Here is a 230686-nt window from a genome sequence, read left to right on the forward strand (position 1 = left end):
TCCTCTCAAATCTTCTGAATATCCACCAAGAAGTTTGAAAGCTTCCGTAGTTTGGTTAGCCGTGACCATCTGTACAGCCTGCGGAATAATCCCGGCGGTATCACAGGTTTCCCCACCAAACGGTACAGTCCCCAGCAGACAGTGAAGACAAGGCGTTTGACCCGGTAAAATGGTGTAGGTTATACCATAGCTGCCCACACACCCCCCATAAATCCAAGGAATCCGATGCTTTAGTGCCATGTCGTTCATAAGAAGTCGGGTATCGAAATTATCGGTTGCATCCATTATGAGATCTACCCCCTGGATCAACTCTTCCAGCTCTTCCACCCTAACATCCAGTACATGTGCATGTATAACCGTTTCCGAATTAATATCCTTTAATCTTCGCTGAGCAGCTACTGATTTGGGACATCTTTGCGCAGCATCACTTTCTTGAAAAAGCTGTTGGCGCTGCAAATTGCTCCATTCCACATAATCCCGGTCTACGAGGCTCACTGTACCTACGCCCCCGCGAACAAGTGTTTCCGCAATACCTGTGCCTAGCGCTCCAACACCTATGATTAATACGTGAGAGGAAGCAAGCCGGCGTTGTCCTATCGGTCCAAAGGGCGCGAATCTTTCCTGTCTGGAATAACGGTCACTTGGATGTGTTCCTCCTGCACCGGATTTGTCAGTTACCTTCATGCCTGAATCATGCCTTCTGTCGGACTGCTTGCTGAAGCGTAACGTTTTACAGGAATCATCCCCGCCTCAAAACCATATCTTCCAGCACGAACAGCCAGTTTCATGGCCTCAGCCATTTTTACTGGGTCCTTCGCTCCTGATACGGCTGTGTTCAACAAAACAGCATCTGCCCCCAACTGCATCGCCATTGCCGCGTCACCGGGTGAGCGAATACCCGCATCGACAATAACCGGAACCTCCGCCTGTTCAATAATTAGCTCTAATGAAAACGGATTGAGCAAACCATGTCCTGTACCAATCGGTGAAGCTCCAGGCATAACGGCGTGTACTCCAAGCTCTTGTAGCCTCTTTGCTAGAATCACATCGTCCGATATGTAGGGCAGCACGATAAAGCCTTCTTCTAACAGCTTTTCACTAGCTTTCAACGTTTCAAAAGGGTCAGGCAGCAGTGTCTTGCTATCCCCAATGACTTCCACCTTAATCATATCGCACAGGCCGGAGGCTTTTGCCAATTGGGCAATACGAATCGCCTCCTCTGCTGTTGTAGCCCCTGCTGTGTTGGGAAGAAGTGTATACCGGCTCAAATCCAGCATATCGAGAAAATGCTGCTTATCCCGTTCCTCCAAGTTCAATCTCCGTACAGCAAACGTCAATATTTCCGTCTCAGCAGCCTCTACGGCTTGGGATTGGATATCCAGATCAGAGAATTTTCCTGTTCCCAACAACAGCCTCGAGGTAAAAGATGCTTTTCCAATGGTTAACATGATCAACCGCCTCCCACAAAATGTACAATCTCTAGGCAATCTCCATCCTTCAGTACTGCTTCACCATGATCTTCACGGGTCAATATACGCCGATTCAGCTCTACCACTACGGTTTTCACCTTTACATCAAGCTCATGTAGCAATTGATCCACATGAGTGATTCGATTAGAAAAGGTCAGGCTCTGGCCGTTAATCGTCAGCTTCATAAGCTTTCCTCCTTGAGGAGCTCAGAAGAAAATCTACTTATCCCAAGTTCAGCCGCACCAGCCCCATTAAGCATAGCTGCCATCGCACGCCCAGTAGCATCGCTCAGCAGGACACCGTTGCGATAATGCCCGACAGCAGCATATACGCCCTCGACTCCAGGAACAGTGCCTATAAAAGGATGACCTGATGTGGCCTGCGGACGTAAGCCCGCCCAAGTGCGTATAAAAGAAGCTTCACGGACGCGCGGCAGCCAAGCAGAGGCACGTGTCAGTAACCCCTCCAAGCCTCCTACGGTCACCTCTTCGTCATATTGATGCGGAAGGCTCGTTGCCCCAATCCAAAGCTCGTTATTCTGTTTAGGCACGAGGTAAATATCATCAGCATAAATGGTGTATTCTAACGGGTGATCCTTCAAGGAGACCGCTACCGCTTCGCCCTTGACCGGATAAAGTGGATATTCAAATCCAACCTGCGCTAGCAATTTCATGCTATCCAAGCCTCCGGCAATAATGACCTGATCGCAGGAAAAAAAGCCACTATCTGTTCGAACACCGCAAACTCGACCATTCTGTATGACCAGTTGCTCTGCCTGTGTACCAGACCATACCGTTGCCCCCAGCACCGCAGCAGCACCTGCATAAGCACGGCAAAGCTGGACAGGAGCCACTTGTGTCTCTTTTGAACGATATATTGCCCCGATCGCTTGTTCATCCAAACCTGGAATTCGTCGGGCCAATTCCTTCGCATCCCACCAGATAGGACAATCATCCTCTCGCGTTTTAGCAGCTTTCCAGCGTTTTTGGCCTTCAGTTTCCGTACGGAAAGGAGTCACAAATCCTTCTGTACGGAATTCCACCGAAATACCTGACAAACGCTCCAGATCACAGACAAGCTCAGGGAATGCGTCTCGACTTATGCGAGCAAACCGTGCCAGCTCAGAGTCGGTGAACTCTTCACTTTCCGCTGCCAGCATTCCAACCGCTGCTCCTGAGGCTCCCTCACCCGGGATCAATCGTTCCAGCATGATCGTACTTCTTCCCTCCTTGGCCACATGATAAGCAATGGAACTGCCGATGACACCTCCACCTATGACCAAGCATTCAGCGTGTCCTATCGCTCTTGCCTCTATGTGTATCTTTGGCATTTGTTCCGTGTCTCCTCTCCATAAACCATTCTGCTTTCAGCTTGCCTCTACTCTCGTTTTCTCGCTACAGGTCGTGAACTACAAGATCTGCCATTCGCCTATATTCCAGCGCAGCTGCAACGGGCGACTCAGCCTCCCATATACCAGACATCACCGCAATTCCGCATGCTCCAGCCTTATAAAGCTCCGGGATATGGTGCGGTTGTATGCCGCCCAGCGCGATCACCGGAATGTTCGACAGCCTGCAAATATGTTCAAGCTGAGCTAAACCCCGTGGTACAATACCGGGCTTACAATGGGTCTCATATATGTGACCATAAAGTACATAGTCCGCTCCTACCCGCTCGGCAGTCTGCGCCTCCTTCAAGGAATGCACAGATACTCCACAGCGTGTACCCTTTGGAAGTAGGCTTTTCACATCCGCTACAGGTAATCCATTAGCTGGTAGCTGGACGGCTCCAACCAAAGTAAGTAAAGCTACATCCACACGATCATTTACTACAATTTGTTGCAAAGGAACTCCCTGCTCCACCATGCTGCGAGTCAAAGATAGCAATGCAGAGGCACCATTCTGTTTTAAACGTGCGTGTACATAATGAACATACGGACAAATCACAGCAGCCACTTGGGCTGCTTGTGCAAAAGTGCCCTTTTCCATCGAAATTGCGTGTAATTCGATTTTGTCTTCACCTCACATTGGACTAAAGGATCTAAGCTTAGTCAGCCACGTCTACCAGCAGAAATGAAAGGGGATTGTATGTGAATTGTCTACGGAAGCTCGAACAACTTAAAATGAACGAAACGCAAAAAAACCACTTCCCCAAGGAAGTGGTTTAACGAACGTCCAATAATCGAACGGACCATGATATCCGTATACGTGTATCGTCCCACGCACAAACAAAAATAAGATGGTGTTGCCTTGTTTGTACGGTGCTCACTTCCCTACGCTGGCATAACCCAGATCAGGTGCAAAGGGTCCGAAATCCATTTATTCCGTCTCAGCCGCATGGGCGGCTCCCCTAGTGTGACTATTTTATTGTATAAGCTAAAGATAGCTTAGCATATTTTCCTAATTCTGCAAACCCCACTTCGTGTGAAATATGCAGAATTGGATTTAGTTGATGTTAGTTAACTTTACTTGACCACTCTTCCACATTCCACGTTTTGGTTACCCAATCCTCGTAAAAGTCCGGTTCGTGAGATACAAGCAATACGGTCCCTTTGTATTCCTTCAAGGCACGTTTCAGCTCATCCTTAGCTTTAACATCCAAGTGGTTGGTAGGCTCATCGAACAGTACCCAGTTGCTTTCACGCATTAACAGTTTGCAAAGACGGACTTTAGCCTGTTCTCCACCACTGAGCGCAGATAGCGGACGCGTGATATGCTCATTCTTTAAACCGCAACGCGCCAAATGCGCTCGTACTTCATGCTGGTTCAAATGTGGGAATTCATTCCACACATCGTCAATCGGTGTAATTTTCTCCGCCTTTACTTCCTGCTCAAAATAAGCGGGCTGCAAAAAATCACCTTGATAGGTTTTTCCACTGATTGGCGGTATTTTTCCCAATATGGTTTTGAGCAATGTCGATTTACCGACACCGTTGTAGCCAACAATAGCAATCTTTTCGCCACGTTCAATCGTCATGGACATTTTAGGCAAAAGGGCATGCGTATAACCAATCTCAAAATCAATACCCTCAAATACCGTCTTTCCGCTTGCACGTGCTTCTTTGAATTGAAAGGTTGGCTTCGCAGCTTCTTCAGGCTTATCTATACGTTCGATCCGATCAAGTTGCTTTTCACGGCTCTTTGCTCGGCCTGATGTAGAGGCACGCGCTTTATTACGCTGAATAAAATCTTCCTGTTTCTTAATAAAGTCCTGTTGCTTCTCATAAGCATCAATATGCTGAGCTTTGTTCAGATCCGCCATTTCAAGAAACTTTTCATAGTTAGCTGAATAACGGGTCATCTTGGCAAATTCAAGATGGTAAATAACATTAACGACCTGGTTCATAAACTCAGTATCATGTGAAATAAGAATAAAAGCATAGGGATAATCCTTCAAATAGCGCGTAAGCCATTCAATATGCTCTACATCCAAATAGTTGGTAGGCTCATCCAAGAGCAGGACATTCGGTTTTTCCAACAGCAACTTAGCAAGAAGCACCTTTGTCCGTTGCCCGCCACTAAGTGCAGATACATCCCGATCCAGTCCTATGGCCGACAGACCTAGTCCATTCGCCATTTCTTCAACCTTCACATCAATGAGGTAAAAATCCCCCATATCCAGTTGCTCCTGAATTTCACCCATCTGTTCCAGCAACACTTCCAACTCTTCAGGAGAAGCATCCCCCATTTTGTCAGTAATCTGCATCATTTCCTTTTCCAATTCCAACAAAGGAAGAAAAGCGTCTTTTAATACATCACGTACCGTTTTGCCCGGTGTCAGCTTGGTGTGCTGATCCAGATAACCGTAACGTACACGTGGAGTCCATTCCACTTTACCCTCATCCTTAAGCAATTTTCCAGTGAGAATGTTCATGAGTGTCGATTTACCAACACCATTAGCTCCTACCAAACCTACACGTTCCCCCGCAAGCAATCGAAAGGAAACATTTTTAAATAATGCGCGGTCCCCAAAGTTGTGAGATACATTTTCTACAGTCAATAAACTCATAAGCTGTTTTTGGCTCCTTATTGTCATCGGCGCTGCCGACTGTTCTTATTTCATATGCATTTCGTTTCTTTCAAAGCTTTATTGTAGCACATTCTGCAACCATATCGGAATATGGAAAACAGCGATTTTTAAGGTTTTTGATATGGATCTGCCTAAAAAAAGAAAAACCACCCATGAAGGTGATTATTTTAAGCCATTATAACATTTGTACTCAAAGTATCCCGCAGCTGCTGCAGATTTTTCATCCGCAAAACGTTCACTCGCTTTAAAGGGAGCTGGACATGAATCTCTATAAAAATATTTCATCCCAGTATCTGGTTCTATGCCGCCTATAATGTCTTGCTTTCTAACGACTCTCCCACCACCAAATCCATAGTTATTGTAATACCTGTCTCCGACCGGAATGCCTTGGATAAACGCGATCAGACCCACATCATCTACTGTGTTGTACCACTCCTCTTGCGGAATGAGCGGTAGCGTGAACGTATAAGTTATGCCGTTACGTGCAGCTTTTTCGTTATGGACATTAATAATTCGCGCCAGGTCCTCTTGGACGCTGCGAACGATGGTGGAACGACGTATTTGCTCAAAAGTTTCTGAATTATTCAGTAAAGATATAGGGGTCTGGTCCTGAAGTTCCTTTTGAAAGCCCTCCACCCACCTGTGATTCCGCGCATCATATGCGTGCACATAATTATCCAAGGTGAACCCCACACTGTTGCCTACTGAATCAACATAGGCATATGGCTTTTTTTCGCTCCATTTGGGACCTATGGCAGCTTGTCCATGCTCGTCGGTATAGGCTTCTGAAGTGAACGCATAATAACCGTCATAATCTAGAATTACAATGGCTGGTATGTAATCCAATAATGCACGTTGTGCTACTATATCCCCATCAATGCCTACATTAAGAAAAAGAGTGTGCAGGAACGTGTGCAGCGCTGCTTCTTTATCTACACGAAAAAACTTATCCGATCCGTATCCGGCCTCGCGTTCTTGACGTTCATTCTGTGAGAGCATAACCCCTGCATCCTGAACTGCGATACGGAGAGCCGACGTATATTTCATTTCTAGCTGCTGCACTTCACGCTGATTCTGGACCCGTAAGTCACTAACTACACCAAAGGGCAAAAACAAAAGTATAAATATGACTGCAAAATCAGTAATCTTCATTCAGAACCATGCCCCCGTAAGAAGCTGTAACTGCCGGCTTTCCGCTATCTGCCCCACCGAGAAGCCATGATTTGTACAAGTCCGCAGGAGTCCGATTCGTATTATGTAGCCGGACCGTAAAATAATCCCCGGCCATCAAGGTATACCGACGTGGCTGATCTGATTTTGGCTGCTGATTGTCAGGAAACAGTACAGGTAAGATTTGCGGATTATAGTACCCATCATATACAGTTTCATAATTGCCCAGAAAACTGTCTGGCTTCGCGGCATCTGCATAGTCCGGTACATACTTTTTGTGCATATGCTCCAAGTCAACTTCGTACATATTGCCTGTCAATTCCAGATCACGCATAAAATCGTTATACATCGTCGGTGTAATGTAACCTTTGGTTCTTACCATATCAACAAAACGTACAGTTGAATGATATGTATTTAACCCGGATATATTTTCCTGCCGTTCAGCAGCTTGAGCTGCGGGTACGATGTACAAAAGCAATACAGCGATCAGCGCCCCTAGCAGCTTGGATATTGTTTGAACCACTTCATTCCTCCCCCAATTTCTCAAAACGTACAGATGTTATGTCCCCATTCCCATTACGCTGTGGGTATATGGAATATAAAGAAGAGGCATCTAAGGTCGATACATCAGGCTCAAACGGTTCAGAATACGCATCGTACTCTGTCCCGTCGACATGAATCGAAATCCCCTCCTGTAAGTTCATGCGAATTGCCTGCATTACCTGAGTCCCTTTTATCCGTTCCGGCAACCCCACCCCAGCAGTACGGGCTATTCGCCCTTCAGAATGCTCCTCCTGCTGTGATCTTAATTCCAGTGCACCATCCAGCTGGCTGGACAAGTCTGCTGCCGTTACACATGCGGTTATGAACAGAATAACTGACACACCAAGCCGCAGCATGCTTGAAGCGTGATCAGACATACTCTCATCCCCCTTATGAGTATTATCTTTACTGTAGTGCTTAGGACTGGGTAAACAACAATCCACGGACAACGTTCGATTTGTCCTTGACGATTTCAGCCTTGAATTTGCCACTTGGATTTACGTATTCATTCTCTTTCTCATTAAGCGTATTCGTGATTTTCCCAGTCTTATCACTGCCGCCATTCACGGCGCCATACTGTTCACTGTCTGGGCTAATGTTCAGAGCATTACCGTACCACTGGCCTGCCATATTTTTGCCGGTTTTAATCTGAATGCCGAATTGGTCCTTCCCCTGAAACTTCCGCAGCGCATTGGTCACCTGGGAACCGCTAATCGTTGTGCCGTCATATACCGTAAAAGAGGCCTGAGACAATTCGGTCTGGATATCAGCAAAATTGTTTTGTGCCGTTTTAGTCGCCTCCTGGGCTGAAATAAACAGTATAACTACAATCGTAATTAGAGCGATGGTCAAAAATATCCCAGCGGCTACCTTTAAAGCTGTTGATGCGTTATTCATTATTTTTCTCTCCTTAGCTTGTTATTTTGTATTAGTCATAATAGAACTTTTTCACTGAATTTTTTGTATTTGCTCATAATAGTTATCCATTTGAACAAAGCTCATACCGATCAACGGAATCACCAAATATAAAAAGATAAGACCATACATCGGGGCAAAACCAATCATCCTTCCCCAGATAGCCTTGCTGTCTATTATTTTTTCATACTCCTGTTTTCTTTGTTCGAAATAGTAGGACATATAGGATTCCAAATCATCGAAGGCCTCTCGAATCGTAATTTTACCCAAAGACAAATGGAGCTTGTCCACTAGACGTTGAAATTCCGGCAAAGGTGCCTCTTCTTTTAGCAAGTCGAGAGCTGCCTCTGGCCCGTGTTCATAATGAAGCAAACATTTTTGCAGAGGTCTTTTGAATATAACTGAAAATCTGTTCAGCCACTCCAATATCTCCTCGACAGACATTCGTTCCATAACCCGTAAAATGGAAATAACCGTTTGAAATTGATACACCTCATGCCTCATATCCAACCGACGCATTTTTCGTTGCAAATATAATAAAAGCATAGGCATTTGATAGGCTACATACCCAACAATCAAACTAATCAGTACTTCCCACCACTTGATGTATTCATCATTCCAATCTTTCAGCTTTTGGAGGATACGCCGAGTATTTGTGGATAGCTGTTCAGGAGTAGCAGTTCCATTAGCATTATGCTCTAAAACAATGTACGTTTGTTCGTATGTGCTGTTCGCCCTCATGTTCAGCGAATGCATGATTTTGCGATCAATCTCACTCTGCTTCGAAGCTTCTTTTTGCTCCACCGGACTTAAACGTCCAAACATTTGACCTGATTGTACTGGGGCGTGAAGGATATGCGTTTTCTCAGCTTCATGTAAAAAAAATATCGTACTGATGCTGAGCACCAATCCTACGATAAAAAGAGCCATTCTGCGTATGTAGAGCCACTCCAGCTTAACATCTGCACCACTTTCCTTTAATAGACGGGTTATTTGGAAATAAGAAGACATATGCTGACGCGGAATTAAAGAATCCACCACATTACGAATGATGGGAAAACGGTATAGCTTCTGCTCCCAAACCCTCCGGCCTCTACCCGCACGATATCCTGTCTCATCGGTCTGTTGCAGTTTCTGTAACAGGAAATAAGATACGATTATCACAATATAAACGGACAATTTCGTTATATAACCCAATTTTCCCTGATAAAACTCATCCATGGATGGAAAGCTGGATCTCGCCCATGTCTCGATTGGGGTCGTAAAGAAAACAGGTGCCAGTGCGATCACGTTTAGACTTTTTAACAGATAGTCCAGTTTATTTCTTCGCAGCAACTCCAACTGGATTTCGCGTGCGAGACTGCCGAGCCCCTTCAAATAAATGGAGCCCCCCTCATCAACCCGGTCACCAAACTCCATTACCATATATGAGATACCGGCAAAAGCTTTTAAAAATCGATTAGGAGCCGACTCATAGTATCTTTCCAATGCTTCGTGCGGATCAACATCTGTTAGCGCCTCATGGATGAGTCGTGCGTGTCTCCCAGCCTCTGCCTCCGCTAAATCGGCCGCTTCGGATATGGCTTCCTCCACCATACCGTGCTGATGGTAATAATGACGTACATTGGCGAATAATTCGATCATCTGTGCAAGTAGCCTTTTTTCCATCCGGCTAATTGCCATATCCAAAATAAGACTGTTGATTACCACTCCGCATAAAACAGCCAATATAGCAAACTCTATTCCTGGCTTCATCATGACCAGCACAACGCCACTGCAAGCAAAAGCCCCCCAGATGAACAGTGTCATCTTCATGGTCTGTAGGCGAAGTTTGTACTCATCGTAGGCATGCTGACCAGCTAGTCGCTTACGTACACTCGTGATGTATCCAGATAAAAAAGGCACCTTCATACACAGCGTGTACAACTTATGCAGTAAGGCTTGCAGCTCACGTTGAAGTACCGCTTTTCCTTTGCGACCTTCCTGAACAGAATGAATTCGTCCTCTGCGAACTGCATGACTACTGCGCTTACGCAACCCCCACAAAACTATATATAGAAGCGCAAAGCCCCCACCTGATATTAGTAAAATCCATAATAAAATTTCTTTAAGACTCATAGTCTTCCTCCCAATAGCGGGTCAAAAAACTGCGGAAATCTCTGGCATCCTTTACATTCATCTGCTCACACATTTCTTTTGCACTTTTGGCAGTAAGGGGCTCCATCGGTATATAGCTTCCGTTCCGATATTCCATAATGTGGCGATAACTATAGCTCGTTGAAACATTGGAGCCTGCATCCGTATGATCCGGGTCACGCGGCACACATTCTGTGATCCGTTCGATGTAGCGTCGCCCTTCCGCATCACGTTTGAGATGCACATCAAAGTTAATGACATGAACTACCTGTTCCTCAGCGATGCCTTCATGCTGAAATACTCCTGTTTTGAGCAATGAATTACGAAGTGAAAACACGAGATCACGAAATGTTTTGGCATGATGAGTAAAAATGGTGAACAGACTGGCAACCTGCGACATTTGAATCATCCAAGCAGCTACTTCATCACTTGCTACTTCGCCTAGGATATTAACGGTTCCATCTGTTTTTTTCTGCAAGTCAAGCCCTTGTTGTCCTGAAATATGGTCCGTTTCTCGAAAGGTAAGAATGTTACGGCGACTGTAAATGCTGCGTAGATGCAGTTCAAAGGCCATTTCTTGAACACGAAGCGTATACGAAGCATAAATATGCTTGACCATCGCCATTAACAACGTTGTCTTACCTGAACCCTGCGCGCCTGTAATAGCAGTAATCCGGCTGCCTTTCATTAAATAAGAAAGTAGCTGGATTGGAAAATCAGCATTCTGTCCCTTAATTAACTGTTCCAGCGATGCGCTTTGAATATCGAATTTACGGATAAAGAAAGCCCACGATTCTGAGAAAGGAGGGCGCACCACCACTACCCGTGACCCATCTTTCATTTCGTTGACCTTATAACCATTCGCTTCGGAAAGCTGTCCCGGGTAATTGTATTTATAAATATTTTGGCACACCCTTTTAAGTTCACGCTCAGATCCGAAGGAAAGGAACGAAAGATGGATAGTTTTACCTTTATAAAAGATCCATACGCTCTCATAACCATTGGCAGTAGGCGCAGATGTTTGTTCAAATACATACCCATCCGAAGGCCAGTCTGATGATGCAGGAATCCCACCTTCCGGCATACCACTGACGCCCCCACTTACACCGTCGATCCGCTGGTCACGAATATCATCAATGACGGAAAAGCCTTTGTAATGCTGATAAATCCGCTGGACAATAATATCCACTTTCTCCAAAAAGGAAAGAGGGCGGTACTCACAGTCATAGATATAACGAATATCCTCTGCGGTAACGAGATAACTTCCATCTTCTTCACCTTGCTGTGAATACCTCATTTCGGCCAAGTCATAAGTATCCAGTAAACGTGATAGTGCATCAGCGCCAAACTTCTGCTGGTATTGGTAAAATATAATTTCGAATTGATCCTGTATGCTAAACAACTCAGGTCGGGAGAATGGCATAACAATATCGACAATTTTCTCGTTTAAGCCGTAACCGTTAATCAGAAGCTCAGCCATCAGATTTTTAACAAAACGTTTATCACCCATGCTGCCATTGGCACAGTCCTTTAACGCCCTGCGTAGTTCCGCCCTTTGATGGATACGCCGTCTATATTCCTCTTCATGCAATCCGGCATCCGCCATCTGGCTATGACTTAGTTCATGAAGTGCATTTTTGATATACTCTATTAATGTTTCGAATGTGGCATCTTCGTTCTTTTTTTCTACCCGAAGGGTTGAATGTCGCGAGTGAAGATTCCCTCGGTATTTAACAATAATCAGTACGATGCACATCAGTACTATACAGGTAAGAATCAATCCGTTGATCATTTGAGCGGACAGCATTTAAGCGCCCCTCTCCAAAGCCTTGAGCCGAAGATCGGACTCTGCCGCCTCCAGAATAGCTTTGCTGATATGCCGTATACTCTGCGCCCATCTCACGGGCATAAAAAGCTTGCGGTGCTGCTCTTTTCCACTTCGCACCTCACGCTGCACATGGCCGATCACATCCCTGCGGTTCCATGCGTCCATAAATCCGGTGCTATAAGGGACTGTATACAAAGCACCTTTGTAGCCATATCTCCTGCGAATATTCGTTTCATTCACTTGAGAATGCACATCATATTTCCCAAGTACAATCAATAAGGATAACGATGAATAGGTAGATAACGGAGACACAGATTCAAAATAAGCGTCTAACTCTCGCATATTCTGAGTGAGTGAAAGAACGGCCAGTTTGGCTCGTGCACATGCTTCATGCTGTACAGCCCCCCACCCTGCTCCACTTCCTGCATCAATCAGCGTTAAATCATAATATTGATTCGCTGTATCTATTACTGCCCGTACAAGCCCTGGAGATAGTAACGGCGGTGCAGCTCCAAAGCTGGAGGTTCCCTCAAGTACATCCAAAGTATGTTCGAGTACAGGCGTCGTATAATTACGAATATTTTCTTTAGACAGTGTCCCTCGCAGAACTAAACGTGCGGCAGCATCCCAGCCCCCTTCCTGAAGCTGTAGGGTTGGATCGTCCATACCATACTCTTGTATAGGTAATCCTGATTCAATACCGGTATATTTACGACCCAAATGAGTCAATAATAGTCTTCCTCGATATAGATTGCCTATGGTAATTGCTATTGCTGCCGCCAAAGAGCTACTTCCACTAGCCCCCTTAATGGGGCTCCAAAACAAAATGGTACTCATGCTCTACTCCTTTCCGCACGCTTTAGCGCACGACGACTCACTTTTAATTCCCAACTCATCCATTCCCCAATACAACGGCATAATTGTTTCTTATACATTCTGGATAGCGGTTTTAGTAGTAGCTGTTTTTTATGCTCATTTTCCAGTTTCAGAGCAAGCAGCCCCTCATCCCATGGCAGTACATATGGCTCTTGCTGCCAAGAAGCTGGGAAATGGTTCATGTATTCCCACAGGTACGGCTCCTCCACACCACAATCCACAGCCTGTAAAAAAAGCTTGTGAAATACAAGATCTTTAGGAAATTCAGGTTGACTGAATAAATGCTCAAGCCAATTCTGTCCGTTATGCATTAGCATGCGGCTATAATCACTGACCCAAACTCGCAGTTCTGCCCTTTTCCAAACAGAAATGGGGCAAAAATCAGGTAACTCTACATCCAAAATAACAATGTCATAAGCCTGCTCTGCCTTCTGATCAGCCGTCATACCTATATGCAGGTCTTCCCATGCTGTAAATCCAATTGCTACATCAAAACCACTAAACTGCGTAATGGGAAGTGGTTTGTCAAGCATTCCTATGCTATACCGATACCGTCCCCGCAACGTAGCATCCACAAGCAGTACCTGTTGGCCGGAAGCTGCTAATATGCTGCTGATGTATAACAAGGTATCGCTTTTGTCACAAAGCCCGGCAAATATCCATGTTTTCATACTTCCGTTCCTTTTCTCTCATTTATTTGGCATACGGATCAGAGCTTCCGTCCTGCGTCAGAATCTTTGTTTGTTCTTGATGATCCTGCTCGTTCTCATATTCATTTCTTGTATCATCAATTCCGCTTGCTGGGTTTTCTATAGTAGCACCCGCATGCTGGGCTGCAATTTCCTCACTCAGACTCCTTTCCACGGGTGTTGAAATCACACTGTTTGATGAATTAATTGCATTTTCAAGGGAATCCCGCAGCTGCTTGGACAGCTTTTGTTCAGCAATGTGTATCAAATTCGGATCACTATTCATTAACGCTAACACATGCGCATTAGACGGATAGGTTGGGATTGCTTTGGGCTGAAATTGGGGATCGACATATGTCAGAGCATAAATGGATGCTTTATGCAGATAGGCATCAACAATCGCGCTCGAAAGCGATAAAATTTCCTGCTCATTCAAAGTGACCCAGACAATTGGACCTTCCAGTCGGGAAATCTTCTTTTTGGATAATAGAATGTAATCCTGACCTGTTGGAAATTGAATGCGAATATCCACTTCGTCCCCCGACTTCAGGCTGTTGGGTAGTACCACCACCTTTAGCTCACGGTTGCGTAAATCTTTAGGTGTGGGTTCATCAGCAGTTATCATAGCCGATGTAAGCACAGATCCTTTTTTAAGCTCAATCTTGGCTGTGGTTCCGGAAACTTCACTTTTATCTGCCAGCAAATTTGATGGAGCCTGAGAACCGGGAACTTTAATTCCCTTCAAATCATTAGATGCAATCTGTTCACCTGGAGAAATGTCACGGACAACCACCCAGCCTTTTTTCGCGGTTCGTTGCTCCTGTTCATACACTTTCCATTTCAGTTCTGCCTCTACCTCAGCCTGTTTCCTGACCTCATTCATTTGATGGATATTAACCATAAGGTAGCCGGCAAAGATAATGCCAACAATCCCAGCGCCAATGCAACCGGCGTATAGTTTTTGTTTACTGCTTTTTCTTAGCTTAGACACACAACTTCTCCCCTGCCTCTTTTGATATATACCTTCTATCTAGCGCCGTCGCTTAAGGAATACGAAGCGTCTTCTCCGGGTATCTGGAATGACTCCGCGAAACAGCTCGTCCAACACCTGATCCATCTCATCATCCGGTTCGAAGGGGTCTGAGTGGAACGGTAGAGCAAATACTTTATCGTGATCCAGCTCCTTACGAAGCCTGCGGGCCGCCTCCGAGGTTGCCAATGGCAAGCAGTAATTCCATTTGTGCTGTGGATGGCGCTGAAGAGATCGGGCTAACCCTGCTATATCCTGAACTCTCCATTCGGCCCCTGAGCCAACGACGAGCGGATAATCGGCTCTCAAGAATTCTTCCAGTCGTTCATTGTCCTGCCCACTCCCCAGGTCCAGTACGATAAATCTATAGGAACCACCCAACAAAGAAATGACATCCGCACGAGATGTTTGTCGCCAGTAATGTACTCCATCGACTTCAAAACGCCGACTTGAACTCGATTGTCCAACAGATGTGCCTTCTACGACTTCTTGAAGTCGGGCAAATGCTTTGGCTGTGCTGTGCAGCTCAACCAAAGCTACGGAGCGGGACCTTCGAGCCAGATAGTGGCTTACCGCAATTGCTGTATGCGTAGCACCGGAGCCGGCAGATACACCCAGTACAGCCACTACCCTTGTACCTGCATAATCCATTGAGGCATCATTAACGGAAATTCCTTGTTGAGCAGGCTGAAAATCAGCACTGCGCCGCAGTTCTCCAATGACCTCCCCGGCAGATTGAAATCGTTCCTCAGGATGCTGACGCAGCAGTTTTCGAATCACTGGGATCAAATGGCGGGGCAATTCTCCGCGAATATACCCTTCTACTCCCGCAGTCCACTCGCTATATTTGCCTCCTGTACAAAGATACAATAGCAGCGCTCCCAAACTGTATAAGTCTGAACGAGCATCCGTCTGACCAGCTCCATATTGCTCCGGAGCAGCGAAGCCCACTGTGCCCAGCTTTACCGTATCTTGATCCAGTTCAGCCTTATAGCTCCTCGCTATTCCAAAATCAATCAGTATAAATTCCATTTCCGGTGTCAGCATAATATTCGTTGGTTTCAGATCCCGGTAAATGACTGGCGGTTGACGGGTATGCAAATAGTCCAACACATCCAGTAGCTGCAAAGCGAATGGGACGATTTGCTCCTGTGGAATATAGCCTTGGTAGCCCTTCATGTATGCTTCCAGCGTAATTCCTTCGATGTAATCCATGACCAGATATACCGCACCAGATGGAGGATGCTCAAAAAAATCAACAATTCTCGGTAAACGTGGATGGCTTAGGGAAATCAGCATCTCTGCCTCCGTGCGTACAAGCTTCATCACTTGTGGCCCGGCAACCGACTCCTTCACCGCCCATTGCTTGCCTGGCAGTTTTAAATCCTCTGCCATGAACACACGGCTCATTCCTCCCGAACCCAATGTGCGAACAATACGGTACCGCTCACCGATAATTGATCCGAATTCCAACTGTGATGGTTGCTTCATTATTCTCCTACCTCCTTTCTCAAGCAGACAACGCAAAAAAGGGAAAGCTGCCGCAAAATCAAATTTCCATGTCGTCATGAAAACCGTTTTCGCGGGATGCTTTCCCTTGATTTAAACGTGATTATTATTTTTTAAGGAACAATTTGGATTTATTATATAGCACACCTGTATCCATTGTAAAGTATTATTTTCCATACTTGATCATGTACAGGGTGATCTCATCTCGGTTATGGAATAGCTGCTTAGCTCGCTGAATCTGCATGCCGGACTCTTCAAATGAAGCAATTACATCATGAATGAGCGCCAAGGGCTTTTTATGCATTAGCTTGACCGTAACGATAGCAGTACCACCACTTCGCAAACTATATAGTAAATCAGTAACGAGCCTTGCCATTTGCTTAGGACTCCAGCTCATATCACAAACCAGCAGATCGAACGAATTCTCTTTAAATTTGACTTCACTTGCATTTTTACGCAAAAAAGTCAGATTGGCGTACTTCATCAGTGATGGCTCCATCTTTGCCGGATCAACCGCTGTAACTTTCAGTCCCCGTTCCAGTAAGAAGGAAGTCCATCCACCCGGTGCTGCCCCAATATCCAGTCCCTGATGGAAAGCGGCAAAATCTATGCCGAACGTTGCTTCTGCTTCCAATAGCTTGAATTTGGCACGAGAAATTTGTCCATCTTCTTTTTGAAAACGAACCGCGCCTCCGCTCCAATCCGATAGATTGTCCTCAGGACGCGATACACCTGCATACCACGTATCTGTATCTGCAAAAACGGACACAATAACATCGGCGCCTTGTACTGTCTGCTCCATAGGTAGATCACTTAATTGTTCACTCAAAGCCTGCTTGAGCGCACCTGCGCTTTCAATCCAACTGCTATTAGATCCTTTGCGCACTTGTAAAGAAACACGTTGATCAATCAGTTCCTTGCGGTTACGGATGAATGCAACCAGACGCTCCTGTACCTGAACCAGGTCCGTTCCTTCTTCCTGAAAATGAACAGGAAATAAGTGACGTAAAAACATCGGCGGCTGACCTGTAATTGTCCTCACTGCCTCAATTTCTTCCGCAGGTAATGTAGCCAGAAAAATTTCACCAGGTAAAAGCATCGTGCTTTTAACAGAGCCAAATATTCTTCTAAGCTCCTCTTGAGCATAGGGTGCAAAACCGTGATTGGCTGTACAAACAAATCTTGATGATGACAAAGTAGATTCACTTTGTTCATCTGTACTGATATATAGTTCCTCCAAAATAACATTACCCTCCAGTGCACACCCGAATCCAGGGGCGTTCTCCATCCCAATCCAGCTCAACCGGAACTTCATATGTGTGCATAATCAATTCTTTCGTTAAAACTTCCTTTTTCGGGCCAGCTGCTGCGACCTTACCATCACGAATCAATGCAACATGCGTAAAGAGGGGGACAATCTCCTCAATGTGATGAGTCACATAGACCACTGATAACTCCCGCTTGCGGAGCCGATCAATCTCGACCAGCATTTTTTCCCGCTCAAATAGATCCAACCCGGCACAAGGCTCGTCCATAATTAGCAGACGAGGTTCTGCCATCAGTGAGCGGGCCAGCATCACCTTTTTACGTTCTCCTTGAGATAACGTCCCCAGCGGGTGATGAATCAAGTCCCCTAAATTCATACCCTTCAGCAAAGATATGGCCTTTTCTTTTGCCTCTGTCGGAATTTCCTGATAAAAGCGCAAAAAAGCATACGCACCTGTAGCGACCACTTCCCAAACGGGATCTTTTAGCGCCAGCTTTTCCAACAAAGTCTGGCTGATATATCCGATTTGTTTGCGAACTTCCCGCACATCACATTGACCATACAGTTGCCCAAGCACTTCAACCGTACCACGACTTGGAAACATATACCCTGTCATCATTTCCAGCAATGTTGTTTTACCGGAACCATTGCGACCCAGAATAGCCCAATGTTCACCTTCTCGTATGTCCAGGCTTACATCGTCCAAAATCCGTCTTTCTTCCCGCTGCAATGTAATGCTCTTCATGGATATCATTCCATCACGCTCCTTATTTTGCTCAGCAAGTGTTCTACAGATTCCATTTTGTAGATGATTTCAGGATTTTTGTTTTCACCATTATATATAAGAAGCGCGGGAACACTGGATATCCGGTACTCCTGTACCAGTTCAGGAATATAGTTAATGTTGCTCTGCACCACTGCTTCTTCAGGGAGCAAATACTCTGCTACCTCCAGCATTTTACGGGCAGCCGCGCATGTTCCACACATGGGAGTGTACACAAACAAAGCCAGCTTGCATCCCTCCCATATGGCACGGCGCACCTCTTTTTGTCCGATCTCTTTCATCGTTCAGACCCTTTTCTGATCTCTCGCATACGTTCCTCTGGTATGGGCCCGTTATGCACGGTGACTCCCTCTGGCTTATTCGCATAGAGTAGCTCGTACATGGCTCGCCGCCCCTCTGGACTGGAAGAATGCAAGTAAATTTCACGTGGATATAACCGTTTCCCTGCGATAGCAGCAGCCACATCCTTTCCCGTAGGCTGACCTGGACCCAAATCATAATCTAGCGATAGTATTGAAATAGGGTTTTCATGAAGTAGCAGCAGGCACTCATCCGCATCTCTTGCCAGCTTAAAGCCCGGAGGACAAGGCCGATAATCGTCCATAAACAAATACATCAACTTCTCCTCCTTTTTCCCATAAATGCAAGCTCACAAGCCTCAAAGATAGTTATTACCAATCAGACCGATTTACTCCCAGCTTAGAATCATTTGAATATCCTCCTGATGTGTCCCATCAGGTCCCGTCCCACTCTCCAAAACGATAGGAATACCTCTTACAGCATCCTGATCTGTCATCCAACGCATTCCTTGAGTACCAATGTAGCCTTGTCCCACACGGGCATGTCTGTCTTTTTTAGAGCCATATGGGTATTGAGAATCGTTCAAATGAACTCCGCACAGAGCTGACCAATAGCCGAGACGATTCCCTTTTTCGATCAAAGCCTCGTCCATTCCACCGTTCCATAATCCCGCTGCATACGCATGACAAGTGTCCAAGCAAAAGCCGATACTGTCAGGATTCTGGCACAACTGACGGATTTGCACCATTTCCTCAAGCGTGGTTCCCATGGGCCCGTGATCCCCCGCCTGATTTTCAATCAATATTTTAGCTTTTCCTTGCCAGCCTTCCAGCACATCATTAAAACAGTTAATAATGTTACGATAGCCCTCTAGTGGGTCTGACGAATGCATATGCCCAAAATGAACGACGATCCCTTTTGACCCACAGGCTTCAGCAATATCCAGATCATTGCGTAATGAAGCAATCGTCAGCTCATAAAGTTCCTGGCCACGCTCGGACCCATTAGCCGGATTAACGGGATATGGCGAATGAGCAATGGATTGAAGCTGGTGCTCTAAACAGTAAGCGTTGCAAGCAGCAGCATCAGTAGCACTCCATTCCTTCAGCCTAAGACTACGAGGATTTTTCGGGAAATATTGAAATGAACGTCCCCCCTGCTCTCGCGCACGCATAGCGGCTTTGGAAAAGCCACCACGCGTACTCACATGGGAGCCGATGAGCAATTTAGGCATCATGCTGCTGTACCGGGCAATAAAATGCTTTTTTCCCCGCCAGTTCAACCCTTACAATTTTTCCGCCACTTGGAGATTCTTCTCCTTCGCGGTCATATACTCGACACTGATGATCAAATCCACCTGTTAGCGTGTCCCCCTCCATTAGAGGCATTTCCATGTACCCGCCTTCCGCAGTAGCTTCACGTAGTACGGATTGAGTGGCATGATATAGCTTTTCCACTTTTTCTGGCGACTGCACAATGTTTTGTACTTTGGAACCCGGTGTAAATCCGGCGATATAAGCAATTTCGTCCGAATAACAATTGCCAATACCCGAAAAAATCTGCTGATTCACCAGCGTTGTTTTCAAAATCCCCCGGCGTCCCTTCAGCCGTGCTGTAAACTTTTCCAATGTCATGCGGCGGTCTAACGGATCAGGTCCCAGGTCTGACAAAGCCTCCTCTGTTTCTTTAGCCGTCAGCAAGTGCAGATAACCTAAGCGCAGTCCGATAAAATAAAGCTTTAATCCACTAAAATCTAATTCGATCTGAACTGTACGATCTGGACGCTGCTCCTCCGTTCCCAGATATAACAGTCCTCCCAACATCAGATGAAGTACGAGCCGCCCGCCCGTGTTTAAATGAAAAATCAAATGCTTGCCTCGACGCTCTAAATATACAACGGTCGTTCCCAGCAATTGCTTCTCAAACGTTTCCACTTCAGTATTAATGGACTTTTCACGGCTAACCGTCACTCCAGTAATCGGAATGTCCAAAATTTGTTTTGATAATAAGATTCTATAGTTTTCCATTTCAGGAAGTTCCGGCATATCAACATCTTTCCTTTCGTAGCTACATAGCTTTTAATTCTCGCAAGTTTTGTAAGACATATACTTTCTATTATTTCAGCTCTTCTTTCATCCAGTCCTGCAGTTCAGCGAGATTTTCAAACATCAGGTCAGGTTTCACTCCAACGGTACGCACATGTTCATCCATATTAGCGCGGGTCGTCACGCCCGACAGGATCAGAGCTGTTTTACAACCTGCTGCTGCACCTGCCGCAATATCTGTAAGCATATTATCGCCCACAACCAGTGCTTCATCCGCCCTAATGTTTAAGCGGTTCAGCGCATAGTTCATCAATACGCTTGAAGGCTTGCCGATGACAATAGGCTTTACCTGTGAAGCCGCTTCAATTGCAGCTCCAATCGTACCTGCACCTGGCGTTAGCCCATCATGTGAAGGCAATTGGAGATCCGGGTTTGTCAAAATAAAAGTTGCTCCTTCCCGAATCCAACGCATGGCAGCGGCCAGCGCATCATATGTAAATTGACGATCTATCCCCTGCACCACATAATCAGGATGGTTCTCAACAAGCTGCAAACCGGCTCCTGTGAGTGCATCGCGTAATCCTGTTTCACCAATACAATATACACGAGCTCCAGGACTTTGCTGTGCAACATATTGTGCAGCTGCTAACGCCGAAGTATATACTTCATGGCTGGCCGCTTCAATTCCCATACCAACCAAATGCTCAGCCACCGATTCGGGTGTGCGTGAAGCATTGTTTGTAACATAAGCATAAGGTATCTGGTCTGTACGCAATCGGGATATGAACAGATCCGCACCCTTGATCATCCGATTTCCATGATAAAGTGTTCCATCCAGATCAATTAGTAACGATTTTATCGCAATCCCCTCCCCCACTTCAAATCCATTCACATCATAGCATTGAAAATTATAATTCATCCCATGAACGATGTTCTCCTTCTTATTTAACCACCTTAATTATTCAGGTCATTAAATAATCGGCCGTCTCCATTCATCTCATCTATCTTAAGTCAAAAATGCTTATGAAGTCCATGAATTGCTGGTAAACCCTCCAAAATGGCGCCATTCCTCGCTAAAAGCCGTCGCTTTCACATGACATAAGTTCACTTCTTCGTCGAAATCCATCGAAGGAGCTATTTCCTCAAAGGAAATCTCCTGTATTTCCTGGTCATACTCAAGAAATAGAATCCTTTAAATTCGATATATAGAAACTCGAATATGACACGCCTCTATATGTGGTAGAACAAATTCATCCCCCACCACCGTGTACGGGTTCTCATCTCTTGTCGCATCCTGCGCTTTCCCGGAAAATAATTTGGGTGAAAAACAAAGGCACCGGGGCAAGCCCCGGCACCCATGAACATATCTTCTCCAATCGTTTATTAACCGATATCAGGTACCGATAACAACACATGCTGCTCCGCAAGCAATGAATTGGGAAATATGCTTCGCGCTTCCTCCAGCAATGGCTGAAGCTGCTCCTGATCTTTATACCTAGAACTAAAATGCGTCATGATTAGCTGACCCGCACCTGCTGCTTTTGCAGCTTCCGCTGCTTGAAGCGCCGTACTATGATGATACTCGTATGCTGTATCTGACAGTTCATGCAGAAAAGTGGCTTCATGAACGACGACAGTTGCATCTTGAGCCAGCACTACCGTATTCGGACAAGGTCTCGTATCCCCTAAAATCGTGATGATACGCCCTTTTTTCGGCGAACCCAGTACATCCTGAGGATGCAAAATAACTCCACCTTCTACCTCCACGCTTTCCCCACGCTTTAACTTACCGTACACCGGGCCGGGCTTAATACCATATCGCTCCAACAGCTCTTGGTTAAGCTTACCGGGCTTATCCATCTCTACAACTCGGTAGCCATAGCTGTCGATCCGATGATCCAGTAAAGCTGACTCCACCCGGAATTGACCGTCATCAAACAGAACCCCGCCCGTATGCTCCACAATATGTAGTTGGTAATTGATACGCGATTGGCTGATCCCTAAAGATAGCTCGATATATTGCTGGATTCCAGGCGGTCCATATACCGTCAGTGGTGTCGTTCCCCCCTGATACGCCCTGCTCGACAGCAGTCCCGGCAGACCGAAAAGATGATCCCCATGCAAATGGGTGATAAATATTTTTTCAAGTCTGCTTAGTTTGAGCGGCGAACGCAATACCTCTTGTTGAGTGCCTTCGCCACAGTCGAACAGCCACATGCTTCTTCGTTCTTCCAGCAAACGAAGAGCGATGGACGTTACATTTCGCTGAATCGTAGGCACCCCTGCATTTGTACCGAGAAAATAAAATTCCATAACATTAACCTTCTTCCTGCTGACCAGCAAAAAACCTCCGAAGCTCGGAGGGTATTTGCTATCCTATCTGATAAAGGTGTTAAACCTTTTCGACGTTAAAATACTGCGCCTGAGGGTGGCTGAACACCATGGCTGATACAGAAGCCTCCGGTTCCATCATAAACCCTTCCGTCAGCTCAACGCCAATATCCTCAGGTTTTAACAACTGGAACAACGGCCCCTGATCCTCCAGATCTGGACATGCCGGATAGCCAAAGGATACCCGTATGCCTTGATATCTGGCACCGTGTCGCTGTTTCATTGTCATATCGGCAGGGTCTGGGAACCCCCAGCTATCCCTGATAATATGGTGAAGCCGTTCCGCTAACCCTTCTGCTACTTCGAGTGCTACCGCTTGAAGTGCATGCGAGCGCAGATAATCCCCTTTATCTTTCCACCGGGTAGATATCTGCTGAATCCCATGACCAGCTGTAACGACCATGAAACCTACATAGTCCATAACCCCGGATTCCACTGATTTCAAGAAATCAGCCAGACATAGATAAGGCTCTACCTGCTGGCGCGGGAATGTAAATGTGTGCAGTACCTTGCTCACATCCGACGGATCATAGATCAGAATTTGATTTCCTTGAGACTGCGCTGGAAAGAAACGATACATAGCATGTGCCTGGATGATTCCGTCCGTCACAGCTTCAAACATGATGCTGTCCACGGTTTCCTTCAACTGAATCGCTTTCGGATCTTCCGAAGCCAGCAGCTGCTCAACATTGCCTTTTAAACCAAGATGATGCCCCATTAGCATCTGCATATTCACATAAGGCAAAATATAATTCAGTGGATAATTACGCAGTACATGACGATCCGTATCTGGTGGAATATAGACGGGCAGATCCTGAGCAATGTTAGAGCGCACAGCTCGAGTGAGCTTAGGGAGCGGCTTGGCTTCCACGACTATTGCCGCTTCAGCCTCCCGCTCAGCCTCCATGTCCTCAGCCATTTTTTTGCGGGACTCAGGATTCATAAGCTTGTTGGCTATATCCAGCCCATCCATAGCATCCTTTGCATAGGCAACCAAACCATCATACTCAGGACGGATACGATTTTTAGTGAACTTACGTGTTAAAGCAGCTCCACCAACCATTATTGGAATATCAATATTCGCATTTTTCAAATCCTGTGCGGTCAGCACCATTTGTTGTGCCGATTTAACAAGCAGTCCGGATAAGCCAATCATATCGGCCTTTTCTTCACGGTAAGCCTCAATAATGCGTTCTGGTGGTACTTTTATACCCAGATTCACGATATGGTAACCATTGTTGGATAGAATAATCTCCACCAGATTCTTACCAATGTCATGCACATCACCTTTGACTGTAGCCAACAAAATCTTACCTTTTACTGAGGATTCATTCTTCTCCATGAACGGCTCTAAATAGGCTACGGACGCCTTCATCACTTCAGCGCTTTGCAGCACCTCCGCAACAATCAGTTCGTTATTGTTAAACAGTCGTCCTACTTCCTCCATCCCCTTCATCAGCGGGCCGTTAATAATCTCCAGCGAAGAATATTTCACGAGCGCTTGCTCCAGATCCGGAATGAGTCCCTCCTTACTTCCCTCGACTACATAGGAAGCCAGTCGTTCTTCGAGCGAAAGGTTTGATATCTTTTCTTTTTTCTCCACTTTCTTGTTACGGAAAGCTGCTACAAAAGCGGATAAAGTATCGTCATTTGTTTTATAGATCAAGTCTTCCGCAAGTTTCCGCTCATGCTCTGGAATGGATGCATAACGTTCAAGCTTCTCAGTGTTTACAATCGCATAGTCCAGACCTGCTTTGGTGCATTCATATAAATAGACGGAATTGAGCACTTCACGACCCGCTTCCGGCAAACCAAAAGATACGTTACTGATGCCCAGGATGGTATGCACCCCGGGAAGCGCTTCTTTAATAATGCGAATGCCCTCAATGGTTTCCTTAGCTGAACCGATATATTGCTCATCACCTGTTCCTACTGGGAATACGAGCGTATCAAAAATTAGATCCTCCGCTGCCAAACCGTAACGGTTCACCAACAGATCATAAGAACGTTTAGCTACCTCAAGCTTATCCTCACGTGAAATAGCCTGTCCGCGTTCATCAATTGTTCCAACAACAACAGCGGCGCCGTACTTATGAATAAGAGGAGCCATTTTCTCAAATTTCTCTTCACCATCCTCCAAATTAATGGAGTTAATTATTGCCTTGCCTTGCGAATATTGAAGTGCTGTATCAATGACTTTAATATCCGTGGTATCAATCACTAAAGGTACCTTTACCTTGTTTACAACCAGTTTCAAAAATGCTTCCATATCCGTCATTTCATCGCGATCCGGGTCCTGCACACAAATATCAATGACATGCGCTCCGCTTTTTACCTGAGCACGGGCAATTTCAGATGCCTCTTCATACTTGCCTTCCACGATCAAACGCTTGAATTTGCGGGAGCCCAGAACATTCGTTCGCTCACCAACCATATACGGACGATTGTCCTGTTCAATATATACAGGCTCAATGCCCGATACGGCAGGAGGATGATGACCTACCAGCGGACGCGGCTCAAACTGCGCCATACTTTCACTCATAACTCGAATATGCTCAGGCGTGGTACCACAACAACCCCCAGCAATATTCAACCAGCCTTTTTCAGCAAAAGCAGCCATTTTACGTGCTAAAGAATCAGGCGATTCATGGTATTGGCCATTTTCATCGGGCAAGCCCGCATTTGGATAACAGCTAATAGCTGCAGAGGACATTTCAGACAGAGAGCGAATATGATCACGCATAAACTCTGGACCTGTAGCACAATTCAATCCAATCGAAATTGGGTGCAAGTGTTCCAGTGATATGCAAAAGGATTCGATATTTTGTCCGGCCAACGTCGTTCCCATAGGCTCAATAGTGCCTGAAATCATTAGCGGAAGCTCGATACCTGTCTGCTCAAAAGCTTGCCGAATTCCGATGCTTCCAGCTTTGACGTTAAGCGTATCCTGTGAGGTCTCCAATAGCAGTACATCGACCCCGCCTTCAATAAGCGCCAAGGCCTGCTCTTGATAGCTGTCAATCAGCTCTGCAAATGTAACACCACCTGTGACAGACAAGGTTTTCGTGGTTGGGCCCATAGCTCCTACTACAAAACGAGGCTTGTCCGCAGTGCTGTATTTATCCACCGCGTTACGCGCCAGTTTGGCCGCCACCAGATTAATTTCACGGGCACGTTCGGGTATATCGTAATCCGCCAAAACGACGGATGTTGCTCCAAATGTATTCGTTTCAATTAGGTCTGCTCCGGCCTTCAAGTATGCTTCATGAATCCCTTGAATGACATCCGGTCTCGTTAAGACCAGCATTTCATTACAGCCCTCCAGCTCTTCCCCACCAAAATCATCGGGGGAAAGGTCTTCCTGTTGAATCATGGTGCCCATGGCCCCATCAAGAAGGAGTATTCTTCGTTGTAATGCATCCTGCAAGCTAACTTTATCCAAATTTCTTCACCCCCGCAAAACGTTAAATCCTAGTTTAGCAGAAACCGTATCATTTAGATAGATTGAAGTAAAAACATACGTTTTATACAGGTTGTTCTTTGTAAAAACGACTTCTCTAATCCATTTTTATAGTTTGTAGCATTAAAGAACGCACTTAACCCTGCATCCTTTAGCTATAGTCATTTGCATTATAAAAGGTTGAAATCCTGTATTGTACAACGTTTCAAGACATGGTATTCTTTATACAGCATTAATCCAAGTGGAAAAGAGGGGATAGATATATGGCCGAAATCTTAATACGTAATACGAATGAACGAATTAGCGGTGAAGAACAAGTACGTGAATTTCTGGAGAGTCACGAGATATTGTATGAACATTGGGATGCTTCCAAATTGTCTGGGGAGCTGCAAGAAAACTTTACCTTAACAGATGATCAAAAGGGCGCTGTTCTCAAAACATTTGAACCCGAAATCAAGGATTTAGCCGCACGTCGCGGATATAAAATATGGGACGTTATCACTTTATCTGAAGCAACGCCGAATTTGAACGAGCTGCTGGCCAAGTTTGAGCAAATTCACACCCACACCGAGGATGAAATCCGTGCCATTGTCGCTGGTAAAGGCATCTTCATCATTAAAGGCCCAGAAGAGATAGGCTATTTTAACGTAGAGCTTTCACCGGGGGACGTTATCTCCGTACCTGAAAATATACCTCACTTCTTCACTTTAATGGAGAATCAAAAGATCGTCGCAATCCGCTTGTTCATCGAAGAAAATGGCTGGATTGCCGAACCGTATGAAGATCCAACCTTCATTAAAGCATAATTACGAATTTATCCTTGTGTGAATAAAAAAACTCCCTCTGCTCTGTAACAATAGCGAAGGGAGTTTTCTTAATACTCGTTTCTAAAGACTATTGATTTCTTACTTTAACGATTGAATAATTCCGTCCAATTCAGACAGATGCTTGATTTGGAACTTCGGCTTGATCTCTGTGGTATTGGTTTTAGTGTTTCGGTTCACCCAGACCGAGTGTACACCTGCTGCCAACGCTCCTTGAATATCAGTCGTCAGTTTATCTCCTACCATTAAAGCATGTTCAGGCTCAATACCAAGAAGCCCCAAAGCATGCTGGAATATAGACGGATCAGGCTTGCCTCGACCAAATGAACCTGAAATGACAACATGATCAAAGAAAGGAGCTAATTGAGGAACTCCATCCAGTTTCTCCTGTTGTAGATCAGGGGAGCCATTTGTCAGCAATAACAGCTTGTAATGTCCCTTCAATTGTTCTAGAATCTCGAACGTTTCTTCATATACATGTGGACGCGCGCGTCTTTCCGAAGCAAATTGGGTAGCCAGCTTTTCCGCCAACTTCTCATTATCTATCCCTAGTTGCTGGAGTCCTCTGCGCCATGATTCCTTTCGATAAACAGGGGCCAACTGTTCCAATTGGCGGAATTCAGGTTGCTCACCTGCTGTAAAATTCGCCCACAATCCTTCAAACGGATTAATGCCGATCATTTGAGTAAAACTAAAGGTTTCATAGGATTCATACAAAGCGCGTGCTTCCTTACGTACGGCTTCCTCCAGAGTTTTTGGATCAACGCCTGCTTCACGGGAGCCTGTTTGACACGCTGCATCAAATGCCTCTTCTACACTACGTTCATCCCACAAAAGGGTATCATCAAGATCAAACATTACCGCCTGAATCGTCATCTGAATTATCCACTCTCTTTCCACAGTATATGTACGCCTATTTGCTTGATTAAGCATTTGAATCGTTATGTGTGCCCATATTAAGCAAGCGGCCGCAGCATGTTATATGAAATAACATCATACGGCCTTTGTTACAGAGCTACAGGCTAAATCAGTTATTTCTTGTCTACCTGTATCTGATTGGATAGCGCAAACTTCTCAAGTCGCTCTGCAATGGCATCCGTGTCATAGCGACCTAATGATTTTGTGAAAATAAAATTACCACCCTTACCTTTTCTTTCAACGGTTACGTAACCCTTTTCAATCTTGATGGCTTTCATGTCCCCTGCCGTCATTGGACGTTCTCTACCACCTTTCAGCATATAGAGAGTATCCTTTCCCACTTTCAAATAAGGACGACGGATGAAAAAGATAACAGCCAGCATCAAGTACAGGCCGAATACAAGCCAATCCATCCCTCGCATACCGGTCTTAGTCAAAAAGTAACTCATAAGCATGTACAATACAGAAAGACCAGCCAGCATAATTGGCACAGTAATGTTACGGCCACGGAAAATATCCATTGTAGAACCTGCGCCGCTAATGGTTTGAATGCCTTGCTTTTTGCGCGATTTATTTAAATGCGCTGTGTTTTTGCGTACTTTTCTTTCAAATGATCGGGCCATCTCTCAATTCCTTCCCAGATATATTACATTAAAACAATTGCCTCAAAGCTGATCTATATAGATACCATAAAAGGTACCTAAAACAAAAGGCAAATTGCAGGCTTGGGCACTTTAACAACATTAATGCTTCAGCCCGTCATTTCCTTTCGATGTATCATCGTCCACAAATTCAATCGTCTCAAGCTGCTGCCGAAAATTACGGCGAATGTTACCTAAATAAATTTCCCGAAGATTGGCGCGCTCTGTGGCTTCCTCTTCCGTCAAACCCTCGGATTTTGCTTTGCGCGCTAATTCATTAATGCGCTGTACCAAGCTGTCTATATCCAAATTGTGTCCCCTCCATAAAAGCAAAGATATAATACACTTTGACATGTAGAAAAGAGCTTGTCAAGGCTCCCGTATTACGCTCCCTGACAAGCTCTAATAGTCTATAGATCAGAAGTTAGGAAGCTTGAGTACCTGACCTGCCTGCACTCCCCGATCCTCCAAACCGTTAATCCGCACAATTCCTTCTATATATACCCGTGTATCCATTCGTTCCGGTTTATGATTTGCGGCAATCTCCCACAACGTATCCCCAGGTTGTACGGTCAGTTTAGTCACTTCTTCCTTGGAAGCTGAAGGTGCCGCGAAAACTGTAAGTACACCTGCCCCTGCAATCCAAGCAACAATCACTATAATAAGAAGCTTAAGTAAAAGAGTATTGGTAATAATCTGCATAAAACGTGCCCTACCCTCTTTTCGAGTCTCCTGTAAATTTTCTAAATTCATCGGAAAAATACTTTGATAAGTGCTATATTTCATCATTGGCTGTGTCCTCCAAACGTTTGTTCTTATGTTTTCACAATATAACACGAACATTTGTTTTGTTCAATAGAAAAGAGAACAAAAGTTCGCAATTATTTTCAGGGATTATTTAGAACTTATGTTTGTACGAACGGAGGTTCTATGCTATAATTTTCCCAAACGTTACTAAATGGGGTTGATACGGTATGTCTAAGATTTCGAGCCGCCAGCAGGCCATTCTTGAATTTATCCGCAATGAAGTGCGTCTAAAGGGATACCCCCCTTCTGTACGCGAAATAGGCGAGGCTGTAGGCTTAGCCTCCAGTTCTACGGTTCATGGTCATTTGGATCGTTTAGAGAAAAAAGGACTCATTCGCCGCGATCCTACAAAACCACGGGCTATTGAGTTACTCGGTCAAGACGAATCGGATAACAGCAACTTGATTAATTACTCCATTAGTCGTGTCCCCGTCGTCGGCAAAGTAACCGCTGGTCTTCCTATTACGGCGACAGAAAATATTGAAGATTACTTTCCTCTTCCCCAACACTTTGTTGGTGAGGATAAAATATTCATGTTATCTGTTGTAGGCGAAAGCATGATTGAAGCTGGTATTGCTAACGGAGACTATGTAATCGTACGTCAGCAGCAGACCGCTGATAATGGTGATATTGTTGTAGCTATGACAGATGAAGACGAAGCTACAGTTAAAACCTTCTACAAAGAAAAGGATCATATCCGGCTTCAACCTGAAAATCCAGCCTTTGAACCGCTTCGCCTGACACACGTCAGCATTTTGGGCAAGGTTGTAGGACTCTTCCGGGACTTCCACTGATTTCTCGTTCTTTCTTCCCCGTTATTCTTTCCACTAATACAAAACCGGCTGCCTAGGGCAAGCCGGTTTTGTATTGCTATTATGTATCTCACAACTATTTTTTCATTTCAGCAACCTATTCCTATTTTTTCGACTATAAAATCAGCCTCCCCATCTCAAATAATTTCCCACTGATCTTGTACAGCTATACTGTCATGGGTAAAACTAATAGATCTTTCTTTGATTTAGATAAATATGGTATATTAATTACTCATAGCTCTGTAGGAGGAATTAAATGAAAAAAATTATAATTTCAGCGTTTGTTGTGATATTTATCGCCATAAGCTGTGTAGTTCCAACAATGGATCATTTGTATGCAAAAGAGAACTCACACATAACAACCTACGACCGTATTCAGTACATACAAATACTTATCCATTTCAGGTATTTAGAAAAGCAACTCGAAGCTGTGAATTTCGAAAGAAATAATTATCCAGAAGACAGCCAAGAATATAAACAGCTCTCTGAACAACTGAATCATATTCTTGCTCAAGAGGTGTACTACGAGAAAAAACTTAACACTCTTAATAGTAAATAATTTTCATACTAACTGCCTATTATCTTTATCTACACTATTAGACTCATGCCGACCTGTAACATTCTCCTACAACGTAAAGTTGAAAAGGCGGAGACAGGTTCGCATGAGTTTTTTTATTAACCATTAGGAATATAGGTACTAGCTTCTTTTTGCTTTTAATAGATTTATGCTGATACATTACTATCACAATTGACATATGTATATAGCAGAACTAAGCAAAGGAGATATGCAGATGATCAGAAATAGAGTTAAAACGTATAAGCATCGCATCGGGAAAAACAGATATCTGGTCGTTAAAGTCTTTCAAGCCGCAGCTGCTAAAACAGGAAGCGGAAATGCACTAGCAACCAATGCCTTGAATATCAAAATTGCCAAGCGTAAGCATAAACGCCACTAAGATTTAACCGTACCTTCATTTCTTTGAAGGGAGGTGATAATATGAGCAGAAGACATTGCAGACGTGATTTGAGAAGAAGAAGATCAAACATCCGTTCCACTCAAAGAGCCATTGCGCGTGCAAGAGGTAACGCACTGGCTGTTAATCTGTTTAGCGTAAATGATAGACAACGCAGACGCTAATAATCGTTTTCAAGCAAAAGCGGGAAGGATTCTTCCTGCTTTTTTTGTGTTAAACGATACACCAACTCCTAAATTCCATAGAACTGCTAAATTCAGTTGCCTTCCTTTTAAATACCATCGACATATTCAACTATGCTTCCACTGGTTAAAACAGAAGCGAAATAGTACCCAGTCAAAGCAGCAGCATTCTTGACTCAAATACTTTGTGTACAACTGACCACACCTATAGCCCTCAAACTTGTTTCAGCTTTTTTCACTTAAGTATTCTGGCTGTAAATCCGTCCAGGGTTTGTACGTTGCTGCATTGTTGCTCAATTTTTTATTTTTAAATTTTATAAGGCCCCACTTGCCCACCACCGTATTCCACAAGCTCCATCATATCCTACTCAACGGATGGACTACAGATGCTCTTATCTGACTTAATGCAGCTGAAAACAATTCGATATTCGATCAACTCTTCATATGTATGATTCATGTTGGTCACCTCGACAATTCATTCTGGATAAGCGCTAAAAATCCTTCTCTAAATAATCATCTCCTTACATGATTATTAGAAAGCTAATATCCGACACATAAAGATAAAATACAACAAACAAAGACAAGAAAAAAATTTCTCTTCACAACCAATGAACTATGTACAAATACATTACACATGTATAACATTAAATACAAATACTAGAAAGGTGGTAACAATTTAATGAAAAAAGTATCTTTACTAGCATCAGTAGCAATGCTTATCTCATCTGTAGCTTTTGCTGCACCTTCTTTTGCAGATCAGGTCACAAGTGACACTTATAGTTCATTACAAGACTCAAATAGAAGTATAGAGTCTGTTACGCCTTTTGCTAATGTTGAATATGTCGTTACTGTAAATACGGCCAATCTCAAAGATGCTGGAACAGACTCGAACATCTCTATAACTCTGTATGGTTCTAATGGAGATTATGCTACCGCTACACTCAATGGTAGCTTTGAACAAGGAGATTCCGATACAACAAGAATCAGCACTAGTAACCTAGGTGACATCAGAAAAATTACTATTAGAACTGATGGATCTGGGTATAAACCAGGTTGGAAAATCGCTAATGTCAAAATATCTGGAAACGGGAAAACTTTCTCATTTGCAGGTCCTGACCGTTGGCTTGGTGACGGCGGCTCCGCAGATTCCGAAACACTTTTTCCATCCTAAAAACAAATATTCATACAAAAGACTCTGTCGATATTTGGATAGAGTCTTTTTGTTTTGGATGAATAATCCTACTAAAATTGTATCGCCGTAATTGTAACCCTATCTCAAGAATCAATTTTAATAATAAACTCACTAATGAGAAAAATGTTATGTAAATTTGCCATATAAACAAAAGCTAAGAAATGACCGCTGGAAAAGTATATTGAATCTTCTTAATACTATACTGAAAGATGTGCAAAGTATCGTGCGTATTATCGCAAATAAAAGACTCATACCAGTTATTGTTGCAAACTAATAAGGCCCTATCTGAGATTAAATTTAGGTATTAGGAAGGATTGTACCCATTCAATGAAACTTTCCCCATCTTACAAAATACAATAAGCGCAAATCTATTATGGCAGGAAATCCACCAAGTATTCGCCAAAAGAGAAGCGAATACTGTGGCTATTGCCAAATAGCTTATGCGCTCATTGAGTTCAACTATTTCCCATCCATGAGTGAAGTGGTATTATCCAACAATTCTTTTCACGAATTAAACCCACAGTGATTTAGTGATGATAACTAAGAGAATAAAGAGCACTAAAATTGCCGCTGTAGAAGTCCATACACCGCCGCCACCTGTACCTTCATATGCACCCATGTCTTAAACCTCCTTTATTTGTCGTTCATCTTAATATATGTATAAATACGTTCAGTGATAGGGCATGCAGGTAAACAAAACAAAGGCTCACACCCAGATAAACCGGTAGAGCCTAATAATCTTTATAAAAGAATTAATTTCAAGGTGATTACCAACAAAATGAAGAGTGCCAAGACAGCAGCTATCGATGTCCAAATCTTCCCGGCCGTTTCTTCGGAACCTCTTTCTATTCCTCTCACACGTAACGCCTCCCTTGTTTACTCCACAGGCTATGCGAGGTCTTGTTTATGGGATGGACTTCTAGGAAAATAAAAAAACACCTTACCAGCGTATCCAGCAAGGTGCCACTGATAAGAACTTTTACTATTGCCACAACTAAAGAACAACAAGAAGGACTCCTACAGCATTTAGCTGATAGAGTCCTTCTTTATATCTGCCTTAATTCAATTTAATTGCATTGAGTTATGGCTTCGAGTATATAATTTTCTCTCCTCCAGATTCAATTAATGAAATCTACTATATTCCAAAACAAAAAACACCCCATCAGCGCATGCCAGTAGGGTATCCCATTCTTTCGGATTATGCAACGATTTGGTGATATTCCAAAAGAATTTATGTAAGGCCAGGCTGCTCGCCTTACGATATTAAACGTTCTGTCCAGTTCCAAGTAGCTTGGCTTGTTACCTTGATCTTATCCCCAACGATAAAAAGGCCGTATTTTGTCGGTCTTTCATGAGCTTTAGATACGCTTCCTTATGTTCCGGTATGAGGATGCGGCTGCTTACCCATAATCCATTACCTTCGAGTCTTTTTGACATGTATGTAGCCTCCTGATGTGTTATGCACAAATTATATTCTGAGTACAAAAAATAAACTCCAGATCATTGGAGGTTTAATACCGTATAATGCCTATTTCTAGACGAGAAAAATGTAATGATCTTTTGGTCACCATCCCAGCCCTCTATGATTACAATATAGAGCGCATATCGCTTTGTTGTCCCCTTCTTCCCAAAGCCAGCAACCGCGCGCCTTTATGTCCACTACACTGCTACCTGTCTTTATCTCCAGTTCCATCATGTTGGGCACCCGTCTTCGCTCAGCAGAATTATTGTAGAGTATTGGAGTAGCGTTCGATATCTGGTAACAAAGCGTTCATCTTCTTTGTTACCCAGCGTTTCCGTATACTATACAGATCAGAACAATGAACGACGAAAGCGGACACAACTATTATGCAACAATAGCGGAATAGACGGTTGCCAAAGTTACACTAAACTTTTGCAGAAGTTTACGATGGCGCACGTAAAGCCATGGAAAGAATATGGGGGCGATATTCCTGAGCCAATAGGATAAGACAAGAACAGCAGTAAATTTAATGTGTGTATTCCTAAAAGCCTACGTCGTCCATTGTCAAAAGGAGCTGCTGCCGAAAATTCTCCCTTGAACCAGCATTACCTTTACAAATTGAGCAAATGAGGGATTTACAATAAAGTTCGGACCTCCCCCCCATTAACCCAGCCTAAACAGACGCATCGCAGTTCGTGCCAACCTCAAACGGCAGGTCATTCACCGCATTGGTGCCAAGATACCAAAGGCTGAGGATAGCTGCGAGTTCCCAAAAAACAGTTTTCAATAAAGCGTACAATCGCAGCACGTTAGATACATTTAACTAATCAGGAAATTTTCCAAGTAGGAGGAAATAACCATGGCATTTGAAGGTTATAGAGAAGACAAGCGAGAACATTGGTTTGACTGGCCATTTCCCTTGTCGGTATCAATACTGTATGTGGATGCGGATGTAGATGAAACAGAAACGAAATGGTACCTCATTGACGAACAAGAAAAACACTTGATCCGAATCAGGGATGAAAAACAAATTGAACTGCTTCATCACTGCATGTATGGAGTCTTGTTAAATGACGAGAAGATCAACTGGATTATTGATAAAAATGGCGGTAGATTCACCTATCATGATGGTGTGGAAGATTTTATCAAATTCCAGAAAGAATACCTGGATACATTATAAGAGGCGTGAACAGTTAAAAGCTCTACCGACCAATTAAGGTTAGCAGAGCTTTTAAATTTATTTGGAATATTCGCTTACTTCATACGTTAAGGATTTTTTAATATTTAATTATAGCTGATCCTGCTTTAACCCACTCTTTTGATTCTAATTGAATCCATCCATATACTTTTGAATCAGAGTTGATCTTTTGTTTTATCAGAGAAAGGTTCTCATAGCTACTGGAACCGTAAAGACTCCCTGTTTTTGGTGCAATTTTTACTGATAACGTATTTTCTATACTCGGTGTATTTTCATCACTTGTCCAGACCAAACGATTATAATAATTAGCATTAAAAGGATTTTCCAAACCATTAATTGAAAATTTCACTCTTTTCACTGTAACTGATACATCTGTATATGCCGTGTCATCTTTAAATATTACTGATTGTGATAAGACTATTTCTTGATTTATAAAATTTTTGTAAGTGTCAAGCGTTACAGTTGCTGCATCTGCAGAAGCTGACAACGGAGCAATAACTGAAAACAAGAGAGCGATTGTGGAAAAACATAAAGTAGCTTTCCTTCCTAATTTCATTCTCATTTTTTTGTCCTCTCCTTCTTTTAATACTCATTAATAAACATACAGCTTAATGACTGTCAAAGTAAGGGGAGCTTTGTCTGACATGAAAAATACACATTTGATTAAGTCTCCTTTTTCGCGTCCACTCTAAATTCAAACTGCTCACGAAAGAAATAAGATCCGTTAATCTTAATTAACTCCGGTGTAAGCTTCTCCAACTGCACCGTAGTCCACAATATTTATCAAATCCTCGCCCAACGGCTGTACTACACCAAAGCCACTAAATTGGTGATATATACAAACAAATTCAATAAACAATATTTTTCACCCTAACCAAAGAAAAGAGCATCAGTGTCTGATGCCCTTTCAATTTGCAGCAGTTTCAAAAACTTAAGATTATGTGGTCCATTACAGATAAAGTGATTATTTCTGAAAGTACTTTGCTCCATTACTCGCAATGAGGTCTTTGTACCAATGAAAACTTTTCTTTCTAATTCTTCTAAGCGTGCCAGAACCGTTATTGTTTTTGTCCATATAGATGTAACCATATCGCTTTTTCATTTCGCCGGTACCGTTACTCACAAGATCAATCGGCCCCCAACTTGTGTACCCTATAATAGCAACCCCATCTTTTATTGCTTCAGCAATCTCTGCAAAGTGAAGATCCAAATATGAGATGCGGTAATCATCTTCAATGGTATCGTTGTCCATAAGAGTATCTCGCGCACCAAGTCCGTTCTCAACGATAAACAATGGTTTGTTGTACCTTTCATGCAACTGGTTGCAGGTAATACGCATGCCTTATGGATCAATCGTCCATCCCCACTCGGAGGTTTCCAAGTAAGGATTGATCACGGAACCAAACACATTCCTATCCGTAAAATTTTTCAGAATTTCAGGATCAGCACTGGCACAACGGCTCGAATAATAGCTGAAACCGATGTAATCCACAGTATATGTCTTCAAAATCTCCAAATCTTCATGCTCAAGTTATAGCTGAATTCCATTCTCGATGATAACCGGGATACTCCCCTTTGGACTGCACATCAATCAAGAAGTATGAATCACGCTCCATTTTCATTACTTCCCAGTAATCTTCCGGATTGCTACTGTATGGATACATATTTCCAGCCGCCAACATACATCCCATCATGGCGTTAGTAATGATTTCATGACAAGCCTTGACTGCCAGTGCACTTACAACCAGTTCATGATGCGCTGCTTGATACAGAACTCGTTGTTTATCCTCGCCTTCTTCAAAAATAATGCCCGCCGCTGTAGCACCACCCCCACAGAAAATTATCTGGGAATTTAGTGATTTCATTAAACATTTCCACGTACCTCCCTATTTTTTATACATATACTTTGATTAAATGTTCTTTTTCATTAACCATGTCATTTTGGGTCCCTACAATGACATCACCGACCTGAACACGATCACCATCCTTAACAAATCCATTGAAATGCTGACCTTTTAACTGAACCGTATCTTGTCCGATATGAATGAGTATTTCTACCCCGTCATCACTAATGAGACCAATGGCATGTTTAGTACGGTAAATCGTTTGTACAATGCCGTTCACTGGGAATATGACACGTCCATTCGTGGGGCGGAGGCTATCCCTTTACCCATATGCTCTCCTGCAAAAGTCTCGTCTTTAATATCTTGGAGTCTAACAACAATACCGGTCATCGGACTAACAATTTCAAATGGTTGGTCATTCAATTGACTTATGTTGGGAATGGGCTCTTGTTTGTCACCCATATTTGTTGACATTGTTTCTGTGGGATCTTTAAAACCAATGAAGTAGGTCAAGACAATTGATACGTCCCAGATGTTTCAGTAATCCAACCGAAAGACAAAAACAGTTCATTGAATCCTTTAATCATTCCTGTCGCAGCCATTCCGTTTTGGACAATCCTTCGTCCTTCAATTGAAAGCGCTATTGTGTTACACAATGAACAAAGCTGGTAACGTTTTCAATACCACCAACTCGAGACAAAATCTCCTTGGCCAACTGGTCATAGTTCATGAATGCTCTTCCTCTCTGGCTGTGACTTTGCATCAAAAAAACTGAATAGCTGCCCCGTGCATAGATCTTAGGCAACATCACCATGCAGTTTAGCGATCCAGGTTTTGCCCTGCGACGGTTACAATCCTGTAAGGCTGTGTTAGCGATTTCCGATTTGTCACAGACCCCAAATTTTGTGAAAGTTAGCTGAAGGTACGTCTTTTCTGGCCAGAAATGGTATTGCCTGATTGAACAGTCACAATCCAGTTAATGTACAAGCTCCCTTTGCGGAAAATAATAAAACACTCTTTTTTGAAAATGCAAGGTTTTTTTCTCTGGAATTTAACTTGTAGAGAGGAATTCACATGAACATTCTTACATTTCATATATGAAGTAATTTTGGCCCAAATAATTAAAAAATAATTTGGGCTTGATTGCTATTTAATCACATTACTTTGTATTTAACTGTTACTGTCGCTTTGACCTAATTTCGATTTCATCCTGATTCTCTCCGAATCAGATTATTGACAAGAATAAACCTTTGCTTTTATACTGATACCGAAATGGACGAAATACTAAAACCCGATGGATGTGGATTTTTCTAGAGAGTTATCTCTATTTTCGCCACACGAATGCCTTTACGCATTTGTGTGGCTTTTTTGTATTCAAAAAAGGAGGATTGTTCATGAAGTTGTGGCATTATGCAGTTATTGTTTTCTTGGGAGGATGTTGTTACGGGATACTTTCCACATTTGTTAAACTGGCATATAGCGCTGGTTTTTCAACACCAGAGGTAACTGGTGCGCAGTATTTCTTTGGTGCAGTTTTGAGCTGGATGTTTGTAATTTTTGTAAAAAATAAAAACCTTACGTACAAGCAGGTTACAAAACTCCTTCTATCCGGAATTCCATTTGGACTGACAGGTATGTTTTATTATCAATCGCTACAGACCATAAATGCTTCCCTAGCTATCGTCCTTTTATTTCAGTTTGTTTGGATTGGGACACTATACGAATGGGTTCTCCAGAAGAAAAAACCAACCCGGGGTAAACTTATCTCGATTGGAATACTGCTCATCGGCTCGGTTTTGGCGGCAAACATTTTTTCTCAAGGTGATCTCTCGCTCTCGTGGCAAGGGACGATTTGGGGGCTATTGGCTGCTTCAACATTCGCTTTATTTGTTTTCCTCAGTGGTGCTGTTGCGAAAGAAACTTCGCCCATACTGAAAAGCGCCTTTCTTTCAACCGGAGCTGTTATTACTGTTTTTGTGGTATTTCCGCCAACCTTCTTATTTAACCTCGATGTGCTGGCAGGATTGAGTCCTTTTGGATTAGTCCTCGGGGTATTCGGAGTAGTGCTGCCTCCGCTTTTGTACTCCATAGGTATGCCACATATTGGTTCAGGAATGGGTACGATTATGACTGCATCTGAATTACCCATGGCCCTTATTATGTCTTCTCTTGTATTAGGAGAATTTGTAGGCTGGTCTCAATGGATCGGTGTTATCATCATTTTATATGGCATCGCATTTAGCAACATAAGACACAGAGGATCAAGACCACAGACTTTAGTGAAGAAGAACACAGCATAACAAGATATCTATAATTTTAATAGGTTGGATGGACAATGATTTCAGAATAAGATTTTAAGCATTTACAACGCTGTGTAAAATGCGGGGGCTTATAACGCTCATCCCAGATTTCAAAATCATAGTCTTAGAATATTCACCCGCTCTGTTCAAACAAAAAAGAACCTATGGGTCCTTTTTTAATATATGGATAAACCTGTTTTTCATGTTTGAAAGGTTAATTTTTTTCGCAGGATTAGATTCCTCAGTTTCAAATATAGCTCCCCAAATGTTCAAAACTCGTATGTTTTCTGTTTTTATTATCAAGCATAATCAAATTATCTTTAGGCTGGTTAAGCCCCTCTTTTAGACTCTTAGCCTCATTATAATGCTAAATGAAAGTTGCTTCGATGAAGTGAAGCTCGTTAAATATTTTGTTCTTGTCATTTTTGTAAACTTCAAAGATTTGTTCAATATTTGGAAAGTATACATCATCATTTTCTGTTAATCCGATAGTCCTTGGGATTCGCTTGTTTAAATCATGGATTGCTTCAGATATACGCCATATCCATGTATTCTTGCCGATCCTGGTTTCCTTTTCTAAGAGAAGATAAGTTAGTTAATGGTCTAGAGGAAAAACGAGGCAAAGCAAAAGGACCAGGCATCGGCAGACCTCGAACACGACCCGAATATCCGGAGGTCAAGCTGAAACGCCTCGAAGCGGAAAATGAAATGCTAAAAAGGCTCTTGCAAATGTAAAAGGAGGAATGGTTGCTGTACCCAAGAGTAAAAAGTTTGCTGTGATCCAAGAATTGCTTAGTAAGGGACATAGCATCGTACTACTATGGCAAGAAAGAAGCCTACGTCGTTTCTGGCAATAATCTGAGCCGGGAGTTTAAGGCTGACCAGCCGAATCAAAAGTGGGTGACGGACATCACTTACCTTATGTTCAATGGACAGAGACTCTACCTTTCCGCGATTCAGGATCTTCTTAACAACGTAATGGTTGCCTACCAGATCAGCCGCAGAAAGATTTGCGCCTGGTGTTAGATACGGTGAAAAAGGCAAGGAAACGACAGGACGCGCGAGGTGTTACTGCATAGCGACCAAGGATTTCAATATACCTCTCACCAATATACCAGCCTATTCAAGCGATACGGAATACAGGGCATGTCCCGGAAAGGGAACTGCTGGGACAAGACATGTATAGAGAACTGCTTCAGTCATTTTAAAACCGAGTGTTTCTATTTCCACTCCTTCCATTCAGCTCAATTGGTGGAGCATGCCATCCAGAAGTATATCCATTTCTACAACCATGAACGCTTTCAAGAGAAACTAAACAACCTGACTCCTTATGAATACAGGACTCAGGCTGCTTAATTATTGCTTTTTGATAGCTGTCTGCTTGACAGGGGTCACTTCATGATTGCGTATGCTTCTTAATTTACTTTGCGAAGAAACCAAGATCAGATAGCGACTTGATGCAATGCCTAAACTTTAGGCCAATCAACCTCGGCCCGTTCTTCTGTAGCTTCCCATTTTTCGCGACCAATCGAAAAAGAAAATTTATATTGATTGCCGCTCATGAGTTGTCGTATCTGACGGATCAAAGCAATAGTTCCTATTTTGTCACAACAAAAAAAGAAGGTAGGAAAAGTTTCCTGACCTTCTTAGCATTCATATTTCTATGTCTGAATAATATCATTGCTTTTTACCATGTTACTACGGATTTTCCATTTTAACTTTAAAGATAGGCTTTGGAGTAGTGGTAATGTTTAATGGATCTTATTACTACCACTACGTTCTCTTGCCATGCTACACAATCCCCCCCATAAATACGTCTGCTTACTATGAGTGTAATTAGACAAACTGACGATATGAAATCGTACAATCTTTTCTAAAGCGGCTACATATAATGTTCTATATATCATTAAGAATGGCTTAAATAGTCAACTTTAATATAGTAAGAGTAGTATTGGTAAAGTTATGAAGTTGGGCTGGGGTTGCATTTGCATTTACTAATTGAATAGTTGTAGGAACGACCCCTACAGTAATAATGACTTCTGCCGAAGTTGGTCCGCCACCGTTACCCGTGAAAGGAACTGGGGTAACAGGGAATCCATTTACGGTAAGGTTAAAGTCAGCATTGCCTTGGTTATGAATTGTAAAATCTATTAGATAGCTCCCCGTTTCGTTGATTGTTATCGTTGGAGATGGAGGAGTGAAAGTAAATGCACCACCAACATTAGCCAAAACTCCAGTAAAGGTAATTGGTGAGTTACCCGGAACTGTGTCAGTTCCCGTACCAGGATCTGCTCGGAAAACACTTAAGAAGTCTGATATCCCGGCGCCTGCAGGCCCTGTTGCCCCCGTTGCTCCTGCTGGTCCTACCGCCCCTACCGTTCCCGCTGGTCCTGCTGGTCCTATCGCTCCTGCCGGTCCCACTGGTCCTGCTGGACCTACTGCTCCTGCTGGTCCTGTTGGTCCAGGAATTCCTTGAAAACCTTGTAGCCCTTGCTGGCCTTGAGCGCCTGGAACTCCCTGTGGACCCGGCAGTCCCTGTGGTCCCTGAGGTCCTTGAGGTCCTTGAGGTCCTCGGATCCCTTTAACAATAACTTTCGGTAAAACTTTGACTTTTTTAACTACACATCTTCTAAATTTTCTCCGATGCATTTTCTTTTGCCAATAATAATGTCGAAACATATTTAATGATCACCTCCAAAGTCTAGTCAAAGTAGCTTATTGTGCAATTAACCAAAAAGATTGGGCTGTTGACTTCATCTTGGGAAAATAGGCATAGGTCTGACTCTATCGTGTTAGCATTATTACAGCTCATCCTTCTGAAGCTTATATCCAGTTTCAATCAACCGATCCAGATTCTGCACTATCTGCATTTTTATATTTCTAGCCTGTAGGTCTTTGACCCACTGAGCTATACCAGCCTTAACAATCTTTCGGTACTATACCATTGATCAAGGATACCCTCTACGAACTCTATTTCGCGCTGTAGTAGTGTCTCTTGCTATTCGTTGTCTGTCCCATTGTCATTGGGGAGACGTTCACGCGTCTCCCTTTTTATTTATACTAGGCAGAATATACACAAACTTGTGAACCATCTGCGGTTACATTAATATAGTGAATGCTACGTTAAACAACGGTTTTATATATGGGGGAGAATAAATAACAATGGTTAACAAAGAAATATCTTCTGGTGGCCAAAATTCTTGGACAGCATCTGATAAGATTCATACCGACCTGCTTGCCGCTAAAGTTTCAGTTTATAATCCATGCAATTTTAAATGTACTGGACCAATTCCAGAAAAACAAAACGCTGACTATGGGGCCTACTTCTTTAATTTAAATGCCACTCTATACGATTCCGTATTGCAAAGACAACTCCAAAAAAGATCGGGCAATTTGTGACTATATATAAGAGAATTGGGGATGGACCAATACAACCCTATGACGTATCAGATCCAATCGACTTTTTGGTTATTAGTGCACGTAAAGACAGTAGCTTGGGGCAATTTGTATTCCCAAAATCCATTCTGATTAAACATAAAATATTATCAAACAAAGGTGAAGGTGGTAAAAGAGCAATACGTATTTATCCACCATGGGACGCGCCTACAAGCCTTCAGGCTCAGAAAACTCAGACATGGCAGTTAAAGTATTTTCTTAACATACCTGTAAACGAACCAATAGACATTTCTCGTACAAACATACTTTACGATTTAGAATAATGTGTTGCAACATAGATCAAGCGGAATAATATCAACTACATCATTACACTGCTCGTTCAGCACAAGCGCCACGAACCATAATCATCATTCGCTGAATGGTGTCCAACTTTTCCAGCGACCGTCCGTGTTGATATCCCGGCGAAGGCAACGGTGTATTCAGCATGGCCTTCAGTTCGTCCAGCACCAGTTGTCCACTCTTATCTGCATTTCCGTTTGGCTTCTTAGCTGTAAATGTTAATTCGGTATCTCCCATACGTAAGTATGTGTATAGAGCATAGGATACGTCTGGATGAACAGATATCAATAGCTCCAGCAATTCCTCTGCCGTATAGCTTTGCAACTTAGTAAGGTCAATATTGTGAGCCTGTTGATGCTTCTTAGGTAGCCAGTTAAATATCCCCCACGGGTTGGAGTTCTTTGGGACTGTCGTCCTGCCTATACCCGTCATCTGTCGTTTTACCGATACTGGAAGAACAGCATTCGCAAATGAATATATGGCTTTATGATACCATTTCAAGATTTCACCACCTTTCTTGTCAAACTTCTATGAATACAGAATAACATCAGTTTTATTCAGATTTACTACTGATTTTCTACTAGAAAAATGATTACTCTCGCCATAGCAACCTCCTTTAGAAGATACTGCTGAACTCCTAAACAACCAAAAAAGATCAGGAAAAGTTTCCTGACCCTCTATATACGCTCCCAAAGCTGTTTTTTTTCACTGATCTTCGTTATCCATGCCCTAAATTGAATTAATTGTAAAAAAGAGAAGGGAAATTAAGCATTTGTAAAGAATAATAAAATTAGGGACGAAGATGGTTAATAAACAAAAATGAAGGAGGTAAAAGAAAAATGAGGAAAAACAAAAGTATAATATGCAAGGCACTAACATATTTATTTATTCTCACGTTTGGAGTTATCATGAATAATTCTAAGGTAGATGCAGCAATGGATAATAATTCTGTTACTTCTATCACGGAATCATCAGCCTCTATCTCTGGTCAATTTGATACACAGTATCCAGGTACTTATGTAACAATAAGTTTGTATGGAGCATTTGCAGATGGATCAACACAAAAAAACATTGGACAAAAGTTTCATTCCAGTTATGGACAAAATTGGAGGGTGGATGTTGATGGGCTAAAGAAAAATACCACCTATACCATTTATGTAACAGAGTATGAGGATGGAACAAAAGCAAGGACTCCAATCATAAGAAAATTCGCTACACCTGAGATAACAAATGGTCCCTCTATAAAATTAAATTGGTCAAATGTCGGACTAACAGGCGATTATAGTTTTGAGTTAGTTCGATCCAACTATACTGGATCCGACACACTGTATACCGGAAAAGGTACTTCCTTTACTGATACAAATCCATTATATAAAAATGGATATAATTATTATTTTGTAATTGCTAAAACCAGTAAAGGAACAAGTCTCATGTATTCAATGGCGGGATACGCAGGCACGGATGCAGTCTCAAACTTAAGAGAAGAAGAGCAGGAAACGAAGTTAAACTAACATGTGATCGAGTTAATAGAGCTGACCCGTACTCGATAAAACCAGAATAATCAGGGGTGCCTTCCACCATCATTATGGCGGTCTCCCGATTGAACGGTACAGTATGAACCGTTCCCTGCTATTCGCGGGCATTTACTCAAAATACAGCCTATCGCAGCGAATTTCTTGAAATAAAGCCTCAATAGGGTAGAAATCCATGCTTCCGAAGCAAGCTTTTCGTAGGAAAGCTTTAAAGCTTTTAAAGTGACCGTTCCGCATGTACAGCACCATTCTACCCTCTTCGTTCCTGTTCCACGCAAATATCCTTTAGTTCTTCTTTTATAGTTGCATAATTGGGAATACAATAAAAGCCTTCGTAGGTTTAGGACCATAAATTCTCACTGGCATACGAAGGCTTTATCAGTGTTCTCTTTTAATTATTTTCTTTCAAATTACCTTACGTGCACTGGAAATCCTCAAACAGCTACGCGGAATCGACTTGCCTACCACATTGGCCTATATCTGACTTCCGAATTCTTGCTTCGCTTCTCCAAGATAGCACTTAAACGAGCAGTTTGTTTTCCTGGCATATTTCACTGCTTCGACACCCAGTTGGCCCATATCAGCCTCTGTACCTTTGATACTTTTGTACGCCGGAATGAACCTGAACTCCTTGGTGATATATTGTTTTCCCTGCTCGGATGTTACCAGCTGCTTCAAAAACTCCTTAGCCCCAGCTCTAACCAAAGACGTATTATTGACCACCTAGTTAGCTTGTCACCAGCAGCTGCGTCATCACTGATAGGCATAGGCAGAATACCCAGATTCAGCTTAGGATTAATCCCGTTAATTTGACCTGAGTCCAGTTCCCCTGCTGTATCATAGCGGCCTTGCCAAACAATATTTATTCGTCAATTTATCTTTTTACTACCACACTACCTATTGAAGGAAGCATAATATGTGTATCTGGCTCCATCAAATATTCTCCAAATGTCAAAACAAAAGCATCAGCTCTGTCTGGTGACTTGAGCCCACGCTTTTTCATATCTTTCTTACTTTCAAGCAGCATTTTACCTTTGCTGGTCATGTTCCATTTACGTGCTGTAAGTTGGGTTATTAGTACATCATCGTCGGGTAACTGCAGAACACTTGGATCTCCATTTATGAAATTGCTCATATTCTGTTCCAATTGTTCCTTAATAGATGCCCACATTTCAGTAACTAGGTTTCCATAGTGCTCATCTAATGAAGAAGAGCCGTTGTTAATTGGTATGATTTCATACGGTAGCCCTTCTTCAGCTACGATTTCATTTAGTCGATCCGTTACTCCTCCGCCTACACCACTATCATCCACTCTTATTCTGATTCGGTTCAAATATGAATGAGCAACATGCAGCTCTTTAGCCAGGTTAATCACCCATCCCGCAGTAACCATTGTGTCTTTCTTGAAATGATGGTGTTCCCCTACAATTCTTGGTCCTATACCAGCAAACATTGAGGTTTCATCATCACCAAACCGTGCAACGTCAACGCCTATAGTTAACATATCTCCAGTGGGTTCCAGCTTCACTTCTTTAGCTGCAAATTCAGCCACTTCCAACGAAATAAATGTATCCGACTCTCCACGGGGAAATTCACCTTCAACCCGGACTCTCCATACATCGCTGCCTTCACCATACTTACGCTTGAGCATGGCGATATTATCCTTGCTGGTTCTCGGACTGTCCAAGCAGGATACCTTGCGTGTTTTATAATCCGCTCTGTCCTTATTGTGTGAATCATAAAAAACACCCGACGTTTTTGTCGGGTTTCCGCACATCAATATTTTATTGAATTCACCCGACAACGTACCTAATATAGCTTCCATGATTGGATCGGCAACACCTGAAGCTTCATCCACAATGAAAAGCATATAGTCTTCATGGAACCCTTGCATATTCTCAGGCTTGGTAGCTGTCCGTGCTGTAGCAAACCAGCGTTCCTCATAGTTCTTCATATATATCTTGGTCTTAGTCCATTTCAGAATTCGTTTCAGCACCGGACTTTTAGATTGCCACTTATTAATCTCAGCCCATAACACGTCATGTAGCTGCTGTCTTGTAGGAGCTGTGCAAATCACTTTTGGATATGGGAAACAAGACAGGTACCATAAAGCTGTCGCTGCTTCTAAACCTGTTTTCCCGACGCCCTGACCTGAACGAACTGAAACACGAGGATTATTTGCTAAATCCATTAGAGTGCTTGCCTGCCAATCATCAGGATAGAAATTAAGCATTTCTTGACAGAACAATATAGGATTCTTACGGTACTCAGGAATCCGTATCTTGAATGCTTGAAGCCTCCGTTTCGTCTCCGGCGAGTCCTTCTGCTTCATCACCTACCACCGCCTCTACCCACTCGTCAATTAGATCGTCTTCTGTATTGCCTTCTCCCGTGACCTTTGCCCTTTCAAGCTCAAGTTTCTCACGTTGCATCTTAAGTTTCTCGTCTTCAACCATTCGTTTATGTTTGTCTGGAAGCAGATCCATGTATTTAGTTAGCACGTCCAATGCCTTGGTTTTGTCGTGTAGCTTTACACTCACTCCGTCCTTACCCTGCTTGACTTCTGAAACCAGAGTTCCATCAATTTCATCACTATTCTTAAAAGAGACATAATTGTATCTGTACTTTTTCGTTTCTCCAGTGTCAGGATCAAACACGGGATCTCCTTCTAAGCCAAGAACATCCTCTTCCTTTTGACCGAATTCCACGTAGTCCGTTATATCTGCAAAGGCAATTTTCATGTACTCCATTAGAACGCGCTGAGCATTTAAACCAACCCCATCCATAAGGGATTCGTTGTAATTCTGTATCGCAGCCTTAATTTCAGGTTTCCTCAATAATTCCCATCCAATTGAATATGCTGTTTTCTTACTATATCCAGCAGCCATTGCCGCCCTTGTCGCGTTGAAATCTCTGAGGTATTCCATTATGAAAATCCGCTGTTTCGTTGTTAACCCCTCTTCATCTGGAATCTCCGGCTCTGGCTTCTCTTCAATTACTGGAACGCTCTTTTTTGTTTTGGAACGCTCCATATCATTAGAACGTTCCGGTATTTTTTTCGGAACGTTCCGTATTTCTGGAGCAGCGACTTTTAGCTCTTTAAAGAGCGCATCAACTGTTAGCAGGGTAGCATATATTTCTCTCGGTTTATCACCTTTATATGTACCGATGAGTTTGCGCCGCTCCATTTCATCAATTAATCGTGCTGCTCTGCTATAACCTATCCTCATTCTTCGCTGCAATAAAGAAACCGAGGCTTGTTTGGCCTCGGCTACAATTTGGACGGCTTTCAGAAAAAGCTCATCCGAATATACTATTGGGTCTTCATCTTCGTTTGGAGCTCCTTTTTTATGAGACGCTCCATTTCCATTGGAACGTTCCCTATATTCCACTTCTCCAGCAAGTAAACTCTCCCACTTATCTTTTGCCTTCCATCCTCTTACCGTACCATACACTAAGTTGAGAGGCTATATCTGTGAGACGTATGTTACTAGAACTGGCCTTGTACAGATCAAATGCTTCGTCCCGTTTTGGGTCTCTTTTTCGTCCCATGTCTTGTTATTCACCCCTTTTTGATAATTTATCTGAAGCTAAGGAAAAGTTTCCTGAACAAAATAAAAAGCGCTTCAGTTAGCGCTTGTGGTTATAGATAGATTTTTTTATATGTATAATATAACACCATTCCACTATCATTCAGCTACGGTTTTCTGTTTAAGTCGTGTAATTAATCAATCTCTTGCAAAGGAGGGTTATAAGCTAGAGCATTTTCAGAATCTCCATAGGTGCAAGGGTAAGTTTCCCCCTTTCTCTTTAACTGTTTCAATGTATAAGTTTTTATTTTATACGTTCTTCCTACTGAATCCACAATATACAACGATCTCAACCATTTATTAAAAATATCCGGTGCTGGTCTAAATATGGAGTAAGAGTCCATTGAATTAATTGTCTGAGGAATTTCAGTACTGGCTAATGAAAAGTAACCTTTCCCTTCAGGTGTGTTGATAGTCCCTGAAATACTATCCACACGCAAGGGTTTATCTGATAAATTTAAAATCTTATATTCAATAAATTCCCCTGCATATGGGCTTTCGTTCGTCCCTCTCATAACAACATACCTGCATTCCAGTTTCAATTTTCGCTTATTGAGCCTCCAGATAACAATATTCCAAATAAACGTTGAAGTTGCAATTATCGCAGCATATATTGCTATATACTCAGTTGTTTTCATCAAATCACCTCTAAACTCAAGATTAACAGATCATTGCTTTGCAGTCATTAAAATCATATAAACACCCGATGATGCTTAGGTTTCAACACGCTTCATTAGGCGTGTACCCAGCACGAGCCCCCGCAGAAGGCCATCGACTGTTTTTATGAGGCGCCCATTTATCGGTGAGCACTGCCGGTTGTTTTTAGCGGTAATTTATAACATGCGGCTACCGCTAATCCGCCTTGCCCGGAATGGGCTTTATATGGACATCCTTCTTTCTCCGGGTTTATATTACCCTCTGATTCCTGTCTCCAATATTTTACTGTAGTTGTGGACAAGGGCCATCCTCCCCTGTATATCGGCTCTCTTCGGGCGTGTGGGACATACCGATAAATCCATGGGCCTTTCACCCAAGCAATACCCCGACAAAGTGCGTCTCTCTTCCGCCACCACGTTCATTAATTACAGAAGTTCTGCTGCGAGCTGCTTGAGCACTGGCGGTGTAGGAATGAGCTTACCGTCACCCTTATTGCCCTTGATATAAGATTTGTCTTCTCGCGGGTAGTAGACAACACCCTCACCCTCAATGACTGGATATCCACTCTCATCATCCGTCAAGGATGTCTGTACATGCTTTCCGTGTTGAGCTGCATGTTCTTCATCGTGTAAGTGTAAAATACCGTCAGAGCTGAGAAATGCGAAACGTGGTTGTGTAGACATAATTCGTGCTCCTCCTAAAATAGTTTTAATTTGTTCCTGAATAAAGTGTAAATCCTTTCTACTTCGTACCTACTACGGATTTATATAGTCCCTACTGTCAGGAGAAAATAAAGTAGTGGACTGAGCTTAGAAATTGAAACAGCGACAACCAAGGACGAAAAATAGTCCTAGACTGTCGCTGTTCCATTGAACTAACGTTCCTCGTTAGTTGAACTAAATTCAAAAACTGTATATGTATACTCCACTGTATCAATCACCAATATAGAAGATGTTTTGAAACAGTGCCACAAAAAATTCAGGCTCTTGTATGGGACAATCGGCTTCAATTTCCAGTCGAGCTTTAAACCAATCGCTCGGTTTCATTTGCCATCTTGCCAATACTCTGTCCGATTGCATGAACTTTGCCGAATCTAATAGATCTTTTTTTATCACATACTCTTGATCTTGATAAGTGACCTTAAACTCTGGAGCAATCTTTTGCCATGTGGTGTAGGTTATATGGTAAGTGTCTTGAGTTTTATTGCGATTAACGAAATATTCGGGTCTGCCGAACCAGGGTGTCTTTTTCGTGCATTGAAATATCGAATGACCTTCTGTGGAACTTACCTCTACTCTCGCGATCCAGTCAAAATCGAAAATAAAATTGCACCATTTCACTAGAATATTCGGATAAACTCGTCGAAATGTACAGACTACATTCTCTTGTTCATCTTTTACCTCAATACGTTTAGTTGAAGGTTTCAGTTTTGGTGGATTGTAAAAAAAGACTCTCATTTAACGTCTTTCCTCCTAATAAAGCGGCATTACGCGCTCCTTTTTGCTACCATCCTAACATTTATCACATTAATATTAAACTATCCTGCCCGTTAGCTTAAAGGGCAGGATAGTTTAATGATACCATCGTGTTCTGTCAGTTATCTTAATCTCTAGGTGACCTTTAAAGCAAAATTATAAAATGCATCACCACGAGATTGGTTCTCTACATCTTCGTCCATCCACCATACCCCGTATGAATAAAAATATGTCCCTTTTTCTGTAGGAGCTTGAAAACTATTTTCTTTCAATAAAACTTCTGTAATTTTTCCTTCATAGAATTGCTCGACATGAAATTTATTCGGTTGGGGATCATAATTCATAATGAATTTCACAACAACACCAGGCTTTACTAGAATCGGTTCTTTTCCTTTTAAAAGTTCAACTGGACCAGCTGAATCCACACATGACGTTGTCCAGCAATATGTGCCGAGTTTTGCTTTGTACATTCGTTTGTCAATCTGAAATTGAACTTTTGGTGGTTTCTCTCCCTCAAGGTCTTTGTTTTTTTGCTGAACACCCGTGCAACCAACTATACATATAAGAGTTAGTGTCATAATGAATAACAAGACTGTATTCTTCAAATAAACCCTCCTATCTTTATTCGATCCTAATTATTCAACGATAGGAGAAGTAAATTTGTTACAAATAAATTCATGATATTAGTAAATTACTGTTTAATATGTTTTTTTTGAATAAGATTACTTGTTGAACTAAACTGCCCGTCAGCTTAATGAGCTAAAGTAACTTATTAAATGTATATCTAATCAGTAATTGGAACAGGCTCTTGTCCATTTCGGCAATCGGTATAAGTTTTTGTCCCGAGCGAAGGACAAGAACTTGTATCGATAAAATAAAAAAGCCGCTAAAATAGCGACATTCAATGGGACATGTTCTTGTCCCTCGACAACTCGACTTTTGATAGGAACAAATTCTGCCTCTTCAATATGGTGCTTTTGACTGTGTAAGAAGAACTTGTCCTTTTGGTAGACCTGTCCCACCATAAATAGTCACTGTATAAGCGCCTGAAGGAACAAGTGGCATATTATCATTATTTACAAGTTCTACTGTTGCGTCTGCTGCAACGCTTGCATTAAAAATAACCGTATTCTTGCTGTTGTGCTGTACTTCGACCCTAAAAGAGTGTGCTCCAGTATTTTTTGCATTAAGTTTAATATGCGGATATCCAACTGTCACAGAATAATCTTTTTCAGGGTCCACTTTATCACCCGCTAAATCCCAAGTTAGTGTATCTTCGAGTGCATCAGGACTGCTTTCAAAGATTCCATTTTCTTTTTTGGATTTTAAATCAACATTATTTTTCAAGGCACTTGAAACGCCAATAATAAGTAAAATAGATGCAGTGGTAGCAATAATCTTCATAACTTTGTTTTTCATTTATGCAACGTTCCTCTCAATGAACAGATTTCAACTAGCGTTTCCCGTTAGCTTAAAAAACGTGTGGTGTACTCAACTGTAATCTTCAATCAATGAGATTTTTCCTTCCTTAATCTCGAATGTTGACTTTCCTTTTAATTGCAACTTATCCCCACTCTTTAATCCATTAGGAAAATCTACGGCAAGAATACCTTCATAATCGATTCCGACCTCTACTTTGTCATTTATAACACTGTAATCGGTAATTGTCTGGCGACGGCTGGAGAACATCGTTGACGACTGTTCTGCCAACTCCCTAAATGCTTGTATTCCTCTGGTCTCCGTTGTGGTTTCTCCATTGGAAATATTCCTGAATATTATGTCCTTATGCAAGAATTCAACCATTCTTTCAATTTCAAATGAATTGTATACTTCAAGATAATTTTCAATTATGTCCCTTATTTCTTTACTAACCATAACCATACTCCTCTCCTTTACATAAAAGATGATACCCTTGTTTACCTAGGTAACTTATTCTCAATGTAATATTACCATATATTGCAACGATCCTGCCCGTTAGCTTAATGAAGCATTGTCAAGACCATTACTTTATTTTTCAGTCTAGAACTCTAGACACCTACAATAAAGACCGCAAAGGCTTAAGCCCTTACGGTCTAATTTACTTCTGGCATCCTAAGTCCAATTTCACCTTCTTTGTTTCGACCCCGCCTATAGTCGATGGTGACAAAATCCAATGTTCGATTAACTTTAAGACTTTTTGCTATGCTTTCTATGGCCTTACGTCTTTTGTCTGCAAACGTAGTCGCTGAGATGCCTGGTATATCCTTACGATATCCCTTTTCTAAATATTGTTGTGCTTTGAGGTACTTCATTCCATCCAGAAACAGCAACTTTGCAATCAACCCTTCATGTTTATCGCGTATATTATTTATTGCAAATTTAATGTTATTCGTGAGGAATTCATAAAATTTATAATTCACATGGCGCCGGTCTTTTAGTAGAACGGCATTCGCTGTCACATCTGCTGTCAATTCTTGTCCAGAAACCCGCTTGGCAACCGATCCTTCCGCCGAAAGCAAATCATACGCAGCCATACCATTTTCCAACTGTTGAAGTGAGTATTCATAGTTTTTGATTACATCTATTAAATCAGTGTATTTATTTAGCAGCCACTTTGTTTTTCTTATATCTACTATATCTACATCATCAAAAAAGTTTACTTGGACTATTTTCTGTGTCTCGGTAGAATCATTATCAGATTGGGCGCTTAAAATTACAGACTGTGCAAGTCCCATAAACATGCATCCCTTCAAAATGTAATTTAACATTAAATGGTTCTTTAATTTTTTATAACAATATAGCTAGATGAAAGTGATTAAAAATCTGCAATCAGCTATTTATTCTCTCGAAGTTTCGTTTCACAGTTGTTTAATGGCTCACTTGCCTCATGATTTAAAGATATTCCAGGTTTTTAGGATAATGAAATTGACTCCTGATTCGTTCATCTATAAACTGAACGTTTTTTATCAGCTCAACCAAATTCCCGTCCCCGAACTCTCCTATAAATTAATATCGGGGGATTATGCTGCCCATCACACATTCCCCCGATCGATACGCCGGGTGCATTAATGAGAAAACTAGGGGTTCTGAGACGCTACTAAACGTCTCTTAGCAGTAAATTTTTAACAATGTTAAATTATAGTTCTTTAAGCAATATGAAATTATGGTTTTTTAAACAATTTGAATTTTTTCTCTACTCAATCATTTATATAATAGATAAAAAAGTTGTAGGTTGTAGGGAAAGGGGCTTAGCCCCAAAAGCTTTAAGTTCTGGGGCTCTCAAAAAAACCGCGAAAAACTTCACCGATCATCAGAGTCATTCCCAACTCAACCAACTTCTCAAGAATTGTCCAGTATTGTTCCGAAGTAACGACAATCATATTGTTATGTACTCCGAGAGCAAACAAACTGACAATCAAAAAAGATATGATACCGAACTTAATGTAGTTTCTCATTTAATACACCTCTTGTTAGATTTTTTCGACGTATCGAGCTAACGAGGTGCGCATTAGGCCATCCATTAAGAGGTGACTATCTAAGCTCACCCCGTTGTATCGCCATATCTATAGTACCATATATTCCAAATAATAAAATACATTTAAAACATCATTTAGCCCTTGACAAAAGGATATAGATATTAAAGTAGGTAAATAGGAATAGGTCTAATTAATTTATTTAAATTTTATGTTCCTACAATTTTAAACACTCACCCATTATCTCCACTCCGGTAGATTATCCGCATCTATCGAGCGTGCTTTTATCTGTCAATGTTGTATGTTGTTCCTCCCCATCCTCTTTAAGCCTTACAAGACGGCCTGTGGTGTCTGTAACAATGTCTGGATCACCGTAGCCCCATTCAATAGCCTGTAGTGCTCGTTCTTTCAACTGCTCCATGTTCATTGGTTCATACCATTCGGACATCAAAACACATTTCTCACCTTCATAAAATCTATGGACTATTACTGTCTTAGCCATTTATAAATCCTTCATGTGGGTAGGAATAAGTCAAAATTCTCATCTATTTCAAGCTTCTTTTCCTGATTTATCCTGCCTATATAAACCTCTCTACCCTTGCTGTCTTCCGCGAAGTATTCTCCCGTTGGTTCATAAAGCTCTGCAAGCAACTCATCGCCTACGCCAACTTCGCATAGTAAGACTGTTTTATCGTGGTTGAATACCTGGAATTCTGCTACGGACTTCACTTTAATTTTGGAATCCATATATATCCTCCCTTAGTGGGTGTAGGACCTACACCGTGTGAAGTATTTTTAACTCTCCAAGTAAGTCCCACGACATTTATTTAATAGAAGAGAGACTGTATAATGGCGCTATACCAGCTAGCAGCATGTTGGTATACTCCAGCATATCCTCTTCCTCTATAGATTCGTGTGGAGCGCACCTATAGAGGAGAGGTTACATTCATATAGGTACACCCTGTATTGGTTTAATCCTGGTCCATCCTTTTGACATTATCCGCGTAGGTCGTTATTTCCGTTTCCTCTTCGCCTACAACAATCGTGACGCGGTCTTCTATGCTGTCATATCCGACTGCACGCCCTTCAATTTCTGCACATACTCCATAAAGGATTATATATTGCCCATTAATAGTGATTGTTCTCATATATCTATCATCCTTCCAACGCTCCGTCAGAGTGCAGGAAAGTATTGTATTGGTGGTTACTCCCCTAACTCGTTAGTAAGCCAGGTTATTTTGCGGTCCCTTTCTGCTATCTGCTCACAGAGATGTCCAACCTCTTGAAGATGCTTATTGACCAATCCTTGTAATCGGATCATTTCCTGTCCTTGGCGTTCAATCGTCATTCGGTATTCCACTGTCTGCTGCTGGAGTGAGTCTATCAAATCGATTGCGTTATTTGGGTCAATCGCCAGACCGATACCGTCCTTATCCTGAGCAACAAAAACTGTCTTTGCCGCTCTCAACGTATCAATTACATATTGATACTCACCTTTACCGCCTCCTTGGGATGCCAAGTTCTGATCTACAAACACATAATCTTTCGATCTTATCCATCCATATTTCCAACCTGCTTGGGCAATCGTTGTACGGACAATGATATTGTCTTTATTTCTACTGCAATGGCTATGAGCAATGAACTCCTGTCCGATCTTGTCTGCATACCAATTTCGCAGGTGGTTCGAAGATATGATTTTGACTTTCCGCCCCTGAATCTGCTGTGCTTGGCTCATGACTGTTCTTCCTCCCCTAGGGGCTGTAGCAGCTCCGGGTTATCGTGTACGTTGCCGAGCCTTTGATTCCAATACTTAATATCAAATCCAGTCCATCCACCGTTCCCTGCATTTTCTAAATACAAGCTCAATGGAACCGCCTTATATCTGCCTTGGTATGTGTCATAGCAGATTATTTTGACTTCTGCCTGTCGGAGGGAAAAATCAGGAGCAAAAATATCACCCTCATACCATTCTTCGTCAGTGGTTCCGTCCTTTAATCCTGTGTATTCACCTACTGATTCGGGATGCACCTCATCCGCGCTAAAATTGTCACCGAATCTTTTTACGATCCAAGCCTTATCCCCATCAAATACAGGCACACCATAAATCCATTCGCCGTTAACAAGCCGTTTACCACGGAATTTAATATCTCTCATGCTTATCGCTCCTTATATAGGGGCTGTTATGCCTCATATTCAGACATATCGAAAACAACCTTGTCACACTTAGAACAATGGGCTTTCTTTCCCATCTTGTGTCGTAACCCGCTGTATAGCTCAGTGTTATCTGCCTCAGTTCCGTCAAAGTTATAACGGGTTCTAATTGCCCCGGAAGAAAAATCTTTAGTGTAAAATCCCTCTTCATTACCGCAATGTGGGCAGCGTTCAACGGGTGTTGACATGTATATCTCTCCTAATGGGCCTAAGCCCCTTTATTTGTGTGCCAAAACTCCGACTAATTGCTTAACCTTTTTTCACAATTGGGCAACCGCCTAGTTCATTGTCTAGGCATCAGCATAGGATGACGTATAACTAATTGGGAGGTAATTTTTTGGATAATTTTCCTGCAATGCATCACATGGCTAACATGTCTTATATGCCCAACATGCCTCATATGCATCACATGCCTCATACTATGATGGTTAATCCTGTAGATCATTGCGTTGTTGAAGCTTTAATGTCCCTAGTTGGAAAAGTTGTCATTCTTGAGACCACTCGCGGTAGACTCGACGGATGTGTCGTCAATGTAAAACAAGATCATGTAATTTTGGAAGAAAGGCATCGGAAGTTTTTTGTCCGCATCGCCGAAATCGTTTGGATCATGCCTGAGTAATTTTGCCCTATGGAGAGCTCACAGCTCTCCTTTTTTACTTCCCTCTCACTTTGCAGTATCCCTGAGGCTATGCCAGCCCCTTAAAATAACTGCTGCTGTATAACCGCTTTCCGTCGCTCTGCAATCTCCACGTATTGAGCCCCCATTTCAATAATGATGCATTCTCTGTTGTTCTCTAGCGCTACCTTGCGAGTCGTTCCAGATCCACCAAACGGATCAAAGACATACCCGCCCACCGGAGCGCCTGCCAAGATACACGGCTCTATGAGTTTTTCAGGAAACGTGGCAAAGTGCGCTTCTGGAAAAGGCTGTGTCGCCACTGTCCATACGCTCCGCTTATTCCTCATGCCGCTGTACTCGACTGGTTCTCAATCCGGTCGGTGCTGCTGCGGCTGTCCTGGTAGTGGTGATTCCTTCACTTTACGAGCGAAGGAGTTTGACTTGCTCCGGCCCGTCCGGTGAATCGTTCCATGAGATCCCGGCTCTGTATCCCAACCTGCAGGTACTTTGAAATTCCCTCGAGCAGTCCGCTTACCTCCGTCCTGGTTATCAAACGTTTTTCCTACTGTATAAGCACCGCCTCTAAACCCATTTGTCCATTCATCCTGTACGCCCGGTTCCTTGATAGCTTCCTTGTCGTAGTAATATTTTTCCGACTTGGCCAGAAGGAACATATACTCGTGGGCCTTGGTTGAACGGTCACCGACACTTTCCGGCATCGGGTTAGGCTTGGCCCATATGTTGTCCATTCGCAAGTACCATCCGTCCGCCTGTAGTGCAAATGCTACGCGCCACGCTATGCCAATCAGGTCCTTTGGCTTCAGTGCTGCAGGCTGGCTACGTTTTGGACGATGCCGGTCTGATTCGGCCTGCTTGTCGGATAGATAGTGCTTGCCAAGCCAGCGCTCGTTCAGTCCTTCATCCCGTTTAACACCAGAACTGGCGTAGCTATCCCCGAAATTAAGCCAAAGCGTGCCATCGTCTCTCAGCAATCGCCATACCTCTCGAAATACCAGCATCATATGACCGACAAACATTTCCGGCGTTGGCTCTAATCCCAAACATCCGGTCCATGCTGATACAGTTATAGGCGGCAAGCCCGGCATAGGCGTATAGGTTACCTCGGGCCAGTCAGAGGTGGGTAAGCCGTAATCCCTCAATCCCCAGTAGGGGGGCTGGTAACGCAAGTGTTAAACGTTCCGGCTGGCAACGTAGGCATTACCTCTATGTTGTTGCCGTGTAGTATCATGTGTCTCTCTCCCTTATGGAGGGTTGCCCCTCCTTCTTGTCCCCTATGGGTTTAAAACTTTTTAATGCAATGCTCCAAAATACTTTCATGGCATTGGCTTTGTATAAACGGTCTTCGCATCTTCATATGTCAGGCGAAAATATGCACTTTTCTCATCCCATCCGCCTCGTTTTGTAGCTAACCCTTTAGCAACAAGATCATTCCAAACCAATCGACCGTGTCACAGTAAAAATTGTTTTTGTCGGCTTCATGTTGTAGTTAAGCACAAAGCGTGCTCACCAAGCCCTCAACACTGAATATTTTCTGCATAAACTATCAAAAAGGAGATGAGATAATGACTAGATTGTTAGATGCTCGAACATCTCAAAATGCAAGCTATGGTAATACAATCTCAATTCCCTTGCCAGCCAATACTCCTGTAGCCATCGCAGAGCTTGGCTTAGACGTGACGGGCGCTGGGGAAAATATGCGTGTACAATTATCAGGGATTGCTGAGCTTTCATTTCCCACTACTCCACCATTTGACTCCGTTATTGCTATTTCTATTGTTAGAGGCACTCTCGACTCTCCTGTTGCTTATGCCCTTTACTCTGTTAGTGTCTCCGAGGCAAATCCCAACGCTGTGCAGGTCGTCACCATTAATGCTTCCGATTACAATGTCCCTCTACCACTATCAAATGAATTGGTGTATACCTTATATCTATTTTGCACAGCGGATGCCACCCGAATAGGAATAGAAAGTTTTAACGCGGTTGCCTATTCAGATTAAAATTACACCTTCAGATGGAGGGCAAAGCCCTCTTATTTTTCTTCTATCCGTCCTTGAGGGACGATACTTTCCATCTGTCGTTCTTTTTTGGTATAGTTTACTTAAAGGGGCTGATCCAATGGGATTCATGCTTATTCTTATTGCGATTATTTTTTTCTCGCTTGGTATTTTAAGTAAACGAAATCCCACTTGGGGATGGCGTGCAAACGAAGCCTGGAAGATCAAAGGTGACTCAGAACCAAGTGATGCTTACATTGATGACATGAAATTTAGAGGCTCTGTTCGATTCTCTTTGGGTTCTTCTTTTTAACATGTGGACTTTTGGTTATATTCCTGTAAGTTCTACTATCTGTTTTCAATCCTCAAATTACCCACATCCATAAGGCACTTGCTGTTTGGCGGCGACTCCCAAAATGTCACTGCTCACGTTTTCAAAAACAGAAATCTGTCTCTCATCCATAGCTTCCAGCAAACGAACTTCCTTAATCTTCAAAGACCGACTGCCGCTGTAGTAAGTAGTAAAAATCATTTTTCTCGCATAGTATTTACTCATCTAACCAGCCACCTATAAGGAAGAACAATGTAGAAACTCGACTCGTCACTTTGGAGTGTGAGTAGCTTAGAAGAGCCAGTATACCCGAGTGTAATGACTTCATTTTCTAAGACTTTCAAGGCATCCAACACATATTTGCATTCAACGTTAGTTTGAAATTTTTTCACAGCCGACGTTTATGCACACATCTACAAAAAAATAGAGATGAATAGCATGGAGAAATATGAGTCTTTTACCGGGAGTCTTCTTCAATAATATTTTTTTATGGGGAGATTGTGGGGAGAACTAATTAGTCTCAAATGACGGATGGATTACACACACAAAAAAAAATCCCTCAACGCTTAGAGCGCCAAGGGATTCCCATTTTAGTAAAGAGTCAGATATTGATCACGTTCCCATTGATGCACTTGGGTGCGATACATATCCCATTCAATTTCCTTAAGCTCATAGAAGTAGGCCAGAGCATGGTCGCCCAGTGCGTCAGAGATAACTTCGCTCCGAATAAGCTCAGACAAAGCTTCTTTCAAGTCTGCAGGCAGACTTGGAATGCCTTCTTCAATCCGCTCTTCCTCAGACATTACGTAAATGTTACGATCAATAGGAGCTGGCAGAGCCAACTGACGTTTGATACCATCCAAACCAGCTCTCAGCATCACTGCCAAGGCCAAATAAGGATTCGCTGCCGGGTCAGGGTTACGAACTTCGACGCGAGTGCTCAGACCACGAGATGCGGGAATCCGAATCATTGGACTGCGATTGCTTGCAGACCAAGCCACATAACAAGGCGCTTCATAACCTGGTACGAGACGTTTGTAGGAATTTACCGTTGGATTCGTGATCGCTGCCATTGCACGTGCATGTTTAAGAATACCAGCCATATAGTGGCGGGCTGTCTGGCTTAATCCGAGTTCATCCGTTTCATCATAAAATACATTTTCATTATCCTTAAACAAGGATTGATTGCAGTGCATACCGGAGCCATTTACACCAAACAAAGGTTTTGGCATAAAGGTAGCATGCAAACCATGCTGACGAGCAATCGTCTTAACAACGAGCTTGAACGTTTGAATCTGGTCGGCAGCTTTAATTGCATCTGCATATTTAAAGTCAATCTCATGCTGACCAGGTGCAACTTCATGATGAGATGCTTCAATTTCGAAGCCCATCTCTTCAAGCTTAAGTACAATTTCACGACGGCAGTTTTCACCTAGATCCATCGGAGCCAGGTCAAAATACCCGCCTTGGTCATTCAGTTCTGTAGTTGGCTCGCCTTTTTCATCCGTTTTGAACAAGAAGAATTCAGGCTCTGGTCCGACATTCATCGAAGTATATCCCAACTCTTCTGCTTCCTTAAGTACACGTTTCAAGATACCCCGCGGGTCGCCTGCAAACGGAACTCCGTCCGGCTTGTAAATATCGCAGATCAAACGAGCTACACGATCCGAGGTTACCCAAGGGAATACAACCCAAGTGTCCAAATCCGGATATAAATACATATCAGATTCTTCAATACGCACATAACCTTCTATGGAAGAACCGTCAAACATCATTTTATTATCCAATGCTTTTTCCAGTTGACTAACTGGAATTTCAACGTTCTTAATAGTGCCCAGCAAATCTGTAAATTGCAAACGAATAAAACGAACATTTTCTTCTTTCGCAATCCGAAGGATATCTTCTCTGCTATAACTCACTCTAACCTCTCCCTTTCTGTAACGACTATATACGAATCGGCTGTTCTATAAATTACTTAAATGATGAGACCAGGTTTTAAAGTAAAGCGACCTTATACCAGGAGGTAAGTCAAAGCATTATCTCTTATTGAAGAACCGTGATAATTCGCCTTGGATCAGGGATACCTGTCCTGGTCTTTTGCCTGCAACAAGTTGTTGTTTCAGTAAGCGGTGAAGCTGAGTATCGGACATTTCACGGCGTTTGACTTCCGTATCTGCTGTAATAACCGTAGCTTCCTCCGATTCCTTGGTAACCGGATTCATGACTTGTTTAATTCCCGCAATGTTAACACCCTTCTCGATCAACGCCTTAATTTCAAGCAGACGCTCTACGTCATTAAAAGAAAAAAGACGTTGGTTTCCCGATGTACGGGCAGGAACTATCAAGTTATGCTGTTCATAATAACGAATCTGACGTGCTGACAAGTCCGTTAGCTTCATGACAATACCTATTGGAAATAAGGCCATATTTCTGCGAATTTCGTCGCCCATTTGTCATCAACCTTCCAGTGATCTATTATTCACCTTATTGTACATTTAGCTGATGCAAAGTGTCAATGACATGTTAGAAAAACTCACAATAATTTACGTTCTTTCATCGTTTGCAGAGCCATAAGCACTCCAAATTTAACATGAGAGTAGGTTAAGCCCCCTTGCATGTAACCAATATAAGGCTCACGAATCGGAGCATCCGCAGATAGTTCCAAACTTCCCCCTTGTATGAACGTACCTGCAGCCATGATAACTGGATGCTCATAACCCGGCATATCCCACGGCTCCGGCACCACATGGCTATCCACGGCAGCTGCACGCTGAATGCCCTGTACAAAAGCAATTAGATGCTCTGGTCCACTAAAAGAAATAGCCTGAATCAAATCCGTACGCTCTTCATGCCAGGCAGGTTTGGTCTCAAATCCCATCTCCTCAAAGACCGCAGCTGCGAATACGCTCCCTTTAACCGCTTGCCCAACCAGTGTTGGAGCAAGGAATAGTCCCTGAAATATGCCTCGTGTAGTACCTAGCATGGCACCTACTTCTCCACCGATTCCAGGTGCAGTTAATCGGTAGGATGCTAGCTCTACATACTTTTGTTTGCCGCAGATATATCCACCCGTTTCTGCAATGCCACCACCGGGATTTTTAATCAACGAACCTGCCATCAAATCGACACCTACCTGAGTAGGTTCCAGCTTCTCGGTAAATTCACCGTAGCAATTGTCAACAAAGACAATGACGTCAGGTTTTATTTCCTTCACACGTGCTGTCATTTCTTCAATATCTGCTACACTAAACGAAGCTCTCCAATCATAACCGCGTGAACGCTGAATACCGATCACTTTGGTATTGGCATAGATCGCAGCCTCCACCGCTTCCCAGTCCACTTTACCTTCCGCTGTCAGTACGGTTTCTCCATAAGTAACACCAAAATCCTGCAATGATCCTGTTCCGTCGCCGGGCTTACCAATCACTTTGTGGAGGGTATCATAAGGTCTCCCAGTAATGTACAACAGTTCATCCCCTGGACGCAGCACACCAAATAAAGCAGTGGCAATTGTATGAGTACCCGAGGCAAAATGCGGACGCACCAACGCTGCCTCCGCACCGAACACATCCGCATAGACTTCTTCCAGCACCTCACGTCCCCGATCATTGTAAGCATATCCCGTAGAACCCGCAAAGTGAAAATCGCTCACTTGCTTCCGCTGGAATGCCTGAATTACCTTCCACTGATTTGAATCTACAATATGATCTATGTGCTGTATACGTTCTTGTATTTTATGTTCTGCAGTTTCCTGAATTTTCTGAATTTCTGGACTAAAAACTACCATTTACCTTCTTGACCCTCTCTCTTACGCAGCCTTAGGCTATTCATGTTATATTATTGTTCACTTTGAACGATGAGCATTTTCATTTTATTGACCCAAAAACATCATTAGATGTTAACCTTCTGTGAACTCGCTGAGTGCATGACCGTACTTTTCGTACTCGCCTCTTTGAATTTCAACCTCATAAATGACATCATTGCCATCATACTCTGTCAGCAGTACATCTCCGATTCGATAAAGCACCGAGGTTAAATCCCCACGTTCCGCAGGAATGCGGAATCTCCGCGTATCACCGCTCAGATGCTCTTGAATCAGTTCACGAATGTGCAACAAATCCCCTTCATCAAAAGCACTAATTTTCAAATAGCCCTCCCCAGAAGGAAGCATTTCCAGTTGCTCAGGGGTACAGGCATCTTTTTTGTTAAATAATACGATCTGAGGCTTGTCCGCAGCCCCTAGCTGCTGCAAGATCGTCTCTACAACTTTCATCTGTTCGTCTCGCATATCCGAGGAAGCGTCCACGACATGCAAAATGAGATGAGCCTCATTCGCCTCCTCCAAAGTAGCCCGGAAGGAAGCAACCAAATCATGAGGAAGATTTTGGATAAAACCGACTGTATCCGTAAGAATAATTTCTTTTCCACTCGGTAGCTCCATTGTTCTGGAGGTAGGATCCAGCGTCGCAAACAGTTGGTTCTCAATATATACATCGGCTGCTGTCAGTTGCTTCAACAGCGTCGATTTGCCCGCATTGGTATAGCCAACAAGTGCAACCTGAACAATACCGCTCTTTTGTCTGCGCTCCCTGTGCAAATACCGGTGACGAGTCACTTCCTCCAGTTGGCGTTTCAGATCACTGATTCGGTCACGAATATGACGACGGTCTGTCTCCAGCTTGCTTTCACCAGGACCACGTGTTCCGATTCCGCCACCGAGACGCGAGAGATTTTTGCCATGTCCAGACAATCGGGGGAGTAAATATGACAACTGCGCCAGTTCAACCTGAATAATACCTTCCCGTGTTTTTGCACGTTGAGCAAAAATGTCCAGAATCAACTGTGTCCGGTCAATAATTTTGAGATCCAGACTTTCTTCCAGATTTCGTACCTGAGCTCCCGAGAGCTCCTGATCAAAAATAGCTGTATTCGCTCCCAATTCTTCAGCAACTGCACGCAATTCCTCTACTTTTCCTTTGCCAATAAACCATTTTGAATCCTTGGCTTCCTTATTCTGTGTCAGGACGCTCAGTACTTCAACTCCCGCTGTCTCAGCCAATTTCACCAGCTCATCCAACGAGTATTCCGTATTGATGCCAGATCGTTTGACTTCATCCGTAATCAGACTGACCAGTACCGCCTTGTCCTGCATTTCAGTTTGTGTATCATGAGTGGAGTTCGCCATATTGTTTGCTCCTTTATTTTCATGTCAACTCTCGAACAGAGACCGACCTGATGTTCAGGCCGGCCCCCGTTCGATGTCATACCATTCGATGTGATTCAGATTCCTATTATCGCCTATCTTTTGTCCATTTTCAAATCCTCTGGACGCAGCGTCATCAATTCCTGCTTGCCGGGTTGCCCGCTCCGGTACTGATTGAGCAACCTGACAGCTTGGTGCCGAATCGCTTTTTCAATCACGTTACGAACATAGCGTGCATTACTAAATGCATGAAGACTGTCATTACGCTCGTTTAGCAAATGCTCCTTCATTTTAATTATGGACTGAGGCATGAGAATATAATCCCGCTCCTTGGCCATCATCTCGGAAATTTGGATAAGCTGATCTACAGTATAATCAGGAAAATCCAACTGGATTGGAAAGCGAGAAGGAAGACCAGGATTCGTTCGTAAAAAAAAGTCCATTTCTCCCGAGTATCCAGCGAGAATCAAAATAAATTGATTTTTTTGATCTTCCATGGACTTTACCAAGGTATCAATCGCTTCTTTTCCAAAATCCTTTTCCCCTCCGCGTGCCAAACTGTAAGCCTCATCAATGAACAACACGCCGCCAAGAGATTTCTTTACCAGATCTCGCGTTTTCTGTGCAGTGTGCCCAATATACTCACCGACCAGATCAGCCCTCTCCACTTCAATCAGATGACCTTTGCTCAGTACCCCCATTTTTTGCAGCATTTTAGCGATAATGCGGGCTACTGTCGTTTTCCCCGTACCTGGATTTCCTTTGAAAATCATGTGATATACGTGTGCATTGCTCAACAATCCCGCATCCGTGCGCATATGGGCGATTTGCAAAAAGGCATATACCTCAAATACCAGGTCTTTGATGTTATCCAAGCCGACGAGATGATCGAGTTCTTTCTGAATTTCCTGATAAAGACTGAGATACTGCGGTAGCGCCTGTGACTTGGTTGAAGCCACTGCTTCCGTCTCGTCCACAGTCACCGAAGCTATCGGCTCCGGGCTACGCAGCACGACATTAATTTGTCTGGAAGGTCTCTCCTCCGACCGCTTGCCCGCGGCGATTCCCCGTCCGTTCATGCATCCATCACCTCAACATTTCTTCAGGCACAGCTTACCCTATTAATGTATTCGGTCTGGCATGTCCTTATTAGCATAAAAGCAACGGGAACGTGCACAAAGCCTTTTCTTAAATTCAGGCAACCCAAGTTTGAGCGCTGATCCACCACCGTTGCAGCGTCCATTTAGCGTATGCCAATACTTCTCTTGATTGATGAATTGGCATATTCAGCACTTTGGATTCCGTCAGAGCCATCTGAGGATGATCAAAATTCAAGAATTGAGCAATCTCCATCGCCCGAGGGCCATGATAGCTATGTGTAATGATCACGGTGGAGGTCCATCCATATTCCTTCATAATGCGCTGGCTATAGAGCAGATTTTCGTAAGTACTGGTCGCATGGTTTTCCAACACAATATGCTGTACAGAGACCCCTTTATCTACCAAATAGCGTTGCATGCCCTCAGCCTCCGTATACGGAAAATCTGGTTTATCCAGTCCCCCACTTACAATTAGACGCTGTACCGTCCCGTTGCGGTATAAGTGCAAGGCTTCTTCCAGCCTTTCCTTCAATCCAGGGCTGGGCTCAGCTCCCCACATAGAAGCACCTAGTACGATACCAATTTGCACTTGCTGGAGCGGAGTGGTAGAGGCGGCCGTATTCATGTTCCACACTCGGATACCTGCCCATACCAATCCGACCAAAATGAAAATCATCAAACAAAGTACAAGACGCTTGGATACCATAAATATTTTCTTAAGGCGACTCTGCCTGCTTTTCAACTCAGGACGTTTGGGCCCAGTGTCTTTAATCCACTGCAAAACTTTCACCGTTCTCTCTTGAAATCACCGTTGTAAAACCATTCTGCCCGGTGTTTCAGCGACATTTTAAAATAGGGGAACACGTGGGCATCTATCTGATGTAACACATCAGCCGCCGTACGGTTAGCCAATTCTGCCTCTTGTGTTGAGATATGCCCCCGTTGTAACGCCTCCTCCAATTCATCCTCATCCACTAGAAAGATTTCACCGTTTTTAAGCACCACAACATCCAAATACAAATCGTCAAACCATGGGACTCCTTGATCGGTCACACCCTGATTTCGGCAGGTATCAATATACCATTCAACGATTTGCTCCCGATTGTCAAACATAGCAGTCACCACATAGTGCTCACCTTTTGGATAATATTGCAGCCAGGAATATCCTTTATCGGCTATGCAAAACGTATGACCACCGTAACTTTTCCATAACGGCTCCTTGAGACTCAAAATTGTATACAGGGTCACATATCCTGTAAACGCGTCACTTTCTACATACCGGCAAGCAAACTTGCGATTGGTGATTCTGCGCCAGTTGGCCCGGTCTCCGAATTTGCGCTTCATAAATGATGTTCCTCTCCAACATTGGTAAAACCAGCTTACCATATTTAAACTGTACACTCAAAAAGAACCCCTTTATAACAGCAAAAAAGGTATTCTCAGACCGTGAACTGATCCGAGAATACCTTTGATTTGAAGCAAATTCAACTTGCATAAAGCAATACTTACTAATTCCGATTGTGACGTCCACGATTGGAGTTCGAATGACCGTTGGAATTGCCTTCTTGAGTTCCATCGGTTGTGACTTCAGTCGTAGATGCATCCGTATTTTCTGGATTTACCATAGTATCTTCATCAGAAATCCCTGCATCCGGCGTAGTAGTCTGACCATTTCCCTGATTAGTATCGTTTCCATTGCCGGAATTGCCACTATTGCTACCTGTGCCTCCAGCACCATTCCCATTAGTATCTCCAGGAGATACCGGAACCTGATCTGAGCCATTATTGTTATTGGTACCGCCAGGAGTTGTATTTCCCTGATCTGTACCGTTTTGTCCGTCTGTAGCCCCGCCATTATCCGGTAAGGTTCCATTCTCGTTTGGATCAGTCCCTGGCTGTGGATCAACCGGAGTTGTCTCTGCCGGAATTTCCACACGGATCGTATTAGAAGCTTCGGATTCTTTACCATCCGCCCCATAAGCTACTACATAATATTCATACGTGTTTCCAGCTATAGGAGACGTGTCTTCACCACTCGTGCCCTTCATCGCCTCCATGATTGCTGCAAAGCCTGTATCGGAAGTCCCTTTGCGATACACACGGTATTGTACATTATCCCCCGTAGCTGCAGTCCAGGATAACGATACAATTTGGGTGTCCTGACTATAAGACCCGCTCAGTCCGCTCGGAGCGGTAGCCTGAACCGGCTCTTCTGGCTTCTGCTCAACTGGTGGTTCATATCCCTTCGGCTCGCTGAATTGCGTAACCGGGTGTCCCTTGAGAGCTTCACCCATAACCCTTCCGAAAAAGGCTGCCGACTGCCCACTGTAGTTTCTCAGCATATGCTTGCTGTCCGGCTTGTCATAACCCATCCATACCGCTCCGGTATATTCCGGTGTATAACCGACAAACCAGATGTCCCGGTTACCACTGTTACCGCTAATTCCACTTTGGGTCGTACCCGTTTTACCAGCTACAGGCCAGTCAATACGTGCTTTGCGACCTGTACCGCTATTGACTACATTTTGCATCATTTGTGTCATTTCATAAGCCGTTTTTTCACTCATTACAGATTTAGTTTCCTCTTCATGAGTATAAACAACTTGATCATCACTATTGTTAATTTGCTTAATAGAATAAGCTTTTTGGAATTGTCCTTTATTGGCAAAAGCGCTGTACGCCTGCGCCATTTCAAGGGTATTCGTTCCTTTGCTTAATCCACCCAATGCGATAGCAAGTGAGTGATCATTTTTGTCCATCGGAATGCCTACGCTCTCGGCAAATTGAACCCCTTTTTCCACACCGATTTGGTTCAGCAACCATACAGGCGGAATATTTTCAGACTTCGTAATGGCGTCGAGCATGCTGATGGTCGACGAGTAACCATGCAAGTTTTTCGGACTGTATCCGTTAAAACTCTGGCGTTCGTTACTCAAAGGGGTATCCATCGTAAACTTACCGGATTCAAGAGCTGGCGCATAGGCTACAATCGGCTTAAAGGCCGATCCTGGCTGTCTGCGGCTCTGTGTCGCACGATTGAAGGTCCCCTTTTTGTAATCCCGTCCGGGCGCCATCGCGGCAATTCCACCTGTTTGGTTGTTAATAATGACCATCGAGGCTTGAACAGGCTGATCGTCAGGACTTTTTTCGAACATGTCATCATCTGCCATCGCCTGGTCCAGCGCATTTTGAGCCTGGGCATCCATTGTGGTATGAATTTTATAACCACCAATAATCAGATCATTACCGCTAACTCCTGGCAACGCATCCTCTGCCTCATCCATGACATATTCCATAAAATTTTGATACTTTTGAACTTTTTCCGGCTGTTTGTAATCGTAATTTACAGCTTTGGCCTCTTCCATCTCTTGCTTCCCAATCATCCCTTGCTCAAACATCAGCTGGAGAACCACAGCACGCCGGGCCTTTGAGTTTTCTGGGTTACTAATCGGATTATACTTGGATGGCCCTTTTGGAATAGCTGCCAGTGTAGCGACCTGCCACAATTTTAATTTATTCAAATCCGTTTGCCCAAAATAGCCTTCCGACGCTGCCTTAATTCCAGAATACGAGCGTCCAAACCAAATCCGGTTCAGGTAAAGTGTAATAATTTCATCTTTAGTCAAATTCCGCTCCAGCGCCATTGCGATGGATACCTCTGTCGCTTTACGGAAAAAGGTTTTGTCACGTGTCAAAAACAAGTTTTTGGCCAGCTGCTGAGTCAGCGTACTGCCACCCTCCACTGCCGAACGGGCCACGATATCCTTAACGGCTGCCCGGCCGATAGACCAAATATCAACCCCTTGATGCTCCATAAAACGCTTATCCTCGGTTGCGATAAATGCTTTTTTGAGCAGCGGTGGAATTTCTTCACTTTTGACAGGATCGCTTTTTTGCACAGACAACTCACCCATGAGCACACCGTTGCGGTCATAAACCTTCGATGTCTCGTTCACTGTAATTTTGTCCTTGTTGGCTTTGTAAATTTTTTCGCCATTAACCATGACAAATAAGTATCCACCAAGTGCGCAAAATATGGCTAACGCCGCTGTAATAAATAGCGTCCACCCCACTCGCTTACCTGTTATTTTCTTTTTCTTGCCCTTCGGCTTCTCTTTAGATGTGTTTCTATTGCGATTGCCGGATCTGGACAATGAATCGTTTGGCATTCCCCTGACTCCCTTTCGCGAATAATCATATGATACCTAACATAAGCTTAAAGCTTGCTGTCGGCAGCATGAAAGTAAACGGAATGAAAAGAACAACCCTGATCAGGTTGCTCCCGGTCACATTCCTATACAGTTAGACGAGACGGGCGCCTGAAAAGTTTCATGAACCCGGGCGACCGTCAAGCCGTAATCAGTTATCGCTAGCGTTATCCTGTTGCTGTACAAGCGATACATTGCGTTGCGGTGTAAAGGTGGAGATGGCATGCTTGTAAATCAGCTGTTGCTTTCCATCCGAGTCGATAACAATCGTAAAATTGTCAAATGCTTTAATCGTCCCTCGCACCTGAAATCCATTGATGAGGTATACCGTTACAGGTATAGAATCCTTGCGCAATTGATTCAGAAACGTATCTTGGATATTAATGGACTTGTTCATTTTAGCCGTACCCCCAATAATCATTTGGATTGTTTTGAAGTATATTCAAGGTCTGTCCGGAACTTTCCTGCTATAATTTCGTGTATTCGGGCTGCATGAGCAGAAAAATTTCCGAAATCAGTGACATCTACCCACTGGATATCCTTCATATGGCGAAACCACGAGAGCTGTCGCTTCGCAAAATGACGCGTATCCCGTTTTAGCCAAGTCACCGCCTCTTCCAAAGACACTTCTCCCCGCAGGTAGGAGGATATCTCTTTATAGCCTAGACCTTGCATGGAGATGGCATCGCTTCGCACTCCCCGTTCCATTAAGGAGGTTACCTCAGCAACAAGCCCTTGATCGAGCATCCCGTCAATTCGGTCTTCAATACGTTTATATAGCATTTGCCTATCCATTGTCAAACCTACAATGCAGAGTTGGTAGGGAGATTCCTTTTTTTGACTGGCAAGTTGAGAGCTTAGTGTCGTTCCGCTAACATGGTAAATTTCGAGTGCCCGAACGACACGACGACGATCATTAGGATGCAAACGAAGTGCACTTTCGGGATCAACCGCCTGTAGTCGCGCATGAAGCGCCTCAGCTCCAAACTGTTCGGCATAGTCAAGCTGTTCCTGACGAAAAGCTTCGTCAGCCCCTACCTCGGAAAACTGGTATTCATAGCAGACTGATTCTACATATAAACCTGTTCCGCCTACGATAAACGGTAGCTTTCCTCTAGATTGAATATCAGGTATGAGACGACGACAGTCTTCCTGAAATTGGGCTACTGAATATGGGTATTCTGGCTCATGAATATCAATTAAATGGTGCTTGATTCCTTCCATTTCCTGTTCGGAAATTTTGGCGGTTCCAACGTCCATACGACGGTATACCTGCATGGAATCCCCGGAAATAATTTCTGCGTCAAATTGTCGAGCCATCTCGATGCTTAGTTTCGTCTTGCCAACCGCAGTCGGGCCAACAAGAACAAGTAGTTTAGGCTTAGGTGCCACTGTCAATATCAATCACTCCGTACACTGTTTTCGTTGTGCCCCGCTGCTCCACACGGAAGCCGAGGCGGGCAAATTCCCCGCTACCCCGTTTTTCTTTTAATACAATTGTTTTTCGTGCAATCCGTTTCGCATGAATAATACTTTCCTCACTCAACGCGTCTGGGTTAGCCAACCCTCTCAATGGACCGATTGCGCTGGAATCGAGCAACGGATCACGGAACATAGGGTCAAAGTAAATAATATCTATACTGCGATCCGGCAAACTACGCAAATAGTCCAAATGATGACCAAAACGAACGTCAATGTTGGAAAAGGCCTGATCTACTTCAGCGTTGCCGGAACGGTAATGCCTCATTCCATCCTTGATTAAAGCATAGACGGGGAAAGAACTCTCCACAGCCGTGACTTGTCCAGAGCTTCCAGTTCCAATTGAAAATAGAAGAGAATCCGTACCAAGTCCTGCGGTGCAATCCAGCACAATATCACCCGGGACGATCCGGGCAGCCGTCAACATCGGGTCAGGTTCACCCTTTAATACTCGTTTGGCGCGAATGAAGCCCATACTCGGGTGAAAAACCATCGGTGATTGTTCTGGACTAATCAGCCTCACTCCGCCCTGCACCAGAACCAACGCTTGACGGACTCTGTGAGCCGCAATTAGCTTAGCTACCGATATGCCACGACGAGGGGCATACAGCACCCCTAACTCGGCTGCAAGCAGCTTCGCTCGCTCCATAACCTCTGCCGAGGGGGAATCCCCTGTCGTGACCAGTAATTCGACTTGCTTCTCCCGTAGCCTCGACCGCTCTTCTTCTTCACGGTTTTCCCGATCCTGCAACATATATATACTCCCTTACATTACTCTTTTGAACAGCTTCTCTAAATCATATGTGGAAAAGGAAACCACAATAGGTCGCCCATGAGGGCAAGTATATGGTTGTTTGCACGCTGCCAAACGCTCTAGCAGCACGATAGCCTGTCGGTCAGTCAGCTTCTGGTTTGCTTTAATCGAAGCCCGGCAGGAGCACATGATTGAGGCTGCTTCCCGCAGCTTAGCAAGATCAATGGCTCTTTCCTCCAGCACCCATCCGGCCATTTCCTCAATGACATCCGCTTCTTCCCCTTGGGGAAGCCAGTACGGGTAAGAACTGACACGGAAGGTTTGACCGCCAAAATGCTCCAAATACACCCCCGCCTGTTCAAACCAGTGCAGCCTTGTTTTCAACTTTTCCGTCTCGGAAGGCGTAAAATCCAGTGTAATTGGCAGTAGCAGTTCCTGCGATACTGACGCAGGATTGCCGAATTTTTCATAATAAAATTCATAATTCACCCGTTCATGCGCGGCATGTTGATCAATTAAATACAAGCCCTGGTCGTTCTGCGCAATCAGATATGTCCCATGGTGCTGACCGATTAAATTCAGTTCAGGAAAAGTGGGCAACTCTGGAGCTTCTCCCGACACCGCTGCCAATTGCTCGGCATCTAGACGTTGCTGGCGCGGCTTCTGATCTGCGAAATGACGGGAGTCCATAGCGTGTCCCGCAATCGGCGGCATAGAAGATGGGTAAGCAGCAGAAGCAGCCGTTTCCTGTACCCCTCCACTGTATAAGGAAGATGTACCTATTGCGGCATTATCTCCTTCGGACGACTGTACAGTCGCTCCATCAGGGAGCGGCACGTCCCCTCTAACTTCACTCCCGCTGTTTTCTTCTACAAAATCTGCATCCAGTTCATCATCACTAATACTTTTACCTGAAAGGTTGTTTGCCCGTCCAATGACTGAGAGGCTATCCCTGCTCGGACGTTGCTCACGCTCCTGGCTACCTCTGTTATTCTCTTCGTTTCTGTTCAAGTAATTGGATTGGCGCGGTACCTGGCTCTCCGGCGAAGTCACGGAAAGTGGCAGTGCTCCCCCCCGGTCTTTGCCGGAAGGAGCATCCCCTTCCGCACCATTTCCCTTCGAGAAGTGAAACTGCTCCTGCACAAACGAGCCACTGTCCTTGCCACCGATCTCGCGCTTGACTGCCTTCGGAATCAGCACTTGCTGCCCTAAAACAGCTTTTACCGAATCTTCAACCAGCTGAAACAGTTCAGCTTCTTTGCTGAACCTTACCTCCAGCTTGGCAGGATGAACGTTAACATCCACCAAAGAAGGATGCATTTCCAGTTGGATCACAGCCAGCGGAAAACGATTGATCGGCAACAAGGTATGATACGCCTTGAGCAACGCCTGATTGAGCCCGTAGCTTCGCACAAAACGTCCATTCACTACCGTCGAGATCGCATTTCGATTTGATCTCGTCCACTCTGGACGGCTGACATAGCCGCTAATTCGGTAATCGAGGCTCTCTCCTTCCAGCAGCAGCATGGATTTCGCAGCAGAAGTTCCGTAAATAGCGGCAATCACCTGCAGCAAATCACCATTACCCAGCGTTTGCAGCAATGTATTGCCATTATGCCGCAATGTGAAGGCTACTTCTGGATGCGAAAGCGCCATTCGATACAATACATCCGAAATGTGTCCCAGCTCGGTCTGGATTGTTTTCATATATTTCAGCCGTGCAGGTGTATTATAAAACAGCTCCCGTACGGTAAAATCCGTCCCTTGTCTACTAGCAGCATCCTCGTGAAGCAACAGCTTACCGCCCTCAATCACTAATTTACGGGCACGTCCGTCATCTCCGGCTGCTGTAAGCAACTCTACTTTCGATACAGCCGCAATACTTGGCAACGCCTCTCCTCGGAAGCCGAGACTTGTGATCTGAAACAGGTCGCGACCATGTCCAATTTTGCTTGTCGCGTGCCGATAGAATGCCGTTTCCACATCTTCAGGCTCAATGCCACTTCCATTATCCGTCACCCGGATACTTTGCAGGCCGCCCTCTTCTACCCATACGTCCACCCGCGTGCCACCTGCATCAATCGCATTTTCCACCAGCTCCTTCACGACGGAGGCTGGACGTTCTACGACCTCACCGGCAGCAATCTGGTTCGCAATATGTTCATCCAGTACCCGAATTTTAGACATCCTTTTAACCTCCTCCTGACTTCAAAGTGTGATGAAAAATAAGAATAATGTCACTTATTTTAACTACAGGCCATTAGCCTTGTTTTTAAGATCATTTAATAGCTGCATTGCCTGTAAAGGAGTCATATTCATGACATCAGCATTTTTCACTTTGCGCAAAATTTGGCGCACAATCGGATTAGCCTCTACTGTCTCTGCGTGTGACTTGGAGGAGGCAAGCTCCTGCTCTCCGAAAATGGACAGCTGTACCACTTCGGTTGCTCCTTGCTCCAACGTGCTGGAAGTTTCCACCGTCTGCAGATTATCTTTTTTTATCAGGGTGGCCTGCTGTGATAAAGACTGAGCTGATGATGCAGTTTCTCCGCTTTCTCGCAATGTCTGGCCTGAATTATATTCGGTCAAAGAAGAAATATTTTCTGTCCCTGAAACTGTACGAAGATCAGTCCCTTCCTTCCCTCCTACTACTGTCTCGGTACCTGCCGTTACTTGAGCCGCTGCCTGTTCAAAACCATTCAGCAGTCCATTCGCTCGCTCAATAATGTTATTGGGCAAGCCTGCAAGCCGAGCACAATAAATACCATAGCTACTGCTAGCCGCTCCCGGTATGAGCTTGCGCAAGAAATTCACCTTGTCGCCGCTTTCCTGCACGGCCATAGAGTAATTTCGCAGCGAAGACAGGCCTTGCTCCAAATGCGCCAGCTCATGGAAATGCGTGGATACCAGCGCCTTACAGCCGATCGTGTCATGGACAAATTCGATGACTGCCTGTGCAATTGCCATTCCTTCACTGGTGGATGTACCTCGTCCCAGTTCATCAATAATGATCAAGCTTCTCGGAGTTGCCTTGTCCGTCATTACTTGGATATCTGCCATTTCGACCATAAACGTACTCTGCCCGCCGATGAGATCATCCGCCGCGCCGATCCGTGTAAAAATACGATCCAGCATCGGCACCTTGGCACGTGCAGCAGGGACAAAGCAGCCAATTTGAGCCATAATTGCAATAAGTGCAACCTGACGCATATACGTACTTTTCCCAGCCATATTCGGCCCAGTGATAAGTAGAATATGCGCATCGGCTTCCTCCAACACCGTGCTGTTTGCGATAAAACCGCCATCTTTCATTACGGCTTCCACCACGGGATGGCGCCCCTGCTCCACTACGAAATCATATCCTGTAGTCAGCTCAGGTTTCACAAATCCCCGTTCCGAGCTAACCGAAGCCAGCGACTGATACACGTCAATTTCAGCAACTTGTTCTGCCAGCTTTTGCAAACGTGGAATTTCAGCGTTCAGTTTACTGCGAAGCTCGGAGAAAAGCGTGTACTCCAGATCAACCATTTTATCCTCGGCTTCCAGAATTAGAGATTCCTTTTCCTTCAACTCCGGTGTAATATACCGTTCCGCATTCGCTAGCGTCTGTTTGCGTTCATATCGACCTTCTGGTAATGAAGCCAAATTGGATTTGGTCACTTCGATATAATAACCAAATACTTTGTTGTATCCAATCTTAAGTGACCGAATGCCGGTTGCTGCACGTTCCTTGGCCTCTAGCTCAGCGATCCAACGCTTACCGTTCACACTCGCCTCGCGCAGTTCGTCCAGACGCTGATGGTAGCCTTCCTTAATAAGACCTCCATCCCTTACGGAAATCGGCGGTTCATCCGCCACCGCTTCCTCAATCAACGCACACAGGTCTGTACAGCTATCCAACGTTTGTGCAATTCGTCTCAGCGTCTTCGAAGGAGATTCAGCGCACAATTCGCGTAAAGACGGAATTCGGGCCAGCGACAGCTTGAGAGCGATCAGATCACGTGCATTAGCACTACCAAAGGCGATCCGCCCAACTAGACGCTCCAGATCGTAAATCTCTTTAAGCTGAGCACGTACATCCTCTCGGAAAATAAACTGGTGGTATAGCTTGTCCACCGCCTCCAAGCGCTCCTCAATAAGATTGCTGCTCAACAGCGGCTTGTCAATCCAACGACGCAACAGACGCGCTCCCATGGAAGTCTCTGTGCGATCCAACAGCCACAGCAGCGAGCCTTTCTTTGAGCGTTCACGTACCGTCTCCACCAGTTCCAGATTCCTGCGGGTAAATGGATCCAGAATCATAAAATGGTTTGGCTCATATACCGAGATTTGGGTCAATTGGCCTAACGATCTTTTTTGCGTTTCATTCAAATAGGAAATCAGGCGCGATACGCACCGTCTACGTTCCTCAGTAAGCCTTGCCCATGTGGCTTCGCCAAATTGATCCCGAACCAGATCATCCTTGGATTTGTCCCAAGCCGTATACACAACGCGCCGTCCAACGGGGGACATACGGGATGTCACAAAATCGAGCAGATGACCATCCCCCAACATTTCGGAAGGCTCATAAATGTTAATTTCATCTAGTAGCCATTCTTTCGAATCAGGCACAGAGGTCACATACAATTCACCTGTTGACAAGTCGCACGCCGCAAGTGCCAGCATCCCGTCCGTCTCTGTGACACATACCATGTAGTTGTTGGATTTGTCGCCCAGCACCTTGCCTTCCATTACCGTACCCGGGGTCACAACGCGGACAATATCCCGCCGCACCATCCCCTTCGTAGCTGAGGCTTCCTCCATTTGCTCACATATAGCCACTTTATAACCCTTCTCAATGAGGCGCTGTATGTAATTTTCCGCTGAATGATAAGGCACGCCGCACATCGGAATTTTTTCCGTGGCGCCACCCTCACGACCCGTAAGTGTAATTTCTAGCTCCTTGGATGCAAGAATTGCATCATCGAAAAACATCTCGTAAAAATCTCCCAGGCGGAAAAACAAAAATGCATCTTTGGCCTGCTCTTTTATGGATAAATATTGCTCTATCATCGGTGTATATTTGGACATACCGTTTACTAACCCCCACACTTTGTTCCGTTTAAACTTATAATTATCTCTCATTATATCAAAAATGACAGTCGATAACATGAAACCATTCCTGGTGTCGACACTTCATTTTACGTAAGCTTCCAATACGGGCGCAAATCCCGTGATTCATCCCACTGTTTCCCCTTGCGGAGGCTGTCCAGCAATGGCGCTACATAAGCTTCATATTGCGAGTATATTTCCAGTGAAACCATGTCCAAAATAAGAGGTTCCATATACTCTTTAAGGACAAGTTGATTTCCTTCATAAAAGGCTCTGTGAGCCTCCTCCTCACCCAGCGGCCTACGTTGCAAACGCGGATATTGAGAGGCAATGAGAAACGCCATTCCAATCACACCTTTCGCCAGCTGTGGCGAGATAAGAAAACTGGGCAGTGTACGATATTCAAAGCCTCCATACGACTGACGGCGAAAATCACCTAAATTGCCATAATGCGGTCTGCGCCGAGTCGCACGCTTGTCTTCCAGTAGCGCCAAAGGCAGTGCCAAATAGTTATCTAGTGCCCGAAGCAAGGCACCGTTTAGCGAAACCCCGCTGAAATGCAGATGTCCGCCCAGCGGAAAACCCGGTTGTGGCATCCCCCCTGCCTGCCAGATGAGTGTGTGGTCGGCAATGCGCCGGGCTGCTGTTGCAAAAGCTTGACGCAGGTGCTTCAGCAGATGGGCCGGATCTCCACTCGGCGCAGGGCGAAGCTCAGCGACTGGATACAGTGTTCGTCCTCGACGAGTAACAGCATCGCAGCCGGCTATGCCAAGACGACCCAAATATCTTGAGGCCGGAACGACCCGTCCCTCGGGCATACGAACCAGCACAAATTCAGGGTCCATTCCGATGAGCAGTCGATCTCTTCCTCGTTGCGCTGAAAGATTCTCACCCTCAACATCCCCTTCGCGCGCAGCAATTTCATATAGCGTGGCCAAACGTCTATCGTTCAGCCATGGCTGTGCCGAGATTTCGCGCACCTGACAGCTGCGCTCCCCCAGCGGCGTCAGTACCACCTCACCACTGTCCAAACCCAGTGTGTACAACGCTCGTACAGCCAGCCGCTCCATCCGGACATAGAGCGGTGAATGTTGATCCAGTTCAGACAGATCGTATGCGCGGACTTTGGAAGGGCCTTCGATGGCACGTCTACGAATTTCCAACACTCGCAGTTGATGGATTTGCACCGCGTAGCCTATCGCAAAATCTGCTATACTGCTATCCATCCACTGCACCGCTATGCCTGAACGCTCCAGTCTACGCTTTTTTTCATCATTTGGCATCTGTCTGAAGCGTATGAGCGCCTGTCCCGGCTGCTGCATCATATTCCCCCCTACGGACTACGTACGGATTTCAACCCAAATTCAACCCATAATAACAAAAAAGGAGGGCCTTTGCCCCCTGCGCAGAATCAGCCGGCGCAAAGAGTAAAGCGGCCCTCTTTTTGGTTACTTCTGTCAGAGCTCGTCGTCAATGAGGTCGGGGTCGAGCTCCTCATAGTCCCCCTCTTCCGCTCCAAAATCAAAGTCTTTGTCAAAATCATCGCTGCTACCATTCGGGAATACTTCTACAACAATCTTCGTTTCCGCCACCAGCTCCACCGCAAATTCCCGCTCGACCCGGATCATTACGCTGCCACCTCCAGAAGACACACTGGCCTCGACGCAACTCGGCTCCTGTGTAGCTTCGGCGGATACTTCCACTGTAGACGCCCGGTGCTTCGGATCAAGATACGAGAGCGGCACATTTTCCACGTACGACACCGTTTCCTTGGCCACATCGGTCTGCGAGTTTTTATCGTATGAGTACCAAATATTGATATCATACGTCCCGACGACCTCAATGCCGTCCCCCGCCGCCACAGCTTCATACTGGTGGTTAATAATCCATGCCCCTAAAATGCTCGTCGGATTATTCGGCGGAGTTACGGTATGGGTTACGGTAGAGAATCTGCGACCTTTACCACAGATCGCTTTGGTAATAATCTCTCTACGATTTTTATGACTTAATGCCATTCTTGAACCTCCTCCATACAATCAATCATTCCATACATATGTATGCAGGTTGTGGGCGAATGTTGAGTGAATAGGCGAAAAGGAAAAAATATTATTTGTATAAGCATATGCCGCGATGGCTTGAACTCATGCACGCCAATGTGTTACATGCTGCTCAACGATCTGTAAAAATTCACTAAGAGCCGGGGATTTCCACTTTTTCGTGTGATAGGCGACCTGAGTAGCCACCTGCTGTTCACTGTCATCCCAGGCTAAACGCGCCATTTTACCTTCTCGCAGCTCGTTTTGTACCGTTACCAGCGGAAGCAGCGCGATACCCAATCCAGCCATGACACACTGCTTGATGGCTTCAATACTCCAAAATTCCAGGCTAGGGTCTGAAAAAATACCGTGTTTATTCAAATACTGCTCAAAAAGGATACGGTACGTACATCCTGCCTCCGTATGCAAAATGGTTTCGTCTTTCAAGTCAGCAGGCTCTACCCGGGTATAGGTAACCAACGAATGCTTAAGTGGAGCAACCAAGGCCATCGGCTCATGAATAAGCGTGGTGACATTCAGTTCTCTATCCTCCGTCTCAGGCTGAAGCAAAAAAGCCAAATCCAGCTCACCGGAGCGGATCAAATCGCGTAATTCCCAGCATTCGCCGGGTTTAAGGACAATTTTAACCTTCGGATACCGTTCTCTGTACTCACGGATCAGACTCGGTAGACGAAAAGCGGCCAGAGACTCTGGTGCTCCTATTTTCAGCGTGCCTGCCAATTCCGTTTCTGAACGAAGCGCATCCTTGGCCATAGCATGCATCTTGGAAATTTCCTGCGCATAGGGCAGCAGACGTCGTCCGGCATCCGTCAGCATGATTTTCTTGCCAATGCGATCAAAAAGCGGCGTACCCAACTCTGCCTCCAGCGTTTGAATTTGAGCAGTGATACTCGACTGTGCATAATCCAGTATACGCGCTGCTCGCGTAAAACTGCCTGCCTCAACTACATTTAAAAAGGTAAACAAATGCCGCGATTCCATAATCCGCTCCTTCAATCGGTTTTTCCGATGCAAGCAATCGTTATATTCCGTTTTTCCGATAGATTGATTATCTGATAAGCTGGAGAAAATAACAAGAGAAAGAAGGCTTTTCTGCATGACAAATGAAAGTAAACTTCAATCCACCATTGGTCTTCCACAGGCCATTGCACTCTATATCGGAGCTGTACTGGGTTCGGGGATATTGATTGTGCCTGGACTTGCCGCCCAAATGGCGGGACCGGCATCGCTGCTGGCATGGGGCTTTATGACCCTGCTCATCCTGCCAATGGCACTTTCCATGGGTCTTCTATCCGCCAAATTTCCGAATGCGGGAGGGGTATCGCATTTTGTCACGTTGGCCTTTTCACCACGTGCTGGTGCTTATATCGGGTGGTTTTTTCTCATGTCGGTTCCGATTGGGGCACCTGTTGCCGCACTCACTGGAGCCGGCTATATGACCGCAGCCATGGGCTGGGGAGATGAAAGCCGTATGATGTTAGCCGCTGCTATGTTGGCGGTGGGCCTGATCATCAATTGGATCGGCATGAAGGTCGCGGGACGTATTCAGATCGCTGTCGTCATAGCTATCGTTGCCGTCCTCATATTCGCCATTGCCGCAGCACTTCCTCAGATGGAAACAGTCCATTTCACCCCGTTTGTTCCACATGGCTGGTTCCCTGTCGGTCAAGCGGCCACGATTCTGTTTTGGTGTTTTATCGGTTGGGAGGCCGTGTCCCATATGTCAGAGGAATTCACCAATCCCCAGCGGGCGGCCGTTAGAGGTGTGACCATTGCAGCCGTCATTGTCGGTTTGCTATATTTCTTAACTGCGCTGGCTACTGTGGGCACACAAAGTTACCTTGCAGGGGATTCGGATGCTTCGCTCGTATGGGTGATTAGTCGGGCTATCGGGCCATGGGGCGCGATAATTGCAGGCTTGACGGGTATCTTTATTTGTACCGCTACTATTATTGCTTATGTTGGTGCCGCTTCACGTGTCGCTTATGCTTTATCCCGGCAAGGACAGGCCTTTCGCTGGATGGGCATATTATCCCAACGATTCCATACCCCTATCGGGGGCATCGCTTTTCTTAGCGTCTGCTTCGTGATCATTATGGTGTTGTACGGTAGTGGTACTGTTTCACTCATTAACCTGATCCAGTTCCCGAACGCCACCTTTATTCTGACCTATCTAGGAGGTTGTGCAGCAGGAATTAAGCTTCTGCGTGGTAGTCGCTGGGGCGTTGCCATTAGTTGGATATCGTTCATCTCTACGGCGATCGTTTTCCCCTTTGTCGGATGGGCTATGCTGTACCCTTGCCTGATCACCGCTGTCTTATGGATCACAGACCGAATTCGGCACAAACGGACTTTGAGTCATCCGACTTCTACCATCACTGAACAAGAAAAGGCTACTGTCCGTCATGGATAGTAGCCGCTTAAGGCCTTTACTCTAATTTTTCACTGGAGTAGGGGCCTTGTCCTTTTTCGCAATTTTCAAATACTGATGAAGCTCATGTGTAAGCTGCAATAATGCCGAACGAATCTCAAATTCCTCCCGGGTTGCGGGAAGCTCCATTGCTTTAAATTCTTCACGAACCTGCTCCAGCAGCTTCTCAGTCTGTCCTGTATAATGTCCAGCCAAAACGTCATTGCTAAGCTGGTCGAACAGCTCGGCCAGCAGCTTGGCCTGCGGCATATGCTGATACATTTGTGCGATCAACTGCATCATGTTTTGGATCGAATCCAGCTGTTCTTTTCGCATATAAAAATACACATTCCAGCCCTCTTGGGGACGAAGCATCTGATTTTCCAAGGAACGCCCTGCCTCCGTAACCCCTTTGGCTATCACGCTGTTCGCTTCAATAACTTCCTTGCCATCCCATATGTATGCTGGACTACGTAGCGTATTGGCCATATTTCTGAATATAACAGAAAATGTCCGATCCACCTCCTGCCGAATTTGTTGCATTGTATTATCAGAACCCGGCATATAGGCTAAGTTGACAATCATCGCGGAACCCAGTCCAATCACTAGCAGAGCTAGCTGGGTCAGCAGTACTTCCATATCAATCACGCCGCCGCTGAATACGCGAAAAACCACGACCGAGCCGGTGACGATTCCTTCTTTAAAGCCCACCCGTACAATGACTGGAAACGCCGTTAAAATATATAATGCTAGTACCCAATCATGAAATCCGAATACCACAAACAAAACACAAGCAAAAAGAAGCCCCACGACGGATGCAAAAAATCTCGCCGAAATGGTACGGAGACTTCTCTTGCGTGTGACATCCACCCCCAAAATCGCTAAAAGCCCTGCTGAGGTGGCTCCATGAATGCCAAAACCCTCCGCAATAAGTACGGCCATTAATGCGGCAATAGCCGTTTTAATCGTACGAAAGCCCATGAAAAAATTCTGTCCTCTCTAGATGAAATCTGTTTCCACATTTTCATGAATATTAAGTATTTCATTTTCATGGTACTTTATTTTCACGTTTTACACAAATGTTCAGAAATTTTATTATTACCGATGAGGACGACCGGAAAGCAGACGATGCTCCACATACACGACCGCCTGATACATCAGTGTAGCTACGACAGCAATGATCAACAAACTGGACATAACCAGCGTGAAATTGAACACCTGAAAACCATAGATAATCAAATAGCCTAAGCCGTTTTTAGCCACCAGAAATTCACCAACTATCACGCCAACCCATGCCATACCGACATTCACTTTCAGCGTAGAGACGATTGCAGGAAAGGATGCAGGTAAAATCACCTTTTGAAACGTATCCCGGCGTGATCCGCCAAACGTGCGAACCACTTTGATCAGATTCGAATCGACTTCCTGAAAGCTGTTGTATACGACTAGTGTCGTAATAATGACCGTAATGGAGAGGGTTGTCATTAGGATAGCAGTAAATCCCGCCCCAAACATGACGATAAAAATTGGACCTAGCGCCACCTTAGGCATACTGTTGAACACGACCATATAGGGATCAAGCACCCTCGACAAAAACGGTGACCACCAAATAAGTACAGCCAGCAACGTACCTAACAGTGTACCGAGTAAAAACCCCGCCATCGTCTCTCCCACGGTGACACCTACATGTCCCCATAATTCACCACTGACCGCATCCTTACCGATCTGGGTGAAAATTTTACTCGGATAGCTGAACAGCAGTACATCAATCCACTTCAAACGGCCTGCAATTTCCCATAGCACAAACAAAAGCAGTAAAATAGCTGTCTGTACACCTGTCACTAACCATCGCTGCGAACGCCTGCTGCGTAAATACGCCTGATGTAGTCCTTGAATCCAACGTTGCTCAAGCTGATCCGCTTCGTCCTTCATACGTTAACTCACTCCTTTGCTCCCGAAGCCTCCAGTTCACCCCATATTTCATGAAAAAGCTCATTAAAACCCGGCTGCTCGCGTGCATAAAAAGGCTGAGCTTTTCGGATGCAATCCGGAATCTCGAAGGTACGTCGGACATGACCAGGATTTCGACCCATCACTATAATCCGGTCACTGACCGCAATGGCCTCGGCCAAATCATGTGTGACTAAAATAGCCGTCTTTCTCCGCTCGCGCAAGGTTTCCGCAATCAGATCTTCCAGCTGTAGCTTGGTTTGATAATCCAGCGCGGAGAAAGGCTCATCCAGTAGCAGCAGCCCCGGATTGGTCGCCAGCGTCCGTACCAGCGCCACGCGCTGACGCATTCCCCCAGACAGCTGGGACGGATGCAGATGCTCCTTCCCTCCTAGACCCATGCCTTCCAGCAACAGCCGTGTCCGCTCACGCGCAGCTTCATCCACTCTATTGCCTAGCTCCAAACCCAACAATGCGTTATCCATTATCGTCCGCCACGGGAACAGATAATCCTGCTGCAGCATGTAACCGACCTCTGGACTCGGACCACTTACCGGCTGACCTTGCAGCATGACTTGGCCTGCCGCTGGACGCAGTAGCCCCGCGATCATGGACAGGATCGTCGTTTTGCCGCAGCCGCTTGGACCAACCAAACTGACAAACTCCCCTGTCTCTACAGAAAAATCAATATTCTCAACCGCCAGCGAAGCTTCACGATCCGTTACATAGACATGCGTCACTTTCTCCATTCTCACCATCGGGATGGTCGCGTCCGAAGTGAGGCCACTCCGTTCCTCCATCATGACGAACCTCCAGCACCGACACCTGCATCCGTAGATTCAGTTGTGCTCTTTTTCACAGGCGGTTCAGTATTCCCGGTAGAGTTTGATGAAATCGCTTGTTGTGCAAAGCTTGGGTTCACTAGCTTATCTAGTACAACCGGACTTTTAAGCTCCCCTGCCGAGGTCATGACATCCTGTAAGTTCTTCCATTCCTTTTCCTCAATCATCGGGTTCAAAGCATAGGTACTCTGTTCCTTATATCGTTTGATACTACTCGTCAAAACAGCTAAATCTGTATCTTTAAAATAGGGCGTGATTGCTTCAGCAATCTGTTCAGGTGAATGCGTAGCAATCCACTGTTGTGCCCGATATACAGCATTTGTAAATTTCTGTGCAGCCTCGCTATTTGTGTTCAGGTAGCTTTGCTTAGCCATATATACCGTATACGGCAACTCGCCGCTCTCCACACCGATAGAGGCAACTACCCGTCCACGGCCTTCCTTTTCAAAAATAGATGCCTGTGGCTCAAACAGCTGCACATAATCCCCTGTACCGGAGCCGAAAGCAGAGGCAACATTAGCAAAATCAATATTTTGAATCAGCTTCAGATCCTTATGAGGATCAATGCCGTGTTTGCGAAGCGTAAATTCAAGTGACATTTGCGGCATTCCGCCCTTGCGTTGCCCCAAAAAGTTTTGCCCTTTCAGCTTTTCCCATTCAAAGCTATCCTGCGTTTGACGGGCAAATAAAAAGGTACCATCCTTCTGTGTCAGTTGGGCAAAATTAATGATAGGGTCCTCTGCTCCTTGCTGATACACATAAATAGATGTTTCCGCGCCGATGAGCGCGATATCTGCCTGATTGGACAATAACGCCGTCATCGCCTTGTCACCCCCGGGAATCGTTGCGAGTTGGACATCCAGTCCCTCCTGAGCGAACATCCCCTGGCTCAAGGCTACATACTGCGGCGCATAAAAGACCGTACGGGCTACCTCGCCCAGTCTGATCTCAATCGTCTGCTCCCCTCCTTTAGGGGTGCACCCACTGAGCAACAGTAATCCGAGTAGTGCCGCAGCCACCACAGCTTTGAAACGAGCGCCGTTTTTCATCCTTGTTCCCTCCCCACCTTTTTACATCGGTTGACTTCATATATTGTTATGCGACTGTCGTTATAATGGTTAATCGCACAAAAAAAACCCGTGTTCGCCTAGGAACGCGGGGTAGATGCATATATGATTATTTTATAGTTTCTAAATTACAGCTTGTATATGGAGGTATATTTCTCTTCCAGATAGTCGGCGAGATAATCCGGGTTCAGCTCCTCACCTGTAATGGCTACAATCAACTCGGATGGCGTCCGACTCTTGCCGTAACGGTAAATACGTTCGGTCAGCCATTGCTTGATCGGCTCAAGTTCCCCAGCAGCAATTAATTCATCCAGATTGGGCAACTCTTTGCGTAATGTCGCCAAAATTTGCGCTGCATACATATTGCCAAGCGAGTAGGAAGCAAAATAACCAAAATCACCACCGGACCAGTGAACGTCTTGAAGTACGCCCAGTCCGTCATTCGGTGGTAGAAGCCCCAGGTAGTCCTTATATTTCGCATTCCACACCTCGGGGAGACGCTTCACATCCAGCTTTTCATTAAACAGCATTTTTTCAATTTCATAACGGATAATGATATGTAAATTATATGTTAGCTCATCCGCTTCAATACGAATCAGTGAATTTTCCACACGGTTGACTGCCCGGTAGAATTGCTCTGCCGTAACCTTCGCCAAACGATCAGGAAAATGCTGTTGCAAATCATCGTAATACCGATCCCAAAAAGCACGACTGCGTCCGATTTTATTTTCCCACAAGCGCGACTGGGATTCATGAATCCCCATAGAGGTTCCTCCAGACAGTAGTGATCCTGCCAGCTCTGGAGCAATATTTTGTTCGTACAGCGCATGGCCTCCTTCATGCAACGAACTGAAAATAGCGCTGGTTACATCATCTTGCAGATAATGAGTTGTTATACGCACATCACCTGGATTTAATCCTGTTGCGAAAGGATGTACACTCTCATCCAAACGACCTGCGTCAAAGTCATACCCCATCTGTCCTAAAATGAACAGGCTGAACTTCTCCTGCTGCTTCACATCAAACACACCATCTAAAAAGCTCTTATCCGGCTGGTTCGATGAAGCCTGAATTTTAGACAATAGGGGCACAAGGCGCTTTTTGAGACGATCAAACACAGCATCCAACTTTTCAACCGTCATCCCCGGCTCATATTGATCCAAAAGCGTGTCATACTCTGTATCCTTAACACCCCAGTAGCCGATAAACTCACGCTTCATGTCTACGATTTTAGACAAGTACGGTTCAAATCCGGCAAAATCGCTATGTTCCTTTGCGTCCTCCCACTTGCTCTCTGCCTGTGCTGCAAGAATGCTATACTGCCGATATCGGTCTGCCGGAACCGAACGATTCAGTTCATAATTTTTACGGCATTCCTCCACCAATCTGCGATCATTGTCCTCCAGTTGCTTCAGCTTATCTTCTGCGGCAAAAAATTGCAGCAATTGTCCCATTTCATCCGAGATCATCAGCTTGAACATTTCAGTGGACAGCATACCTAACGTCTCCGACCGAATGTCAACGCCCTTTCGCGGGGCACCAGTCCGTAAATCCCAGTGCAGCAGACCTACTGCTTCGCCATAACTACTAATTTTGTGTGCAAGCTCCTTTAAAGCCGTCAATTGATCCAACGTCTGTTGCGCCATATTTGAGGTCACCTCTTTAACTTAAAATGGTTAAAACTTTACAATACCTATACTTGATGATACTTATATTAAAAAGTATAATCAACACACAACATGTACGACCAGCTCCTAAGACCTGAAATAAACGTTGGGCTGTACATATCAAACTTTATAAGAATCTGGAGGGAACAATCGTGGATCACATCAAAGACATTTTAGAGTACAATCGTGTTTTCGTAGAAAACAAAGAATACGAGGCCTATAGAACGGGCAAGTTCCCCAATAAAAAAATGGTCATTATCACCTGTATGGATACACGGCTAACAGAGTTACTCCCTAAAGCCATGAACCTGCGTAATGGTGATGTGAAAATCATCAAAAATGCGGGTGCGATTATTTCACAGCCCTTTGGAAGCGTAATGCGCAGTGTACTAGTCGCCCTGTATGAGCTGGGAGCAGACGAAGTAGTGGTCGTGGGCCATTATGAATGCGGCATGGCTGCATTAAATGCAGACCACATGGTCAATGAAATGCTCGATCGCGGAATTTCTCAGGAAGTGCTGAATACATTAGAAAATTCAGGAATTAAGCTAAATAAATGGTTGAAAGGTTTTGACAACATTGAAGAAGGGGTAAAAACTACCGTGAAGCTTATTAAAAATCACCCGCTTCTCCCCCCTAATGCCCCCGTTCACGGCATGGTTATTCATCCAGATACAGGAGCGTTAACGCTTGTCGTTGACGGGAATGAACAGTAAATAGGATACGCTTCGGCAGAAAGTTACTAGGTAGTTTAAGCTCGTACATACGAGCTTAAACTACCTTTTTTTATGAAAAAAAGCGCATATACGTGGAAAATGACAGGAGCCAATTTTGGCTAACCTGTGAACGACCTGTCTGAAAGTTGTCAAACCATACAGTTTCAGTGTACACTTTTCATGAAGCTGCAGAATACCTGCCGCAGTGCTGTTACAACCGTTACTATGATGGATGAAGGAGATAAGATCTATGAATTTACTATCGTATGGTCTGTTGGGGCTTCTCGCAAGAGAGGAATCCTCCGGCTATGATCTGATGTTGCGTATCCAGCCTTTTTGGCAGGCCAAGCACAGTCAGATCTATCCGCTACTGGCCCGTATGGAGGGCAAGGAACTACTAGCCTCCCGTTGGATTCAGCAGTCCGACAAGCCTGATAAGAAAATGTATACCATTACCGACAAGGGAATCCATATGCTTCAGCAATGGTCCCAGGAAGCGTTAGCTGCTCCGGTTACACGGGATGAATTAAGTCTTCGACTGTTCTGTCTTTGGTTGACAGACAAAAGTAGTGCCAATCGTATGCTGGAGGAACGCAAACGTCATTTTATTCAGAAAATCCAGCATCTAGAGGATATTCTGAACAACATTCCCGCAGAGAATTTACATTTTGGCAGTAAGAGCTTTGGTGACTATATTTTAGTACAAAAAGGGCTTTTGAATGCTAAAGCAGGTCTGGAATGGTGCCAAATGGTTCTGCACATGCTGCTTGCCGGTGATGTCAGTGCGGACACTAATCCGTTTTCACTTAAGCCGCAAAGCTGAATGCTTTTGCTAATCCATGCATAGGATTTAAGGAACGTTATTATTTAATTATTTAATTATTTAATTATTTAATTATTTAATAATTAAAATTCTTTGAAACCCTTTTCCATGCCATTCGTATTACTAGTAAGCGGTTGTTTGACCTATAAAACAATTTACTAAGGGGGATTATATTTACATGAAAAAAACATTCACTTTGAAAAATATGATGATGCTGATGATGGCTTTTACCCTATTCATTGCTATGATCGCACCATCTACAGCTGATGCAAGGCGAGGCGGCGGGTTTAAATCCGGGCCTAAATCGTACCAATCTACACCAAGCAAGGCGAATGACAGCAATGGCATCAATAAGTCAGATAGCGGAACCAAGTCAGGGGCAACTGCCGGTAATACAAGCAGAACTGGTGGATTCCTTGGCGGTGGCGGCGGATTCCTGAAAGGTATGATGCTGGGCGGTTTGGCAGGTATGCTCTTCGGTGGATTGTTCGGTAACATGGGCGCATTAGGCAGCTTGCTTGGCCTTGCCGTTAACGTTCTCGCCATTTATGTCCTGATCATGGCTGGAGTAGGTATCTACCGTGCTATTAAAAATCGTCGCAGACCAGATGATTCCCGCGGAGGACGTTACTAAGCTATGATTTTGAGTATGGATGAGATTGTCAACGCTATTTGCTTGCATATGGCTGAACGCAAAGGTGTCCAGCCCACTGATGTGACAGTAGAATTAAGCTGGGAAGAGGATACAGGTTATTCAGCAGAAGTCCATGTACAGGGCCGCAGTCAATATCTGGTGGAAGCCAATATGATTGAAGCAATTCTGAGATACCTATATTCCGAATACAATATTCGTGCCTATCGCGAACAAATCAGATTGGATCTGGATGAAGAAATTACTGCTATTGTCCAAACTTGATTATTTCGCATAAGATCGTTGCACAAACTTATTATAAAACAGAAGAACCGACCTTTGCTTGAGGGCAAGGGTCGGTTCTTTTTTGTTGCTCGTTTCTCTAGTAGATCAAGGTGCTATAGTATTACATATAGACGTGGACGTCCCTTGCTATATGGATTCATTTGCTCTATGAATAGCCTGTCTGCCAAATGATGGAACTGGAGCTACCTGTACCCGCGGTACCCTTTCGAGTAAGCCACTACCGTACATTTCCCGAAACGGCTGCTCTTCCATATGAATATAGCCTATATAGCAGCCGCATTCTTTCATTCGGCACGGACGTTTGCCACTCAGACCCTCAAGACCATCCCTGTATAAGTGTCCAAGCACCCGTCGATCCTGATAGCAGTGTTTTACTCTTCCGTCACCCTGGACATAAAATACATCTTCACCGGCGCGACATCCCCGCCCCTGACTGCTATAATCCTTTAAATTCCATTGAAAATAGGGGTCTATCGCAGTTAATTCAGCAACCTCAGCATCTGTATAATAATGTGGACGATCCTTGTAGGCGTTGATCCACAAATAAACATCCCTTGGAAGTTGCGATCGCAAGGAACGAATAGCCGGAAATGCCTGTCTTAACCCGACGGTACCGACACTATAGGAAATACCAAGTTCATATAGCTTTATAGCCTGCGATATAAAAACTTGCTCTTTCGTCTCTCCAGGGTGATATGTAGCCCACAGCGCAGCAGTCTCCGGGTTCAGTTCTTGCGTCCAATCCAGCTTAGTCGATAGATTCGTCTGTACCGCCACTTTTTCCACATGCGCCATGTGGGAAAACTCAATCATGGTCTTGCGATACCAGGAATGAATTAAGGCTTCTCCATACGGATTAAAAAAAATAGAGAGACGATGCCCCAAAGCGCCCTGTTCCCGTACCCAATCAGCAAAACGTTCCAACTGGGCCCGATCCTTGTTCAACGTTTCCCGACTATCAACGTTTTTACTGAACGGGCAGTAAGGACAAGCATAGTTGCAAGAGGTCAACGAACCACGATAATATAAGGTCGCTCTCATGCGCCTACATATCCTTCCATGCGCTCACGCACTGACGTGGAGATCATCCAGTCCCCAATCGCATCGGAATAGGCCATTCCTTCTTCTGTAAGTCGCAGCGTACCCTCCTCGACGACAGCCATACCAGATTCCAGCAGCAACGACATTCCTGTAAAATCGTCCGACAGGGATACACCGAAGCGCTCTGCATAGGCCGATAGCTCCAAACCTTCCCGATGAAGAAGCGCCTTTAAGATAAAGCGTCGTTTACTCTCATCCACATTTAAAATAAAGCCGTAGTCAGCCAGATCATGACGTTCCGCAGCAACATAATCTGCGATAATACTACGCGTAGCTGCTGCACTAACACCATAACGGCTAGCATAGTGGACATTGCGTGTATAGGAGCGTGCACCACACCCCAGACCGGCCATACCTTCCTCCTGACAACTGTAGGGCAAAAGCTCTTTGCTGGATATACCATCATTTTTAGCAAAACGGCGCATGGAATATTGTACATATCCTGCCTGTTTGAGCCGTTCACGCGCCACTTCATACAAAGTAAGGCGAATATCATGATCCAGCCCGGTGTAGCCTGGCTTTAAAATCGTATTTTCTCGAATATATAACGGGTAAAGAAAAATCTCTCCTGGCGAGTAAGACAGTGCTTCCTCTAAAGAATACAGCCAGGTTCCCACCGTTTGACCAGGCAGGCCATAGATCAGATCCACGTTCAGCAAAGGAAAGTTGTATTCCACCAGCCGCTCAAGTGCTTCTCTAACAAGTTTTGGCTTCTGAGGTCGGTATATGGCGGCACTTTCTGATTCCACAAAGCTCTGAATTCCCATGCTGACACGATCTGTCCCGCGGCGCTTGAGCACCTCCAACCTATCCTCAGTCACAGTATCAGGCGAGGTTTCCACCGAAATAGAAGCTCGTTTAGGGTCCAGTCCCATTATATTTTCCGCAATGTCAAACAAACGCTCCACCAAAGGAGCCTCCAGTAAGGTCGGTGTACCGCCGCCGATCGCAAAACGCGAAAAAGGCCGACGGCCCATAATTGGTGCCCATTGCTTGGCTTGTCTTTCTAGCGCATCCACATACTCCTTATGTACATCCAGACGCTTGTCCGGCAAAGTGAAGAGATTACAAAATCCACAGCGAGCCGCGCAAAATGGAATATGCATATACAAAAAATAGCTTTCTAACTCCTCCTTCTCCCACAACTCCTGCAATGAGAGCGGTGTATCAAACGGACGATAGGCCGTTTTATGTGGGTAAGAGTACAGATAGGAGCGATAGGGAGCTTCACGGATCGTGCGTGCCCATTCAACAGGAGTTTCAGGCCACTGAAACCTAGACGGTGTTAAGTTTGTATCTATCTCCGAGGCTGCCGCACCCGTTGGATGCGAGTGATTCAGATTCATGGCTTTCATTTCTGCTCCTCCCTCGCGCTGGATTGATTTCTTGATATTTTACCAGTGCAATCTATATTTCTATTTGCTCTATAATATAAATTCGCGGTAAGGCACATTCCAGACTACCTCATGCGCCAGACGATGTCCTTCATAGCCGTCTTCCCCATAAGCTGTACCATGATCGGAAAAAACCATACAAAACGTTTTACCCCGATTTCGTAAGGCATCAAACAAACGTCCAAGTTCACCATCCACATACCGTAAGGCTGCCCGTTGAGACTCCACTGAATCTTTAGCAGAGCCCTTCACAAAATAATGATTAGGCCCATGAATCGCTGATACATTCAGAAACAAAAACAAGCGCTGCGACGGGTCTGTATTCCCCAACAGTTTCAGAGCATGATTCACCTGATTCTCCGTCGAACGAGGGTTGGTAACGCCAAAGTTCATACGCCAGTAGCTTTCTTGAAAATATCCAGGCAGCACCTTCGCAAGCTTATTTTTCTTCGTGAAAAAAATAACGCCGCCGATACAGATGGTCCGATAACCTTCACCCTCTAGCCCGGACACAATATCCGGGGCATCGAACAGCCAGGTATGTGGATGCGTACGCAGCCCCGTATCCTTTGTGTGAAACAGACGGATATGTGAAGTCTTATCCGTATTCGCTGGAGTCGGCAAAAATCCGCCAAAAAAAGCATGATGTGCAGCATAGGTAAAGCTACCCGGTGTATGGCGCTTTTCCCACGACCCGGAGTCACACAAATTCGGACAGTTCTCTTCCTCCAGCTTTGCTACATCATAACGCAGGGTATCCAGCGTAATCATGACAATATCATGAGAGCCGACAATTTGGTTCATATCAGTCATATCTGTCTTTCCTTTCCCTAACCACGCTCCTATTAGCGAGGTGCTGCATTTCCCATTCATACGGATTCCAACCCTGATGTTCAACCCGGTACAGCAAATCACCGAACGGATTAACATCCAACACATAGGGACGACCCCCATGAGCCGGAACCAGCACATCCAGTCCAGCAACCATAGAGGCTGGAAAAACACTCATAGCAGCTTTCGCAGTAAGCTGGACCGATTCCACCGTACTCTGTGGTAATCCGGCTTCCTTCAGCGAGAGCCGCTCATTACGCAAATGCAAATTGGTAATGGGGCTGTGGCTCAAACGCAAAACCGCATGGCAAGCTTCTGATCCGCACACGAGTTGACGCACATCATAAACACGCCCGTTCAGGGTCGCTTTGGGAATCCAGCGCTCCACATGTACCCCTTCCAGGCATAGCCAGTTAAGGATAGCATGAATGTCCTGCTTATTCGTATAACGACGCAATCGTCCGGCATTATAATACACGCGCTGTCCGTGTATGATTTCCGTTCCAATCGTGGTCACCGCCAGTTCCGCGTGTGTATGGGGATGTACCTGATAGGCCATGACACCAGAAGCACCGGACCCACAAAATATTTTCACAAATACGCGGTGAAACCCGCTCTCCTTCATTGCCGTGTGCAGATCATCAACATCACGAAATGCACCACCTGAAGATGCAAGTACTGGCGGGACCCTTATGTCTGCCTTGCCTAAATCGGCGCTACAACGCCGTTTGTCGAACATCACGGCCACTTCCGCCGGATCATTCATCCAGTGTGACGAGGGCCAGAGCAGAGCCACTTCATCCCGCAGCCAGGCCAGCAGACGGCAATAGCCCCGGAACCATTGTGCCGGGTGCCAAATACGACCGTGCTGCTCCTGCAGACGTCGCGCTTCTGCCGCCGCTATACCTGTGCCTTGTGTCCATTCGGGCCATGGCAACAGAGAATCGTCTCCCTCAACATCCGAGGCGCCCAGAGCAATCAACTCACGCTCTACCTCAAAGTTTTCGCCCGGTGCATCCAGACGAAGCAGCGGACCACTGTCCATCTGCCCCGCCAGTAACTGATCAATGCTCTCTTGCACAAAAGAACTGCCATTCACGCTATCCTGCGTAGCTCGTGCAGCTATTCGCAACATCAGCTCGCTCAGACCTTGTTTCTGCCGAATAGCTTCCAGCACATTCTTATAGGAAACCTCCAGAGCGGGCGGAAGCTTTAATCTGCTTCGCGCCTCCTGCAGCCCGGTAGTTCGACGATTCCCCGGATTACCGAACAAGATAAACGGCTCGCTGACATTACAGTCTGACATCCTAACCATAGAGCCGCCTCACTTTAGATCATTTTAATTTTGAAAACAGTCCGTTTTAGAAATCCATTTAACAAATTACTCAGTCAGTGATGGATAGCGCCAATCATCTTCCTCATCCGCTTCTTGTTGATCTTCCACGTTCACAGATAGACCCGAGCTTTTCCAACGTTGCATCATTTCACTAGACATATAATGATAGCTCAAATCCAGATGCTTCAGCCCTTTTATACTTTCACTAGCCAGCAGCGCTTCTGCACCTTTATCAGACAACGTACCTTGTGAGAGATCCAGCACTTCCAGCTGTCCAATCACAGGGGCATTAGCTGCTGCAATTGCAATTTCATCCTGTATTTCACTATCTTTGAGTCCCAAGTATGTAAGTTTGGGAAAAGGATTGCTGTCCAAGAACGGCAAAATATCATTGAGGTTACCGTCAAAACCATAGTCCTCGACACCCAAATACAGTTCCAGCTTGCGCAGTTCAGGCAGTTCGGCATTACGTATTTGCTGAAGAACCCTCGCAGGCAGGCCACCACAGATAATAACCAATTCCTGGAGATCGCTATGACGAAGCGGCTCCAAGCTCAGGTCCTGGCTTCCTTTGATATGAAAGGACTCCAATGCTGGAAACGCTTCTAACAACGGGGACAGATTCGTCTGGTTAATCCATGAAACCTCACACTCATCATATTCCATATCACCAATAAACAGTTTGCGTATCTTAGGGAATTGATCTTTGAGCTTCACTAACACTGGGATAAAATCCTCTGGTGAACTTTCATAGGCGCCGCCCCAATCTCCAATGATGAGATCAGTAATTTGCGCGCTCTCCGGCTTGGCTGCCAGTTCCTCAATAGATTTAGCCATCGTTTGGCCATTCTCATAAGCTTCATAATCCACTACCAATTTCACTTCCATCTTACAATTCCTCCGATCGCTTGTCTGAGATCTCGTAAACTATCTATTTCCAATTTAGTCTATCCTATTCTACCAATGTTCGTCAAAAATAGTCCCGCTTCGACATCAATCCTATGTAAAATGTGCTCAATGAAATAAAAACAAGACAGCCCGCTAAGCAGGCTGTCTTGCATATTCACAATAAACTTCTACTATTATATAGTACGTGAGTTTAGAGCCAAATTATTGGCTAATTGTAATCGGTGAGTTATCGGACAGCAATGCCAGATTATTCACGATCACATTCTCCTCATTGCTCAAACCACTGGTAACGAGTGTTTGGGAACCTGCCGTCTGAACAGTCTTCACTTCCTTACGTTTCGCATGGTCTCCGTTTACAACATATACATATTCTTTTCCTTGATCCTTTTGAACTGCCGCAGTAGGAACCACAATGCCTTCTTGTGCATTGGCAGCGACAAAGCTGATATCAGCCAACATACCGGATTTCAGTTTCGTGTCTGGATTCGCTACTGAGATTTTTACAGGATAGCCTTTTCCACTTGCATCCAACGGGCTTACATTTTTAACTGTACCTGTTGTTACAATGTTGGAAGCTGCAACACGAACCTGTACCTTGTCACCTGCTTTTACATTGTTGATCTGTTCCGCTGGAACATAGATCAAAGTATTGACTGTACTCAGATTAGCGATGACCAGTGCAGGAGACTGAGCGGATACCATTTCGCCCACTTCTGCATTTTTCGTACCCACAATACCATTGATCGGTGATGTAACAACGGTGTCATCCAATGCATCCTGAGCAATGTTCACATTCAGCTGAGCCTGCTTAAAAGATTGTTGGCTGGACTCGATAACCGCAGTATTTTGAGATACTTTGAGCTGATTTTGCGCATTACTGTAACCGCTATTGGCATTACTATAGCTATTTTTTGCTGAATCATAGCTGTTGCGAGCTGTAGTTAGGGCCTTCTGCGCAGCTACCAACTGATCTTGCGCATTAGCCTGAGCATTTTGTGCATTATTGTAAGCCGCTTCCGCATTCACAACTGCTGTTTTGGCTTGTTCTAATTGTGCTTGGGTACTCGCACCTGCATCAAATAGACTTTGTGTACGTGTTACATTTTTCTGTGCATCTGCCAAAGCTTGCTGCGTTTGTTTCACCGTATTGGCTGCTGAGGAGACACCATGTGTTGCTTGTTCTACGGCTGTAGTGGCTTGATTAATAGCCCCCTGTGCCTGATTGATTGCGCTTTGGGATTGAATCACGCCGCTCTTGGACTGCACTAAGCCCGAGTTTGCTTGAACCATCGTAGATTCGTGGGATGCTTGAGCGGTGCTTACTCCGGCTGCTGCCGCAGCTGCTGCGGCGCGGGCTTTCGCAACATTATTCCGCATGTCCTTATCATCAAGCTTGAACAGTACTTGACCCTTTTTAACCTCGGTGCCAATATCCACAGGCAGTTCAACCACTTTGCCGCCCACTTTAGGCACGATGTTCACCGTCTCCGAAGGTGTTACGGTTCCTGTATAAATATTTCCCTGTCCGATAATTCCCTGCTGTGCTTGGCTGATTTTAACCGGAACGACCATATCCTGAGCCGCCCCGCTATTACTGGAGCAGCCTGCCAGCACTGCGCCGCCGAGCACTAAAGCCGCTAATGTACTTTCTACTCTCAATATTTTCATGATAATTCCCTTTCTTTCTGTCCGTGGAAATAATGTAAGCCATCCAGTCGTATTTTATAGTTCTTTGGTTATGCTTCCGGCTGTGTCTTTGCTTTCTTCCTCTGAATAAACAAAAAGATTAGTGGAATCGTGCAAAACAGCGGTATGGATGAAATGAGGAACGTATCCCCAATTCCTCTTGATGTAGCATCCAGTGTGATTAAACTACTTATGGATGACATCCATGAGCTGCCCAATGTCGCTTGTAGCGTATGAGCCGAGTCTGGTGTAATGGACTCCGAAATTTGCTGGGCATGAGCAGCCGAACGGCTTTGCATAATGGCGGTTAGCACCGCAATCGCCATAGATGCAGCCACAGTACGTACCAGATTGGACGCTGTAGACGCATTGGCTACCTTGCTAGGATGAACGGCATTCATGCCGACCGTGGACAATGGCATCATGCAAATACCAATTCCCAGACCCCGTAATGCCATTACGGTTTCCAACCAGGCATGCGAAGTATCTGGCGTAAGCTGGTGAAGATGATAGGTCATAAAGCTGGTTAGCGTCAGGCCCACAAGTCCCAAAGGCACAATGCCGAACTTATCGAACAGCTTCCCGGCAATAGGCATCATAGCCGCCATGGCAATGGCCTGTGGAATGAGGATAATACCGGTATCAATCGGTGACACACGCTGGATATTTTGCAAAAACAACGGTGTTAGGAACGTTCCTCCGTACATCCCCATCATGACCAGACTGGAAGCAATGACACTAATCGTATATTTTGAATTCTTGAATAATGAGATTTCAATTACCGCATTATCCTTGCCGCTTTCTACATAGATCAGAAAAACAAGTGCCCAGAAAGCAACAAACAGCAAGGATACAATTCCAAAAGAAGTCCAGCCATCACGCTGTCCGTTTGTCAGTGCGTACAAAAGTGTTCCGGCACAAGTTGCGGCCAGCAAAAAGCCCGGTAGATCAAACGGCTTCGGCTCTACTTTAGGCGGTTCTTTGATTAGAAGAATAACCATTAAAATTGCAAATAAAGCAACTGGCACACTGACAATAAACAAGAACCGCCAGTTAAACCACTCAATTAAATATCCGCTGAGCGTAGGCCCTACAGCCGGCGCTGCCATTGCGGCGATCCCCCATATACCAAGGGACATACCGATTTGTTCACGCGGCATAATTTTGTAAATAATCGTCATACTCAGCGGCATAATAACACCACCGCCCAGACCAGCCAGCACCCGTGCTGCGATCAGGGAAGAATCACTCCATGCAAAAATACATATTCCCGTTCCCAGCGAAAACACGCTGAGCGCAAGAATCAAAAACTTTTTGTATCCGAGGCGCTGCTCCATATATCCGGTAATCGGTACAATTACACCAGATGCAAGCGTGTAACCTGTAATAACCCACTGAATACGTGTCGTCGTAGATCCTAAATCCGTCGTCAATCTAGGAATGGCGACATTGATCAGACTGTTGTTCAGAATGGCGACAAAGGCGCCTAAAACGATAGCGAAAAAGGCAAGCCAGCGTTCTTTGGAAGAATCTGTCGAAGGAGCAGCAGCAATATCATTGGCAGCCACATGGACCCCTCCTTTTTAAGGTGTATGAATTTTTACTTCCACGTTCGTTCCAGGGATAAGCTTCATATCCTTCGGCTTGTTCACAGCAATCTCTACAGGCACACGCTGAGTCACCTTGTTAAAGTTACCACTTGTGTTCACTGCAGGAACGAGTGAGAACACGGCGTTGGAGGCTTCGCCCACTTTACGAACTTTACCCTGAATCACCTGGTCACCTGCTGCATCAAGCGTAATATCAACAAGCTGTCCTGGTTTAATACGGTTAATATCGGTTTCTTCAATGTTCGTGGATACGTACAAGCTGTTCATATCCACCATAGTTGCAACAGCACTACCCGGCGATCCGATTTCATGCTCTTTCGAATAAATCTTAATAACGGTTCCGTTGATCGGCGCGCGCAGTACGGACTTGCTGATCATACTCGCATCCAGCCCCGATACATCCTGCTCGGCAATCGGTTCGTTACGCTGAACAACATCTCCTTCTTCCACATCAATGTGGCTAATTTCTCCGGAGATTTGCGGCATTACCTTATATTGATCGGCTTGAATGCGCGCATCGTCACTTTTAACAAAGTGTGTTGCTTGATACCAATAATAGTAGCCAATAGCTCCACCGCTCAGAATGAGCAGTACAATGAGGATTGGCAATACAGTTTTCTTACTCACTTCTTCCACCCCTGTTGTCCAAAAAATTTTATTATTCAACGCTAATATTTTAAAATTGAAATATTAGGCCATTAAACCAAATAGAGAACGTAAATAAACACATGGCAACATTCCATGCAAAAGACAGGACTAACTTTATGTACATAGGACAATCTGATCCATGATCCACAAACCGTCTTTTTATATTTAAATATTTTCATATAACTATTGTACATTGAAATATTATAGATATATTTATCTATTCAGGCAACATAAATTTTCAGTTTTTTCATAATTTTTTTTCATAAAAAAGAGCCTTGTTTCCAAGGCTCTTTCACGAAAAGGGATAGTTTACAATTAAAGGGTTACACAGTAACGTTATGAGAAAGGCGTAGGTACAGCTGACCGTTGTTTGCAGTTTTTCGCCCCCTGCCCTTCCTTCGTGTTCCTATTCATTCTATTCCCTTGAGAAGCTTGCTTTTCCATGCAACCCCCGCAACGGCAGCGTTCTGTCGTCCCATGTACATCCTCTTTGGAATCCCGTAATAGCAGCACGTAATCCAGAGATTGCTGTAAAGAAGAAGGTCCCGGAATGAAACGGACCTTCTTGCCTTCTAGCAGACAATATACCTCAATAAGCTGAGGAAGAGCTCCAAATGCATAATAACAAAATACATTTGTCATATGTTGGAACGTACTAATAACGTTAGGGTTATAGTCAACGATGTACTTTTGAATGAGCAGGGAATCTGCTTCTGCTGATAGTTGCCAAGCAGCCTGAACAATAAGCGAAATATTGACCTCTAACTCAGGCACAGACGTACAAAATTGTTCATACAGCATTACAGGTACCAGCAAGTCATTATTTAAGCCACAAATTTTTGACAACTCACCTGACACTTTATTTTTGACATCCCAATAATGGAACAAAGATTCAAAGCTGTCTGACTGCTTGGGCCACCATTTCTCCAGCACATACTGGACAGGGACTTCCCGTCGCACCTCTACTTCCATTCCAAAGTATTCGTTCAGCGCATGCCCTATTGCATATTGAACCCGTTGCCGCCAATTCCAACCCTCACGCCCTCTTTTCCTCTGTGATTGACGAATTGGCTGTGGAGTTCTCCACATCTCCTCAAGCTGATAGTCGTGCAGAAGAGGAAAGGCGCTTAAGCCATCGCTATTGCGCATACCTATCCCTCACTCTCTTCTCAGGACACCCCAATACCCGCCTGTGCAAATTGTCTTCCGTAAGCTCGGCAATTCTCCTTATCATCATCCAATGGATTAAATTCAATCTTCAGACTCTCCTGAATGACCGATGCGCCGCGTTCTTTGACTTTTTCCTCTACCAAGTCCACTGCGCCACAGAATTGCGTATAAGATGTATCTCCACTGCCAAATACTGCGGTCTTTTTACCAGACAAATCAAGCTCGTCTAGTTCCTCGTAAAAATCCAAAAATTCATCAGGAAGCTCACCATCTCCCCATGTATATACACCCAGTAGGAACCCGTCATATGCGAGCAGTTCTTGCGCGCTGCAATCATACGAAGCCTTCAACTCCGCCTCGTGCCCTGCCTGACGGACGCCCTCGGCGATCAATTCCGCGATTTCCTCTGTATTACCTGTCAAACTGGCATAAGCAATCATGATTTTACCCAAGTTCATCCCTCACCTTTATTTGAAATATGGGATGTTTTCACTCCCTGTTACTCAAATAATATTTGATAATGATTCTCATTGTCAAATGTTAATTTCAAAAACTAGGTTTAATCTTATGGAAATATACGCAAAACAGCCGCATTACATGCGGCTGTTGGCAGATAAACTCTATGGATAAACAAATTATTAGTTACAACATAGGTCATTACCTTATAATGCGCTCCGCCAACATGAATCCACGCTTCGGCAGAAGCTTCGAACGAAGGCTTCGTCTACCACAAAACGCTGGCTACAGGCAGTTTAGGCAGTTTGTGTTTAATTAAGTGGAACTTCAGCTGTGTTGATAAAAAATATTATGTACGTACAATCCATTCCGTCTTTCATTATTATGATAAAAAACGGATGGTTGTACGTACAAGTGGGATTGATTTCATTTTAATATGGAAGCGCTATAATTACAAGTACATCCTAGAAAAAATATTTTGGACCATTTGACTACTTACTTATTTATGTAATCATTCGATTGTTGCTGAGGTTTGTTGTACAATAGACTCCATATGGGGATTTCTGTGCAGCTTGCTGCCTGAATCCTGAATTGACTGCTGAAGGATGGATTGTACATGTATGTAGCACAAGAATGGAAAGACTATGAAGTAATGGATACAGGCGGTGGTGAAAAACTGGAACGTTGGGGTGATATTGTCCTGCGTCGTCCCGATCCGCAAATCATATGGCCTTTGGCCCAGGAAACAGCCGAATGGCGTAATGTTCATGGACATTACCACCGTAGTTCCTCCGGTGGTGGCAACTGGGATATGAAAAAACCTATCCCCGAGCGCTGGACAATTAGCTATGGACCGCTTAAATTCCACATTAAACCGACCAGCTTCAAGCATACCGGTCTTTTTCCAGAGCAAGCAGCGAACTGGAGCTGGATGATGGATAAAATCAAAGGCGCAGGCAGACCAATTTCCGTACTGAACCTGTTTGCATACACGGGAGGAGCCACGACTGCTGCTGCGTATGCTGGAGCTAGTGTAGTTCACGTGGATGCCGCCAAAGGCATGGTGCAGTGGGCAAAGGAAAACGTTCAATTGTCCGGTCTGGCTGACCGTCCGGTACGCTTCATTACGGACGACGTATTCAAGTTCGTGCAACGAGAACAACGTCGGGGCAACCGTTATGATGCCATTATTATGGACCCTCCTTCTTACGGACGCGGACCAAACGGAGAAACTTGGAAGCTTGAAGAAAGCTTATACCCGTTTCTCGAATCCTGCATGAGCATTATTTCAGATCAACCGCTGTTCATGCTGATTAACTCTTATACTACAGGTATTTCGCCTACTGTATTGCGCAACATGCTGAGCATGACCATGCAACAAAAGTACGGCGGCCAAATTAGCGCTGGTGAAATTGGATTGCCGATCACACGCTCGGGATTGAATTTGCCTTGTGGTATTCTCGGACGCTGGGAGGCTTAAATTCCTCTTATGACTCAAAATGAACTTACCCGGCATGAGCATGCACAGCCGAATATTCCTGTCCTCTATGAGGACAATCATGTTTTGGCGGTTGTAAAGCCTGTCAATGTTCCAACGCAAGAGGATGCCAGTGGTGATCCTGATCTGTTGTCTTTACTCAAGGAAGATCTAAAAATTAGACACAATAAGCCTGGTAACGTTTTTTTGGGTTTAGTTCACAGACTGGATCGGCCAGTAGGTGGAGCCATGATTTTTGCTAAGACGTCCAAAGCTGCTTCTCGCCTGTCAGAGTCGGTTCGAAGTCGTCATTTTCACAAACTGTATACAGCAGTTCTGAATGGCGTTCCTACGGCCTCACAGGGCCGTCTAACCCATTATCTGCTAAAGGATAGCCGTACCAACACGGTTCAAGCGGTTCGGCCTGGCACGGCTGGTGCGAAGGAAGCCATTTTGGAGTACCGCGTGATCGGACAAGCAGATGGACTCAGTCTCGTGCAGATTAAGTTGCACACCGGACGCTCGCACCAAATCCGTGTGCAAATGCAGGCGATCGGCTGTCCCCTCTACGGTGACCAAAAATATGGCGGTAATCTGAGCCGGCCCGGTCAACAGCTCGCGCTCTGGTCCTTACTCGCTGGAGCACCGCATCCGGTTAGCAAGGACGATATGAGATTTCACTCGTTACCTCCAGTCCAATTTCCATGGAATGAATGGCCCCGGTCGCTTTATGAGAACATGATTACGTCTGAAATTTGAACCGGAAAGCCCTGCCCTATCTGGATATCAACATCTTCAACCCCATTTGCACAAAAAACCTGCAACGCATGTAAACAAACATGCATTGCAGGTTCTTTTTTTTGCAGAAAATTAAATTAATGCGTCATCTCATCCTTTTATGACGAGGAAGCCACGGACTGCCCCTTCTTGCTGTTTACCAGCTGTTGACGGGGATGGGCGTTTTGTGCATTCGTATTTTTGATGAAAAACGCTAAAATCAGAGCGGCCACACTCAACACTGTTGCAATGATAAAAGCCGAGTTAATCCCATAAATTGTAGCTTGGTTGCCTGCAGCCAGCATCCCCGCTTTATCTGTCACGGTTAGTCCCTCAGATGTAACAATCGATGTCAAACGGTTGCTGCTCTGTGTTGACATCACTGTCACCAGAATTGCCGTCCCAATCGAGCCAGAAATCATACGCAGCGTGTTACTCATCGCCGTACCATGTGCATTCAATCGTTGCGGAAGCTGATTCAACCCGGCTGTTTGGATCGGCATCATCAGCAACGACATCCCGAACATCCGCACCGTATAATTAATTAACAGTGTCATATAGGTGGTTGTTTCGGTCAACCGTGTAAATTCCCAAGTCGTTATAGCCATGATCAGCAAGCCAATTACAGACAACCAGCGTGCTCCGATTCGGTCAAAAATAGCCCCCGTTACAGGAGACATGAGCCCCATCAGAATCGCTCCCGGTAACATTAGCATACCGGACTGGAGCGGTGTAAACCCCCGAATATTTTGCAAATAAATCGGAAGCAATATCATACCGGCGTACAAAGCCATCGTCACAATCACGTTAATGATTGTCGTCAAGCTGTACACATCGTATTTAAAGATACGGAACTCCAGCATAGGCTCATCTGCCTTCAGTTGGCGAACAATAAACAAAATAAGCGCAATAGTCCCAACGATAAGCGTAGACAGGACCGGAATACTTCCCCAACCCGATGTTCCTGCATCACTAAAGCCGTATAATATTCCACCGAAACCGAGCGTAGACAAAATGATGCCGGGAATGTCCAGCTTTGGCTTGGACTGCTCCGTTACATTTTTCAGAAAAATAAATCCGATCACAATCGAAATCACTGAAATCGGCAGGATGATCCAGAACAAAACCCGCCAGTCATAATGCTGTACTATATAACCGGATAAGGTTGGCCCAATGGCTGGAGCAAAACCCATCGCAATCCCCAAGGTTCCCATCGCCCGGCCACGACGCTCTATTGGGTAGATGTTCAAGATAACCACCATCATTAAGGGCATCATGATACCTGCTCCCGCGGCCTGAATAAGCCGACCGATCAGCAATATGCTGAAGCTTGGAGCTACAGCACATAACAGCGTGCCTATTGAAAAAATAGTCATCGCGCTAATAAACAATTTACGAGTGGAGAAACGGGCAATCAAGAACGCGGTCACCGGGATCAATACCCCATTCACGAGCATAAAGCCCGTACTAAGCCACTGAGCTATATTGGCATCTATATTCAAATCACTCATCATTTTCGGTAAAGCCACACTGATCAACGTCTGATTTAATATCGCTACAATCGCGCCAATCAACAGAGCGGCCACAATGGGTGCTCTGCGTACATTACCTGGTAGTGTCATTTGAGGACTGCTCAAGTTGATTCATTCCCTTCGGTGTTAATTTCATGATCATTTGTTTATGGATATCCAGGACCATCTCTAGCTGCTCCTTCGGGATGTCCAGAATGGGCAAGACGCGCTCCATCCACATGGCGTCTACTTTTTGCATGATATCTTTTCCTTCTGGCGTAAGCGTCAGCACTAAGGATCTACGGTCATGCTCATGCCGTCCGCGAGCAATATATCCCGCCTTGGTCAAGCGGTCAACTACCCCACTCATAGAGCTGCTTCCCACATGCGCTATGTCTGCCAGCTCGGATAATCCGATGTTGGGGCGTTTATTCAGAATTGCCAAAGCCATATGCTGAATGGCCGTCAGATCCAAATGCTGCTCCTCATTCCAGAAGGAATAAAATATCGTTTTGTTAACCTCCCTTACCGATTGAATAATCCGGTACACCTCAAGTCTGTCTTCCTCTCTATCACTCACTGGAACCATCCTTCTTTCTAATATCCAATTGACAATCCATATACATATACTAGAAACTATTTGCATACGAAATGTTATTTATTCATAACTATTATTTTATCATCTCTTATGTAAATGTCAACATTCACCCAAATATCACCTATACTTCAACACAAAAAAGCGCGGTATGAATACCACGATAGGTATTTACATCCGCGCACTCCTACTTACCTTAAAATGATAATCTGCTGCGTACAGCTACTTTTCATGTAGCCGCCATTCTAGTTATTCTGCTCGCTCTATTGGTTCCTTTACTCCCTCAGCCTCACTTGTCATTACTGAAGTTTTCGCCTTCGTTGTAATTTTCCCCAACAAATAAACCAGCAAATTTTGATTGTGCTGAGAAATTCGGTTTAGTGCAGAACCCAGAAAATCATCCCGGATTCGCAATCCACGCTCTACTTCTTCTCTCCCTTGATCCGAGATAACAATCCATACAATTCTACGGTCCTTTACGTCTCTGAAACGGGTGACCAGTCGATTCCGCTCCATCCGATCCAGCAGCATCGTAACCGCGGCTGGTGTGGTGGCGAGATATGGGATTAGTTGAGACGGTTTCATACGGCCGTATTCGTTCAAAACCTCCAGCACCGTAAGTTGAGCTTCCGTTAGTGATGGAGCCAGCTGCTGCTCCATATGAACCTTATAATCCTTAGCCATTCTGGACCAGATTTTCGCAAATTCGGTCGTTTGCATTTTGCCTCACTCCTTTAAATAACAGGGTCAGTAAAAGCATCAAAGTTACCGTATGGGCCACCGTCCGGATTGTATTTCATCACATTAAATTTTCGCCATTCAGCCCCGGTTTCCTGCCGTTTTTGGAGCACGAAATGAAAAGGGGAAGGAAGTCTCACTTCGGTTTTGAAGGCTGGTCAGGGTTCGACAGCATGACGGCAAAAAGGTCCTCATTCGTGCCGGAATGGCACGAGAGGACCTCTCTTTTTCGAGCTAAAAAGCGCTTGACTTTCCTATTATTCTATGGACTGAGAAGCTTGCGGCTCACTACGCAGCAGCACATTCACAATTTCGTCCTTCTTCTCCACTGGAGCTAGCAGCTTGCCTGTATCCTTTCGGTCGGTCAAAGGGGCCTTTTCCGAAAGGAAGGACATCGTTTGTCCTTCTGCTGTGATTGCAAATAATTGAACAGCTTCACGGCAATAGAAGGCAGCCACGATTCGAGTTCCATTCGAACGTACTCGTTTGCCTTCCTTGAACTCAAAGGTGGTGATACCTTTGCCGCCTCTTCCCTGTGTAGGATAATCCAGCAGAAGCGTACGCTTACCATAACCGGACTCGGTCAGCACCAACACTTCTCCTTCATCCTCTTCTACCCACAACGCCGCGATAATTTCATCGCCTTCGGCTAGCTGTATACCTTTGACACCAGCCGAGACGCGCCCCATCGCATTAACCTCTTGCTCCTTGAAGCGTATACTCATACCCGCGCGGGTAATCAGCATAATATCCTGGGTACCCTCGCTTAACGTTACCGATAACACCTCATCGTCCCCTGCTACTTTGCAGGCGGCTACGGCACTGGAACGTTTTGTAGCATATTCTTTTAATTCTGTACGCTTTACTTGGCCCTTCTTTGTTACAAATACCAGGCTTTTTCCTATTTCCTCGATGTTTTTGAGCGGAATAACACTTACGATACGATCTTCCTTCGATAACGGAATAACGTTGACAATTGGTGTGCCCGGCTCTTTCCACTTATACTCTGGCACCTGATGTACAGGCAATAAAAAGTATTGTCCACGCTGGGTGAAGACGAGCAATATGTCCAGCGTATTCACATCAAGCAATTGGGTAACGTAATCCCCTTCTTTAACACCAGAACTTGAACGTTCCCCGCCTGAACGAGTGAATGACAACATACTTGTGCGTTTCACATAGCCATCTTTCGAGAGTGTCAGCAGCACATCCTCTGCTCCCACCATGACTTCCAGGTTCACCTTAATCTCTTCTACCTCGCCCTGGATATCTGAACGACGGTCAATGCCGTACTTTTCGCGAATTTCCAACAGTTCCTTGCGAATCAGGCTGATCAGCTTGCGATCACTTTCCAGAATAGAACGATATTGCGCGATTTTTTTCTGGATGTCCCCCAGTTCTTTTTCAAGCGTGGTGATTTCCAGATTGGTGAGACGGTACAACTGCAAAGTCAAAATAGAATCTGCCTGACGTTCGCTAAAACCAAACATCCATTGCAAATTATTTTGCGCGTCCTGGCGATTTTTGGAAGCTTTAATGGCTGCAATGACCTCATCCAGAATGTTCAGCGCCTTGACCAAACCTTCCAGCACATGGGCACGATCCTCTGCCTTTTCCAGTTCATACTGGATACGGTGAGTTACAACTTCGCGTTGATGGGCGATATACGCTTCCAAAATGGACTTTAGCCCAAGCTGATGTGGCGCTTTGTTCACAATAGCTACCATGTTGAAGTTATATGCCACCTGTAGGTCGGTTTTTTTCAGCAAATAAGCTAAAATCCCTTCCGCATCGGCTTCCTTCTTCAGCTCCACAACAATGCGCAAACCATTTCGTCCGCTTTCGTCACGAACCTCGGCAATCCCTTCCACCTTTTTCTCCAGACGGATATTCTCCATGGCGGTTACGAGCCTTGATTTGACGATCTGGTATGGGATTTCGGTAATGACTAGCTGCTGCTTACCTCCGCGCAAGGACTGAATTTCCGTTTTGGAACGAATATAAATACGTCCTTTTCCCGTGCGGTAAGCGTCCTTGATGCCTTCGCCCCCCATAATGAGTCCGCCAGTCGGGAAATCAGGACCTTTGATAAAGGTCATAATCTCTTCCAGCTCAATCTCTGGCTTTTCCATCACCGCAATGCTGGCATCAATAACTTCGCGTAAACTATGCGTAGGGATCTCTGTCGCAAATCCCGCCGAGATCCCACTGGAACCGTTCACCAACAAATTTGGATAACGAGACGGCAACACAACGGGCTCTTTGGCCGAGTTATCAAAATTGTCCTTGAACAAAACCGTACGCTTTTCAATATCGCGCAGCATTTCCATTGCGATCGGAGACAAGCGAGCCTCCGTATAACGCATAGCTGCCGCCGGATCATCATCCTGGGAGCCCCAGTTACCGTGACCGTCCACCAGCACGTGACTCATTTTCCAAGGCTGCGCCATCCGTACCATGCCGTCGTAAATCGACGAGTCACCGTGGGGGTGGTAATTACCCATAACGTCCCCAACGGTTTTGGCCGATTTACGATATGCTTTATCCGGCGTATTTCCCGAATCGTACATTGCATAAAGAATACGACGTTGTACGGGTTTTAATCCGTCCCGTACGTCGGGTATCGCCCGATCCTGAATAATATATTTGGAATATCGGCCAAAGCGGTCACCGACCACTTCCTCCAGAAAAGCTGGCAAAAACTGCTCCGATAAGCTCATGTATACACCTCTTTTGATAGCACTACTCTACGTATTCCGTAAAATCTACGTTTTCCACGATCCAGCGCTTGCGCGGATCCACCTTATCACCCATCAAAGTGGACACCCTGCGTTCAGCCTTGGCTGCATCCTCTATCTGAACGCGTAGCAAGGTGCGTGAATCGGGATTCATCGTTGTTTCCCATAACTGATCAGGGTTCATTTCCCCAAGTCCTTTATAGCGCTGAAGCTCAAAATTTCGTCCAAATTCTTTTAAATAATTATCAAGCTGCTCGTCAGTCCAAGCATAACGCACCGTTTCGAGCTTACCCGACTTTCGAGTTATTTTATACAATGGCGGTTGAGCAATAAATATGCGTCCTGCATCAATAAGCTCTTTCATGTACCGATAAAAGAACGTCAACAACAGCACTTGAATGTGCGCACCATCTGTATCTGCATCGGTCATAATGATGATTTTGGAATAATTGCTGTCTTCCAGCGAAAACTCTGTTCCTACTCCCGCACCAATAGCTGCTGTAATAGCACGATACTCATCATTCTTCATAATATCCGCCAGTTTGGATTTTTCCGGATTCATCGGCTTGCCCTTTAGCGGCAATATGGCCTGAATTTTGGAATCCCGTCCCTGCTTGGCTGATCCTCCAGCCGAATCGCCTTCCACAATAAACAACTCATTACGTGTAAAATCCTTGGACTGCGCAGGCGATAGTTTACCATTCAAATTGGAACTTTCACTGCGCTTTTTACCGGAACGCATTTCATCCCGAGCTTTACGTGCAGCTTCACGTGCTCTGGATGCTTGAACTGCCTTCTTGATCAAAGTTTGTGCTATCTGCGGATTTTCTTCTAAAAAACGCTGCATCTGCTCAGATACGATGGCATCCACTGTACTCCGTGCCGAAGCGCTACCAAGCTGATCCTTTGTCTGGCCGACAAATTCAACTTCAGCCATCTTGACACTGATTACAGCCATCATGCCCTCACGTAGATCGTTGCCCTCCAAGTTTTTATCCTTTTCTTTCAACATCACCATTTTCCGGGCATAGTCGTTCATGACACGAGTGTAAGCGGTTTTGAATCCCGTTTCATGCGTACCTCCGCCACGTGTCGGAATGGAGTTAACGAACGAAGCGATCGTCTCTGTATAACCCGCATTGTACTGGATGGCAATCTCTACTTCAATGTCTTCTTTCTCGGCATTAAAGTGAATAACGTCATGCAGCACATCCTTGCCCTCATTCAGAAAAGCAACAAACTGACTTGCGCCACCCTCATAAAAATACTCATCTGACTTTCCGCTGCGTTCGTCTTTAAGTTGAATACGAAGGCCCGAATTTAGAAAAGCAATTTCCTGAAGACGCTCAGCCAACGTATCGTAGTTAAAATGAATGCCTGCCTGAAAAACACGAATATCCGGTTTAAATGTAATTTTCGAGCCCGTCTTGTTAGTATTGCCCAGCACTTCAAGGCCTGTGGTCGGTTCCCCGACATGCTCCACGCCCTTCTTGTCCTGCCAATATTCAAACCGCTGACGGTGAATCTTGCCGTCCCGGTAAATTTCTACTTCAAGCCATTCCGAAAGAGCGTTCGTTACAGACGCACCTACACCGTGCAGACCCCCGGACTTTTTATATCCCGAACCGCCAAACTTACCTCCGGCGTGCAAAATGGTGAATACAACCTGAGGCGTAGGAATTCCCGTTTTGTGCATTCCCGTAGGAATACCGCGCCCGTTGTCTGATACTGTAACGGAACCGTCCTTATGCATTGTAATATCAATGCGAGAGCAAAACTTGGCGAGATGTTCATCCACCGCGTTGTCTACAATTTCCCATACCAAATGATGCAGCCCCGAAGAACTGGTGCTCCCGATGTACATGCCCGGCCGTTTGCGAACTGCCACAAGCCCTTCGAGCACTTGAATGTCGTCCGCGCCATATTCCGAAGCTCCGCTTTGTGTGCCGGACACTCCCGCAGACAAGTCGATTTTGTCGACCATTCATGCTCCCCCTTTGTCTAATCGTAACCGTGTTTTGCATTATTCTTGATGATTTTCACCAAAAATGCAAACAGATGTTTTCTTTTACCTTGTCCATTTTAATTCAATATATCCCGTTTCGTAAAGACGGCGAATGAAACAATCAATGCCGCAGCCCCCCAAATGCCCAGTACAGCTAAAGAAAAGGGTAAGGTCATTCCCTCAATCGGGGCGGGGCTTCCAGATAAATAATCGGTTAATTCGAGGTTAACCATAAATAAATATTTAGCACTCTGCCAAGATGCAGCCATGTTTGTCAATATAGTGCCCGAAATAAGTGCAGCCATCATGACCACGATACTTGCCGCCGTACTTCGTACCAGGACAGATACCATAAAGGCTAACGAAGCTACCACAAGACTGACAAACCAGATCAATCCGGCTTGCAGCATCAGATAATGCCATTGTGGAATCGCGTGTACAGCAGACAAATCCACCGTCGATCCAACAATTTGAAATCCGGTAAATACCGGAACATTAAAACCGCGAAAACCAAAAAACAAGCCTGATATCAGATAACTAATCACAAATACAGCCAAAATAATGAGCGAGACGAACATATACAATGTCAGCAGCTTGCTCAGCAGTATTTTCCACCGCCTGACGGGGCGGGTCAGCAACATTTTTATCGTGCCTGTTGTCCGTTCTCCTGAAACCAGATCGGAAGCAATGGCCATAATCAACAGCGGAACGAACAGATTTATGGAATTATCCATAAACTCTCTGGTAAAGGTGACACCACTCGGCTCATTAGGATTCACATCATTTTCCAAATAATATTGCATCTGCTGCACAAAGACCCGACGGTAGGTCTTCCATTCCTCGGGAACCCGGTCACTTCCCAGCGAGTTTTGATTATCGGTAATCGCCTGACGCAGTTCGAGCCGCCAATCATTGCCGAATTTTTCGCGATTGTTTTCTGCCACTTTCATCTGAGCGTACGTAAAAATCGGCACAAGCACAAGTAAAACAAGCAAAATGACATAAAATCGTTTCTTCTTGATAATTTTGAGTGTTTCATTTTGTACGAGCGGTAAAATGTTATTCAAGTATCTCACCTTCCGTCATTTTCAGGAATAGCTGCTCCAGTGTAGGGTTGATTTTGGTTACACCTTTAACGGAAATACCGGAAGCCGTCATTTGTGTCACCAGCTCCGCAATATGCTCTTCATCCATTTCTGTAAAAATTGCATCGGCTCCGCTACCTGCCACAATGCTGTCATCAATTAATTCATCGGCGTTCGTAATTATTTGCACATGCGGAGAATTTTGCAATATGGCAAGACCCTGATCACGAGGCTCCAGTTGCCATACTGCCATGTGCGAGTGCGTATCAACCAATTCCCGCACACCACCTACAGCTAGCACCTTTCCCCGACTTATAATTGCCACCCGATCACATAGCAGCTGGATTTCGCTGAGCAAATGGCTGGAAACAAATACAGCCATGCCTTCTGCCGCTAGCAAACGGATAAAAGCTCTCATTTCCTTGATCCCCTTGGGGTCTAACCCGTTCGTCGGTTCATCCAAAATGAGCAATTTCGGTCTACCAAGCAAGGCTTGGGCTATACCAAGACGCTGGCGCATTCCGAGAGAATACGTACTTACTTTATCATGGATACGGCGATCGAGCCGAACCAGCTCAACGACTTCGCGGATACGCGGCTCGTCTACACCAGGCTGCATACGGGCAAAATGCTCTAAATTCTCCCACCCTGTCAGGTAGCTGTACACCTCTGGATTTTCCACAATAGAACCAATATGCCGCAAAGCCTGCTCAGGGTCACGATTTACATTATGTCCACAGACAGTAATCGTCCCTTCCGTAGGCTTAATTAAATCGACCAGCATACGAATAGTCGTCGTTTTTCCAGCCCCATTAGGACCGAGAAATCCGAAAATTTCACCCGCACGAACGTCGAATGTTACATCATGAATGATCATTTTGCGTTTGATACGTTTCTTAACGTGCTGAACAGAGAGAACTGTTTCGTTATTGCTTCTGTCTCTGCCTGCGCTGCCAACCTGATTGGCGGAATGGAAACTGGACACTGCATCCCTTGATGTCGGATTTTGGGTTATTCCAGCCCCGGTCTTGTCAGCAGATTGGATGCTCATTACTTGTTCCCTCCCTTTTTCACTTCAGCGGGTTGGCTACTTGTAGACTGTTGTTCATTATCCACTTTATCGGCATCCTTCGTGGTTGCAACTGCAAACCCTTGCGCGATACGTTCAGCGATTGCCTGATAGCCCTGTCCGTTTGGATGAAAATGATCGGAAGATAAATAGACGGGCAAATTTTGCTGGAACAAATCGAAAGTTGGAACCAGCGTCATATTGCTGTTTTGGTTGGTAATTGCCATGGCAGCCAGATTCCATTCTGTGACCACAAGATTACCGGGAATTTTCATTTCCTGCAGATCACTGAATGGATTATATAATCCGACATAGATAATTTTAGCATTCGGATTGATTTTCCCTACCTTTGTCAGCACTTTTTGCAGACGTTTGGCGGCATCAGGCACAGCTTTACGCAAACCACTGAGTGTAGGTGGCTCTTTGCCAGTTTGGGCAGCCTGAGCCCCCTGAAATAAATCATTTCCGCCAATCGAGACAATAATGACGTTAGCCTTTTTCAACACATAAGAAACACCAGGCTCATCCAGCTTGGTCAATAGTCCTTGAGTCGTCAGTCCATTAATCCCCAGATTATTTATGAGCTGTGCCTTATGGCCTTCCTGATTATTTAACAAGCTCACCGACCGACGCACAAAACCACTTCCGGAGTCATCCCCTGTGCCTTTGGCTAGCGAATCTCCAATGGCAGCTACCCGAAACTCTCCCGTCTGATTTGTAGCGGATGGCGCAGTTTGTGTCTGCGATGAACCGGAATGCACAGGTTGAGTGCTAACCATTGGCTCTGGAGCCGTGATACTTTGTACTGCTGTAATAAATCCGTACAATAATAGCAATGTGGCGGCAATGGAAACGGAACCGACAGACCGCCAAATCCATTTTGATGAATTCACTCGTGTTCCCTCCTGATAGCTTAGTGAAATAAACATAAGGCTTCTCATATCATTTTGCAAATAAACCGTTCGGAATAAAAGCGCAATAAATGCTTAGATTCACACATAATTTCCCATGAACATGCAAAAAAAGGATGGCAAATGGCCACCCTTATATTATACTTTCTTGTGCGAATAGTTTTTCCTCACAACTCTAATCAGACGAACCAAACTATTTACTATCAGGGATGAAATTTTTGATCCATTGTCCAAAACTGCCTGGATTTCGACTTTGAATCAGTACCGTCCCTTCACCGCGAAAGCGGCATACAAGCGCTTCTCCACTCGTTACGCTGGACAACCAGCCTTTAGATGCTTTTTCAATTTTATAATCCATATAATCCGGCCATGCCACCAGATGAGCATTATCAATAATACGCTCCTCTCCTGGCGCGATGTAAATGGGATGAATGGCTCCATAAGAGGACAGGAATACCGTACCTCGACCACTGATTTCTACGATAAAAAAACCTTCACCAGAGAATAAACCTTTCATCAGGTTTTGCATTTTGGTGCTAACCTCAATACCTTCCGTGCAAGCCAGAAAGCCGTCCTTTTGGACCAACAGTCTATACGTGCCATCCAGTTCCACCGCTTGTACATCACCTATACTGGCAGGGGCTAACAACACTTCAGCCGGTCCCCGGGCTGCCCTCAGTTCTTGAAAAAAGAATTTTTCTCCGCTCAACATTCTGCCTAAACCACGTAACAGTCCACCGTCTACCGTCCCCTTTATATCTACACTGGAAGACATGGAAACCATCGCTCCCATTTCCGCTTTAATCATTTCCCCGGGGTTCAACTGCACCTTGAGCATAGCAAAGGCACCTTCATGCACGATTTCGTAGCTCATTTGTTCACCTGGCTTTCCATAAGTAGTCTGCAATCCATTCAACTTGCTGCTATCATACTATAAATACGTCCCTTATGTCTTTTCTGGTATAAAGCAATGGTTATGCCACTGGAGGAATAAGAGACACCAAAAGACCCGCTGAACGTGTCAGCGGGTCTCCAGATTAACGTCACGTCACTATCTTTTCGTAGCAGCGACATGACGTTGGGAACGTATTTACGATCATCTTAGTTACGTGTGAACTCTTGTACCCAATATCCATTGTAGTAAGCCACACCAATTTGTGTATATTCTGCCTTCAAAATATTCTCACGGTGTCCCTGGCTGTTCATCCAGGCTTTCATCACTTCTTGTGGTGTTTGTTGTCCCATGGCAATATTCTCACCCGCATACGTATAAGTTACACCGAATTTTTTCATCATATCAAATGGTGAACCATAGGTCGGAGATGTATGGGAAAAGTAATTGTTCGTACTCATATCCTTCGCCTTGACTAAGGCTACTTCTGTAAGCTTCGCATTCGATGCGAGGGGCTTCAGACCTTTTTGGCTGCGCTCGTTATTTACAAGCTTTACAACCTCAGCTGCAAATTGGGACTTGCTCAGTTGTGCATCCGATCCTGCTGACTGACCCGCGCCTGAGTTTGTGCTTTGTTTTTGAGTCTGTTGCTTGTTACTAGACTGCGATGCCTTTTGGCTACCCTGTTTGGTTGTTGCTTGTTTACCGGATGAAGGATTTGCTGTTTTGTTTTTAGCCTTGTCCTTTTCAGAACCATCCTTAATTACGGTCTTTGTTATTGTAGTCGTCCCGTTGGACATATTGACGGTATATCCGTTATTTTGAAACCATTGTTGCAGTTGGGCAGTCAAATCGTCAGCTGGTGAAGCTGATGCCGGAACGATGAATCCTGCGGATAAAATGGCGCTTAGACTTCCCATCACCAGTGTTTTTTTCAACATATTCTTCATTTCGTCATCTCCTTGTTGTATAAATGCCTTGGTGTGAACGCGTCTGGTTACAACTTTGTAATCTTTACTCTAGCAGTATATCATGTTTTATAGAAGGATCAATGGTATAAAAGTTGGAAAAAAAATAGCCCCGCTCGGAGTTGACCCATGCGGAACTAAGTTAAAAGTAGTGAGGCTTTAAGTATTAGATTGTCTTGTTATAGGCTGATTATCTAAGCTTTTTGCTGAAACGGTAGCCTTGCTTTTCAAAGCCGATTCGATTGTAGAATGCTCGGGCCTCTACTTGTTTGATGCGGTTATTCGCTCCGGTAATGAATAAATGATAGCATCCTTGCGCACGTCCCCACTCCTCACCACAAGCCACCAGGCGCTTGCCAATGCCCTCGCCGCGATACTCCCCGCTCACGACTAGCATGGTGATTTGTACGGCAGGATCAGGATAAGCCAAGCTTTGAGCCGTATGCATGCCGATTACTCCGACAACACGACCATCCATTTCTGCAACCATCATATTCGCTTGACTGTCCTCCCGCGTTGTTCCCATAACTTCTTTCATTACACCACAAGTCATCGGGTACCCGACTTCTCTTAGTAGTCCAGTTACGGCTTCGCAATCGCCAAGCTCTACGGAACGAATTGTCAGTACTGGAATCATCACATTGTTAGACATGATTTACCTCCACTTTCAGCATATTAGCAGCTTCTTTGGCCGTCTTCCGTGCTGTTTCCACATCTTCTGCAGCGCTAAGCGCTACAGCCATCCGGCGTCCCGGCTTGGTTTCAGGCTTCCCGAACACTCGCACCTGTGTCCGGGGTAGCAATAATGCATCATGCAGACCGCTTATTACAAAATCCCGCGTAGCCACTTCTGCCTTCAAAGTAGCTGAAGCTCCTGGTGTAAGCAGCGTGACGGATGGCACCGGGAATCCGAGAATGGCCCGCACGTGAAGCGCAAATTCCGACAAATCCTGCGTGATCATGGTCACCATTCCTGTATCATGCGGACGAGGGGATACTTCACTGAATATGACGCCATCAGCTGTTAAAAACAGCTCTACGCCAAACAATCCGTAACCACCCAGTTTATCCGTAATCGTACGGGCAATGTTCTCCGCCTCCGAAAGCTGCTTGTCCGTCATGCCATGAGGCTGCCAGGATTCGACATAATCCCCATCTTTCTGAATGTGGCCAATCGGTGGGCAAAAAATCGTACCCGAAACCGATCTGACGGTCAATAAGGTAATTTCGCTCTCAAACGGGACAAAAGCTTCAACAATGACACGTGTTGTTTTGGCACGCGCGCCTTCCAGCGCCGTATTCCAGCAGGATTCTGCATCTTCGAGTGCCCGGCATACAGACTGCCCTTTACCCGACGAACTCATCAAAGGCTTGACCACACATGGCGTGCCCAGCTCATGAACCGCCGACCGCAACTGGTCAAAATTATCTGCAAAACGATAGGCAGCAGTCGGAAGCTGTAATTTCTCGGCAGCCAGCCTGCGGATACCTTCCCGGTCCATCGTAAGACGGGCGGCACGGGCCGTTGGTACTACGTAAAATCCTTCTTGCTCTAATTCTTCCAAAGCACCCGTAGCAATAGCTTCGATTTCAGGTACAATTATGTCGGGCTTTTCCTCACGAATTAGTGCCTTCAACGCCTCAGCATCCTGCATATCCAGACAGTGAGAGCGATGGGCCACCTGCATTGCTGGAGCCAGTTCATAGCGATCTACAGCAATACATTCCACGCCAAGCCGCTGAGCTTCAATAATGACTTCTTTTCCCAATTCGCCGCTACCCAGCAGCAGCATCTTCTTAGCTTTGGCAGAAAAAGGAGCACCCCACATCTTGAACTCTTCCCCCTCTGACGAAATTGCTCTGATCTCTTTTCATCTTTATTTTCAGGGTTTAGCTCCAAGAATGCAATAGTGCTCGGCATTTAAATTTACAAAAAACGCGATTTTTTGATCTTTTTTTTACAAAAATCTGAACTGTGCTTCCACCAGCCCCCGATATATTCCATGTTTTTTCATCAATTGTTCATGATTACCACTTTCTTGGATTTCCCCATGATCCAGTACAACGATATGATCAGCATTACGGATGGTGGACAAACGGTGAGCGACCATAAAAGAAGTTCTGCCTTCTAGTAAAACCTGAAGAGCCTCCTGAATTTTCAACTCCGTTTCTGTATCAATACTAGCTGTGGCCTCATCTAGGATAAGAATTCGCGGATTAGCCAGCAAGGCTCGAGCAAAGGATAAGAGCTGTCGCTGGCCCATAGACAGCATTCCCCCCCGCTCCTCTACCTCTGTTTCATAGCCAGCTGGCAAGTGAACAATGAATTCATGAGCATTGACCGCCTTCGCAGCCGCTTCAATTTCCTCATCCGTTGCATCCAAACGGCCAAATCGAATATTATCACGGATCGTCCCCGAAAAAATAAATGTATCCTGAAGTACGATGCTAATCTGGCTTCGCAAGCTCTCCACTGTGACATCACGCACATCATGACCGTCAATCGTAAGCCGCCCTGACGTAATGTCATAAAAACGGCTTAGCAGATTAATAATTGTACTTTTACCTGATCCGGTATGACCCACAAGCGCTATAGATTGACCCGCCTCGACAGAAAGATTAATACCTTTAAGCGCCTGACGTCCCTTTTCATACTCAAAAATGACCTTTTCAAATTGGATGTCTCCCCGAATGGGCGGCAAGGCTATTGCTCCCGGTTTGTTTGCAATATTCGGCTGTTCATCCATAAACTCAAAAATTCGTTCTGACGAAGCCATCGCAACCAGTAACTGATTATACATTTGGCCCAGCCGATTAATCGGCTCCCAAAAGTTCCCAACATAGTTAGCAAACGCAACCAGTAATCCCACCGTAAGTTGGTCTGTCTGAATTAAATGCGCTCCAAACCAGAACAGCACAAGCGTACCAAATCCTCCGGTAATATCAATAAGTGGGCCAAAAACCTGATTCATGGCAGAAGCCTTATCCCACGATTTTTTGCTAGAGCTGTTCATGTCGTCGAAATAAGCCATGTTTTCCTGCTCCTGCGTATACGCTTGTGTCACACGAATCCCCTGAATAGACTCATTCAAATGAGAGTTGATACGCGAGTTCTTCATACGCACTTCTTGCCAAGCGCGGCGGATACGTACGCGCAGCTTGGTCGAGATCAAAAACATGATCGGAACAGTGACAATTACCGCTAAACCGAGCTTCCAGTTAATAAGCAGCAAAATGACAATAATTCCGAGAAGCTGTACGCAGTCAATCAGGACATTCACTGCACCGTTCGTAAATAGATCCTGTAGCGAGTTAATGTCGTTCGTCACGCGCACTAATACAGAACCTGCCGGTCTCTTATCAAAAAAGTTAAAAGATAGCTTTTGAATATGCTTGAACAAATCTTCACGCAAATCGTAAATAACCCGTTGACCGATAATATTGGTGAATTTAATGCGGTACGTGCTGGCTGCCCATTGAATTAAATATAACAAGAGCACGGCACCCGTGATGAGCAGCAGTAACTTTACGCTGGGCAGTGCAGGCCATGCGGGAGCAATTGCTTTATCAATGGCCAGACTGATCAAATAAGGAACCGTCAGCTTGGTAATGGTGCCGAGAATCATCATGACCAGAAGGATCGGCAAAATCTGACGGGCATAAGGCTTCATGTATGCCAGCAAACGTTTGAATTCTGACCAGTTAAACGGTTTGTCAATGACATCATCATCTTGATAGACAAAGCGCTCATTCGTTGGTTTTTTTAACGGTTTGACTTTTTCTGCGGGTATATTCATGGTCTCACCTGCCCTTCGGATACACCGTCTGGAGCCTGAGCTATGTAATCGGCGTATTGAATATGATACACATCCTGATATGGACCTGGAGTAGCAATGAGCTGTTCATGTGTTCCACGCTGGACGATTCGTCCTTCCTCAAGCACCACAATCTCATTGGCATGACGAAGTGAAGAGATTCGATGAGCAATTATAAATGTTGTTCGACCACGCATAACCTCTTGAAAACCGGTCTGTATTTCATGCTCTGTCTCCATATCAACCGCACTGGTAGCATCATCCAGTACCAGAATTTTCGGATTTTTGAGTAGTGCGCGCGCGATGGCGATCCGTTGTTTCTGCCCTCCGGACAGTCCCAATCCACGTTCTCCGACGACAGTGTCATATCCCAGCGGTAGTTCAGTTATGAATTCATGTGCCTGAGCCAGTTTGGAAACGCGTATGATGTCATCCATACTGACATGACTTAATCCATATGAAATATTGTTGCGTATAGAGGACGAAAACAAAAACGTCTCCTGAAACACGGAAGAAATTTGAGCACGTAAATCGTGAATCTTCAAGTGACGTATATCCTTGCCATCCAACTTGATACTTCCTGCATTCACATTATAAGCGCGCATGAGTAATTGAATAATGGTAGACTTCCCTGACCCCGTTCCGCCTAAAATTCCAATGACTGATCCCGGCGGTGCGTCTAAATTGATGTCAACAACAGCAGGGAGCTTATTTCCGTAAGCAAAGGTAACATGTTCAAACGTAACATGTCCTTCCACCTGATCGGCATCGAGTTTAAGTGCTCCGGCTCCATCGGTTACATCTATGGACTGATTTAGCAGTTCCAAGACCCTTTCACCAGAAGCTTTGGACTGCGTATAGTTATTGATATGAAAGCCAATGCTCCAGATGGGGCCGATAATATACCAAATTAAGCTAAAGAAAGCGACGAGCTGCCCCAAGGTCATTGACTTCTGAATGACCAGATACCCCCCCATGCCCAACAGCAGGACCACACTGACAGAAGCTATCAGTTCCATTGCGGGGAAAAACCGACTCCATAAGGAAGCAGCCTGAATTTGATTACTTTTGTATTGCTCATTACGTACTGAAAATTTCTCAACTTCATATGATTCGCGAGCAAAAGATTTGACGGTTCGCACACCTGTTATATTTTCTTGGACCGCTGTCGTCAAGGCGCTAAGGGCAATCCGCATTTCCTGAAAGGTGGGATGAATCCGGGATTCAAACTTGAATGTGACGAAGAGTAGCAATGGCATGCTGATCATCGTAATGAGGGTGAGCTGCCAGTTAATATACAGCATCATCATAGAGCCGAATACGACCATCAGTAGCACATTGAGGAGTTGGGCAAAACCAAACCCGATAAAGTTACGAATTGCCTCCAAATCACCAGTCAGTCGGGACATGAGATCCCCCGTTTTGGCAGTGTCATAATATCTGAAGGACAGAAATTGCAGCTTTTCGTAACAAGCATTGCGGAGTCGGTACGCCAAGTAGTTACCTAGCCGTCCACCAAAAAAACCATGTAAAAATTGCATGAACCCTTTGATGATGACTACTCCCAGCACAGTCAGAGCCAGCGCCGGGACTTTCCCGAAGTCACCGGGGATGATAGCGTTATCAATTAGCCTTTGGAGCAGGTTCGGATACACCAGTCCCAGGGCCGTCGCTATCGCAAGGCATAAAATAGAAAGAAACAGATAGTGTCTCCTCTCGCGAAAAAAAACTTGCAGTTGCCTGAGCACTTCCATGTCAATGTCCCTCCATTAGTTGCACGACGTTGTTATATGGCTTAGTGAAGTTTACCATTCGCTTTCCAAGGGGGCAAAGAGGATAACAAGCCGTATTCAGGCAGGTTATCAATTGGTGGGTGATTAGACAAATTAAATCGCTTTCTTATTATTGAATATGGCTATTTACTCAGTATTGCTTTCTTTTTGGAGCATGCATAAAACACCGGGTTGTCCCACAACCCGGTGTCCTGAACTTAAATAAATGGTGTACTTATTTATCTTTACTCCAAAGCCGCAATCTTGCCAGCAAGCTCTTCCCAAACCTGTGGCTGCTCACCGCCCATAAGGGCATGCTCCATGCCACGAGTCGTCTCCAGCATTTGCTCTCGAAGCTGAGCTTTCTGCCACATTTGTTCCTCCTGCATCAGCGTAACGTAAAAAGAAGACATTCGTTCTCGTTGCTGATCCACAGCTTCCCCGATTCGCTGGCGTAATATCGGCTCCAGTTTGGTTTGTAGATTCGCTCGCCCAGTTCCTTCAAAAAATAGCTTTGGATTTTTAAAGCTATTCCAATAGTCCTTCCAATGAATAGACTCCTGCAGGGAAATTTCATTCAGCTCGGGAACAGCCCAGTTTCTGGATTCAGGAATCGTACAATCTAGTCCTTGCAACTGGTGGTTCATGTGTTCTACGCACTGTTGTATAGTCTTGTGTACCAAAATTTGGCCCGTTTTTTCCAGCCGGAGTGTGGTTGCCAGCAATTCCTGAGACAGCTCCAGTTCGATTAAACGCATCAGCTCACGACCACAAGATGCAAAAGCCGAACGAAGATCACCTGCTCCTTCACGCAGAATAGATGGATGAAAAGCCTCTGCCATAAATTCTCCAGTCCGATAGGACAGCCTTTGACGTACATGATACAGCAATTCATCGGTTTCACCCGATAACACAGATGCACCGTTGCTGTCAGTCAGGCCTAGGAGCGTATGCTCCAATTCTCCACGGATGCGAGTTAATCGCTCTAATCGAATCTCACGTTCTTCCTCGCTATACCGGGCATCGGTTGCATGTTGCTCTATGCGGTTCCGCAGCCGACCCAGTTCCTGCATAGCAGAAGCAATGGACAAACCTGCCAGCTCTTCGGCTGCAAATGCTGAAAAATCATCTTCAAATGCATCAAAACGTGAAGCTGAACGCAGCGAAGCCTCTCCCTGTTCGGCAGCTTCCAACGCCAGCATACTGGAAAGCGGATAAATACGTGGTTTTCGGATTCCATTCGCCTGTAGTTGTTCCTGTACATGCCGGGTAACAGAATGCAGTTCTTCTTCAGAAGAAGCCAGATCTGATGCATTAACTATAAAAAACGTCTGATCCAGCGCCAAGGTCTCTTTAACTCGACCTAGTTGGTTCAGGAACTGGCGATCACCTTGCGTAAACGCATGGTTATAATAGGTGACAAATACAAGAGCGTCCGCATGCTTCATATAGTTGAAAGTCACGCCTGTGTGTCGTGCATTCACAGAATCCGCTCCTGGCGTATCCACTAGCACGATGCCCTGACGGGTCAGAGCGCAATCATAATAAAGGTCGATATGCTCCACAAAGCATGATTTGTGCTCAGACGCAACAAAATCCCGATACTGCTCTAAATCCACCTGAAGCTGTTGTCCCAGCAAGCTTTCAGCTTCTTCCCATCCGGCTGCGGCAGCCTTCAAAAAACTATAATGAGGCCTACCCGCAGGATGGATGCCTTCCGGAGATAAAGCATGAACGGCTTCTTGCCAGCCCGCTGCCGCTGGTTCCCCCAATCCTAATAACCGAAATGAGTATTTAAGATCTTCCCGCAACGCGTCCACTGGTTTCATATGGACGTCAGCCGTGGCATGGCGCTCAGCACTTGCAGGCGCCATTATGCGGTTAATCGCCGCTGTCGTTGGATGCGGCGATACGGGCAACACAGCTTCACCCAGCAAAGCGTTGGCGAAGCTGGATTTCCCAGCGCTGAACGCTCCGAACAGCGCCAGCGTAAACTGCCCACCCTCCAGCGCAGCGGCGCGGGCATGTAAATCCCGTACCGCCGCTTGCATGGCAGGGTACGGGCTTACCAGGGCAGCGGCAGCCTTCAATCGGGCCGCTGCTGCATCCAGCCGCGTGCGGCGGCCTCCGGCGGCAGGCTGTGCTGACGCCGTTCCTGCTAGCGGCTGCGCCGATGCGTTGCGCGGGCCAGCGATGCCAGGACGCGCAACGCCCGTTGGTGCCGCAGCTAGCGAGACATCGCCGGTATCGGACGCCGGTGCAGGCGCGTCCGCACGGGGCAAGCCGCCTGGCGCGGACGCCTGCGGCAGCAAGCTGCGCAGCAGGCTGGCGTGCGAAGCCGAGGCCTGCACGCGGGTGCTGTAGCGGCTCGCCGCGTCCGTCTGCGCCAGCAGCGCAGTGCGTGCATCCGCGAGAGCCGCGCGGCGGGCTTCGGCTCGCACTGCAAGCTGGGCCAGCAGCTGGTCTAGCAGCGTTAGCGCCTTACGGCGGCAATCGGCGGTCACAGCAGCGCGTAGATCCTTGCAATAGTTCAACGTATACTCCGGCGACAAGGCATTTTCCTTCACCGTTTGCTCTACCAGTTGCCGGTCCGTCACAGGGCGGATATCATCCAGCTCCTGCTCCATCGCAGCGGACCACAAACCCTGACCGTCACCCCAAGACCTCAGTAGCTCACGTATATGAGGAAGCAATTGTCCCTCCACCTGATCAGTCAGCATTCCTGTCAGCCGTTCCAAACGGCTTTCCTTTTCTCGCTCAGTCTTTCCTCCTGCAAACCATATTCCTGTTTTGAAGCCCGGCTTGCGGCTCTCTAAGTATTCGCCTGCGGCTTCACGTAGCTCCGCTGGCGTCAAATGTGCGTGTTCCAGTAAATGATCCAGCTCTTGACGCAGTCGTTTACGCTCCTGCTCCGGAAGCACCTTCCAGTGTTCATCTTCTTGCTGCAAGGTTTTCTGCTCTATATCCAGGCGCAAAATGGCTTCTTCTCCACCTGCTTCTTTTAACAGTGTGTTCAGTTCCTCTTCTTCAGCTGCCTGCACAGTCTCCACGTGTTGCTCTACCAAATGATGCATAGAGGACACTAAACTGTATGCCAAAAGCTCTGTTTTTCGCTCCAGCAATTTCGGAATCAGGTACGTCAACTGTTTCCACTGGTTCCATGGATGATTCTGCTCCTTCAAGGAAGTAAAGAGGATATCCGTATAATGAACCTGCCAGGCATGAAAGCTGGTCTCCACCTCATTACGATAACGTGTAAATGAAAGCTCTCGCTCCCGGTGTTTATCGATTTGATTGATGATCAAATATAATGGCTTGCCCCAATCCGACAAACTTTTGGCAAAGGACAAATTATTTTCAGATTGGACATGATTGTAATCCATCACATAAAAAACAATATCTGCCCAATGTAAAGCAGAATGTGTCGCCAGCGCATGTCCGTGGTCTGTGGAATCTACGCCTGGTGTATCCAGCAGCACTCCTCCGCTAGATAATATCGGAACATCCTCCCACACTTGAACCGATTCATAGGCTCCACCATTTTTACAATACTCAGCAAGCTCGGACAGGGAGGCTTCCATGCTTTCCGGCTCTGGATTTTCCGCTGATTTGGCTGGATGAATGAGCGCTCTCGGACGTCCATAACGGATGGACACTACATTAGCGCTCGTAGGCACCGGTCCAGACGGCAGCACAGTTTTACCACACAGGCTGTTAATCAAGCTCGATTTACCCGCTGAAAAATGTCCACAAAAGGCAATGGTCAGCTCCTGCGCATATGCTTTTTCCAGCAGATCACCTATCGCCTTCGCTCCCGCTTCATCCTCGGCTTTACGCAATGTACTCTGTATCTGTTCTATCGTATCCAACCACTTTCCCGCATCTCCTGTAATCGTTTGCATCATAAGCTACGGTTCCACTCCTTATCACTTGTCTGCACCAAATAGCTATATTGTAGCATTCCTAAGCCGTTGTGAGAATCATCACATCAAAAAAACTAAACAGCGCTCCCCGCCAGTACCTGGCTTTAGGGAACGCTGTTTTCGTACATGATAATAATAAGTTCATTTTATACTGTCCAAACGGATCATTAAAAATAAATATTTAGGCAACCGAATGCAATTCATCAAAGCCCTCAAAGAGCACCGACGAAGCAAGATATGTATACAACGGGTGAGCCTGCTCATCACGTACATTCACCTTTTAGAACATGGGGAACGCGACACCATAATTCAGGGTCAAAATGTATGCACACTTCATTGGAACGAGGCTCTATCCATATCAGGATGGTCTGCAAGGTTCATATATGCGCCTTCGGGCTGGTTAAACCAGCCGAGCCGCCTACACCGGAACATGCAACGCATGTCGTCCGCGAATTGAACTTAATTGGCTGCAGTCTCAAGCACTGGCAGCAAAATTTCAAATACTTGACCATGCTGTAAAATCGTAATCCCACGGGATTTGTCCTTCATTACGACCACTTCTGGCTTTTGTGACATACGCTCCAGATAATGTTCAGGTACATCACCGGAATGACTAACTGTGATTCCCTCAAGCTCGCGCTCTTCGTTTTCAGCAAATTCTGTTGTTACAATTTGCTCAAAAATATCAGAGAACGCTTCAAAATTGTCTGTATATACCGAAATGCACTTCATACTCTTCATCCTTTTCTACACATAAATGGTTAAACCCTCTGTTACTCTGTGGGTCTTTAAGCTCTACGTTCCTTATCTTTTCTGATAAGAGACGTTTTCATACGTTTCTTGCCTTCCCTGCACACATCAAGTAACGGACATACCTGACATTGAGGATTTTGAGCTTTACAATGGTAGCGTCCGAAAAAAATAAGCCTGTGGTGGGTCAAAGACCATTCATCCCTAGGTACCCTCTTCATCAGCTTTTTTTCCACCTCAAGCACTGAATCATCCCACCCTGCAAAACCGAGCCGTTTGGAAATACGCTCTACATGCGTATCTACCGCAATAGCTGGTACATTGAAAGCAGTAGATACTACGACGTTAGCCGTCTTACGGCCAACACCCGGTAGCTTAACCAGTTGATCGTGCTCCGAAGGTATCTCTCCCCCGTACTGGTCTATTAAAATACGACAGAGGTTATGAATATGCTTGGCCTTGTTTCGGTACAAGCCGATTCTGCGAATATCCTGCTCCAGTTCCTCAAGAGGAACAGCCAAATAATCCTCAGGTGACTTGTATTTTTGAAACAGGTCTGCCGTTACTTTATTGACCATCTGATCGGAGCATTGAGCAGACAATAACACGGCGATCGTTAATTCAAAAGCATTGTCATGGTTCAACTCACAATGGGCATCCGGAAACATCGTACCGATGGTGTCCAATATATGACGTGCGGTTGCTGCATTCACGGAAATCCTACCTCCTACCAAAAAAAACGTCTTGATACGGGATAGCCCGCATCAAGACGGTCACTCTAAATAATCATCCGGAAAGAAACGAATACTATTTGTGCATGACTGCCTGCATAGGCGAGAAATACACTCCTATATTATCATTATCTGTCACAGATTGCACGTGAAAAGTGTGTAAATCTCCAAGAAATTTTCATACCGTCTGATCGGTTAGCGGCTCATGGGATGATCCAAATCTACATGTCCCATTAAGGACTCTAAAGATTGACCATCTACGAGCAAATCCAGCGTTTTGACTTCCTTGAATTGGAACATCGTTTTCTTCAAGGCATCGATAGCTAATTCCTCGCCGCCAGCTCCCAATCGAGCCTCGTCCGGCAGAGAAATATCAAAAGTCAATGCACCGTTATCTAATTTGATCTTATGCACGGAAATTTTCTCGGACCACAACGGGATAAGAGCAGAATCCCCACTCTTTTGCAGAGCTTCAAACGCTTTTTGCAATTTTTCCAGCTCGCTTGGATAGGTAATTTCCTTTTTCTGTTCTTTCAAGCCGTTCTCTTGTGTATCCGTATAGTACACCGTAATCTGCTGTGTTTGTCGATCTCCTGAATTTTCCGTGTCCGTCTTGGTTTTTGTAGGCTCTGTTGACGGAGATGCAGGTGTTTGACTCGCCCCATTATTTTCAGCAGATTGAGCCGAAGGTTCAGGGGTCGTCTGTTCAGGTGTACTATTTTGTGCATTCGAAGTTTGTGTTTCCTGAGATGGAGTCGCAGGAGCCGTTGTTTGCTTAGAGGCACACCCTGCACCTGCAATGGCAAACAGTGCCAGCAGACCTGCAATTACGATTTTCTTGTTCATATGTCCCCCTCCTTGCTTGACGTTGACAAGCGATTTGTTGAAGATCTATTTTACGTCGAGATACTCTGTGATTCCATCTGCAATCCCTTGAGCTACCCGGTTTTGAAAATCTTCATCAAACAGTGTGGCTTCCTCTTTTGCATTACTCAGATATCCTACTTCAAGCAATACGGCTGGCATAGTCGTTTCCCGAATTACATGGAAATTGCCATAACGAATGCCTCGGTCTGTCAGACCCGTCGCAGGAGCAAAGTACTTATGCATAACGTTAGCGAACGCTTTGCTTGCACTACGCTGGTAATACGTCTCTGTACCGTTGGAAGCTGAGCTACCGCTGCTGTTAGCATGAATGGACACGAACACGTTAGCATTAAGGTTTTCAGCTACTTTTACGCGCTGTTTAAGCTCCAAGAATGTATCATCACTGCGTGTCAGCACAACCTCAAGCTTGGGGTTCTGCTTTAATATGCTTTCTACTTTCAGAGCCATAGCTAAGTTGAAGGTCTTTTCATAATTTTTTCTTGAAACACCAACTGCTCCAGAATCTTTTGCTCCATGGCCAGCATCAATAACAACGACCTTTTTACCATTGCTGTTAGTTGGTGATGTCTGCGTGTCATCCGGCTGTGAGCCATCTGGTAACGTTGCGTCTGGCGTGGTATTCACAGAATCTTTGGAAGCCAGATCGACGATAACACGATTCGAACCATCATTATATGCGGTATAATTCATGGCATGTTTCAAATCAATAACAACGCGCACCGTTGAAGGTTCCTTTTGGAATAAAGCATAACGGATACCGGACACATCCGCTTCATTCTCAATGTCCAGCGAACCATTTAAGTTGCTATCCAGCTTTTGCTGCTCTCCGAAATTGTCAGCAAACGCAGTCGCTGGCAAATCCACCACTACCCGATCAGGGCCTGCCATCGTAAACGCTTTCGGCTTGACGGCACTGGCTGTTGTGATGGTTAAACGGTTTTGGCTGAAACTAACTCCCTGCACCTGTGTAACACCTGAGTTCGCATTATTCGTTGGTGCAGTAACACTACCAGTACCTGTATTGTTATTTCCGGACTTGGGAGGTGTAAATTCCCCGTTTCCAGACCCGCTACTGCGGGTATATAATTTTACGGACTTGGAGCTGCTGTCCCATTTTACGTCCAGTCCCATTTGCTCGCCGATAAAACGAAGCGGTACAAGGGCATAATTGGAACGCAGCAGAGGCGAAGCATCCAGACTAATGTCGCTTCCATTGACAGTCGCCGTCTTACTTCCGATTATCATTCGGATCGAGGTACTGTCTTTCTCAATCGTTATGGTTCGCGCCTGCTGCTTCCATGTCACGTCATATCCCAAATTTTCAGAAATTACGCGTAGCGGGACCATTGTACTTCCGCCAATTACTTGTGCCTTAGCACCACTAGGGACACTTAACTGTTGATCGTCGAGATAGATTTGTGTTCCACTCGAAGCCGCATGTCCATAACCCGGAACCGCCCACATGAAGACAAATAATAACAACAAAAAACCAAATTTCTTCATTCGTCACCCTTCCATTCATAATTTTTTTGCCACATGCTCCGGTGCGGCGACCTGATATACGCGCTTATGTAATATCAGACAACCTTATAGACGTTATCTCACACCAAAAGTTGCGAATATATTCCATCATAACAGAAATATACGTGCCAAAGAACTATTTTTGTCGAATTTTGACTAAAAATATAGATCATTCGCTTTCCGTCAAAAGTCACAGCCAAAAAAACTAAAAAAGCTACTTTCACACCCATGAATTTTCATTAAAAGGTGGAAAGTAGCTTTTATTGTAAACATCCTTAGTTAAGTGATTCAGTTGCTCCTATGCCTGTTCCAAGATACTCCTTCAACCCATCGACAATACCTTCGGCGATCTTCTCCTGTGTTTCTTCTGTGAACATGGCTGCTTCATTTGATAAATTACTAAGGTAGCCACATTCCAGCAATACAGCGGGCATTTGTGATTTTCTCGTCACCACATGGTTTGCCACCCTGATGCCATTATCCTTAAATCCGGTAGCCGCTACAAGATATTTATGCATCGCCTTTGCCAGTGCCAAACTGTCCTGGCGTGCATAATAGGTTTCAGAGCCATTGGTTTTTCCTTTATCTGAAGCTAGCATACTATTACCATGAATGGATACAAACACGCTTGCCTGTTGACTATTAGCCAGTTGTGGTCGTTCATCCAGCGTGGGATACGTATCTCCATTGCGAGTCAATACGATTTGAATGTCAGGATCATTTTGTAGAAGCTGCTCGACCTTTAACGCTACCGCCAATGTAAATTCCTTCTCATGTCGCCCAGTCACACTACCTGCCCCAGGGTCCTTGCCACCATGTCCGGGATCAATGACAACGATTCGCCGTCCTTCGACATTCGTTGGTGTTACCACTACCGGATTCACACTACGCTCACGCAATTGAAGGGTGATATCGCCTAGGCCATTGGTTAAAAGGTCGTAATCACGTGCTTGATTTAAAGCAATGACAATGCGTACGCCCCCATTTTGTCCATCTGTGGGAGCAAATCTAATTTCCTGCACATCCTCACTGTCACTATTCGTCAACGCCCGCGTGCCATCGGTGCGAATCGGGAACGGCTGAAGAAAATCAGTCGCCAGTGAAGCCCCGGGTAAATCTACAACAATACGATCATTCCCCGTCATTTTGGATACTTTAGGGGTAATATCTTTGTTCAGAGAAATCTTTAACGTTTCACCCTCAAAAGTAATATTTTGTACAAGCAACGCATTTGCTGTGGTCTGTTCTGTATTTTGCTGCTTGGCTGGTGAAGATGCGGCTTCAGTATGCTTGTCTGCTTCAACTGGATTTATTGTCGTCGCTGTTGCTGAAGACGTTTTATTGGTGCTTGTTGTACTCTGTGTTGACGTTTGCGACGATGGTTGGGATTGAGACTGTTTACTCACTTGTTGAGTTACAGCCTTTTGACTGAGATTTACAGATTTACTTTTATTATTCCAATCTACTTTTAGCCCCATTTGCTCCCCAACAAAACGCAATGGGACCATGGTCGAGCTTCCCCGAAGCACAGGAGGTGCATCCAGACTAACTGTTTTTCCATTCACATCAGCCGATGTACGGCCTACATACATGGACATATCGGTACTATTTTTTTGAATTGAGATTTTATAGGATTGTGGTTCCCACTTGAATTGATATCCAAGCTGCTCCCCAACCACCCTTAGCGGTACCATGATTTTTCCATTGACCATTTCAGGCTTGGCATCTGCAGGCGCTTCCACCCTTTTGCCATCTAAAAACAAATCTGCTCCAGCCGCATTCGCATGAGGGGAGGACGGCCACAACCAAATCAAGATAGCCGCTAGTATCACCCAACCATATTTCTTCATTCTCATTCCCCTAACTTATATATGTATTTTTTGGTATTTCTCACAGACACAGTCCTTCAATCATTTTACATTTACAATACCATGCTGAGTCGAACCGTCAACCCCTTATTTTCCAATTTATTTTTTGAGCATGATAAAAGCCCGCAGGCAAAAGTAATGCCAGTACGGGCTTTCTGTCTAACAAATGAGCTAGCTATATGACTACGTATTGAAACTGAACTGGGAATTAACCCTATGCGCCTTGTTTCGCAGCACGTTTTTGTTCATAAGCCAGAATTTCAGATTCATGCTGGAGTGTCAGGCCAATATCGTCCAAGCCTTGCAGCAGGAACTGGCGGCGATGTTCATCCAAATCGAATTCAATTTTCAGACCATAATCGTCAGTGATCGTTTTATCATTCAGGTCGATGTTTAATTGGTAGTTATCATGCTGCGCCGTGCGCTGAAACAATTCCTCTACTTGCTCTTCAGACAGCTTGATCGGCAATATACCGTTTTTAAAACAGTTATTATAGAAGATATCCGCATAAGACGGAGCAATTACGCAACGAAACCCATAGTCCATAATCGCCCACGGCGCATGCTCACGTGAGGAGCCACAGCCAAAGTTAGCGCGAGAGATCAGCACAGACGCCCCTGCATAACGAGGCTTGTTCGGTTCAAATTCAGGATTGATATTGCCCGCTTCATCAAACCGCCACTCGTAGAACAGAAACTGTCCAAAGCCCGTACGTTCAATTCGTTTCAAAAACTGCTTAGGAATAATAGCATCTGTATCCACGTTCACCCGATCCACAGGTGCTACAATTCCTTTTAATGTTGTGAAAGCTTCCATCGTAATTCCTCCTCTGTATCCTAGCGGACTACTTCTTCCTGCTTGAATTTCCAATCCCGTACATCAACAAAATGTCCATGAATCGCCGCAGCGGCTGCCATTGCTGGAGATACCAGATGAGTCCGTCCTCCGCGTCCCTGACGACCTTCAAAGTTACGATTAGAAGTCGATGCACAACGCTGTCCCGGTTGCAGTACGTCTGGATTCATCGCAAGACACATACTGCATCCCGCTTCACGCCACTCAAATCCTGCTTCTGTAAAAATGACGTCCAGCCCTTCTTCTTCAGCCTGAATTTTCACACGCCCCGAACCTGGTACGACGATGGCCGTTACTTTGTCAGAAACCTTGTAACCTTTGGCAACCTCAGCGGCTGCACGCAAATCTTCAATCCGCCCATTGGTGCAGGAGCCGATAAACACATAATCAATCGCAATATCCGTGATCGGAGTACCTGGCTTCAAATCCATATATTCAAGCGCTTTTTCAGCTGCTTTACGTTCGTTTTCGGTTGGCAGTTCTGCCGGAATCGGTACGGTTGAGGAAATATCTGTACCCATCCCCGGGCTGGTGCCCCAGGTTACTTGCGGAATCAAAGCATCTACGTCAAACTCCAGCACGACATCAAACTCAGCGCCTTCATCTGTGACAAGCTCTTTCCACTCAGCAACCGCTTGCTCGAAAGCAGCTCCTTGTGCTACATGTTGACGTCCACGCAAGTAATTGAAGGTGGTTTCGTCCGGTGCAATCATTCCTGCTCTGGCTCCGCCTTCAATGGACATGTTACACACAGTCATGCGCTCTTCCATGCTCAATTCGCGGATAGATTCACCTGTGTACTCAATAACATAACCTGTGGCGAAATCTGTACCGTATTTGGCAATGACACCCAAAATCATGTCTTTTGCTGTCACACCAGGTTTGCGGCGGCCTACAAAGCGAACTTCCATCGTTTTGGCTTTAGCTTGCTGGAGACATTGTGTTGCCATTACGTGCTCTACCTCACTGGTTCCGATACCAAAAGCGAGTGCTCCGAACGCCCCGTGTGTGGAGGTATGGCTATCACCACAAACAATCGTTTTGCCCGGATGAGTCAGACCAAGTTCAGGCCCCATAACGTGAACGACACCTTGATCCACCGTATCCAGATCATACAGTGTAACACCGAAATCACGGCAATTTTGAGTTAATGTATCAATCTGCTGCTTGGAAATCGGGTCCGTAATATTGTAACGGTCCTTAGTCGGCACGTTATGATCCATCGTTGCAAACGTAAGCTCTGGACGACGTACCTGACGTCCGCTAAGACGTAATCCCTCAAACGCCTGCGGCGATGTTACCTCATGTACGAGGTGAAGATCAATGTACAAAATACTCGGCTTTCCCGCTTCCTGATAGATGACATGGTTATCCCAAATTTTCTCGAACATGGTCTTTTTACTCATCATTATTCACCCCTGTGTTTTTCGAACCTAGTGGAGAGAATCTAACGGCTCTCTCTTGAATGTCAACAATATACCACGGGATGTTTGATTGGTCTAAGATATGATATCTATAGAAGTGATAGGTTAAGGCTATAAGGATGGATACTATGAACTCTGTCGCCTTTTCTAAGGTACTGCCAGTTATTACATTAAGGATTTGTTTGAATATTCATACTGCGAAAGCTGAGTCAATTATATATTCTCAGATAATGTTGACAATATAAGGAATAAACTTGTACAATTAGGAAAATATTTTTTTGGATTCCATTCTTCGTTGGTAACAAGGATATTGGAAATCGTAATAAGAATCATCTTAGCGATTGCTATAATGGTTCTTTTTTTCCTCTACTTTTGCAAAACTGTTCGTATTTGATTTTGTTAGCTCTTAATAACTATATAAAGTATAAAACGAAATATAGTTATATAATTTGATATAAATTACAGGCAATTAACAATGGAGCAAGAATTTTATGAATATCATCTTGATGCGTTTTGTTACAACAAATAGAAAACTGACTACGAGATTCAGCCGAAGATAACATTCACATCCTAAAAGGGAGTTGGAATGATGAAACAAAATGGAATATCCGTTGAACACTACACTCCAATTTTGATTGTCGGTACGGGGATCTCAGGGCTTACTGCTGCTTATTATTTGTCGAAAAATAATATTAAGTACACGATTGTAACAAAAAAGAATGCACCCAAACAAAGCAACTCCTTTCTTTCAGCCGCAAATACTCGGGTTCCATCAGAGAATGAAGTTAACAATATTATTAATCTTACTATTGATAAATGTGGAGCAGATCGATCAGTAATTGAAGCGCTATATAGGAATTCCAACATAATTATAAATTTCTTCAAAGAATTAGGAATTCCTTATGAGAAAACATCCTTTGGTATCATGCCTGAATGTTTGATTAAATCACATGGGGGAAAGAAATTAATCAATTGTTTGTTACAACATATTGAACAACCGATGTGTAATAAAATTTTGATTCATTTGGAAAAGTACGATCAAGGAATTATCGCAGTATTTTATGACACACAATCAGATCAATTTATCAGAATATTTACAAATTATTTGGTATTAGCTACGGGAGGATATGCAGGACAATTCTGTTTCAATGATAATTCGCCGGGTTCAACTGGTGAAACGCTTATCTTAGCTAAAAAAATAGGTGCAAGATTAAAGGGAATGTCTACAGTAATGTGTCATCCTTGGTCTATATATAACGGAAGGCAAATTTTATTGGGCGGGGTTGTATCTTTGAGTCAAGGGAAAATAATAGATGAGGATGGAGTTCAATTATTAAAAGATAAGTATATTTGTGATGCAATTGCTCGAGATGATTACCACGAAATGATTGATGAGATTTTAAAATTCCAACTTGAATGTATCAAACAAAAAAAAGACATGTACTTGGATATGAGCCATGCTGATGAAAATGTTTTAAATGAAAAATTCAAAAAATATGGATTTAGTCCTAAGGTAGTTAAAAATAAAAGAATTAAAATTACACCAACGATGCACTATTCTTCAGGAGGAATCGAAATCAATGCTAATGCTGAGGCTATAAACTTGAATCGTGTTTTTGCTACTGGAGAAGCTCAATTTAATGGTGATCTTGGTATAGGAAGAATCCCTGGGCAAGCATTCGCATCAGGGATCGTTTTTGGTAAATTAATTGCGGACAAAATAGCTAATGAAGGTGTTTTCAATACTCAATATCAAACTTCATTTAAAGATCCACCTGAAACGATGCATCTGTATTCAAAAGAAAATAATGACTTTCCGATTGAAGAGTTTCAGAAAAAGTTGTCAACTTTAATGATGGATTTGATCGCTTCCAATCCACCTGTGGTTTCTCTATCATTCCTTAGAAAAAAAATACAAGAAAGTCAAAACATCATATTAAGTAGAGCAAGAGGATCAGGAAAACGATACGAGGATATTTTAACATTGTCTTTTGGATATTTTGTTGCAATGGAAATTATAGAAGATCTTGAAGCAAAGTCAGGCTTGTTGAGTATCCAAAAATAGGATAAAAAGAGTCGCCTTTTAGGCTAATGGAAAGCACCACGCAACCATTCCAAAAAGAGGCGACCCTCATGGATTAGCCTAGGGCCGAACGGCGAACCTTATAGATTCCTTAGGAACTGATGTGGCTATGCTTAAGAAATTAAATTCAGCACGCTTTAGTCATTATGACCAAAAGGATAAAAAGCACAGGGCTAAGCAGCAATTCGAAAAAATGCCGGTGGAGCTTAAGAATCTTTATAAATGAATTAATTTCAAGATGATTACCAGCAAAATGAACAATGCCAATACAGCAGCTATCGATGTCCAAACTCTTCCGGTGATTCCCTCGCAGTCTCTTTTCATTTCCCCCACACGTAACGCCTCCTTTACTTTAGGGTACTATACTCCATAGGCTATGCGAGGTTTTGGTTAAAGGAAGGGCTTCTTAACAAAAAAAAGCTCCGCCGACCAATTAAGGTCAGCTGAGCTTTTTGATTTATTTAGTGTATTCACTTACTTCAAACGTAAGGATACGATCAAACAGCATGTAGTCCTTGCGGCTGCTGAATGGTCCTTTATTGTTATCGTGCTTGTTAATGGCGTATGAAGCCGATCCAGAACCAGCCTGCTTGCCCTCATACCATGAGATAAAGTCGTTAACCTCTTTCACGCTCAGGTCAAACTCTTTCTCTAAACCGGTTGTCAGGGTAACTACCAGGATTGCACGATCTCCCACCGGGTTATCGGGTTGAGAGGTGCCTGGTTCTCCCGGTTGACTCGGAGAGGTCCCGTCATCGCCAGGCGCATATTTCTCAAAGACTGAATAGTAATTGGATCTATTGGATCCGCCCGCAACATATATTGCATTATTCAAGCTCACTGCCGACAAAAGCCCCCTTGCAGTTGGCATGCTAGTTACAGTAGACCAAGTGTCTGTCTTGGGATTGTATTTTTCAACTTCAGCTGTGGCTGGCCCACTTAATGTAGCAGTTGCAGTATTGCCTCCAATAACATATATTTCATTGTTTAACACTGCAGCAGTCAGCCCCATACGTTTGGTGGACATAGGTGACTTCGTTGTCCAGATATTGGCTTTAGGATCATAGTCTTCTATAGAAGAAAACAAGCCTAGGGCTTATATATCGAATATCAGCTGCTGCTTGTTGACTGATTCCATAGTATTTCAAATCTTCTCAATACTATATTGTGAGACGTGTTGAAGTATCGCGCATATTGTCGCAAAACAAAAAAAGACCTAGCATTTATGGAGTACTAGAGAGAGTAATTACTACACTAAAAATTTAAATCCACTATTAAACTTATATTTGAATATATAGACATTAATGTTTAGACATTCCTATAATCGAGTTTTATAATTCAGTTTGTTATTACATAATTTTAGGAGGAAGTCATGAATAATAAAATGTTCAAAAAGTTTGGGAGTATCTTGTTAGCATTATTTATTGGAGTTTCCGTGTTCTCATTATTTCCTACAGTTACAAAAGCAGAAATTGCCAATGTGACCTGGTCAGATGGGTCTCTAACAAAAACAATTCCTCAATGGAATCAAACCGATATTGCTAATGTAGGTAAAAACTCAGGAAAATGGTACTGGGAAATAAAGCTCGAAAGTGGCTTTGGTGAAGTGGGCTTATTCAGTCCAGATACCAAACAACCAATTAGGTATGAAGGATACTCAGGGTCGAACTATGGTCCTCCAAATTCTTCTACTAATGCTGGGGTTTATGATTACGGGGACGATTATAAAGTAAATGATGTTATCTCGATTGCTTTAGATTTAGAAAATGACACACTAACCTTTTATAAAAACGGTATCTCACAAGGGGTCTCGAAATATACTCCTTCTTCACTAGGAAAGACTGTATATCCTTATATAAGAAACCCTCAAACACCACCTGCTACGTATACTGCTAATTTCGGAGCAAGTGAGTTTAAGTATCCAGTTCCTGAAGGATTTTTACCTTATCAAGCTACGGGCGGATCTACAAAGCCTGATCCGTCCACAACACCTGACCCTTCTACAAAGCCTGATCCATCTACAACACCTGACCCTTCTACAAAGCCTGATCCATCTACAACACCTGATCCGTCTACAAAGCCTGATCCATCGGATACAGATGGTTCCTCACAACCAACTGGAGACCGTGCTATTCTAGCTGTAACGATGGACAATGGGTTTGATAAAGAATTCGATCTGAGTAAAAAAGAATTGAATGCCTTCATCGCTTGGTATGACGCAAAGGATGCTGGTAGAGGTGCTTCATTCTTTGCCATTGATAAGCACAATAACAACAAAGGTCCATATAGTAATCGTAAGGACTATGTAATATTCAATAAAATCCTTACGTTTGAAGTAAGTGAGTATTCAACTAAATAAACAATAAACAGGACTCTATACTGGTTACATACCAGCGAGAGTCCTTTGTTACGTCTGCTCTAAATTCAAGATATATCAGTTTCCCAGTAAAGTCTATTAATCAAGAAACAACTCTTTCTACTCTTAACATTTTGCGTTGTCTTATTACATTAACTGTGTCTCCAACAACTATAATCCCATATTCACTTTCATCTACTTCTAGCTCTTCTCTTTCCCCATTTTCATACTCACAAGTAAAAAAATAATCTTCAGAAGGCGAATCATTTTCTAACCTGACACGTTTATCAAGAACTATTGCTCGACGAATTACTTTCGGTGCTCTTCTGTCACGCCTAGCCGATAACCAGAGCGAGAAGAACAAAATAAAAAGCACAGCTAGAAAACCCATTAAGACCATCAACTAGAATCCCCGCCTTTTTGACAACTTATTGCGTATATTATATCGGGATAACTAAGGCATTTATTTACATCTGCATAAAGCACTACATACTTACCCATAGTCCATAACCTCTACCGTATCTTCACTCAACGGCTTTACTACATATATTCTTACCTGGCTTAATGCAGCTGCAAAAAGTTCTATATCCGACTTTAACACTTTATATGTATGGTTCATGCTGATCACATCAGGATAGTTATTCTGTGAACGGTATGTTAATTCCTTCAACAAAACAATCCCCGCCGACCAGTTAAGGTTAGCGGGGATTTGCTTTGCTTACGTTTAAGCACCTCCAACGACATCCTGGAGTTGAATAACCTGATGACTATGCGACTGAACAGGCACAGTAACAATAAACAAAAAGCTAGCCGCGATGATCAGAAAAGCCACTTTTTTCAACATTATCTAACCACACCTTTTCTATGAGATTGTAAAACTCTGTTTTTGTTTCAGGAGCCGCCTGAGCTTTGAAACGCACAAACAAGCCCATACAATTTATAAAATAAGTCTCATTATTTATTGTATGTGACTTTACCATTGAATACATCAAATATTTAAAGCCAACGTTATGCATCCCTCGGTACAAATAATAATAAGCCAATTCATATCCAAAGCGTGCAAACTGTTCTGGTATAACTTGCTTAGTATACATGTCAGATGATGGTTGTCCGTGTTGCACAATAGAGCCAATAACCGTTTCAAAACGTTTAAGTATGTAATTCACATCTAACTGATATCGGTTAGCTGCAAACATTACGTTCAACAGCTTAGTAACCATTTCTTTGTCGGCCTCATTAGATGTTGCAGCTATATATTCAACATAATCGTTAAGCACACTTGTATCCCCAGACAAAAGTTTAAATACGTAAGTATTAACTTCTGCCCAATGTTGAAACAAGCCGATCCAATCCTGTGTATCCTCGTCTGTCTCTTTCACCCAATTTAAGTTAGCGTATGCGTATGTATACTGTAGAGCTTGTTGATAATCGCCTTGGGCTTCACAAACACCTGCACACAACAAGTCAGCATAGGTAATATACACAAACATGGGACGACTTAGCTTCTTAGTAGACTCATCACGTTTTAGATCCTTCTGTTGATGTTTTAAAGTATATTGGACTTCCGCTTTAGCTTTCATTTTCCTTGCCATTTCTTCAACCTTGTCCCATTTACGCAATGACCTGTACATGTTCGCCAAATCTTTCAATGCATCAAGTTGGTCTATTTCATCTAGGCGCTCAACAAAAGCTTTAAATATCGTAGCTGCACTGAGATTGCGGCTTTGATCGTCTCCAACTTGAATCGTAAATATACGATATTGACAGACTGCCAAACGCTCAGAATGTTGATATTTCTCCGCTTCAGCTACCCCCTCATAGAGCAGCAATGCAGCCGCATGTCTTCCCTCCGCCAACAATTCTTCTGCAATTTCAAATAGCTTGGGTGAATACAGTAGATTGTCCATGATGGCTTCCACCACTCGACGGATCGCATCCAACTTGTCCAACTCCGCACAGCGAAACAAAAATGGCTCGATTCGCCTCATATTCGGAGGATGATCGATGATGTAGTTTTCTATAAACAGATCGTAAAAATACCCTTCTGGTAAACCCATAGCCTCAGTGATTAGGTCGAGCTGGTTAACAGACATTGACTTATTCCCTGTCACAATAGCACTTACTATTCCCCTATTCATGCCTGCAAGTTGCCCAAATTGCGTTAGACTCAAACCTTCTTGTTTTAAATATCCGTCTAATTCTGCTCGAATCGTAGGTGTATGCTTCATGTCATATCCACCCTTCATTCAGAAATACCAAAACTTTTATATTATTGCATTCTATTGTTGTCCATAATTTAACAGTTGTCAATAAGTTTTGAAATATATGTCATGCAATATTCAGATGAATTATATATTTTCGAATATTAATGATTTTTTACCATTTTGTTAACAAAAATCTACATTTTATTCTTTTTTTATATGGTATACTTGGTCGGTAGTACAAATTATACCATTCAAGAGGACGATTTTTGATGAAGTTTAAAAACACAGCAATCATCCTTACAGGTGTATTGGCTCTTACGGCAGTAGCTCCGCTGGCTACTTCTGCCACACCAGCTACAGGGATTAAAGTATCGAAGGATCATGGAGGTACAGTTATCCAACAAACTGGTCAAGAGGTACATGAGGTTCTTGGTGGGACAAGTCCGACGATGGACTTAACTGTTAAAAAAGGTTATGGACATGTAAAGATTAAAGTTCGGAATGAAGGAACATCAAATCTCACTTGGAGCTTGCAGGGTAACGGGAGAGAATATGTCTATAAAACTGTTGGCAAAGGAGACACATTAACATGGACTAGTCTTAATTCATTCCCTAATGGAATGCCTTCAGGGGAATACGTAATTCAATTCAGAGCCAACGGTAACAAAGTTGAAGGCGAAGCTTGGGGTACTACTGGTCAGTACCCAGGAGACATTAACTAACCGTTATTACAAGCAGGGGAGCGTCTTGGAGTTAAATCCAAGGCGCTTTATGTATTCAATGTTGCCATACTCAGTGTCTAACAAAAGCCCAGCCGACCAATTAAGGTTAGCAGAACTTTTAACTATATATAGATAAATCAAACTATTCCCCATTGATTCACATAACAACATCATTTAATGGTACTTAGTGACTATGTACACAGATATTCAGATTAATTATAATTATTTATGTAGTTAAATTATAGAAAGAAGGGATTTAATTTGAAAAGATTAATGAGTTTTGGTATCGCCACATCATTACTTCTGTCACTAAGCCCTGCTGCTTTTGCGCAGGATTCAATTTCAGCAAATCAAACTGATAATGGCTTCATTAAAGTGATCGAAAATACTGAGAATCAGGACGGACATGTTATTACTCCTTTTGATGTTCAATTGATTAATCCGATACATCACACTGGAAAAGGAGCATTTGAGAAAACCTTCACCATGATCCCTGAGAATGGAGAAGACGCCAATGTGTTCGTTAAAAATAATGGAAGTTCAACAGTTTATGTAGAGATTAAGAAAGCAGGTTCTAGCACCTCTATAGACACTTCGGTTTCACCTGGTAGTCAAAAGACCTTGCAAATTTATTCTCAAAGTAAAAACTCATATAGTGTATACATTTATACCCAGGACGGTTCCCAGATGGACCTCAACATAAGCGCAAGACAATTCTAATTAATGTACAGAAATTACTAAGTGGCTTCATATACATCCGACTCACATAAAACAGAGAAGGACTCTATCGGCTATATACCGTTGGAGTCCTCTTTCACATCTACTCTAAATTCAAACTGTTTACGGAAGAAATAAGATCCGTTAATCTTAACCGACTCCGGCGTAATATTCTTCACTACTCCACCGTAATCCACAATATCTATCAAATCTTTACCCAGCGGCTGAACCACGTATACTCTTACCTGGCTTAATGCAGCTGCAAATAATTCTATATCTGACTTTAACACTTTATATGTATGGTTCATGCTGATCACATCAAGATAGTTATTCTGTGGTATGTGTGGTAATTCATACACTGAAGAAAGCTCTGCTAACCTTATGGTCGGCAGAGCTTTCTTTTGCTTTAGAATCCCCCAATTTGTACAAGGGTCTGAATAAGCTGATCATGATTGTGAGCGGGTACGATTATAAAAAACAAAAAGCTACTCGCAACGATTAACAATGCCATTTTTTTCAACATTACTTAACCACACCTTTTCAATTAGATTGGAGAACTCTGTTTTGATTTCAGGAGTCGCATGGACTTGGAAACGCATAAACAGACCAATACAATTTATATGTGACTTTACCATTGCATACATCAAGTATTTAAAGCCATCACTGTATTTCACCCGATGTAAATAATAATGAGCCATTTCGTAACCAAACCATGCGAAATAGTCTGGTATTACTTGTTGGGTATATATATCAGATGATGTTGGGAGTTGAGCAAATGTATTAATATTCGTTTCAAAACGTGAAAGGACATCATCCACATCTATTTCATATCGGTTAGCCGCTATCATAACGTTCAACAGCTTTGAGAGTTTCTCATTTTCGTTAGCGGTTGATGTTGCTGCTATATATTCAACATAGTCTGGCAGTACGCTGACATCTCCAGACAGGAGCTTATTAACGTACGTGTTACCTTCTGCCCACTGACTGAACAAGTTTACCCAGTGTTGAGTATCTTCGTCAGTCTCTTTGACCCAATCCAAATAACGGCCCTCTGGTTTCCTTTTCATGCTCGCTGTTCTTTCGATTTTTCTGCTGATGCTTTATGGAATATTGTACTTCCGCTTTCCCTCTCATTTGCCTTGCCATTTCCTCAACCTTGTCCCACTTGCGCAAAGACCTGTACACGTTCGCCAAATCCTTCAATGCGTCAAGTTGGTCCATTTCATCCAGACGTTCAATGTAAGGCTCGAACAATGTAGCTGCCTTGAGATTACGGCTTTGATCGTCACCAACCTGAATCGTGAACATTCGATACTGACAGGTCGCCAATCGTTCAGAATGTTGGTACTTCTCCGTTTCAGCTACACCCTTATAGAACAGTAACGCAGCATCATGTCGTCCCTGTGCTATTAGCACTTCTGCCATATCAAATAGTTTAGGCGAATAGAGTAGGTTGTCCATAATGGTTCCCACCACTCGACGGATCGCATCCAGCTTGTCCAATTCCGCACAACGATACAAAAATGGCTCTATTCGTCTCATATTCGGGGGGGTGTCGATGATGTAGTTCTCTATAAATAGGTCGTAAAAGTAGCCTTCTGGTAAACCCATAGCCTCGGTAATGCGATCTATCTGGTTAACAGACATAGATTTATTGCCTGACACTATGCTACTTACTATCCCCCTATTCATGCCTGCTATATGCCCAAACTCCATCATGCTCAAACCTTCTTGTTTTAGATATTGTTCCAATTCTGCTCTAATCGTGGGTGTAATTTTCATGGATAAACCACCCTCCATACATAAATACCAATATTTATATATTATTGCATACTATTGTTGTCCATAATTTAACAGTTGTCAATAATTTTTATTGATTTGCAACACTTACATTGATCTGACTGTACAAAAGTACGGAGGGTTACTTGCTGAGATAGACTCTTTAAATTAGTTTTGTTGCTATAACGCTACGGATTTTAAAGGGAAATATTAAGTTGTAGACTGACAATACGTCATTAAGCTAACAGGCAGTTTAACTTGATTGGTGATATTATGCTACTCTAATATAAATAAGCAAATAATTGAATCAAGAGGTGCAATAATGCGATTTCATGAATTTTATATCGGACAAGTATTTAAAACCAAGTCTTTAAAATTAACTAATGAGGATATCACCAGATTTGCAAGGGAGTTTGACCCGCAATATATGCATTTAGATGAAGAGAAAGCATTGCAAGGCAGATTTAATGGAATTATCGCTTCAGGAATTCAAACATTAGCTGTTTCTTTTAAGCTTTGGGTTGAAACAGGCAGTTACGGTGATGAGGTTATTGCTGGAACGGCTATGAATAATATTAAATTTATCAAACCAGTGTATCCAGGCGACGAATTGTACACTATTGTTGAAGTGATTGGAGTAAAAGAGAAGCGGAATGAAACAGGACTCGTTACTGTATTGCTGTCGACTTTCAACAACAAAGAGGAGAAAGTTTTTGAAGGGGATTTATCCGTTCTGGTTAAACAATAAAGCTTTATAAAAAATCAATTGATAATGGTTTGAAGAGGTCCATGCATTCTAGCACGGACCTCTTCTCTTTATTTTAACGTGGCTTGACTTGCGGCTTCATGTTCAGCCACACGTTGCAGTAATTCCTTCAAAGCCTTCATTTGGCGACCTTGACGTTGCCCTTCTACAACTGAATTTCGCATAGATTCTACATCCTGAGTCCGCACTTTACCACCATGATGGAAACGATTGAACGCTTGATAATCTAACGGAAGCATATCTCGTTCCATTTTAAGATGTATTTTCGCCGTCATGCGTGATCCCATCATTAAACCCATGATTTTACCGACAACACCATGCTTTGGTAGAGTTGCTATTTCACCTTGTGCTCGGCAAGCAAGTTGCCAAAGTTCTTTATTGGCTACAACGGTCGAGAAGTTAGGCCAGCCTAAAATATCGCAAGCGGCGTATACAGGAAAGCCGACACTTGAGAAAATATTGAACATCGCCGGGCTTACTTGACCACAACGTGAAACTTTAGAACGATTGTACAGTGTGATAAATTGCTTTGCTACCACTTTATTATTGGTCTCGACTTGAAACCCAACGCCGTTTATCGGGTGTTTGTAACAGACAATGGCTTGGGCAATCTGATTTGGATCCGTTGGTTTGTGTACAGGGAAAATAGCGTTGGATTGATGACTTAGCGTACCCAGTATTCCTCTTAGCAACTGGTCTTCCGGAATTCGCATAACCTGAAGATAATGTTCACGAATGCCACTTCCAAACCCACACATAATCACGGTAGTTGCAGAATCACGTACGATATCACCCATTTGGGATAACATATCTATGCCTTCTGATGTTCGACTAGCATTTCCGTCCAATGTAATAATAATAAATTGATATTGCTGAGGTTTTATTTCTTCTAGATCTTTAATGACATTAAAATCGCTAAAATTTTTCAATGTAGCATCATCATAGCAATATAGTTTTTGTGGAGAATCGAATGTTGCTTTTCGTCCTTTTCGCACAAGAAAGGTAATATCAGTACCGGATAAGTGAAGGTGGTATCCAACAGAAAACCCTACAGCTCCTGCGCCCACAATGAGTATTTTGGGTTTGTTTGAGTTGATTTTCATGTTTTATTTACTCTCCTTGTATGATTGAAATAAATTATATTTTTTAATCATTATCATCAAATGAACATGTGTTGATTTAATGTCGCGATGTAAGTATAATCTACTCATCTCTGCAATCACAATAATCAATACATGAGTTAGTGTTATGAATTCAACAGTTCAGCTTGAGTTTGTTGAAAAGATGAAAAAAGAGGGGTAACATATGGTTGGAGTCAAGAATAATAGAAGAACTAAATATACGATCATTCTCATTAAAGAGAGTTTCCTGAGTCTATTAGAAACAAAAAAATTGCCTCAAATAACGGTTACTGAAATATGTAAACAGGCAGATATCAACCGTGGCACTTTCTATCTGCACTACAAAGATCCTTATGAACTATTTGAAGTAATGCAGAATGAATTTAATCAAGAAATAATGGAATCGTTACAAGAAGGAGACAGTCCCTGCACAACAGAAGAATCAATGATCAACCTATTGAACATCATTCGAGATAAGAAAACGATGTATAAAATCTTAATTTCGGAGACAGGAAAAAATGATTTTTTATCACAAGTCTTGCTTGAAGATCATGTGCAAAGAAATGGAGAAGAACCAAACAGGAAGGAACCATGTACAATGGACTATTCTTTCACTTACATGGTTCACGGTTCTATTGGAGTCATTAATCAATGGCTCGAGTTAAATGGTAAGGAAAGCCCGCAAACGATTGCCCATATCATTTCTTCCCTGGGTCATCAGAATATTTAGTTTAAATGAGTCGCTAATATAGCGGCTTTTTTATTCCAACTAAACATTAACATATGACTCCTATTCTAAATGTAGCTCCTGCAAGTGCTGCTTCTCTTGCAGTGTCAAACCAAGGCCTTTCTCGATAAAAGCATCAATGCTGCCATATTTTCTCCGCTTTACCGTAACTAAAGTACAGGCGGCACTGTACACTTTCAGGTTTCGACTTGACGGATCGAATGATGCGTTTGCAATCATATAAATGAATAATTTACTAAAAACCTCTGAGATTCGCACTGTGCTATTTTAGTATAGAGGGCTTTGAGAATGACATTTACTAATCTCAGCCCATAGTTTGTCATTCAACTGCTTTTGTATTGGATCTGTACAAACAACGCGATGGAACGAGAAGCATCATACAAATCATAGAGGTATAGCTGCTTCAAGAGCGGTCTAATCTATGTAAAATTTTGGTTCAGTGTAATGAATTTCACATCTTTCCGGGTCAACCTGTTCTACCATAGAAGGGTGATACGCCGTGCTGGGCAGACCACTTTGGTCGGGACGGTTACGTCTTGTTCTAAACCAGCTACACAGGCTGTCTGGCATGCGCGGCAAGTACGCCTTTATTTTGATTCGAAGCGGAGTGTCCAGATGTTGAATACTGAATTGGAATACCGTGAGCGCATCAGGAAGTTGGCCGTGTGTATTGTCAAGCACTACCGGGGAAAAGGACCGGACAACGTCAAGGTTTCACTGGATTCGCCGCTCCGGATTACGGTAGAAATTCGAGGTACATTGTCTAATTTGTCCGAAATTCTCGTTCATGAAGGGGCTGAGGACAAGGTCAGGGAATATTGGGACGTCCTTCGTCCCTATCTAGAAAAGGAGTTTATGAACGAAGCCGAAAAAACACTCGGCAGTCCCTTCACTTATACTTGGGAGGTCTGCCCCTCCGTCCATGGAGACGGACACATTATCATTACTCTAGAACTACAACACATACACCGGTTGGATTAGCGGGAAGGAGCTTGTCTCCTCGCTCGCGGATAAGCCAGTACAGGATGCAGCGTAAAGCGGCATTTTTGTATTGGCTTTTTTTATGTTACGAGTTTCATCTATTTCATATAAAAGAGGTGCTACACTTATGGCAGACAAGGTATTGACCGTATGTCCCTACTGCGGGAGCGGTTGTCAGCTTCATTTGCTGGTGGAAAAAGGACAGGTAATTGGCGCAGAGCCGGCTGGTGGTCGTACGAATGAAGGAACGCTGTGTCTGAAAGGACACTATGGATGGGATTTTTTGAATGACCCGCAAATTCTGACTGCACGCTTGCGCAAGCCCATGATTCGCAAAAATGGAGTAATGGAGGAAGTGGAGTGGAAAGAAGCCATTCAATATACTGCCGAACGGCTGTCAGCAATTAAGGAAAAATACGGACCCGACTCTATCATGGGAACGGGCTCCGCACGCGGTCCGGGAAATGAAGCCAATTATGTCATGCAAAAGTTCATGCGGGCGGTCATTGGCACGAACAATATTGATCATTGCGCTCGTGTATGCCACGGCCCTTCTGTGGCAGGTTTGACTTACTCGCTCGGAGATGGAGCTATGTCCAACTCTATTCCTGAAATTGAACACTCTGATCTCATTTTCGTGTTTGGATATAATGCACCCGAAACACATCCGATCGTCGCAAGACGCATTGTAGCTGCCAAGCAAAGAGGCGCCAAAATTATTGTATGCGATCCGCGCATGACCGAAACAGCTCGTATTTCGAATATGTGGCTACCCTTAAAGGGTGGTTCAAACATGGCTTTGGTGAACGCTTTTGGTCATGTACTTGTGCATGAAGAACTGTACGACAAACGATATGTGGAAGCAAACACAGAAGGCTTTGCCGAATACGTAGACAGCATTAAAAAATATACTCCCGAATATGCGGAAGGCATTACGGGGGTCAAGGCGGCCGATATCCGGGCGGCTATGAGGGAATATGCAAAGGCCCCAACCGCTACAATTTTGTACGGAATGGGCGTATGTCAATTTTCACAGGCCGTTGATGTGGTAAAGGGGCTCGCTTCCCTTGCACTGTTGACTGGAAATTTGGGCAAGCCGAATGTGGGTATCGGACCAGTACGGGGACAAAACAATGTACAGGGGTCCTGTGATATGGGCGCTTTGCCGAATGTGTATCCTGGCTATCAGGATGTAACAGACAACACAGCTCGCAAAAAGTTTGAAAAAGCATGGGGTGTTGAGCTGCCACGTAAAAAAGGCTATCCACTTACGGAGGTACCACACCTCATCCTGAAGGAGAACAAGCTGAAAGCTTATTACATTTTCGGTGAGGACCCTGTACAAAGTGATCCGAACGCCGCCGAGTTGCGTGAAGCCCTAGACCAATTGGAATTTGTCGTGGTTCAGGATATTTTCATGAACAAAACAGCGCTGCACGCTGATGTCATCCTCCCTTCTACTGCCTGGGGCGAGCATGACGGCGTATATTCTTCGGCAGATCGGGGCTTTCAGCGCATCCGTAAGGCCGTTGAGCCACAGGGTGATGTTAAGCCAGACTGGGCCATTATTAGCGAGGTTGCTACCGCCATGGGCTATCCTATGTCCTATGCAAACACAGAAGAAATTTGGGATGAAATGCGCAGTCTCAGCCCATTATTCTCCGGTGCCAGCTACCAAAAAATGGAGCAGCAAGGCGGCGTGCAATGGCCCTGCCCTACTGAAGATCATCCAGGTACACCGTATTTATATAAAGGAAATCAATTTTCGACACCTAGTGGCAAAGGCAGATTATTCGCCTGCGAATGGCGTCCACCACAAGAACAACCGGATGCAAAATACCCGCTTGTCTTGTCCACAGTCCGTGAGGTAGGTCACTATTCCGTTCGTACCATGACTGGTAATTGCCGCGCGCTGCGCCAGTTGTCTGATGAGCCTGGATTTATTCAGATTAGCCCAGAAGACGGAGCAGATCTGAATATTCTGGATGGCGAAATTGTTGCTATATCCTCTCGCCGGGGACGCATCATGGCACGGGCACAAATCAGTGACCGTGTGCAACAAGGTGCGACCTACATGACCTATCACTGGTGGGTTGGAGCATGCAACGAGCTGACCGCTGATTTTCTCGATCCGGTATCCAAAACCCCGGAATTAAAATACTGTGCCATCCGTCTGGAACGGATCGCCGACCAAGCGCAGGCCGAACGTGATGTACATGAATCGTACCAACGGATTCGCAGACAGATGAACGTCCAGGAAGCTGTTTTGGCTGATAAGGTGACGAGATGAGCGGCACAGGGAATATGATGCACCGTCTGACAGATAACCGGTCAGCTTCGACGAGTAGAATGGGAGCAGCCAGTAGAACAAGCGCTGTTGCTTCTTCTTTTGTAGTCGCAGACGCCGGACAGTGCATCGGTTGCAAAGCCTGTGAACTGGCGTGCTTCGCCGTTCACAGTCAGGCTAACGGCATAGGAGCTTCGGTCGGAACCGTCAGCGTACCTGTTGTACCCAAGGTGTATGTTGTACGTACAGGGGAAATGTATGTGCCGGTGCAATGCCGGCATTGCGAAAATGCCCCCTGCGCACATGCTTGTCCGGTACAGGCCATCCGTCAGGAGGACGGCGTCGTCATGATAGATGAGGAACGATGTATCGGCTGTACCTCCTGTGTTTTGGCCTGCCCCTTCGGGGCAATTGAGGTGTCTCCGGTCTACCGGGCAGGACACGTTGTAACGCAGTCCGGCCTGACTCACCGTGCAAATCGAGTCGCTCTTCCCCGCACCGCAGCAAGCAAATGCGATCTGTGCGCGGAAACAGAGAACGGACAGCCTGCATGTGTAGAGGCCTGCCCGAATCATGTCCTACGGCTGGCCAAAGGTATATCCGACTCACCTCCAGAGCCTCGGCGGGAAGTCTTTTTCCCACGCCTATAAGGTCAAAATCAGCCGCAGAAAGGTAGAAAACCATGTCAACCACAATAGACAAGATCTCTTCGCCTCCTTGTATGAAGACGACTGATTGCACAGACCCTGTCATTCATATTGACCCTACGCTCTGCACAGGATGCAGACGTTGTGCTGGGGTTTGTCCAGTAGATGCCATAGAGGGATTGCCCGGAGAACCGCAAACCGTTAATGCAGACCGATGTGTTATTTGCGGTCAATGTGTACAAATATGCAGCGTATACGCATCTGACTGGGCAGGTTCATCTCCACAGGAAGGCGCCGCTAGACGGCTGGAACGTATCCAAGAACGCGATATGCCTGCCGACATCAGAGAGCCACTATTCGCTGCCTATTATAGCTACAACTTGAATAAGGTAGCCGATATGATGACCAAACCTGGACAGTTTCGGATCGTCCAATGTGCTCCGGCCATTCGTGTTTCACTCGCGGAGGAATTTGGAATGCCGTTCGGCACCTTGACGCCTGGGAAAATGGCTGCTGCTTTACGCCGCCTTGGCTTCGACCGGGTATACGACACCAACTTTGGAGCTGACGTGACCATCATGGAGGAAGGCACTGAATTGATTCGTCGCGTGACCGAAGGCGGTCCCTTACCCATGTTCACATCCTGCTGTCCAGCATGGGTACGATTTGCAGAGATTGAATATCCCGATCTGCTAGACCATCTATCCAGCTGCAAATCTCCGATGCAAATGTTAGGAGCGCTAATCAAATCTTATGGCGCACAACTGGACGAGGTGGAACCTGCGAATATATACAGCGTTGCCATCATGCCCTGTACCTGTAAACAATTTGAGTGCGATCGTCCCGAAATGGAATCTGACGGTTACCGTGATGTGGATGAGGTACTGACCACACGTGAACTTGCATACTGGATCAAGCAGCGCGGAATTGATTTTGCGAACCTGCCTGATGAAGAATTCGATTCACCGTTAGGGCAATATTCAGGTGCAGGCTCCATTTTTGGAGTCACTGGAGGAGTCATGGAAGCTGCCATCCGTACAGGTTACGAGCTGCTGACAAATGAAAAACTGCCGAAGCTCCAGCTCGATTTTGTACGTGGTGAGGAAGGCATTCGAGTAGCTGAGGTTCAGGTAGGCAAGCTGCAGCTCAAGGTAGCGGTCGTCGCCGGGCTACAACATGCCTATCAGCTACTGGATCGTGTCCAGGCGGGCGAATGTGATTATCATTTTATTGAGGTGATGGGCTGCCCTGCTGGATGTATCAGCGGAGGGGGACAACCCAAGCTCATGTTAGAAAAGCAACGAATTGAAGCTTATCGGGCACGTAAATCCTCCATCTATGGACATGATGCTGCACACCAGGTACGAAAATCGCATGAGAACCCTCACATCATCAAACTTTATGATGAATTTCTAGGTGAGCCGCTGGGTCATGTGTCGCATCATCTGCTGCACACCACCTTCCAACAACGGGGGCCCGGCAAGCAAAGCCGCAGCAACACTATTTCCACCAAAGGGGATGCGGATTACTCCATTCATTAATACATTAAGTTATTTTTATGCTGTATACATTATTTTTGTCGTAAGTTAGAGAGGAGTCGAATTGTATGAACCGTTTTGTTTTAGCTGATCCCGATCAATGTATCGGCTGTCGTACCTGTGAAATCGCATGTGTCATCGCACATTCAGCGGAGAACCCTTTTATCTCGCCGGATGATGAGTTTCATTTTCACCCTCGTCTGAAGGTTATCAAATCATTTGGGGTCACTGCACCCGTTCAGTGTCGTCACTGTGAGGATGCTCCATGCGCCAACGCTTGTCCGAACGGCTCTATTACGAACGCAGATGGCTGCATTCTCATTAATAGCGAAAGCTGCATTGGCTGTAAAACCTGCATGATCGCCTGCCCTTACGGCGCGATTAACATGGTACCCGAGTATCGAAACGGGCAGCCTGTCGTGCAGGATGGATTGTATACCAATATGTCAGGACGCTTGCAACCCAAAGAGCGCATGATTGCCAGCAAATGTGATTTATGCGAAGGCGTGGACGGCGGTCCGGCCTGTATTGGTAAATGTCCAACACAAGCCCTCAAACTGGTCGAGCCAGATCTGGTTCATGCCCGGGTTGAAGAAAAACGCGCTGCAAGTGCACGTCAGCTACTGCATATGACACGCATTCCGGCAACGGGTTTATGACCGAAGGTTTCCCTCTGCCTACAAATACGCGAACCGAGCGGGATGCGCTAGGAGAGATGGAAATTCCCGCAGATGCCTTTTACGGTATTCACACCGCACGCGCGATGAACAATTTTGTGGTCAGTGGCAGGCCCGTGAACCAAAACTTGATCCACGCTCTTGTGTTGGTAAAAAAAGTAGCCGCTCAAGTGAATGGTGAGCAGAAACGGCTTCCTGCCCAACGGGCCTCCGCCATTGTAAATGCCTGCGACGAATTACTCGCCGGGAGGCACCAACATATGTTTACCGTGGATGCCATACAAGGCGGTGCAGGCACCAGTACCCATATGAATGTAAATGAGGTCATTGCTAATTTGGCCATCGTACAGCTAGGAGGCAGACCAGGGCAGTATGAGATTATACATCCTCTGGATGATGTGAACTGCTGCCAGTCTACGAATGATGTCTATCCCACAGCGCTACGAATTGCAGCGATACGGCTGCTTCGACCTTTATGTGACACGATGTCTTCGTTACAGGATGCTTTACAGCACAAAGAAACGGAATATGCTGACCTGCTCAAACTAGGCCGCACTCAGCTAATGGATGCCCTGCCCATGATGGCCGGGCAAGGCTTTGGTGCCTACGCAAAGGCTATAGCGCGCGACCGCTGGCGTCTCTATAAAGCTGAAGAGCGGCTGCGGGAAATCCCTATTGGAGGCACGGCGATTGGCACAGGTATGAACGCGCCCCGCGCTTACAGCTATCGAATGGTCGAAAAGCTGGCGGATGAGACTGGTTTTGGACTGAGTCGCAGCGACCACCCGATGGACCCGATTCAAAATATGGATGTCTTTGTGGAGGTGTCCGGTCTACTCAAATCAGCCGCCGTGAATCTGTACAAAATATCTGGCGATTTTCGCCTACTGGCCTCTGGTCCTTTCGGTGGTATTGGCGAATACACGCTGCCTCCAGTTCAGGCCGGATCCTCTATTATGCCTGGCAAGGTCAATCCGGTAATAGCTGAAATGGCAGGACTAACAGCCATGCGTGTGATAGCCGAAGATGCGGCTATCACTATGGCCGCTGCCTCCGGTCAGTTGGAACTAAACGCATTCCTGCCGCTGATTGCCGAATCGCTGCTGGAATCGCTACATATTCTGAACAGCGCGGTTCGACTATTCGAGGAACGATGCGTACGCGGCCTGATCGTGCGTGAGGAACGCTGCACTAAAAATCTGCGTAACTCAGCCGTGATGGCTTCTGCGCTGGTCGCGGAGCTTGGCTATGATGAAGCTGCCTCCATTGCATCTGCAGCCATTGTGCAAGGTCGCACACCAGAGGATATTGCAGAAGATCGCGGCCTACTGACCCGTTCGCGGATTGACCAATTATGCCATCCCTATACAGTAACCAAACCCGGAATTCCGGGGCAGGAAGAAGGAACTCACCATGGGAATGAATGATACCCCTCGTAGCAACCGACCACATATTGTCCTGCTCGGTCGCCGCAACGCAGGCAAATCCAGCATTCTGAACACCCTGACGGGTCAGCCCGTCGCTGTGGTATCTCCTGTAGGAGGAACGACCACGGACCCCGTTTTCAAACCGATGGAGCTGCTCCCAGCGGGTCCCATTGTTCTGGTGGATACCGCCGGACTGGACGATGAGGGTGAGGTCGGGGAGCTGCGCCGCAACAAAACGCTAGAAATACTTAATAGTACAGACTTGGCCTTGCTCGTTATCGACGCCACCGTTGGAGTCGGACCATTCGAGCATGAGCTACTCGAAAAGCTCCGCACCAAAAAGATTCCTGTTATTGGGGTATTGAATAAGATAGATACCCTTACTGAATCAGATAAAACGGCTACAAAGCTGGCAACTGAACTGGATCTCACCCTGATTCCTTTCAGTGCATCTTTGCTCCAGGGAGACACGGAACTGAAAAAATCTATCACTAATACACTCCCCCAAAATGAGGATCGTTTCCGTATCGTCGGTGACCTGTTGTCACCCGGCGATGTTGTTGTGCTGGTCGTTCCCATCGACAAAGCTGCACCAAAAGGCCGTTTGATCCTGCCACAGCAGCAAACAATCCGCGATACACTAGAGAGCGATGCCATCGCCGTAGTGACCAAAGAACATGAACTACGATTGACGCTGGAGAGATTGGGACGTAAGCCTCGCTTGGTCATTACCGATTCACAGGTTTTTATGAAAGTAGCGGCCGACACGCCCAAGGATGTACCTCTCACATCTTTTTCCATCCTGTTTGCCCGTCATAAAGGCGATCTGGACGAACTGGTACGAGGTGCAAGAGCCATTGATCGCCTCAAGGATGGAGACCGTGTACTCATTGCCGAAGCCTGCACTCACCAATGCCAATCTGACGATATTGGTCGAGTGAAAATTCCCCGCTGGCTCCGCCAAACGATAGGCAAACGTCTCATCATCGAGCATGCATCCGGCTCCAGCTTCCCTGATGATCTGAGCGAATATGCACTGGTTATTCATTGCGGTGCATGCATGCTCAATCGGCGTACGATGCTTCATCGAATGTCGGAAACGAAAGCTGCCGGAGTGCCGATTGTGAACTATGGTATTTTCATCGCTTATGTACAGGGGGTCTTTCCCCGTGCTATTGAATGCTTCCCATCTGCTATGCTGGCATGGGAGCAAGCTGTAGAAGCCGGCAGTTATTCCTAAAAGACCTTATCTCGTCATTAATATTTTTTTCCAGATACACAAAAGCAGTCGCGCTGATTCCAACGCGACTGCTTTTTATTTTCAAGTTCGATTATAAATCATGAGAATTTTCATAACGTGAAATGATACTACGAATAATATAAATTGCTAAAAATACAAATCACGCTCGCCTGCTTCCAGTCGTTCCAGTCTGTCAAGCGTCAAACGGCGCGTCGATTCACGTGGTATACGCTCCAGATTCTCTCGCAGAGCGGCAGCTCCCAGTTCACGCGCCTCCTCATCCCCATAATCCAGTAGATATTCTTGGAAGGTCAACAGCGAATTCGGCTGACACACATTATGAATTTGTCCTGATTTGGCAAGTTCCATGAAACGATCTCCAGTTCGCCCCTCGCGGTAGCAAGCTGTGCAGTAGCTCGGCATATATCCGCCACGGCACAGACTTTTAATAATTTCCGATGGTGAGCGATGATCCCCTACCTCAAATTGAGGCTTATCATCAGTTTCCTGTTTTGCATATGCCCCTACGCCTGTAGCTGAACCTGCACTAATCTGCGACACGCCTAGACCAATGACGCGGTCCCTATATTCCGGCTCCTCGCGTGTGGACAGGATCATACCAGCATAAGGGACAGCCAGTCGAAGAACGGATACAATTTTCATAAAATCCTCATCGTTGACCAGGTACGGATATCGCTCCAGGTCTACATTTTCAGCCGGACGCAATCGTGGAACTGAAACCGTATGAGGGCCACACCCAAAGGCTTCTTCCAAGTGCTCGGCATGTTTCAGCATCGCTACGGTTTCATAACGGAAATCATACAGACCGTACAACACACCGATCCCCACATCATCTATACCCGCACGCATGGCTCTGTCCATTGCGGTGGTGTGCCAATCAAAGTCCCGCTTTGGTCCCTGTAAGTGAAATTTACGATAGCTTTCCCGATGATACGTTTCCTGAAATAAAATATACGTACCAATGCCTACCTCTGCCAGCTTCCGATAGTCCTCCTCGGTTGTGGATGCAATATTCACATTGATCCGTCGAATGCTGCCGTTATCTACCTTGACCTCATAGATCTGGCGCAGACAATCGACGATATAGTCAATGGGACAATGGACTGGGTCTTCCCCCGCTTCCAGCACGAGCCGCTTGTGTCCCAGTTCTTGAAGCACTCTAACCTCCTCTACCAATTCCTCCGGTGTCAGACGGCTACGAGTAAAGCTGTCATTGGTATGTTTATAACCACAATATTCGCAGTTATTCACGCAGTGGTTGCTTACATATAAAGGGGCGAACAGTACAATTCGGTTGCCATAAATTTGTTCTTTGACTGCCCTCGAAGATTTGAACATCTCTTCCAATAATTCAGGATCATCCACATGCAAAAGAGCCGCCGCTTCACTCGCACTCAGTCCCCGGCAGGCTCTCCCCTTTTCTAAAATTTCTAAAATACGGTGTCGATCTGTTGCCTCTTGTTTCCCCTGCTCCACTGCTGCCATAATCTCTGCTTCATTAATAAAATCCGCCGACACTTTCTCCCGTACTCCACTCACGTATACCCATCTCCTTATTTATGGTTACTGCAATGTTTCCGTTATGGCCTCACAAAGTTTCCTGTCTCATAAGCTGTCGTTGCACCCTCAAACTATCGCCACGCCCCATATCGACTTCAAATCCCGCTCCACGGATCCGCAGCTCCAAGCAATGTCGACATTGGGCAGACTCATCGCCCAAACATATTTTATTCTCATAAATCGCATACTTAGGTCTCACCGCTAGTGGCGACAAATTGGGCATCACCACATTTGCCCCTGCCTGAAGCGCCTTCTCCCTGCCTTGGGGATGAATCGTTCCCATTGCCGTGGACGCCGGAATAAGTGCATCTGGAACGACCAATCGGGATAACGAAATAATATCGAGTGCCTTTTCCATGCTCCCCTGACTGGCATCCCGAAGCGGCGTGTTGCTATGCGGTAAAAAGGGGCCAATCCCGATCATATCTGGTGACAGGCTGTGCAGATAGACCAAATCGTCTGCTAATTCACTATTCGTTTGTCCTGGTAACCCCACCATACATCCGGCCCCGATCTGAAAGCCGATTCGTTGCAAAGCCAGCAGACGGCTGCGCCTGCTTTCCATCGTCATCGTCGGATGCAGCTTGGCGTACAAACGGGGGGAAGCTGTCTCATGCCGCAGCAAAAAACGGTCCGCGCCCGCCTCGTATAATTGCTCATAAGTTTCATCATCCCGTTCACCGATGGACAGTGTAACCGCCACATCCGCAAAACGGCTTTTAATTTCGCGAATCAATTTCGTCAGCCGGGCTGCTGTAAACCAGTAATCTTCCCCACTTTGCAATACAAAGGTCCGATAACCGAGTTCATACCCCTCCGCACAACAGGCCAGAATTTCTTCTGGCTGCAAACGGTAACGATCTGCCTGTTTATTCGAAGCGCGCAGCCCACAGTACATGCAGTCCTGACGACATATACTGGAGAATTCAATTAATCCCCGTAAAAAAACACCTTTGCCATAGCGCTCCAATTTGGTGCGAGCTGCCAGGTGGCGCAGTTGAGCCCGAAGCGTTGGCTCATCATCCAGACGTGTCAGCAGCTCCATCATTTCCATATGCGTCCATTCATTGCCGTCAGCCAAACGCAGTAATAATTCGTCCGTGACTCATCCCTTCTTCCCTCGTCCATCCGGACTTCACATCATCAGCGGCTTGTACCGTACATGTATTATTCTAGCAATATCGGAGAGGATGTAACGTGATTAGTTTCACAAAAAATCCCATTTTATAAAAACCTCCTCCAACTTCTGCCCCAAAAAATACACATTTATATCAACACACAAAAAAGCTGTCTCTTCCTCTAATGGAAGAAACAGCCCTTGTCGATGGTTCTGCTTATTACTGAATCAAATCAATCGCCTGCTGGGGTACAAAATAATCAACGCCGTTAAATACAACTACACCGTTGAGCGTGGTATTTTTACCATTCAACGTAGCGACATTTTTGTATACCGGAAGCTCCAGCTTGTTACTGCCTTTGGTCACTGTAATAACTTTCGTGTCCGCAGAAAACTTGGCTCCTTTAGCTTCAAAAGCGGCTTTTGCAGGAACAAAAAGCTGCTTGCTGACCGTATCCAAATCCAGTCCAAGTACACGTGTCATATATTTATTAACATCTGTATTGTCGATTACACCGGTTGGACGGTCTCCGTTCGGCGCATACGTGTACAGCACGACATCGCCTCCTGTATGTCCGCCTGTAGTCCAGCCAATATTCGCACGTTTGCTAATGATCGGTCCAACAGCATAGTTCATGCTGCCTTCTTTGGCATCCTTAATGGTTTTTACTTCTTCGTCTGTCAAATCGGTGATGCCAAAATATGTGGAAAGCACCTCTTTAATATTGCTGCGATCTGCATTCAGCTTGGCTTCCAAGCCCTCACCCGTCAGCTTCGCTTTTTTCAGCGGGTCTATAAAAGAAGCTAAAGGTGTTTTGTCATAATTGCTAGTTGTATCGCTGCTACCAATCGTCAATCCACCGTTTCCGTGGTCTGTCACTGCTACGACGACTGTATTTGGGTTTTGTTTGGCGTAATCCACAGCAACTTTCACTGCATCGTCAAACGAAAGCACGTCACTAATAATTCCGGTTGGATCATTTGCATGGGCGGCCCAATCCACCTTACTGCCTTCTACCATTAAGAAGAAGCCTTTATCGTTTTTGGACAACACATCAATGGCTTTCGATGTCATTTCTGCCAGACTAGGTTCCTTGGATGCATCGCGATCCAGGTTATACGCAAGGGCTTCAGGAGAAAAGCTGCCCCAGAGCTTGCTGGAGGTCGAATTTTTCAACCCTTCAGGTGTCGTGACAAAGTCATAACCCTGGTCTTTAATTTGGGCTACCAAATCTTGGCCATCTTTACGCCCTGCTGCCTCCAAAAACTTGCCGCCTCCACCTAACACTACATCAACCCCGTTGTAGGCTTGCTGCATGCTGAGTGCATCATAATTTTTACGATCAGGATAATGTGCAGTAAAATCAGCTGGTGTCGCATGCATAATCTCCGAAGTCGCAATAATTCCAGTCGATTTTCCTGCCAGCTTGGAAGCCTCAAGAATGGAAGCTACAGGCTTTTTGGCGTCACCCGCTGCAATGGGTTGTTGTCCGGGCATTGTCGCTTCATCAGGAAGGACACCTACATACCCAGTATGAGATTTATGTCCTGTGGCAAAAGCAGTACCCGCTGGAGCAGAATCGGCAATTGGAGCATCCGCAGAATGCGTACGCACCATGCCGCTTGCCATGCTGTCTAACGTTAAGGAAGATCCTTTGTACCATCTAGCCAGTGCAGTGGCGTCATTAGCCATACCGTCTGGAATCAAAATAATTACGTTTTTAATCGACGTGTCCTTTTCGACTGCCATCGCCGTCCCACCGCTTACTGCTAGCATCATAGTCGCTACGAGTGCTGCCACCGATTTTTTCGTATGTATCCCCCAACATTTTAGCATTCAATTTCCTCCCAGACACTTTATTGTACAATCAGAACTAAGTCTAATCATACTTTGTCAGGAGAATGTTAAGGGGATTGTCTAACTATATTAAAGATGCTCTCTGGAGTATTGGTCTCACTCAAATTGTCCCTGAATTACCGATACGATACTTTCACGGAGTGCTTTGGCGTTTTGTGACTTATACGGATCAGCATTAAAAAGGATTGTATCTGCTGTGTAGTTTTCTTTTATACGTCCCAATCTGTCCCCATATCCCAAAATTTCAGCGGCGAACTCCGTGGCAGCCTGCCAGGCCTCTTTTCGAGTTAATCCACAGTCTATGAGTGTGTCTAATTCCTCAAGGTTACGTCCATGTAACGAAGGTGTGGCAAAATCTGTACCGAACGCAATTCGTACGCCTGCTCTTTTGGCATAGCTAACGGCTTTAGGGTGGGCTTCGGCGGCGCGGGCGGCGCGATCACAAATTTCCCTGTCGAGTGAAAGAACTCCAGAAGGGTCTGCAGCAATACGATAGATGGAAGCAGTAGGCACAAAGGCTGTCCTGGATTGCGCAAGCCGGTTGGCTTGATCCTCGGTCAAATACATTCCATGCTCTATAGATTCCACTCCAGCGTCAATAGACCAATCCACAGTAGGTCCGCCCCAGGTGTGAACCATGACTTTTATGTTGCGTGCATGGGCGCTACGCACAATAAAAGAGAATTCTTCCTCAGAAAAAATCGGGTTCAGCACTGTATCTGGCGACGAGCCTAGTCCCCCCGTTGCAAGAATTTTAATCCAGCTTGCCCCGGAATCAATAATTTCTGTTACCCGCCGTTCCAAATGCTTAAGACCTCGTGCGTCTCCGGCTCCAAGCATATCACCACTGGTATAAACTCTTAAAGGCTGGCTATAATGCTGACCTATATGCTTCACCGTACTTGGCAAAAGCCCACCTGCATCACGCACTGTAGTCACTCCAGCCTGGAAAGTAGCCTCAAAGGCTTGCGCCTGCATCACTTCGATCTCCAGTTCATCGCGCTTCTCCTGGTCAGTATGATTAAAATCCGTCCATGCCAAATGCGTATGAAGATCAATTACGCCGGGGCTAATCCATAGGTCGCCATCTGGACCATTTTGTTGAGTATGCGAGAATAAGGACTCTGCAATGGACGAAAAACGACCATTGGTGATTGTTATATCGAATCGTTTCCCATCAATCCCCGCCACAAATATATTTTTGTAGGTTAACTCTTTTTGAATTTTATTTTCCATCTTCATTCCCCCAAATTAACCTTTGGGCGGCAAGCGCATGATAAGGATCTTGATGTACAAGCTCAGCAAGCGTTTGGATAGCTTCTTCAACGCTTTGTTGATTTGCCTTCGCCCCAAAATGGTTAATGCGTAAGAGTTTATTATGTAATTCTCCATCTCCGGGTGCGACAATGCCTATGGGCTGTTCGATATTGAAATTACCGCCTTGAGGAATCCGAACCGTTGTAGTCAACGTTGAGTAGCTATCTTTATTCCGTTGCCACGGTTCAAGGCCCAAGGCTTTAATGCCGGCAATTGCAGCAGATGTAGTTACGCGATGGCGGCGGTTGACCGCTTCCAGACCTTCTTCTTCAATAAGCTTTAATGACTCTATAAGCGCACGGGCTTCCAAAACAGGGATGTTGGCAGGAACTCGCACGGGCGTCGCATGATTAGGGGAACGCTTTAAGTCAAGCAAAGACAGTATGGAATTGCGCGGCGCATTTTTGTTGGAGGCCAGAAACTCCCAGCCACGGGGAGAAATCCCCACAGCGCTGATCCCGTTAGGCCCGGATAGTGCCTTTTGCGCCCCTACAGCTACAAAATCAATTCCCCACTCGTCCATGAGCACCGGTTCGCCCCCGATTGCAGAAACTGAATCTATCACGGTTATAATGTTTGATCTACGCGCAAGCTCCATGATTTCCCTTGTTGGATTAGAGCCTCCTGTGACCACTTCCGCCTGCACAAAAGAAAGCGCACATGGGTTATATCGCTCAATCGCTGCGGCGACTTCATCTACAGTTACCACATCATCAAAAGATGTTTTGAGTTCGATGACTTCTGCTCCGCCACGCGCAAGCCAGTTACCAAAAATCGTTCCATATGGACCTGTCACAATGTTTAGAATTTTACGGTCGGGCGCAGATATGCCTGCTGCTATGGCTTCAATTCCCAGGATCGCCTCGCCCGGTATGATTACCGGGGATTCTTGGGTGGACAGGAGTTTGGAGAGCAAGTTAGTTAGCGTATCAAACTCCGATATTGTAAGAGGTACAAATCCTTTATTATTTTGACTCATAAATACCTCCTGCAGAATGGGATATTGGCATTTTAGGAACAGCGGACAAAAGCTCACGGCTATAAGGCGTTTCAGGACGAGAAAAGAATTTCTCCTTGGGGTTGATCTCAACCAGCTTCCCCTGCCGCATTACAGCAACAATATCGCTTATGGCATTTATAACTCCCAAGTCATGAGAGATAAAAAGCATCGTAAGATTAAGCTCCGATTTGAGTGTGCTCAACAGTTCAAGCATACTCCGTTGTACCGAAACATCCAGTGCGCTCGTTGGTTCATCTGCGATAAGTATGCTTGGCTCAACGCTTAATGCGCGGGCAATTGCTATTCGCTGACGCTGACCGCCGGAAAATTCGTGAGGGTATCTGCCAAGGGCGCTTTCATCGATGTGAACACGTGTAAGCAGTTCCCTACATTTCTTGTCCACTTGAGCTCGGTCAACAATCTTGTGAAAAAGTAAGGCTTCGGCAAGGATTTGCCTGATCGTATGCTTTGGATTTAGCGAGGAATCCGGGTTTTGAAAAACCATTTGTATTCTTTTATGCTGCTCCCGGCTCCGTCGCTTGCCCAGAACCTGAGAACCCAGCATGATCCGGCCCTCATCCGGGGCGATCAGCCCGGCTATTACCCGCGCGAGGGTAGACTTTCCTGAACCCGATTCTCCCACAAGACCAAGCGTGGTACGCTCCTGCAGCTCCAGGCTTACTTGATCAAGCGCGGTGAACTTACCATAAGCAACCGTTATATTTTCTATCTGCAAGGCTGTTTTCATAAATCCGCGCTCCTTTCAAGATCCGGGAGAGGAAGCACTGAGCTTATCAGCAACTGTGTATACGGATTTTGCGGGTTTTGTAAAAGGGGCAAAGTGTCTCCCCGCTCTATGATTCTTCCCTCTTTCATAACGCAAAGCTTTGAGCACATCGAAGCAGCTACAGCAAGATTGTGCGTAACAAACACCATGGCAAAACCCAGCTCCTTTTGAAGACGTGAAATAACGTCAAGTATTTGCCGTTGAACCGTTACGTCAAGCGCAGTTGTTGGCTCATCACAAAGAAGGATGCCCGGCTTGCACGCCAAAGCCATCGCAATAACAATACGTTGACACTGGCCGCCTGAAAGCTGGCGGGGGTAACGGTCAGTATGCTTTAAGGAATCGGGAAGACCGAGCATTTCAAGCAGTTCCAAAGCTATTGTGCGCGCGACCTTCCGACTCACCTTCTGCCTGTAGTACACAACCTCGGCAAGCTGCCGGGCCACCGGGCAGAGAGGGTCAAGTGCCCTTATCGGGTCTTGAAAAATCATTGCGCATCTGCCATTGCTCCTAATATGCCCGCCAACTTGTTCAATACCGGAGGGAAGCAACCCTATGATGGAGCGAAGCGTGAGCGATTTTCCAGATCCGGATTCCCCCACAAGTCCTATACTTTCGCCCGCTTCAACTTTGAGACTCACATTAGTGACCAATTTATGATTCGATTGCGTCGCGAGCGACAAATTTTCCACTTCTAAAATTGGATTCATAGCATTCATTTTCTTCTCCATATATCTGCTAGCCCATCGCCCACAAGGGATAAGGCAATCCCTGTATATACTACCGCAAAGCCTGGGATTGCTGAAAGCCACCACTTAGTAGATATAAAGGGCTGCCCATCAGAAATCATAGTTCCCCAATCCGGAGTTGGCGGCGCAATGCCGATACCTAGATAGCCTAGCGTAACAATGGCTACAAGCAGAACAGCCATGTCCGTCATAAGCACTACCACCGCTTGCGGTAACACATTCGGCAGAAGATGGCGCAGTATGATTTTAATATCCGGGATTCCCAGAGTTTTTGCAGCGGCTATCCATTCCTGCTTGCGAAACGATGCGCTAAGACCCTTGACCACGCGCGCGTATACAATCCAGCCAACCAGGACAAATGTAATGTATATCCCCTGTTCACCCGTACCGCTTGCAAACGCCACTATAATTACAATCAAATAAAAAGGGAACGCTATAAACGTATCGGTCAAAAGCGTGATAACCGTGTCTACCCATTTACCATAATACCCGGCAAGCATTCCCAGAAACACCCCCATACAAAAAGGGATGATCTCCGCCAGCACCATAATCTTCAAATCAGTCCGTGCGGCATAGATCAGCCGTGTAAACAAATCACGCCCCAGTTGATCGGTTCCCAGCCAGTGTTCGAAGGACGGGGGTTGTAAAGTTGCCGAAATATTTTGATCAGAAGGCTGGTAGGGGCTAATAACCGGTGCGAACACTGCAATACCTATGAGTAACGCAAACATAATACTGCCCCATAAAAGAGATGGAGTATTTAGTATTTTTCCCCAAGAGCGGTTGCTATGACCCGCCTTCTGAATCTGAAGATCTAATTGCGTGCGTTTCATTGTTCTCCTTTCGTCCTGGGATCAAGATACCCAGAAGCAACCTCAATCACGAAGCCGATGATGACCACAGATATCGCACAATAAAGAGCAATCCCCTGTATAACAGGAAAATCCCGGTTTGAAATGGCTGAAAATAACAGGCTTCCGATACCCTTGAGGCCAAAAACCTGTTCAATTACCAACGTGCCGCCCATCAGGTAGGCAATGTTTACGCCAAGCAGCATAAGAGCGGGAAGAGCGGAATTGCGCAGGACATGCTTTACCAATATAACCCGGTCGGGGATTCCCGCTGCCTTCAAGGTTACAACAAAATCAGATTCCAGCACTTCCAGCATCTGCGCTCTTAAAGAACGAACGAGCGAGGGAATTTGCGACAATCCGACAGTGATCGCAGGAAGGGCGAGACTGTACAAGATTCCAAGCCAGCCCTCGCCGACTCCCCCAACGGGGAACCAGCGAAGCCGAACGCTAAATACCAGAATCAGTAGCAGTCCAACCCAAAAAATCGGCATACCGAGCGTTACAGCAGGCAAGATGCGTATAATATGGTCAAGCAGTCCGTCTTTATGTGTTGCCGCAAGGGTGGCCAGCACCAGCGAAACAATGATGGAAAAAAGACAGGTCATTGCAATGAGCAGCAGCGTCACAGGGGCCCGCTCTGCAATCAACTCTCTTGAAGAAGTCTCAAAAACAATCGAAACGCCGGTATCACCGTGTGTAAAGAAATTGTGCACAAAGCCTATAAACTGCTCCCAAAGAGAACGATCCAGCCCCAACCTATGGCGCATACTCTCAATAGCCTCAGCTGTGGCGTATTCCCCCAGAATCATTTTGGCGGGGTCTCCCGGCACCAGCCTTATGATGAAGAAGACTGCCACCACCACACAGATGACTACTGATGCCGCTCTTATCATAGCGCGCACAAGCCATTTGTGTGGGGAAGTTAGATTTGCAGACAATCCGGCAGACTTTTTAAATAAATTGTGGGCCGTCAAGGATCTAATTGCCTTTCACACGTACATCTTCAAAACGAGCGCTGTTATTGGGAAGCACGACCAGGCCATCAATGGAAGAACGAACACCTTTCAGAATATCCGGATAATAAAGCGGGATGTAAGGTACCTCGTCTGCAAGGATTTGTTGAAGCTTGGCGTAAATTCCCGCACGTTCTTCCCCATCAGGTGTTTTTTGCCCCTCGTGCAGGAGCTTGGTAACTTCATTGTTCGTGTAATGAGTCCAGTACGACTTGCTAAAGCCTTCCGGGTCTGTCTGGAAAGCTAGGATCGAGTTGGCTTCTGGAGAATCCGCCTGTCCGCTGTTGATCATTGCCGAAAAGTCATAGGCAAAGAAACGCTCGCGAAATGAGGCCAACTCAACAGATTCGATTTGAATGTCTATGCCGATCGTTTTGGCGGCCGCCTGAATAATCTGTGCCTCCTGAGTTCTTGAGTTGTTACCAGAGGCAATGAGCAATTTTGTAGAAAACCCATTAGGGAACTTTGATTTTGCAAGCTCTGCTTTGGCAGCGTTCGTATCAAAGCTGAGCGCTTTAATCGTATCGTTCGTGTTGTAGGGAATGGCTGGCGGCAAAAGCGAATTGGCTGGCTTTGCGAAACCAAAGGTAACCGCATTGGTCAATCCATTACGGTCAAGTGCCAACGCCAACGCACGGCGAACGTGCACATCCGAAAAATGCTCGTCCAGGGTATTGAAGAACAATTGCTCTGTCACCCAGCTTCCATTGGTCGCCACTTTGGTATCAGTTCCTTGTTTTAATTCATTTACATTTTCAAGAGCTACAGACTCAATAGCGTCTATCGCGCCAGCCTTCAGCTGGTTAATCGCTTGGCTGTCATCTTCAATGAGCTTGTAGACAAGTTCATCGATATATGGCTTGCCTTTCTGCCAATAGTATTTATTTTTGCTGAAAGTAAGATCACCGGCAGAATCCCATTTCTTAACGACGAAGGGACCGGTACCGACCGGATTCTTAAAGAATTCTTTTTCCGAGACACCGCCAAAATCCTTTGGAAGGATGCCATTGGAGAAATTTGAGAGTTCAGAAATAAACGGCGTATACGGCGCTTTAAGCTTAATTACAAGTGTTTTTTCATCTTGAGCCGAAAGCGAAGCCACCTGTGCCGCTATTGCAAGAGGACCTCCTACATTCAAATGACGCTGAATTGAAAAAACCGCGTCCTCGGCAGTAACTCCTTTGCCGTCTGAAAATTTCAAGCCATCGCGTAAAACAAAAGTATAGGTTAATCCATTCGCGCTAATATTGTGCGACGCCGCAAGCCAATCCACAATTTTTCCATCACCGTTAAAGGCAACCAGCGGCTCAAATACTTTGTCGATAGCAAAAGCATTATTTGATGTAATCTGATTATGCAAATCAAACGAGGTTACGGAAGCCGGGCGGCCATATGTAAAGGTTCCCCCTTCCGCGGGTTGATCAGCGGTTGTGCTTGGGTTAGTTGCGTTTGTATTTTTATCTGCATCATTTTTGGAGCCGGAGCATCCTGCCACGAGAACCAATAAAAGAAATGCTAAAGATCCAACCAAAAACGGTTTCCTAAAAGATACAATAAGTTTGGACATCCCATTTTCCCCTTTTCTCCAATAAAACATATTGTTTTAATATGAATAATATTATGGATGAACCCATTTGCCATGTCAAACAGAATTAAATACCATAATTTAAAAAATCAAAGATAAAAGTAAACATAGGGATTTTCCAGCTTGTGAACACATGGAGTTCATATGGGATTGGGAATTTCATTATATTATTGTATAATCAGTCTATGAAGTAATAGGTAAATCTTATAAGACGACAACCATTATAAAAGCGTATATAAAAGGGGTTTAAAACTCGATGGAATTCAGACAACTTCAATACACCCTGCAAATTGCAGCGGAAAAAAACTTCTCACGCGCAGCAGAAAAACTGCATATTGCTCAGCCCTCTTTGAGCCAACAATTGTCCAAACTGGAAAAAGAACTTGGGGTACTTCTATTTCAACGCAACACCAGCACGGTGGAATTAACACATGCAGGAGCAAGCTTTGTGGAAAAGGCAAAAAAAATAGTCGATGCAGTTGAGCAGCTCCGGCAGGAAATGGACGACATTTCTCAACTGCGAAAAGGGAAGGTTGTGGTTGGCAGTATGCCCATCACAGGTTCTCATTTGCTGCCGCATGTGCTGCCTGTATTCAAGAAAGCTCATCCGGACATTGAAATCGTGTTGGTCGAGGATTCATCCATGAATTTGGAGAAAAAAACTGCCAGTGGGGATACAGATCTCAGCCTGCTATCTCTTCCATTAGTAGAACCTACACTTTCCTATGTGCCGATCGGTGAAGAGTGGATTGATCTTGCCGTTCCTCCAGGTCACCCCCTAGCCCTGCGTAAAAACGGAGACCATCCGCAGCCTGTGCATATGGAAGAACTGAAAGATGAGCCTTTTGTCGTTCTGAAAAAAGGGCAAGGCTTTCGCAAGCTGACGATGGATTTGTGTCATCAAGCTGGCTTTGAACCCAATGTGGTGTTTGAGAGCACTAATATGGAGACGCTCCAATCGCTTGTAGCGACAGGTATGGGAGTGACACTCGTCCCCCGTTTTATCGCCCGGGCCGCCAGCAGCGAGTTTGTTCCAGCATTATTGCCACTCGCCGAACCTACCCCTAGCCGTACCCTAGCCATTGCCTACCGAAACGGACGTTATTTGTCTAAAGCTGCCGAAGCCTTTATTGATACCTTCCGAGAAACGGTCGAGCAACTTTCTCAAAAGTAGCTTCAAATGTGAAAAGGACCGTCTTCCTCCTCAGCCAAAGCCAGAGAAGAAGACGGTCCCGGGGCTTCGCCCCTATGCTTTCAATACTTCATTTACTTTACGGGTTCGATTACACTGTTGCGATGTTGCTTCCATCTGTCTTTAACGAACCACATTTCATGTTCATTTGAATTTCATGTCAGCCTCGCCTGATTACTTTACGCTTGCTCGGAAACTCCACTTTATCCATCCCGCATCACTTCTTTCCTTAAGGTCTCGAGCCTTGGTCTCCCAAGAATGTCCTACCTCAGTTCCAATGTGCTGTGTGATCCCAAAGTGCCTGTCCTCGCCTTTTTGTGATCAGGGTCTCCCTAAATCTGGTGGACTTTTATCCTGATCATAGCCCATTTCATAATTGTTTCCGACAACCTGTCTATTTAAGCCTCTCGGCCGTGACAGGCCATCCCTATTCGCCAGTTCGGATCTACTTTGGTTATCCATCGTTATCAACCTCCTGGTGTCGGGATACTATTATAATACACCTATGGGCTGTATCTGAAACAGGTATCGGAAAACTTTTTTATTATCGAGAAGAACCAAATGCTTGCTGTACCTCGGCTTCACTCACTTGTGTTTTAAAGACCAATTTCGAAGGATCTTGAGGTGAATAAATGACCTCTATAATACTTCCCTGCTGCAGCTTGGATAGTTGGGAAGAAAAAACAACCTTTTGCGTGGTTACATTAAATGTATCGCCGTTGTTTTTCGTAACACTCAGCGTAAATTGAAGCTTAATTTTATTAGATCCTGCTTCCCCCATGGGTGTAACATCCAGCACCTTCGCATATGCCTGCTTACCGGTTTTGGCAATTTCCATCAGCTCAGGCGATACGCCCTGCTTGGCCATTTGCTCATTCATTAACGCTTGCAAATCCGTCTGCGACACCTGCCCTTTCAGGTCAAGTCCTACTTTCAGTTTATCTTTCTCCGATACGACCAACGGAATGATCGAGCCTGGCTGAAATTGAGCCATGGAAGTCAAAGGAATAATCGTCGTCAAAGCAGTATCATATTTGTCTTCTCCATGTTTGGTTACGGTCAACCCGAGCTTTACCTGCGGCTGATTGTTTACATAAGTCCCTGTTAGCTGAACACTTGTAATAATCCCAACCCCAGGAACACCCTTCTTAACCTTACCGCCTCCAAAAAACACACCTAAAATACCAGGTAGAAAAATATGCGCAAAGCCTATATAAATTAACGGCCTATACCACGGGGCATCCATAATCACAAATGGATCATCCCATAAATAGTTAGCCAAAAATGGTGAGAAGCCTACACCAAACACCATAAGTACCCCGATAATACTCAAAAATCCTTTCATCCTCCAAGACCCCTTTTTCAATCATCTGTTCAAATTATATGTCAGCAAGAAAGGTGAAACGACCTGCTCATTTACACTGTCACCAGACCCATATAAATCAGCTCCGATGGATTTACCGGATTGCTCCCCAGACCCACCGTATCTCCAGGTCGCGGAATTTGCAGCTTGGATACGAGCGTTTCCAACGTTTTTGGATATCGATTACCGTTTACTTCTGTCACATCTAGCATTAGCACCACAATCGGATCAAAATTCACGAGCTTCCCGGTATCTGTTACCGAAATAACAACCGCAGTCGCTGCCATCGCCAAACCACCGTTAGCCGCCGTTTGAGCTTGTCTTGCCGAGTTTAGGCTTTGGTTAATCTGTTCCCGATGCTCTTTGGGTACCAAACCTTTCATAAATAATCCTGACAGGCCTTTATTCATCAGTTGATCTGCTTGTTCTATCGCATCCTGCTGTTTTTTCTTTTTCCCGAATAAGTTCATCATGTGGTTGCACCTCGTATTTTGTATTGTCGTTCCTTATGAATTCAGTATAAAAGAGGGTATATGGCATCACAATACGTTTTGGCGCATACAAAAAAACCGAAAAAACAGGAGCTTTAACCTGTACTTTTCCGGTTTATTTTGAACTCTGGGACGGTTTACACAAAATTTTGCGCACTTTGGAGTAATCTTTCGCACGATCATCCGATAGTTTTGTGAAAAACGAGTGAATTCAGGCTATTTTTTACGCATAAGATAGACCAATTTGCGATAATACGCCGATGATTCTTTATAACGACGACTGTCCTCGGACACAACTGCCAGCGTTTCATATAACTGTTCAAGCCGCGCTGGATGCTGGAGAGATTCAAAATAAGGCAAGCATTGCAAGGCATGCATCCAAAAGGCGTCCTGATTTCCCTGAGCAAGCGCAAGCTGGCTTTCATAAAAATCAAGCCCCATTTGCTGATCTGTTGTCAGATTTGTTTTACGCAGTTGATCCAAATGCTGTGAGAGAAGCCCCCAATTTTTTCGCGCAAACGCAATCTCACAGCGATAAATTAGCGTAACGGGCAGCATCATCTGCTGCATTTCCTCCCGCTCCCGGCTCACCAGCGCTTCAAAACGCGCTACTTCCTCCAAAGCCTTATCCAGCTCGCCAATCGATGTCAGCATAATAATCCGGTTGTTCAGGATGGTCGTGAGCATATCTGCCGCATTTTCTAAATAAACCAAATTGGCCTCAGCCATAGACAACGTTAACAGTGCTTCCTGTACAGAACCCATGGCAAAACAATATCCGCTGTAAGCCACATACAGGCCCGTCAAACGGTGAAAAAGCCGATCATCATATACTCTGCGCATCGTCTGCTCGAATACCTGCTTCGCCTGATCAAATTGCTTGACCTGAATACAGGCCTCCATCATAATGTTTTGCGCATTCAGCCAGTTTTCCGTCCCCTCTTCCACTAGACGGCTTAGCTGCGTAACGTTATTCAGCACATCATAATAATGATTTTTCGAGCGGAAATACTGGATTTTATAAAATAAAATTGCTTTTTTTAGCGGTGCGGGCAGCTCCACCTCATCCGAACGACCAAACTTCTCCAAATAAAAATTCAAATAGGTTTGATGTAAATATTCATAGGCTGTTGGGTCATTTAATTGCTGGTAATAAACGGCCTTCATCAAATAAGTCGTCATTTCCACCACAAGCGAATCGTTGCGATCCTCCAGTAGATCCACATAGCTTTCCGTGGCAGGATTAGCCAGCTTGAACAGCTCTGTGAAAATCTTATCCGCTGTAGCCAGCGTCTCTTCATCCTCTGCCGCTACACGCAAGAGGTAGGATGGGTTTACACCTAAACGCCCAGCAATTTGCTCGGCCAAATCCTCTGCCAACGGGTAACGGTCAGCCAGTATATTTGCGAAATGTGCTGGTGTCACCAGCCCGTCTACCAGCTCTTTACGGGACAGATTTTTCTTTTTACACAAAAATTCAATGCGTTCCTTAAGCATGGAGTATTCCTTTCTACACTGATTATCGGTCATACAGTGAGGGACGCCGATCTTCAAACACCGGAATACGACCACGTACGTCCTGCACTAAGGCAGACTCAATCGTTCCTGTGATGATCCCCTCCTGCTCTCCGCCCTCAGCAATGATTTCTCCCCATGGATCAATAATAAGCGAATGCCCGAAGAAATCAGTATCTCCACTGCGACCTACCCGGTTACAAGCAATAACATACATTTGATTTTCTATAGCACGTGCGGTTAGCAAGGTACGCCAGTGATGAAGCCGGGGATGAGGCCATTCTGCGGGTACGATCAGCAAATTTGCGCCCGACAGGGCCAAACTACGGGCTAGTTCAGGAAAACGAATATCATAGCAGATCGACGCACCTGCCCGAATCCCGCCATCCAGTGCGAATAAAACCTTTTCTTCGCCAGGCTGCAAATATTTTTCTTCATCCATAAGTCGGAATAGATGAATCTTGGAATACGAAGCAACCTCTCTGCCTGTTCGGTCAAAAACGAGCATCGTATTATACACATGACCGTCGCTTTTTTTCTCTGCGATCGACCCAGCTACTACGTTCACTTCATGGGTGGCAGCGAATGCTGCTATCCATGCCCGAGTCTCCGTCCCTTCCTTGTCCGCCAGCTCATGAATGCGATCTAAGGCATAACCTGTGTTCCACATTTCCGGCAGGACAATCAGATCCGGCTTCAGTTCGACTTTCATCGCTTGTTCCATTAAAGCTCGGATATGACTGCGGTTTTCCGGGGGATTTCCTATCTCTATGTGAGCTTGTATGAGTGCAACACTGAACGGCTGAGCTTCCTGATACGTCAAAATCCTTCATCCTCCTTGTGAGCCAGAGCTTCCCGCGACCCATTGTCCGGTATTTTCCCCCATCATAGCCCGATCAGTCTGGATTACGCAACCATGCAAGCTTAATTCCCCCTATACAACTCGGTAAAATCGTGATAGATTATTTCTTAAACTATTCCAAAAGGTCGTGTGAATTGATGACTCATTTTTCTATTCCCTCCGCTGACGTCATGAAACAGTTACCCACTCAATTTTTTGCCACACTTGTACAAAATGTAAACCGTGAAATCGCGGCGGGGCATGATGTCATTAATCTCGGACAGGGGAACCCCGACACTCCCACTCCTTCTCATATTGTAAAAGCTTTGCAGGAATCAGCGGATAATCCGCTGTATCATAAATATTCGCCATTTCGTGGTTACAGCTTTCTCAAGGAAGCCGTTGCCCAGCGCTATCAGGAGGATTACGGTGTGACGCTCAACCCTGAAACCGAGGTCGCCATCCTGTTTGGCGGAAAAACGGGTTTGGTTCAGCTGCCGCAAGTCTTACTCAATCCCGGCGATGTGTGTCTCGTCCCTGATCCCGGCTACCCGGACTACTGGTCTGGTGTAGCCTTGGCTAAAGCGGAAATGTCTTTTCTCCCATTAAAAGAAGAGAACCGTTTTCTGCCCGATTATGAAGCCATTTCCGAGGAAGACCGCCGCCGCACCAAGTTAATGTTCCTTAACTATCCGAATAATCCAACCTCGGCAACGGCTCCACTTTCCTTTTACGAGGATACAGTTGAATTCGCGCAACGTAACGGTATTGTAGTTGCCAGTGATTTCGCCTATGGCGCTATTGGATTTGATGGCGAACGTCCGGTAAGCTTCCTACAGGCTGAGGGTGCTAAAGAGGTGGGGATTGAGTTCTATACCTTGTCCAAAACGTACAATATGGCGGGCTGGCGTGTTGGTTTCGCGCTCGGTAATGCCGAAATCATCTCGATGATTAATCTGCTGCAGGATCATATTTATGTAAGCTTGTTTGGCGGCATTCAGGCAGCGGCGGCGACAGCCTTAACGGCCTCGCAGAACTGCGTAGGCGAGCTGGTAGCCCGCTATGAATCACGCCGTAACGCTTTTTATGATGCACTTGGGCAAATAGGCTGGAAGGCGACGCGCCCAAGCGGCTCCTTTTTCAGTTGGTTGCCTGTGCCGCAGGGCTATACTTCCACTTCTTTTGCCGATCTGTTGTTGCGGGAAGCCAAGGTGGCTGTCGCTCCAGGGATCGGCTTCGGGAGTGGCGGCGAAGGATATGTGCGAGCGGGACTGCTGAGCTCAGAAGCTCGACTGACCGAGGCGGCTGATCGAATTGGTAAGCTAAACCTGTTTGGTTAAGCCGTATTTTCCAGCTACAACTTCTTTGCCAAACCTGGTCTTTTCGTGGTATTCTGTATCCAATATCATTTAGCGCGTTGAAGGGACTATTAAGAGAGACTCTGTCCTGTTCAGAGAGTAAATTCCGATAGGCTGCAAGAATTTACCTGGACTCTCTCCCAACTCCTATCCCCGAGCGCCCTGCGCAATCAGGCGGTCCCTGCCGTTAACAGGTTTCAAGTGGGATGATCATGAATCATCAATGAAGGTGGTACCGCGGAAGCACAAACTTTCGTCCTTTGCATACAAAGGATGGAAGTTTTTTTGCATTAAAAAGAGTAAAATTAAGGAAGTGGACGTCTTGTCAACACGAATCGTCATTAAAATCGGAAGCAGCTCTCTAACTGGAGTGGAAGGTGGCTTGAATCGGGAAGCCATCGCTTATTTTGCCCGGGAAATCAGCTTGCTACGTGCAAAAGGTCATGAAGTGCTGCTGGTTACATCAGGTGCAGTAGCCGCCGGATTCAGAGAGATTGGGTACCCGTTTCGCCCTAAGCTACTGCATGAAAAGCAAGCGGCAGCGGCTGTTGGCCAAGCTCTTCTCATGCAGGCCTATGAGCAGGCTTTTAAAGATTTTGACCTAGTGATCGCGCAGGTTCTACTGACCCGTAGTGACTTTTTGAGCCGCAAACGGATGAATAATGCCGGAATGACCGTAGAAGAATTGCTGCGCCAGCAGGTTATCCCGATCTTTAACGAAAATGATACTGTATCGATTGACGAATTGAAATTCGGCGATAACGATATGCTGTCCGCGCTGGTTGCCAATCTGGTCAAAGCTCAGCATCTGATTATCATTACGGACACCGATGGCGTATATACGGCAGATCCGCGCAAGCATCCGAATGCCGTACGTTTTGAACGTATCGAGGAAATTACAGAGGAGATTTATGCATTAGCTGGAGGTTCTGGATCGTCTGTAGGTACTGGCGGAATGCGATCCAAGATCGAAGCTGCCAAGGTCGCTACACGCGGCGGTGTGCCTGTATATGTGGGACGTGTAAGCGCGAATGGCGATCTAGACGCAGCCGTCGAAGGACACGGACCGGGAACTTATTTTGACACTCACCTCTCTTCGCTTCCGATGAAAAAACAATGGCTTGGATTTATGTCCACCCCTCTGGGCGCGGTGCATGTAGACGAAGGGGCCGAGGAAGCGTTGGTTCACGGAGGACACAGTCTACTTCCGGTAGGCGTACGACGTGTCGAGGGCAGCTTTCATGCCGGAGATGTCGTTGAGGTGCTCGGACCGGAAAATAAAGTGTTAGGACGCGGCATCGTCAATTATGACGATGAACAGCTCCGAATTGTACAAGGATTACCCAGCGGCGAGGTTGTGGGCAAAATTGGTCCCATTCACCGGCTTGAGGTGATCCACAGGGATGAATGGATTACATTATGTATGTAGGGAGGCCGTAATATGAGTGATTTAACAACTAACACAGCTGCAACCGAGGAGAATCAGTTTAGCGAAGTACGAACCAAAGCCAATCTTGCCAAAAAAAGTGCCGGGGTCATGAACCGCCTGACTACAGCACAGAAAAATGAAGCATTGCTTGCTATGGCTGAAGCTCTAGTAAATCATACTGAAGAGCTGATTGCAGCAAACCATAATGACCTGAAACATGGACGGGAACAGGGAACATCGGAGTCGCTGCTCGACCGCCTCAAGCTGACCGAGGACCGAATCGGAGCTATTGCCGAAGGATTACGCCAAATTGTGGCACTGCCTGACCCGGTCGGCGACACCCTTGAGCAAATTGAACGTCCAAACGGTCTGAGAATTGAGAAGATACGTGTGCCGCTGGGTGTCATCGGCATCATATATGAAGCGCGTCCAAATGTAACCGTGGATGCCGCGGGCCTGTGCTTGAAAACAGGCAATCCGGTTGTGCTACGCGGTGGTTCGGCCGCCCTCTTCTCCAACCGCAAAATTATCGAAGTACTCCAGAAGGCACTAGACGCAACAGCTGTGCCACGCGAGGCGCTTCAACTTATTGAAGATTCAGACCGTGCCTCGGTCAACGAAATGCTCACCTTGAACGGCTTGCTGGATGTAATTATTCCACGCGGCGGGCGTTCACTCATTCAAAATGTTGTTCAGAACGCTACCGTACCTGTCATCGAAACCGGAGCTGGTGTATGCCATACCTTTTTGGACGCTACAGCGGATGCAGCAATGGCCGAAGCGATTACACTGAATGCCAAGGTGCAAAGACCGTCCGTGTGTAACTCGATGGAAACATTGCTCGTACACTCGGATTATGCAAAAGCACACTTAACAGGATTGGCAGAACGCTTTCGTGATGCTGGGGTTGAGCTACGCGGCTGTGCACGCACACGAGAATTGGCTCCTTGGGCTGTTCCTGCTACAGAAGAGGATTATGGCACCGAGTATAATGATTACATTATGAACATCAAGGTCGTAAACAATTTGGACGAAGTACTGGAGCATATTGCCCGTTACGGTACGATGCATTCTGAGTGTATTGTCACCGAGGACAAAGCCCATGTCGAGCGTTTTCTGCAAGAAGTGGACGCGGCAGCCGTGTATCACAATGCATCCACTCGCTTCACGGATGGCTTCGAGTTTGGGTTTGGTGCCGAGATCGGAATCAGCACACAAAAATTACATGCCCGCGGCCCAATGGGATTGCCTGCCTTGACTTCAACCAAATATCGCGTGTACGGTACTGGACAAATCAGGGAATAATAACATAAATCAATCTGTATCCTTGGAGGTTATGAATCTATGTGTGAATCACAAACAAAGGTTTTAATTAATGAGCAAATTACATTTTTCGGGGCAGGATCAATGGCAGAGGCTATTATTCGCGGAATGACGGCTCGTTCTGTCGTCAAACGTAGTGGTATTACCGTCATCAACCGCAGTAATCAGGCTCGCCTTGAGGAACTTCAAAAGCAATATGGAGTCTTGTTCCAAACCGAGGATGCCGCCAAAACCGAGCTTCTGCGTCGTTCTCCGGTCATTGTGCTTGCCATGAAGCCCAAGGATGCTGCACAAGCACTTGGGCAGCTCGGCCCACTTCTGTCTGATGAGCAGCTGATTATTTCGGTAATCGCAGGATTGTCCATTCGTACGATGCAAACGTTGCTGGGTCGCAAGCAGCCGATCGCACGGACGATGCCCAATACATCCAGCTCAATTGGGCTGGGAGCCACAGGCATTAGCTTTTCCAAGGAGATCAGCGAAAACCAGCGTAAAAACGTGCTTACGATGTTCGAATCTGTAGGTACGGTAACGGTTATAGAAGAAGAGAAAATGGATGTTTTGACCGGGATATCTGGAAGCGGCCCTGCTTATGTCTACTACCTGATGGAAGCCATGATTGCCGGGGGAATCCGTGGTGGCTTGACCCCTGAGCAAGCGCACGAACTAACGGTGCAAACCGCGCTTGGAGCGGCACGCATGGTGCAGCAAACCGGAGAGGAGCCTTCTGCCCTTCGCCACAAAATCATGTCTCCTAATGGCTCTACGGTAGCTGCATTGGAAATGCTGGACAAAGGTGACTTCTACGAAACGGTGATTGCGGCGGTGCAGCGGTGCGCTGAACGATCCCGCGAGATGGGAGCTGTACTTAAGGAGGGAATTGAATGAGCTATTGCTTGGCGACCTACCGGGTATACGATGACAAAGCCGATTTTAACCAAAAGGCCCAATCTATTGCCATCGGCATGACGGTGGGCAGCTGGACTGAGCTCCCGCAAGCCAAACGGGACGCGATGCAAAAGCATCTTGGCTCGGTTCATTCTGTGGATATTTACGATGGAGGTCCCGGTGAACGGTACGCGGACCTGACCATCGCTTACCCGGATGTCAACTTCAGCCGAGACATTCCCGCTCTGCTGGTCACAGTCTTCGGCAAAATTTCGATGGACGGCCGAATTAAGCTAACGAAGCTGGGTTTCTCGGAAGCATTCCGCTCTGCTTTTCCAGGACCGAAATTCGGTATCAGCGGCTTGCGCGAACAGCTTGGCGTGTATGATCGTCCCCTGCTCATGAGCATTTTCAAATCTGTAATTGGCCTCAATTTGGACGAACTTCGTGAACAGTTTACCCGGCAGGCTCTCGGTGGCGTTGATCTGATCAAGGACGACGAGATCTTGTTTGAAAACACGCTGACGCCGATTGAAAAACGTGTCGAAGCCTGCATCAAAGCCGCCGAAGCGGCTGAGCGTGAAACCGGTAAAAAGCTGCTGTATGCCGCTAATTTAACGGGGCCGACCTCGCAGCTTAAGACGCAAGCTCTCAAGGCCATTGATGCGGGTGCCAACGCGTTACTGTTTAACGTGTTGGCCTACGGTTACGATGTGCTACATGAACTTAGTAGCGATCCTGCCGTCTCGGTGCCGATTGCAGCCCATCCTTCGTTGGCGGGAGCTGCTTATCCATCGCCGCATTATGGTATTTCGGCGTCCGTCCTACTCGGTCAGCTTATGCGGCTGGCTGGCGCTGACCTCGTCCTCTTCCCTTCTCCCTACGGCTCAGTGACGATGCCGCGTGAGGAAAACATGGCGATCCGCGATGAGCTGATCACCCCTGATCTACCGCTGAAGGCCAGTATGCCGGTCCCTTCCGCAGGGATTCACCCGGGCCTCGTGCCGTTAATTGTACGTGATTTTGGTACTGACGTTGTTGTCAACGCTGGGGGCGGGATTCACGGTCATCCGCTGGGTACAGAAGCTGGTGGACGCGCCTTTGTGCAGGCGATTGAAGCGGTACAGCAAAATGTCCCTCTGGCAGAATACGCCCGTACTCACCCCGAGCTGCAATCTGCGCTCGACACATGGGGAGGTGAACGATGAGCACAGCGAAGAAGCCCGTCATTTTTTGCGATTTTGACGGGACAATTACGAACAGCGACAATATTGTCGCCATTATGAAGCATTTTCAACCTACAGGCTGTGAGCCCATCATGCATCAGATCGTAAATGGGCATACATCCATTCGTGAAGGCGTAGGTGCGATGTTTGCCCTCATGCCTTCGGAGCAAAAGGACGAAATTATCTCATATGTACTTGGACAAGCTGATATACGCGAGGGCTTTGCACGCTTTTTGGACTATGTACGAGAGCAGCAGATTCAATTTTTCGTCACCAGTGGCGGCATTGATTTTTTTATTGATCCATTGCTAAAACCCTTCGATATTCCACACGACCACGTCTATTGCAACGGAGCGGATTTTTCCGGGGATCGCATCCAGATTACTTGGCCGCATCCATGTGAGGAACCGTGTACAAATGATTGTGGCATGTGTAAAACGACTGTGATTCGTCAATACCCTTCCGAACAATACGAACGGATTTTGATCGGCGACAGCCTGACCGATTTTGAAGGAGCTAAAATTGCCGATCTTGTGTACTCCCGTTCGCATCTGACTTTAAAGTGTCAAGAGCTTGGCGTACCACATGTACCCTTTGAAACATTTGATGACATTATCGAGGATTTAAAGCAAAAACAGGAGCAAGGGGTGCTGTAAATGAGTTTTAACTTGGCAGACATTTCATTGGAAGAAAAACGCCGCGCACTTGAAGAACTCGCTGATGTCAAAGAACTATTTGCATCTCGCAACTGGTTCCCAGGCACGAGCGGCAATTTGTCGATCCGAATTGGTGACTTTCATCCCGAACAATTTTATTTTGCAGTCACCGCCAGCGGCAAGGATAAAACCAAGCGTACTCCGGAAGATTTTCTATTCGTAGACCAGTACGGAAAAGCGGCAGAAGCGACAAACCTCAAGCCAAGCGCAGAGACGCTTATACATTGTGAAATTTACCGCCTAACAGGCTGCGGAGCCGTTTTTCATGTGCATACCGTGTTTAACAATCTGATTTCCGAATATTACGGTGAGCAAGGCGCTGTACCTATCCAAGGTATTGAGCTGATCAAGGCTTTTAACATTTGGAAAGAAAATGCTGCCATTGATATTCCTGTGCTGCCTAATTACGCGGATATTGCCTCGATTGCCAAGCTCGTACCTGGTGTGCTGAATGATCAGGTGCCTGGAATTTTATTGCGTAACCACGGCATTTATGCGTGGGGCCGTGATGTATTTGAGGCTAAAAAGCATTTGGAGGCGTTTGAATTTTTGTTTGAAACGACCTATCGCTCCCTGCTGCTGAAAACTTTGAAGTAAATAAACTCATAAATATCAAAGATGCGTATCCTTATTTGTAAAAGTGGTCATTGAATATCGAGAACGGAGCCTAAGCGATAGCACAGGAACGTTCTCTTTTTTTATAATAAGGGTATTTCTATTCTACTAGCGACATAAAAGGAAATATGATGAATAAGAATCCTCCTGATATAATTTTGGATATGCTGTAAAAAAACGCCCCCTATTGGGGACGCTCCAGCGTGAATTGCTCTCCTAGCTTCGCATAGTTGTTCCCAGCCAAACGACTTACTGGACGCAACTCCTTAGCAATCACATACGTATTTTGATACGCTTCCTCGGACAAATGATACTGCACTACGCGTCCGATTAACAGATCACAGGCAGGTGTGTCCTCCTGACCTCCCAACGGTATAACCTGTTCCAGAATACATTCCATACGTATTTTCGCTTCTGCCACACCGGGAACTTCGATTTTTGTACTTTTGACCGGGGTAAGGCCTGCCAGTGTAACCTCACTCTCCTGCGGCAACAGACGGGAAGCCGTCACATTCACCGCTCCCACATTGTCCTCGTCTGTGATATGTACGACAAAAGCCTTATGCTCCATCGCATTACGTGCTGTATCTTTGGGTACTCCATCAACACGTTGTACGGATACAGACAGCAGTGGCGGTTCAGAAGCTACGATGGAAAAATAACTGAACGGCGCACCATTCAGCACCCCTTCGCTGCTCAAAGTCGTTACAAAGGCTACCGGCCTTGGGATGATACTTCCGGTCAACAGCTTATAATTTTCACGCCCTGTAAGCGTGTCAGGATTCAACGAAATCATTTTTCTCCCTCATTTCCGATTACAATCGCTATTCGACTGCACATCATCAAGTTTCGCCTGATAAGCAAATGCACCATTAGTTAGCGACATGGATGACATCTCAGGCTTCCCTTTCAGTATCGCGTGAATGATACGAAATGTAAAGTTGGAGCCGGAAGATCTCCCTATTTTTCAATTATATTTCCTCGGCTATCGCGCACAGTAACCGTAATTCCCTCAGGTACAGCAATCGTAACATCAAGCTGCTGCTGAGTCTGCATAAACCGTGTCGGAATTTGACCCAGTAATACATACAAGGTATCGCCGATTTGCTTGGTCTGATATAAATCTTGCCCCTTTATTTCGTCCTCTTTGCCTGTGTATACATAACTCCCGAACACATGCACCTCCGGTGAGGTGGTTGCATCAATTTTGACCGCATAAGGATCTTCTCCCTGTACAATCACCTTGGTCACTCCGGCAGGCAGTTTTTCATGCCAGTCTGGGAGAAGCCTTGTTTCCTGAACCGAACTCATTATTTCTCTGACTTGCGGAGTGATCCCCAATGAACTGACCAAGGCAAATCCGATACAGCAAAAAACCAATACCGCCGTAATAAACATACTGAATAAATCATAACGAATGCGCTCACGCGTCCCTTTCCAAGCAGTATACATTAAAATTTCCAACCCCAGCAAAACAAAAACGACAGGCCACCAGGTCAAAGCCTGGTCCAGTATGCCCGCTCCCCAAAACTTGGAGGCAAACGTTATGCCCCCCAGCAGGACGAGGAAAAGTCCCATTGACAGCCTTCCGACTTTCCACACCCCTGCCGGAGCGTTTGACGCTTTAGAGGAACTATTTTTGTTAGACGATGTACCCAATATACCTGTGGAGCCTCCTCCATCGCTATGAGGATGATGGGCTCCCTTAAAGGGAGCCTCACTCTTTGAAAACTCAGTATCCATTCTATTGCTTCTCCTTTACTCGTTTAGATTTGGAATTCCCGATCATCATCCAAATACCACCGCCAATCAACAATAAGGATACGATAATCGTCCGTAGATACATGTCAACCAAATTATAAATCTCTCCATTCGGAAACAGACGATCCAGAGTAGGAACTAGTACATTGATTAAGATGTAATAGGCGCCCAGCAATAGCAACCCCAAGCCTACCCAGCGGTGATATTGTGCAAACATACCGATCACAGGCTTGTCGATCAGCGGCTCCCGTCCATAACGGCTTACTTGCTGCAACGCATCAAAAAAGCTGTAAAACCAAACCACCGGAATCAGGAACAAAAAGAGTGAAAGATGTAGCACGTCCAGTACATAGATGCCTCCTAAAAACAGAAGCATAAGCTGGAGTCCACGCTTTTGCAAACCGATATACATATGTCCAGCACCGGGAAATACCGATAAAATGGTAGCCAGCATTTTACTCCGCCGTCCCTCGACTCTTCCATGCTCCAGTTCCTCAAACAAAGTCCGGTCCTGAAGCATTTCTCCCGCTTGTTTGCGATGTACATGCTGCACCGCATCAAACATGCAATACAGCCAAATGATCGGCAGCACGCCCGCAAACGCCAAAAATCCGGATTCGTTTGTAATGCTGGTAATAAAAACGAGGATCGCTCCAAAGCCAAAGAAAGATAGCAGAAAAGACAAACCACGCTGCATCAGCCCCAAATGAAGGTGTCCCAATCCAGGAATGAACGACAGCAAAATCGTAAAAAAGCGTTCATTCTCTGATCCTTTTTGAAAAGCAGGTGATCCTGCCATACCATAGTGTCCTTGTTGATAATGGTTATAGCCCGGGCCATATCCCATTCCTGCTCCCGGTGCATCCACATCCGCGTCTGTTGCCCCCTCCGGTACCTCTCCCGTTGAACCAGCATGTCCATAAGGCCCACTTTGCGAGTAATAACCATATGGATTGGGTCCTGCATGTGGGGGATATGGAACAGCACCTGCACGAGGATCATAACGTAATAAGCTAATAATGATATGCAGCATACTCAGCCCCCAAAAAAGAGCGGCAACAAACATACTGGCCAATAAAGGTAATTCGTCTCTTGAAACCACTGAAAAAAATAATCCTCCCGCCAGACATCCGAAAAACAAAATGGTGTATACAAACGCATTGGCTTTTCTGGTCCAGTAGTAGTGTCCCACACCGGGAATGATGTTCAATAGAAATGCCAAGAGCTTGCTTCTTTCCGCATAAGGCATCGCTACACTTCCTTTCTATTTATGGGATTTAATAAAGTCCCCATTTGAAGGTTGTTGTTTGAGTTTTTTCATCTCAGCCTTTATCCGATGATTTAGGGCTTTAATTTATCGAGCCAGGTTGTTGTAGCTCGCATGACCTCTTCACTGTAAGAAACGCGTTCTTTTGGAGGAATCGGCTTTCCATCTGTTTGCGGCATCATTTTGTCAAAGGCTCCACTGGACAACAAGATCAACGTTAGGCTTGCGGCGACAACGTAGTGAAACACAGGTTTTTCAAACCAGCGGCGTTTTTTAAACAGAACTTGATTCGGTTCAGCTTCTATCTCGGGAAGAACGGCCATTACCTGATCTGTGAAGCGCTCCGTATCCATCCAGGCAGAATAATCTTTCATAGTTGACTCCAGTTGCTCCAGTGCGACAAGATATAGCATCAGCGCCTGTTCGTCTTCCAGCAGGAGCTTTTCCAGCCGGGCAGACTCCTCTATCGTGCAAGTTCCTGCAATGTAAGCATGCCAGTCATTCGATTTCCCTTCAATCCACGGTTTATCCTGTTGGTCAGTCATTGCCATTCCTCCTCCTTCCAGTGGTTTCGAATCCATAGCCGCGCCCGATAGAGCCTCGACTCTACTGTTTTTAAAGCTACCTGCGTCTCTTCTGCAATTTGGTCGTAGGTTTTGCCCTGCATATAATAGGCTTGAATAATATCCCGATGTTGCTGGGGCAACTGGGCGATTTTTTGCGATAGTTCTTCAATTTGTTCCTCGCGAATGAGACGAGCCAGCACATCCTCATCCCGGGAAGGGAGCTGTACAAGGGATTGTGCGACGTCTATAAGCTCTGCGGGTCGTCTGTCCTGTTTGCGCTTAATATCCAGCGCTTTGTGGAGCGCAATTCGGCTCAGCCACGTTTTAAAACCTTCGTTCCGGTACTGGGGGAGAGACTTGTACACCTGAACGAATGCCTCCTGCGCGGCATCTTCTGCTTCCTTGCTGTCATGCAGTACCGAATAGGCGACATGAAATACATGCTTGCTGTACAGCTCTACGATCTCACGGAACGCCTGCCGGTCACCGGACCGTATTCGTTCAATGATTCTCTCTATATCAATGACGCTCTCCCCCTTCCCAATACTATAGACGCCAGGAAATTTCCTTCCCCTGCATATTTCAAAAAAATATTTAAAAAGGACACACCCTCCTGACGGAATGGTGTGTCCTCTATCATTAAAGCCTATTTACTCGCTTTCATTTCGGCTTAGTTCACGCGCACAGGCGATATTCCAGATTGTTCTCATTGCACATTAGCCAATTTGCAGTGACAACCTCGATACATAAGTCTACTGCTTAGCCTAAAAGACTTAGACCGATATATCAATTGCGTCCGCCACCACGGAATCGCTGGGCGTATTCTTTGGCATCCTGTGCATTACGAACACGGTTTCGGCTCCACTCCAGCAAAATGCGGTCTATATACCGGAAATGTACCTTCCCTGCAAATACCGCTTCCTTCAAAGCCAGCAAAATCAGCTCCTCGGGATACCGATCCTGATCCACCCAGCTGGTGATCGTCTCGTATTCCATCGGTGATAATGGTCGCCCAAATTCTTTCTCAAAAATCGTAAACAAATTCCGTTCTTCTGTAAGCGGGGATTCTGCTATTCCATTCAGTAAATCCAGCTTTCCTGCAAACAAAATGTCATCTTCATCGTGCTGCTCGTTACGCTCGGCGATCATACATTCTGCCAACTTACGATACAGCCCCGTCAAATTGTAACGTTCGAATTGTACGGATGAGCTGCGGTCTTCTACGGAATCGATTCTCAAAAATCCTTCTTTCATGAGCTTACTGAAATAGAGTGCGATTTCGTTCGCAGTACATCCGATGCGGGTCTGCAATTGTTCCCATGTCGGAAATTCATTACGTTCCGCTTGTTTAAAGGCAAGCAACTGCATCAGTAGCAGCATTTCAGCATCTGTCAGCCGAAGTGTCCGATAATGCTTGAGCAGGGCATAGGGAATCTGGACCATTCCGGCTTCCATAGCAAAGGCTACTCCCTCCGCCCATTCTGCCGCTGATGTCTTGTCGAATGATCCGGTCATCGGTTACGGATACAAACGATACAGCATACGTGGGAACGGAATCGTTTCACGTACATGATCGAGTCCACAAATCCATGCTACTGTACGCTCCAGGCCCAGTCCAAAGCCGGAATGCGGAACGGTACCATAGGTGCGCAGGTCCATATACCATTGGTAGGCTTCACGAGCCAAGTTATGCTCGTTAAAACGTTCTTCCATCAATGCTGGATCATCAATCCGTTGGGAACCCCCAATAATTTCGCCATAGCCTTCAGGAGCGATCATATCGGCACACAGAACAACCTCTGGACGGGTTGGGTCTGGTTTCATATAGAATGCCTTAATGTGAGTTGGCCAATGTGTAATGAACACAGGTTTGTTATATCTTTCAGCAATCGCCGTTTCATGAGGAGCACCAAAGTCTTCGCCCCATGGGATATCGAAACCTTCACCTTGAAGGAAGGCAATCGCCTCATCATACGTAATACGTGGAAATTCGCCTTGAATTTGCTCCAGCTTCGAAACATCGCGTCCGATTGTTTCAAGCTCCTTCGCACAGTTTTTCAGGACAGATTGCACGATATGGCTTACAAACTGCTCCTGAACGCGCAAGGATTCTTCATGATCCACAAAAGCCATCTCAGGCTCGATCATCCAGAACTCAATCAGGTGACGACGTGTTTTGGACTTTTCCGCACGGAAAGTTGGACCAAAGGAATACACTTTGCCCAGCGCCATTGCCGCGGCTTCCATATACAACTGTCCGCTTTGTGTCAAATACGCATCTTCATCAAAATATTTAATGTGGAACAACTCTGTTGTACCTTCTGCAGAGGAAGGAGTCAAAATAGGTGGGTCCACCTTCGTAAAGCCGTTGCCGTTAAAGAATTCCTGTACAGCACGGATAATTTCCGCCCGTACGATCAGAACAGCACGTTGCTTGGCGGAACGCAGCCACAAGTGACGATGATCCATCAGGAAATCTACACCATGCTCTTTGGGTGTAATCGGGTAGTTTTCGGTCAAATGAATAATTTCAATGCCTGTAACCGTTAATTCAAAGCCCGATTGGCTACGCGGTTCTTCACGCACCACTCCAGTAACGTAAAGGGAGCTCTCTTGAGTCAAGGATTTGGCGTCATTCCAAATATCCTCGGACACTTCGCTTTTCACGATAACCCCTTGAATATACCCACTACCATCGCGCAGTTGCAGGAACTGAATTTTACCACTAGATCGTTTATTGTTTACCCAAGCGCCGATTGTAACCGTTTCCCCTACATGGCGGCCCACTTGGGCAATCGTACTTTTATTCGTCATGACCGTCTCTCTCCTCTTAACCGAAAATCAAACAGCCCTTCCCCCTGGGTCAGGCTGTTTGCTCTCGCTGTTTGGTGCATGCGGAACTCAAACAATAGTCCGCATGCATAAAGTTTACACTTTCGAACCGAACTACTGAACCAGACGGAACGTGTCGCGGGCAATAACCAGTTCTTCGTTCGTTGGAATGATCAGTACTTCTACCTTTGAATTTGCAGTTGTAATCCGACGAGGCTCGCCAGAACGAATAGCATTCAACGATTCATCCAGCTCGATACCGAGGAATGTCAATTGCTCCAACACTCTCTTACGCAGAACGATGGAGTTCTCGCCTACACCTGCTGTAAATGCAATTACGTCTACCCCGTTCATTGCGGCAGCATACGATCCAATGTATTTGCGCAGACGGTATTCATACATTTCGAATGCTAATGTAGAATTAGCTTCGCCTTTTTCCATACCTTCTGTGATTTCACGCATGTCACTGCTGATACCAGAGATAGCTAAAAGTCCACTATGCTTGTTCAACATGGAATTGACTTCATTGACAGTCAATTCTTCTTTGTTCATGACATAAGGTACGATTGCTGGGTCCAAATCACCACTACGAGTACCCATCATAAGACCTTCCAATGGAGTCATACCCATGGAAGTATCAACAGACAAACCGCCTTGAACTGCTGTTACACTACCACCATTACCGATATGACAAGTGATAATCTTCAGGTCTTCCAAAGGACGACCAAGGAATTTGGCGGCTTCCTTACTTACAAAATCATGGGAAGTGCCGTGGGCACCGTAACGACGAACCTTATACTTATTGTACAACACTCTTGGAATGGCGTACATATAAGCTTTTTCAGGCATAGTTTGATGGAACGAGGTATCAAATACCACAACCTGTGGTACATCTGGCATATTCAATTCAGCCGCTTTAATCCCCATCATGGAAGCAGGGTTATGCAGTGGCGCCAGGTCAAACAAGCGACGGATTTCACTCTTCGCTTCAGGCGTTACAACTGCTGACTGTTTGAAGATTTCGCCTCCATGAACCACACGATGGCCCACAGCCTGAATTTCACTAGTACTGGAGATTACACCATGTTCAGCATCTGTGAGTACGTTCAGCACTTTACGGATGGCTGTAGTATGTTCCAAAATCTCGCTAACTTCAGTGTATTCTTCTTTATTGGTTGGCTTATGCGTCAGAATGGAGGAATCCATACCGATGCGCTCTACCAATCCTTTTGCCAGAACGGACTCGTCCGTCATATCATACAATTGGTATTTCAGGGAAGAACTCCCTGCATTGATTACGAGAATTTTCATATCCGGTCACCATCCTTGTCGTACTTAAAGAAGCCTTCGCCCGATTTCACGCCCAGATTACCTGCACGCACCATTTTCTTCAGTACGATGGACGGACGATATTTCAATTCGCCGAATTCACGGAACATACGCTCCAGAGCAGCCAAAACGGAATCCAGACCAAAGCGGTCAGCCATTTCCAAAGGACCGCTTTGGAAGTTATATCCGATTCGCATAGCGTCATCGATATCATCAGCGGAAGCCACGCCTTCTTGAAGTACATGGGCCGCTTCGTTAATCAGCAGACAGATAATCCGGCTTGTTACGAATCCAGGAGATTCATAAATCATGACTCCTTTTTTCTCCACTATCTCTTCCACGAACAATTTAGTGTTTTCAAATGTATCGTCCGAAGTTTTCAAACCACGAATAATTTCTACAAGATCAATACGGGATACTGGATAAATAAAGTGCATACCAATAACACGCTCAGGATACTTGGTCGAGCTAGCAAGCTCGGTCAGGCTCAGCGTGGATGTATTACTTGCAAGAATAATATTGCTTGGACACACATGGTCTAGCTCTTGGAACACTGCTTTCTTCTCGTCCAGATTCTCTGTAATAGTCTCAATGACCATATCACAGCTGCCGAGCTCCGCCAAATGAATTACTTTTTGAATACGGGATAAGATCAATTTTTTCTCAGCTTGAGTAATTGCCCACTTTTCCAGTTGTTTGTCCAGACTCGTTTCAATCATATTGTAGGCGTAGTCTAGTTTCTCTGGTGTCTGCTCTACCAGCAGCACATCGATTCCTTTGGACGCGAGCATTTCAGAAATCCCCTGTCCCATAGTGCCGCCGCCGATGACGCCGATTTTTTTAAATTGCATGATTCTTTACTCCACCCTTTCCTGGTCACTCTCATATATTGTATCCTTCTTTGTCGAAAAATACATGTTTATGTCCCAATAGATAATAATATCTTAGCACGGACTAAAAGTAAAAAAAAATAACCAGCATAAAAAATTATGCTGGTAATAAAGCATTTTCACTAAATTGACATCTAAATTGGTCTCCAGACAGAGTTTCTTCCTTCATCAGGATGTCAAGTGAGTTGTCGAACACAGGACGATGCTTTTCCAGCAGCTCCAAAGTTCGGGTATGCAGGTCAGCCATAATCTCGCCATTTTCCCGCATGAGTTCTTCTTTGGTTACCATTTCCATGTTAATAATGCCAAGTGAAGTCAAACCGGAAGTCATCATCGTATGAACGATGTTCAGCGCCTGCTCAAAATCATTACTTGAGCCAGTACTGCGACCGCCATAGTACATTTCTTCCGCCGTAGCCCCTGCGAGCGAGATCATAATTTGCTCCTCCAGGAACTGCTTGGTGTATAAATAATGCTCTTGCTGTGGATTGTGGCGCACATAGCCAAGCGCTTTCCCACGTGGGCTAAGTGCTACCTGGCTTACGCTACCGGGACGAACAATTTCGGCCATAATAGCATGTCCTAGTTCATGAATCGCTACACGTTTTTTCTCTTCCAAGGTCGATTCTCGGTCTGTCTTTTCACCCATCATCACTTTGTCAATTGCCATCGACAGATGCTTCTGCGCAATCATTTTCTGATCCTGTCTCATCGCATAGATTGCCGCTTCATTCATCACGCTCTCCAGCTGTGCGCCGGAAAACCCGTAAGATTCTTCAGCAATTTTGTCCAGATTTGCATCTTCCTGAATCGGTTTGTTTTTGGCATGAATTTTTAGAATATGAAGACGGCCCTTCTTGTCAGGCAGATCCACTTGAATATGACGATCAAAACGCCCTGGACGCGTTAAGGCGCTGTCCAGCATTTCTTTACGGTTTGTTGCCGCAATGATCAAAATCCGCGGTGTATCTGCGGAATAAATACCATCCATTTCTGTCAGTAACTGATTCAAAGTCTGATCATATTCTCGTTGCTGTCCACCCTCACGTTTACCACCAATTACATCGATTTCGTCAATAAAAATAATTGCATTTTCCTTCTTTTCCTTGGCTGCACGAGTACGCGCCTCCCGAAACAACTCACGGACACGACCCGCTCCAACACCAACGTACATTTCAACAAATTCACTACCTGAGGCTGCAACAAATACAGAATTAGTGTAGTGTGCCGCTGCCTTCGCCATCAGCGTTTTTCCTGTTCCCGGAGGACCAGTGAGCAAAACGCCTTTTAATGGACGGATACCAAACTTGGAAATTTCATCATGTCGATTCAAAAAATCCAGGGCCTCGCGCAGTTCCTGCTTAGCGCTTTCTTGCCCACCGATTTCCTCAAAAGTCAGCTTGTCCGGACCATTTTTTTTACGTTTACGCTCTTGCCCAGCACCCACGGCCAAACCGCCACGCGCATGCATAAGCATTAACAAGCCGCTGAACATCACGCCAGCAACCAGAAGAGGGATAATATTTACCCCAATAAAAACGAGAAATATAATGGTTACCGGCACAATGCCGATTAATATTTCCTTAATCCATCTAGGCATTAGGCCATACCCCCATTTGCTGAGATTGACGTGGCAAAACGATAAACTTGGTCGCTTTACCTTCGCTGAGTCGGATATAGACATTGTTCGAATCCATATCGGTATCAGCTTTGATACCCGTCTTTTTCTTTTTCATCTGCTCAACTGTAGATGAAATTTGAGTATACTTTTTATTTTCCATCGCTTCGGCCACAGGAAACATAGCCTCAGACCACCATTGATTCAGTGCTGAATTGGAACGATCTGCGATATCCAACTTAATGGTGCGGCTGCCGATGATGGATTGTCCTTTTTGCTTAACCACATCGACCAATCTGGCCACATCCGCCTGCGGTTTGAGATCTAGTTTCAATACAACCTGATCCTGTTTAATATCTATTTGAGCGCTTGTCACGCCTGGATATTGAGATACCAGTTTTTCCAGAGGACTTTGCATTGTAACCTGACGGTAAATGAACCATCCCCCAAATAGCAGCAAAGCTGCCAAAACTGCCGCCACAACGATAGGAACTGCACGCAATTTCAAACAACATCCTCCTCTCAAAATGTAAAACCCAGAAGAAACGGGACGAATGTCAACAAACAACCAAATTGCATGATCTTATAGTGATCAGCAATTCTTTTTTCTATCATTTTTGTCTATCACTTATAAAATATAGTATATCATAACGTATATCTAATATCGAAGGCAATGTGTGGAGGAGTTGTGATGAGGCAAAATCTTTGGTTATGGTGGAGGCGAGACGCTGCGTGTAGGATTTGATCTTACGATCGCTGTTGCCCGCCACAAAGATGAATTTGACCTAGGAGAGAAGATGGATAGGTAAAGATGCTTCACTGGCTTTCAGCCAGCTTTACGGCATAGCAAAACTAAAAGACGTAAATACGAATTTTGTCGTATTTACGTCTTTTTCTTGAGCTTTTAATCATTTACTAGTCATTCATTCCACATTTGCCAATCCTCACACCAGCTCAGTTATTGGGCAAAGTATATTTCACACCCGTCGCTACCCCATCTGAGAAACGATAAAAGGTGTAGTAATGATGACTTCCATCATCGTAAAACAACTGCCACACATATTCGCCATTGAACACACTCGGCTGAAGCCTTACAATTTTTGCACCTGGAAGCTGCTGCTGAATTATTGCCGTCATTTTTTGCTCATCGACTCCGTTCTTCAGCAACTCGGTGTGAACACCGCTATTATCTGCGGCAGGTACGTTAGGTTGTCCTTCCACTTTTTGAAAAGGAACCCACACCATTATATTTTCATTCTGTGCATTTTTCCCTTGAACCACCCAGTATACCTGATCCCACACAGACTTCCATGTTTGAGTCGTGCTAACCAGACCACCTGATTGCTTGGCCTTAATGATAGCAGCATTTTCCTCAGCCACCTGGTCTTGAGTAACATAGGAATAATACCAGAAAATGCTGATCAGGATCAGTATCACGGCCAAAATGGCGACCGCTATCCACTTTTTCTTATTTTTCAAACCTGTGCTTCCTCTCTAAGGGGATGTGACACCTAAATTAGCGCGACAGCAGCCCTTCAAAGGCGGCTTGTGCCTCATGTTTGATACGTTCCTCGTCCATAGTCAGGCATTCGCCGTTTTTCACAACCTGGCGACCGTCTACCCACACATGAGCCACGTCCTTGGCGCTTGCAGAGTATACCGCATGGGAAATAAGATCTGTACGCGGCAAGAAATGTGCCTGATTCAGATCCAACGCGATAAAGTCAGCCTTGTTGCCTGCTGCCAACGCTCCTACTTCTTTTAAACCAATCGACTTTGCACCGTATTCTGTTGCCAGGCGCAGCGCTTCACTTGCAGGAACTGCCGTAGGGTCACCGGATACACCCTTGTGAATAAGTGCCGCCAGACGCATTTCCTCGAACATATCCAGGTTATTATTGCTGGCAGGACCATCCGTTCCGAGAGAAACAGTAACCCCTGCACGCAGCAATTCAGGCACTCTGGCCACACCACTTGCCAGCTTCAAGTTGCTACCAGGATTATGCGAAACCGCTACACCACGTTCAGCCAGTAAAGCTATTTCTTCGTCGTTCAAATGAACGCCATGGGCAACAAGCGAAGGACGGGAGAAAAAGCCAAGCTTATCTAAGTGTGCAACTGGACGCAAACCGTAGTCGCGTACGTTTTGCTCCACTTCGGCGATCGTCTCAGACATGTGCGTATGCAGTGGCAAGTCCAGATCATGCGCAGCTTGTACGAATTTTTCAATAAACGCAGGTGGACATGTGTATGGCGCGTGCGGAGACATCATCGTTGTAATACGCCCGTCTGCTTTACCATGCCAGTTACGCGCAAAAGTCACGGCCTCAGCCAGCTTGATTCGCTGTTCTTCTTCCGAGCAAAGTCCAATTGCTCCACGCATCAGACTTGCACGAATACCTGACTCTTCAGCTACACGAGCCACCTCATCCATATGATCGTACATATCCAGGAAGGTCGTTGTTCCACCTTTCAGCATTTCCAGCACAGACAAGGACGTACCCCAGTACACGTCCGTAGATGTATACTTGGCTTCCATAGGCCACATTTTCTCCTGAAGCCATACTTGAAGTGCCAAGTCATCTCCATGCCCACGCAGCAGAGACATCGCCGCATGACCATGAGTATTAATCAGACCAGGTAAAAACAATAGCCCCTTACCATCGATCGCTTCCGTCTCTTCCTCACCCGCAGGCAAAGTTTCGCCAATATAAGTAATACGGCTATCCTCCACAATCATAAAACCATGGACTACCCCAGCTTCTGATCCATTTACGGCAAAAGAGCCGTTTTTAATCATCCATTTATTCACTGTCATATTGTGTTTCTTCCTTTCCGTCCTCCAAATAATAAGCGAGGCTAAGCAAATCAGTTGTAAAGTCTGTGGCATGAATCCGAATGTTGGCCGGTGCCTTGAGAGTAGTCGGTGCAAAGTTCAGGATCGCTCCAATTCCGCTCTCAATAAGCCTGTCAGCCACGTGCTGTGCTTCAAAATCAGGTACGGTAATAATCCCGATTCGAATGTTTTTTTCTTTCACAGTCGCTTCCAGTTCATCCATCGGTTGAACGACCAATGTATTGATCTTGGTCCCTACCTTATCCGGAAACGCATCAAATACTGCGACAATCTTCATATTGTCTTTTAAATAAGCGTTATAATTCGAAAGGGCTTGCCCCAGATTACCCGCACCGACCAATACGACATTAATTTGCTGGTCGATTTTCAGGATATGGCGTATTTTCTCAATTAGATAAGAAACATCATAACCGATACCCTTCCGACCAAAATCTCCAAAATAGGCGAGATCTTTACGGATTTGGGCCGGGTTCAAATCTAGCCTCTGTCCCAACTCTTGAGAAGAGACCGTAGCCACCTCCCGTTTGTGAAGTGCATTCAGATAACGTAAATATACGGGTAACCTCCGTACGACAGCCTCTGAAATTTTATCTGATTTCATACTTGCTCCCCCTAATTGTAACGAACATACTTAGTGTCCGTCCGTTATGCCTCTGTCTCCGGGGCGGATTGGAGCCATTCGGCGATGCGGGGCACCATTTGCTCCGATGGCATATGCTCCATTTTTGGTCCCGGTAACGAGTACAAAAAGTGCTTTCCGTAATAGGATTCGATCACACGCGTATCGTAAACGATAACGACCCCGTGGTCGCTCGCTGTACGTACTAACCGACCAAATCCCTGTTTGAAGCGAATGACCGCTTGTGGTACAGACAGCTTCATAAATGGATTCTTCTTCTGCTGCTGAAGCAGCTCGCTTTTTGCCTCCAGCAACGGGTGATTCGGCGGTTGAAACGGCAAGCGAACAATGGCCAGACAAGTCAGAGCCTTTCCTGGAATATCGACGCCTTCCCAGAAGCTGCTGGTTCCCAGCAATACAGAAGCTTTGGCTTCCTGAAAACGGCGGGTTAGCTTGCTGCGACTCCCACTGTCCACACCTTGTCCCAGCACAGTAATTTCGCTGGATGCTAAGGCCTCTTTGAGCGGCTCATACACTTGCCGGAGCATCCGATAGGAAGTAAACAGAACGAGCATTCTCCCCCGCGTCGCCTGAGCAGTCGCTCCTAGAGAGCTAACGAGCATATCTACAAAGTGTGCATCTCCTACACTGCCCTTCACGCTTGGGAAATCCCGTGGAATGACCAGCAACACCTGATCCCTGTAATTAAAGGGTGACGGGAGCTGCGAAGTCATCAGCCGCTCTTGATCTGCGGCCTCCTGCAAGCCGAGCTGATCGATCATGTACTGAAACGACTTATCTACCGATAAGGTAGCAGACGTCAGAATAATGCTTCTTTTTTTGTCAAAAAACATTTCTTTCAACTGGCGGCTCACATCGACGGGCACCGCATAAAATTGCAATGATTTACTACGGAATTGCCCACTCGCTTCGAGCCAGTATACGGTTGTTTCATCATCGAGTCGGATAAAAAAGCGCAAATTTTCTCGGATTCCCGCCAAATCCTTGAGCAGACCCGTGATATCTGTAATAAGGCTATCTGCCGCATAATCGTCATGTTCTTCCTTGACGTCCAGCATCAGCTTGTCGCCCTTACGCAAAATTTCGCTCATCGTTACATATAGCTGATTTTCCAAAGCCCCCGCCTGATCCCACTTTGCAGGCTTGGCCGAAGGTTTGAGACGGGAAGAAAACTGTCCTGTTTCACCCGGTGTCGCATCGCTTCGCTCTGGCAACATGCCAAACAGCTTGTCGCTTAGCAGGTCCCAAGTTTCCTTAACCTCTAACACGAGCGGATACATCTGATCGATGGTTGAAGCCCAATCCGCCGACTTCTCGTGCCCCGATTTTGCCAACTGTTGACGAAGTGAAGGCAGTTGTCCATTCTTGCTGTCTTTGAACAGTCGCGTCAGTGTATGCACGAGTGTGAAATATTTCATATGCATACCTAGGTGCTTACCAGCTACTTCCTCCAGGTGATGGGCTTCATCAATCACCAGATGTTCATAGCTCGGCAACAACTGGTGACTGGCTTTGACGTCTGTGAACAACTTAGAGTGATTCGTAATAACGACATCCGCTATCCCTGCTTCATGGCGTGCACGATGATAATAACATTTGCGGAACCATGGACAAGAACGACCAAGACAGGACTCTGAATCACTCGCCACCGTTTCCCAGAAATCCCCTCCACGGTTGCTCAGATTCAGTTCTTCATCATCACCGGTTTCTGTTAGCGTCAACCAGACGATCATCTGAGCCGCTGTAATTAAGTCTTCCTTCGGTGTCGCGAAGTCTCTTCTGTTTATTTTATGTTCAAACTTACGCAGACACAAATAATGTCCCCGACCCTTGAAAATAGCAGCCCGGAACGGAAACGGAATCACCTTGGTCAGCATCGGAATGTCGCGCTCGCGTAATTGCTCCTGCAGGTTGATCGTATGTGTACTTACCATAACGCGCTGTCCTTTTTTTACACTGTGATACAGCGATGGGAGCAAATAACCGAGAGACTTTCCTGTTCCTGTACCTGCTTCAATCAGCAGATGCTTGTCTTCACTCAGTGCCTGATTTACACCCTCAATCATCTGTATCTGCGCCTCGCGCTCCTCATATTGGCTCAAGGATGAACGCAAATTGTCCCGCACATCATCCATGTACTCCTCAAAGGAAACACCTGAAAGTGGATTCGGGTCATCTTCTCTACGCGGTGCAGCTAGCTCCGTCCAATCTTCCACTTTTAGCGCAAGCTGACGAAAAAACTGATGTCCCTCCAAATCCTGAATAGGATCAAGCTCTTTCTCTTCACGCACCCCATCAAGAAACCATCCAAGGTCACTGTCTTCCTCTGCAAACAAATCACTAAGCCGCTGTATCGTTATCAGAGGTAATGCTTGAAGTTCACCCAGACACTTTAAAAACACCTCAGCCGTAGCCAACGCGTCGCTGTCTGCTTGGTGAGGGCGATCATGCGCCAGCCCGAACTCAGAAGACACAAAACCCAACTGATACGAAGATAGCGATGGAAACATAATTTTCAGAAAATCCATTGTATCCAAGATTCTTCCGCTAAACGGTAAATATCCGCACCGATCCAGAGCGTTTTGCAAAAAATTAAAATCAAACGCCACATTATGACCGACCAGCACAACATCGTCCAGCATAGGCACGAGCTCCATCATCATTTCTTCAAGTGCAGGAGCATCCTTGACGTCATCGTCTGTAATTCCGGTCAATCCAGTGATAAAAGGTGGAATAGATCTGCCAGGGTTCACATAAGAGCCGTAAACACGGGAAATGCTGTTATCATGATCTATAATTGCAAGTCCGACTTGAATGATGTCATCCGCGGACTGGGTGCCTGTCGTTTCAAAATCCAATACCGCAAATTTCATTCGGGCTTAATCCTTTCTTATGACACTTACAAAAATAATAACTCTATATATTAGCATAGCAGAAGATCGCCTGTTTGGAAATTAAGACAGCCAAAAAAGACGATGCACACGCCGCCTGAGGAGGTGGGCATGCATCGTCTTACTCGGTGTCTGACAACTACATCCAGGTCATCATGGAGCTGTCGTATCGAAGCTTTTCGGTACCGGACAAACAGGCTTCCATATTGTGCAGCGGCTCGGGTAACGCAGGATCGAACTGATGTGCGAGAGCAAAACATTTTTGCGCCTCCTCTACGTCAGCCTGCTTTGCCAACAGACAGCCTAGCGCATTATAGATGACCGCCTTTAGTCCTGCCTGCTCAGTCAGGTCCAGCACCTTCTGAAAATGGCATACAGCCTCTGCTGGATCATCTAGTTGAAAATAGGCCATTCCCATATACATGCGACTCTGCCAGCTGTTCGGAAAATGCTGTAGTACCTGCTCAAATTGTTGGATCGCCTCAGGGTACATAAGTAATCGATAATACCCTTGCCCCCGATTAAAAGCTGGCAGCTCTTTTTCAGGCAGCTCAGTGTCAGACATATCGGTCTCTGCGGAAAATCCGGCCGCACGCAAGCAAACCATTTTTTCCTCAAAGGCCAGCCACTCATCCATAATTCCGTCACTCATTCTCCGCAGCAGACTCCAGTGCTGTAGCAGCTCCTGCCTGCGGGAGCCCTGGGCTGATGGGTAATGCTTCACGATATCATCTAACATGCTGTTCATTTCTGCGAATACATGCTGGAACATGTGCATCCCGCCCTTATGAAAGATGGATTAATACACTCACATTTTTCGCTTAAAAGACGGGTTTCATCCGCACTCCCATTCATTACATGATCGTCGCGTGTACTTCTTTGTTCATCGTTTGGGCTGGTTTATTATGTTCATCAACAAATACCACTGTTGGTTTGTATGTTTTGGCCTCTTCATTCGACATGGAAGCATAGGAAATAATAATGACTGTATCACCAGGCTGCACCAAACGGGCTGCCGCACCGTTGAGACAGATCACTCCGCTCCCACGCGGTCCGGGGATAACATAGGTTTCCAGTCGAGCTCCATTGTTATTGTTTACAATTTGAACCTTTTCATTCTCCAACAGATCCGATGTCTCCATGAGATCTTCATCTATAGTGATACTCCCCACATAGTTCAGGTTAGCTTCCGTAACGGTAGCGCGGTGAATTTTGGATTTCATCATGGTTCTAAACATGGGAAAGCACCTCCGCCTTCTGTATTCTTATATTGTCAATCAGTCGGGTATTGCCAAATTTCACAGCCAGCGCTACGATGACGTCTTCCTGAACATCACATAGCCGTTGCTCGGGACGAAGGGGCTCCAGACCGGGAAAAGTTAATATTTCAATGTAATCAATGTCTGCTAAAGGAGAGGAAGTAATGGTGGACTCCACCATTTGATGTAGCTGACGAATCGTAATTGTGTTTGTTACAATATCTTCGCTCACTTCTTGCACCTTACGCAGTGACTGGGACAGCACCAACGCCTGCTCGCGCTGTTCTGCACTTAAATACACATTACGGGAGCTGAGGGCCAAACCATCCGCCTCTCTGACGATGGGACAAGGTACGATAGTCACGTTCATATTGAGATCAGTCACCATCTGCTGGAGCACAGCAACCTGCTGCGCGTCCTTCATTCCAAAAAAGGCCAAATCAGGACCTATCATGTTAAAAAGCTTGGCTACCACCGTAGTCACACCATCAAAATGGCCGGGACGGGAGGCACCGCACAAGCGATCTGTCAAAGCGGATACACGAATTTTGGTTTGGGTTGGTTGCGGATACATTTCTGCTACAGTTGGCAAAAATACAATATCCACGCCCTCGCGCCGTGCTACCTCCAAATCACGAGCTTCATCGCGGGGGTAGCTTTCCAGATCTTCATTCGGTCCAAATTGAATCGGATTTACGAAAATGCTAAGCACCACCGTATCTGCCATTTCACGCGCCTTGTGCATCAAGCTCGCATGTCCTTCATGCAGGTATCCCATTGTTGGTACAAAGCCGACTTTATGTTGCTGTAAAGAAGCAGAATCGTTTATTGTTTTTGCTCCGTTTGTCCCAAGCTGCCGACGTTCAGCAATAATCTTGCGCAGCTGAGCCACTTCTCTTACGATGATCATGACCGAGATTCCACCTTTTCCTTAGCTTGTTCCTGTGTCTGTCCTTTTGCCTTACCGTATAGGGATTCCACAACGCGGTCATCCGCGCTGAACACATGCTCTGCGGCCGGAAATGCCCGCCCTTTCACATCACTCACATACTGCTCAATGCTGCTGCGGATCAAGCCGCCTACATCGGCATAGGTTTTAACAAAGCGTTTGCTGAAATAAGGCGATGCGTACTGAATCAGATCGTGATAAACAAGTACCTGACCGTCACATCCACGTCCAGCACCAATTCCAATGGTTGGAATGGAAAGCTCTTTAGAAATCGCTGTTGCCACTTCCTCCGTTACCAATTCCAGTACAACGCCAAAAGCACCCGCCTGCTCCAGCGCCTTGGCGTCCGCCATCAACCGGCGTGCGTCCGCTTCGTCCTTGCCTTGAATGCGATAGCCGCCAATTTGATTAACCGATTGCGGAGTAAGCCCGATATGTCCCAATACAGGCACACCTGCCTGAACAGTTGCTTTTACGACATCGGCAATTTCAGCTCCGCCCTCCAATTTAACAGCATGCACATGTCCTTCCTGCATAAGACGGCGGATGCCCTGAAGACTTTCTGATACGCTGCTGTGATATGTCATAAAAGGCATGTCCGCTACGATAAATGTATGTTCCGCGCCTCTTGCGACTGCCCGGGAATGGTACACGATATCATCCAAGGTTACAGGGATGGTTGAATCGTAACCAAGAACTACGTTACCCAGCGAGTCACCTACGAGAATCATGTCAATTCCCGCCTCCTCGGCTATTTTAGCCGATGGATAATCATAGGCGGTCAGCATACTGAGCGGAATGCCCTCTTGCTTCATTTTTTTCATTTTCACAATATTCAGTGCTTGTTTTCCTGCCATTGCGAATGGCTCCCTTCCATCTTTTTTTGGCACAAAAAATAACCTTTTATGAACGCCTGTACATCTGCGTCATCAAAAGGTCCGAACAGCCAAAAAAGACACTCATTTTGAGATCGTCCCTTCTGTCTCGGTCCTGTTCGGCTCAGAGCAGAATCCAACGTAACCTTCAAATGAAGTTATGATGGTCTTACAAACTTGCTAAGTAGAGCATGTGCCCCTGGAGTGCAGCTCGGACCGTCCGATGCCGCCTCCTGCACAGTATAACAAAAAACATCAGCTTTTTCACGTGAAGTTTTGCACAGGGAATAGAACGATTTCGGTCGTTTTCATAGCTAAGGTCGCTTCTATAATTGTATATCCCCTGAAATGACCTGAATTCGCTCTCCCTGATCCGTTTCTATCACGAGTGCCCCGGAAGGGTCCAAGCCAACAGCTGTACCTTCTACAGTTATCCCTTGTCCGGTATGTGCCCGTACACTACGGTTCATAGTCACGGACAAAGCCTCCCACAGCATGGCTATAGGCTGGAACCCCTGCTCGGCATACAACTTACTTAGCTGTTCCATCTCTTCCAGCACTGAGGCAATCAGCACAGTACGGTCAATTTCACGCCCTGCTTCTATTTTCAATGACGTTCCCACCTGCGATAACTCTTCCGGGTATTCTTCTTTATTCAAATTTACGTCAATGCCGATCCCTGCAATACAATAGCGAACCCGTTGATCCTCTGTTGCAGATTCCAACAGAATACCGGATACTTTGCGACCATGAATCAGCAGATCGTTTGGCCATTTGATACCAGCCTCCACACCCGTCAGCCGACGAATGGCTCTACACACTGCTACACCTGTAAGTAGCGTTAGCTGGGGGGTAAAAGCCAAGGGCTGGGTAGGGCGCAACACAATGCTCAGCCAGACTCCTTTGCCACGAGGTGAATACCACTTCCGCCCCAGACGTCCCCGACCTGCCGTTTGTTCCTCTGCAAGCACTACTGTCCCCTCTGGCGCGCCCTCTTCTGCCAAACGCATGGCATCCTGCTGAGTGGATACCGTCGAATCCAGTACAACGATACGCTGGCCAAACGATTGGGTATTTAATATATCGGCCAATTTGGAGACTTCTAGCCGATCCGGTCGGGATATCAACCGATAGCCCCGACGCGAGGAGGCATCAATATTGTAGCCCAACTCACGCAGTTTGTTGATCTGCTTCCATACTGCTGTTCGGCTAACCGAGAGCCGTCGGCTGATTTCCTCCCCTGATACGTAATCGGATGTACCTTCCTCCAGTATGCCTAACAATCTTTCATGATTATTCACTACTCATCACCCGTTTCGCTTCCTGAAGCAATGTTTCTGTTTCATTCGGAATATCTCCACAGGCAACAGCTTGTAAAAGCTGTTCCATCATCTGACCCAGCCAAGGTCCGCCTGGTCGATTCATCGCCTGAACCAGTTCATTTCCTGTAATATTTAAATCTTTGATACGAACGACTACAGCCTGCTTTGTCCACAAGCTTGCCAGTTCGGCTGTTTTCGCCACATGCTTTTCTACCCATGGCGGTAATCCGCGGAATGAAGCAGGCAGTGTCTTGTAAAGATCAAGCCAGTCTGAAGCTGTCTTCTTTCCCAGTCTAATTAGCAGTCGAATCCAGCTACGACGCAGTGCCTCATCGTTGATAATGTCAGACTCCTCCGTAACGGAGTCGCCAGCTATGACACCAGTACTGTAGATTAATTCGGTCTCCCATTCCAGCAAATGAACCAGCCGAAGTCGTACCGCGTTGGAGAAGGTCCAAGCTCTTAGTAGCTCGTCCGCTGCCTCTGAGGTAAGTCTACAAGACATTAAGAGCAGGCCCCACCGCAGTTCTTCTTGCAGTTGAACGATCCCCTTGAGCGCTTGTGCTTCACATTGCTCCCAGGGAACCGGAACCTTCGTACAGCCGAGCAATCCGCTACGCCCCAGCATCTCCAACCCACGTAAAGGGTCAGGGCCCGCCAGCATCTTTTCCAGCTCGACCCGCACACGTTCCATGGCTATGTAACGAAGTCCCTCTCTGCGCCGAATCATACCTTTCCAGGTGTTGAATGCAACGCGGAACCGAAATACAGAGGCAAAACGGATGCAACGCAGCATCCGCAACCCGTCCTCCTCAAAGCGTTCCTCGGCTCGGCCTACACAACGAACGAGAGCAGCTCGTAAATCGGCTTCTCCCCCAAACGGGTCCACCCGCTCTCCGTGTTCTGCCATCGCAATCGCATTCATAGTAAAATCCCGTCGCATCAGATCCTCACGGATATCCTTCACGAAGGCAACTTCCGTTGGACGGCGGTGATCGGCATAACCGCTTTCCGTACGAAAAGTGGTCACCTCGAACGCATGACCACCCTGCATGACCGTAACCGTCCCATGCTGAATCCCTGTCCGAATGACGTGAGGGAATAGCGCTATGACCTGTTCAGGCTCAGCCGAAGTGGTCAAATCCATATCATGAATAGCTCGTCCTAATAGCTCATCCCGCACACAACCACCGACCCAGTAAGCTTCGTGTCCTGCTGCTGTTAGTGTATGTATGACCTCTCTACCATGAAGAGCCATCTCTTGGTCAGCATATTGCCAAGTATTTGTATTCACAGGGTTTCCCCCTTTGCAAGTATTCAATATAAAAAACGGACGCGAGTCCGCCCCCTTAAACGCTGATCGGTTTAAGATCCGGCACCTCGCGTCCCAACACACGGTAATATATTTCTTCATATTGACGGGTAATCAGCTTATCACAGAAAACGGTACGGGCGCGTGTCAGACACGCTTCACGGAAACGTTCCGCCATCGCTTCATCGGACAACAGCTCTACTGCATAATCAGCCATTGCCTCCGTATTACCGATTTCAGCAAGATACCCTGTAGTTCCATGCACAACGAGTTCAGGTACTCCCCCTGCCTGAGAACCGATAGTCGGCACTCCACAGGCCATTGCTTCCAGCGCAACTAGACCAAAACTTTCTTTTTCCGAGGGAAGCAGCAGTACATCTGCCATAGAAATCACTTCTGCGATCTGATCCTGCTTACCTAAAAAGAAGACCTTATCTTGCAGACCTAAAGTCTCGATTTTGCAACGGATTTTTGGAAGATCCGGTCCTTCCCCCACCAACAGAAGCTTCGCAGGTACTTTACGTTGCACTCTTTCAAATATATCCAACACATCTCCCACCCTTTTGACAGGACGGAAATTGGAAATATGCATCATTATTTTTTCATGCGGTTGGGCAAAATCACTTCTAAGCGCAGCGGCATCTCGTGGATAATATACCCGTTTATCTACAAAATTGTAGGTTAAATCAATAGGCCGTGTAATTTCCAACGCATCTATCGTCTCCCGAATCAAATCCTTGGAAACCGCTGTCACAGCGTCACTTTTGTTAATAGCCAGCCGAATCAGGTCCTTCAACGACTCATCCTGTGCCAACACGGTAATGTCCGTACCATGCAAGGTGGTTACCACCTTCAGATGATCACCCACCATTTCCTTCGCCAAGTAAGCGCATACTGCATGTGGTACCGCATAATGAACATGGAGTACGTCCAAATTCTTCATTTGTGCGACTTGGGCCATTTTGGTCGCCAGTGACAAATCATATGGCGGATATCTAAACACGTAATAATCGTTAACTTCAACCTCATGATAAAAAATATTTTTTTGAAACGCCCCGCCTAATCTGAACGGAATGCTATTGGCAATAAAATGGACCTCGTGCCCTTTTTCTGCCAGCAACTTACCCAACTCAGTAGCCACTACGCCGGAGCCACCCAGCGACGGATAACAGGTAATTCCAATTTTCAGTTTGTCATTCAAGCTAAGCTGCCTCCTTCCGCCCATCAGTGATAACTTTTCTGCTGATTTATTTTAACATTCTGCAAAATGCTCATGTATAGAATTCTTATGTCAGGATTTTGCAAAATTCGATTCCAATTGCTCCGAAGTACAAGATATAGACAAACTAAACCATTTCGATCTATATCTTGTTCACTGGAAGTCGCTTATTGGATTTTTGCAAAATCCTTATGTGAATAGCTTAACCAGATATGGCGTTTTGGACGCAAAGCCTTCTGCATACGAAATCAGTTTGCGCTGACCCAACAACGAGTCACGAGCTTTTACGCGTTCCATATATCCCTGATTTAATGGTGTGGATACCGTATCCTTTCCAGGCGCTGCCTGAAATTGCGAAGCATAACTCAACAACGACTGTTCTTTGACTTCATAATGCTCGGTAATATCCACAATCAAATCCGTTCTGCCAATATCATTAATAAAATAAAAATATAATTGCTCTACCTGTACCGCAGGATTTTCTGGCATAAAACGTCGCAACTTGGCGTTAAATACAGCTTCCTCCACCAACTTGCTGCACATGACATGGTCTGGATGCCGATCCTCCCAATAAGGAGCGAATACAACTTTCGGTGCATGGCGTCGAATTTCTGCTGTAACTGCAGCTACATGTTCAGGAGTGACATTTAATCCACGATCAGGTAGACCCAAATTCGTACGCACAGCAAGCCCGAGCACTTTCGAAGCATGTTCAGCTTCTGACATACGAGTATCCACATCACCATTGGATGACATTTCAGCCCGCGTCAAATCGCACACGCCCACCTTTAAACCAGCGGCTGTATGCTTGGCAATCGTGCCACCCATTCCTATTTCTGCATCGTCGGCATGGGCTCCGAAAATCAGGATGTCCAGCGTCATTTTACATCACCCTGCTGGTCAATGCCCGGTTTATATTTATGTACCAGCTCACGCCAAGCAAAATCGCCACGGTCTAATGCTTTAACCAGTATTTCAGCAGTTGCAACGTTAGTTGCCAAAGGGATCCCCTGCACGTCACACAAACGTAACAAGGCGCTAATGTCCGGCTCATGCGGTTGTGCCATGAGCGGATCACGCAAGAATATAATCAAGTCCATGTCATTTTGCGCAACCATAGCCCCGATTTGCTGATCTCCTCCAAGCGGCCCGGACATGAAACGGTGAATTTGAAGCTTGGTTTGCTCCATAATGCGCAGACCTGTTGTACCTGTTGAAAATAATTGGTGATCTGTAAAAACATGCTCATAGGCCGTTATGAAATTCACCATTTCATCCTTTTTTCGGTCATGCGCTATAAATGCAATCTTTAACATTCAAAGTTCCTCCTGCCTCATTCTATAATTTCATTCGTCAAATCATTCGCGTATTCTTAATCGATGTAATGCTCAAATCCATATACAAGCCCTGGCTGCTCCATGACCTTCTGAATACCGATTTTAACACCAGGCATATAGCCCGCCCGTTCATAAGAATCCTGACGAATTTTCAGAGATTGTCCAAATCCTCCGAATATAACTTCTTGCTGTGCGAACACACCGGGAAGACGGACACTGTGGACACGGAACCCTTGATAGTACCCCCCCCGTGATCCTTCTAACGTTTCTTCCTCTTCCGGGTTACCCTGTCGTAGCTCTTCACGCTGTTCGGCGATCAGCTCTGCGGTCTTAATGGCTGTTCCCGATGGCGCGTCCAATTTTTGGTCACCATGATATTCGATGATTTCCAGATGTGGGAAGTATTTCGCTGCCTGAGCCGCAAAACGCATCATCAAAATGACCCCAATCGAAAAGTTTGGCGCGATCAGACCACCAATTTGCTGCTCACGACACTGCTTGTCCAGTTCATCAATCTGTTCGGGGGTAAACCCTGTCGTTCCGATAACCGGACGAACTCCATGCTTGATAGCAAGCGCTGTATGTGCGTACGCAAAACGCGGCCCCGTAAAATCGACCATGACATCCGCACGACTCTCCAGTAAAGCCTGCTCCACATCCTCCACAATAGCGATACCCGCTTCCGGTAGTCCGACGAGAAGGCCGGCATCACTGCCGGCATGTGTTCTGTTCACTGCGGCCACAAGCTGTAGTTCCTCATCCTGAAGAACCAATTTGATAACTTCACGGCCCATACGCCCTGCTGCTCCTACAACAGCCACTTTTATTGGTTCTGACATATCCCTACAACTCCTTATGCATCCATTTGTGTTAGATCTGTTCATTCATCTGCTGGCATAACTTCTTCATGAGGTTGGCAAGCTGCACATTGTGAGGAAACAGTGCAGCCGCCTCACGAGCAGCCTGCACAGCCAGCTTATACTCATTCAATTCGTCATAAATCAATGCAAGCAGCAAAAAAGCATCCCCACATAACGGATCGAGGGCTATTGCTCGTTCCAGTAGTAAAATCGCATCCTGACGCACCTGTGGCGTAGCTCTGTCAACATCCAGCATTTTTCTGGCCTTCTCCGTATGCTGCCTGGCTTCCTGCGCATGCAGATGGAGAACATATTCATCCTGCTGTGGAGCAAGACGAACCGCATGCTCTGCATATGCGAGAGCCTGCTCCAAACGACCACTGCGAGCATAGGTAACCGAGCACCGGAAATAATGCTCCGCATGATCAGGCTGGGCTGAAATTGCTTTTTCAAACCATTCCACGGCCTGCTCAAAATCGTTCTGCAAAATGCACTGATAAGCTTTCTGAACGTATTCCTCCGCCTTCATGACACTGCACCTCCGGGTAACCGGTTTGGTACAGCATATGTACAAAACGCCTAATCGGTGTCCTTTTTAGTCCAGCGATTCGCGTCACGCGTGTTAAATTTTTGCATGACCTTATCATGAGCCTCGGTCAAATTTATACCTAGTGAGTTCGCAAAGCAAACTGTGATGAACAAAATGTCCCCCAGCTCCAGCTCAATGGAATTGTCCGCCTCATCCGTTTTTTTCGGTTTCTCGCCAAAGGAGTGATTAACTTCCCTCGCCAGTTCCCCGACTTCCTCAGACATCCGGGCCAACATCGCCAAAGGGCTAAAATACCCTTCCTTAAATTGAGATATATACTGGTCTACCTCACGTTGAATTTCATCTAATGATTTTTCCATGAAACACGCAATCCCCCCATGTGCAGGTTTATTCATATGTTATCGTAAAGCACATTTTAAAACAAATTTTTTTTAATTGTGTACTTATGATCCCAACTTACAGTCATCAGTCTTTTAAAGCTAGCGTAAAAAGGTATACTACATATAAGGAGCTGCGATTTAGCAAAATCAGCATGAAGTCGTTCTTCCTTAAACTGCTACTGCGAGGGATTATATGAAGATATCCAAGTCCATGGAACAGCTTAAAATGATTTTATCCATTGTGCTCGGGACCGCCATTTATGCATTCGGTCTGCTTTATTTTATTATACCCAGTAAACTGATGGAAGGTGGTATTACAGGGATCACCCTGCTGCTTAATTATGCTTTTTCGATTTCACCCTCTCTCTCCACATTACTTCTGAACATTCCTTTATTTTTAATTGGTTGGAAAATGCTTGGGGGCAAGCAAATTCTATATACAGGGGTAGGTATCGGGTCGCTCACTTTTTTTCTGTGGTTATTTGAAAAAATGATTCATTTCGGATGGATGGGAACGTTTCAGACTGAACACGATTTTATACTTTCTTCATTATATGCGGGAGTTACGCTTGGGGCCGGATTAGGTATTGTGTTCCGCTTTGGCGGCACTACGGGCGGCTCGGATATTATCGCTCGTATTCTAAACCGGAAGTTTGGCTGGAGTATGGGAAGGATTCTGCTGGTCATTGATATTGTCATTATCGGTGCTTCACTACTTTACATACCAAAAGAAAAAATTCTATATACATTAGTCGCCGTGTTCATCGCGTCCAAGATTATTGATTTTATACAAGAAGGGGCCTATTCCGCCAGAGCCTTTATGATTATCAGCGACCACACGATGGACATTGCGGATATTATTATTAGGGACATGGATCGCGGAGTTACTATTATTCCGGCTGTAGGTGCATTTTCCAAGCAGGCCAAGCATGTTGCCTATTGTGTCGTGCCTCGTCAGGAAATACGACGTTTGCACCAAATTGTTAAATCGGTTGATCCACGGGCGTTTATTATCATACAGGATGTGCATGATGTACATGGAGAGGGGTTCAAAGAGGAATAGCCCGGAAATCCGGGCGATGGGCTAACCTATATGGATGGCTCAGCAGCCAACGACGCGAATGTTTGAATTTTGCATCGTTATCCAGAGAGACCAGCTCGATATTTACGATAACCTGCATAGACCAGCGCCAGCAGAACAATCATGCCGATTGCCAATTCTGCCCGGCGCTCACTTTCACGCGGGATAAATGGCGCCAGGGCAGTGGCGTCTTTTTCACGTCCAAACAAGGCATTAAACGTCGGATTCCCCTGATCCAACGCCCCTCTAATCGCTGAGGCATCTGCATTTTGCTGATCCCCCAAACCTTTGACGTAGGAAATCCATGAATCAGCCCGGACAACTTCACTTGTTCTGCCATGAATCAATGCTGCTGTACGGATCGTCTCATAGTGGTCCTCCAGCACTGCGACTCCAGCTTTGAAACCCTTCATGTTACCTTTAGCAAACTGGCTGTTCAAGCCACTAACATCTTCTTTTAAAATCTTATAATACTGCTGCCATAAAGGCTGACGCGGATGTGCAAGCGCATCGGTCGCAAGTCGTAAATTGGCCGCAGCCTTCACCCACTCATCCGGTGATGCTTGGACGGACTGAGTAGCTTGCTGCACCTCAAGGATGCTGCCGGACAAAGCATGAATGGCCTCTACAGATAACGCTGCCTGCACCTGTCCGGTGCCAAACCATCGACTCACCTCGGCTACATCCGCGCGCGCTTTTTCAATGTTCCCGTCCATGACATCCCGGTACAGTATCGCAGCTGCATGATCTAGTTCCTCAATTTCTTTTGTATTTCCTATGGGTTTTGACTGATCACGCGCTTCTGCCACACCTGGAGGGACGCAGACAGACAGCAGCAGGACCATAGATAAAACAACACTCGAAACAATACGTATCATAATTTGAAACGCCTGACCCCTAAACATGGGACATCCCTCCTCACCTTACTGTATGGCAAGGTTACCGGGACTAGAACTTGCTTTAGGACGAATCGTTTGAAGCCGGGTTATGCCCGGGACAAAATAGGAAACATTCGTTGGTTTTCTTTACATGTGTTTTGATCTTTAGTTTTATAAAATAGCGTCGTATCTTCCTGTTTCAACAGAGAAATATTGCAGCCTTCCTGTTCTCTTGGTGTAAAGCCAAAAACAACCTTCTTCGTTTCTTGTTTCGTTACCGCTGACAGTATGATATCCATAGGAATTTCGCCCGTTCCATAAATATCGTAACAATTCATCGTATCCCCTTCAAAATCTGCAACCACAATCGTATCGTATTGAGGTATATACCAAAATTTATCATTAAAAAACGAGATGGCATAGAATAAGACCAGCCATTCACTACTTTTCGCAGCAAAAAGTGAATACGGATTTAATCTAGCACTTTTATTTTTCAGTAAATTTAAATCCGACTGCTCTTCCAAGTTCAATTTCTCAACTTTAATGTCTACGTTGTTTGCGGTTACTTTCCGGTTTAATTGATATTCTTGTACCGAAACAAACCCGAATTTAGGGTAAAAATTCTTCACACTATCATTTGCGAACAAATACATAGCATCACAGTTGCCCTGCCAATCTTCTAATACACGTTCTATTAAAAACCGGCTCAACCCTTGATTTCTATAGTTGGTATCCGTCATTACAGTTCCGATTTGGATATACTTTCTTATTTCACCCGACAAACAAAAATCCATCAGACTTATAGATACATTAGCCACAACAGCCTCCCCATCTAAAAGTACGTAAGGGATATATTTATCATTCCAAAAGCCCAATTGATACCAAGCCTCAAAATCAAAACCAAAGCTTTGTTTGGCTAATTGATTAAAGCTCTTTCTTATTTTAAGATCATCACGGATTCCTTTTTTAAATATATATTCTTTTTGGCTTATAACAATATTCATCTCTATTTCTCCACTTCTACTCCCATTCGATTGCGCCCAAACATGGCAAGCCATGCCGCTATGATACTGACAAGGGTCAGCATATAGGTAAAAGCACGCACTTGCGGTACATCATCCGTTAGCGTCTTCGGAAGATACGGATATATGCCAAATGTATAATCCATCGTATCATTTAACAATGTCCAGAGTGCAGCTAGGCATAAAGCAGTCCATTTGCAGGTGAAAAAACGCACGAACAGTAACACTTCGACCGCCATTGCCGTGTGAGATGCCACCAGCATCCAATCCTGCCATATCATGTGTCCCCCCTGCGCGACTCCCCAAAAAATAATAGCCGAAGCCCAGATGCCATATTTTACACTCGTGACAACAGCCAACGCCTCCATGATCTGGCGAATGACCTTTAAGCTCTTGAGATGCGGAGAATAGAGCAAAAATGCTATAGAGATCGTAAAAAACAGACTCGCCGTCGGACTATCAGGCACAAATACAATCTGCCACAACGGGTGATAATTTAGTGTATATTCCAACTGCCCCCCATACCATATGTACCCATACACTGTTCCCACAAAATTACACCAGAACAGCAGCCACAAAAAAGGCCGGCTCGTCAAGAACGACCGGCTCCACAAATAAGATAACGACACGTCCTTCATCCTCCGTTCATACGACAGTTACCTTGTACAGGCTCCATCCTACAAAGACTATATCATATCCAAGCGTATCAAAAAAACCTGACCGCCGCTACAGTCAGGTTTGATGATTATAATCTCGAACTAACGATTTGTCTGAAATCCAACTTAGGGTTCCTAAAATTGTTCTAACTCATTGCTTTCAGCTCATCCGTAAGATGACGAAAAGCTACTTCATCTCCGGAGGCTAGCGCCTCATCAATATCCTTGTAGAGTTTTTCACTCCGGTGTTTACGTAATGCCTCGTCCAAAACCATCTCAGCAGACAGGCCCAACATTACTTCATAAGTAACCTTCATTTTATCCATAGGATGCACCTCCAACATGAGTTTAAGAGATCCTATATTCTTTTCCTTTCGCCACATAGCTGAGTGCCGTTCGTGACATCCGCTGCAAATCTGCATCTGTCAATTCGCGCACCACTTTGGCAGGTGTACCGAGAGAAAGAGTATAGGGTGGTATTTTGGTATTTTCCGTAACGACCGACCCTGCTCCTATTAAAGCATATTCACCAAGCTCCGCTCCGTTGAGTACAATGGCCCCCATACCGATTAAAGTGCCTTTGCCTACCGTACAACCGTGGATTATTGCAGCATGACCTACCGAAATGTCATCCGCCAGCAACAGGGGCTGATCCGTGTTCACATGTCCCACGACACCGTCCTGAATATTGCAGCGTTCACCGATGATGATAGGCGCCATATCTCCGCGCAGTACGGCATTAAACCATACAGAGGAATCTTGACCGATCGTTACTTTTCCGACAATTTTTGCTCCTTCTGCCACATAGACAGATGAATGGAGCTGTGGCATGTTTCCGTTATAGTGAATCAGCATCAACTTCACCCTCTCATTTTGGGTGAAATTCTATCAACATGTGTGCTGCTTGTCAATGGAGCCGTATACCCGAGTCGTTCCGCCCAATGCGGCACTCTCCCGCCAACTTCAGCCCCCAGGCCGTCATCTGTACAGATGGTCCAGTCGAATGATCACCCTGACGAAGCATACCCAAGTGAAGCATCATTCGTATAATCCTCTGATCAAAGACCGAACGGGGCGTATCATAGTAAAACGGTCGAATCAGTGGGCCGATATGTACAAAAAGCGACTCTGAGGACGTCCAAGGCCTGGCACATTCTCCAATCCAGTAGACTAGAGAGAGCAAATTAGGAACGGCTCCTTTATACAATCTTAACCAAAACCTGAATAGCTGTATCATTTCCTGCTCAATTGTATGCTCCTGATGCGCTTCTCCCTTTGCCGTCAGCACAACTTGGTCCCCTTTCTCCTCAATGTACTTGGAGTGACGGGCATAATCATACAGTAGTGCCATTCGGTCTGGATAAAACTTAAAAGAGGAGCCATACCCGAAACGCCATCCTCCCTTACCCAAAAGCGGCTCCGCAATGTGCAAATGCTCCATCAGCTGCTGCTGATTGCGACGATACCAAGCTCCCTCGGGATTTAGCGGAACCTCATGCTGCCCCATGTATTGAAGGAAAAGCCGTAAATCCTCTGCCAGCAGATGCCCTTCATCCCGGTACGACGACGGTTCGCTCACCCGTGTCATTCCGCTTTGGAAGTCATGTACCATAACACGTCGAAAACGCTCCTTCATATCCAACGGAATTTGGAACAAATACCTCGTATTGTGCGTCGAACCATTGAACAACCAGCCACTAGAACGCAGACGGGTCACAATATCCCTTGGCCGCTCACCAGGACTTTCGTCCTCCTCAACAGACTGTTTGGCTATTGCAACCAATTCCTCCATGCTGAAATACGGTCGGTCATCGAACAGCAGCGCGTTCAAAAACCTTACCTCTGACAACCTCAGCTCCTTGACCTGCGTCTCAAAAAAACTACTGCTGCCGAGCTTCGTCAAAATCCCCTGGATCAACTCATGCTTGGAATTAGGTTTACAGTCACAATCGTAATACACCGCGATTCTGTTCAAATGCACAATATCCGCAAATGTCAGCATATCCGCCAGATTCATTGTTCCATCGCCTCGTCACTGGACTGTCATCCGGAATTGATTCTTACCTGTTGTACCCACAGCTTTGACGGATTGTTCAGACTCTAAACCTCTTTTTTGCAAAGGTATAATTAAAAAACAAAAAAGACCACGACTTCTACGATAAGTAGAAGCCTTGGTCTTTTACTAACTTTTTGAGTTACAGTCACTTTTCTCTTGCAAATGCTTCGTGCAATTATACAAAAGTGGTGCCCAATCCATATCCTCACGCTGGAGTACGCTAAGTGACAAATTGCCGATTCGTTCCGTGAATTTTTCCTGATACAGAGCCTTATACAAATTAGCCAAAAAACCGCCGTGGGAAACGACCAGCAGATTCTTGTCCCGATTTTCCGTCCAAATGGCCTCCATAAAAGCTAGCCCACGAAGCTGAAGATCTGCATCGCTTTCCTGCCCGAGATCCAGCAGATGCCAGTCGACTCCCCACTTCTCTTCACGCTCGGCCTGCGTCATGCCCTCGACCTGACCATAAGCACGTTCTCTTAGTCGATCATCAGACTCTAACAACGGGAGATGCAGAGCAGAAGCAATAATCTCCCCGGTCTCTTTCGCTCTGGAGAGACTACTTGTAATAAGCCCGTCCCAATGATAAGGCTCTTCCTTTAATCGTTCTGCTAGCAAGCGTGCCTGTCGGCGCCCTTCCTCATTCAACGGAATATCACTGTGGCCCTGGATTTTCCCTACCGCATTCCAATCCGTCAATCCATGTCTGATCAAGCCAATAAGCATCGTGTCGTTTCCTCCGCTGTTTTGTTATTCAGTCATTGTTATGAATTCATATTGGACCAGCTGTCCTGCTAATTTCTGACCCTTCTCGCCCGATGGATCCAGCCCAGAGAAAATAAAGCAAGCGCAAGTGCCAATACAGACAACAGCATCCAGTATTGCGGATAAGTAGGAACAATGCTAGCAACCAGCGGGTCCATAATGCCACTATTCACATCTTTAATGTGGTATTGATATTGTGGAGATGTACTTGTAGTTTCCAACAGGCCTGTCGGTAAAATACCAGTGTCCATGACAGGAGCTGCTTGAGGGGGATTTTCCTGAGAGGAGCTTCCATTCCAGTTCAAAAACAAAAAGCTGCATAAAAATACGGCCAAGAAGCCGGCGATCCATACAGACATATACTTACGGGCTGCTGGGTTCACACGCGCACGTCGATGCTCGCCCGGAACAAGCCACGGTGATTCTTCATAAATTCGATCCATGACCCTGCGATTCATTGCCTCTAGCTTATCATCTGTTATTTCAAAGGAAATATCACGAATGGTGGATCGATTTTCTTTTGACAAATCCCACTCTTTTTCTTCCGAACCATGCTCCCACCCAGCAGACGAGCTTTTGGCCCGTCTGCGCTCCGAGTCTTGTTTCGATACATTTTTGCCTGTAGCGAACAAATCCTCAGTGTCCCTGGATTTCATTGGCTGCTCATCCCTTCGTTTTCCTCATAGAGAGGCTCAAAAAAATAAGGCTCCAACTGCGTCTTCACACTGGTTCTTGCCCGGAAAAGCAATGACTTCACCGCACTGACCGTCTGTCCTAAAATAGTCGCAATCTCCTGATAATCTAATTGCTCATATTCACGCAAAATCAGCGCAGATCGCTGCTTCTCAGGCAATCTATTGATCGCTTCACGAACCATCTCTACCTTCTCACCGCGAAGGACGGCCTGCTCCGGAATTACATCCGATGGAGCTACCGGTACATAACCGCTCTCCTCCAATGGAACCTGACCGCTACGGTGCTTGCGAAGTTCACTTAGCACCGTATTGCGTGCAATTGTATATAACCAAGTGGAGAACGATGCGTCTACCTCGCGAAAAGAGTGCAGGCTCCGATACGCTTTATAAAACGTTTCTGAGCATAAGTCCTCAGCAATCATTTCCAGGTTCGAACTTTTCAGCATATGATAAACAAAAGCTAAAATTTTACGTTGGTGCCGCCTCATTAATTCTGAATAAACCTCAACATTACCTTGTTTGATTTCCTGAATCATCTGGGAATCTGTCATCATCCGAGTGAGACCCTCCTCGCCCATACATGTGCTGTTTTCCCGTTCGATTCTGTCTATATATACCGAACAGGTCAAAAAAAGTTGCGCACTCTGCGCAAATGGATGAAACAGCATCATGGAACATTTGTTATTTTCTTACCCTATGTAGTGCCAACATTAACGGTGCTATCCCCAACAATATTCAACATCCAAAATGGACTTACCCATTGTACCACAAAATGACCGCCAGTAAAAAAGTCCAAAATCCCCACGATTTCCATCAATGCCTCCCTAACGCTGGCAACTAATTCATTTATACAGCTTTTCAATGGATTTTTAATTTTTTCAAGATTAAATGACTAACCGATTGAAAGTGTTCTATTCAAATGCACCAATAAGGATAAATACACAAAAAAGAAAACGCTTTAAAAAATTATTGACAAAATGAAAACGTATACATATAATAAAAGTACAGTATGGTTTCTCTCCACTCCTATCCTACTCAGCTACTTCACTAAAAGTAGCTACCACCCGGGGCTTTACCCGGGTGGTCTTTTTTTTATTCAAAAAAAGGAGCTTTAAAAAAAGCGGACGAAGAAACCTTCGTCCGCTCTAAATCTTTTCTACTACTTCACTCCCAGAAAGTGCGTGTTGCTTTATAGGCGGTCAGTAGCGCAGAGGTTCATTTGAATCTGGAGAAGCGGAGCGTTCGCCTTTGCCACCGGATTTTCCCATTAAAGAATCTGATCGAAAAAAATCCGGCGGCAACAGCGATCGTAAGATTAAATGAATCGCGAAGCGGCCTCCTTAACGAACATCTCACTTTCCTTCCTATACCACCACTTTATAGCCCATCGAATCCAGCAGAATCTTGGCACGCTCCCAATCCTGCTCTTGACGGAAGGAAAGCCGCATGATGCCTGGGACATCCTCCCGGCTTTCAATGATTTGCATATTGCTCAGATTAATGCTGTGATTACCGAGTTCCATAGCAATTCGCCCGATAATCCCTGGGGTATCCGGTACATCAATATACAGATCAAACGTGGAGACGATGACTCCTTTGCGACGCTCTGGCAGTTCACTGCGGAAGTGCCCAGCTGTCAAAAACTCGTCAGCGATTCCCTCACCGTCTTGTATTCTCAGTAAATGGGTAAAACGCTCAATCTGTCCGTTCCATTCTTCCAACAGACCTAGTAAAACTTCACGATTGCTCAGTAAGATGTCCCGCCACACAACCGGATCACTAGAGGCTATCCGTGTAATATCACGGAACCCACCGGCAGCCAATGTACGGTACAACGGATTTTCATCATTGTGCTTTCGCACCTGATTCACCAGCGCCGCTGCAATAATGTGCGGAAGATGGCTAATCGCGCCGACAATGTCATCGTGCATATCAGGTTGGACACGCACAACATGAGCACTAGTATATTTTAACAAACGTTCCAGTGAACTGTATGCTTCCTCTGGCACACCCTCTGCCGGGGAAAGCACATAATATGCGTTTTCAAACAGCAACGCGGAAGCAGCCTTTACACCGGAACGCTCTGAACCGGCCATCGGATGACCACCGATAAAGTAAGCGTTGCGCAAAGAAATTTCTGATGCTTTCTTGGCAATTGCCGATTTCGTGCTGCCTACATCAGTGATAATACAACCCGCTTTAAGCGGTAGCTTGCTTAACAGTTCGAGATAATGCTCCAGTAAGCCCACAGGTACGCATAAAAAAATAAAATCGGCATCCGCTGCCGCTTCTTCAACCGAGAGAGTCGCGGTGTCCACGACACCACGGCTTAACATCGGTTCCATCAGTTCAGGGAGATGAGCATGGCCGACAACAGTAATATCCGGCTTCCCTTTAAAACAAAGTGCGAGGGACCCACCAATCAGTCCCACGCCGAAAATGGCAATCTTCATCAATTATCAAATCCCATCTGCGGAAATTATAGGCGTACTTTCGCCGCTTCCGCCCCCAGGACCTGTTCCAGCGCACGAATAAACAACTCATTTTGCGGCTGTGATCCAACCGACACCCTAATATATGTCGGATATTTGTGATGACCTGCGCGAATAATCACACCTTTACGAAGCAACTCCTGGAATACTTCACCGGATGGACGACGTACATCCAGCATAATAAAATTACCATGTGCCGGGAAAGACTCCAGTCCCAGACGCTTCAGCTCATTTTGCAAATAAGCTCTGCCCTCTGCATTACGATCCCGGCATTCTTGAACAAATTCCTGATCTTCCAAGGCAGCAATGGCCGCAGCCTGTGCTACCCGTGATGTATTAAACGGTTCACGAACCTGATTTATCAAGCGAATGATTGACTCAGCTCCCATACCATAACCAATGCGCAGCGAAGCAAGCCCATAGATTTTGGAGAAGGTGCGTAGTACAACCAGGTTTTCATACGCTGGCAACAAACGAATGCCGTCGGGATACGAGCGATCCGTCACAAACTCGGCGTAGGCTTCATCCAGTACAACCATGATATGCTTTGGTACTTGGTCCAAAAACGCAATCAGCTCTGCTTCGGGTACAATCGTGCCCGTCGGGTTATTTGGATTACAGATCCAAATAATTTTCGTACGGTCATTGATGTGGGACAGCATAGCATCCAGATCATGTACACCGTCACGCAAAGGCACCTCAACTGCAACCGCTCCCTCAATTTCTACGTTACTTTTGTATACGGAAAATGTCTGATCGGCCATAATGCTTTCTTCCCCGGGAAGGAGAAAAGCACGCGTAATCAACGCAATTATTTCGTCAGATCCGCAGCCATAGATAAACTGTTCCTCTTTTAAACCCGTCCGTTTAGCTAGTGCCTGTGTCAAAGCTACGGCACTTCCGTCAGGATATACACTAATGTTAGCAAACTCCTGCTGAATGGCCTGCAACACTTTGGGAGAGCTACCATACGGATTCTCGTTCGAGGCGAGCTTGATGACTTCATCGAGTCCCAGCTCACGTTTTACGTCTTCAATCGGTTTACCGGGCTGATATACTGGCAAATGTACAATATGCGGTTTAGGTTGCATGCCCCTACCTCCTCTATCCAATCAGAACATATTTATTACTTTCTATTTTGACAGCCATTACTGCTTTAATTGTGCCACAAAATTATGAATTTGCAAAAGACCTTCTTGCCTGCGCGCAGAATCATTCAGCAATGGAATGGCTTCTTCCACCTGACGTACAATAGCACTGCCGACCACAACTCCATCGCAAATGGTTGAAAACCGGGCTACCTGCTCTTGAGTAGAGATCCCAAAGCCGACCGCTACCGGAATATCCGTATGCCGTTTGACCTGCGCGATAAAGCCCTCTATACCTTCAAAAAAGGAAGCTCTTTCCCCGGTTACACCCAGCGAGGATACACAGTATACAAATCCTCGGGCCTGACGGACAATTCGCTCGATCCGCTGTTCAGAAGTTGGAGCCACCAGAGGAATCAGATGCACACCCACCTCTGCTGCCCGTCCTCCCAGCTCCTCCGCTTCCTCAAGCGGAAGGTCCGGAATAATCAGACCGCTGATACCGTGCTCCTGCAAGCCTGCGAAGAAAGCATCCATACCCATCTGTAATACAGGGTTATAATACGTGAACAGAATAAAAGGCAGGCTTGAACCTGCCGCCCTAGCCAGAGAAGCTGTCTCCATGCACGTGCGGATGGAAATTTGCCGTTTCAGTGCACGCTCAGACGCGCGCTGAATTACAGGACCGTCAGCCAGCGGGTCGGAATAGGGTACACCCAGTTCCAATATGTCAGCTCCGGCCGACTCTAACTGCCGAATGATCTCTATTGTAGTATCCACATCCGGGTCACCTACCGTCAGAAAAGGAATTAATGCCGTTTTGCCTTCATTTTTAAGGCGACCAAACGCCTGATCAATTAAATTCATGACGGATTTCCTCCCAAATACTTGATAATGGAGTCCACATCTTTATCCCCGCGTCCAGACAAACAAATGACGATAATATCATCTGCCGTCAACGTAGGTGCCAGCTTGACGACCTGTGCAACTGCATGTGCCGACTCTAATGCAGGAAGTATTCCTTCGGTACGGCAGAGAAGCTGAAGCGCATCCAGCGCTTCCTGATCGGTAATCGGAACATACTTGGCCCGCTCAATATCTTTCAGGTATGAATGCTCCGGTCCAACACCTGGATAATCCAGTCCAGCCGAGATGGAATGCGCAGGCTGCACTTGTCCGTACTCATCCTGAAGCAGATAACTCATAGAGCCTTGGAAGACCCCTTGTGTTCCCTTGGTCATCGTAGCTGCATGGAATTCCGTTTCGACACCTTTTCCAGCGGCCTCCACGCCAATCAAAGCGACACCCTGATCCTCAATAAAAGGATAAAACATGCCGATGGCATTGCTTCCGCCACCGATCGCTGCCACGATGACATCCGGAAGTCTGCCTTCCTTCTCTAGGATCTGGCGACGTGTTTCATCACCAATCACACGTTGGAAGTCTCGCACCATCATCGGATACGGATGCGGGCCGACAGCTGAACCCAAAATATAGAACGTATCATGGACATGGCTGACCCAGTAACGCAAAGCTTCATTCCCGGCATCCTTAAGTGTACGTGTACCCGATGTCACCGGAATGACCTCTGCACCCAAAAGCTGCATCCGAAAGACGTTCAGCTGCTGGCGCACAGTATCCTCTTCGCCCATAAACACCTTGCATTCCAATCCGAGCAACGCAGCCACAGTCGCTGTCGCGACACCATGCTGTCCTGCGCCTGTCTCAGCAATGACCTTCTGTTTACCCATACGCTTCGCCAACAAACCCTGAGCTAATGCATTATTGATTTTGTGGGCACCGGTATGATTTAAATCTTCGCGCTTCAAGTAAATTTTAGCCCCGCCCAAATGCTGACTCAGACGCTCCGCATGATAAAGTGGCGTTTCCCGACCAGAATAGTCCTTTAGGAGCCCGTTCAACTCTGCTTTAAACTCGGGATCATCCGCGTACTTACGGTAGGATTCCTCCAATTCAATCAGTGCGTTCATCAACGTTTCCGGTACAAAACGTCCTCCAAATGTTCCAAAACGTCCGTTGTTATCAGGTAATTGTGTCATGCCTGCTTCACCCTTTCTACGAATGCTGTGATTTTTGCAATGTCCTTGACTCCGTTCGTCTCTACACCGCTGGATACATCCAGCCCATCGGGATGATACTCATGAACTAGCTTTTCCGCATTATCGGCAGTCAGCCCGCCGGCTACAAACAAAGGAATTCCATGTTGATGAGTCCAAGCCTGATAGGCAGGAATTCGATCCCACGCAAACGTTTTTCCGGAGCCGCCACCATACAGGGGATCGTATGTATCCAGCAGTAAAGCGTCAATTGTCCCGACATAGGCATCCAATTCGTCCGCCGAGCGTTCTAGCTGCCCTTGACTGTCCACAGACCATGCCTTGAATACCTGTATACCAAAACGCTCCCTGATCTCCCGACAGCGCTGCGGACTTTCCTGCCCATGCAGCTGTATGACATCCAAGGGTGCTTTCTCCATCACATCATTTAACAGTGCATCACCAGGGTTCACAAATACACCCACGCTGCGCGGTCTGCTGCCTGAGGTCCATTCATCCAATACGCGAAGCAGCTCTCCAGCCTGTACGCCGTCAATCCGGCGCTTGCTGTCGGCAAACACAAAACCTATATAATCGACCGGTAAGTTTACCATAGATTTTAGCACTTCAACGCTTTGAAGTCCACAAATTTTTATGCCCGTTTTGTTCATGCTTTAACCCCGTCCATCAATTCGGCTACAGCCTGTCCTACATCTTCCTTGCGCATCAGATGCTCCCCGACCAGGATACCGTGTGCACCTACCGAATACAGATACTTAACATCTTCCGGTCCCGCAATTCCGCTCTCACTGATGAACGTAATCCCTTTAGGAATTAGTGAGATCAGCTCCTCTGTCGTCTGGAGACGAGTCTCGAATGTCCGCAGATTTCGGTTATTTACACCAATCAAGGTTGCTGTCCCCAGCTCCAGCACCGCTTTAAGCTCCTCGCTGTCATGCACCTCTACCAATGCGTCCAGCCCGAGGTCCTTGGCGATCTGTAAAAAGGACCCTAATACACGCGGTTCCAGGATAGCGGCAATCAACAGCACCGCATCCGCTCCCAGCAGACGAGCTTCATATATTTGCTGTTCATCAATGATAAAATCCTTTCGCAGCAGCGGAATCTTCACCTGATCGCGAATTTGCTGTAAATATTCAGGGCTCCCCTGAAAATACGTCACATCTGTCAGTACAGAAATGCAATCCGCTCCTGCTCCCTCATATGCACGTGCAATGTCCACCGCATGGAAATCCGGTCGAATCAACCCTTTGGATGGGGAAGCCTTCTTCACCTCAGCAATCAGTCCGAGCGGACGTTTGCGTCCGCTCGCGATCGCATTTTCGAATCCTCTCGTCGCAGGTAAATCAGCAATTAATCGTTCAGCTTCACTTATTTGAAAATGCTTCTTAAGCTGCTCCACTTCTTGTCGCTTCGTCACCACAATTTTATCAAGATACATATTGATATTCCCCCGTTGCCTGTATTAATTGATCCAGCTTGGAAAGTGCCAGTCCCGAGTCAATGGCTTCTGCCGCTCGTGCTACTCCGTCCGTCAAGGTGTCTGCTGCCCCTGATACATAAATGCACGCTCCTGCATTCGCTAGCACAACATCCCGATAAGCTCCATGCTCTCCGTTCAAAATTCGTCGTATGATATCTGCGTTAACCTGTGCGTCGCCACCCAGCACCTGATCGAGAGAATGCGTCTGCAAGCCCAGATCCGACGGATGAAGCTCGAACGTGTGAACCTTGCCGTCCTTCAACTCGGATACTCGTGTCGCAGCTGAAATACTAATTTCATCTAGCCCATCCAGACTACTGACAACCATGGCCCGTTTGGAGCCGAGCTGGTTCAATACCTCGGCAATGACTTCCGTTTTGTTGGCGTCATAAATGCCCAACAGCTGCCGATCCGCACCAGCCGGATTCGTCAATGGACCAAGCATATTAAATACCGTCCGTACACCCAGCTCGCGACGCGGCGCGGCGGCATGCTTCATAGACGGATGATACAGCTGCGCGAATAAAAAGCAGATGCCGATTCGGTCCAGACAAGACCTAGCCTGATCACTCGTCAAATGAATGTTGACTCCCAATGCCTCCAGGACATCAGCGCTCCCAGCACGGCCACTTGCAGAACGATTGCCATGCTTTGCTACCCGCACTGACACCGAAGCTGCGATGATCGCGGATATCGTGGAAATATTAAACTTGTGAATACCCGAACCTCCAGTGCCACATGTGTCCAGCAAACGACCACTGCCTTCTTCAGCTTGCACTGGACTAGCGTAGCTACGCATAGCCTCGGCAAAACCAGTGATTTCATCTACCGTTTCCCCTTTGAGGCGAAGAGCCGTCAGCAGCCCGCCAATTTGCGCCTGTGTAGCACTTCCACTCATAATCTGTTCCATTACGCTACGGGCCTCCGTACGCGAAAGATGCTGTCCCTCAATGATCCGGCTTAACCCCACTTGCATCATGTCATGTCGTTCCATTGTCGTCTCCTCCTCAAAATCAGATTTTTGTGTGTTACGGAGTATACAAATAATCCTGGTTGATGACGCTGTTATAGGGCTGTGTCGTTGCCGGGAACATCACTTCTGCCGTGCGGATTGCCTTCAGCAATGCCTTTGCTTTGTTTACCGTCTCCTGATACTCGCTTTCCGGAACCGAGTCCCACACAATTCCAGCGCCTGCCTGGACATAGGCCCGGTTCTTTTTAAACACAATCGTGCGAATCGTAATGCAAGCGTCCATATTGCCCGAGAAGCCCAAATATCCAATCGCCCCTGCATAGGGTCCGCGTGCTTCCCGCTCCAACTCAGCAATAATCTCCATGGCCCGTAGCTTCGGAGCCCCCGATACAGTGCCAGCTGGCAGACAAGATAGGAAGGCATCAAAGAAATCTTTGTCCTCACGTAGCTCACCCGACACATTGGAAACAATGTGCATGACATGGGAATAGCGTTCAATTTCCATAAACGTATCGCATTTGACTGTGCCAAACTGTGATACACGGCCCAAATCATTTCTTCCCAAATCGACCAGCATCAGATGTTCTGCACGCTCTTTTTCATCGTTTAACAGTTCTTCAGCAAGTGCCGCATCTTCTGTCTCCGTTACCCCACGTGGTCTCGTTCCTGCAATAGGACGGGTTTCTACCCGGCCGTTTTCCACCTTGACGAGTGCCTCAGGCGAGGTGCCTACGATGATCTCGTCATCCATTTTCAAATAATACATATATGGCGACGGGTTCATCGTGCGCAGCACGCGGTATACCTGTAAAGGAGAGGCCTCTGTATCAATGTGAAAACGCTGGGATAGTACAACCTGAAAAATATCACCGGAGCGGATATACTCCTTCGCCTGCTCTACGTTTGATATAAATTGTTCCTTCGTCATATTGGATTGGATCTCACCTAGTTCCACATCATCAGGAATGGAAGCCGATCCTAATCGCTCAGGCGGGGTCTGCTTGCGCAGATACTGCGCCGTTTCCTCCAACCTGCGTTCCACATCAGCATAAGCAGCACGAATGTCCTCATCGCGAAACCCTTCGCCTATATGAACATTGCCGACCAGCAAAATTTGCTGTTTCACATGATCAAAGACAATTACTTGATCGCAGAACATAAAACGAATATCATCCATATTCAAATCATCTACCGAATGCTCTGGCAGCTTTTCATAGTATTGAAGCAAGTCATATCCAAAAAATCCGATAGCCCCGCCTGTAAATGGAGGCATTTCTTTCAGTTTCGGACTACGGTATTTACGAAGCAATGCTTTGAGCGCTTCAATCGGCTTGTCGTTTAATATTTGCCGTTTACCGTGTTGCTCCAATATCAAACGTCCTTTTTTACCCGAGACCATTAGAAACGGGTCTGTACCGATGAATGAATGTCGCGCCCACTGTTCGCCTCCCTCAACACTCTCTAGCAGAAAGGCACGGTCCCGCTCGGCATACCGACGGAAAATCCGAATCGGCGTCTCCATATCAGCCAGCACTTTTTTGTACACAGGAATCAGGTTAAATTCACTCGCCATCGTTATCACTTGCTCCACATGCGGCGTTAACATGAGATCACTTCCTTTCCAAATTGGCGCAGAACCAAAGGAGAGAATATAAAAAAGCCTCTACCGGTAAGGTAGAGGCTGTCAGTTATCGAAATTATAAGAATGCTCCATATGTAAAATGACTACAGCAAATAGATAAGTATACACTCATCCCTTTTGTATAACCGCACAGGTTGCCTCAAATAAGCTTCTCTGTAGAAGAATATCTCTTCATAGACAAAAGCTTACCCGCTACCGCCGATCTCTGTAATCTCATATGGAATTGGCTAAGGCTGCACTCTTCTCATCTCAACTCTGTCTCTGGCTAACTCTACTCTACTTAACTCTGCTACACACACTATATCTCATGGGATGTTACTTTGGCAACCATCAACTTTAAAAACGGGCACTTATTTCCCTTGGGAAGCCAGATCCGGTCTTAACGCCTGTGCTCCGTTCAAATATACATGTTTAATTTCCCGCTGGGATTTATCGGTGTTCACCTGTACCATCAAACGGATGCACTTGGGTAAACTGCCTGCCACAGGAATTTCTAATGCACACATGAGCGGAACCATATCCCAGCCATCAAGCTGACGAATGGCCTTGGCTGGAAAGGCAGTATCCAGGTCATGGGTCACCGTAATCCATACGTTACTAATATCCTCCGGCTGAATTTCATTGTAGGATACAATTTCCTCCAGTAGTTGGCATGTTGCTTCCAAAATTTCGTTTTCTTCATTATTCACTACGGTCGTCGCGCCACGAATTCCCCGATTGTACATCGTTACGCCCCCTCTTTTAACTGTTCAATAACTCGTCGGATGTAAGAGACGGAAATATCCTTCACAACCTCCACGTGCCCGATGCTACGTGGGACGACAAAAGTAATGCTGCCTTCTTTGAACTTTTTGTCATGCATCATCGCGTCCAGCAGCCGATCTGTATCGAGATGTGACGGAAGGGAGGTCGGTAGCCGTAGCGAAGACAACATATCCTTCGTTTCATCTACCAAAGAAGGATCTGCCCCCAGCTTCATGCCCAAAAGTGCGGAGCCGACCATACCAATAGAAATGGCTTCTCCGTGTAAAAACTCACCATATCCCGCAATGGCTTCAATCGCATGACCAATCGTATGACCTAGGTTTAGAATAGCGCGTAAATCATTTTCTCGTTCATCGCGCGACACCACTTCGGCTTTTACGGAACATCCCTTTTCCAGACCGTACTCCAGAGCTGTCGCATCCAGCGCAAGCAAATCAGTCGCATGGTCACGGCACCACTGGGCGAAATCAGCATCCCAGATCAAACCATGCTTGATCATTTCAGCAAGCCCCGCAGATACCTCACGAGGAGGTAAGGTAGACAACGTATCTACGTCATATAACACAAGTTCCGGTTGATGGAAGGCTCCTATCATATTCTTCGCCAAAGGATGGTTGATGCCGACCTTACCGCCCACGCTACTATCATGGGCAAGGATCGTAGTGGGGATCTGTACAAACTTGACACCTCTCATATAAGAAGCTGCCACAAATCCAGCCAAATCACCCACCACACCACCACCAAGTGCAATAACGGCTGAATTGCGATCCAAACCGCCCTCAATGGCTGCTGTTATGACCTGCTCAAATACAGCAAGCGACTTGGAGGTTTCACCTGGCTTAACGACAAAGGACACTGTCTTGTAGCCAGATGCCTGAAGATTGCTCTCCAATGTTGCCAAGTAGAATCCCGCTACATTTTCGTCAGAAACAATCAACAACGGGCTTTTTTGCGCAATTCCTCGTTCCTTCAACAACTCTCCGGCTCGATGTAACAGCCCTCGTCCGATATGAATAGGATAAGAACGTTCGCCAAGTTGTACCGTCAGCGTACTCATCTTAGTACCGCCCCAGTTGTTCTTCGTAGGATGCAATATTCGCGCGAATCTCTTCAATCGAATCCCCACCGAATTTTTCTAGCAAAGCTTTCGCAATCTCCCAAGCTACGACATGTTCCATGACTACGCTTGCCGCTGGCACTGCACATGCATCCGAACGCTCAACCTGTGCGGTGAACGCTTCCTTTGTATCAATGTCGACGCTTTGCAACGGCTTGTAGAGTGTGGGAATCGGCTTCATTACGCCACGAACCACAACTGGCATTCCATTCGTCATACCACCCTCAAAACCACCCAAACGATTGGTACGACGGTGATATCCACGTTCCACATCATATAGAATCTCGTCATGCACCTGTGAACCGCGCAATTCCCCTGCTTCAAAGCCGATGCCAATTTCCACGCCTTTAAATGCATTAATCGACATGACGCCTTGTGCGATACGTGCATCCAGTTTCCGATCATACTGTACATGACTGCCCAGACCAATCGGAACACCTTCTACAATACACTCCACTACCCCACCGACTGAATCACCTTCTTGCTTGATCAGATCAATGTATGCTTCCATTTTCTTTTCGGTTTCTGGATCGGTTACTCTCACCGAGGAGGCTTCTGTCACGGCAATCAGCTCATCAATCGGCAAATCACGGTAAGGAGCTTCGATTTCCCCAATACGGATGACCTGACCTGCCACCTTGATTCCGAACTCAGCCAGCAATTGACGGGCCAAACCGCCGCATGCCACACGAATTGCTGTTTCACGTGCACTGGAGCGCTCCAGCACGTTACGAAGGTCCTTCAGGTTGTATTTCATTCCGCCATTCAAATCCGCATGACCCGGACGTGGCCGGTGAACCCGACGCTTGTCTTCATCACTGCCTTCAATAGGCTCAATATTCATAATGTTCTGCCAGTGCTTCCAATCGTTATTTTCCACAACCAGCGCAATCGGTGCACCTGTGGTATAGCCGTGACGTACGCCTCCGGCAATCTTCGCCGTATCTTTTTCAATCTGCATACGCCGCCCCCGTCCATACCCTTTCTGACGACGGTGCAGCTGAAAATTCAATTCCTCAAAATCCAATTTTAAATTGCTCGGCATACCCTCTACAATGGCAGTTAGCTGGGGACCATGCGTTTCCCCCGCGGTTAAATAACGTAAACTCATGACGCGTTCCCCCTTTAAACTGTTAAACTGTGCATCGCTAAAATCTTTAACTGTGCTTCATTATAGTATACGCACCTTTCTTTGACAAGAAAAGCCACGTGTATGCAGATAAACAAAAACACGCCTCTTAGCCAAAGGGGCTAAAGGACGTGCTTTGCTGATAAGCCAACCATCAATTACTCAAGGATATAAATAAGTTCCTACAAACTTTGGATGATATATGCAGGCTTATGCTTTTTTGCGATAAAAAAAGGTTTCCGTCGATTCCAGACCATATTGGTTAGGAGAAAAGATTTGCTCTGTACTACCGACAAATAACACACCGCCGGGACGAAGACTGGCTGCAAACTTTTGATACAACGTATGTTTTGCCTCTTCTGTAAAATAAATCATTACATTTCGACAGATAATGAGATCATAACCATCCTCAAACCGATCCAGCAGCAAGTTTTGCTTTTGAAATTTCACGGCTTGTTTCAAACGGTCATCAATTCGATACATCGCACCATCCGGCTTAAAATATTTGCTAGCCACCTGCTCAGGTACATCCTTGAGCGAACGCTCCAAATATTTGCCTTCCTTGGCTTTTGCCAATGCACCGTCATCAATGTCGGAAGCTGTAATGGAACAATTTCCTAAAATCCCTTTACCGTCGAGAACCATAGCCAGGCTATAAGGCTCTTCACCAGTCGAGCAGGCAGCACTCCACAGCTTAAGCTTCTGCTTCCCCACAAGCAGCTGTGGCAAGATTGTATCTCGCAGCACTTCCCACCGATTGGGATTTCGCCAAAATTCCGAAACATTGATCGTCATTCGATCCAGAAATTCATAGAATAGAGGTTTTTCCTTCATCATGGCATCATAAAAAGAAACAAAACTGGGAAACCCGTTTTTGTTGCGAAGCGTAGTTAACCGCCTTTTCATCTGTGCTTCTTTGTATTGTGCAAGATCAATACCTGTGCTGTCCTTGATTTTGCGGATAAACGCTGTGTAATCGGGGTCCGTCTGACCCAGTTCCATATCCGTCATGCTACCATCCTTCTTCATACGTAATTTAACTTACATCCAGGTCGCCACACTTTTTTCATACCGAACGGATTCTTCCGGCATGAAAAAATTTGCAATCTCGCGCTCTGCGCTCTCCGGTGAATCTGAACCATGAATGAGGTTAAACGGTGTATGTGCTGCAAAGTCTCCACGAATTGTGCCCGGAAGAGCTTCAGTTACTTGTGTTTTACCAATCAACAAGCGGGAAAGCGTAACGATGTTATCCCCTTCCCATACCATAGCAAACACAGGACTTGATGTGATAAAACCTACAAGCTCTTCAAAAAAAGGCTTGCCCACATGCTCCGCATAATGCCGTTCTGCCTGTTCTCTAGATACTTGCACAAGCTTGCCAGCCGTCATTTTGAAGCCTTTGTCTTCCAGTCGACTGATGATACGTCCAATCAATCCACGTTGTACACCATCCGGTTTAACCATCAAAAAAGTACGATCCATCGGCTCACTCCCAATCCAATCTAATGTATTTATACAGTACTAAACTGTATTGTAACAGAAAGCTTGGAACTGGTTAAAGCATTTTGTCACAGCAAACCCAAAACACAACTTTAGTAGGAGCGGCGTGTTACAAAATGAGCAATATCGCGTAGCGTCTTTTTTGTTTTGACATCTGGTAGTAAGTCCAGCGCGTTTAGCGCTTTATTAATATATCGGTCGGCGAGAATTTCAGCTTTAGCGATTCCTTCACTTTTTTTGATCATATCCACCGCTTTGCGTGCGTCTCCTTGCCCATCTCCATCCTGAATGCGGCGGATTTCAGCCAGTAGATCGGCACGCAACTCAGGCTGTTCAAGCGCATAAATCACCGGAAGCGTAATATTCCCCTGTCTCATATCGCTGCCCGGCGGCTTGCCAATCTTTTTTTCCGTGCCACACAGATCAAGCAGATCATCCTGAATTTGAAAAGCCATACCTACGTTATAGCCATAGCTGTACAGCAGGGAATTGACACTTTCTCGTGCCCCTGCAGCCATAGCTCCCAGCTGGCAACTAACCGCAATCAACAATGCCGTTTTTCGCCGTATGCGAAGCAAATAATTCCGCACACTCTGATCCACATTAAAAAAATCACGAATTTGTTCCATTTCACCAATGGACATCTGTACCAGCGCTTTAGACAGTACCCTGTGAATGTCGGGATTCGGCAGTCCAGCAGCAATAGACAGCGCACGTGCATATATGTAGTCTCCGGTGTACATAGCCACCCGATTGTCCCATTTGGACTTCACGGTGGGTTGACCGCGTCTCATTTCCGCATCGTCAATCACATCGTCGTGAACGAGAGAGGCAGAATGAATCAGTTCCAGAGGTACCGCTATACGCTTGAGCTTGTCCAGATCATATTCTCCAAACTTGCCTCCCAGCAATACAAATACGGGACGCAAACGCTTGCCCCCTGCTTTAAGCAGATGAAGCGACGTATCATTAATCAACGGCTCCGTACTGTCGATACTGCGATACAACTCTTCTTCTATAAAGTTCATATCCTTCTTTAATAAACCGAACAAATCCAATCGTTTCATTCTTTCACCCGTGTCAGCGTATTGTCACTCCAGAGAAGCGGCTTCACTCGTCGGTCAAGCAGCCCCAGTTCATGCGCATACTGAAAATAAAGCTCTAAACCTTGTTGTTGCTTCTCTCCAAAATCATAACACAGATTAGTAAAGTAGCGCTCCCAATAATCTCGCAGACCTCCAATTTCCTCGCATGCTTCAGAAATAACAGGCGTCAGGTCCGACAGACTACGCTGCTTGCTTACGCGGAACGCACTTGCAATTTCAGCCACCGCCGCGGGATTTTGAGCAGCAACAGCACGTCGTACTGCCCATACAGCAAAAGTCATACTATAGCCCGTCCAGCGCTTCCACTCTTCTCCGAGGTCCGTAACATACAGACCTTCGCTTCGCCAAGATGCCTTAATCGCGTGATCTCCAATCAGCAGCCCTGCATCTGCCTGTTCCAGCATCAAGTCAAGATCCGGTTCACAGTCAAAATAGGAAGGCTGACCTTCCCATGCCTTTTGCATCAAAATTTTCAACAAATTCACGGATGTAGCAGACGTATTCGTTAGTGCAATGGTTCCGTTTTTGATTTCGTCAAGCGGCTTGCGTGAAAATAGTAAAATGGATTGCACAGGACCATCTGCACTGACGGATAAATCCGGCAACAATAGCATTTCCTCAGCACCCGATGCATACGCAAATGAGGACATCGCACTGATATCCAAACTCCCATTCAGCATACCTCGATTCAATTCAGCCGGAACTTTAGAAACCATCTCCGCCGAATGGAGAAGCTCAGAAGGATTAAAATAATGAAAAATAGGCCAAGCGTTTGTATATTTAATTTTTCCGATTGTGATTGTCTTGGTGTCCGGCGTCGGCATCGGAATCCCCCCATCTCGTAAACAGTTGATGTTCTATACGCAAGCTGTCCAATACTTTGCCTACGAGGAACAGCACAATATCATCCAGCGTCTTCGGATGAAAGTAAAAAGCCGGCATAGCCGGAATCATTTTGACGCCGAGTCTCGCAAGCTTAAGCATGTTTTCCAAATGAATGGCATGTAGAGGCGTTTCACGAGGCACAAGGATCAGCGGACGACCTTCCTTCATCATCACGTCCGCTGCCCTCGCCATGAGGTTATCGGACGAACCGTGTGCTACTGCTGACAACGTCCCCATCGAGCATGGCATAATAATCATCGCATCCACCAAATAAGAGCCGCTCGCAATCGAAGCTCCAATATCTGTGAACGGATGGTATACAAGAGAACCGGGACGGCCTCCGAATTGTTCATTCAAAGCCCCTTCCCGGTCAGTCACATTCCAGCCCAACTCCTCTTTCAATACCCGCCAGCCAGCATTGGAAACGATCAGGTGAACTGTGTATTGCAAGTCCAGCAGAGTCTCTACCAGTCGCACACCATAAATGCTTCCGCTCGCGCCTGTAATGCCAATAACGATTCGTTTGCCTTGATGTCCGCTCACCTGATTATTCATTAGTATTGACGCACCACCAAATCAATCAGTGTAAAGGCAAACACGACAGTGCTAAGTACACCGTTCATAGTAAAGAATGCCGTCTGCAAACGACTCAAATCTTTTGGAGATACGATATAGTGTTCATAAAATAAAATAATGTACGAAATAATCATGCCCGCCAGATACCACCAGCTTAAATCTGCAATAAAGAACAATACAATAAATCCGATTGCCGTAATGACGTGGAATGCCCGAGCGATGTTCAACGCACCTGCTACACCAAAACGGGCAGGAATAGAATAAACTCCTTCGTTTTGGTCAAAATCTATATCCTGACAAGCATAAATTACATCAAATCCCGCCGTCCAAAATGCAATCGTGAGATATAGTACGATAGCGGTCAAATCTATTTGTCCCGTTACTGCAACCCACGCGCCGAGTGGCGCCAAACCAATGGTCAGACCAAGCACAATATGGCAAAGCCAAGTGAAACGCTTGGTGTAAGAATAAAAAACGAGCATAAAAAAGGCCAGCGGGAACAGCTTGAACGCCAGCGGACTTAACTTGAATGATGCCCAGAATAACAACACCAAACTGACGATAATGAAAATCACCACTTCGCTCGATTTGAGCAACCCCGCCGGGATAGCGCGTCCTGCTGTGCGCGGATTTTTCCCGTCAATCACCCGGTCAATCATACGATTGAAGCCAAAAGCCGCGCTACGTGCGCCAACCATAGCTAGCAGAATCCAGCCGATCTGCGGCCAAGAGGGAAGGTTGCCTGTCACGATAACAGACCCCAATACAGCCCCCATGAATGCAAATGGGAGCGCAAATAACGTATGTTCAATTTTAATCATTTCCAAAAAAATAGCAATTTTCTTAAACATGCTGACTCTCCTTGATTCCAATGTGCAATGCCGCAATGCCTCCGGT

General features: G+C 45.5%; 227 protein-coding genes, 7 pseudogenes and 1 riboswitch (2 of these 235 cut by a window edge). Of the genes and pseudogenes, 44 read left to right on the plus strand and 190 right to left on the minus strand.

The genetic code is table 11. The features are described from left to right. From JOE49_RS19500 to metH, 25 genes are all read right to left on the minus strand, one after another. Positions 1 to 684 carry the 5' portion of a ThiF family adenylyltransferase gene (locus JOE49_RS19500; protein ID WP_209942519.1) on the minus strand. It extends 378 nt beyond the left edge of the window, so the window shows 684 of its 1062 coding nt (coding positions 1-684); its start codon is at positions 682 to 684; the stop codon falls past the left edge of the window. After that, a complete protein-coding gene (locus JOE49_RS19505; protein ID WP_209942521.1) occupies positions 681 to 1448 on the minus strand; it encodes a thiazole synthase in 768 nt (255 codons plus the stop codon). The genes JOE49_RS19500 and JOE49_RS19505 overlap by 4 nt, the downstream gene beginning before the upstream one ends. A 2-nt stretch (positions 1449 to 1450) precedes the next feature. Next, entirely contained in the window at positions 1451 to 1654 is a 204-nt protein-coding gene (gene thiS / locus JOE49_RS19510; protein ID WP_209942523.1) for a sulfur carrier protein ThiS, read from the minus strand. Beyond that, positions 1651 to 2799, minus strand: a complete 1149-nt coding sequence (gene thiO / locus JOE49_RS19515) for a glycine oxidase ThiO (protein ID WP_209942525.1) — start codon at positions 2797 to 2799, stop codon at positions 1651 to 1653. Before thiO ends, thiS begins: the two co-directional genes overlap by 4 nt. A gap of 64 nt (positions 2800 to 2863) precedes the next feature. After that, entirely contained in the window at positions 2864 to 3457 is a 594-nt protein-coding gene (locus tag JOE49_RS19520; protein ID WP_209942527.1) for a thiamine phosphate synthase, read from the minus strand. Positions 3458 to 3721: 264 nt separating this feature from the next. After that, a riboswitch (TPP riboswitch) is annotated at positions 3722 to 3830 on the minus strand. A gap of 93 nt (positions 3831 to 3923) precedes the next feature. Further along, positions 3924 to 5477: an ABC-F family ATP-binding cassette domain-containing protein gene (locus JOE49_RS19525; protein ID WP_023988981.1), complete on the minus strand. Its 1554-nt coding sequence runs from the start codon at positions 5475 to 5477 to the stop codon at positions 3924 to 3926. A gap of 183 nt (positions 5478 to 5660) precedes the next feature. Beyond that, positions 5661 to 6650, minus strand: coding sequence for a hypothetical protein (locus tag JOE49_RS19530; protein WP_209942529.1), 990 nt, complete (start codon positions 6648 to 6650; stop codon positions 5661 to 5663). Continuing rightward, positions 6637 to 7191: a hypothetical protein gene (locus tag JOE49_RS19535; RefSeq protein WP_023988983.1), complete on the minus strand. Its 555-nt coding sequence runs from the start codon at positions 7189 to 7191 to the stop codon at positions 6637 to 6639. The genes JOE49_RS19530 and JOE49_RS19535 overlap by 14 nt, the downstream gene beginning before the upstream one ends. Before the next feature lies 1 nt (position 7192). Next, the gene (locus JOE49_RS19540; RefSeq protein WP_071558656.1) at positions 7193 to 7588 is read right to left on the minus strand and encodes a hypothetical protein; all 396 of its coding nucleotides are present in this window, start codon (positions 7586 to 7588) and stop codon (positions 7193 to 7195) included. 40 nt (positions 7589 to 7628) lie between these two features. Continuing rightward, complete coding sequence (locus JOE49_RS19545) at positions 7629 to 8108, minus strand: hypothetical protein (RefSeq protein ID WP_023988985.1); 480 nt, start codon at positions 8106 to 8108, stop codon at positions 7629 to 7631. 51 nt (positions 8109 to 8159) lie between these two features. After that, the gene (locus tag JOE49_RS19550) at positions 8160 to 10244 is read right to left on the minus strand and encodes a hypothetical protein (RefSeq protein ID WP_209942531.1); all 2085 of its coding nucleotides are present in this window, start codon (positions 10242 to 10244) and stop codon (positions 8160 to 8162) included. Continuing rightward, positions 10234 to 12069, minus strand: coding sequence for an ATPase, T2SS/T4P/T4SS family (locus JOE49_RS19555; protein ID WP_053325607.1), 1836 nt, complete (start codon positions 12067 to 12069; stop codon positions 10234 to 10236). Before JOE49_RS19555 ends, JOE49_RS19550 begins: the two co-directional genes overlap by 11 nt. Further along, positions 12070 to 12927 carry a hypothetical protein gene (locus tag JOE49_RS19560; RefSeq protein ID WP_209942533.1) on the minus strand — a complete coding sequence of 286 codons (858 nt, stop codon included), beginning with the start codon at positions 12925 to 12927 and terminating at the stop codon, positions 12070 to 12072. After that, on the minus strand, positions 12924 to 13637 hold the full coding sequence (locus JOE49_RS19565; RefSeq protein ID WP_028541721.1) for a hypothetical protein: 714 nt from the start codon (positions 13635 to 13637) through the stop codon (positions 12924 to 12926). The genes JOE49_RS19560 and JOE49_RS19565 overlap by 4 nt, the downstream gene beginning before the upstream one ends. A 22-nt stretch (positions 13638 to 13659) precedes the next feature. Continuing rightward, on the minus strand, positions 13660 to 14646 hold the full coding sequence (locus JOE49_RS19570; RefSeq protein WP_209942535.1) for an SAF domain-containing protein: 987 nt from the start codon (positions 14644 to 14646) through the stop codon (positions 13660 to 13662). A 39-nt stretch (positions 14647 to 14685) separates the two neighbouring features. Next, on the minus strand, positions 14686 to 16179 hold the full coding sequence (locus JOE49_RS19575; RefSeq protein ID WP_081326442.1) for a serine/threonine-protein kinase: 1494 nt from the start codon (positions 16177 to 16179) through the stop codon (positions 14686 to 14688). 181 nt (positions 16180 to 16360) lie between these two features. Further along, a complete protein-coding gene (locus JOE49_RS19580) occupies positions 16361 to 17419 on the minus strand; it encodes a 23S rRNA (cytidine(2498)-2'-O)-methyltransferase RlmM (RefSeq protein ID WP_075155058.1) in 1059 nt (352 codons plus the stop codon). Between the two features lie 22 nt (positions 17420 to 17441). Next, positions 17442 to 18215, minus strand: a complete 774-nt coding sequence (locus JOE49_RS19585; RefSeq protein WP_209942537.1) for an ABC transporter ATP-binding protein — start codon at positions 18213 to 18215, stop codon at positions 17442 to 17444. Then, entirely contained in the window at positions 18212 to 18526 is a 315-nt protein-coding gene (locus JOE49_RS19590) for a thioredoxin family protein (protein WP_023988994.1), read from the minus strand. The genes JOE49_RS19585 and JOE49_RS19590 overlap by 4 nt, the downstream gene beginning before the upstream one ends. Next, complete coding sequence (locus tag JOE49_RS19595; protein WP_209942539.1) at positions 18523 to 18861, minus strand: cyclic-phosphate processing receiver domain-containing protein; 339 nt, start codon at positions 18859 to 18861, stop codon at positions 18523 to 18525. The genes JOE49_RS19590 and JOE49_RS19595 overlap by 4 nt, the downstream gene beginning before the upstream one ends. 72 nt (positions 18862 to 18933) lie before the next feature. Next, complete coding sequence (locus JOE49_RS19600) at positions 18934 to 19782, minus strand: deoxyribonuclease IV (protein WP_028541726.1); 849 nt, start codon at positions 19780 to 19782, stop codon at positions 18934 to 18936. Next, positions 19772 to 20590 carry an Fpg/Nei family DNA glycosylase gene (locus JOE49_RS19605; RefSeq protein ID WP_028541727.1) on the minus strand — a complete coding sequence of 273 codons (819 nt, stop codon included), beginning with the start codon at positions 20588 to 20590 and terminating at the stop codon, positions 19772 to 19774. The genes JOE49_RS19600 and JOE49_RS19605 overlap by 11 nt, the downstream gene beginning before the upstream one ends. 70 nt (positions 20591 to 20660) lie before the next feature. Then, positions 20661 to 21509, minus strand: a complete 849-nt coding sequence (locus JOE49_RS19610) for a TIGR01457 family HAD-type hydrolase (RefSeq protein ID WP_081384262.1) — start codon at positions 21507 to 21509, stop codon at positions 20661 to 20663. A 464-nt stretch (positions 21510 to 21973) separates the two neighbouring features. Beyond that, positions 21974 to 22903 (minus strand): ribonuclease Z, encoded by a 930-nt coding sequence (gene rnz, locus JOE49_RS19615; RefSeq protein WP_028541729.1) that lies wholly within the window; start codon positions 22901 to 22903, stop codon positions 21974 to 21976. Positions 22904 to 22982: 79 nt separating this feature from the next. Beyond that, on the minus strand, positions 22983 to 26423 hold the full coding sequence (gene metH, locus JOE49_RS19620) for a methionine synthase (protein ID WP_209942541.1): 3441 nt from the start codon (positions 26421 to 26423) through the stop codon (positions 22983 to 22985). 281 nt (positions 26424 to 26704) lie between these two features. On the opposite strand from metH, the gene JOE49_RS19625 reads away from it, so the two are divergent. Further along, positions 26705 to 27247: a 1,2-dihydroxy-3-keto-5-methylthiopentene dioxygenase gene (locus JOE49_RS19625; protein WP_209942543.1), complete on the plus strand. Its 543-nt coding sequence runs from the start codon at positions 26705 to 26707 to the stop codon at positions 27245 to 27247. A gap of 99 nt (positions 27248 to 27346) precedes the next feature. Here the strand turns inward: JOE49_RS19625 and JOE49_RS19630 are convergent, their stop codons facing one another. The 4 genes from JOE49_RS19630 to JOE49_RS19645 form a co-directional block, all read right to left on the minus strand. Further along, positions 27347 to 28141 (minus strand): HAD family hydrolase, encoded by a 795-nt coding sequence (locus tag JOE49_RS19630; RefSeq protein ID WP_023989002.1) that lies wholly within the window; start codon positions 28139 to 28141, stop codon positions 27347 to 27349. 155 nt (positions 28142 to 28296) lie between these two features. Next, on the minus strand, positions 28297 to 28806 hold the full coding sequence (locus tag JOE49_RS19635; protein WP_023989003.1) for a hypothetical protein: 510 nt from the start codon (positions 28804 to 28806) through the stop codon (positions 28297 to 28299). A gap of 120 nt (positions 28807 to 28926) precedes the next feature. Then, the gene (locus JOE49_RS19640; RefSeq protein ID WP_013310543.1) at positions 28927 to 29133 is read right to left on the minus strand and encodes a DUF896 domain-containing protein; all 207 of its coding nucleotides are present in this window, start codon (positions 29131 to 29133) and stop codon (positions 28927 to 28929) included. Positions 29134 to 29241: 108 nt separating this feature from the next. Next, positions 29242 to 29610 (minus strand): LysM peptidoglycan-binding domain-containing protein, encoded by a 369-nt coding sequence (locus tag JOE49_RS19645; RefSeq protein WP_034095187.1) that lies wholly within the window; start codon positions 29608 to 29610, stop codon positions 29242 to 29244. A gap of 188 nt (positions 29611 to 29798) precedes the next feature. Between JOE49_RS19645 and lexA the strand changes: the two genes are divergently transcribed. From lexA to JOE49_RS19670, 5 genes are all read left to right on the plus strand, one after another. After that, positions 29799 to 30425 (plus strand): transcriptional repressor LexA, encoded by a 627-nt coding sequence (gene lexA, locus JOE49_RS19650; RefSeq protein ID WP_013310545.1) that lies wholly within the window; start codon positions 29799 to 29801, stop codon positions 30423 to 30425. A 274-nt stretch (positions 30426 to 30699) separates the two neighbouring features. Further along, positions 30700 to 31002 (plus strand): hypothetical protein, encoded by a 303-nt coding sequence (locus JOE49_RS19655; protein WP_209942545.1) that lies wholly within the window; start codon positions 30700 to 30702, stop codon positions 31000 to 31002. Positions 31003 to 31234: 232 nt separating this feature from the next. Then, positions 31235 to 31399, plus strand: coding sequence for a hypothetical protein (locus JOE49_RS19660; protein WP_177235818.1), 165 nt, complete (start codon positions 31235 to 31237; stop codon positions 31397 to 31399). Between the two features lie 41 nt (positions 31400 to 31440). After that, entirely contained in the window at positions 31441 to 31581 is a 141-nt protein-coding gene (locus tag JOE49_RS19665; protein WP_202404308.1) for a hypothetical protein, read from the plus strand. A 697-nt stretch (positions 31582 to 32278) separates the two neighbouring features. Next, positions 32279 to 32770 carry a PLAT/LH2 domain-containing protein gene (locus JOE49_RS19670; protein ID WP_013310548.1) on the plus strand — a complete coding sequence of 164 codons (492 nt, stop codon included), beginning with the start codon at positions 32279 to 32281 and terminating at the stop codon, positions 32768 to 32770. Between the two features lie 532 nt (positions 32771 to 33302). On the opposite strand, the gene JOE49_RS19675 is transcribed toward JOE49_RS19670, so the two are convergent. Further along, a complete protein-coding gene (locus JOE49_RS19675) occupies positions 33303 to 33410 on the minus strand; it encodes a YjcZ family sporulation protein (protein WP_209942547.1) in 108 nt (35 codons plus the stop codon). A 719-nt stretch (positions 33411 to 34129) separates the two neighbouring features. Then, positions 34130 to 34228 (minus strand): annotated as a pseudogene (locus JOE49_RS19680) (YolD-like family protein); the annotation flags it as partial. Between the two features lie 884 nt (positions 34229 to 35112). Between JOE49_RS19680 and JOE49_RS19685 the strand changes: the two are divergent. Further along, on the plus strand, positions 35113 to 35433 hold the full coding sequence (locus JOE49_RS19685; RefSeq protein WP_025724113.1) for a hypothetical protein: 321 nt from the start codon (positions 35113 to 35115) through the stop codon (positions 35431 to 35433). Between the two features lie 97 nt (positions 35434 to 35530). On the opposite strand, the gene JOE49_RS19690 is transcribed toward JOE49_RS19685, so the two are convergent. The 4 genes and pseudogenes from JOE49_RS19690 to JOE49_RS26970 form a co-directional block, all read right to left on the minus strand. Further along, on the minus strand, positions 35531 to 36013 hold the full coding sequence (locus tag JOE49_RS19690; protein ID WP_209942549.1) for a hypothetical protein: 483 nt from the start codon (positions 36011 to 36013) through the stop codon (positions 35531 to 35533). Positions 36014 to 36415: 402 nt separating this feature from the next. Further along, a pseudogene (locus tag JOE49_RS19695) lies at positions 36416 to 37265 on the minus strand (family 1 glycosylhydrolase); the annotation flags it as partial. Positions 37266 to 37344: 79 nt separating this feature from the next. Continuing rightward, a pseudogene (locus tag JOE49_RS26965) lies at positions 37345 to 37769 on the minus strand (PTS sugar transporter subunit IIA). A gap of 41 nt (positions 37770 to 37810) precedes the next feature. Then, positions 37811 to 38025, minus strand: a pseudogene (locus JOE49_RS26970) (PTS transporter subunit EIIB); the annotation flags it as partial. Between the two features lie 664 nt (positions 38026 to 38689). Here JOE49_RS26970 and JOE49_RS19710 point away from each other — a divergent pair. Together JOE49_RS19710 and JOE49_RS26975 are read left to right on the plus strand one after the other, a co-directional pair. Continuing rightward, the gene (locus JOE49_RS19710; protein ID WP_209942551.1) at positions 38690 to 39595 is read left to right on the plus strand and encodes an EamA family transporter; all 906 of its coding nucleotides are present in this window, start codon (positions 38690 to 38692) and stop codon (positions 39593 to 39595) included. A 1146-nt stretch (positions 39596 to 40741) separates the two neighbouring features. Continuing rightward, entirely contained in the window at positions 40742 to 40951 is a 210-nt protein-coding gene (locus JOE49_RS26975) for an IS3 family transposase (protein WP_481856252.1), read from the plus strand. Positions 40952 to 41512: 561 nt separating this feature from the next. On the opposite strand, the gene JOE49_RS19720 is transcribed toward JOE49_RS26975, so the two are convergent. Continuing rightward, on the minus strand, positions 41513 to 42274 hold the full coding sequence (locus JOE49_RS19720; protein ID WP_209942554.1) for a collagen-like protein: 762 nt from the start codon (positions 42272 to 42274) through the stop codon (positions 41513 to 41515). A gap of 483 nt (positions 42275 to 42757) precedes the next feature. Here JOE49_RS19720 and JOE49_RS26500 point away from each other — a divergent pair, with 483 nt between their 5' ends. Both JOE49_RS26500 and JOE49_RS26505 read left to right on the plus strand, forming a co-directional pair. Further along, entirely contained in the window at positions 42758 to 42994 is a 237-nt protein-coding gene (locus tag JOE49_RS26500) for a hypothetical protein (protein WP_245248434.1), read from the plus strand. Then, positions 42991 to 43314 carry a MepB family protein gene (locus tag JOE49_RS26505; RefSeq protein ID WP_348635874.1) on the plus strand — a complete coding sequence of 108 codons (324 nt, stop codon included), beginning with the start codon at positions 42991 to 42993 and terminating at the stop codon, positions 43312 to 43314. The genes JOE49_RS26500 and JOE49_RS26505 overlap by 4 nt, the downstream gene beginning before the upstream one ends. 43 nt (positions 43315 to 43357) lie before the next feature. Here the strand turns inward: JOE49_RS26505 and JOE49_RS19730 are convergent, their stop codons facing one another. Then, positions 43358 to 43831, minus strand: coding sequence for a hypothetical protein (locus JOE49_RS19730; RefSeq protein ID WP_245248436.1), 474 nt, complete (start codon positions 43829 to 43831; stop codon positions 43358 to 43360). A 338-nt stretch (positions 43832 to 44169) separates the two neighbouring features. Between JOE49_RS19730 and JOE49_RS19735 the strand changes: the two genes are divergently transcribed. Then, positions 44170 to 44841, plus strand: coding sequence for a hypothetical protein (locus JOE49_RS19735; RefSeq protein WP_209942556.1), 672 nt, complete (start codon positions 44170 to 44172; stop codon positions 44839 to 44841). Between the two features lie 495 nt (positions 44842 to 45336). On the opposite strand, the gene JOE49_RS26980 is transcribed toward JOE49_RS19735, so the two are convergent. The 19 genes from JOE49_RS26980 to JOE49_RS19825 form a co-directional block, all read right to left on the minus strand. Then, positions 45337 to 45540, minus strand: coding sequence for a hypothetical protein (locus JOE49_RS26980; protein WP_209942558.1), 204 nt, complete (start codon positions 45538 to 45540; stop codon positions 45337 to 45339). Positions 45541 to 45736: 196 nt separating this feature from the next. Further along, complete coding sequence (locus JOE49_RS19745) at positions 45737 to 47194, minus strand: DEAD/DEAH box helicase family protein (protein WP_209942560.1); 1458 nt, start codon at positions 47192 to 47194, stop codon at positions 45737 to 45739. Beyond that, entirely contained in the window at positions 47130 to 48254 is a 1125-nt protein-coding gene (locus tag JOE49_RS19750) for a terminase small subunit (protein WP_348635875.1), read from the minus strand. The genes JOE49_RS19745 and JOE49_RS19750 overlap by 65 nt, the downstream gene beginning before the upstream one ends. Before the next feature lie 25 nt (positions 48255 to 48279). Then, on the minus strand, positions 48280 to 48414 hold the full coding sequence (locus JOE49_RS26515; protein ID WP_245248437.1) for a phage terminase small subunit-related protein: 135 nt from the start codon (positions 48412 to 48414) through the stop codon (positions 48280 to 48282). Between the two features lie 172 nt (positions 48415 to 48586). Further along, positions 48587 to 49090: a hypothetical protein gene (locus JOE49_RS19755; protein WP_076158413.1), complete on the minus strand. Its 504-nt coding sequence runs from the start codon at positions 49088 to 49090 to the stop codon at positions 48587 to 48589. A gap of 158 nt (positions 49091 to 49248) precedes the next feature. Then, entirely contained in the window at positions 49249 to 49410 is a 162-nt protein-coding gene (locus JOE49_RS19760) for a hypothetical protein (RefSeq protein ID WP_209942562.1), read from the minus strand. Between the two features lie 124 nt (positions 49411 to 49534). After that, positions 49535 to 49792: a hypothetical protein gene (locus tag JOE49_RS19765; protein WP_209942563.1), complete on the minus strand. Its 258-nt coding sequence runs from the start codon at positions 49790 to 49792 to the stop codon at positions 49535 to 49537. A 249-nt stretch (positions 49793 to 50041) separates the two neighbouring features. Beyond that, a complete protein-coding gene (locus JOE49_RS19770; RefSeq protein ID WP_209942565.1) occupies positions 50042 to 50566 on the minus strand; it encodes a tubby C-terminal domain-like protein in 525 nt (174 codons plus the stop codon). 152 nt (positions 50567 to 50718) lie between these two features. Continuing rightward, positions 50719 to 51189, minus strand: coding sequence for a hypothetical protein (locus tag JOE49_RS19775; RefSeq protein ID WP_209942567.1), 471 nt, complete (start codon positions 51187 to 51189; stop codon positions 50719 to 50721). A gap of 358 nt (positions 51190 to 51547) precedes the next feature. Continuing rightward, entirely contained in the window at positions 51548 to 52003 is a 456-nt protein-coding gene (locus tag JOE49_RS19780) for a hypothetical protein (protein ID WP_209942569.1), read from the minus strand. 72 nt (positions 52004 to 52075) lie between these two features. Further along, on the minus strand, positions 52076 to 52459 hold the full coding sequence (locus JOE49_RS19785; RefSeq protein ID WP_209942571.1) for a nuclear transport factor 2 family protein: 384 nt from the start codon (positions 52457 to 52459) through the stop codon (positions 52076 to 52078). Positions 52460 to 52656: 197 nt separating this feature from the next. After that, positions 52657 to 53298: a hypothetical protein gene (locus tag JOE49_RS19790; protein ID WP_209942573.1), complete on the minus strand. Its 642-nt coding sequence runs from the start codon at positions 53296 to 53298 to the stop codon at positions 52657 to 52659. 528 nt (positions 53299 to 53826) lie between these two features. Further along, the gene (locus JOE49_RS19795) at positions 53827 to 54018 is read right to left on the minus strand and encodes a hypothetical protein (RefSeq protein ID WP_209942575.1); all 192 of its coding nucleotides are present in this window, start codon (positions 54016 to 54018) and stop codon (positions 53827 to 53829) included. Positions 54019 to 54295: 277 nt separating this feature from the next. After that, positions 54296 to 54487 (minus strand): hypothetical protein, encoded by a 192-nt coding sequence (locus JOE49_RS19800; protein WP_245248439.1) that lies wholly within the window; start codon positions 54485 to 54487, stop codon positions 54296 to 54298. A 62-nt stretch (positions 54488 to 54549) separates the two neighbouring features. Next, complete coding sequence (locus JOE49_RS19805; protein ID WP_209942579.1) at positions 54550 to 54783, minus strand: hypothetical protein; 234 nt, start codon at positions 54781 to 54783, stop codon at positions 54550 to 54552. Between the two features lie 224 nt (positions 54784 to 55007). Continuing rightward, complete coding sequence (locus JOE49_RS19810; protein ID WP_209942581.1) at positions 55008 to 55184, minus strand: hypothetical protein; 177 nt, start codon at positions 55182 to 55184, stop codon at positions 55008 to 55010. Positions 55185 to 55240: 56 nt separating this feature from the next. Then, positions 55241 to 55771 (minus strand): hypothetical protein, encoded by a 531-nt coding sequence (locus tag JOE49_RS19815; protein ID WP_209942583.1) that lies wholly within the window; start codon positions 55769 to 55771, stop codon positions 55241 to 55243. Beyond that, entirely contained in the window at positions 55768 to 56190 is a 423-nt protein-coding gene (locus JOE49_RS19820) for a YopX family protein (RefSeq protein ID WP_209942585.1), read from the minus strand. Before JOE49_RS19820 ends, JOE49_RS19815 begins: the two co-directional genes overlap by 4 nt. Positions 56191 to 56216: 26 nt before the next feature. After that, positions 56217 to 56435, minus strand: a complete 219-nt coding sequence (locus JOE49_RS19825; protein WP_209942587.1) for a hypothetical protein — start codon at positions 56433 to 56435, stop codon at positions 56217 to 56219. 149 nt (positions 56436 to 56584) lie between these two features. Here JOE49_RS19825 and JOE49_RS19830 point away from each other — a divergent pair, with 149 nt between their 5' ends. Further along, a complete protein-coding gene (locus JOE49_RS19830) occupies positions 56585 to 56866 on the plus strand; it encodes a DUF2642 domain-containing protein (protein WP_348635876.1) in 282 nt (93 codons plus the stop codon). 80 nt (positions 56867 to 56946) lie between these two features. Here the strand turns inward: JOE49_RS19830 and JOE49_RS26520 are convergent, their stop codons facing one another. Further along, positions 56947 to 57213 (minus strand): DNA methyltransferase, encoded by a 267-nt coding sequence (locus JOE49_RS26520; RefSeq protein WP_245248441.1) that lies wholly within the window; start codon positions 57211 to 57213, stop codon positions 56947 to 56949. A gap of 21 nt (positions 57214 to 57234) precedes the next feature. Next, complete coding sequence (locus tag JOE49_RS19835; protein ID WP_245248442.1) at positions 57235 to 58053, minus strand: DNA methyltransferase; 819 nt, start codon at positions 58051 to 58053, stop codon at positions 57235 to 57237. 396 nt (positions 58054 to 58449) lie between these two features. On the opposite strand from JOE49_RS19835, the gene JOE49_RS19840 reads away from it, so the two are divergent. Both JOE49_RS19840 and JOE49_RS26525 read left to right on the plus strand, forming a co-directional pair. Further along, on the plus strand, positions 58450 to 58884 hold the full coding sequence (locus JOE49_RS19840) for a hypothetical protein (protein ID WP_209942589.1): 435 nt from the start codon (positions 58450 to 58452) through the stop codon (positions 58882 to 58884). Further along, positions 58868 to 59194 (plus strand): DUF6199 family natural product biosynthesis protein, encoded by a 327-nt coding sequence (locus tag JOE49_RS26525; protein ID WP_245248443.1) that lies wholly within the window; start codon positions 58868 to 58870, stop codon positions 59192 to 59194. The genes JOE49_RS19840 and JOE49_RS26525 overlap by 17 nt, the downstream gene beginning before the upstream one ends. Positions 59195 to 59251: 57 nt before the next feature. Here JOE49_RS26525 and JOE49_RS19850 read toward each other — a convergent pair whose 3' ends face one another. The 17 genes from JOE49_RS19850 to JOE49_RS19935 all read right to left on the minus strand — a co-directional run bounded on the left by JOE49_RS19850 (position 59252) and on the right by JOE49_RS19935 (position 80085). Next, positions 59252 to 59437: a hypothetical protein gene (locus tag JOE49_RS19850; protein WP_068942649.1), complete on the minus strand. Its 186-nt coding sequence runs from the start codon at positions 59435 to 59437 to the stop codon at positions 59252 to 59254. A 365-nt stretch (positions 59438 to 59802) separates the two neighbouring features. Next, positions 59803 to 61131, minus strand: coding sequence for a type I glutamate--ammonia ligase (glnA, locus tag JOE49_RS19860; RefSeq protein WP_013310575.1), 1329 nt, complete (start codon positions 61129 to 61131; stop codon positions 59803 to 59805). A 117-nt stretch (positions 61132 to 61248) separates the two neighbouring features. Then, positions 61249 to 61662, minus strand: a complete 414-nt coding sequence (locus JOE49_RS19865) for a MerR family transcriptional regulator (RefSeq protein WP_007430683.1) — start codon at positions 61660 to 61662, stop codon at positions 61249 to 61251. An 83-nt stretch (positions 61663 to 61745) separates the two neighbouring features. Next, positions 61746 to 62999, minus strand: a complete 1254-nt coding sequence (locus tag JOE49_RS19870) for a methionine gamma-lyase family protein (RefSeq protein ID WP_209942591.1) — start codon at positions 62997 to 62999, stop codon at positions 61746 to 61748. Between the two features lie 111 nt (positions 63000 to 63110). Then, the gene (hflX, locus tag JOE49_RS19875; RefSeq protein WP_209942593.1) at positions 63111 to 64397 is read right to left on the minus strand and encodes a GTPase HflX; all 1287 of its coding nucleotides are present in this window, start codon (positions 64395 to 64397) and stop codon (positions 63111 to 63113) included. A gap of 113 nt (positions 64398 to 64510) precedes the next feature. Continuing rightward, positions 64511 to 65494 (minus strand): AAA family ATPase, encoded by a 984-nt coding sequence (locus JOE49_RS19880; RefSeq protein ID WP_025718768.1) that lies wholly within the window; start codon positions 65492 to 65494, stop codon positions 64511 to 64513. A gap of 115 nt (positions 65495 to 65609) precedes the next feature. Then, positions 65610 to 66305 (minus strand): YdcF family protein, encoded by a 696-nt coding sequence (locus JOE49_RS19885; protein ID WP_209942595.1) that lies wholly within the window; start codon positions 66303 to 66305, stop codon positions 65610 to 65612. Then, positions 66302 to 66859 (minus strand): ribonuclease FAU-1 family protein, encoded by a 558-nt coding sequence (locus JOE49_RS19890; RefSeq protein WP_160790301.1) that lies wholly within the window; start codon positions 66857 to 66859, stop codon positions 66302 to 66304. The genes JOE49_RS19885 and JOE49_RS19890 overlap by 4 nt, the downstream gene beginning before the upstream one ends. Before the next feature lie 164 nt (positions 66860 to 67023). Then, positions 67024 to 69684, minus strand: coding sequence for a PBP1A family penicillin-binding protein (locus JOE49_RS19895; protein ID WP_209942597.1), 2661 nt, complete (start codon positions 69682 to 69684; stop codon positions 67024 to 67026). 190 nt (positions 69685 to 69874) lie between these two features. Further along, entirely contained in the window at positions 69875 to 70120 is a 246-nt protein-coding gene (gene hfq, locus JOE49_RS19900; RefSeq protein WP_023989043.1) for an RNA chaperone Hfq, read from the minus strand. A 20-nt stretch (positions 70121 to 70140) separates the two neighbouring features. Next, positions 70141 to 71121 (minus strand): tRNA (adenosine(37)-N6)-dimethylallyltransferase MiaA, encoded by a 981-nt coding sequence (gene miaA, locus JOE49_RS19905; protein WP_023989044.1) that lies wholly within the window; start codon positions 71119 to 71121, stop codon positions 70141 to 70143. Beyond that, positions 71105 to 71956, minus strand: coding sequence for a class I SAM-dependent methyltransferase (locus JOE49_RS19910; RefSeq protein WP_028540709.1), 852 nt, complete (start codon positions 71954 to 71956; stop codon positions 71105 to 71107). The genes miaA and JOE49_RS19910 overlap by 17 nt, the downstream gene beginning before the upstream one ends. A gap of 12 nt (positions 71957 to 71968) precedes the next feature. After that, entirely contained in the window at positions 71969 to 74143 is a 2175-nt protein-coding gene (mutL, locus tag JOE49_RS19915) for a DNA mismatch repair endonuclease MutL (protein WP_209942605.1), read from the minus strand. 63 nt (positions 74144 to 74206) lie between these two features. After that, a complete protein-coding gene (gene mutS, locus JOE49_RS19920; RefSeq protein ID WP_209942608.1) occupies positions 74207 to 77026 on the minus strand; it encodes a DNA mismatch repair protein MutS in 2820 nt (939 codons plus the stop codon). A gap of 110 nt (positions 77027 to 77136) precedes the next feature. Beyond that, positions 77137 to 78372 carry a putative amidoligase domain-containing protein gene (locus JOE49_RS19925; protein WP_209942610.1) on the minus strand — a complete coding sequence of 412 codons (1236 nt, stop codon included), beginning with the start codon at positions 78370 to 78372 and terminating at the stop codon, positions 77137 to 77139. Positions 78373 to 78504: 132 nt separating this feature from the next. Continuing rightward, the gene (locus JOE49_RS19930; RefSeq protein WP_013310588.1) at positions 78505 to 79062 is read right to left on the minus strand and encodes an outer spore coat protein CotE; all 558 of its coding nucleotides are present in this window, start codon (positions 79060 to 79062) and stop codon (positions 78505 to 78507) included. Positions 79063 to 79188: 126 nt separating this feature from the next. Further along, on the minus strand, positions 79189 to 80085 hold the full coding sequence (locus JOE49_RS19935) for a LysR family transcriptional regulator (RefSeq protein ID WP_069080296.1): 897 nt from the start codon (positions 80083 to 80085) through the stop codon (positions 79189 to 79191). Positions 80086 to 80200: 115 nt separating this feature from the next. Here JOE49_RS19935 and JOE49_RS19940 point away from each other — a divergent pair, with 115 nt between their 5' ends. After that, positions 80201 to 81517, plus strand: coding sequence for an amino acid permease (locus tag JOE49_RS19940; protein ID WP_209942612.1), 1317 nt, complete (start codon positions 80201 to 80203; stop codon positions 81515 to 81517). 21 nt (positions 81518 to 81538) lie between these two features. On the opposite strand, the gene JOE49_RS19945 is transcribed toward JOE49_RS19940, so the two are convergent. The 5 genes from JOE49_RS19945 to JOE49_RS19965 form a co-directional block, all read right to left on the minus strand. Then, the gene (locus JOE49_RS19945) at positions 81539 to 82495 is read right to left on the minus strand and encodes an aromatic acid exporter family protein (RefSeq protein WP_023989050.1); all 957 of its coding nucleotides are present in this window, start codon (positions 82493 to 82495) and stop codon (positions 81539 to 81541) included. A 117-nt stretch (positions 82496 to 82612) separates the two neighbouring features. Beyond that, positions 82613 to 83446, minus strand: coding sequence for an ABC transporter permease (locus JOE49_RS19950; protein WP_013310592.1), 834 nt, complete (start codon positions 83444 to 83446; stop codon positions 82613 to 82615). An 8-nt stretch (positions 83447 to 83454) separates the two neighbouring features. Beyond that, the gene (locus JOE49_RS19955) at positions 83455 to 84267 is read right to left on the minus strand and encodes an ABC transporter ATP-binding protein (RefSeq protein WP_023989052.1); all 813 of its coding nucleotides are present in this window, start codon (positions 84265 to 84267) and stop codon (positions 83455 to 83457) included. Further along, complete coding sequence (locus tag JOE49_RS19960) at positions 84264 to 85355, minus strand: ABC transporter substrate-binding protein (RefSeq protein ID WP_023989053.1); 1092 nt, start codon at positions 85353 to 85355, stop codon at positions 84264 to 84266. The genes JOE49_RS19955 and JOE49_RS19960 overlap by 4 nt, the downstream gene beginning before the upstream one ends. A 146-nt stretch (positions 85356 to 85501) precedes the next feature. Further along, a complete protein-coding gene (locus JOE49_RS19965; protein ID WP_209942614.1) occupies positions 85502 to 87019 on the minus strand; it encodes a carboxypeptidase M32 in 1518 nt (505 codons plus the stop codon). A 173-nt stretch (positions 87020 to 87192) separates the two neighbouring features. On the opposite strand from JOE49_RS19965, the gene JOE49_RS19970 reads away from it, so the two are divergent. The 4 genes from JOE49_RS19970 (at position 87193) to JOE49_RS19985 (ending at position 89495) form a co-directional block, all read left to right on the plus strand. Further along, positions 87193 to 87756, plus strand: coding sequence for a beta-class carbonic anhydrase (locus JOE49_RS19970; protein WP_023989055.1), 564 nt, complete (start codon positions 87193 to 87195; stop codon positions 87754 to 87756). Between the two features lie 250 nt (positions 87757 to 88006). Further along, on the plus strand, positions 88007 to 88579 hold the full coding sequence (locus JOE49_RS19975; protein WP_209942616.1) for a PadR family transcriptional regulator: 573 nt from the start codon (positions 88007 to 88009) through the stop codon (positions 88577 to 88579). 178 nt (positions 88580 to 88757) lie between these two features. Next, positions 88758 to 89213, plus strand: a complete 456-nt coding sequence (locus JOE49_RS19980) for a hypothetical protein (RefSeq protein ID WP_023989057.1) — start codon at positions 88758 to 88760, stop codon at positions 89211 to 89213. A gap of 3 nt (positions 89214 to 89216) precedes the next feature. Then, positions 89217 to 89495 (plus strand): YxcD family protein, encoded by a 279-nt coding sequence (locus JOE49_RS19985; protein WP_013310599.1) that lies wholly within the window; start codon positions 89217 to 89219, stop codon positions 89493 to 89495. Positions 89496 to 89642: 147 nt separating this feature from the next. On the opposite strand, the gene JOE49_RS19990 is transcribed toward JOE49_RS19985, so the two are convergent. The 11 genes and pseudogenes from JOE49_RS19990 to JOE49_RS26710 form a co-directional block, all read right to left on the minus strand. Then, entirely contained in the window at positions 89643 to 90557 is a 915-nt protein-coding gene (locus JOE49_RS19990; RefSeq protein ID WP_049828346.1) for an STM4011 family radical SAM protein, read from the minus strand. Beyond that, entirely contained in the window at positions 90554 to 91972 is a 1419-nt protein-coding gene (locus JOE49_RS19995) for an STM4012 family radical SAM protein (protein ID WP_209942618.1), read from the minus strand. Before JOE49_RS19995 ends, JOE49_RS19990 begins: the two co-directional genes overlap by 4 nt. Before the next feature lie 69 nt (positions 91973 to 92041). Continuing rightward, positions 92042 to 92824 (minus strand): STM4013/SEN3800 family hydrolase, encoded by a 783-nt coding sequence (locus tag JOE49_RS20000; protein WP_209942620.1) that lies wholly within the window; start codon positions 92822 to 92824, stop codon positions 92042 to 92044. Beyond that, the gene (locus tag JOE49_RS20005) at positions 92817 to 94157 is read right to left on the minus strand and encodes an STM4014 family protein (protein WP_076159241.1); all 1341 of its coding nucleotides are present in this window, start codon (positions 94155 to 94157) and stop codon (positions 92817 to 92819) included. The genes JOE49_RS20000 and JOE49_RS20005 overlap by 8 nt, the downstream gene beginning before the upstream one ends. 66 nt (positions 94158 to 94223) lie before the next feature. Next, entirely contained in the window at positions 94224 to 95066 is an 843-nt protein-coding gene (locus JOE49_RS20010; RefSeq protein WP_209942625.1) for an STM4015 family protein, read from the minus strand. 222 nt (positions 95067 to 95288) lie between these two features. Beyond that, on the minus strand, positions 95289 to 96755 hold the full coding sequence (locus JOE49_RS20015) for an efflux RND transporter periplasmic adaptor subunit (RefSeq protein ID WP_023989063.1): 1467 nt from the start codon (positions 96753 to 96755) through the stop codon (positions 95289 to 95291). Positions 96756 to 96823: 68 nt separating this feature from the next. Beyond that, positions 96824 to 98341 (minus strand): DHA2 family efflux MFS transporter permease subunit, encoded by a 1518-nt coding sequence (locus JOE49_RS20020; RefSeq protein ID WP_023989064.1) that lies wholly within the window; start codon positions 98339 to 98341, stop codon positions 96824 to 96826. A gap of 15 nt (positions 98342 to 98356) precedes the next feature. Next, entirely contained in the window at positions 98357 to 99010 is a 654-nt protein-coding gene (locus tag JOE49_RS20025; RefSeq protein ID WP_023989065.1) for an HlyD family secretion protein, read from the minus strand. Between the two features lie 357 nt (positions 99011 to 99367). Then, positions 99368 to 100180 (minus strand): hypothetical protein, encoded by an 813-nt coding sequence (locus JOE49_RS20030; RefSeq protein WP_028540695.1) that lies wholly within the window; start codon positions 100178 to 100180, stop codon positions 99368 to 99370. 20 nt (positions 100181 to 100200) lie between these two features. After that, positions 100201 to 100659 carry a flavodoxin gene (locus JOE49_RS20035; protein WP_034095047.1) on the minus strand — a complete coding sequence of 153 codons (459 nt, stop codon included), beginning with the start codon at positions 100657 to 100659 and terminating at the stop codon, positions 100201 to 100203. A 107-nt stretch (positions 100660 to 100766) separates the two neighbouring features. Next, positions 100767 to 100910: pseudogene (locus JOE49_RS26710) on the minus strand (hypothetical protein); the annotation flags it as partial. Positions 100911 to 101273: 363 nt separating this feature from the next. Here JOE49_RS26710 and JOE49_RS20045 point away from each other — a divergent pair. Together JOE49_RS20045 and JOE49_RS20050 are read left to right on the plus strand one after the other, a co-directional pair. Beyond that, positions 101274 to 102137 (plus strand): class I SAM-dependent methyltransferase, encoded by an 864-nt coding sequence (locus JOE49_RS20045; protein WP_028540694.1) that lies wholly within the window; start codon positions 101274 to 101276, stop codon positions 102135 to 102137. A 9-nt stretch (positions 102138 to 102146) separates the two neighbouring features. After that, positions 102147 to 102893 carry an RluA family pseudouridine synthase gene (locus tag JOE49_RS20050; RefSeq protein WP_209942627.1) on the plus strand — a complete coding sequence of 249 codons (747 nt, stop codon included), beginning with the start codon at positions 102147 to 102149 and terminating at the stop codon, positions 102891 to 102893. Positions 102894 to 103030: 137 nt separating this feature from the next. Here JOE49_RS20050 and JOE49_RS20055 read toward each other — a convergent pair whose 3' ends face one another. The 22 genes from JOE49_RS20055 to leuC form a co-directional block, all read right to left on the minus strand. Continuing rightward, complete coding sequence (locus JOE49_RS20055; protein WP_028540693.1) at positions 103031 to 104533, minus strand: DHA2 family efflux MFS transporter permease subunit; 1503 nt, start codon at positions 104531 to 104533, stop codon at positions 103031 to 103033. Then, a complete protein-coding gene (locus JOE49_RS20060; protein WP_023989070.1) occupies positions 104517 to 105002 on the minus strand; it encodes a MarR family winged helix-turn-helix transcriptional regulator in 486 nt (161 codons plus the stop codon). The genes JOE49_RS20055 and JOE49_RS20060 overlap by 17 nt, the downstream gene beginning before the upstream one ends. A 264-nt stretch (positions 105003 to 105266) precedes the next feature. Continuing rightward, a complete protein-coding gene (locus JOE49_RS20065) occupies positions 105267 to 105737 on the minus strand; it encodes a MarR family winged helix-turn-helix transcriptional regulator (RefSeq protein ID WP_013310615.1) in 471 nt (156 codons plus the stop codon). Between the two features lie 275 nt (positions 105738 to 106012). Next, positions 106013 to 108475, minus strand: coding sequence for a DNA gyrase subunit A (gyrA, locus tag JOE49_RS20070; protein ID WP_023989071.1), 2463 nt, complete (start codon positions 108473 to 108475; stop codon positions 106013 to 106015). Between the two features lie 22 nt (positions 108476 to 108497). After that, positions 108498 to 110477: a DNA topoisomerase IV subunit B gene (parE, locus tag JOE49_RS20075; RefSeq protein ID WP_209942629.1), complete on the minus strand. Its 1980-nt coding sequence runs from the start codon at positions 110475 to 110477 to the stop codon at positions 108498 to 108500. A 98-nt stretch (positions 110478 to 110575) separates the two neighbouring features. After that, positions 110576 to 111565 carry an ABC transporter permease gene (locus JOE49_RS20080; protein WP_076295306.1) on the minus strand — a complete coding sequence of 330 codons (990 nt, stop codon included), beginning with the start codon at positions 111563 to 111565 and terminating at the stop codon, positions 110576 to 110578. Then, positions 111558 to 112634, minus strand: a complete 1077-nt coding sequence (locus JOE49_RS20085; protein WP_053325634.1) for an ABC transporter ATP-binding protein — start codon at positions 112632 to 112634, stop codon at positions 111558 to 111560. Before JOE49_RS20085 ends, JOE49_RS20080 begins: the two co-directional genes overlap by 8 nt. Continuing rightward, positions 112634 to 113581 carry a GDSL-type esterase/lipase family protein gene (locus tag JOE49_RS20090; RefSeq protein ID WP_053325635.1) on the minus strand — a complete coding sequence of 316 codons (948 nt, stop codon included), beginning with the start codon at positions 113579 to 113581 and terminating at the stop codon, positions 112634 to 112636. The genes JOE49_RS20085 and JOE49_RS20090 overlap by 1 nt, the downstream gene beginning before the upstream one ends. A 175-nt stretch (positions 113582 to 113756) precedes the next feature. Next, complete coding sequence (locus JOE49_RS20095) at positions 113757 to 114437, minus strand: TIGR00266 family protein (RefSeq protein ID WP_209942631.1); 681 nt, start codon at positions 114435 to 114437, stop codon at positions 113757 to 113759. 227 nt (positions 114438 to 114664) lie between these two features. Further along, positions 114665 to 115405 (minus strand): CAP domain-containing protein, encoded by a 741-nt coding sequence (locus JOE49_RS20100; RefSeq protein ID WP_028540689.1) that lies wholly within the window; start codon positions 115403 to 115405, stop codon positions 114665 to 114667. Positions 115406 to 115613: 208 nt separating this feature from the next. Then, a complete protein-coding gene (locus JOE49_RS20105; protein WP_013310623.1) occupies positions 115614 to 116075 on the minus strand; it encodes a GNAT family N-acetyltransferase in 462 nt (153 codons plus the stop codon). Then, on the minus strand, positions 116068 to 117252 hold the full coding sequence (purT, locus tag JOE49_RS20110; protein ID WP_209942633.1) for a formate-dependent phosphoribosylglycinamide formyltransferase: 1185 nt from the start codon (positions 117250 to 117252) through the stop codon (positions 116068 to 116070). Before purT ends, JOE49_RS20105 begins: the two co-directional genes overlap by 8 nt. A 129-nt stretch (positions 117253 to 117381) precedes the next feature. Then, positions 117382 to 119220, minus strand: coding sequence for an ABC transporter ATP-binding protein (locus JOE49_RS20115; protein ID WP_069289779.1), 1839 nt, complete (start codon positions 119218 to 119220; stop codon positions 117382 to 117384). After that, the gene (locus JOE49_RS20120) at positions 119217 to 120992 is read right to left on the minus strand and encodes an ABC transporter ATP-binding protein (protein WP_209942635.1); all 1776 of its coding nucleotides are present in this window, start codon (positions 120990 to 120992) and stop codon (positions 119217 to 119219) included. Before JOE49_RS20120 ends, JOE49_RS20115 begins: the two co-directional genes overlap by 4 nt. Positions 120993 to 121255: 263 nt before the next feature. Continuing rightward, on the minus strand, positions 121256 to 124915 hold the full coding sequence (locus tag JOE49_RS20125) for a dynamin family protein (RefSeq protein ID WP_209942636.1): 3660 nt from the start codon (positions 124913 to 124915) through the stop codon (positions 121256 to 121258). Positions 124916 to 125392: 477 nt separating this feature from the next. Beyond that, positions 125393 to 125665: a hypothetical protein gene (locus JOE49_RS20130; RefSeq protein WP_013310628.1), complete on the minus strand. Its 273-nt coding sequence runs from the start codon at positions 125663 to 125665 to the stop codon at positions 125393 to 125395. A 56-nt stretch (positions 125666 to 125721) separates the two neighbouring features. Beyond that, positions 125722 to 126396: an endonuclease III gene (gene nth, locus JOE49_RS20135; RefSeq protein ID WP_023989081.1), complete on the minus strand. Its 675-nt coding sequence runs from the start codon at positions 126394 to 126396 to the stop codon at positions 125722 to 125724. Positions 126397 to 126609: 213 nt separating this feature from the next. Beyond that, complete coding sequence (locus JOE49_RS20140; protein WP_023989082.1) at positions 126610 to 127260, minus strand: GerMN domain-containing protein; 651 nt, start codon at positions 127258 to 127260, stop codon at positions 126610 to 126612. A 45-nt stretch (positions 127261 to 127305) separates the two neighbouring features. Beyond that, on the minus strand, positions 127306 to 128805 hold the full coding sequence (locus tag JOE49_RS20145; RefSeq protein WP_209942639.1) for an N-acetylmuramoyl-L-alanine amidase family protein: 1500 nt from the start codon (positions 128803 to 128805) through the stop codon (positions 127306 to 127308). 293 nt (positions 128806 to 129098) lie between these two features. After that, complete coding sequence (locus JOE49_RS20150; protein WP_209942641.1) at positions 129099 to 130673, minus strand: N-acetylmuramoyl-L-alanine amidase; 1575 nt, start codon at positions 130671 to 130673, stop codon at positions 129099 to 129101. Positions 130674 to 130905: 232 nt separating this feature from the next. Further along, positions 130906 to 131508, minus strand: a complete 603-nt coding sequence (gene leuD / locus JOE49_RS20155) for a 3-isopropylmalate dehydratase small subunit (protein WP_013310633.1) — start codon at positions 131506 to 131508, stop codon at positions 130906 to 130908. A gap of 20 nt (positions 131509 to 131528) precedes the next feature. Next, positions 131529 to 132953, minus strand: a complete 1425-nt coding sequence (gene leuC / locus JOE49_RS20160) for a 3-isopropylmalate dehydratase large subunit (protein ID WP_013310634.1) — start codon at positions 132951 to 132953, stop codon at positions 131529 to 131531. 604 nt (positions 132954 to 133557) lie between these two features. Here leuC and JOE49_RS20165 point away from each other — a divergent pair. Further along, on the plus strand, positions 133558 to 135036 hold the full coding sequence (locus tag JOE49_RS20165) for an FAD-binding protein (protein ID WP_245248446.1): 1479 nt from the start codon (positions 133558 to 133560) through the stop codon (positions 135034 to 135036). A gap of 234 nt (positions 135037 to 135270) precedes the next feature. On the opposite strand, the gene JOE49_RS20170 is transcribed toward JOE49_RS20165, so the two are convergent. Both JOE49_RS20170 and JOE49_RS26985 read right to left on the minus strand, forming a co-directional pair. Further along, complete coding sequence (locus tag JOE49_RS20170; RefSeq protein ID WP_209943674.1) at positions 135271 to 135378, minus strand: YjcZ family sporulation protein; 108 nt, start codon at positions 135376 to 135378, stop codon at positions 135271 to 135273. Between the two features lie 133 nt (positions 135379 to 135511). Next, positions 135512 to 136144 (minus strand): annotated as a pseudogene (locus JOE49_RS26985) (Kelch repeat-containing protein); the annotation flags it as partial. Between the two features lie 282 nt (positions 136145 to 136426). Here JOE49_RS26985 and JOE49_RS20180 point away from each other — a divergent pair. After that, positions 136427 to 137413 carry an SPRY domain-containing protein gene (locus tag JOE49_RS20180; RefSeq protein WP_209942645.1) on the plus strand — a complete coding sequence of 329 codons (987 nt, stop codon included), beginning with the start codon at positions 136427 to 136429 and terminating at the stop codon, positions 137411 to 137413. Between the two features lie 100 nt (positions 137414 to 137513). On the opposite strand, the gene JOE49_RS20185 is transcribed toward JOE49_RS20180, so the two are convergent. The 3 genes from JOE49_RS20185 to JOE49_RS20195 all read right to left on the minus strand — a co-directional run bounded on the left by JOE49_RS20185 (position 137514) and on the right by JOE49_RS20195 (position 139638). Then, entirely contained in the window at positions 137514 to 137810 is a 297-nt protein-coding gene (locus tag JOE49_RS20185) for a DUF2500 family protein (RefSeq protein ID WP_209943676.1), read from the minus strand. Positions 137811 to 137903: 93 nt separating this feature from the next. Beyond that, positions 137904 to 138080, minus strand: a complete 177-nt coding sequence (locus tag JOE49_RS20190) for a hypothetical protein (protein WP_209943733.1) — start codon at positions 138078 to 138080, stop codon at positions 137904 to 137906. Between the two features lie 136 nt (positions 138081 to 138216). Next, entirely contained in the window at positions 138217 to 139638 is a 1422-nt protein-coding gene (locus tag JOE49_RS20195; protein ID WP_209942647.1) for a helix-turn-helix domain-containing protein, read from the minus strand. Positions 139639 to 139883: 245 nt separating this feature from the next. On the opposite strand from JOE49_RS20195, the gene JOE49_RS20200 reads away from it, so the two are divergent. Together JOE49_RS20200 and JOE49_RS20205 are read left to right on the plus strand one after the other, a co-directional pair. Then, entirely contained in the window at positions 139884 to 140336 is a 453-nt protein-coding gene (locus tag JOE49_RS20200; protein ID WP_209942649.1) for a hypothetical protein, read from the plus strand. Between the two features lie 261 nt (positions 140337 to 140597). Next, the gene (locus JOE49_RS20205; protein WP_023989092.1) at positions 140598 to 141056 is read left to right on the plus strand and encodes a hypothetical protein; all 459 of its coding nucleotides are present in this window, start codon (positions 140598 to 140600) and stop codon (positions 141054 to 141056) included. 71 nt (positions 141057 to 141127) lie between these two features. Here JOE49_RS20205 and JOE49_RS20210 read toward each other — a convergent pair whose 3' ends face one another. Both JOE49_RS20210 and JOE49_RS20215 read right to left on the minus strand, forming a co-directional pair. Beyond that, complete coding sequence (locus JOE49_RS20210; RefSeq protein WP_160790836.1) at positions 141128 to 141361, minus strand: hypothetical protein; 234 nt, start codon at positions 141359 to 141361, stop codon at positions 141128 to 141130. Between the two features lie 177 nt (positions 141362 to 141538). Next, positions 141539 to 142835: pseudogene (locus tag JOE49_RS20215) on the minus strand (transcriptional regulator). A 319-nt stretch (positions 142836 to 143154) separates the two neighbouring features. Between JOE49_RS20215 and JOE49_RS20220 the strand changes: the two are divergent. Then, entirely contained in the window at positions 143155 to 143580 is a 426-nt protein-coding gene (locus tag JOE49_RS20220; RefSeq protein ID WP_023989095.1) for a MaoC family dehydratase, read from the plus strand. A 68-nt stretch (positions 143581 to 143648) separates the two neighbouring features. On the opposite strand, the gene JOE49_RS20225 is transcribed toward JOE49_RS20220, so the two are convergent. Then, the gene (locus JOE49_RS20225; RefSeq protein WP_209942651.1) at positions 143649 to 144701 is read right to left on the minus strand and encodes a ketopantoate reductase family protein; all 1053 of its coding nucleotides are present in this window, start codon (positions 144699 to 144701) and stop codon (positions 143649 to 143651) included. A gap of 202 nt (positions 144702 to 144903) precedes the next feature. Here JOE49_RS20225 and JOE49_RS20230 point away from each other — a divergent pair, with 202 nt between their 5' ends. From JOE49_RS20230 to hydF, 8 genes are all read left to right on the plus strand, one after another. Beyond that, the gene (locus JOE49_RS20230; protein ID WP_209942653.1) at positions 144904 to 145449 is read left to right on the plus strand and encodes a TetR/AcrR family transcriptional regulator; all 546 of its coding nucleotides are present in this window, start codon (positions 144904 to 144906) and stop codon (positions 145447 to 145449) included. Between the two features lie 633 nt (positions 145450 to 146082). Next, positions 146083 to 146448 carry a hypothetical protein gene (locus JOE49_RS20235; protein WP_013310644.1) on the plus strand — a complete coding sequence of 122 codons (366 nt, stop codon included), beginning with the start codon at positions 146083 to 146085 and terminating at the stop codon, positions 146446 to 146448. A 127-nt stretch (positions 146449 to 146575) separates the two neighbouring features. After that, positions 146576 to 148738, plus strand: a complete 2163-nt coding sequence (gene fdhF / locus JOE49_RS20240; protein ID WP_023989097.1) for a formate dehydrogenase subunit alpha — start codon at positions 146576 to 146578, stop codon at positions 148736 to 148738. After that, entirely contained in the window at positions 148735 to 149385 is a 651-nt protein-coding gene (locus tag JOE49_RS26725) for a 4Fe-4S dicluster domain-containing protein (protein WP_076295294.1), read from the plus strand. Before fdhF ends, JOE49_RS26725 begins: the two co-directional genes overlap by 4 nt. Before the next feature lie 32 nt (positions 149386 to 149417). Then, positions 149418 to 150923, plus strand: a complete 1506-nt coding sequence (locus tag JOE49_RS20250; protein WP_245248449.1) for a [FeFe] hydrogenase, group A — start codon at positions 149418 to 149420, stop codon at positions 150921 to 150923. A gap of 65 nt (positions 150924 to 150988) precedes the next feature. Continuing rightward, entirely contained in the window at positions 150989 to 151579 is a 591-nt protein-coding gene (locus tag JOE49_RS20255) for a 4Fe-4S dicluster domain-containing protein (RefSeq protein WP_028540676.1), read from the plus strand. Further along, a complete protein-coding gene (locus tag JOE49_RS20260; RefSeq protein WP_028540675.1) occupies positions 151576 to 153024 on the plus strand; it encodes an aspartate ammonia-lyase in 1449 nt (482 codons plus the stop codon). The genes JOE49_RS20255 and JOE49_RS20260 overlap by 4 nt, the downstream gene beginning before the upstream one ends. Beyond that, entirely contained in the window at positions 153011 to 154264 is a 1254-nt protein-coding gene (hydF, locus tag JOE49_RS20265) for a [FeFe] hydrogenase H-cluster maturation GTPase HydF (protein ID WP_028540674.1), read from the plus strand. The genes JOE49_RS20260 and hydF overlap by 14 nt, the downstream gene beginning before the upstream one ends. A 147-nt stretch (positions 154265 to 154411) precedes the next feature. Here hydF and hydG read toward each other — a convergent pair whose 3' ends face one another. The 10 genes from hydG to JOE49_RS20315 all read right to left on the minus strand — a co-directional run bounded on the left by hydG (position 154412) and on the right by JOE49_RS20315 (position 166107). After that, a complete protein-coding gene (hydG, locus tag JOE49_RS20270; protein WP_013310651.1) occupies positions 154412 to 155824 on the minus strand; it encodes a [FeFe] hydrogenase H-cluster radical SAM maturase HydG in 1413 nt (470 codons plus the stop codon). 49 nt (positions 155825 to 155873) lie between these two features. After that, positions 155874 to 156926 (minus strand): [FeFe] hydrogenase H-cluster radical SAM maturase HydE, encoded by a 1053-nt coding sequence (gene hydE, locus JOE49_RS20275; RefSeq protein ID WP_280922042.1) that lies wholly within the window; start codon positions 156924 to 156926, stop codon positions 155874 to 155876. A gap of 256 nt (positions 156927 to 157182) precedes the next feature. Beyond that, a complete protein-coding gene (locus JOE49_RS20280; protein ID WP_209942655.1) occupies positions 157183 to 158799 on the minus strand; it encodes an alkaline phosphatase in 1617 nt (538 codons plus the stop codon). 117 nt (positions 158800 to 158916) lie between these two features. Continuing rightward, positions 158917 to 160056 (minus strand): amidohydrolase family protein, encoded by a 1140-nt coding sequence (locus JOE49_RS20285; protein ID WP_209942657.1) that lies wholly within the window; start codon positions 160054 to 160056, stop codon positions 158917 to 158919. Beyond that, complete coding sequence (locus JOE49_RS20290; protein ID WP_209942659.1) at positions 160046 to 161116, minus strand: pyridoxal-phosphate-dependent aminotransferase family protein; 1071 nt, start codon at positions 161114 to 161116, stop codon at positions 160046 to 160048. Before JOE49_RS20290 ends, JOE49_RS20285 begins: the two co-directional genes overlap by 11 nt. Next, positions 161103 to 161885, minus strand: a complete 783-nt coding sequence (locus tag JOE49_RS20295) for an ABC transporter ATP-binding protein (protein ID WP_209942661.1) — start codon at positions 161883 to 161885, stop codon at positions 161103 to 161105. The genes JOE49_RS20290 and JOE49_RS20295 overlap by 14 nt, the downstream gene beginning before the upstream one ends. Further along, a complete protein-coding gene (locus JOE49_RS20300) occupies positions 161882 to 162655 on the minus strand; it encodes an ABC transporter ATP-binding protein (RefSeq protein WP_048481509.1) in 774 nt (257 codons plus the stop codon). Before JOE49_RS20300 ends, JOE49_RS20295 begins: the two co-directional genes overlap by 4 nt. Beyond that, positions 162640 to 163506: an ABC transporter permease gene (locus JOE49_RS20305; protein WP_023989108.1), complete on the minus strand. Its 867-nt coding sequence runs from the start codon at positions 163504 to 163506 to the stop codon at positions 162640 to 162642. The genes JOE49_RS20300 and JOE49_RS20305 overlap by 16 nt, the downstream gene beginning before the upstream one ends. Next, positions 163503 to 164465: an ABC transporter permease gene (locus JOE49_RS20310; protein WP_481856253.1), complete on the minus strand. Its 963-nt coding sequence runs from the start codon at positions 164463 to 164465 to the stop codon at positions 163503 to 163505. Before JOE49_RS20310 ends, JOE49_RS20305 begins: the two co-directional genes overlap by 4 nt. Positions 164466 to 164505: 40 nt before the next feature. After that, positions 164506 to 166107, minus strand: coding sequence for an ABC transporter substrate-binding protein (locus tag JOE49_RS20315; RefSeq protein ID WP_023989110.1), 1602 nt, complete (start codon positions 166105 to 166107; stop codon positions 164506 to 164508). A gap of 274 nt (positions 166108 to 166381) precedes the next feature. Between JOE49_RS20315 and JOE49_RS20320 the strand changes: the two genes are divergently transcribed. Continuing rightward, positions 166382 to 167299, plus strand: a complete 918-nt coding sequence (locus JOE49_RS20320) for a LysR family transcriptional regulator (protein WP_025723122.1) — start codon at positions 166382 to 166384, stop codon at positions 167297 to 167299. Positions 167300 to 167638: 339 nt separating this feature from the next. Here JOE49_RS20320 and JOE49_RS20325 read toward each other — a convergent pair whose 3' ends face one another. The 5 genes from JOE49_RS20325 to JOE49_RS20345 form a co-directional block, all read right to left on the minus strand. Next, a complete protein-coding gene (locus JOE49_RS20325; RefSeq protein ID WP_023989112.1) occupies positions 167639 to 167779 on the minus strand; it encodes a hypothetical protein in 141 nt (46 codons plus the stop codon). A gap of 82 nt (positions 167780 to 167861) precedes the next feature. Next, a complete protein-coding gene (locus tag JOE49_RS20330) occupies positions 167862 to 168662 on the minus strand; it encodes a DUF3592 domain-containing protein (protein ID WP_209942663.1) in 801 nt (266 codons plus the stop codon). Positions 168663 to 168733: 71 nt separating this feature from the next. After that, positions 168734 to 169153: a hypothetical protein gene (locus JOE49_RS20335; RefSeq protein ID WP_053325652.1), complete on the minus strand. Its 420-nt coding sequence runs from the start codon at positions 169151 to 169153 to the stop codon at positions 168734 to 168736. A 234-nt stretch (positions 169154 to 169387) separates the two neighbouring features. Beyond that, complete coding sequence (locus JOE49_RS20340; protein WP_209942665.1) at positions 169388 to 170668, minus strand: helix-turn-helix domain-containing protein; 1281 nt, start codon at positions 170666 to 170668, stop codon at positions 169388 to 169390. A gap of 22 nt (positions 170669 to 170690) precedes the next feature. Beyond that, complete coding sequence (locus JOE49_RS20345) at positions 170691 to 171509, minus strand: carbon-nitrogen family hydrolase (protein ID WP_053325654.1); 819 nt, start codon at positions 171507 to 171509, stop codon at positions 170691 to 170693. Between the two features lie 176 nt (positions 171510 to 171685). Between JOE49_RS20345 and JOE49_RS20350 the strand changes: the two genes are divergently transcribed. From JOE49_RS20350 to JOE49_RS20380, 7 genes are all read left to right on the plus strand, one after another. Continuing rightward, positions 171686 to 172867: a pyridoxal phosphate-dependent aminotransferase gene (locus tag JOE49_RS20350; protein WP_209942666.1), complete on the plus strand. Its 1182-nt coding sequence runs from the start codon at positions 171686 to 171688 to the stop codon at positions 172865 to 172867. A gap of 241 nt (positions 172868 to 173108) precedes the next feature. Further along, positions 173109 to 174314: a glutamate 5-kinase gene (gene proB, locus JOE49_RS20355; protein ID WP_025723116.1), complete on the plus strand. Its 1206-nt coding sequence runs from the start codon at positions 173109 to 173111 to the stop codon at positions 174312 to 174314. A 12-nt stretch (positions 174315 to 174326) separates the two neighbouring features. Beyond that, complete coding sequence (locus JOE49_RS20360) at positions 174327 to 175619, plus strand: glutamate-5-semialdehyde dehydrogenase (protein ID WP_209942668.1); 1293 nt, start codon at positions 174327 to 174329, stop codon at positions 175617 to 175619. A 39-nt stretch (positions 175620 to 175658) separates the two neighbouring features. After that, entirely contained in the window at positions 175659 to 176525 is an 867-nt protein-coding gene (gene proC, locus JOE49_RS20365) for a pyrroline-5-carboxylate reductase (protein WP_023989119.1), read from the plus strand. Then, a complete protein-coding gene (locus tag JOE49_RS20370; RefSeq protein WP_209942670.1) occupies positions 176522 to 177733 on the plus strand; it encodes a 2,3-diketo-5-methylthiopentyl-1-phosphate enolase in 1212 nt (403 codons plus the stop codon). Before proC ends, JOE49_RS20370 begins: the two co-directional genes overlap by 4 nt. Next, on the plus strand, positions 177730 to 178407 hold the full coding sequence (locus JOE49_RS20375; RefSeq protein WP_209942672.1) for a 2-hydroxy-3-keto-5-methylthiopentenyl-1-phosphate phosphatase: 678 nt from the start codon (positions 177730 to 177732) through the stop codon (positions 178405 to 178407). Before JOE49_RS20370 ends, JOE49_RS20375 begins: the two co-directional genes overlap by 4 nt. Further along, entirely contained in the window at positions 178408 to 179064 is a 657-nt protein-coding gene (locus tag JOE49_RS20380; protein WP_023989122.1) for a methylthioribulose 1-phosphate dehydratase, read from the plus strand. A 202-nt stretch (positions 179065 to 179266) separates the two neighbouring features. Here the strand turns inward: JOE49_RS20380 and JOE49_RS20385 are convergent, their stop codons facing one another. The 27 genes from JOE49_RS20385 to JOE49_RS20515 all read right to left on the minus strand — a co-directional run bounded on the left by JOE49_RS20385 (position 179267) and on the right by JOE49_RS20515 (position 205775). Beyond that, positions 179267 to 179878 carry a flavin reductase family protein gene (locus tag JOE49_RS20385; RefSeq protein ID WP_028540656.1) on the minus strand — a complete coding sequence of 204 codons (612 nt, stop codon included), beginning with the start codon at positions 179876 to 179878 and terminating at the stop codon, positions 179267 to 179269. A gap of 164 nt (positions 179879 to 180042) precedes the next feature. Then, on the minus strand, positions 180043 to 180825 hold the full coding sequence (locus tag JOE49_RS20390; protein WP_209942674.1) for a hypothetical protein: 783 nt from the start codon (positions 180823 to 180825) through the stop codon (positions 180043 to 180045). Position 180826: 1 nt separating this feature from the next. Next, a complete protein-coding gene (locus JOE49_RS20395) occupies positions 180827 to 182092 on the minus strand; it encodes a multi-tm2 domain protein (RefSeq protein WP_160790429.1) in 1266 nt (421 codons plus the stop codon). A 92-nt stretch (positions 182093 to 182184) separates the two neighbouring features. Further along, entirely contained in the window at positions 182185 to 182655 is a 471-nt protein-coding gene (locus tag JOE49_RS20400) for a hypothetical protein (protein WP_023989126.1), read from the minus strand. Next, positions 182652 to 183326 (minus strand): RNA polymerase sigma factor, encoded by a 675-nt coding sequence (locus tag JOE49_RS20405; protein ID WP_305954142.1) that lies wholly within the window; start codon positions 183324 to 183326, stop codon positions 182652 to 182654. Before JOE49_RS20405 ends, JOE49_RS20400 begins: the two co-directional genes overlap by 4 nt. A gap of 136 nt (positions 183327 to 183462) precedes the next feature. Further along, on the minus strand, positions 183463 to 184191 hold the full coding sequence (locus JOE49_RS20410) for a DnaD domain protein (RefSeq protein ID WP_348635878.1): 729 nt from the start codon (positions 184189 to 184191) through the stop codon (positions 183463 to 183465). Positions 184192 to 184194: 3 nt separating this feature from the next. Next, the gene (gene asnS / locus JOE49_RS20415; protein ID WP_013310674.1) at positions 184195 to 185490 is read right to left on the minus strand and encodes an asparagine--tRNA ligase; all 1296 of its coding nucleotides are present in this window, start codon (positions 185488 to 185490) and stop codon (positions 184195 to 184197) included. Between the two features lie 132 nt (positions 185491 to 185622). Continuing rightward, a complete protein-coding gene (locus JOE49_RS20420) occupies positions 185623 to 186819 on the minus strand; it encodes an acetate/propionate family kinase (protein WP_023989129.1) in 1197 nt (398 codons plus the stop codon). Then, positions 186816 to 187688 (minus strand): 3-hydroxyacyl-CoA dehydrogenase family protein, encoded by an 873-nt coding sequence (locus JOE49_RS20425; RefSeq protein ID WP_160790358.1) that lies wholly within the window; start codon positions 187686 to 187688, stop codon positions 186816 to 186818. The genes JOE49_RS20420 and JOE49_RS20425 overlap by 4 nt, the downstream gene beginning before the upstream one ends. 136 nt (positions 187689 to 187824) lie before the next feature. Beyond that, a complete protein-coding gene (locus JOE49_RS20430; protein ID WP_069079759.1) occupies positions 187825 to 189327 on the minus strand; it encodes an AAA family ATPase in 1503 nt (500 codons plus the stop codon). Then, entirely contained in the window at positions 189320 to 189853 is a 534-nt protein-coding gene (locus tag JOE49_RS20435) for a hypothetical protein (RefSeq protein WP_023989132.1), read from the minus strand. The genes JOE49_RS20430 and JOE49_RS20435 overlap by 8 nt, the downstream gene beginning before the upstream one ends. Before the next feature lie 446 nt (positions 189854 to 190299). After that, positions 190300 to 190824 carry a cell wall elongation regulator TseB-like domain-containing protein gene (locus JOE49_RS20440; RefSeq protein WP_075154387.1) on the minus strand — a complete coding sequence of 175 codons (525 nt, stop codon included), beginning with the start codon at positions 190822 to 190824 and terminating at the stop codon, positions 190300 to 190302. Between the two features lie 37 nt (positions 190825 to 190861). Further along, the gene (locus tag JOE49_RS20445; protein ID WP_209942684.1) at positions 190862 to 192163 is read right to left on the minus strand and encodes an amidohydrolase; all 1302 of its coding nucleotides are present in this window, start codon (positions 192161 to 192163) and stop codon (positions 190862 to 190864) included. Next, positions 192150 to 192803, minus strand: a complete 654-nt coding sequence (locus JOE49_RS20450; RefSeq protein ID WP_013310684.1) for a redox-sensing transcriptional repressor Rex — start codon at positions 192801 to 192803, stop codon at positions 192150 to 192152. The genes JOE49_RS20445 and JOE49_RS20450 overlap by 14 nt, the downstream gene beginning before the upstream one ends. A 44-nt stretch (positions 192804 to 192847) precedes the next feature. After that, entirely contained in the window at positions 192848 to 195715 is a 2868-nt protein-coding gene (gene dinG, locus JOE49_RS20455; RefSeq protein WP_053325663.1) for an ATP-dependent DNA helicase DinG, read from the minus strand. 157 nt (positions 195716 to 195872) lie between these two features. Continuing rightward, the gene (locus JOE49_RS20460) at positions 195873 to 196505 is read right to left on the minus strand and encodes a tetratricopeptide repeat protein (protein WP_061829188.1); all 633 of its coding nucleotides are present in this window, start codon (positions 196503 to 196505) and stop codon (positions 195873 to 195875) included. An 82-nt stretch (positions 196506 to 196587) separates the two neighbouring features. Continuing rightward, on the minus strand, positions 196588 to 196971 hold the full coding sequence (gene panD, locus JOE49_RS20465) for an aspartate 1-decarboxylase (RefSeq protein ID WP_013371641.1): 384 nt from the start codon (positions 196969 to 196971) through the stop codon (positions 196588 to 196590). Beyond that, positions 196964 to 197902, minus strand: coding sequence for a pantoate--beta-alanine ligase (gene panC / locus JOE49_RS20470; RefSeq protein ID WP_160790288.1), 939 nt, complete (start codon positions 197900 to 197902; stop codon positions 196964 to 196966). Before panC ends, panD begins: the two co-directional genes overlap by 8 nt. Then, positions 197899 to 198798, minus strand: a complete 900-nt coding sequence (panB, locus tag JOE49_RS20475; RefSeq protein WP_023989139.1) for a 3-methyl-2-oxobutanoate hydroxymethyltransferase — start codon at positions 198796 to 198798, stop codon at positions 197899 to 197901. The genes panC and panB overlap by 4 nt, the downstream gene beginning before the upstream one ends. Before the next feature lie 344 nt (positions 198799 to 199142). Then, on the minus strand, positions 199143 to 200117 hold the full coding sequence (locus tag JOE49_RS20480; RefSeq protein ID WP_209942686.1) for a biotin--[acetyl-CoA-carboxylase] ligase: 975 nt from the start codon (positions 200115 to 200117) through the stop codon (positions 199143 to 199145). Beyond that, positions 200110 to 201432, minus strand: a complete 1323-nt coding sequence (locus tag JOE49_RS20485; RefSeq protein WP_209942688.1) for a CCA tRNA nucleotidyltransferase — start codon at positions 201430 to 201432, stop codon at positions 200110 to 200112. Before JOE49_RS20485 ends, JOE49_RS20480 begins: the two co-directional genes overlap by 8 nt. A gap of 55 nt (positions 201433 to 201487) precedes the next feature. Next, positions 201488 to 202651, minus strand: a complete 1164-nt coding sequence (bshA, locus tag JOE49_RS20490; RefSeq protein ID WP_023989143.1) for an N-acetyl-alpha-D-glucosaminyl L-malate synthase BshA — start codon at positions 202649 to 202651, stop codon at positions 201488 to 201490. A 207-nt stretch (positions 202652 to 202858) separates the two neighbouring features. Further along, positions 202859 to 203551, minus strand: a complete 693-nt coding sequence (gene bshB1 / locus JOE49_RS20495; protein WP_068941613.1) for a bacillithiol biosynthesis deacetylase BshB1 — start codon at positions 203549 to 203551, stop codon at positions 202859 to 202861. Then, positions 203548 to 203985 (minus strand): methylglyoxal synthase, encoded by a 438-nt coding sequence (gene mgsA, locus JOE49_RS20500; protein ID WP_023989145.1) that lies wholly within the window; start codon positions 203983 to 203985, stop codon positions 203548 to 203550. The genes bshB1 and mgsA overlap by 4 nt, the downstream gene beginning before the upstream one ends. Positions 203986 to 204041: 56 nt before the next feature. Then, on the minus strand, positions 204042 to 204845 hold the full coding sequence (gene dapB, locus JOE49_RS20505; RefSeq protein WP_023989146.1) for a 4-hydroxy-tetrahydrodipicolinate reductase: 804 nt from the start codon (positions 204843 to 204845) through the stop codon (positions 204042 to 204044). A 31-nt stretch (positions 204846 to 204876) separates the two neighbouring features. Beyond that, positions 204877 to 205395: a tetratricopeptide repeat protein gene (locus tag JOE49_RS20510; RefSeq protein ID WP_013310696.1), complete on the minus strand. Its 519-nt coding sequence runs from the start codon at positions 205393 to 205395 to the stop codon at positions 204877 to 204879. Positions 205396 to 205445: 50 nt separating this feature from the next. Beyond that, positions 205446 to 205775: a nucleotide pyrophosphohydrolase gene (locus tag JOE49_RS20515; RefSeq protein ID WP_023989148.1), complete on the minus strand. Its 330-nt coding sequence runs from the start codon at positions 205773 to 205775 to the stop codon at positions 205446 to 205448. Positions 205776 to 205989: 214 nt separating this feature from the next. Here JOE49_RS20515 and JOE49_RS20520 point away from each other — a divergent pair, with 214 nt between their 5' ends. Then, positions 205990 to 206859: a YitT family protein gene (locus JOE49_RS20520; RefSeq protein ID WP_023989149.1), complete on the plus strand. Its 870-nt coding sequence runs from the start codon at positions 205990 to 205992 to the stop codon at positions 206857 to 206859. Between the two features lie 77 nt (positions 206860 to 206936). On the opposite strand, the gene JOE49_RS20525 is transcribed toward JOE49_RS20520, so the two are convergent. From JOE49_RS20525 to JOE49_RS20655, 27 genes are all read right to left on the minus strand, one after another. Next, a complete protein-coding gene (locus tag JOE49_RS20525) occupies positions 206937 to 207782 on the minus strand; it encodes a sporulation protein YpjB (RefSeq protein ID WP_209942690.1) in 846 nt (281 codons plus the stop codon). A gap of 80 nt (positions 207783 to 207862) precedes the next feature. Then, positions 207863 to 208759: a GNAT family N-acetyltransferase gene (locus JOE49_RS20530; protein ID WP_209942692.1), complete on the minus strand. Its 897-nt coding sequence runs from the start codon at positions 208757 to 208759 to the stop codon at positions 207863 to 207865. A 2-nt stretch (positions 208760 to 208761) separates the two neighbouring features. Further along, positions 208762 to 209406, minus strand: coding sequence for a DUF1405 domain-containing protein (locus tag JOE49_RS20535; protein WP_209942694.1), 645 nt, complete (start codon positions 209404 to 209406; stop codon positions 208762 to 208764). Between the two features lie 173 nt (positions 209407 to 209579). Beyond that, positions 209580 to 209759 (minus strand): IDEAL domain-containing protein, encoded by a 180-nt coding sequence (locus JOE49_RS20540; RefSeq protein ID WP_013371655.1) that lies wholly within the window; start codon positions 209757 to 209759, stop codon positions 209580 to 209582. 22 nt (positions 209760 to 209781) lie between these two features. Then, entirely contained in the window at positions 209782 to 210288 is a 507-nt protein-coding gene (locus JOE49_RS20545) for a gamma carbonic anhydrase family protein (protein ID WP_025723088.1), read from the minus strand. Between the two features lie 52 nt (positions 210289 to 210340). Continuing rightward, positions 210341 to 211450: a hypothetical protein gene (locus JOE49_RS20550; protein ID WP_023989154.1), complete on the minus strand. Its 1110-nt coding sequence runs from the start codon at positions 211448 to 211450 to the stop codon at positions 210341 to 210343. A 165-nt stretch (positions 211451 to 211615) separates the two neighbouring features. Further along, the gene (locus tag JOE49_RS20555) at positions 211616 to 212218 is read right to left on the minus strand and encodes a histidine phosphatase family protein (protein WP_028540645.1); all 603 of its coding nucleotides are present in this window, start codon (positions 212216 to 212218) and stop codon (positions 211616 to 211618) included. Between the two features lie 68 nt (positions 212219 to 212286). Then, on the minus strand, positions 212287 to 212913 hold the full coding sequence (locus tag JOE49_RS20560) for an anti-sigma factor (RefSeq protein ID WP_071558551.1): 627 nt from the start codon (positions 212911 to 212913) through the stop codon (positions 212287 to 212289). Continuing rightward, complete coding sequence (locus JOE49_RS20565; protein ID WP_013310707.1) at positions 212910 to 213506, minus strand: RNA polymerase sigma factor; 597 nt, start codon at positions 213504 to 213506, stop codon at positions 212910 to 212912. Before JOE49_RS20565 ends, JOE49_RS20560 begins: the two co-directional genes overlap by 4 nt. 810 nt (positions 213507 to 214316) lie before the next feature. Then, positions 214317 to 215405: a prephenate dehydrogenase gene (locus tag JOE49_RS20570; RefSeq protein WP_013310710.1), complete on the minus strand. Its 1089-nt coding sequence runs from the start codon at positions 215403 to 215405 to the stop codon at positions 214317 to 214319. 26 nt (positions 215406 to 215431) lie between these two features. Then, positions 215432 to 216535, minus strand: a complete 1104-nt coding sequence (gene hisC / locus JOE49_RS20575; RefSeq protein ID WP_023989160.1) for a histidinol-phosphate transaminase — start codon at positions 216533 to 216535, stop codon at positions 215432 to 215434. 57 nt (positions 216536 to 216592) lie between these two features. Further along, the gene (gene trpA, locus JOE49_RS20580) at positions 216593 to 217399 is read right to left on the minus strand and encodes a tryptophan synthase subunit alpha (RefSeq protein ID WP_209942696.1); all 807 of its coding nucleotides are present in this window, start codon (positions 217397 to 217399) and stop codon (positions 216593 to 216595) included. Continuing rightward, on the minus strand, positions 217396 to 218592 hold the full coding sequence (trpB, locus tag JOE49_RS20585; RefSeq protein ID WP_013310713.1) for a tryptophan synthase subunit beta: 1197 nt from the start codon (positions 218590 to 218592) through the stop codon (positions 217396 to 217398). Before trpB ends, trpA begins: the two co-directional genes overlap by 4 nt. Then, positions 218589 to 219260, minus strand: a complete 672-nt coding sequence (locus JOE49_RS20590; protein ID WP_028540642.1) for a phosphoribosylanthranilate isomerase — start codon at positions 219258 to 219260, stop codon at positions 218589 to 218591. The genes trpB and JOE49_RS20590 overlap by 4 nt, the downstream gene beginning before the upstream one ends. Next, positions 219257 to 220051, minus strand: coding sequence for an indole-3-glycerol phosphate synthase TrpC (gene trpC, locus JOE49_RS20595; RefSeq protein ID WP_209942698.1), 795 nt, complete (start codon positions 220049 to 220051; stop codon positions 219257 to 219259). The genes JOE49_RS20590 and trpC overlap by 4 nt, the downstream gene beginning before the upstream one ends. Continuing rightward, positions 220041 to 221087, minus strand: coding sequence for an anthranilate phosphoribosyltransferase (trpD, locus tag JOE49_RS20600; RefSeq protein WP_028540640.1), 1047 nt, complete (start codon positions 221085 to 221087; stop codon positions 220041 to 220043). The genes trpC and trpD overlap by 11 nt, the downstream gene beginning before the upstream one ends. Positions 221088 to 221121: 34 nt before the next feature. Continuing rightward, on the minus strand, positions 221122 to 222672 hold the full coding sequence (trpE, locus tag JOE49_RS20605; protein WP_028540639.1) for an anthranilate synthase component I: 1551 nt from the start codon (positions 222670 to 222672) through the stop codon (positions 221122 to 221124). A 386-nt stretch (positions 222673 to 223058) separates the two neighbouring features. Continuing rightward, positions 223059 to 223433: a chorismate mutase gene (gene aroH / locus JOE49_RS20610; RefSeq protein WP_013310718.1), complete on the minus strand. Its 375-nt coding sequence runs from the start codon at positions 223431 to 223433 to the stop codon at positions 223059 to 223061. A 2-nt stretch (positions 223434 to 223435) separates the two neighbouring features. Beyond that, entirely contained in the window at positions 223436 to 224530 is a 1095-nt protein-coding gene (aroB, locus tag JOE49_RS20615) for a 3-dehydroquinate synthase (RefSeq protein WP_069079971.1), read from the minus strand. A gap of 1 nt (position 224531) precedes the next feature. Next, positions 224532 to 225701 carry a chorismate synthase gene (gene aroC, locus JOE49_RS20620; protein ID WP_209942700.1) on the minus strand — a complete coding sequence of 390 codons (1170 nt, stop codon included), beginning with the start codon at positions 225699 to 225701 and terminating at the stop codon, positions 224532 to 224534. Between the two features lie 228 nt (positions 225702 to 225929). Beyond that, positions 225930 to 226730: a CheR family methyltransferase gene (locus JOE49_RS20625; RefSeq protein WP_023989169.1), complete on the minus strand. Its 801-nt coding sequence runs from the start codon at positions 226728 to 226730 to the stop codon at positions 225930 to 225932. A 30-nt stretch (positions 226731 to 226760) separates the two neighbouring features. Beyond that, a complete protein-coding gene (gene ndk, locus JOE49_RS20630; RefSeq protein ID WP_209942701.1) occupies positions 226761 to 227204 on the minus strand; it encodes a nucleoside-diphosphate kinase in 444 nt (147 codons plus the stop codon). A 110-nt stretch (positions 227205 to 227314) separates the two neighbouring features. Further along, complete coding sequence (locus JOE49_RS20635) at positions 227315 to 228289, minus strand: polyprenyl synthetase family protein (RefSeq protein WP_013310723.1); 975 nt, start codon at positions 228287 to 228289, stop codon at positions 227315 to 227317. Continuing rightward, entirely contained in the window at positions 228286 to 229152 is an 867-nt protein-coding gene (locus JOE49_RS20640; protein ID WP_028540636.1) for a menaquinone biosynthetic enzyme MqnA/MqnD family protein, read from the minus strand. The genes JOE49_RS20635 and JOE49_RS20640 overlap by 4 nt, the downstream gene beginning before the upstream one ends. After that, a complete protein-coding gene (locus JOE49_RS20645) occupies positions 229109 to 229768 on the minus strand; it encodes a UbiX family flavin prenyltransferase (protein WP_013310725.1) in 660 nt (219 codons plus the stop codon). Before JOE49_RS20645 ends, JOE49_RS20640 begins: the two co-directional genes overlap by 44 nt. Then, entirely contained in the window at positions 229768 to 230640 is an 873-nt protein-coding gene (locus JOE49_RS20650; RefSeq protein WP_028540635.1) for a UbiA-like polyprenyltransferase, read from the minus strand. The genes JOE49_RS20645 and JOE49_RS20650 overlap by 1 nt, the downstream gene beginning before the upstream one ends. Continuing rightward, positions 230633 to 230686, minus strand: partial view of a demethylmenaquinone methyltransferase gene (locus tag JOE49_RS20655; RefSeq protein WP_023989173.1) — the end only. Its footprint extends 675 nt past the window's final position; the window shows 54 of its 729 coding nt (coding positions 676-729); its start codon lies off the right edge, out of view — the gene reads right to left on this strand; the stop codon is at positions 230633 to 230635. The genes JOE49_RS20650 and JOE49_RS20655 overlap by 8 nt, the downstream gene beginning before the upstream one ends.

This window comes from Paenibacillus sp. PvR133 (assembly GCF_017833155.1).
Taxonomy (GTDB): domain Bacteria; phylum Bacillota; class Bacilli; order Paenibacillales; family Paenibacillaceae; genus Paenibacillus; species Paenibacillus polymyxa_B.

What these genes read in the sequence shown, in the direction of transcription:
- JOE49_RS19665 (WP_202404308.1), top strand. Translation starts at nt 31,441, where the DNA reads ATGAGCAGAAGACATTGCAGACGTGATTTGAGAAGAAGAAGATCAAAC.
- JOE49_RS19785 (WP_209942571.1), bottom strand. Translation starts at nt 52,459, where the DNA reads ATGGTTAGTAAAGAAATAAGGGACATAATTGAAAATTATCTTGAAGTA.
- JOE49_RS20335 (WP_053325652.1), bottom strand. Translation starts at nt 169,153, where the DNA reads ATGATGAACTTATTCGGGAAAAAGAAAAAACAGCAGGATGCGATAGAA.
- JOE49_RS20300 (WP_048481509.1), bottom strand. Translation starts at nt 162,655, where the DNA reads ATGGAGAAGAAAATGAATGCTATGAATCCAATTTTAGAAGTGGAAAAT.
- JOE49_RS20220 (WP_023989095.1), top strand. Translation starts at nt 143,155, where the DNA reads ATGCGATTTCATGAATTTTATATCGGACAAGTATTTAAAACCAAGTCT.
- trpB (WP_013310713.1), bottom strand. Translation starts at nt 218,592, where the DNA reads ATGACACAATTACCTGATAACAACGGACGTTTTGGAACATTTGGAGGA.
- JOE49_RS19610 (WP_081384262.1), bottom strand. Translation starts at nt 21,509, where the DNA reads ATGAATTATAATTTTCAATGCTATGATGTGAATGGATTTGAAGTGGGG.
- JOE49_RS19780 (WP_209942569.1), bottom strand. Translation starts at nt 52,003, where the DNA reads ATGAAAAACAAAGTTATGAAGATTATTGCTACCACTGCATCTATTTTA.
- JOE49_RS20120 (WP_209942635.1), bottom strand. Translation starts at nt 120,992, where the DNA reads ATGGAAGTGCTCAGGCAACTGCAAGTTTTTTTTCGCGAGAGGAGACAC.
- JOE49_RS20090 (WP_053325635.1), bottom strand. Translation starts at nt 113,581, where the DNA reads ATGTTTATTTCACTAAGCTATCAGGAGGGAACACGAGTGAATTCATCA.
- JOE49_RS19770 (WP_209942565.1), bottom strand. Translation starts at nt 50,566, where the DNA reads ATGAGAGTCTTTTTTTACAATCCACCAAAACTGAAACCTTCAACTAAA.
- trpD (WP_028540640.1), bottom strand. Translation starts at nt 221,087, where the DNA reads ATGGAACGACATGACATGATGCAAGTGGGGTTAAGCCGGATCATTGAG.
- JOE49_RS19980 (WP_023989057.1), top strand. Translation starts at nt 88,758, where the DNA reads ATGAAAAAAACATTCACTTTGAAAAATATGATGATGCTGATGATGGCT.
- JOE49_RS20260 (WP_028540675.1), top strand. Translation starts at nt 151,576, where the DNA reads ATGACCGAAGGTTTCCCTCTGCCTACAAATACGCGAACCGAGCGGGAT.
- leuC (WP_013310634.1), bottom strand. Translation starts at nt 132,953, where the DNA reads ATGAGTAAAAAGACCATGTTCGAGAAAATTTGGGATAACCATGTCATC.
- JOE49_RS20410 (WP_348635878.1), bottom strand. Translation starts at nt 184,191, where the DNA reads ATGACCGGATCATTCGACAAGACATCAGCGGCAGAATGGGCGGAGGGA.
- JOE49_RS20105 (WP_013310623.1), bottom strand. Translation starts at nt 116,075, where the DNA reads ATGTCTAACAATGTGATGATTCCAGTACTGACAATTCGTTCCGTAGAG.
- hisC (WP_023989160.1), bottom strand. Translation starts at nt 216,535, where the DNA reads ATGCAACCTAAACCGCATATTGTACATTTGCCAGTATATCAGCCCGGT.
- JOE49_RS20515 (WP_023989148.1), bottom strand. Translation starts at nt 205,775, where the DNA reads ATGGAAAAATCATTAGATGAAATTCAACGTGAGGTAGACCAGTATATA.
- JOE49_RS19690 (WP_209942549.1), bottom strand. Translation starts at nt 36,013, where the DNA reads ATGAGAATGAAATTAGGAAGGAAAGCTACTTTATGTTTTTCCACAATC.
- JOE49_RS20225 (WP_209942651.1), bottom strand. Translation starts at nt 144,701, where the DNA reads ATGAAAATCAACTCAAACAAACCCAAAATACTCATTGTGGGCGCAGGA.
- JOE49_RS20185 (WP_209943676.1), bottom strand. Translation starts at nt 137,810, where the DNA reads ATGGTCTTAATGGGTTTTCTAGCTGTGCTTTTTATTTTGTTCTTCTCG.
- JOE49_RS20320 (WP_025723122.1), top strand. Translation starts at nt 166,382, where the DNA reads ATGGAATTCAGACAACTTCAATACACCCTGCAAATTGCAGCGGAAAAA.
- JOE49_RS20325 (WP_023989112.1), bottom strand. Translation starts at nt 167,779, where the DNA reads ATGGATAACCAAAGTAGATCCGAACTGGCGAATAGGGATGGCCTGTCA.
- JOE49_RS19965 (WP_209942614.1), bottom strand. Translation starts at nt 87,019, where the DNA reads ATGGCGCAACAGACGTTGGATCAATTGACGGCTTTAAAGGAGCTTGCA.
- thiO (WP_209942525.1), bottom strand. Translation starts at nt 2,799, where the DNA reads ATGCCAAAGATACACATAGAGGCAAGAGCGATAGGACACGCTGAATGC.
- JOE49_RS19935 (WP_069080296.1), bottom strand. Translation starts at nt 80,085, where the DNA reads ATGGAATCGCGGCATTTGTTTACCTTTTTAAATGTAGTTGAGGCAGGC.
- JOE49_RS19590 (WP_023988994.1), bottom strand. Translation starts at nt 18,526, where the DNA reads ATGAAAGAGATCGGACAAAAAGAGGTGCGCCGTGCCATATGGGAGGGA.
- JOE49_RS19525 (WP_023988981.1), bottom strand. Translation starts at nt 5,477, where the DNA reads ATGAGTTTATTGACTGTAGAAAATGTATCTCACAACTTTGGGGACCGC.
- JOE49_RS20510 (WP_013310696.1), bottom strand. Translation starts at nt 205,395, where the DNA reads ATGAAGGCGGAGGAATACGTTCAGAAAGCTTATCAGTGCATTTTGCAG.
- JOE49_RS20280 (WP_209942655.1), bottom strand. Translation starts at nt 158,799, where the DNA reads ATGCTAAAATGTTGGGGGATACATACGAAAAAATCGGTGGCAGCACTC.
- JOE49_RS19850 (WP_068942649.1), bottom strand. Translation starts at nt 59,437, where the DNA reads ATGAGTAAATACTATGCGAGAAAAATGATTTTTACTACTTACTACAGC.
- JOE49_RS20540 (WP_013371655.1), bottom strand. Translation starts at nt 209,759, where the DNA reads ATGGATAAAATGAAGGTTACTTATGAAGTAATGTTGGGCCTGTCTGCT.
- JOE49_RS19940 (WP_209942612.1), top strand. Translation starts at nt 80,201, where the DNA reads ATGACAAATGAAAGTAAACTTCAATCCACCATTGGTCTTCCACAGGCC.
- JOE49_RS19755 (WP_076158413.1), bottom strand. Translation starts at nt 49,090, where the DNA reads ATGAAAACAACTGAGTATATAGCAATATATGCTGCGATAATTGCAACT.
- JOE49_RS19630 (WP_023989002.1), bottom strand. Translation starts at nt 28,141, where the DNA reads ATGACGATTCAGGCGGTAATGTTTGATCTTGATGATACCCTTTTGTGG.
- JOE49_RS20400 (WP_023989126.1), bottom strand. Translation starts at nt 182,655, where the DNA reads ATGACTGACCAACAGGATAAACCGTGGATTGAAGGGAAATCGAATGAC.
- JOE49_RS20645 (WP_013310725.1), bottom strand. Translation starts at nt 229,768, where the DNA reads ATGAATAATCAGGTGAGCGGACATCAAGGCAAACGAATCGTTATTGGC.
- JOE49_RS19815 (WP_209942583.1), bottom strand. Translation starts at nt 55,771, where the DNA reads ATGAGCCAAGCACAGCAGATTCAGGGGCGGAAAGTCAAAATCATATCT.
- JOE49_RS20560 (WP_071558551.1), bottom strand. Translation starts at nt 212,913, where the DNA reads ATGAAATCCAGGGACACTGAGGATTTGTTCGCTACAGGCAAAAATGTA.
- JOE49_RS20330 (WP_209942663.1), bottom strand. Translation starts at nt 168,662, where the DNA reads ATGAAAGGATTTTTGAGTATTATCGGGGTACTTATGGTGTTTGGTGTA.
- JOE49_RS20085 (WP_053325634.1), bottom strand. Translation starts at nt 112,634, where the DNA reads ATGAGCATCCAATCTGCTGACAAGACCGGGGCTGGAATAACCCAAAAT.
- JOE49_RS20165 (WP_245248446.1), top strand. Translation starts at nt 133,558, where the DNA reads ATGATGAAACAAAATGGAATATCCGTTGAACACTACACTCCAATTTTG.
- JOE49_RS20570 (WP_013310710.1), bottom strand. Translation starts at nt 215,405, where the DNA reads ATGAAGATTGCCATTTTCGGCGTGGGACTGATTGGTGGGTCCCTCGCA.
- JOE49_RS19790 (WP_209942573.1), bottom strand. Translation starts at nt 53,298, where the DNA reads ATGGGACTTGCACAGTCTGTAATTTTAAGCGCCCAATCTGATAATGAT.
- JOE49_RS19890 (WP_160790301.1), bottom strand. Translation starts at nt 66,859, where the DNA reads ATGAAGCGCAAATTCGGAGACCGGGCCAACTGGCGCAGAATCACCAAT.
- dinG (WP_053325663.1), bottom strand. Translation starts at nt 195,715, where the DNA reads ATGAAATTTGCGGTATTGGATTTTGAAACGACAGGCACCCAGTCCGCG.
- JOE49_RS20180 (WP_209942645.1), top strand. Translation starts at nt 136,427, where the DNA reads ATGAATAATAAAATGTTCAAAAAGTTTGGGAGTATCTTGTTAGCATTA.
- hydF (WP_028540674.1), top strand. Translation starts at nt 153,011, where the DNA reads ATGGGAATGAATGATACCCCTCGTAGCAACCGACCACATATTGTCCTG.
- JOE49_RS19840 (WP_209942589.1), top strand. Translation starts at nt 58,450, where the DNA reads ATGACTAGATTGTTAGATGCTCGAACATCTCAAAATGCAAGCTATGGT.
- JOE49_RS20095 (WP_209942631.1), bottom strand. Translation starts at nt 114,437, where the DNA reads ATGAGCTACGAAATCGTGCATGAAGGTGCCTTTGCTATGCTCAAGGTG.
- proC (WP_023989119.1), top strand. Translation starts at nt 175,659, where the DNA reads ATGTGTGAATCACAAACAAAGGTTTTAATTAATGAGCAAATTACATTT.
- JOE49_RS20005 (WP_076159241.1), bottom strand. Translation starts at nt 94,157, where the DNA reads ATGGTTAGGATGTCAGACTGTAATGTCAGCGAGCCGTTTATCTTGTTC.
- trpA (WP_209942696.1), bottom strand. Translation starts at nt 217,399, where the DNA reads ATGAATTTAATTGATCAGGCGTTTGGTCGCCTTAAAAATGAAGGCAAA.
- JOE49_RS19820 (WP_209942585.1), bottom strand. Translation starts at nt 56,190, where the DNA reads ATGAGAGATATTAAATTCCGTGGTAAACGGCTTGTTAACGGCGAATGG.
- JOE49_RS19530 (WP_209942529.1), bottom strand. Translation starts at nt 6,650, where the DNA reads ATGAAGATTACTGATTTTGCAGTCATATTTATACTTTTGTTTTTGCCC.
- JOE49_RS19985 (WP_013310599.1), top strand. Translation starts at nt 89,217, where the DNA reads ATGATTTTGAGTATGGATGAGATTGTCAACGCTATTTGCTTGCATATG.
- JOE49_RS20635 (WP_013310723.1), bottom strand. Translation starts at nt 228,289, where the DNA reads ATGAAACGATTGGATTTGTTCGGTTTATTAAAGAAGGATATGAACTTT.
- mutL (WP_209942605.1), bottom strand. Translation starts at nt 74,143, where the DNA reads ATGTCTAAAATTCGGGTACTGGATGAACATATTGCGAACCAGATTGCT.
- mgsA (WP_023989145.1), bottom strand. Translation starts at nt 203,985, where the DNA reads ATGTTAAAGATTGCATTTATAGCGCATGACCGAAAAAAGGATGAAATG.
- JOE49_RS19795 (WP_209942575.1), bottom strand. Translation starts at nt 54,018, where the DNA reads ATGAGAAACTACATTAAGTTCGGTATCATATCTTTTTTGATTGTCAGT.
- JOE49_RS19745 (WP_209942560.1), bottom strand. Translation starts at nt 47,194, where the DNA reads ATGAAGCAGAAGGACTCGCCGGAGACGAAACGGAGGCTTCAAGCATTC.
- JOE49_RS20550 (WP_023989154.1), bottom strand. Translation starts at nt 211,450, where the DNA reads ATGAATCTGGCGGATATGCTGACATTTGCGGATATTGTGCATTTGAAC.
- JOE49_RS19805 (WP_209942579.1), bottom strand. Translation starts at nt 54,783, where the DNA reads ATGGATTCCAAAATTAAAGTGAAGTCCGTAGCAGAATTCCAGGTATTC.
- JOE49_RS26500 (WP_245248434.1), top strand. Translation starts at nt 42,758, where the DNA reads ATGGTTAACAAAGAAATATCTTCTGGTGGCCAAAATTCTTGGACAGCA.
- fdhF (WP_023989097.1), top strand. Translation starts at nt 146,576, where the DNA reads ATGGCAGACAAGGTATTGACCGTATGTCCCTACTGCGGGAGCGGTTGT.
- JOE49_RS20445 (WP_209942684.1), bottom strand. Translation starts at nt 192,163, where the DNA reads ATGACAGTGAATAAATGGATGATTAAAAACGGCTCTTTTGCCGTAAAT.
- panC (WP_160790288.1), bottom strand. Translation starts at nt 197,902, where the DNA reads ATGATCATCGTAAGAGAAGTGGCTCAGCTGCGCAAGATTATTGCTGAA.
- JOE49_RS20395 (WP_160790429.1), bottom strand. Translation starts at nt 182,092, where the DNA reads ATGCCTTATGCGGAAAGAAGCAAGCTCTTGGCATTTCTATTGAACATC.
- JOE49_RS20100 (WP_028540689.1), bottom strand. Translation starts at nt 115,405, where the DNA reads ATGAAGAATATGTTGAAAAAAACACTGGTGATGGGAAGTCTAAGCGCC.
- JOE49_RS20285 (WP_209942657.1), bottom strand. Translation starts at nt 160,056, where the DNA reads ATGGAAAATAAAATTCAAAAAGAGTTAACCTACAAAAATATATTTGTG.
- JOE49_RS19975 (WP_209942616.1), top strand. Translation starts at nt 88,007, where the DNA reads ATGAATTTACTATCGTATGGTCTGTTGGGGCTTCTCGCAAGAGAGGAA.
- JOE49_RS20525 (WP_209942690.1), bottom strand. Translation starts at nt 207,782, where the DNA reads ATGTTTAGGGGTCAGGCGTTTCAAATTATGATACGTATTGTTTCGAGT.
- JOE49_RS20385 (WP_028540656.1), bottom strand. Translation starts at nt 179,878, where the DNA reads ATGATTTCGTTGAATCCTGACACGCTTACAGGGCGTGAAAATTATAAG.
- JOE49_RS19960 (WP_023989053.1), bottom strand. Translation starts at nt 85,355, where the DNA reads ATGAAAAACGGCGCTCGTTTCAAAGCTGTGGTGGCTGCGGCACTACTC.
- JOE49_RS19810 (WP_209942581.1), bottom strand. Translation starts at nt 55,184, where the DNA reads ATGAGAACAATCACTATTAATGGGCAATATATAATCCTTTATGGAGTA.
- mutS (WP_209942608.1), bottom strand. Translation starts at nt 77,026, where the DNA reads ATGTCCAAATATACACCGATGATAGAGCAATATTTATCCATAAAAGAG.
- JOE49_RS20530 (WP_209942692.1), bottom strand. Translation starts at nt 208,759, where the DNA reads ATGAATATTGTTATAAGCCAAAAAGAATATATATTTAAAAAAGGAATC.
- JOE49_RS19685 (WP_025724113.1), top strand. Translation starts at nt 35,113, where the DNA reads ATGGCATTTGAAGGTTATAGAGAAGACAAGCGAGAACATTGGTTTGAC.
- aroC (WP_209942700.1), bottom strand. Translation starts at nt 225,701, where the DNA reads ATGAGTTTACGTTATTTAACCGCGGGGGAAACGCATGGTCCCCAGCTA.
- JOE49_RS20565 (WP_013310707.1), bottom strand. Translation starts at nt 213,506, where the DNA reads ATGATGACAGATTCCCAGATGATTCAGGAAATCAAACAAGGTAATGTT.
- JOE49_RS20295 (WP_209942661.1), bottom strand. Translation starts at nt 161,885, where the DNA reads ATGAAAACAGCCTTGCAGATAGAAAATATAACGGTTGCTTATGGTAAG.
- JOE49_RS20625 (WP_023989169.1), bottom strand. Translation starts at nt 226,730, where the DNA reads ATGACGGATATGGAACTGGGTCAGACGGACCCCGATTACACAGCGTTT.
- dapB (WP_023989146.1), bottom strand. Translation starts at nt 204,845, where the DNA reads ATGTCAGAACCAATAAAAGTGGCTGTTGTAGGAGCAGCAGGGCGTATG.
- JOE49_RS19910 (WP_028540709.1), bottom strand. Translation starts at nt 71,956, where the DNA reads ATGTTGCAGGATCGGGAAAACCGTGAAGAAGAAGAGCGGTCGAGGCTA.
- JOE49_RS19550 (WP_209942531.1), bottom strand. Translation starts at nt 10,244, where the DNA reads ATGAGTCTTAAAGAAATTTTATTATGGATTTTACTAATATCAGGTGGG.
- JOE49_RS20195 (WP_209942647.1), bottom strand. Translation starts at nt 139,638, where the DNA reads ATGAAGCATACACCTACGATTCGAGCAGAATTAGACGGATATTTAAAA.
- JOE49_RS20430 (WP_069079759.1), bottom strand. Translation starts at nt 189,327, where the DNA reads ATGCCTAGATGGATTAAGGAAATATTAATCGGCATTGTGCCGGTAACC.
- JOE49_RS20370 (WP_209942670.1), top strand. Translation starts at nt 176,522, where the DNA reads ATGAGCTATTGCTTGGCGACCTACCGGGTATACGATGACAAAGCCGAT.
- JOE49_RS19950 (WP_013310592.1), bottom strand. Translation starts at nt 83,446, where the DNA reads ATGAAGGACGAAGCGGATCAGCTTGAGCAACGTTGGATTCAAGGACTA.
- JOE49_RS20350 (WP_209942666.1), top strand. Translation starts at nt 171,686, where the DNA reads ATGACTCATTTTTCTATTCCCTCCGCTGACGTCATGAAACAGTTACCC.
- JOE49_RS26515 (WP_245248437.1), bottom strand. Translation starts at nt 48,414, where the DNA reads ATGGGACGAAAAAGAGACCCAAAACGGGACGAAGCATTTGATCTGTAC.
- trpC (WP_209942698.1), bottom strand. Translation starts at nt 220,051, where the DNA reads ATGTATCTTGATAAAATTGTGGTGACGAAGCGACAAGAAGTGGAGCAG.
- JOE49_RS19565 (WP_028541721.1), bottom strand. Translation starts at nt 13,637, where the DNA reads ATGAAAACATGGATATTTGCCGGGCTTTGTGACAAAAGCGATACCTTG.
- JOE49_RS20150 (WP_209942641.1), bottom strand. Translation starts at nt 130,673, where the DNA reads ATGAAGAAATATGGTTGGGTGATACTAGCGGCTATCTTGATTTGGTTG.
- lexA (WP_013310545.1), top strand. Translation starts at nt 29,799, where the DNA reads ATGTCTAAGATTTCGAGCCGCCAGCAGGCCATTCTTGAATTTATCCGC.
- JOE49_RS20230 (WP_209942653.1), top strand. Translation starts at nt 144,904, where the DNA reads ATGGTTGGAGTCAAGAATAATAGAAGAACTAAATATACGATCATTCTC.
- gyrA (WP_023989071.1), bottom strand. Translation starts at nt 108,475, where the DNA reads ATGAGCTTATCGGAGCAGTTTTTGCCAGCTTTTCTGGAGGAAGTGGTC.
- JOE49_RS20315 (WP_023989110.1), bottom strand. Translation starts at nt 166,107, where the DNA reads ATGTCCAAACTTATTGTATCTTTTAGGAAACCGTTTTTGGTTGGATCT.
- JOE49_RS19595 (WP_209942539.1), bottom strand. Translation starts at nt 18,861, where the DNA reads ATGTATTTGTTTATGGACGATTATCGGCCTTGTCCTCCGGGCTTTAAG.
- JOE49_RS19555 (WP_053325607.1), bottom strand. Translation starts at nt 12,069, where the DNA reads ATGCTGTCCGCTCAAATGATCAACGGATTGATTCTTACCTGTATAGTA.
- JOE49_RS20130 (WP_013310628.1), bottom strand. Translation starts at nt 125,665, where the DNA reads ATGAAGTGCATTTCGGTATATACAGACAATTTTGAAGCGTTCTCTGAT.
- JOE49_RS20045 (WP_028540694.1), top strand. Translation starts at nt 101,274, where the DNA reads ATGTATGTAGCACAAGAATGGAAAGACTATGAAGTAATGGATACAGGC.
- JOE49_RS19945 (WP_023989050.1), bottom strand. Translation starts at nt 82,495, where the DNA reads ATGGGCTTTCGTACGATTAAAACGGCTATTGCCGCATTAATGGCCGTA.
- JOE49_RS20210 (WP_160790836.1), bottom strand. Translation starts at nt 141,361, where the DNA reads ATGAACCATACATATAAAGTGTTAAAGTCAGATATAGAATTATTTGCA.
- JOE49_RS19955 (WP_023989052.1), bottom strand. Translation starts at nt 84,267, where the DNA reads ATGATGGAGGAACGGAGTGGCCTCACTTCGGACGCGACCATCCCGATG.
- JOE49_RS20375 (WP_209942672.1), top strand. Translation starts at nt 177,730, where the DNA reads ATGAGCACAGCGAAGAAGCCCGTCATTTTTTGCGATTTTGACGGGACA.
- JOE49_RS19660 (WP_177235818.1), top strand. Translation starts at nt 31,235, where the DNA reads ATGATCAGAAATAGAGTTAAAACGTATAAGCATCGCATCGGGAAAAAC.
- JOE49_RS20010 (WP_209942625.1), bottom strand. Translation starts at nt 95,066, where the DNA reads ATGGAAGTGAAATTGGTAGTGGATTATGAAGCTTATGAGAATGGCCAA.
- proB (WP_025723116.1), top strand. Translation starts at nt 173,109, where the DNA reads ATGAAGGTGGTACCGCGGAAGCACAAACTTTCGTCCTTTGCATACAAA.
- JOE49_RS19925 (WP_209942610.1), bottom strand. Translation starts at nt 78,372, where the DNA reads ATGATGCAGCAGCCGGGACAGGCGCTCATACGCTTCAGACAGATGCCA.
- JOE49_RS19995 (WP_209942618.1), bottom strand. Translation starts at nt 91,972, where the DNA reads ATGAAAGCCATGAATCTGAATCACTCGCATCCAACGGGTGCGGCAGCC.
- JOE49_RS19585 (WP_209942537.1), bottom strand. Translation starts at nt 18,215, where the DNA reads ATGATATCCATGAAGAGCATTACATTGCAGCGGGAAGAAAGACGGATT.
- purT (WP_209942633.1), bottom strand. Translation starts at nt 117,252, where the DNA reads ATGTGGGGTGCTCCTTTTTCTGCCAAAGCTAAGAAGATGCTGCTGCTG.
- JOE49_RS19735 (WP_209942556.1), top strand. Translation starts at nt 44,170, where the DNA reads ATGAGGAAAAACAAAAGTATAATATGCAAGGCACTAACATATTTATTT.
- JOE49_RS20250 (WP_245248449.1), top strand. Translation starts at nt 149,418, where the DNA reads ATGTCAACCACAATAGACAAGATCTCTTCGCCTCCTTGTATGAAGACG.
- JOE49_RS20590 (WP_028540642.1), bottom strand. Translation starts at nt 219,260, where the DNA reads ATGAACAAAACGGGCATAAAAATTTGTGGACTTCAAAGCGTTGAAGTG.
- JOE49_RS19600 (WP_028541726.1), bottom strand. Translation starts at nt 19,782, where the DNA reads ATGATGCCTAAATTGCTCATCGGCTCCCATGTGAGTACGCGTGGTGGC.
- JOE49_RS20055 (WP_028540693.1), bottom strand. Translation starts at nt 104,533, where the DNA reads ATGACACTACCAGGTAATGTACGCAGAGCACCCATTGTGGCCGCTCTG.
- JOE49_RS19505 (WP_209942521.1), bottom strand. Translation starts at nt 1,448, where the DNA reads ATGTTAACCATTGGAAAAGCATCTTTTACCTCGAGGCTGTTGTTGGGA.
- JOE49_RS26520 (WP_245248441.1), bottom strand. Translation starts at nt 57,213, where the DNA reads ATGAGGAATAAGCGGAGCGTATGGACAGTGGCGACACAGCCTTTTCCA.
- JOE49_RS20425 (WP_160790358.1), bottom strand. Translation starts at nt 187,688, where the DNA reads ATGCAATTTAAAAAAATCGGCGTCATCGGCGGCGGCACTATGGGACAG.
- JOE49_RS20555 (WP_028540645.1), bottom strand. Translation starts at nt 212,218, where the DNA reads ATGCTTATTGGCTTGATCAGACATGGATTGACGGATTGGAATGCGGTA.
- JOE49_RS20235 (WP_013310644.1), top strand. Translation starts at nt 146,083, where the DNA reads ATGTTGAATACTGAATTGGAATACCGTGAGCGCATCAGGAAGTTGGCC.
- JOE49_RS19545 (WP_023988985.1), bottom strand. Translation starts at nt 8,108, where the DNA reads ATGAATAACGCATCAACAGCTTTAAAGGTAGCCGCTGGGATATTTTTG.
- JOE49_RS20340 (WP_209942665.1), bottom strand. Translation starts at nt 170,668, where the DNA reads ATGCTTAAGGAACGCATTGAATTTTTGTGTAAAAAGAAAAATCTGTCC.
- hfq (WP_023989043.1), bottom strand. Translation starts at nt 70,120, where the DNA reads ATGAACAAGTCCATTAATATCCAAGATACGTTTCTGAATCAATTGCGC.
- JOE49_RS20050 (WP_209942627.1), top strand. Translation starts at nt 102,147, where the DNA reads ATGACTCAAAATGAACTTACCCGGCATGAGCATGCACAGCCGAATATT.
- JOE49_RS20290 (WP_209942659.1), bottom strand. Translation starts at nt 161,116, where the DNA reads ATGAGTCAAAATAATAAAGGATTTGTACCTCTTACAATATCGGAGTTT.
- JOE49_RS19540 (WP_071558656.1), bottom strand. Translation starts at nt 7,588, where the DNA reads ATGTCTGATCACGCTTCAAGCATGCTGCGGCTTGGTGTGTCAGTTATT.
- JOE49_RS19560 (WP_209942533.1), bottom strand. Translation starts at nt 12,927, where the DNA reads ATGAGTACCATTTTGTTTTGGAGCCCCATTAAGGGGGCTAGTGGAAGT.
- JOE49_RS20360 (WP_209942668.1), top strand. Translation starts at nt 174,327, where the DNA reads ATGAGTGATTTAACAACTAACACAGCTGCAACCGAGGAGAATCAGTTT.
- hflX (WP_209942593.1), bottom strand. Translation starts at nt 64,397, where the DNA reads ATGGCGAACTCCACTCATGATACACAAACTGAAATGCAGGACAAGGCG.
- JOE49_RS20420 (WP_023989129.1), bottom strand. Translation starts at nt 186,819, where the DNA reads ATGAAAATTCTCGTAATCAATGCAGGGAGTTCTTCCCTGAAATACCAA.
- rnz (WP_028541729.1), bottom strand. Translation starts at nt 22,903, where the DNA reads ATGGAATTTTATTTTCTCGGTACAAATGCAGGGGTGCCTACGATTCAG.
- bshB1 (WP_068941613.1), bottom strand. Translation starts at nt 203,551, where the DNA reads ATGACGCTGGACATCCTGATTTTCGGAGCCCATGCCGACGATGCAGAA.
- JOE49_RS19670 (WP_013310548.1), top strand. Translation starts at nt 32,279, where the DNA reads ATGAAAAAAGTATCTTTACTAGCATCAGTAGCAATGCTTATCTCATCT.
- panB (WP_023989139.1), bottom strand. Translation starts at nt 198,798, where the DNA reads ATGGCAGGAAAACAAGCACTGAATATTGTGAAAATGAAAAAAATGAAG.
- JOE49_RS20115 (WP_069289779.1), bottom strand. Translation starts at nt 119,220, where the DNA reads ATGAATATACCCGCAGAAAAAGTCAAACCGTTAAAAAAACCAACGAAT.
- panD (WP_013371641.1), bottom strand. Translation starts at nt 196,971, where the DNA reads ATGTTTAGAACCATGATGAAATCCAAAATTCACCGCGCTACCGTTACG.
- aroB (WP_069079971.1), bottom strand. Translation starts at nt 224,530, where the DNA reads ATGAGTACGCTGACGGTACAACTTGGCGAACGTTCTTATCCTATTCAT.
- ndk (WP_209942701.1), bottom strand. Translation starts at nt 227,204, where the DNA reads ATGGATCGTACTTTTTTGATGGTTAAACCGGATGGTGTACAACGTGGA.
- JOE49_RS20035 (WP_034095047.1), bottom strand. Translation starts at nt 100,659, where the DNA reads ATGAACTTGGGTAAAATCATGATTGCTTATGCCAGTTTGACAGGTAAT.
- JOE49_RS19635 (WP_023989003.1), bottom strand. Translation starts at nt 28,806, where the DNA reads ATGGCCCGATCATTTGAAAGAAAAGTACGCAAAAACACAGCGCATTTA.
- JOE49_RS20450 (WP_013310684.1), bottom strand. Translation starts at nt 192,803, where the DNA reads ATGAAATCAGATAAAATTTCAGAGGCTGTCGTACGGAGGTTACCCGTA.
- aroH (WP_013310718.1), bottom strand. Translation starts at nt 223,433, where the DNA reads ATGTACAATCGGGGAATTCGTGGCGCGACGACCGTAGTGAATAATGAA.
- JOE49_RS19895 (WP_209942597.1), bottom strand. Translation starts at nt 69,684, where the DNA reads ATGCCAAACGATTCATTGTCCAGATCCGGCAATCGCAATAGAAACACA.
- JOE49_RS19765 (WP_209942563.1), bottom strand. Translation starts at nt 49,792, where the DNA reads ATGTCTACACAACCACGTTTCGCATTTCTCAGCTCTGACGGTATTTTA.
- JOE49_RS19710 (WP_209942551.1), top strand. Translation starts at nt 38,690, where the DNA reads ATGAAGTTGTGGCATTATGCAGTTATTGTTTTCTTGGGAGGATGTTGT.
- JOE49_RS26725 (WP_076295294.1), top strand. Translation starts at nt 148,735, where the DNA reads ATGAGCGGCACAGGGAATATGATGCACCGTCTGACAGATAACCGGTCA.
- JOE49_RS20145 (WP_209942639.1), bottom strand. Translation starts at nt 128,805, where the DNA reads ATGAAGAAATTTGGTTTTTTGTTGTTATTATTTGTCTTCATGTGGGCG.
- JOE49_RS20520 (WP_023989149.1), top strand. Translation starts at nt 205,990, where the DNA reads ATGAAGATATCCAAGTCCATGGAACAGCTTAAAATGATTTTATCCATT.
- JOE49_RS19930 (WP_013310588.1), bottom strand. Translation starts at nt 79,062, where the DNA reads ATGGCATTAAGTCATAAAAATCGTAGAGAGATTATTACCAAAGCGATC.
- JOE49_RS19990 (WP_049828346.1), bottom strand. Translation starts at nt 90,557, where the DNA reads ATGAGAGCGACCTTATATTATCGTGGTTCGTTGACCTCTTGCAACTAT.
- JOE49_RS19605 (WP_028541727.1), bottom strand. Translation starts at nt 20,590, where the DNA reads ATGCCGGAACTTCCTGAAATGGAAAACTATAGAATCTTATTATCAAAA.
- JOE49_RS20545 (WP_025723088.1), bottom strand. Translation starts at nt 210,288, where the DNA reads ATGCTGATTCACTATAACGGAAACATGCCACAGCTCCATTCATCTGTC.
- JOE49_RS20460 (WP_061829188.1), bottom strand. Translation starts at nt 196,505, where the DNA reads ATGTTCCAGCATGTATTCGCAGAAATGAACAGCATGTTAGATGATATC.
- JOE49_RS19625 (WP_209942543.1), top strand. Translation starts at nt 26,705, where the DNA reads ATGGCCGAAATCTTAATACGTAATACGAATGAACGAATTAGCGGTGAA.
- JOE49_RS20125 (WP_209942636.1), bottom strand. Translation starts at nt 124,915, where the DNA reads ATGATGCAAACGATTACAGGAGATGCGGGAAAGTGGTTGGATACGATA.
- JOE49_RS19520 (WP_209942527.1), bottom strand. Translation starts at nt 3,457, where the DNA reads ATGGAAAAGGGCACTTTTGCACAAGCAGCCCAAGTGGCTGCTGTGATT.
- JOE49_RS19870 (WP_209942591.1), bottom strand. Translation starts at nt 62,999, where the DNA reads ATGGTAGTTTTTAGTCCAGAAATTCAGAAAATTCAGGAAACTGCAGAA.
- JOE49_RS20255 (WP_028540676.1), top strand. Translation starts at nt 150,989, where the DNA reads ATGAACCGTTTTGTTTTAGCTGATCCCGATCAATGTATCGGCTGTCGT.
- JOE49_RS20030 (WP_028540695.1), bottom strand. Translation starts at nt 100,180, where the DNA reads ATGCGCAATAGCGATGGCTTAAGCGCCTTTCCTCTTCTGCACGACTAT.
- JOE49_RS19655 (WP_209942545.1), top strand. Translation starts at nt 30,700, where the DNA reads ATGAAAAAAATTATAATTTCAGCGTTTGTTGTGATATTTATCGCCATA.
- JOE49_RS19645 (WP_034095187.1), bottom strand. Translation starts at nt 29,610, where the DNA reads ATGAAATATAGCACTTATCAAAGTATTTTTCCGATGAATTTAGAAAAT.
- parE (WP_209942629.1), bottom strand. Translation starts at nt 110,477, where the DNA reads ATGGTCGACAAAATCGACTTGTCTGCGGGAGTGTCCGGCACACAAAGC.
- JOE49_RS26975 (WP_481856252.1), top strand. Translation starts at nt 40,742, where the DNA reads ATGTCCCGGAAAGGGAACTGCTGGGACAAGACATGTATAGAGAACTGC.
- JOE49_RS19880 (WP_025718768.1), bottom strand. Translation starts at nt 65,494, where the DNA reads ATGAACGGACGGGGAATCGCCGCGGGCAAGCGGTCGGAGGAGAGACCT.
- asnS (WP_013310674.1), bottom strand. Translation starts at nt 185,490, where the DNA reads ATGACGAATAAAAGTACGATTGCCCAAGTGGGCCGCCATGTAGGGGAA.
- JOE49_RS20000 (WP_209942620.1), bottom strand. Translation starts at nt 92,824, where the DNA reads ATGACTGATATGAACCAAATTGTCGGCTCTCATGATATTGTCATGATT.
- JOE49_RS20200 (WP_209942649.1), top strand. Translation starts at nt 139,884, where the DNA reads ATGAAGTTTAAAAACACAGCAATCATCCTTACAGGTGTATTGGCTCTT.
- JOE49_RS20390 (WP_209942674.1), bottom strand. Translation starts at nt 180,825, where the DNA reads ATGGATACTGAGTTTTCAAAGAGTGAGGCTCCCTTTAAGGGAGCCCAT.
- JOE49_RS19720 (WP_209942554.1), bottom strand. Translation starts at nt 42,274, where the DNA reads ATGTTTCGACATTATTATTGGCAAAAGAAAATGCATCGGAGAAAATTT.
- JOE49_RS20650 (WP_028540635.1), bottom strand. Translation starts at nt 230,640, where the DNA reads ATGTTTAAGAAAATTGCTATTTTTTTGGAAATGATTAAAATTGAACAT.
- JOE49_RS20640 (WP_028540636.1), bottom strand. Translation starts at nt 229,152, where the DNA reads ATGCCGACGCCGGACACCAAGACAATCACAATCGGAAAAATTAAATAT.
- JOE49_RS19825 (WP_209942587.1), bottom strand. Translation starts at nt 56,435, where the DNA reads ATGTCAACACCCGTTGAACGCTGCCCACATTGCGGTAATGAAGAGGGA.
- trpE (WP_028540639.1), bottom strand. Translation starts at nt 222,672, where the DNA reads ATGTTAACGCCGCATGTGGAGCAAGTGATAACGATGGCGAGTGAATTT.
- JOE49_RS19675 (WP_209942547.1), bottom strand. Translation starts at nt 33,410, where the DNA reads ATGGGTGCATATGAAGGTACAGGTGGCGGCGGTGTATGGACTTCTACA.
- leuD (WP_013310633.1), bottom strand. Translation starts at nt 131,508, where the DNA reads ATGGAAGCTTTCACAACATTAAAAGGAATTGTAGCACCTGTGGATCGG.
- JOE49_RS20065 (WP_013310615.1), bottom strand. Translation starts at nt 105,737, where the DNA reads ATGCAAACGACCGAATTTGCGAAAATCTGGTCCAGAATGGCTAAGGAT.
- JOE49_RS20170 (WP_209943674.1), bottom strand. Translation starts at nt 135,378, where the DNA reads ATGAAAAGAGACTGCGAGGGAATCACCGGAAGAGTTTGGACATCGATA.
- JOE49_RS20380 (WP_023989122.1), top strand. Translation starts at nt 178,408, where the DNA reads ATGAGTTTTAACTTGGCAGACATTTCATTGGAAGAAAAACGCCGCGCA.
- JOE49_RS19865 (WP_007430683.1), bottom strand. Translation starts at nt 61,662, where the DNA reads ATGGGCGACGAAATTCGCAGAAATATGGCCTTATTTCCAATAGGTATT.
- JOE49_RS20305 (WP_023989108.1), bottom strand. Translation starts at nt 163,506, where the DNA reads ATGAAACGCACGCAATTAGATCTTCAGATTCAGAAGGCGGGTCATAGC.
- JOE49_RS20015 (WP_023989063.1), bottom strand. Translation starts at nt 96,755, where the DNA reads ATGAAAATATTGAGAGTAGAAAGTACATTAGCGGCTTTAGTGCTCGGC.
- JOE49_RS20140 (WP_023989082.1), bottom strand. Translation starts at nt 127,260, where the DNA reads ATGAACAAGAAAATCGTAATTGCAGGTCTGCTGGCACTGTTTGCCATT.
- thiS (WP_209942523.1), bottom strand. Translation starts at nt 1,654, where the DNA reads ATGAAGCTGACGATTAACGGCCAGAGCCTGACCTTTTCTAATCGAATC.